The sequence below is a fragment of the Pseudomonas furukawaii genome (assembly GCF_002355475.1).
GTDB lineage: Bacteria > Pseudomonadota > Gammaproteobacteria > Pseudomonadales > Pseudomonadaceae > Metapseudomonas > Metapseudomonas furukawaii.
In genome coordinates this window covers 3226363-3452757 of sequence record NZ_AP014862.1, presented here as the reverse complement: position 1 = coordinate 3452757, position 226395 = coordinate 3226363, and the positions used below count along the sequence as shown (strand labels likewise).

General features: G+C 67.3%; 199 protein-coding genes and 2 pseudogenes (1 of these 201 only partly in view). 106 read left to right on the top strand and 95 right to left on the bottom strand.

The annotated features are described in order from the left end of the window. Window positions 1-1135: the 3' portion of a sigma-54-dependent phenylalanine hydroxylase transcriptional regulator PhhR gene (locus KF707C_RS16060; RefSeq protein WP_036991570.1), read on the top strand. It extends 425 nt beyond the left edge of the window; the window shows 1135 of its 1560 coding nt (coding positions 426-1560); its start codon lies off the left edge, out of view; its stop codon occupies window positions 1133-1135. Window positions 1136-1383: 248 nt separating this feature from the next. Here KF707C_RS16060 and KF707C_RS16055 read toward each other — a convergent pair whose 3' ends face one another. The 3 genes from KF707C_RS16055 to KF707C_RS16045 all read right to left on the bottom strand — a co-directional run bounded on the left by KF707C_RS16055 (window position 1384) and on the right by KF707C_RS16045 (window position 4669). Beyond that, entirely contained in the window at window positions 1384-2319 is a 936-nt protein-coding gene (locus KF707C_RS16055) for a VOC family protein (RefSeq protein ID WP_004420788.1), read from the bottom strand. 22 nt (window positions 2320-2341) lie between these two features. Then, window positions 2342-3499 (bottom strand): alpha/beta hydrolase family protein, encoded by a 1158-nt coding sequence (locus KF707C_RS16050; RefSeq protein ID WP_004420791.1) that lies wholly within the window; start codon window positions 3497-3499, stop codon window positions 2342-2344. A 246-nt stretch (window positions 3500-3745) separates the two neighbouring features. After that, entirely contained in the window at window positions 3746-4669 is a 924-nt protein-coding gene (locus KF707C_RS16045) for a LysR family transcriptional regulator (RefSeq protein ID WP_004420793.1), read from the bottom strand. Between the two features lie 208 nt (window positions 4670-4877). Here KF707C_RS16045 and KF707C_RS16040 point away from each other — a divergent pair, with 208 nt between their 5' ends. From KF707C_RS16040 to KF707C_RS16030, 3 genes are all read left to right on the top strand, one after another. Next, the gene (locus KF707C_RS16040; RefSeq protein ID WP_004420798.1) at window positions 4878-6002 is read left to right on the top strand and encodes an FAD-dependent oxidoreductase; all 1125 of its coding nucleotides are present in this window, start codon (window positions 4878-4880) and stop codon (window positions 6000-6002) included. 15 nt (window positions 6003-6017) lie between these two features. Beyond that, window positions 6018-6401 carry a Rieske (2Fe-2S) protein gene (locus KF707C_RS16035; protein ID WP_004420801.1) on the top strand — a complete coding sequence of 128 codons (384 nt, stop codon included), beginning with the start codon at window positions 6018-6020 and terminating at the stop codon, window positions 6399-6401. A 465-nt stretch (window positions 6402-6866) separates the two neighbouring features. Next, a complete protein-coding gene (locus KF707C_RS16030) occupies window positions 6867-7535 on the top strand; it encodes a TIGR04211 family SH3 domain-containing protein (protein ID WP_004420805.1) in 669 nt (222 codons plus the stop codon). Window positions 7536-7542: 7 nt separating this feature from the next. Here KF707C_RS16030 and KF707C_RS16025 read toward each other — a convergent pair whose 3' ends face one another. Further along, a complete protein-coding gene (locus tag KF707C_RS16025; RefSeq protein ID WP_004420808.1) occupies window positions 7543-9492 on the bottom strand; it encodes a sigma-54-dependent Fis family transcriptional regulator in 1950 nt (649 codons plus the stop codon). A gap of 362 nt (window positions 9493-9854) precedes the next feature. On the opposite strand from KF707C_RS16025, the gene KF707C_RS16020 reads away from it, so the two are divergent. The 8 genes from KF707C_RS16020 to KF707C_RS15985 all read left to right on the top strand — a co-directional run bounded on the left by KF707C_RS16020 (window position 9855) and on the right by KF707C_RS15985 (window position 16956). Beyond that, window positions 9855-10739 carry a transporter gene (locus KF707C_RS16020; RefSeq protein WP_004420814.1) on the top strand — a complete coding sequence of 295 codons (885 nt, stop codon included), beginning with the start codon at window positions 9855-9857 and terminating at the stop codon, window positions 10737-10739. Window positions 10740-11111: 372 nt separating this feature from the next. Then, on the top strand, window positions 11112-11630 hold the full coding sequence (locus tag KF707C_RS16015; protein WP_004420815.1) for a gluconate 2-dehydrogenase subunit 3 family protein: 519 nt from the start codon (window positions 11112-11114) through the stop codon (window positions 11628-11630). Window positions 11631-11673: 43 nt separating this feature from the next. Next, window positions 11674-13254, top strand: a complete 1581-nt coding sequence (locus KF707C_RS16010; protein WP_004420816.1) for a GMC family oxidoreductase — start codon at window positions 11674-11676, stop codon at window positions 13252-13254. A gap of 12 nt (window positions 13255-13266) precedes the next feature. Next, window positions 13267-14256 (top strand): thiamine pyrophosphate-dependent dehydrogenase E1 component subunit alpha, encoded by a 990-nt coding sequence (locus KF707C_RS16005; protein ID WP_004420817.1) that lies wholly within the window; start codon window positions 13267-13269, stop codon window positions 14254-14256. Window positions 14257-14271: 15 nt separating this feature from the next. Beyond that, window positions 14272-15297: an alpha-ketoacid dehydrogenase subunit beta gene (locus KF707C_RS16000; RefSeq protein ID WP_081608043.1), complete on the top strand. Its 1026-nt coding sequence runs from the start codon at window positions 14272-14274 to the stop codon at window positions 15295-15297. A gap of 3 nt (window positions 15298-15300) precedes the next feature. Further along, window positions 15301-15534, top strand: coding sequence for a lipoyl domain-containing protein (locus tag KF707C_RS15995; protein ID WP_004420823.1), 234 nt, complete (start codon window positions 15301-15303; stop codon window positions 15532-15534). Between the two features lie 4 nt (window positions 15535-15538). Continuing rightward, the gene (locus KF707C_RS15990) at window positions 15539-16243 is read left to right on the top strand and encodes a 2-oxo acid dehydrogenase subunit E2 (protein ID WP_004420825.1); all 705 of its coding nucleotides are present in this window, start codon (window positions 15539-15541) and stop codon (window positions 16241-16243) included. Beyond that, on the top strand, window positions 16240-16956 hold the full coding sequence (locus KF707C_RS15985) for a lipoate--protein ligase family protein (RefSeq protein WP_004420827.1): 717 nt from the start codon (window positions 16240-16242) through the stop codon (window positions 16954-16956). Before KF707C_RS15990 ends, KF707C_RS15985 begins: the two co-directional genes overlap by 4 nt. 30 nt (window positions 16957-16986) lie before the next feature. On the opposite strand, the gene KF707C_RS15980 is transcribed toward KF707C_RS15985, so the two are convergent. Together KF707C_RS15980 and KF707C_RS15975 are read right to left on the bottom strand one after the other, a co-directional pair. Beyond that, window positions 16987-18072, bottom strand: coding sequence for a flavin-containing monooxygenase (locus tag KF707C_RS15980; RefSeq protein WP_004420829.1), 1086 nt, complete (start codon window positions 18070-18072; stop codon window positions 16987-16989). A 41-nt stretch (window positions 18073-18113) separates the two neighbouring features. After that, a complete protein-coding gene (locus KF707C_RS15975; protein WP_004420831.1) occupies window positions 18114-18461 on the bottom strand; it encodes an ArsR/SmtB family transcription factor in 348 nt (115 codons plus the stop codon). Between the two features lie 248 nt (window positions 18462-18709). Between KF707C_RS15975 and KF707C_RS15970 the strand changes: the two genes are divergently transcribed. From KF707C_RS15970 to chrA (KF707C_RS15935), 8 genes are read left to right on the top strand one after another with little or no spacing between them, the layout of a single operon-like run. After that, entirely contained in the window at window positions 18710-19123 is a 414-nt protein-coding gene (locus tag KF707C_RS15970) for an arsenate reductase ArsC (RefSeq protein WP_036991577.1), read from the top strand. A 7-nt stretch (window positions 19124-19130) separates the two neighbouring features. Next, window positions 19131-19487 (top strand): metalloregulator ArsR/SmtB family transcription factor, encoded by a 357-nt coding sequence (locus KF707C_RS15965; RefSeq protein ID WP_004420835.1) that lies wholly within the window; start codon window positions 19131-19133, stop codon window positions 19485-19487. A 28-nt stretch (window positions 19488-19515) separates the two neighbouring features. Next, a complete protein-coding gene (locus KF707C_RS15960) occupies window positions 19516-19986 on the top strand; it encodes an arsenate reductase ArsC (RefSeq protein WP_004420837.1) in 471 nt (156 codons plus the stop codon). Between the two features lie 16 nt (window positions 19987-20002). Further along, window positions 20003-21064 carry an ACR3 family arsenite efflux transporter gene (arsB, locus tag KF707C_RS15955; RefSeq protein ID WP_004420839.1) on the top strand — a complete coding sequence of 354 codons (1062 nt, stop codon included), beginning with the start codon at window positions 20003-20005 and terminating at the stop codon, window positions 21062-21064. 4 nt (window positions 21065-21068) lie between these two features. Then, a complete protein-coding gene (arsH, locus tag KF707C_RS15950) occupies window positions 21069-21785 on the top strand; it encodes an arsenical resistance protein ArsH (protein WP_004420841.1) in 717 nt (238 codons plus the stop codon). 31 nt (window positions 21786-21816) lie between these two features. After that, window positions 21817-22821, top strand: a complete 1005-nt coding sequence (locus tag KF707C_RS15945) for an ArsJ-associated glyceraldehyde-3-phosphate dehydrogenase (protein WP_004420842.1) — start codon at window positions 21817-21819, stop codon at window positions 22819-22821. 18 nt (window positions 22822-22839) lie between these two features. Beyond that, the gene (gene arsJ / locus KF707C_RS15940; RefSeq protein ID WP_004420844.1) at window positions 22840-24060 is read left to right on the top strand and encodes an organoarsenical effux MFS transporter ArsJ; all 1221 of its coding nucleotides are present in this window, start codon (window positions 22840-22842) and stop codon (window positions 24058-24060) included. A 32-nt stretch (window positions 24061-24092) separates the two neighbouring features. After that, window positions 24093-25292: a chromate efflux transporter gene (gene chrA, locus KF707C_RS15935; RefSeq protein WP_004420850.1), complete on the top strand. Its 1200-nt coding sequence runs from the start codon at window positions 24093-24095 to the stop codon at window positions 25290-25292. Between the two features lie 55 nt (window positions 25293-25347). Here the strand turns inward: chrA (KF707C_RS15935) and KF707C_RS15930 are convergent, their stop codons facing one another. The 3 genes from KF707C_RS15930 to KF707C_RS15920 form a co-directional block, all read right to left on the bottom strand. Continuing rightward, on the bottom strand, window positions 25348-26691 hold the full coding sequence (locus KF707C_RS15930) for a short-chain fatty acid transporter (RefSeq protein WP_004420853.1): 1344 nt from the start codon (window positions 26689-26691) through the stop codon (window positions 25348-25350). Window positions 26692-27293: 602 nt separating this feature from the next. Next, complete coding sequence (locus KF707C_RS15925; RefSeq protein ID WP_036990837.1) at window positions 27294-28424, bottom strand: IS110 family RNA-guided transposase; 1131 nt, start codon at window positions 28422-28424, stop codon at window positions 27294-27296. Between the two features lie 153 nt (window positions 28425-28577). Next, entirely contained in the window at window positions 28578-29312 is a 735-nt protein-coding gene (locus KF707C_RS15920; protein WP_004420066.1) for a FadR/GntR family transcriptional regulator, read from the bottom strand. Window positions 29313-29720: 408 nt separating this feature from the next. Between KF707C_RS15920 and gudD the strand changes: the two genes are divergently transcribed. Beyond that, window positions 29721-31097 carry a glucarate dehydratase gene (gene gudD, locus KF707C_RS15915; RefSeq protein WP_004420062.1) on the top strand — a complete coding sequence of 459 codons (1377 nt, stop codon included), beginning with the start codon at window positions 29721-29723 and terminating at the stop codon, window positions 31095-31097. Window positions 31098-31192: 95 nt separating this feature from the next. Here the strand turns inward: gudD and KF707C_RS15910 are convergent, their stop codons facing one another. Beyond that, on the bottom strand, window positions 31193-32950 hold the full coding sequence (locus tag KF707C_RS15910) for a SulP family inorganic anion transporter (RefSeq protein WP_004420060.1): 1758 nt from the start codon (window positions 32948-32950) through the stop codon (window positions 31193-31195). A gap of 117 nt (window positions 32951-33067) precedes the next feature. Continuing rightward, window positions 33068-33913 (bottom strand): alpha/beta fold hydrolase, encoded by an 846-nt coding sequence (locus KF707C_RS15905; protein ID WP_004420058.1) that lies wholly within the window; start codon window positions 33911-33913, stop codon window positions 33068-33070. Between the two features lie 206 nt (window positions 33914-34119). Here KF707C_RS15905 and KF707C_RS15900 point away from each other — a divergent pair, with 206 nt between their 5' ends. Beyond that, on the top strand, window positions 34120-35091 hold the full coding sequence (locus KF707C_RS15900; RefSeq protein WP_004420055.1) for a bile acid:sodium symporter: 972 nt from the start codon (window positions 34120-34122) through the stop codon (window positions 35089-35091). On the opposite strand, the gene KF707C_RS15895 is transcribed toward KF707C_RS15900, so the two are convergent. The 4 genes from KF707C_RS15895 to KF707C_RS15880 form a co-directional block, all read right to left on the bottom strand. Beyond that, entirely contained in the window at window positions 35088-37145 is a 2058-nt protein-coding gene (locus tag KF707C_RS15895; protein WP_004420053.1) for a pyridoxamine 5'-phosphate oxidase family protein, read from the bottom strand. The two genes, KF707C_RS15900 and KF707C_RS15895, sit on opposite strands and share 4 nt — an antisense overlap. A 54-nt stretch (window positions 37146-37199) precedes the next feature. Further along, the gene (locus tag KF707C_RS15890; RefSeq protein WP_004420052.1) at window positions 37200-37826 is read right to left on the bottom strand and encodes a glutathione S-transferase family protein; all 627 of its coding nucleotides are present in this window, start codon (window positions 37824-37826) and stop codon (window positions 37200-37202) included. A gap of 100 nt (window positions 37827-37926) precedes the next feature. Further along, window positions 37927-38871 carry a LysR family transcriptional regulator gene (locus KF707C_RS15885; RefSeq protein WP_051050676.1) on the bottom strand — a complete coding sequence of 315 codons (945 nt, stop codon included), beginning with the start codon at window positions 38869-38871 and terminating at the stop codon, window positions 37927-37929. A 4-nt stretch (window positions 38872-38875) separates the two neighbouring features. Then, window positions 38876-39790, bottom strand: coding sequence for a LysR family transcriptional regulator (locus KF707C_RS15880; RefSeq protein ID WP_004420048.1), 915 nt, complete (start codon window positions 39788-39790; stop codon window positions 38876-38878). Between the two features lie 156 nt (window positions 39791-39946). Between KF707C_RS15880 and KF707C_RS29795 the strand changes: the two are divergent. Both KF707C_RS29795 and KF707C_RS15870 read left to right on the top strand, forming a co-directional pair. Then, a pseudogene (locus tag KF707C_RS29795) lies at window positions 39947-40054 on the top strand (SAM-dependent methyltransferase); the annotation flags it as partial. Between the two features lie 456 nt (window positions 40055-40510). Next, window positions 40511-40726, top strand: a complete 216-nt coding sequence (locus KF707C_RS15870) for a VF530 family protein (protein WP_004420041.1) — start codon at window positions 40511-40513, stop codon at window positions 40724-40726. A gap of 4 nt (window positions 40727-40730) precedes the next feature. Here KF707C_RS15870 and KF707C_RS15865 read toward each other — a convergent pair whose 3' ends face one another. Continuing rightward, on the bottom strand, window positions 40731-43835 hold the full coding sequence (locus KF707C_RS15865) for a transglycosylase domain-containing protein (RefSeq protein WP_004420039.1): 3105 nt from the start codon (window positions 43833-43835) through the stop codon (window positions 40731-40733). 343 nt (window positions 43836-44178) lie between these two features. On the opposite strand from KF707C_RS15865, the gene KF707C_RS15855 reads away from it, so the two are divergent. From KF707C_RS15855 to KF707C_RS15825, 7 genes are all read left to right on the top strand, one after another. Then, window positions 44179-44817 carry a hypothetical protein gene (locus tag KF707C_RS15855; RefSeq protein ID WP_004420036.1) on the top strand — a complete coding sequence of 213 codons (639 nt, stop codon included), beginning with the start codon at window positions 44179-44181 and terminating at the stop codon, window positions 44815-44817. Window positions 44818-44915: 98 nt separating this feature from the next. Further along, window positions 44916-45737 carry an aldo/keto reductase gene (locus KF707C_RS15850; RefSeq protein WP_004420034.1) on the top strand — a complete coding sequence of 274 codons (822 nt, stop codon included), beginning with the start codon at window positions 44916-44918 and terminating at the stop codon, window positions 45735-45737. A 253-nt stretch (window positions 45738-45990) separates the two neighbouring features. Continuing rightward, window positions 45991-46770, top strand: coding sequence for an efflux RND transporter periplasmic adaptor subunit (locus KF707C_RS15845; RefSeq protein ID WP_004420031.1), 780 nt, complete (start codon window positions 45991-45993; stop codon window positions 46768-46770). Further along, complete coding sequence (locus KF707C_RS15840; protein WP_004420028.1) at window positions 46767-48086, top strand: efflux RND transporter periplasmic adaptor subunit; 1320 nt, start codon at window positions 46767-46769, stop codon at window positions 48084-48086. The genes KF707C_RS15845 and KF707C_RS15840 overlap by 4 nt, the downstream gene beginning before the upstream one ends. Further along, window positions 48083-50179, top strand: coding sequence for an efflux RND transporter periplasmic adaptor subunit (locus KF707C_RS15835; protein ID WP_192817689.1), 2097 nt, complete (start codon window positions 48083-48085; stop codon window positions 50177-50179). Before KF707C_RS15840 ends, KF707C_RS15835 begins: the two co-directional genes overlap by 4 nt. A 28-nt stretch (window positions 50180-50207) precedes the next feature. Further along, window positions 50208-51008: an aspartyl/asparaginyl beta-hydroxylase domain-containing protein gene (locus KF707C_RS15830; RefSeq protein ID WP_004420021.1), complete on the top strand. Its 801-nt coding sequence runs from the start codon at window positions 50208-50210 to the stop codon at window positions 51006-51008. After that, the gene (locus KF707C_RS15825) at window positions 50996-51976 is read left to right on the top strand and encodes a sulfotransferase family protein (RefSeq protein WP_004420017.1); all 981 of its coding nucleotides are present in this window, start codon (window positions 50996-50998) and stop codon (window positions 51974-51976) included. Before KF707C_RS15830 ends, KF707C_RS15825 begins: the two co-directional genes overlap by 13 nt. On the opposite strand, the gene KF707C_RS15820 is transcribed toward KF707C_RS15825, so the two are convergent. Continuing rightward, complete coding sequence (locus tag KF707C_RS15820) at window positions 51964-52464, bottom strand: GNAT family N-acetyltransferase (protein WP_004420016.1); 501 nt, start codon at window positions 52462-52464, stop codon at window positions 51964-51966. The two genes, KF707C_RS15825 and KF707C_RS15820, sit on opposite strands and share 13 nt — an antisense overlap. A gap of 67 nt (window positions 52465-52531) precedes the next feature. On the opposite strand from KF707C_RS15820, the gene KF707C_RS15815 reads away from it, so the two are divergent. Further along, window positions 52532-52834, top strand: a complete 303-nt coding sequence (locus KF707C_RS15815) for a DUF6916 family protein (RefSeq protein WP_051050675.1) — start codon at window positions 52532-52534, stop codon at window positions 52832-52834. A 19-nt stretch (window positions 52835-52853) separates the two neighbouring features. Here the strand turns inward: KF707C_RS15815 and KF707C_RS15810 are convergent, their stop codons facing one another. Together KF707C_RS15810 and KF707C_RS15805 are read right to left on the bottom strand one after the other, a co-directional pair. Further along, window positions 52854-53426, bottom strand: a complete 573-nt coding sequence (locus tag KF707C_RS15810) for a phage tail protein (RefSeq protein ID WP_004420010.1) — start codon at window positions 53424-53426, stop codon at window positions 52854-52856. A gap of 18 nt (window positions 53427-53444) precedes the next feature. Further along, on the bottom strand, window positions 53445-54032 hold the full coding sequence (locus KF707C_RS15805) for a phage tail protein (protein WP_004420008.1): 588 nt from the start codon (window positions 54030-54032) through the stop codon (window positions 53445-53447). A gap of 299 nt (window positions 54033-54331) precedes the next feature. Here KF707C_RS15805 and KF707C_RS15800 point away from each other — a divergent pair, with 299 nt between their 5' ends. From KF707C_RS15800 to KF707C_RS15785, 4 genes are all read left to right on the top strand, one after another. Further along, the gene (locus KF707C_RS15800; protein WP_096368039.1) at window positions 54332-65764 is read left to right on the top strand and encodes an Ig-like domain-containing protein; all 11433 of its coding nucleotides are present in this window, start codon (window positions 54332-54334) and stop codon (window positions 65762-65764) included. Between the two features lie 51 nt (window positions 65765-65815). After that, the gene (locus tag KF707C_RS15795; protein ID WP_003448765.1) at window positions 65816-67312 is read left to right on the top strand and encodes a TolC family protein; all 1497 of its coding nucleotides are present in this window, start codon (window positions 65816-65818) and stop codon (window positions 67310-67312) included. A 327-nt stretch (window positions 67313-67639) separates the two neighbouring features. Next, window positions 67640-69022, top strand: coding sequence for a DUF3300 domain-containing protein (locus tag KF707C_RS15790; RefSeq protein WP_003448767.1), 1383 nt, complete (start codon window positions 67640-67642; stop codon window positions 69020-69022). Between the two features lie 12 nt (window positions 69023-69034). Beyond that, window positions 69035-69934: a DUF2950 domain-containing protein gene (locus KF707C_RS15785; RefSeq protein ID WP_003448768.1), complete on the top strand. Its 900-nt coding sequence runs from the start codon at window positions 69035-69037 to the stop codon at window positions 69932-69934. Window positions 69935-69960: 26 nt separating this feature from the next. Here KF707C_RS15785 and KF707C_RS15780 read toward each other — a convergent pair whose 3' ends face one another. Further along, on the bottom strand, window positions 69961-70530 hold the full coding sequence (locus KF707C_RS15780) for a hypothetical protein (protein ID WP_003448769.1): 570 nt from the start codon (window positions 70528-70530) through the stop codon (window positions 69961-69963). Then, the gene (locus KF707C_RS15775; RefSeq protein WP_003448770.1) at window positions 70527-70814 is read right to left on the bottom strand and encodes a hypothetical protein; all 288 of its coding nucleotides are present in this window, start codon (window positions 70812-70814) and stop codon (window positions 70527-70529) included. The genes KF707C_RS15780 and KF707C_RS15775 overlap by 4 nt, the downstream gene beginning before the upstream one ends. A 987-nt stretch (window positions 70815-71801) precedes the next feature. Between KF707C_RS15775 and KF707C_RS15770 the strand changes: the two genes are divergently transcribed. Next, entirely contained in the window at window positions 71802-72194 is a 393-nt protein-coding gene (locus KF707C_RS15770) for a hypothetical protein (protein ID WP_003448771.1), read from the top strand. 95 nt (window positions 72195-72289) lie between these two features. Here KF707C_RS15770 and KF707C_RS15765 read toward each other — a convergent pair whose 3' ends face one another. Then, entirely contained in the window at window positions 72290-72631 is a 342-nt protein-coding gene (locus KF707C_RS15765) for a peptidylprolyl isomerase (protein WP_256586797.1), read from the bottom strand. 240 nt (window positions 72632-72871) lie between these two features. On the opposite strand from KF707C_RS15765, the gene KF707C_RS15760 reads away from it, so the two are divergent. The 3 genes from KF707C_RS15760 to yjiA all read left to right on the top strand — a co-directional run bounded on the left by KF707C_RS15760 (window position 72872) and on the right by yjiA (window position 76329). Then, a complete protein-coding gene (locus tag KF707C_RS15760) occupies window positions 72872-74929 on the top strand; it encodes a carbon starvation CstA family protein (protein ID WP_003448781.1) in 2058 nt (685 codons plus the stop codon). A 13-nt stretch (window positions 74930-74942) separates the two neighbouring features. After that, complete coding sequence (locus tag KF707C_RS15755; RefSeq protein WP_003448783.1) at window positions 74943-75146, top strand: YbdD/YjiX family protein; 204 nt, start codon at window positions 74943-74945, stop codon at window positions 75144-75146. A gap of 208 nt (window positions 75147-75354) precedes the next feature. Beyond that, window positions 75355-76329, top strand: a complete 975-nt coding sequence (gene yjiA / locus KF707C_RS15750; protein ID WP_003448784.1) for a GTPase — start codon at window positions 75355-75357, stop codon at window positions 76327-76329. A gap of 57 nt (window positions 76330-76386) precedes the next feature. On the opposite strand, the gene KF707C_RS15745 is transcribed toward yjiA, so the two are convergent. After that, window positions 76387-77652 (bottom strand): OprD family porin, encoded by a 1266-nt coding sequence (locus tag KF707C_RS15745; RefSeq protein WP_096368038.1) that lies wholly within the window; start codon window positions 77650-77652, stop codon window positions 76387-76389. A 171-nt stretch (window positions 77653-77823) separates the two neighbouring features. Here KF707C_RS15745 and KF707C_RS15740 point away from each other — a divergent pair, with 171 nt between their 5' ends. From KF707C_RS15740 to KF707C_RS15725, 4 genes are all read left to right on the top strand, one after another. Continuing rightward, window positions 77824-79167: a cache domain-containing protein gene (locus KF707C_RS15740; RefSeq protein ID WP_003448352.1), complete on the top strand. Its 1344-nt coding sequence runs from the start codon at window positions 77824-77826 to the stop codon at window positions 79165-79167. 44 nt (window positions 79168-79211) lie between these two features. Then, window positions 79212-79844, top strand: coding sequence for a response regulator (locus KF707C_RS15735; RefSeq protein ID WP_003448351.1), 633 nt, complete (start codon window positions 79212-79214; stop codon window positions 79842-79844). Between the two features lie 278 nt (window positions 79845-80122). Then, window positions 80123-80524, top strand: a complete 402-nt coding sequence (locus tag KF707C_RS15730) for an MbcA/ParS/Xre antitoxin family protein (RefSeq protein WP_003448349.1) — start codon at window positions 80123-80125, stop codon at window positions 80522-80524. Continuing rightward, entirely contained in the window at window positions 80524-81204 is a 681-nt protein-coding gene (locus KF707C_RS15725; protein WP_003448348.1) for an RES family NAD+ phosphorylase, read from the top strand. Before KF707C_RS15730 ends, KF707C_RS15725 begins: the two co-directional genes overlap by 1 nt. Here KF707C_RS15725 and KF707C_RS15720 read toward each other — a convergent pair. Further along, window positions 81201-82334: a YbdK family carboxylate-amine ligase gene (locus KF707C_RS15720; RefSeq protein ID WP_003448347.1), complete on the bottom strand. Its 1134-nt coding sequence runs from the start codon at window positions 82332-82334 to the stop codon at window positions 81201-81203. The genes KF707C_RS15725 and KF707C_RS15720 overlap by 4 nt on opposite strands. Before the next feature lie 205 nt (window positions 82335-82539). On the opposite strand from KF707C_RS15720, the gene KF707C_RS15715 reads away from it, so the two are divergent. Together KF707C_RS15715 and KF707C_RS15710 are read left to right on the top strand one after the other, a co-directional pair. After that, entirely contained in the window at window positions 82540-82770 is a 231-nt protein-coding gene (locus KF707C_RS15715) for a hypothetical protein (protein WP_003448346.1), read from the top strand. Further along, window positions 82770-83069 carry a hypothetical protein gene (locus tag KF707C_RS15710; protein WP_003448345.1) on the top strand — a complete coding sequence of 100 codons (300 nt, stop codon included), beginning with the start codon at window positions 82770-82772 and terminating at the stop codon, window positions 83067-83069. The genes KF707C_RS15715 and KF707C_RS15710 overlap by 1 nt, the downstream gene beginning before the upstream one ends. Before the next feature lie 102 nt (window positions 83070-83171). Here the strand turns inward: KF707C_RS15710 and greB are convergent, their stop codons facing one another. Genes greB through KF707C_RS15695 form a run of 3 tightly spaced genes read right to left on the bottom strand, consistent with a single transcriptional unit; the run spans window position 83172 to window position 86891 of the window. Further along, window positions 83172-83669 (bottom strand): transcription elongation factor GreB, encoded by a 498-nt coding sequence (greB, locus tag KF707C_RS15705; RefSeq protein WP_003448344.1) that lies wholly within the window; start codon window positions 83667-83669, stop codon window positions 83172-83174. A gap of 34 nt (window positions 83670-83703) precedes the next feature. After that, a complete protein-coding gene (locus tag KF707C_RS15700; protein WP_003448343.1) occupies window positions 83704-86208 on the bottom strand; it encodes an ABC transporter permease in 2505 nt (834 codons plus the stop codon). Beyond that, the gene (locus KF707C_RS15695; RefSeq protein WP_003448342.1) at window positions 86208-86891 is read right to left on the bottom strand and encodes an ABC transporter ATP-binding protein; all 684 of its coding nucleotides are present in this window, start codon (window positions 86889-86891) and stop codon (window positions 86208-86210) included. The genes KF707C_RS15700 and KF707C_RS15695 overlap by 1 nt, the downstream gene beginning before the upstream one ends. Before the next feature lie 10 nt (window positions 86892-86901). Between KF707C_RS15695 and KF707C_RS15690 the strand changes: the two genes are divergently transcribed. The 3 genes from KF707C_RS15690 to KF707C_RS15680 all read left to right on the top strand — a co-directional run bounded on the left by KF707C_RS15690 (window position 86902) and on the right by KF707C_RS15680 (window position 88887). Beyond that, complete coding sequence (locus tag KF707C_RS15690; protein WP_003448341.1) at window positions 86902-87507, top strand: arylesterase; 606 nt, start codon at window positions 86902-86904, stop codon at window positions 87505-87507. A gap of 56 nt (window positions 87508-87563) precedes the next feature. Next, window positions 87564-87845 (top strand): hypothetical protein, encoded by a 282-nt coding sequence (locus KF707C_RS15685; protein ID WP_003448340.1) that lies wholly within the window; start codon window positions 87564-87566, stop codon window positions 87843-87845. A 73-nt stretch (window positions 87846-87918) separates the two neighbouring features. Further along, window positions 87919-88887, top strand: a complete 969-nt coding sequence (locus KF707C_RS15680; RefSeq protein ID WP_003448339.1) for a L,D-transpeptidase family protein — start codon at window positions 87919-87921, stop codon at window positions 88885-88887. A 159-nt stretch (window positions 88888-89046) separates the two neighbouring features. On the opposite strand, the gene oprI is transcribed toward KF707C_RS15680, so the two are convergent. Then, a complete protein-coding gene (oprI, locus tag KF707C_RS15675) occupies window positions 89047-89298 on the bottom strand; it encodes an outer membrane lipoprotei OprI (protein ID WP_003448337.1) in 252 nt (83 codons plus the stop codon). A 455-nt stretch (window positions 89299-89753) separates the two neighbouring features. Between oprI and KF707C_RS15670 the strand changes: the two genes are divergently transcribed. Continuing rightward, a complete protein-coding gene (locus tag KF707C_RS15670; RefSeq protein WP_003448336.1) occupies window positions 89754-91025 on the top strand; it encodes a hypothetical protein in 1272 nt (423 codons plus the stop codon). 19 nt (window positions 91026-91044) lie between these two features. Next, window positions 91045-91320 (top strand): GNAT family N-acetyltransferase, encoded by a 276-nt coding sequence (locus KF707C_RS15665; protein ID WP_003448335.1) that lies wholly within the window; start codon window positions 91045-91047, stop codon window positions 91318-91320. Between the two features lie 70 nt (window positions 91321-91390). Here the strand turns inward: KF707C_RS15665 and KF707C_RS15660 are convergent, their stop codons facing one another. Both KF707C_RS15660 and KF707C_RS15655 read right to left on the bottom strand, forming a co-directional pair. Then, on the bottom strand, window positions 91391-92467 hold the full coding sequence (locus KF707C_RS15660) for a 3-deoxy-7-phosphoheptulonate synthase (protein ID WP_003448334.1): 1077 nt from the start codon (window positions 92465-92467) through the stop codon (window positions 91391-91393). A 166-nt stretch (window positions 92468-92633) separates the two neighbouring features. After that, complete coding sequence (locus KF707C_RS15655) at window positions 92634-93044, bottom strand: PilZ domain-containing protein (RefSeq protein ID WP_003448333.1); 411 nt, start codon at window positions 93042-93044, stop codon at window positions 92634-92636. On the opposite strand from KF707C_RS15655, the gene KF707C_RS15650 reads away from it, so the two are divergent. The 5 genes from KF707C_RS15650 (at window position 93043) to cysB (ending at window position 97022) form a co-directional block, all read left to right on the top strand. After that, window positions 93043-93429 (top strand): YbbN family protein, encoded by a 387-nt coding sequence (locus KF707C_RS15650; RefSeq protein WP_003448332.1) that lies wholly within the window; start codon window positions 93043-93045, stop codon window positions 93427-93429. The genes KF707C_RS15655 and KF707C_RS15650 overlap by 2 nt on opposite strands. Beyond that, window positions 93430-94383, top strand: coding sequence for a putative 2-dehydropantoate 2-reductase (locus KF707C_RS15645; protein ID WP_003448331.1), 954 nt, complete (start codon window positions 93430-93432; stop codon window positions 94381-94383). A gap of 13 nt (window positions 94384-94396) precedes the next feature. After that, window positions 94397-95302: a 5'-nucleotidase gene (locus KF707C_RS15640; protein WP_003448329.1), complete on the top strand. Its 906-nt coding sequence runs from the start codon at window positions 94397-94399 to the stop codon at window positions 95300-95302. A 125-nt stretch (window positions 95303-95427) separates the two neighbouring features. Continuing rightward, window positions 95428-95928: a universal stress protein gene (locus KF707C_RS15635; RefSeq protein ID WP_003448328.1), complete on the top strand. Its 501-nt coding sequence runs from the start codon at window positions 95428-95430 to the stop codon at window positions 95926-95928. A 119-nt stretch (window positions 95929-96047) separates the two neighbouring features. Beyond that, the gene (gene cysB / locus KF707C_RS15630) at window positions 96048-97022 is read left to right on the top strand and encodes an HTH-type transcriptional regulator CysB (RefSeq protein WP_003448327.1); all 975 of its coding nucleotides are present in this window, start codon (window positions 96048-96050) and stop codon (window positions 97020-97022) included. An 89-nt stretch (window positions 97023-97111) separates the two neighbouring features. On the opposite strand, the gene KF707C_RS15625 is transcribed toward cysB, so the two are convergent. Together KF707C_RS15625 and KF707C_RS15620 are read right to left on the bottom strand one after the other, a co-directional pair. Beyond that, window positions 97112-97429, bottom strand: coding sequence for a hypothetical protein (locus tag KF707C_RS15625; protein ID WP_003448326.1), 318 nt, complete (start codon window positions 97427-97429; stop codon window positions 97112-97114). 4 nt (window positions 97430-97433) lie between these two features. Beyond that, window positions 97434-98168 carry a phosphoadenylyl-sulfate reductase gene (locus tag KF707C_RS15620; RefSeq protein WP_003448325.1) on the bottom strand — a complete coding sequence of 245 codons (735 nt, stop codon included), beginning with the start codon at window positions 98166-98168 and terminating at the stop codon, window positions 97434-97436. Window positions 98169-98362: 194 nt separating this feature from the next. On the opposite strand from KF707C_RS15620, the gene thrH reads away from it, so the two are divergent. Further along, entirely contained in the window at window positions 98363-98980 is a 618-nt protein-coding gene (gene thrH, locus KF707C_RS15615; RefSeq protein ID WP_003448324.1) for a bifunctional phosphoserine phosphatase/homoserine phosphotransferase ThrH, read from the top strand. Window positions 98981-99169: 189 nt separating this feature from the next. Here the strand turns inward: thrH and pabB are convergent, their stop codons facing one another. Beyond that, the gene (gene pabB / locus KF707C_RS15610) at window positions 99170-100519 is read right to left on the bottom strand and encodes an aminodeoxychorismate synthase component I (protein ID WP_003448323.1); all 1350 of its coding nucleotides are present in this window, start codon (window positions 100517-100519) and stop codon (window positions 99170-99172) included. A gap of 272 nt (window positions 100520-100791) precedes the next feature. Between pabB and KF707C_RS15605 the strand changes: the two genes are divergently transcribed. Together KF707C_RS15605 and KF707C_RS15600 are read left to right on the top strand one after the other, a co-directional pair. After that, a complete protein-coding gene (locus KF707C_RS15605) occupies window positions 100792-101541 on the top strand; it encodes a class I SAM-dependent methyltransferase (RefSeq protein WP_003448322.1) in 750 nt (249 codons plus the stop codon). Window positions 101542-101575: 34 nt separating this feature from the next. Beyond that, window positions 101576-102286, top strand: a complete 711-nt coding sequence (locus tag KF707C_RS15600) for a lipoyl protein ligase domain-containing protein (protein ID WP_003448321.1) — start codon at window positions 101576-101578, stop codon at window positions 102284-102286. A 279-nt stretch (window positions 102287-102565) separates the two neighbouring features. Here KF707C_RS15600 and KF707C_RS15595 read toward each other — a convergent pair whose 3' ends face one another. From KF707C_RS15595 to paaA, 12 genes are all read right to left on the bottom strand, one after another. Continuing rightward, window positions 102566-103795, bottom strand: a complete 1230-nt coding sequence (locus KF707C_RS15595; RefSeq protein WP_003448319.1) for a DUF3422 domain-containing protein — start codon at window positions 103793-103795, stop codon at window positions 102566-102568. Window positions 103796-103890: 95 nt separating this feature from the next. Continuing rightward, entirely contained in the window at window positions 103891-106035 is a 2145-nt protein-coding gene (locus KF707C_RS15590) for a methyl-accepting chemotaxis protein (protein ID WP_003448317.1), read from the bottom strand. 45 nt (window positions 106036-106080) lie between these two features. Further along, entirely contained in the window at window positions 106081-107406 is a 1326-nt protein-coding gene (locus KF707C_RS15585) for an alginate export family protein (RefSeq protein WP_003448316.1), read from the bottom strand. A 548-nt stretch (window positions 107407-107954) separates the two neighbouring features. Next, on the bottom strand, window positions 107955-110006 hold the full coding sequence (gene paaZ, locus KF707C_RS15580) for a phenylacetic acid degradation bifunctional protein PaaZ (RefSeq protein WP_003448315.1): 2052 nt from the start codon (window positions 110004-110006) through the stop codon (window positions 107955-107957). A 135-nt stretch (window positions 110007-110141) separates the two neighbouring features. Beyond that, window positions 110142-111368, bottom strand: a complete 1227-nt coding sequence (locus tag KF707C_RS15575; RefSeq protein WP_003448314.1) for an OprD family porin — start codon at window positions 111366-111368, stop codon at window positions 110142-110144. Window positions 111369-111396: 28 nt separating this feature from the next. Further along, entirely contained in the window at window positions 111397-113043 is a 1647-nt protein-coding gene (locus KF707C_RS15570) for a cation acetate symporter (protein WP_003448313.1), read from the bottom strand. Then, the gene (locus tag KF707C_RS15565; protein ID WP_003448312.1) at window positions 113040-113348 is read right to left on the bottom strand and encodes a DUF485 domain-containing protein; all 309 of its coding nucleotides are present in this window, start codon (window positions 113346-113348) and stop codon (window positions 113040-113042) included. The genes KF707C_RS15570 and KF707C_RS15565 overlap by 4 nt, the downstream gene beginning before the upstream one ends. Before the next feature lie 148 nt (window positions 113349-113496). Further along, window positions 113497-114573 carry a 1,2-phenylacetyl-CoA epoxidase subunit PaaE gene (gene paaE / locus KF707C_RS15560; RefSeq protein ID WP_003448311.1) on the bottom strand — a complete coding sequence of 359 codons (1077 nt, stop codon included), beginning with the start codon at window positions 114571-114573 and terminating at the stop codon, window positions 113497-113499. Window positions 114574-114687: 114 nt separating this feature from the next. Then, window positions 114688-115218, bottom strand: coding sequence for a 1,2-phenylacetyl-CoA epoxidase subunit PaaD (gene paaD, locus KF707C_RS15555; protein WP_003448310.1), 531 nt, complete (start codon window positions 115216-115218; stop codon window positions 114688-114690). Then, a complete protein-coding gene (paaC, locus tag KF707C_RS15550; protein WP_003448309.1) occupies window positions 115205-115966 on the bottom strand; it encodes a 1,2-phenylacetyl-CoA epoxidase subunit PaaC in 762 nt (253 codons plus the stop codon). The genes paaD and paaC overlap by 14 nt, the downstream gene beginning before the upstream one ends. A gap of 10 nt (window positions 115967-115976) precedes the next feature. After that, window positions 115977-116258 (bottom strand): 1,2-phenylacetyl-CoA epoxidase subunit PaaB, encoded by a 282-nt coding sequence (gene paaB / locus KF707C_RS15545; RefSeq protein WP_003448307.1) that lies wholly within the window; start codon window positions 116256-116258, stop codon window positions 115977-115979. A 154-nt stretch (window positions 116259-116412) separates the two neighbouring features. Then, window positions 116413-117402, bottom strand: coding sequence for a 1,2-phenylacetyl-CoA epoxidase subunit PaaA (gene paaA / locus KF707C_RS15540; protein ID WP_003448306.1), 990 nt, complete (start codon window positions 117400-117402; stop codon window positions 116413-116415). Window positions 117403-117782: 380 nt separating this feature from the next. Here paaA and KF707C_RS15535 point away from each other — a divergent pair, with 380 nt between their 5' ends. Beyond that, complete coding sequence (locus tag KF707C_RS15535) at window positions 117783-118178, top strand: DUF4280 domain-containing protein (protein WP_036990908.1); 396 nt, start codon at window positions 117783-117785, stop codon at window positions 118176-118178. A 61-nt stretch (window positions 118179-118239) separates the two neighbouring features. Here the strand turns inward: KF707C_RS15535 and KF707C_RS15530 are convergent, their stop codons facing one another. The 10 genes from KF707C_RS15530 to tssB all read right to left on the bottom strand — a co-directional run bounded on the left by KF707C_RS15530 (window position 118240) and on the right by tssB (window position 129943). Beyond that, complete coding sequence (locus KF707C_RS15530; RefSeq protein ID WP_003448304.1) at window positions 118240-118785, bottom strand: toxin-antitoxin system YwqK family antitoxin; 546 nt, start codon at window positions 118783-118785, stop codon at window positions 118240-118242. Window positions 118786-118787: 2 nt separating this feature from the next. Beyond that, on the bottom strand, window positions 118788-120794 hold the full coding sequence (gene tssI / locus KF707C_RS15525; RefSeq protein WP_003448303.1) for a type VI secretion system Vgr family protein: 2007 nt from the start codon (window positions 120792-120794) through the stop codon (window positions 118788-118790). A gap of 23 nt (window positions 120795-120817) precedes the next feature. Continuing rightward, window positions 120818-121438, bottom strand: coding sequence for a hypothetical protein (locus KF707C_RS15520; RefSeq protein ID WP_003448302.1), 621 nt, complete (start codon window positions 121436-121438; stop codon window positions 120818-120820). 124 nt (window positions 121439-121562) lie between these two features. Next, complete coding sequence (gene tssH / locus KF707C_RS15515; RefSeq protein WP_003448301.1) at window positions 121563-124112, bottom strand: type VI secretion system ATPase TssH; 2550 nt, start codon at window positions 124110-124112, stop codon at window positions 121563-121565. Between the two features lie 2 nt (window positions 124113-124114). Next, entirely contained in the window at window positions 124115-125131 is a 1017-nt protein-coding gene (gene tssG, locus KF707C_RS15510) for a type VI secretion system baseplate subunit TssG (protein ID WP_003448300.1), read from the bottom strand. Next, a complete protein-coding gene (gene tssF / locus KF707C_RS15505; protein WP_003448299.1) occupies window positions 125095-126894 on the bottom strand; it encodes a type VI secretion system baseplate subunit TssF in 1800 nt (599 codons plus the stop codon). Before tssF ends, tssG begins: the two co-directional genes overlap by 37 nt. Next, a complete protein-coding gene (gene tssE, locus KF707C_RS15500) occupies window positions 126878-127318 on the bottom strand; it encodes a type VI secretion system baseplate subunit TssE (RefSeq protein ID WP_003448298.1) in 441 nt (146 codons plus the stop codon). Before tssE ends, tssF begins: the two co-directional genes overlap by 17 nt. 12 nt (window positions 127319-127330) lie before the next feature. After that, window positions 127331-127828 carry an Hcp family type VI secretion system effector gene (locus KF707C_RS15495; protein WP_003448297.1) on the bottom strand — a complete coding sequence of 166 codons (498 nt, stop codon included), beginning with the start codon at window positions 127826-127828 and terminating at the stop codon, window positions 127331-127333. A 76-nt stretch (window positions 127829-127904) separates the two neighbouring features. Then, complete coding sequence (gene tssC / locus KF707C_RS15490; protein WP_003448296.1) at window positions 127905-129383, bottom strand: type VI secretion system contractile sheath large subunit; 1479 nt, start codon at window positions 129381-129383, stop codon at window positions 127905-127907. A gap of 11 nt (window positions 129384-129394) precedes the next feature. Beyond that, entirely contained in the window at window positions 129395-129943 is a 549-nt protein-coding gene (tssB, locus tag KF707C_RS15485) for a type VI secretion system contractile sheath small subunit (protein WP_003448295.1), read from the bottom strand. A gap of 209 nt (window positions 129944-130152) precedes the next feature. Here tssB and KF707C_RS15480 point away from each other — a divergent pair, with 209 nt between their 5' ends. From KF707C_RS15480 to KF707C_RS15450, 7 genes are all read left to right on the top strand, one after another. After that, a complete protein-coding gene (locus tag KF707C_RS15480; protein ID WP_036990904.1) occupies window positions 130153-130626 on the top strand; it encodes a hypothetical protein in 474 nt (157 codons plus the stop codon). Between the two features lie 60 nt (window positions 130627-130686). Further along, window positions 130687-132021, top strand: coding sequence for a type VI secretion system baseplate subunit TssK (tssK, locus tag KF707C_RS15475; RefSeq protein WP_003448292.1), 1335 nt, complete (start codon window positions 130687-130689; stop codon window positions 132019-132021). Window positions 132022-132039: 18 nt separating this feature from the next. Continuing rightward, entirely contained in the window at window positions 132040-132810 is a 771-nt protein-coding gene (locus KF707C_RS15470) for a DotU family type IV/VI secretion system protein (protein ID WP_003448291.1), read from the top strand. After that, window positions 132807-136628, top strand: a complete 3822-nt coding sequence (locus KF707C_RS15465) for a type VI secretion system protein (protein WP_003448290.1) — start codon at window positions 132807-132809, stop codon at window positions 136626-136628. Before KF707C_RS15470 ends, KF707C_RS15465 begins: the two co-directional genes overlap by 4 nt. Beyond that, on the top strand, window positions 136625-137695 hold the full coding sequence (tssA, locus tag KF707C_RS15460; RefSeq protein ID WP_003448289.1) for a type VI secretion system protein TssA: 1071 nt from the start codon (window positions 136625-136627) through the stop codon (window positions 137693-137695). Before KF707C_RS15465 ends, tssA begins: the two co-directional genes overlap by 4 nt. A gap of 314 nt (window positions 137696-138009) precedes the next feature. Next, the gene (locus tag KF707C_RS15455) at window positions 138010-138288 is read left to right on the top strand and encodes a type II toxin-antitoxin system HigB family toxin (RefSeq protein ID WP_051050671.1); all 279 of its coding nucleotides are present in this window, start codon (window positions 138010-138012) and stop codon (window positions 138286-138288) included. Between the two features lie 5 nt (window positions 138289-138293). Further along, window positions 138294-138659 (top strand): helix-turn-helix domain-containing protein, encoded by a 366-nt coding sequence (locus KF707C_RS15450; RefSeq protein WP_003448287.1) that lies wholly within the window; start codon window positions 138294-138296, stop codon window positions 138657-138659. A gap of 65 nt (window positions 138660-138724) precedes the next feature. Here the strand turns inward: KF707C_RS15450 and paaK are convergent, their stop codons facing one another. From paaK to paaF, 6 genes are all read right to left on the bottom strand, one after another. Next, window positions 138725-140038, bottom strand: coding sequence for a phenylacetate--CoA ligase PaaK (paaK, locus tag KF707C_RS15445; RefSeq protein WP_003448286.1), 1314 nt, complete (start codon window positions 140036-140038; stop codon window positions 138725-138727). A 101-nt stretch (window positions 140039-140139) separates the two neighbouring features. After that, window positions 140140-141345, bottom strand: a complete 1206-nt coding sequence (gene pcaF, locus KF707C_RS15440; RefSeq protein WP_172424705.1) for a 3-oxoadipyl-CoA thiolase — start codon at window positions 141343-141345, stop codon at window positions 140140-140142. Window positions 141346-141352: 7 nt separating this feature from the next. Continuing rightward, window positions 141353-141802: a hydroxyphenylacetyl-CoA thioesterase PaaI gene (paaI, locus tag KF707C_RS15435; RefSeq protein ID WP_003448284.1), complete on the bottom strand. Its 450-nt coding sequence runs from the start codon at window positions 141800-141802 to the stop codon at window positions 141353-141355. Beyond that, the gene (paaH, locus tag KF707C_RS15430; RefSeq protein WP_096368037.1) at window positions 141789-143312 is read right to left on the bottom strand and encodes a 3-hydroxyacyl-CoA dehydrogenase PaaH; all 1524 of its coding nucleotides are present in this window, start codon (window positions 143310-143312) and stop codon (window positions 141789-141791) included. The genes paaI and paaH overlap by 14 nt, the downstream gene beginning before the upstream one ends. 4 nt (window positions 143313-143316) lie before the next feature. Continuing rightward, entirely contained in the window at window positions 143317-144108 is a 792-nt protein-coding gene (paaG, locus tag KF707C_RS15425; RefSeq protein WP_003450173.1) for a 2-(1,2-epoxy-1,2-dihydrophenyl)acetyl-CoA isomerase PaaG, read from the bottom strand. A 40-nt stretch (window positions 144109-144148) separates the two neighbouring features. Continuing rightward, complete coding sequence (gene paaF, locus KF707C_RS15420; RefSeq protein WP_003450184.1) at window positions 144149-144922, bottom strand: 2,3-dehydroadipyl-CoA hydratase PaaF; 774 nt, start codon at window positions 144920-144922, stop codon at window positions 144149-144151. 411 nt (window positions 144923-145333) lie between these two features. On the opposite strand from paaF, the gene paaN reads away from it, so the two are divergent. The 7 genes from paaN to KF707C_RS15385 all read left to right on the top strand — a co-directional run bounded on the left by paaN (window position 145334) and on the right by KF707C_RS15385 (window position 153442). After that, on the top strand, window positions 145334-147019 hold the full coding sequence (paaN, locus tag KF707C_RS15415; RefSeq protein WP_003450186.1) for a phenylacetic acid degradation protein PaaN: 1686 nt from the start codon (window positions 145334-145336) through the stop codon (window positions 147017-147019). A gap of 94 nt (window positions 147020-147113) precedes the next feature. After that, window positions 147114-147713: a phenylacetic acid degradation protein PaaY gene (paaY, locus tag KF707C_RS15410; RefSeq protein WP_003450187.1), complete on the top strand. Its 600-nt coding sequence runs from the start codon at window positions 147114-147116 to the stop codon at window positions 147711-147713. A 91-nt stretch (window positions 147714-147804) separates the two neighbouring features. Continuing rightward, on the top strand, window positions 147805-148728 hold the full coding sequence (gene paaX, locus KF707C_RS15405) for a phenylacetic acid degradation operon negative regulatory protein PaaX (RefSeq protein WP_003450188.1): 924 nt from the start codon (window positions 147805-147807) through the stop codon (window positions 148726-148728). 91 nt (window positions 148729-148819) lie between these two features. Next, window positions 148820-149740, top strand: a complete 921-nt coding sequence (feaR, locus tag KF707C_RS15400) for a transcriptional regulator FeaR (protein ID WP_003450189.1) — start codon at window positions 148820-148822, stop codon at window positions 149738-149740. 303 nt (window positions 149741-150043) lie between these two features. Continuing rightward, window positions 150044-150391: a c-type cytochrome gene (locus KF707C_RS15395; protein WP_051050710.1), complete on the top strand. Its 348-nt coding sequence runs from the start codon at window positions 150044-150046 to the stop codon at window positions 150389-150391. A gap of 44 nt (window positions 150392-150435) precedes the next feature. After that, the gene (locus KF707C_RS15390) at window positions 150436-151926 is read left to right on the top strand and encodes an aldehyde dehydrogenase family protein (RefSeq protein WP_003450191.1); all 1491 of its coding nucleotides are present in this window, start codon (window positions 150436-150438) and stop codon (window positions 151924-151926) included. Between the two features lie 142 nt (window positions 151927-152068). Continuing rightward, window positions 152069-153442: a glutamine synthetase family protein gene (locus KF707C_RS15385; protein ID WP_003450192.1), complete on the top strand. Its 1374-nt coding sequence runs from the start codon at window positions 152069-152071 to the stop codon at window positions 153440-153442. On the opposite strand, the gene KF707C_RS15380 is transcribed toward KF707C_RS15385, so the two are convergent. The 10 genes from KF707C_RS15380 to KF707C_RS15335 all read right to left on the bottom strand — a co-directional run bounded on the left by KF707C_RS15380 (window position 153436) and on the right by KF707C_RS15335 (window position 164981). After that, entirely contained in the window at window positions 153436-153783 is a 348-nt protein-coding gene (locus tag KF707C_RS15380; RefSeq protein WP_003450193.1) for a hypothetical protein, read from the bottom strand. The two genes, KF707C_RS15385 and KF707C_RS15380, sit on opposite strands and share 7 nt — an antisense overlap. A 266-nt stretch (window positions 153784-154049) precedes the next feature. Further along, entirely contained in the window at window positions 154050-155201 is a 1152-nt protein-coding gene (locus tag KF707C_RS15375) for an acyl-CoA dehydrogenase family protein (RefSeq protein ID WP_003450194.1), read from the bottom strand. Between the two features lie 28 nt (window positions 155202-155229). Beyond that, window positions 155230-156318 (bottom strand): enoyl-CoA hydratase/isomerase family protein, encoded by a 1089-nt coding sequence (locus tag KF707C_RS15370; RefSeq protein ID WP_003450199.1) that lies wholly within the window; start codon window positions 156316-156318, stop codon window positions 155230-155232. A 2-nt stretch (window positions 156319-156320) separates the two neighbouring features. Then, the gene (mmsB, locus tag KF707C_RS15365; RefSeq protein ID WP_003450200.1) at window positions 156321-157211 is read right to left on the bottom strand and encodes a 3-hydroxyisobutyrate dehydrogenase; all 891 of its coding nucleotides are present in this window, start codon (window positions 157209-157211) and stop codon (window positions 156321-156323) included. 36 nt (window positions 157212-157247) lie between these two features. Beyond that, a complete protein-coding gene (locus tag KF707C_RS15360; protein ID WP_003450201.1) occupies window positions 157248-158021 on the bottom strand; it encodes an enoyl-CoA hydratase in 774 nt (257 codons plus the stop codon). A 47-nt stretch (window positions 158022-158068) separates the two neighbouring features. Next, window positions 158069-159577, bottom strand: a complete 1509-nt coding sequence (locus KF707C_RS15355) for a CoA-acylating methylmalonate-semialdehyde dehydrogenase (RefSeq protein WP_003450202.1) — start codon at window positions 159575-159577, stop codon at window positions 158069-158071. A gap of 102 nt (window positions 159578-159679) precedes the next feature. Continuing rightward, window positions 159680-161383, bottom strand: a complete 1704-nt coding sequence (locus tag KF707C_RS15350) for an AMP-binding protein (protein WP_003450210.1) — start codon at window positions 161381-161383, stop codon at window positions 159680-159682. Window positions 161384-161617: 234 nt separating this feature from the next. Next, on the bottom strand, window positions 161618-162880 hold the full coding sequence (locus KF707C_RS15345) for an OprD family porin (protein WP_096368036.1): 1263 nt from the start codon (window positions 162878-162880) through the stop codon (window positions 161618-161620). A 125-nt stretch (window positions 162881-163005) separates the two neighbouring features. Next, window positions 163006-164655, bottom strand: a complete 1650-nt coding sequence (locus KF707C_RS15340; RefSeq protein WP_003450651.1) for a cation acetate symporter — start codon at window positions 164653-164655, stop codon at window positions 163006-163008. Continuing rightward, complete coding sequence (locus tag KF707C_RS15335; RefSeq protein ID WP_003450650.1) at window positions 164652-164981, bottom strand: DUF485 domain-containing protein; 330 nt, start codon at window positions 164979-164981, stop codon at window positions 164652-164654. The genes KF707C_RS15340 and KF707C_RS15335 overlap by 4 nt, the downstream gene beginning before the upstream one ends. A 473-nt stretch (window positions 164982-165454) precedes the next feature. Between KF707C_RS15335 and KF707C_RS15330 the strand changes: the two genes are divergently transcribed. Next, window positions 165455-166411: a LysR family transcriptional regulator gene (locus KF707C_RS15330; protein WP_003450648.1), complete on the top strand. Its 957-nt coding sequence runs from the start codon at window positions 165455-165457 to the stop codon at window positions 166409-166411. A gap of 23 nt (window positions 166412-166434) precedes the next feature. Here the strand turns inward: KF707C_RS15330 and KF707C_RS15325 are convergent, their stop codons facing one another. The 4 genes from KF707C_RS15325 to KF707C_RS15310 form a co-directional block, all read right to left on the bottom strand. Further along, window positions 166435-166986 carry a hydrolase gene (locus KF707C_RS15325; RefSeq protein ID WP_003450645.1) on the bottom strand — a complete coding sequence of 184 codons (552 nt, stop codon included), beginning with the start codon at window positions 166984-166986 and terminating at the stop codon, window positions 166435-166437. Between the two features lie 53 nt (window positions 166987-167039). Next, entirely contained in the window at window positions 167040-167741 is a 702-nt protein-coding gene (locus KF707C_RS15320; protein WP_003450643.1) for an alpha/beta fold hydrolase, read from the bottom strand. Window positions 167742-167841: 100 nt separating this feature from the next. Continuing rightward, complete coding sequence (locus KF707C_RS15315; RefSeq protein WP_003450641.1) at window positions 167842-168591, bottom strand: SDR family NAD(P)-dependent oxidoreductase; 750 nt, start codon at window positions 168589-168591, stop codon at window positions 167842-167844. Between the two features lie 60 nt (window positions 168592-168651). After that, the gene (locus KF707C_RS15310; protein ID WP_036992355.1) at window positions 168652-169044 is read right to left on the bottom strand and encodes a GFA family protein; all 393 of its coding nucleotides are present in this window, start codon (window positions 169042-169044) and stop codon (window positions 168652-168654) included. Window positions 169045-169251: 207 nt separating this feature from the next. Between KF707C_RS15310 and KF707C_RS15305 the strand changes: the two genes are divergently transcribed. Further along, complete coding sequence (locus KF707C_RS15305) at window positions 169252-170430, top strand: saccharopine dehydrogenase family protein (RefSeq protein ID WP_003450637.1); 1179 nt, start codon at window positions 169252-169254, stop codon at window positions 170428-170430. Between the two features lie 58 nt (window positions 170431-170488). Here the strand turns inward: KF707C_RS15305 and KF707C_RS15300 are convergent, their stop codons facing one another. Beyond that, window positions 170489-170803 carry a hypothetical protein gene (locus KF707C_RS15300; protein ID WP_003450636.1) on the bottom strand — a complete coding sequence of 105 codons (315 nt, stop codon included), beginning with the start codon at window positions 170801-170803 and terminating at the stop codon, window positions 170489-170491. A 1908-nt stretch (window positions 170804-172711) separates the two neighbouring features. Here KF707C_RS15300 and KF707C_RS30035 point away from each other — a divergent pair. Next, window positions 172712-172984: pseudogene (locus tag KF707C_RS30035) on the top strand (hypothetical protein); the annotation flags it as partial. A gap of 98 nt (window positions 172985-173082) precedes the next feature. After that, a complete protein-coding gene (locus KF707C_RS15290; RefSeq protein WP_003450629.1) occupies window positions 173083-173742 on the top strand; it encodes an SCO family protein in 660 nt (219 codons plus the stop codon). An 87-nt stretch (window positions 173743-173829) separates the two neighbouring features. On the opposite strand, the gene KF707C_RS15285 is transcribed toward KF707C_RS15290, so the two are convergent. Continuing rightward, a complete protein-coding gene (locus KF707C_RS15285) occupies window positions 173830-175938 on the bottom strand; it encodes a TonB-dependent receptor (protein WP_003450623.1) in 2109 nt (702 codons plus the stop codon). 546 nt (window positions 175939-176484) lie between these two features. On the opposite strand from KF707C_RS15285, the gene KF707C_RS15280 reads away from it, so the two are divergent. Genes KF707C_RS15280 through KF707C_RS15270 form a run of 3 tightly spaced genes read left to right on the top strand, consistent with a single transcriptional unit; the run spans window position 176485 to window position 179158 of the window. Further along, on the top strand, window positions 176485-177429 hold the full coding sequence (locus KF707C_RS15280; protein ID WP_003450620.1) for a chromate resistance protein ChrB domain-containing protein: 945 nt from the start codon (window positions 176485-176487) through the stop codon (window positions 177427-177429). Continuing rightward, window positions 177422-178786: a chromate efflux transporter gene (gene chrA / locus KF707C_RS15275; protein WP_003450618.1), complete on the top strand. Its 1365-nt coding sequence runs from the start codon at window positions 177422-177424 to the stop codon at window positions 178784-178786. The genes KF707C_RS15280 and chrA (KF707C_RS15275) overlap by 8 nt, the downstream gene beginning before the upstream one ends. Before the next feature lie 30 nt (window positions 178787-178816). Next, entirely contained in the window at window positions 178817-179158 is a 342-nt protein-coding gene (locus KF707C_RS15270; RefSeq protein WP_003450617.1) for a rhodanese-like domain-containing protein, read from the top strand. Window positions 179159-179190: 32 nt separating this feature from the next. Here the strand turns inward: KF707C_RS15270 and KF707C_RS15265 are convergent, their stop codons facing one another. The 4 genes from KF707C_RS15265 to KF707C_RS15250 form a co-directional block, all read right to left on the bottom strand. After that, a complete protein-coding gene (locus KF707C_RS15265) occupies window positions 179191-179919 on the bottom strand; it encodes a TraX family protein (RefSeq protein WP_003450615.1) in 729 nt (242 codons plus the stop codon). Window positions 179920-179991: 72 nt separating this feature from the next. Continuing rightward, complete coding sequence (locus tag KF707C_RS15260; protein WP_003450613.1) at window positions 179992-180798, bottom strand: helix-turn-helix transcriptional regulator; 807 nt, start codon at window positions 180796-180798, stop codon at window positions 179992-179994. A 67-nt stretch (window positions 180799-180865) separates the two neighbouring features. Continuing rightward, window positions 180866-182098, bottom strand: coding sequence for an ethanolamine utilization protein EutH (eutH, locus tag KF707C_RS15255; RefSeq protein ID WP_003450610.1), 1233 nt, complete (start codon window positions 182096-182098; stop codon window positions 180866-180868). A gap of 87 nt (window positions 182099-182185) precedes the next feature. Continuing rightward, on the bottom strand, window positions 182186-182950 hold the full coding sequence (locus KF707C_RS15250; protein WP_003450608.1) for an SDR family NAD(P)-dependent oxidoreductase: 765 nt from the start codon (window positions 182948-182950) through the stop codon (window positions 182186-182188). A 288-nt stretch (window positions 182951-183238) separates the two neighbouring features. Here KF707C_RS15250 and KF707C_RS15245 point away from each other — a divergent pair, with 288 nt between their 5' ends. Beyond that, window positions 183239-184510: a D-arabinono-1,4-lactone oxidase gene (locus tag KF707C_RS15245; RefSeq protein ID WP_003450606.1), complete on the top strand. Its 1272-nt coding sequence runs from the start codon at window positions 183239-183241 to the stop codon at window positions 184508-184510. A 123-nt stretch (window positions 184511-184633) separates the two neighbouring features. On the opposite strand, the gene KF707C_RS15240 is transcribed toward KF707C_RS15245, so the two are convergent. Further along, window positions 184634-185116: a GNAT family N-acetyltransferase gene (locus KF707C_RS15240; protein ID WP_036992368.1), complete on the bottom strand. Its 483-nt coding sequence runs from the start codon at window positions 185114-185116 to the stop codon at window positions 184634-184636. Window positions 185117-185219: 103 nt separating this feature from the next. Then, the gene (locus KF707C_RS15235; protein WP_003450604.1) at window positions 185220-185624 is read right to left on the bottom strand and encodes a nuclear transport factor 2 family protein; all 405 of its coding nucleotides are present in this window, start codon (window positions 185622-185624) and stop codon (window positions 185220-185222) included. A 103-nt stretch (window positions 185625-185727) separates the two neighbouring features. Here KF707C_RS15235 and KF707C_RS15230 point away from each other — a divergent pair, with 103 nt between their 5' ends. Together KF707C_RS15230 and KF707C_RS15225 are read left to right on the top strand one after the other, a co-directional pair. Further along, the gene (locus tag KF707C_RS15230) at window positions 185728-186630 is read left to right on the top strand and encodes an AraC family transcriptional regulator (RefSeq protein WP_003450603.1); all 903 of its coding nucleotides are present in this window, start codon (window positions 185728-185730) and stop codon (window positions 186628-186630) included. 44 nt (window positions 186631-186674) lie between these two features. Then, entirely contained in the window at window positions 186675-187586 is a 912-nt protein-coding gene (locus KF707C_RS15225; RefSeq protein ID WP_003450601.1) for a LysR substrate-binding domain-containing protein, read from the top strand. Between the two features lie 78 nt (window positions 187587-187664). On the opposite strand, the gene KF707C_RS15220 is transcribed toward KF707C_RS15225, so the two are convergent. Further along, on the bottom strand, window positions 187665-189368 hold the full coding sequence (locus tag KF707C_RS15220) for a BCCT family transporter (protein WP_036992354.1): 1704 nt from the start codon (window positions 189366-189368) through the stop codon (window positions 187665-187667). 382 nt (window positions 189369-189750) lie between these two features. On the opposite strand from KF707C_RS15220, the gene KF707C_RS15215 reads away from it, so the two are divergent. The 8 genes from KF707C_RS15215 to KF707C_RS15180 all read left to right on the top strand — a co-directional run bounded on the left by KF707C_RS15215 (window position 189751) and on the right by KF707C_RS15180 (window position 198658). After that, the gene (locus tag KF707C_RS15215) at window positions 189751-190941 is read left to right on the top strand and encodes an aromatic ring-hydroxylating oxygenase subunit alpha (RefSeq protein ID WP_003450579.1); all 1191 of its coding nucleotides are present in this window, start codon (window positions 189751-189753) and stop codon (window positions 190939-190941) included. A 10-nt stretch (window positions 190942-190951) separates the two neighbouring features. Then, window positions 190952-192397: an aldehyde dehydrogenase family protein gene (locus tag KF707C_RS15210; RefSeq protein ID WP_003450576.1), complete on the top strand. Its 1446-nt coding sequence runs from the start codon at window positions 190952-190954 to the stop codon at window positions 192395-192397. Between the two features lie 11 nt (window positions 192398-192408). Continuing rightward, window positions 192409-193806: an FAD-dependent oxidoreductase gene (locus KF707C_RS15205; protein WP_096368035.1), complete on the top strand. Its 1398-nt coding sequence runs from the start codon at window positions 192409-192411 to the stop codon at window positions 193804-193806. Between the two features lie 10 nt (window positions 193807-193816). Continuing rightward, a complete protein-coding gene (locus KF707C_RS15200; RefSeq protein WP_003450569.1) occupies window positions 193817-195142 on the top strand; it encodes an NAD(P)/FAD-dependent oxidoreductase in 1326 nt (441 codons plus the stop codon). Then, window positions 195139-195510, top strand: coding sequence for a cupin domain-containing protein (locus KF707C_RS15195; protein ID WP_003450568.1), 372 nt, complete (start codon window positions 195139-195141; stop codon window positions 195508-195510). Before KF707C_RS15200 ends, KF707C_RS15195 begins: the two co-directional genes overlap by 4 nt. A 30-nt stretch (window positions 195511-195540) precedes the next feature. Further along, window positions 195541-196701, top strand: coding sequence for an MFS transporter (locus KF707C_RS15190; RefSeq protein WP_003450567.1), 1161 nt, complete (start codon window positions 195541-195543; stop codon window positions 196699-196701). Between the two features lie 290 nt (window positions 196702-196991). Beyond that, window positions 196992-198308, top strand: coding sequence for a type II toxin-antitoxin system HipA family toxin (locus KF707C_RS15185; protein WP_003450564.1), 1317 nt, complete (start codon window positions 196992-196994; stop codon window positions 198306-198308). Beyond that, the gene (locus KF707C_RS15180; protein ID WP_003450553.1) at window positions 198305-198658 is read left to right on the top strand and encodes a helix-turn-helix domain-containing protein; all 354 of its coding nucleotides are present in this window, start codon (window positions 198305-198307) and stop codon (window positions 198656-198658) included. Before KF707C_RS15185 ends, KF707C_RS15180 begins: the two co-directional genes overlap by 4 nt. A 12-nt stretch (window positions 198659-198670) precedes the next feature. On the opposite strand, the gene KF707C_RS15175 is transcribed toward KF707C_RS15180, so the two are convergent. After that, on the bottom strand, window positions 198671-199564 hold the full coding sequence (locus tag KF707C_RS15175) for a LysR family transcriptional regulator (RefSeq protein WP_003450552.1): 894 nt from the start codon (window positions 199562-199564) through the stop codon (window positions 198671-198673). Between the two features lie 138 nt (window positions 199565-199702). On the opposite strand from KF707C_RS15175, the gene KF707C_RS15170 reads away from it, so the two are divergent. The 7 genes from KF707C_RS15170 (at window position 199703) to tcuB (ending at window position 208278) form a co-directional block, all read left to right on the top strand. Further along, window positions 199703-200800, top strand: coding sequence for a 4-oxalomesaconate tautomerase (locus KF707C_RS15170; protein WP_167394929.1), 1098 nt, complete (start codon window positions 199703-199705; stop codon window positions 200798-200800). Window positions 200801-201029: 229 nt separating this feature from the next. Further along, the gene (locus KF707C_RS15165) at window positions 201030-202334 is read left to right on the top strand and encodes a CitMHS family transporter (protein WP_003450544.1); all 1305 of its coding nucleotides are present in this window, start codon (window positions 201030-201032) and stop codon (window positions 202332-202334) included. A gap of 76 nt (window positions 202335-202410) precedes the next feature. Next, window positions 202411-203685, top strand: a complete 1275-nt coding sequence (locus tag KF707C_RS15160) for an OprD family porin (RefSeq protein ID WP_003450543.1) — start codon at window positions 202411-202413, stop codon at window positions 203683-203685. Between the two features lie 207 nt (window positions 203686-203892). Next, window positions 203893-204597 carry a TerC family protein gene (locus tag KF707C_RS15155; RefSeq protein ID WP_003450541.1) on the top strand — a complete coding sequence of 235 codons (705 nt, stop codon included), beginning with the start codon at window positions 203893-203895 and terminating at the stop codon, window positions 204595-204597. Window positions 204598-204621: 24 nt separating this feature from the next. Beyond that, entirely contained in the window at window positions 204622-205566 is a 945-nt protein-coding gene (locus KF707C_RS15150) for a LysR family transcriptional regulator (RefSeq protein ID WP_003450539.1), read from the top strand. A 101-nt stretch (window positions 205567-205667) separates the two neighbouring features. After that, entirely contained in the window at window positions 205668-207122 is a 1455-nt protein-coding gene (gene tcuA, locus KF707C_RS15145; RefSeq protein WP_003450537.1) for an FAD-dependent tricarballylate dehydrogenase TcuA, read from the top strand. Next, window positions 207103-208278, top strand: a complete 1176-nt coding sequence (gene tcuB / locus KF707C_RS15140; protein WP_003450536.1) for a tricarballylate utilization 4Fe-4S protein TcuB — start codon at window positions 207103-207105, stop codon at window positions 208276-208278. The genes tcuA and tcuB overlap by 20 nt, the downstream gene beginning before the upstream one ends. 48 nt (window positions 208279-208326) lie before the next feature. Here tcuB and KF707C_RS15135 read toward each other — a convergent pair whose 3' ends face one another. Together KF707C_RS15135 and KF707C_RS15130 are read right to left on the bottom strand one after the other, a co-directional pair. After that, window positions 208327-210033 carry an amidase gene (locus KF707C_RS15135; RefSeq protein WP_003450535.1) on the bottom strand — a complete coding sequence of 569 codons (1707 nt, stop codon included), beginning with the start codon at window positions 210031-210033 and terminating at the stop codon, window positions 208327-208329. 242 nt (window positions 210034-210275) lie between these two features. Then, window positions 210276-211247, bottom strand: a complete 972-nt coding sequence (locus KF707C_RS15130; RefSeq protein ID WP_003450534.1) for a LysR substrate-binding domain-containing protein — start codon at window positions 211245-211247, stop codon at window positions 210276-210278. Between the two features lie 202 nt (window positions 211248-211449). Here KF707C_RS15130 and KF707C_RS15125 point away from each other — a divergent pair, with 202 nt between their 5' ends. Together KF707C_RS15125 and KF707C_RS15120 are read left to right on the top strand one after the other, a co-directional pair. Next, window positions 211450-212136, top strand: a complete 687-nt coding sequence (locus tag KF707C_RS15125) for a type 1 glutamine amidotransferase domain-containing protein (RefSeq protein ID WP_003450532.1) — start codon at window positions 211450-211452, stop codon at window positions 212134-212136. Between the two features lie 77 nt (window positions 212137-212213). Next, window positions 212214-212510 (top strand): putative quinol monooxygenase, encoded by a 297-nt coding sequence (locus tag KF707C_RS15120; protein WP_003450529.1) that lies wholly within the window; start codon window positions 212214-212216, stop codon window positions 212508-212510. Between the two features lie 61 nt (window positions 212511-212571). On the opposite strand, the gene KF707C_RS15115 is transcribed toward KF707C_RS15120, so the two are convergent. From KF707C_RS15115 to prpR, 5 genes are all read right to left on the bottom strand, one after another. Beyond that, window positions 212572-213834: an OprD family porin gene (locus tag KF707C_RS15115; protein WP_003450528.1), complete on the bottom strand. Its 1263-nt coding sequence runs from the start codon at window positions 213832-213834 to the stop codon at window positions 212572-212574. A 117-nt stretch (window positions 213835-213951) separates the two neighbouring features. Continuing rightward, on the bottom strand, window positions 213952-215595 hold the full coding sequence (locus tag KF707C_RS15110) for a cation acetate symporter (protein ID WP_003450527.1): 1644 nt from the start codon (window positions 215593-215595) through the stop codon (window positions 213952-213954). Further along, entirely contained in the window at window positions 215592-215921 is a 330-nt protein-coding gene (locus KF707C_RS15105; RefSeq protein ID WP_003450526.1) for a DUF485 domain-containing protein, read from the bottom strand. Before KF707C_RS15105 ends, KF707C_RS15110 begins: the two co-directional genes overlap by 4 nt. Window positions 215922-216006: 85 nt before the next feature. Further along, entirely contained in the window at window positions 216007-217617 is a 1611-nt protein-coding gene (locus tag KF707C_RS15100) for a long-chain fatty acid--CoA ligase (protein ID WP_003450524.1), read from the bottom strand. A gap of 253 nt (window positions 217618-217870) precedes the next feature. Further along, window positions 217871-219844: a propionate catabolism operon regulatory protein PrpR gene (gene prpR, locus KF707C_RS15095; RefSeq protein ID WP_003450523.1), complete on the bottom strand. Its 1974-nt coding sequence runs from the start codon at window positions 219842-219844 to the stop codon at window positions 217871-217873. Between the two features lie 203 nt (window positions 219845-220047). Here prpR and KF707C_RS15090 point away from each other — a divergent pair, with 203 nt between their 5' ends. Genes KF707C_RS15090 through KF707C_RS15075 form a run of 4 tightly spaced genes read left to right on the top strand, consistent with a single transcriptional unit; the run spans window position 220048 to window position 223384 of the window. Next, the gene (locus tag KF707C_RS15090) at window positions 220048-221106 is read left to right on the top strand and encodes a phosphotransferase family protein (RefSeq protein WP_003450522.1); all 1059 of its coding nucleotides are present in this window, start codon (window positions 220048-220050) and stop codon (window positions 221104-221106) included. Further along, entirely contained in the window at window positions 221103-221480 is a 378-nt protein-coding gene (locus tag KF707C_RS15085) for a DUF6285 domain-containing protein (RefSeq protein WP_003450521.1), read from the top strand. Before KF707C_RS15090 ends, KF707C_RS15085 begins: the two co-directional genes overlap by 4 nt. Next, window positions 221470-222186 (top strand): histidine phosphatase family protein, encoded by a 717-nt coding sequence (locus KF707C_RS15080; protein ID WP_003450520.1) that lies wholly within the window; start codon window positions 221470-221472, stop codon window positions 222184-222186. Before KF707C_RS15085 ends, KF707C_RS15080 begins: the two co-directional genes overlap by 11 nt. A 22-nt stretch (window positions 222187-222208) precedes the next feature. Beyond that, complete coding sequence (locus tag KF707C_RS15075; protein WP_003450517.1) at window positions 222209-223384, top strand: acyl-CoA dehydrogenase family protein; 1176 nt, start codon at window positions 222209-222211, stop codon at window positions 223382-223384. Window positions 223385-223532: 148 nt separating this feature from the next. Here the strand turns inward: KF707C_RS15075 and KF707C_RS15070 are convergent, their stop codons facing one another. Next, window positions 223533-223952: a cupin domain-containing protein gene (locus KF707C_RS15070; RefSeq protein WP_003450515.1), complete on the bottom strand. Its 420-nt coding sequence runs from the start codon at window positions 223950-223952 to the stop codon at window positions 223533-223535. Between the two features lie 5 nt (window positions 223953-223957). After that, the gene (locus tag KF707C_RS15065; protein ID WP_003450513.1) at window positions 223958-224398 is read right to left on the bottom strand and encodes a carboxymuconolactone decarboxylase family protein; all 441 of its coding nucleotides are present in this window, start codon (window positions 224396-224398) and stop codon (window positions 223958-223960) included. A gap of 111 nt (window positions 224399-224509) precedes the next feature. Here KF707C_RS15065 and KF707C_RS15060 point away from each other — a divergent pair, with 111 nt between their 5' ends. Then, window positions 224510-225430 carry a LysR family transcriptional regulator gene (locus KF707C_RS15060; protein ID WP_003450511.1) on the top strand — a complete coding sequence of 307 codons (921 nt, stop codon included), beginning with the start codon at window positions 224510-224512 and terminating at the stop codon, window positions 225428-225430. Window positions 225431-225436: 6 nt separating this feature from the next. Here KF707C_RS15060 and KF707C_RS15055 read toward each other — a convergent pair whose 3' ends face one another. Further along, a complete protein-coding gene (locus KF707C_RS15055) occupies window positions 225437-226339 on the bottom strand; it encodes a LysR family transcriptional regulator (RefSeq protein WP_003450508.1) in 903 nt (300 codons plus the stop codon). Between the last annotated feature and the right edge of the window lie 56 nt (window positions 226340-226395).

Here is a 226395-nt window from a genome sequence, read left to right as displayed (position 1 = left end):
CAACAAGGCGCGAATCAATGGCCTGCGCATCAAGATCAAGGGCGACACCTTCCTCGCCGACATCGCGCCGCTGCAATCCGAGCATGACGAGAGCGAGGCCCTGGCCGGTGCCGTGCTCACCCTGCACCGGGCGGACCGCGTGGGGGAGCGCATCTACAACGTGCGCAAGCATGAGTTGCGCGGCTTCGACAGCATCTTCCAGAGCTCCAAGGTAATGGCCGCCGTGGTCCGCGAGGCGCGGCGCATGGCCCCCTTGGATGCGCCGCTGCTGATCGAGGGCGAGACCGGTACCGGCAAGGAGCTGCTGGCCCGCGCCTGCCACCTGGCCAGTCCGCGTGGCCAGTCGCCCTTCATGGCGCTGAACTGCGCCGGCCTGCCGGAATCCATGGCCGAGACCGAACTCTTCGGCTACGGCCCAGGCGCCTTCGAGGGTGCCCGGCCGGAGGGCAAGCTGGGGCTGCTGGAGCTGACCGCCGGCGGCACGCTGTTCCTCGATGGCGTCGGCGAGATGAGCCCGCGCCTGCAGGCCAAGTTGCTGCGCTTCCTGCAGGACGGCTGCTTCCGTCGGGTGGGCAGCGACGAGGAGGTGTACCTGGACGTGCGGGTGATCTGCGCCACCCAGGTGGACCTGTCGGAACTCTGCGCCCGTGGCGAATTCCGCCAGGACCTCTATCACCGACTCAACGTGCTGTCCCTGCATATCCCGCCGCTGCGGGAATGCCTGGATGGCCTGGCGCCGCTGGTGGAGCACTTCCTCGACTCGGCGAGCCGGCAGATCGGTTGCGGCCTGCCGAAGCTGGCGCCCCAGGTGCTGGACAAGCTGGGCAACTACCACTGGCCGGGCAATGTGCGGCAGCTGGAGAACGTGCTGTTCCAGGCGGTGTCGCTCTGCGATGGCGGTACCGTCCGTCCGGACCATATCCGTCTGCCGGACTACGGCGCGCCCCAGCCCCTGGGGGATTTCTCCCTCGAAGGAGGGCTGGACGCCATCGTCGGCCGATTCGAGAAGGCGGTGCTGGAGCGGCTCTACGCCGAGCATCCCAGCAGCCGACAGCTGGGCAAGCGGCTGGGCGTGTCCCACACCACCATCGCCAACAAGCTGAAGCTCCATGGCCTGGGGAAGGACGAGACTTAGACCATGGTTCAATGGTCGGGGAGGGGGGCGATGGGTAAAAAGGAGCTTGTCTGAATCTTGCGTGATGCGGACACAAGCGTTTCTGACATTCCTCTCCCGGAATGATTGGGCGGGCGACCAACAGGTCGCCCATTTTTTTTTGAAAGAAAAAAGACGCCCGGAGCCAGCCGGTCACCGGGCGTCGAGGTGGCGGCCCGACCCTGACCGGAGCCGAAGGTCGCGGGCGGACTGCCAAGGAGCGGGGCGCGTCAGTGCTTGGGCGGCGGTCCTCCCGGGGCCCACTTCTCCTGGTAGTGGAAGAGGAAGTACTGCGAGCTGTCCGCCCCTGGCGGCGCGGTACGGGCGGTCCAGCTGTCGTCGTGCAGGTCCATGTCGGCGTCGTACTCCACATGGCAGCCCATGGGGCTGTTGAAGTACCAGAACCAGTTGGAGCCCAGCTGGTGGCGGCCCGGCCCCCAGAAGGACTCGTAGCCTTTCTCGACGAACCGGGTGCCGGCCAGCATGACTTCGGTGGGGCCGCCCATGTGGAAGGTGAAGTGCTCGATGCCTTTCATGAACGGCGGCGTCTGGATCAGGAACAGCGTGTGGTGATCCTCGGTGCCGGCCGGACGCAGGAAGGGGCCGACGTCGATGAAACGATCAGTGCAGACGAAGCCCAGGCGGGCGTAGAACGCTTCGCCCCGGGCATGGTCGGGGACGAAATAGACCACGTGGGACAGGCTGCGGGGCAGGGCGGGCATCTCCTCGCTGGCCCCCAGGCTGTTCAGCGGGCGGCTGGCGCGGGCGCCCGGCGCGTTGCTGATTTCCCCGGGCAGGTCGAGGGGGCGGCGGCAGCTGATCTGAAAGCCCAGGGCGAAGCCCAGGTCGTCCACGGTGCGCAACACGCCGTCCTCGCCACGGGTCACGCTGCGGTCCTTCGACAGCTCGGCCTCGATGGCCTGCAGGGTCGCCTCGTCGGCCACGCCGTAGACGGTCTCGCGCAGGGTGCTGGCGGTCTCCATGGCGGCGGGCAGGCGCGGGTCGTCGCGTCGGCGGATGAGGATGCCGGTGCCGTCCAGGGCTTCCAGGTAGCCGCCGGCTTCGTCGACATCGCGGGGCTTGAGGCCGTAGTCGGTGAGGTACTGCACGCAGGCGTCGACGTCGTCGACGCCGAACACCAGGTAATCGGGTCCGATGATCTTCATGGTCGGGTTCTCGTCTCGGTCGTCAGGCGGTGCGGCCGCCAAGGGTCTCGGCGACCCAGTCGGCGATGTACTGGCCGGCGTTGATGGAGTTGTCGAAGCTGGAGTGCTGCACGCCGCCCTCGCGAGGGGTGAAGATCTTCAGTTCGCGTTTGGGGCTGTTGACCAGTTGTTCGTAGGTGCGATGGGCCCATTTCAGCGGGATCTGCGAATCCTGCTCGCCGTGGGTGACCAGGAAGGGCACCCGGATGCGCTCCACCACGCCGTCGAGATGGACGTTCTCGGCAATGGCCATGAATGATTCGATGTCCTTGCCGCCCCAGACCCAGCGCACGTGCTCCCAGTAGTGCGGCACCGGGAAGCTGCCCTCGCGCTCCAGGCGGCGTTTCTGCACCTCGCGCCAGTCGTGGTTGGCGCCCCAGACCACGCCGCAGGCGAAGCGCGGCTCGAAGGCGACCACGCGCGGGCAGTAGTAGCCGCCGAGGGACACCCCTTCGCAGCCGACACGGGTGATGTCCACGTCCTCGCGGGTTTCCAGCCAGTCGAAGACGCGGCTGCCCCAGTGCTCGGCGTCGTAGCGGGCCTTCAGGTCATGCAGGCGCAGGGCTTCGCCGGTGCCGGGCTGGTCGATCACCAGGGAGGACACGCCGCGCCGGGCCAGCCACATCGGCAGGCCAACGCGGTATTTCATTTCCTTGGTGGAGTCCAGGCCGTTGAGCTGGACCAGCAGGGGCGCAGGGCCGGTGACGCCTTCGGCGCGGACGAAGAGGCCGGAGATGACCTTGCCCTCGTAGGGGATCTCGACCCGCTCGCAGTTCTCGCCGGACAGCTCGATGCCCCGGGCGAAGGTCTCCAGGAAGCGCTGGTAGAGCTCCAGGCGACCGGGGGCGCCGTGGGCCTGCAAGCGCTCGCAGGTGAGGTAGTAGGTGGCGGCCCGGTTGTACTTTTCGCCGGCGGAGAGCAGGCGGCCTTTCTCCTCATCCTCGCGTGCCAGGTCGCAGAGCTTGTCGGCCATCTTCGACCAGGTTTCGCGGAAGGCCTGGGTACCGGCGGCATCCGGCTGCTTGGCCGCCTCTTGCAGCGGTTCGCACATCTCGACGATCTCACCGATGCGCGCGCCCATTTCCAGGGCCAGGTCCACCGAGAGGTTCCAGACGTAGTTGGTAGGGAAGTAGCGGAACATGTCGTTGTTTTCCTTCTTCTGACCCGGTGTCCGCCCGTGGGGAACCCGGCGGGTTGCCAGGCGGGGACGACCGGGATGACGGCGCCCCGGCCAGGCAGGTGCTCGGGGGCCACCGCCCGGAAGGCGGCAGGGGCACGCTCGCATGGGGGCAGGAATTGGACAAATCGCTTGTTCGGATGCCAGCTATCGGATGGCGAGATACCTGGGGGCGCGGCTTGCGAGGGGCGTGGCGCGGCGGTGGTGCCCTCAGTCGGTGATCGGCGATTCCGGGCTGTTGACGATCTCCACCAGCTTTTCCCGCAGCCAGCGGAGCATGGGGTCGCGGTCCAGGCTGCGGTGCCAGCTCATGAACTCCTGCATGGTCGGCAGCTCCACCGGCGGCGGCAGGATCCGCAGCGGCAGGTTGCGCGCATAGAGCCGCGCCAGGCGGCTGTGCATGGTGGCCACGCGCTCGGTGCCGACCACCAGCTGCGGCAGGGTGTTGAAGTCATGGGTGATGACCTCCAGGCGTCGCTTGCAGCCGTACTGGGTCATGAACCATTCCTCGATGCCCAGCGTGCGGCTGCGGCCGAAGGCGACGGCGACGTGGCCCAGGTCCAGGTACTGCTCCAGGGTCAGCCGGTCGCCCACCCGCATGTTCTGCTCCCACACCACGCAGACGTGCTGCTCGTCGAACAGCAGCTGCGAGGGGTGTTCCTTCACGATGAAGTGCTCGGGGGCGATCATCAGGTCCACCTCGCCGCGCATCAGCATCTCGGTGGCGGTCTGGCCGGGGCTGATGAGCTCGAAGGTCACCAGTGGCGCCTCGTGGTTGATCTCGCGGATCGCCTCGGCGAAGAGCACGCTGATCAGGTAGTCCGAGGCCATGATGCGGAAATGCCGCTTGCTTTCGGCGATGTCGTAGACCGGCTTGGCGGTGATCGAGGTCTGGATTTTCAGCAGCACTTCGCGGACCGGAATCTCCAGGTCCTTGGCCAGCGGCGTGGGCATCATCTTGCGTCCGACCTGCACCAGCAGGTCGTCTTCGAAGTAGTTGCGCAGGCGTCCCAGCACCCCGCTGGTGGCGGACTGGGTCATGTGCAGGCGGGCAGCGGCGCGGGTGATGTTCTGCTCTTCCAGCAGCACATCGAGGGCCACCAGGAGGTTCAGGTCCAGGTGCTTGAAGCGCATGGCGGGGGTACCTCGTTGTATTTATTTTCGCGATACGCTGCATCCCGACTAACGATTAGTCAAATTGTTCCCGCCTTCCTAGTCTCTGCTTCCAAGGACCGCACCCCGGCTGCAGCGCCGCTGCGTTTCCTCTCCTGAAAACCGCCTGCACGGGCCTTCTGCGCTCGCGTTCTCCCGTGCGCCACACAACAAGAACAAGGATTCATCCATGAGCGATATCAGCAAGGTACTCATCGTCGGTGGTGGCATCGGCGGCCTCTGCGCCGCCATCGCACTGCGCCGCCAGGGCATTTCGGTGGACCTGGTGGAGATCAAGTCCGAGTGGACCGTCTATGGCGTCGGCATCATCCAGCAGAGCAACGTGGTCCGCGAGATGGCCCGCCTGGGCGTCCTCGACCGCTACCTGGACGCCGCCTACGCCTTCGAGGACGTGGGCATCTACGACGTCCAGGGCCAGCCGCTGGCGCGCATCCCCGGACAACGCCTGGCCGGCCCCGAGTACCCGGCCAACGTCGGCATCTCCCGCCTGGCGCTGCACCAGGTGCTGAGCGGCACCGCCATCGAACTGGGAACCCAGGTGCGCCTCGGCCTCAGCGTCGAGTCCCTGGAGCAGGACGCCACTGGCGTCGACGTCACCTTCACCGATGGCAGCCAGGGGCGCTACGACCTGGTGGTGGGTGCCGATGGCGTCTACTCCAAGGTGCGCGGCATGCTCTTCGGTGACACCTACAAGCCGCGATTCACCGGCCAGGCCGTGTGGCGCTACAACTTCCCCCGGCACCCCTCCATCGACCACCTGGCGAGCTACGTCGGCGCCGAGGGCAATGCCGGCCTGGTCCCCCTGGCCGACAACCTCATGTACATGTTCTCCACCTCCCACGAGCCGGGTAACCCCTGGTACGAGCCGGCGCAACTGGCCCCGCTGATGCGCGACCGCATCGGCCGGATGGGCGGCCTGGTGGGCGAGCTGCGCGAGCAGATCACCGACAGCGCCCAGGTGGTCTACAAGCCGATGGAGGTGGTGTTCGTCGACGAACCCTGGTTCAAGGGTCGCGTGCTGCTGATCGGCGACGCCGCCCACGCCACCACCCCCCACCTGGGCCAGGGCGCCGGCATGGCCATCGAGGACGCCCTGGTGCTGAGCCTGGAGCTGGCGGGCGCGGGAACCCTGGAGCGGCGCCTGGAGCGCTTCATGGCGCGGCGCTTCGAGCGCTGCAAGTACATCAGCGAGCACTCGATCCTGGCCGGCGAGCGGGAGATGGCCCATGACGCCAGCTTCGACCGCATCGGCCTGACCAAGGCGATGCTGGCCCGCACCGCCGAACCCATCTGACGCCTGGGACCGACCGTGCAGGACGTCTCGACCTTCCTCTGCCATCAGGAGGATCTGGAAGAAGGCCGCGCCCGGGGATTCGATCCCTGGGGCGCGGGCCGCGATACCGTGCTCGCCCTGCGCTGGCGGGGAGAGGTTCGGGTCTACCGCAACCTTTGCCCGCACCTGGACGTGGCCATGCAATACCGCAAGGACCGTTTCATGTCCGGCGACGGCCGCCACATCGTCTGCTTCGCCCACGGCGCGCTGTTCCGCCCCGAGGATGGCCTCTGCGTCCTCGGCCCCTGCCTGGGCCAGGGGCTCGAGGCGCTGGCGGTGCGGCAGGACGGGCTCGGCGGGCTCTGGCTGGTCGCCCCGCAGGAGGGCGCCCGGGCAAGGGGTTCCAGGGCTTCGACCTGAAGCCCGATCATCCGACCCCGCCAGCCAGCCCACTGAAGGAGCCGTCCCGTCCTGCGACTAGTACATCCAACAGTTCCTCTGCCGTGATGCAGGGCCTGGTTACGTAGGAGCCGGCTTGCCGGCGAATGCCGGGGGGGGGGTAGCCGGCAGGCTCCCGCAGGAGCGCGCCATGCCGAAGCCGTTCACCGAGGCGGTGCTGAGTGTTTGCGTGCTTGCGCCGCTGATCGCCAGTGAAAATCGGCGACGGGTTGCCATCCGTCCCTGAATGGCGGATTGCGCTGAACTCCGTTCCGCCCATCGCTGTCTGTCACCTGTCGGCCCTTCGGGAGGGGAGGCAGGCCGTTCGCCCATCGGTGGTTTCCTGACCTGTTCCCCGCCTGATCGCGCGCATCTCGCGCAGGATTCCCCTGGCCGACCTCATCACGCCCCCCGGGGCCCCGAACCACCGCCATGTGAAGATTGCCCATGTCCCTATCCCGTCGTTTTCCCGCCCGTGTTTCCCCGCTCCAGTCCCGCGTTCTCGGCGCCTGCCTCCTGGGCAGCCTGATGACGATGGGGGCGTCGGCGCAGGCCGAGGAGGGTGCCGGCACCGCCCGCTGGGTGAGCGACAAACTGAGCACCTATGTCCGCAGCGGTCCCACCGATGGCTATCGCATCGTCGGGACGCTCACCTCGGGCGAGAAGGTCGAGCTGCTGCGGCCCCAGGGGGACTACAGCCAGGTGCGCAATGGCAATGGCAACACCGTCTGGATCCCCAGCCGCGACCTGCAGGAGGTGCCCGGCCAGGCCGAGCGCCTGCCGCAGCTGGAGCAGAAGGTGGCCGAGCTCAGCGCCGAGCTGAAAGGCATCGACGACACCTGGAAGACCCGTGTCCAGGGCATGCAGGAGACCCTGGATTCGCGCAAGGCGCTGATCGACGAGCTGCAGGCCGCTCGCTCCGCCCTGGACAGCGAATTGACCCAGGCCAAGTCCCAGGTGCGCGATCTGCAGGCGCAGGTGGGCGACGAGAACAAGCAGGTGCTGATGCGCTACATGGTCTATGGCGGCAGCATCGCCGGCGCCGGGCTGCTGCTGGGCCTGATCCTGCCGACCATGCTGCGAGTCAAGCGCAAGCGTAACGACCAGTGGGTCTGAGATCGCCTCAGGGCTGGGCGTTGGGCGCGACGATGCCGTAGAGCTTCATCCAGCGGTACAGGGTCGGCCGCGACATGCCCAGTTCCCGGGCGGCCGCGCTGACGTTCCAGCGATGGCGACGCAGGCAGTCCGCCAATGCCTGGCCCTCGCCCGGCACCTCGGCGCGGGCGCTGGACGCGGTGGGGCGCGGGTTGACGCTGGGCAGGCATTCCTCGGGCAGGTCGTTGACCGTGATTTCGGCGCTCTCGGCGGTGGCCAGCGCGTACTGCAGGGCGTTGCGCAGCTCGCGGATGTTCCCGGGCCAGGCGTAGGCGAGCAGGGCGCTCATGGCGTCGCCGCGGATCCGCGCGCTGCGCTGGCGCTGCTCGCAGAGTTCGCGGAACACCCGCTCGATCAGGTAGTTCTTGTCGGCCCGCTCGCGCAGTGGCGGCAGCCGCAGGATGGTGCCGTTGAGCCGGTAGTAGAGGTCTTCGCGGAATTGCCCGGCCTCGATCAGCTGGCGCAGGTCCCGGTGGCTGGCGGCCACCACGCGGATGTCCACCTTGATGGGTTTGTCGCCGCCCAGGGGCGTCACCTCCTGCTCGGCCAGCACCCTTAGCAGGCGGGTCTGCAGGTGCAGCGGCATGTCGCCGATCTCGTCGAGGAACAGAGTGCCGCCATCGGCCTGCTGGATCAGCCCGCGCATGCCCTTGCTGCGGGCGCCGGTGAAGGTGCCGGGCTGGTAGCCGAAGAGTTCGCTTTCGATCAGTGACTCCGGCATCGCCGCGCAGTTGATGGCGACGAAGGGGGCCTTGCGACGCTGGCCGCTGTCGTGCAGGGCGCGGGCGAGGCGTTCCTTGCCGGTGCCGGTCTCGCCATTGAGCAGGACGTTCAGCGGCTCGTCGCACAGGCGCTTGGCCCGGGCCAGCATCTTGCGCATGGCCGGGTCGTCGTCGGCCAGCTCGTCCAGGGCGCAGGTCGACTGCCGGCTGGGCGCGCCGGGGGCCTGCGGTGCGCTACGTGCCGGCTCCATCAGGGCGGCGAAGAACAGCGCGTTCCGGCGGTGGGTGCGGAAGGCGCGCACCTGGTCCGCGCTGGCCCGGGGGATGCTGAAGATATCGTCCGGCTCGCAATCGAACAGGTCCTGTACCCGCACCTGGCGCGCCAGGCTGGAGCGGCTTTCCGGCAGCGCCAGGCCGCTCTCGGCGAGCAGGGCGCGGGCCGCCGTGTTGGCCGCCAGCAGGGTGCCGTCGCCGTCCAGCGCCAGCAGGTACTGGCGATTGATCAGGACGAACTCCCGCGAGCGGTCGAAGCAGAGGATCGGGCAATCGCGGTAGCGACGGAGGAAGTAGGCGTCCTCGATCATCCGCGCGTACTGCTTCACCAGTTGCAGGGCGAACTGCTGGGAGTCCTTGGACGGTGGCGACTTCAGCGCCGAGATATCCAGCACGGCCAGCAACCGGCCCTGGGGGTTGAAGATGGGCACCGCCGTGCAGGTGAGGCTGATGTGGTGGGCGCTGAAGTGATCCTGGTGGTGGCAGGTAAGGGGCTGCTGCTCCTTGATGCAGGTGCCCACGGCGCAGGTGCCGGCGTGGTCCTCGCTCCAGTCGGCGCCGAGGTAGAGGCCGGTCTTGCGGTGCGACGCCTCGTCCAGCGGGTCGCCGAGGAACTGCACGGTGATGCCGCGGTTGTCGGTGAGCAGGATGACGTAGCCCAGTTCGGCGATGTGCCGGTACAGCTGCTCGACGCCGGCGCGGGCGACGTTGATCAGTTCGTCGGCATGGTCCTGGTGTTCCCGCAGCACCTGGCGCGGCACGAATCGGGCCGGCGCGGGCTTGGCCGGGTCCAGCCCGTAGTCCTGGATGCAGCGCTTCCAGGAGCGGGTGATGATGGGTTCGTGGTGGCCGTCGCGGGGGCTGTCGCTGGCATAGGACAGCACGGTGTCGATGTGCAGGCTGGGGGTGGAAAGGGTGCTCATGCGGCCTCCCGGGGCGGTGGGGGTGAGGGCCCATCCGTCCGTGAAGTTCTTGTTGTTTTCAGGTGGCAGCGCGTGGGAGCGGGCTGGCACGGTTGCCGACACATTACGAGTTTAGTCCCCGCCTCGTCACCTGCCCTTTGGTCGCGGGTGTCCGCCTTACAGCTGTAATGGGTGGACAGTCGTGGACACTTCACTCGGGCGGCAATCCTCGCAAAAAGCATGGCTGATCAATGGCTTGGCACCTGCCGGTGCGCTGGCACGGAAGCTGCCGAAGGCCTCTCCGGCCCCTTCGGGGACAGCACAACAAGAAACGAGGATGCGCAATGCTGCCTGACTGCCAAAGGACCCGCGTGGCGGGTCGGATGTCGCTCGACAATCGGACTTGGGCCAGTGCCTGGGGTCTGATCCTGCTTATCGGCGCGCTCTCCAGCCCCGGCCCCGTCGCGGCGCTGGACCTGGACGCGGGGGACTACGTGCCCGCGCCGGCCGGCACCACGCTGGGCCTGCTCTATCTCCAGGGCGCCGAGCGTGACCGCCTCTACCGCGCGGGCGACCGCCAGGCCGGCTCACCGGGGCTGGACTCGCAGATCGGCATCCTGCGGATGGTCCACTACACCGAGCTGGCCGGTATGCGGGTGGCGCCCCAGGTGCTGCTGCCCTTCGGCCGCCTGGACGGACGCCGGGGGCTGGAGGATACCAGCGGCCTGGCCGACCCCATCCTGGCCATGCCGATGTGGTTCATCGACCAGCCGGAGCGCGGCCGTTACCTGGGCTTCACCCCCTACCTGTTCCTGCCGCTCGGCGAGTACGACAACGACGAGGCGCTCAACCTCGGGGAGAACCGCTGGAAGCTCAACCTGCAACTGGGCTACGTGGAACCCCTGGGCGAGCGGCTGTCGCTGGACCTGGCGGCCGATGTGATGTTCTACGGCCGCAACAACCACTACGGCAGCGGTCGCTGGAGCCAGCGTCAGAAACCCAGTTACCAGTACCAGGGCTTCCTGCGCTACCAGCTGAGCGAGGCGGTGGACCTGCGAGCCGGCCTGTCCTGGGTGGATGGTGGCGAGAGTCGCGTGGAGGATCTCTGGCTGGATGATCGCCAGGAGACCGGCAAGTGGAACCTGGGCTTCTCCTGGTTCTTCCTGCCGAAGACCCAGGTGGCGGCCACCTATGGCCGGGATTTCGCGGTGGAGAACGGCTTTCGCGAAGATCACAGGCTGAACATCCGCCTGCTGCAGGTGTTCTGAGCGGTCGGACGGTCCGCTTGCTTGGGGCCTGCGGGCCCCTTTTTTGTGGCTGTGGCGAAACGGAGATCTGATGTGCCGTGGGCCGTTCACGCCTTTCGCGGCTTCCATTGCGCTCATCCCACCTGTAAACCCCCGGACACCCGCCTTACAGCTGTAACGCCCGCGCTTTACAGCATGCGTGGCCCGCTGCGCTGCGCTTCTGAATAAAAATCCCTATAAAACAACGACTTGAGAGTTTATGGAGGGCTTGGCACGCAAGCTGCTCCCCAGGTTGGCGAGGGGCCGAACAAGGCTCCGCGACGATAACAATGAACGCCGGACCGCCAGGCTCCCACCTTGCCGAGCGGTCCGGCACCAGCCTGGAGTTCTGCCATGCATGACTCATCGCCCATGGGCACCGCGCTCAGCCGCAGGCGCTTCCTCAGCCTGTCGGGCCAATCCGCCCTGATCCTCGGCGCCAGCGCCGTGACCAGCTCCCTCATTCCCGTCACCGCCATCGCCGACGAGGTGCTGCCGAAGCTGCCGGCCGGCCTGCTGCGCATGGGCCGCGACATCTATCCCCACGACCGCCTGGGCGATGCGCCCTACGCCAAGTCGCTGTTCGAGCTGCTGGACAAGCAGCCGGCGCTGGTGCGGGACGGCCTCGAGGCGCTTCAGGCGCGGGCGCGGGCCGTCCATGGCCGCGCCTACGAAGACATCGCCAGCGAGGACGACCGGGTCGCGCTGCTGCGGGAGGTGGAGACCACGCCCTTCTTCCGCGAAACCCGCAGCGCCCTGATGTTCGGCCTCTACGACAACAAGACCCTGTTCCCGCTGTTCGGCTACGAGGGCTCGTCGGTGGAGAAGGGCGGCTACCTGTCCCGTGGTTTCAACGACATCGACTGGCTCTGAGCCGTGCGACCCGACAACAACAGCAAGAACGAGGGCTGACTTCATGGCATCGAAATTCTCCCAGGACGACGGCGATGTCGTCGTCATCATCGGTTCCGGCGCCGGCGGCGGCACCCTGGCCCACGCCCTGGCGCGCCAGGGCATCCGCGTGGTGGTGCTGGAGGCCGGCAAGCGCTACGAGATGAGCGACATCGAGAACGATGAATGGGCCATGTTCAACAAGATCTCCTGGCTCGACAAACGCATCGCCACCGGGGGCTGGGACGTGGCCCGCAACCACCCGAACCTGCCCGCCTGGATCGTCAAGGCGGTGGGCGGCAGTTCGGTGCACTGGGCCGGCGTGGCCCTGCGCTTTCGCGACTTCGAGTTCCGCATGCGCACCGAGAACGGCGACATCAAGGGCGCCAACCTGCTCGACTGGCCGGTGACCTACGCGGAGATGGAGCCCTGGTACGTGAGGGCCGAGCGCCACATGGGCGTGACCGGCCCCAGCACCGGCATGCCGTACCACCAGTGGCACAACTCCTTCAAGGTGCTGGCCACCGGCGCCCAGCGCCTCGGCTACAAGGAGATCCAGTCCGGGCCGATGGCGATCAACACCCAGCCCTACGACGGACGCCCGGGCTGCATGCAGATCGGCTTCTGCATGCAGGGCTGCCGCATCGGCGCCAAGTGGTCGACCCTCTACACCGACATCCCCCGCGCCGAGGCCACCGGCCGTTGCGAGGTGCGGCCGCAGAGCATGGCCCTGCGCATCGAGCACGACGCCCGTGGCCGCGTCACCGGTGTGGTCTACGCCGACGCCGAGGGTCGCCAGCAGCGGCAGAAGGCTCGCGTGGTGTGCGTGGCCGGCAACTCCATCGAGTCGCCGCGCCTGCTGCTCAACTCCGAGTCGTCGATGTTCAAGGACGGCCTGGCCAACTCCTCCGGCCAGGTGGGGCGCAACTATATGTGCCACACCACCGCCGGCATCTACGCGGTGATGCCCAAGCCGGTGCACATGTACCGCGGCACCACCTGCGCGGGGATCATCTCCGACGAGTCCTACAACGACACCTCGCGGGGCTTCGTCGGCGGCTACCGGCTGGAGATCCTCTCCCTCGGCCTGCCCTTCATGTCCGCCTTCCTCGACCCGACGCCCCAGGGCTGGGGCCGGGGCTTCGCTTCGCGCATGGAGCGCTACGACCATATGTCCGGGGTCTGGCTGTGCGGCGAGGACCTGCCCATGGAGAGCAACCGCATCACCCTGCACGGCACCGAGAAGGACCAGTACGGCCTGCCGGTCCCGGTGGTGCACAAGGACGACCACCCCTACGACGTCGCCATGCGCGACCACGGCGTGGCCCAGACCCGCAAGTGCTACGAGGCGGTCGGCGCCACCGAGGTGATCCGCCTGCCGTCCTACCCGGCCAGCCACAACATGGGCACCAACCGCATGAGCGCCAAGGCCGCCGACGGCGTGGTGAACAAGTGGGGGCAGAGCCATGACATCCCCAACCTGTTCGTTTCCGACGGCAGCCAGTTCACCACCAGCGGCGGGCAGAACCCGACCCTGACCATCGTCGCCCTGGCCCTGCGCCAGGCCGAGCACATCGGCTCGCTGATCAACCAGCGCGCCCTCTGAGGAGCCGATCCCATGACTGCACCCACCAACGCCCAGCGCCTCTGGATGTTCGAGCAGATGCTCGTCAGCCGTTACCTGGAGGAGTCCATCGAACGCATCTACATGGAAGGCAAGACCCCGGTCTTCAACATGGCCAACGGGCCCATTCCCGGGGAGATGCACCTGTCCAACGGCCAGGAGCCCTGCGCAGTGGGCGTCTGCGCCCACCTGGAAGCCGGTGACATCGTCACCGCCACCCACCGACCGCACCACATCGCCGTGGCCAAGGGGGTGGACCTCGACGAAATGGTGGCCGAGATCTTCGGCAAGAAGACCGGGCTCGCCGGTGGCCGGGGCGGTCATATGCACCTGTTCGACGAGCGGGTGAACTTCGCCTGCTCGGGGATCATCGCCCAGGGCCTGGGCCCGGCCGTCGGCGCCGCGCTGTCGCGGCAACTGCAGGGCAAGCCGGGGGTCGCGGTCGCCTACCTGGGCGAGGGCGCGGCCAACCAGGGCGCCTTCCACGAGGCCCTGAACCTGGCGGCCCTGTGGAAGCTGCCGGTGGTCTTCGTGATCGAGGACAACGCCTGGGGCATCTCGGTGGCCAAGGCCGCGTCCACCGCCATCGAGCGCAACACCGTGCGCGCCGCCGCCTACGGCATGCCCGGCGTCTTCGTGCCCGGCAACGACCCGGAGGCGATCTTCGCCGCGGCCGGCGAGGCCATCGCCCGGGCCCGGGCCGGCGAAGGACCGAGCCTGCTGGAGCTGGAAACCTCGCGCCTGGCCGGCCACTTCATGGGCGACGGCGAGACCTACCGCCCCGCCGGCGAGAAGGCCGCGTTGCAGGAAAAGGACCCGATCCCGGCCTACCGCCAGCGCCTGCTGGACCTGGGCGTGGCCGACGATTCCGTCCTGGCCGGCCTCGAGGAAGTCGCCCGGGGCCGCGTCGACGCCGCCGTGCAGTTCGCCCGCGACAGTGCCTACCCGGCGCCTGAAGAGGCGCTGGACTTCGTTTTCGTCTGAACAGGAATCGCCGTGATGAGCACGTCAGTAAAAGAACGCAAACTCACCATCGCCCGCGCCATGGCCGAGGCGGTGGCCCAGGAAATGCGCCTGGACCCGAGGGTCTTCGTCATGGGCGAGGACATCGGCCAGCTCGGCGGGGTCTTCGGCAATACCCGGGGCCTGTACGAGGAATTCGGCGGGGAGCGGGTGCGCGACACGCCGATTTCCGAAACCGCCTTCATCGGCGCCGCCGTGGGCGCCGCCTCCGACGGCATGCGGCCCATCGTCGAGCTGATGTTCGTCGACTTCTTCGGCGTCTGCATGGACGCCATCTACAACCTGATGGCGAAGAACACCTACTTCTCCGGCGGACGGGTGAAGGTGCCCATGGTGCTGATGGCCTCCACCGGCGCCGGCTATTCCGACGCCGGCCAGCACTCCCAGTGCCTCTACGGCACCTTCGCCCACCTGCCGGGCATGAAGGTGGTGGTGCCGAGCAACGCCCATGACGCCAAGGGCCTGATGACCGCCGCCATCCGCGACGACAACCCGGTGGTCTACCTCTTCCACAAGTCCCTGCAGGGCATGGGCTGGCTGGGCACCGAGAAGGGCGCCACCGTCGCGGTGCCGGAGGAGCCCTACGTCATCGAGATCGGCAAGGCGAAGACCGTGCGCGAAGGGCGCGACGTCACCCTGGTGAGCCTGGGCGCCGGCGTTCACCACGCCCTGCGCGCCGCCCAGCAGCTGGAGCGGCAGGGTGTCAGCGCCGAGGTCATCGACCTGCGCAGCCTGGTGCCGCTGGACCGCGAGCACGTCATCGCCTCGGTGAAGAAGACCGGCCGCCTGATCGTCATCGACGAGGACTACCACAGCTTCGGCGTCAGCGGCGAGGTGATCGCCAGCGTCGTCGAGCACGACGTCCGCCTGCTCAAGGCCAGCCCCCAGCGCGTGGCCTTCCCGGACATCCCGATTCCCTTCACCCCGCCCATGGAGCAGTGGGCGTTGCCCAGCGCGGCGAAGATAGTCGCCGCCTACCAGACCCTGAAAAACGAGGAGTAAGCCATGTCCACCCCCATCCTGATTGCCGATGACCTCTGGGAAGGCGATGCCGAAGCCGTGATCACTTCCTGGCTGGTCAGCGACGGCGCGGAGGTCGCCCAGGGCGACCTGGTGGCCGAGATCATGTCCGAGAAGGCGCAGTTCGAGATCGAGGCGCCGGCCAGCGGCGTGCTGCGCATCCTAGAAGACGAAGACGCGGTGGTCGCCAAGGGCGCGACCATCGCCCGGGTGGAGTGAGCCCATGGGCCAGATGCAAGCGCCGGTCGCGACCGGCCCGGTGACGCTGCCGCTCAAGGGCATGCGCAAGATGATCGCGGCGAAGATGAGCGAGAGCCTGCAGACCGCCGCGCAGCTCACCCACCACGCCGAGTGCGAGCTGGGGGCGCTGCAGGCACGCCGCGCCGCCCTCAAGGCGGCCGGGGCCCAGGCTTCCCTGCAGGACCTGCTGCTGCACGCCGTGGTCGCCACCCTCAAGGCGCACCCGGCGCTCAACGCCACCCTGGAGGACAACCAGATCACCCGCCACCCGGCGGTGCACCTGGGGCTGGCCATCCCGCTGCCCGACGACCTGCTGGTGGCGCCGGCGCTGTTCGACGCCGACCGGCTCGACGCGGAGGGCCTGGCCGAGGCCCGCCGCGCGCTGTTGGCCAAGGCTCAGGCGGGCAAGCTGTCGGTGCGCGAGCTGACCGGCGCCACGGTGACGGTGTCCAACCTGGGGCTGTCGCGGGTGCGCTTCTTCACGCCGATCCTCAACGTGCCCCAGGTCGCCATCATCGGCATCGGCGGCGTGCAGCGCCGACTGGAACGCGACGCCGCCGGCGAGCTGCTGGAGCGCGAGTACCTCGCGCTGTCGCTGACCTTCGACCACCGCGCCGTGAACGGCGCGCCGGCGGCGGATTTCCTCGACGCCCTGTGCGCCTGCATCGAGGCGGGAGGTGCGCCATGAGCGCGCCCCGGCGCCTCGGCGTCGAGGCGGGCCTGGAGGCCGAGCGGCAGCTGCTGGCGCGGGTGCATGCCGGCGAGGTGGACGGGGCGCTGCTGTGCTGGCGCCCCACGGATCGCGCGCTGGTCATGCCCCGGCGACTGGCGCGCCTGCCGGGTTTCCTCGCGGCCGAAGCCGACTGCGGCGCCCTGGGCTGGCCCGTGGCGCTGCGGGACACAGGCGGCGAGCCGGTGCCCCAGTCGCCGGCGGTGCTGAACGTCGCGCTGGCGGTGGCGCTGCCACCGGAGGAGGGCGAGCGGGAGCGCATCGAGGCCGCTTACCTGCGACTGTGCGAGCCCCTCTGCGACTGGTTGCGCGGATTCGGCCTGGTGCCCGGGCTGGGGGAGGTGCCCGGGGCCTTCTGCGACGGCCGCTTCAACGTCACCCTGGGACGGCGCAAGCTGGTGGGGACGGCCCAGCGCTGGCGGCGTACCGGCGACGGGCGCCTGGTGGTGCTGGTGCATGGTGCCCTCCTCATGGAGGACGAGCGTGAGGCGATGGTCGAGGTGGTCAATCGCTTCTATCAGGGCTGCGGCCTGGACACGCGCTGCCGGGCCGACAGCCATGTGGCCCTGGAAGAATGGCTCAGCGCGCCCTGGTCCCGGGTGGAGGGGCTTGCTTCCCTGTTCGGGCGGGGCTGGCGGCGCTCCGGCCCCCCCTGCGACGTCGCCGCCTGACCGAAGCCCGGCGGGGCGCCGGGGCCTTGATCAGGAACGCAGGCTCGCCATCCGAGGTGCGTCGGGCAGGCCCAGGTGATGCCTCAGTGGCCCGAGGATATGCTCGGCGTCCGGCCCGACGCCGCGAAGGGTCGCGGACGCGAAGTTGCGTTGTCGGGGCAGCCCCACGAAGTACAGGCCGGGCACTTCGAGGGCCACGCCGTGCCGCTGGATGACCTGGCCATCGAGGCCCAGAACCGGCAGGCCATCGAGGAACGGCAGGTTCGGGCGATAACCCGTGGCGAAGATCAGGCTGTCGACGGCCTCATGCTGTCCACCGGGCCACAGCACACCGGCCGGCGTCACGGCGGTGAACATGGGGTTTCGGCGTAGCAGGCCGGTACGCAGGGCGTTGCGGTAGGTGCCGTCATCCAGGACGGGTGTGCTCTGGTCGTTCAGCCAACGGGTCTTCTCCAGGCCCGTCCACTTCAGCCAGGCATGGAAGTCGATGCCCAGCATGCGCTGGGGCACGAAGCGGATCGCCTCGCGGGTCGCCAGCGTGGTCTCGGCGACCTGGGCCAGTTCGTGGGCGATCTGCACGGCCGAGTTGGCCGCGCCGACCACCACCACCCGCTGTCCCCGGAAGGGCGAGACGTTCCGGTAGTCGGCGCTGTGCAGCTGGTGGCCCCGGAAGCCGTCGAGCCCCGGGATCGCCGGCAGGTACGGGCGGCTGAACCCGCCGGAGGCGACGATGACGGCCCTTGCGTGAAAGCGTCCTCCTGTCGCCGACCTCAGCTCGAATCCGTCCCCCGAGCGCAGTACCTGGCGGACCTCGGTGTCCGCCTGGATGGGCAGCTGGAACCGGCTCGCGTACGCCTCCAGGTAGTCCACGACCTCGTCCCGGCTCGGGTAGTGCGCGGGCGAACCGGGGAAGGGCAGGCCGGGCAGGGAGGAATAGGCGGCCGGCGAGAAGAGTTTCAGGCTGTCGTAATAGTTGCGCCAGTTGCCGCCGGGACGGGTCTGTCCATCCAGGATGAGGAAGCCAAGGCCGAGGCGTTGCAGGTGCCAGCCGCACGCCAATCCGGCCTGTCCCGCACCGATGACGATCACGTCCTGCATGGACTGATTGGTATTCATATGTGCGTACTCATGCATGTATTCAGGTGAGAAAAAAGCACTCAGGCCCCGCCGGGGCAGCACAGCGCGGCAGCGCTCCGGGTGTGCTGGAGGATGGTTTCCAGGCGCGCGACTATGGCGGCGCCGTCCACCTCGTAGAACACCTGTCGCCCGGACCGGGTCGCCCGGACGATTTGGGCATCCAGCAGCACCTGGAGATGGCGGGATATGACGGAGCGCTCCTGCGGCAGACCTGCGGCGATTTCACTGACATCCGCGCGGCCAAGCTGCATGACGCGCTTGAGCACCGCCACGCGGGACGGTTCGCAGAGGGCCTTGAAGAAGGTGCCGTCCAGGGATTCGATGGCCGCTTCGATGGCCTGGGATCGGGAGAGGATGGGCGTTGTCATGTGGCGAATATAGGTGCGTACTCGTGCACATGTAAAGGCCCGCTCAGACGACGCAGGCGCTGTCATCTCAGGTTCATGGCGATATTCGAATATACGGTCTGCCAGATGAGTTCGCGGCGGGCTGCTCAAGGAATGCGTCCGGCTGGCCGGCGACGCAGTGCTCCACTGAAGCGGCCTGCCCGGGTTGCTTTACTTAATATTCGATTCTCCATATATTCGCCAAACCATATCTATCCAAGAGAATGGCCATGACTCCCAAGATCCGCGTGTTGTTCGTTTGCGTCGCCAATGCCGCCCGCTCCCAGTTCGCCGAAGCCTTGCTTCGCCATAGCGGCGGAGAGCGTTTCGAGGCCTTCAGCGCCGGAACGGCTCCGGGAGAAGTCGACGCGCGCGCCCTGGCGGAACTGCGGCACCTGGGAATCGATGCCTATGGCCTGCGCAGCAAGTCCATCGACGAGTTCGCCGGCGAGCGCTTCGACTACGTCATCACCCTGTGCGACAAGTCGGCCCTGGAATGCCAGGCATTGCCCGGTGCCGGCGAGGTGCTGGCCTGGCACTTCGAGGATCCGGTGACCAGCGAGCGGCCCGATGCCTTCCGCCACTGCGTCCAGGAGATCCATGAGCGCATCAAGATGTTCATGCTGGTGAAAACCAGGCATTGAGGCTGCCATGACCGACCATCTGACCCCCACCACCGTCTTCAAATGCCTGGCCGATGAGACCCGCATCCGCCTGATGCTGCTCATCACCCGTGAGGCGGAACTGTGCGTCTGCGAGCTGACCTGCGCGCTGGACGAGAGCCAGCCGAAGATTTCCCGCCACCTGGCGCAGCTGCGCACCTGCGGCCTGCTGGCGGATCGTCGGCAGGGGCAGTGGGTCTACTACCGCCTGCACCCGAACCTGCCGAACTGGGTGGTGCAGGTGCTGGAAACTGCACTGGACGCCAATCGCCACTGGCTCAGCCCCGATTCGAAGCGCCTCGAAGGGATGGGTGACCGCCCCGAGCGTGCCGCCGCCTGTTGCTGAAGCGCCCGTCGATGCCCAAGGATTGCCCATGAACGTTCTGTTCCTCTGCACGGCCAACAGCTGCCGCAGCATTCTTTCCGAAGCCGTGTTCAACCACCTGGCGCCGGCCGGTATCAGGGCCTACAGCGCCGGCAGCCAGCCGAAGGGCGAGGTGCATCCGCTCAGCCTGAAAACCCTTGCCCGCGCTGGAATCGCCACCGACGGTCTCTACAGCAAGTCCAGCGATGAACACCAGGACCTGGCGCCCGACTTCGTCATCACCGTCTGCGACAAGGCCGCTGGCGAGGCGTGCCCGGTGTTCTTCGGTCCGGCCGTGAAGGCCCATTGGGGGCTGGCCGATCCTTCCGAGTACAGGGGCAGCCCCGAGGAAATCGAGGCCGCCTTCGACGCCACCCTCGATCGGATCAGTACCCGGGTTCAGGCCTTTCTGGCCCTGCCATTGGGGACCATGGGCAGCGAGCAGCTCAGGGCGGAGCTGGCCCTGATCGGCACCCTCTGAACCTGGAGACCTCACCATGAGCAAGAGCCGCCTCGCATTCCTGGATCGCTACCTGACCCTCTGGATCTTCCTGGCCATGGCGCTGGGCGTCGGGCTCGGCAGCCTGTTCGAGGGGCTGCCCGCCTGGCTGGACAGCCTGTCCATCGGTTCGACCAACGTCCCCATCGCCATCGGCCTGATCCTGATGATGTACCCGCCACTGGCCAAGGTGCGCTACGAGGAGTTGCCGGAGGTGTTCCGCGACAAGCGCATCCTCGCCCTGTCGCTGGTGCAGAACTGGGTGATCGGGCCGGTGCTGATGTTCGCGCTGGCGGTGCTGTTCCTCGCCGACAAGCCGGAGTACATGACCGGGCTGATCCTCATCGGCCTCGCCCGTTGCATCGCCATGGTGCTGGTGTGGAACCAGATCGCCGGGGGCGACAACCAGTACGTCGCTGGACTGGTGGCCTTCAACAGCCTGTTCCAGATCCTCTTCTTCAGCGTCTACGCCTGGATCTTCCTGGGGGTGTTGCCGCCGCTGTTCGGGCTGGAAGGCAGTGTGATCGACACCGGTTTCCTCGACATCGCCGAGTCGGTGCTGATCTACCTGGGCATTCCGTTCCTGGCCGGTCTCCTCAGCCGCAAGCTGCTGATCGCGAAGAAGGGGGAAGACTGGTACCGCGAGCGCTTCATCCCCCGCATCAGCCCGCTGACCCTGGTGGCGCTGCTGCTGACCATAGTCGCGATGTTCAGCCTCAAGGGCGACAGCGTGCTGCAATTGCCGCTGGACGTGCTGCGCATCGCTATCCCGCTGACCCTCTATTTCGTGGTGATGTTCTTCATCAGCTTCTGGATGGGCAGGCTGCTGGAGGCCGACTACCCGCGAACCACCGCGCTGGCCTTCACCGCCGCCAGCAACAACTTCGAACTGGCCATCGCCGTGGCCATCGCCACCTTCGGCCTGGCCTCCCCGGTGGCCTTCGCCACCGTGATCGGGCCGCTGGTGGAGGTTCCCGTACTCATTTCCCTGGTGGGGGTCGCCTGGTGGCTCAAGCGCCGCTGGTTCGACCTGCCCGGGGCCAAGGTTGCCGAGGAGTGACCCCATGACCGACGACCTGATTCCCAACCTCGACGCCGACCTGCTCGAACTGCCGACGCTGGACAGGCTGGGCGCGCCGCTTGCGGCCACCCACAAGCCGCGCATCCTGCTGCTCTACGGCTCGACCCGCGAGCGCTCCTTCAGTCGCCTGCTGACCCAGGAGGCGGCGCGGCTGCTGGAGCGCTTCGGCGCCGAGGCCCGCATCTTCGATCCGCGCGGGCTGCCGCTGCCGGACGACGCCCCGGACAGCCACCCCAAGGTGCAGGAACTGCGAGAACTGGTGCTCTGGTCCGAAGGCCAGGTCTGGTGCTCGCCGGAGCGCCATGGCGCCATGACCGGCGTCTTCAAGTCGCAGATCGACTGGATTCCCCTGGCGATGGGGGCGATCCGTCCGACCCAGGGCAAGACCCTGGCGCTGATGCAGGTCTGCGGCGGCTCACAGTCCTTCAACGCGGTGAACCAGATGCGTGTGCTGGGGCGCTGGATGCGCATGTTCACCATTCCCAACCAGTCCTCGGTGCCCAAGGCCTACCTGGAGTTCGACGAGGCCGGCCGCATGAAGCCGTCTTCCTTCTACGACCGCGTGGTGGACGTGATGGAGGAACTGGTGAAGTTCACCCTGTTGCTGCGCGAGCGCTCGGATTACCTGGTGGACCGCTATTCCGAACGCAAGGAGTCGGCCGAGGCCCTTTCCCGTCGCGTCAATCAGCGCTCCCTTTGAACGCCTTCTTCTATCAAGCGAGATCCTGCCCATGAGCATCAAAGTCGGTATCAACGGTTTCGGTCGTATCGGTCGCCTGGCGCTGCGCGCCGCCTGGGACTGGCCGGAGTTCGAGTTCGTCCGCATCAATGACGTGGCGGGTGACGCCGCCACCCACGCCCACCTGATCAACTTCGATTCGGTCCATGGTCGCTGGCACCGCGAGGCCGCCGCCGACGGCGATTGCGTGGTGATCGACGGCAAGCGCATCCGGGTCACCGCCAACAAGGCCATCGCCGACACCGACTGGTCGGATTGCGATCTGGTGATCGAGGCCAGCGGCAAGATGAAGACCGTCGCCGTGCTCCAGGCTTACCTGGACCAGGGCGTCAAGCGCGTGGTGGTCTGCGCGCCGGTGAAGGAGGAGGGCGCCCTCAACGTGGTGATGGGGGTCAACCAGCAGCGCTTCGACCCGGCGCTCCATCGCATCGTCACCGCCGCCTCCTGCACCACCAACTGCCTGGCGCCGGTGGTCAAGGTGATCCACGAGCACCTCGGCATCCGCCACGGCTCCATCACCACCATCCACGACCTCACCAACACCCAGAGCATCCTCGACCAGCCCCACAAGGACCTGCGCCGCGCCCGCGCCTCGGGGATGAGCCTGATTCCCACCACCACCGGCTCGGCCACCGCCATCGCGGAGATCTTCCCCGAGCTGCGCGGCCGCCTGAACGGCCACGCGGTGCGGGTGCCCCTGGCCAACGCCTCGCTGACCGACTGCGTGTTCGAGGTGGAGCGCGCCACCACGGCGGAAGAGGTGAACCGCCTGCTGAAGGCGGCGGCGGACGGCGAGCTGAAGGGCATCCTCGGCTATGAGGAGCGTCCGCTGGTGTCCATCGATTACCGCACCGACCCGCGCTCCTCGATCATCGACGCGCTCTCCACCCTGGTGGTCAATGGCACCCAGGTGAAGGTCTACGCCTGGTACGACAACGAGTGGGGCTATGCCAACCGCGCGGTGGAACTGGCGAAGCTGGTCGGCCTGGCGGACTGACGGGGGCGCGCGGCGAACATGAATGCACTGCAAGGCCTCTCCACGGAGGTCCGCCAGTACCTGCTGGTCACCGGCAACTACTGGGCCTTCACCCTGACCGACGGCGCCCTGCGCATGCTGGTGGTGCTGCACTTCCACGGCCTGGGCTACACGCCGCTGCAGATCGCCGCGCTGTTCCTCTTCTATGAGGTCTTCGGCGTCATCACCAACCTGGTGGGTGGCTACCTTGGCGCGCGGCTGGGGCTGAACCGCACCATGAACCTCGGCCTCGGGCTGCAGGTCATCGCCCTGCTGATGCTCACGGTGCCCACCGCCTGGCTCACCATTCCCTGGGTGATGGGGGCCCAGGCGCTGTCGGGCGTCGCCAAGGACCTCAACAAGATGAGCGCCAAGAGCTCCATCAAGCTCCTGGTGCCGGACAGCCGACAGGGCACCCTGTACAAGTGGGTGGCCATCCTCACCGGCTCGAAGAACGCGCTCAAGGGCGTGGGCTTTTTCCTCGGCGGCGCCCTGCTGGCCCTGCTGGGCTTCGCCGGTGCGGTGCTGGCCATGGCGGTGGTGCTGGCGCTCATCTGGCTGGGCAGCCTGGCATGGCTGAGGCAGGACCTGGGCAAGGCCAAGGCCAAGCCGAAGTTCCGCGACCTGCTGTCCAAGAGCCGCGCCATCAACATCCTCTCGGCGGCGCGGCTGTTCCTCTTCGGCGCCCGCGACGTCTGGTTCGTGGTGGCGTTGCCGGTGTACCTGAGCAGCGCGCTGGGCTGGGACGTGTGGCGCGTCGGCGGCTTCCTCGCCGCCTGGGTGATCGGCTACGGCATCGTCCAGTCGCTCGCGCCGGCCATCACCGGCAAGCGGCGCGGCCATGTACCCGATGGTCGTGCTGCATTCATCTGGGCCGGTCTGTTGGCGGCGTTACCCGCCGCCATTGCCCTTGGCCTTTCCGCAGGCTGGAATACCCAGGTCGTGCTGCTGGGTGGGCTGATGCTGTTCGGCGTCCTGTTCGCGGTGAACTCGTCGCTGCACAGCTACCTGATCGTCAGCTACGCCAAGGAGGACGGGGTGTCGCTGGATGTCGGCTTCTACTACATGTCCAATGCGCTGGGGCGGCTGATCGGGACCTTGCTGTCCGGCTGGGTCTTCCAGGCCTGGGGGCTCGCGGCGTGCTTGTGGATTTCCACGGCCTTCGTCCTGGCGGCGGCGCTGATCTCCCGGGGGCTGCCGCCTGGCCGAGCCCGCGAATGACTTCTCCCTCCACTCGTGCAAGGAATCACCACGTGACCGAGACGCCCGACCCGGCTCGATCCCCCTGGGCCGTTTTTCTCATCTTCCTGCGCCTGGGCCTGACCTCCTTCGGTGGGCCCGTGGCGCACCTGGGCTACTTCCGCGAGGAGTTCGTGGCGAGGCGGCGCTGGCTCAGGGAAAGCAGCTACGCCGACCTGGTAGCCCTGTGCCAGTTCCTGCCGGGACCGGCCAGCAGCCAGGTGGGCATGGCCCTGGGCCTGTCCCGCGCGGGGTATGCCGGAGCCTTCGCCGCCTGGGCCGGTTTCACCCTGCCGTCGGCCGTGCTGCTGATCCTGTTCGCCCTCGGCATCGCCCACTACGGCGAGTGGCTGCCGGCCGGCGCGTTGCACGGCCTCAAGGTGGTGGCCGTGGCGGTAGTGGCCCAGGCCGTGTGGGGCATGGCGCGCACCCTGTGCCCGGATGGGCCGCGCATCAGCCTGATGCTGGTGTCGGCCTGCCTGGTGTTGCTGATCCCTTCGGCCTGGGCGCAGGTGGGCGTGATCCTGCTGGCCGGCATGGCCGGGCTGGCGCTGTTCCGCCCGGCCGAGGCGGAGGCCCATGAGGCACTGCCCATCGGCATCGGGCGACGGTCGGGAAGCGCCTGGCTGGCGCTGTTCTTCGCGCTGCTGCTGGGGTTGCCGCTGCTGGCCGCGGCGTTCCCGAGCCCCTCGCTGGGGCTGGTGGATGCCTTCTACCGGGCGGGTGCGCTGGTGTTCGGCGGCGGTCATGTGGTGCTGCCGTTGCTGCAGGCGGAAGTGGTGCCCGCTGGGCTGGTGGACAACGACGCCTTCCTCGCGGGCTACGGTGCCGCCCAAGCCGTGCCGGGGCCCCTGTTCACCTTCTCGGCCTTCCTCGGCGCGTCCATGAACAGCGCTCCCACTGGCTGGAGCGGCGGCCTGCTCTGCCTGATGGCGGTGTTCGCGCCGTCCTTCCTGCTGGTGGCCGGCGCCTTGCCGTTCTGGGAGCGGCTGCGCACCGGACGCCGCGCCCGCGCCGCCTTGATGGGGGTGAACGCCGCCGTGGTGGGCGTGCTGCTGGCAGCCTTGTACCAGCCGGTGTGGACCAGCGCCATCGCCGGTGCCGGGGACTTCGCCCTGGCCCTGGCGGCGCTGGTGGCGCTGCAGGTCTGGAAGCTGCCGCCCTGGCTGGTGGTGCTGGCCTGTGCCGCAGCGGGCGGGCTGATGGGCGCCTGAGGCGCTGTCCCGCCCTCTCCCGGAGGGCGGGGGCGCTGGCCGCGCCTGGCGTGTTTCAGCCGAGGAAGTAGAAGGTGCCGGCGATCACCACGCCGGAGTACAGCAGCATGATCAGGCAGTAGCCCATGATGTCGCGGGCGCCCAGGCCGACGATGCCCAGCAGGGGCAGGGCCCAGAAGGGCTGGATCATGTTGGTCCAGGCGTCGCCCCAGGCGATGGCCATGGCGGTGACGGTCGGCGAGACGCCCAGCGCCTGGGCCGCCGGCAGCATGATCGGCCCCTGGACCGCCCACTGGCCGCCGCCGGAGGGTACGAAGACGTTCACCACGCCAGCGCTGAGGAAGGCCAGCAGCGGGAAGGTGTCGGCGGAGGACCAGGAGATGAAGGTCTCGGTGATCTGGCGGCCCAGGGATACGCCATCGGCGTTGGCGCCCATCATCATGCCCATGATGCCGGCGTAGAAGGGGAACAGCAGGACGATGCCGCCGATGCCGCGCACGCTCTCGTCCACCGCGCGCATGTAGCGCTCCGGGGTTCCGTGCAGCAGCAGGCCGCAGAAGAGGAAGATCGCGATCACCACGTCCAGGCCCAGGGCGAAGCCCTTGGTGCTGAAGTGGCTGAACAGGTACACGGCGGCCATGGCCACCAGGGCCAGGCCGAGGATGCGGCTGTCATCCAGGCGCTGGGCCGGGGTGCTGCGCGAGGGCAGCTCGCTGCGGGCTTCCACCAGCTTGGCCGGGTCCGCCACCTTGGCGCCCTGGCGCGGATGCATGGCGCGGTTGAGCAGGGGCAGGCCAACCACCAGCAGCGCGACTATGGTCAGGTTCAGCGGGCTGAACAGGGTCTCGGTGATACCGATGGGCTGGGTGATCACATTGGCGGTGATGCGCGCCACATCCGGGCCGCCGGTGGCGAGGGACAGGGGGATGGAGCCGGACAGCCCGCCGTGCCAGATGAGGAATCCGGAATAGGCCGAGGCCACCAGCAACGAGTAGTCGACTCCCTTGACCTGGCGTGCCAGGGCGCGGGCGAACACGGCGCCGATCACCAGGCCGAAGCCCCAGTTGATCCAGCAGCCGGCCAGGGCCACCAGGGTGACCATCAGCACCGCCTGGCCCGGCGTGCGTGCGAGGCCGGCGAGCCGATCCAGCTGACGGTTGACCACGGGGGCGCAGGCCAGGGCATGGCCGGTGACGAAGATCAGCGCCATCTGCATGGAAAAGGCGAGCAGCGTCCAGAAGCCGGTGCTCCAGTGCTGGACCATCGCCGGCAGGGCCTGATCGGTGGAGAAGATGCCGGCCAGCAGCACGGCCAGGGTGAGCAGGGCGGAGAACACGAAGGGTGAGGGCAGGTAGCGCTGTACCAGGCTCACGCTCAGGCTTGTGAGTGTGTTGAACATGAATGACGCCTCGTTCTTGTGTTTGTGTGGGCGGGCTATAGCCCTTGTCGCCAGGCGATCTTGCGGGCGGGTGAGGCACCCTGGCGACCCGGTCCGGCAACCGGGTTCGCCGGCCCTTCCTTCCAGACCGCTCTGGATCGCGGTCTGGAGGGGGAATGCCTGGCGGACCGACTAGCTTCGATGGCGCTACCTGATTTTTTAATTTTGTTTTTCTTGGTGATTGATTTGAGTTGTAAATCAATCGGTCGCGATCATTCGCCGGCAAGCCGGACGGTTGTAGGAGCGGGCTTGCCCGCGAAGGGCGGCTGTTCTGTTCGCCGGCAAGCCGGCTCCTGATATGGATTGACCTGTCAACTCTGGGTCTATTCTTTCGTTTTGTTCTTCTCCGCCAGTGGCTTCGGTTCAGGGGGTGGAGGGCGATTAGGCGACGGTGGATCACTCTGATATACGTGGGTTGGTTACCGACCTGACTTCACTTCGTCGCGGAGCTGCCCTTCTCTACGGTCGTGGGTCTGTCCTCCTCGCAGAGGACGCCACATAGGAGCGCCAGGGGTTCTCCTCACCGGCCCTCCACCCCCTGAACCGAAGCCACTGCTGCGGGTTCATGCCACGGCCTTACTGCCGTGTGCCTTGCCCGCCACCGCGCAGGCGATGGCCCAGATGAATCCCGCCAGCTCCCGGGCGATGGCGGTGGTGACCTGCTGCTTGAGCTTGCCCGCCGCCAGCAGCGCTCGATAACGACCGCACAAGCGCTTCTGCGCGTGCCAGGCGATGGCCTGAACCACCGCCGAGGTTTTCGCCGCGCGCGCCTCGATGACGCGTGTCTTGCGTGCCGGGAAACGGTAGTTCCACCCCGCTTCCACCAGCACCCGCCGGACATGGCCATTGCCCGTGCGGGTAATGCGGCCCTGGCGGCGTGAGCCACCGCTGGAGTGCTCGCTGGGAACCAGTCCCAGGTAGGCCATCAGCTCGCGCGGCGAGTCGAAGCGACTGAGGTCGCCCAACTCCGCCAACACCGTCATCGCCGTGATCAGGCTCACCCCGCGCAACGCCATCAGGGCTTGCGCCACCGTACCCAGCGACCAGCCGGCCAGCGCTTCGTGCATTTGCGCTTCCAGATCGGCCACCCGCCGTTGCATCGATTTAACGGTGTCGAGGTACTCCTGCAGGACGATCTGCTGCACCGGCGAGTCAAGTTTCACGCTCGCCAACCAGTGGAAATGGGCCTGGGTCCAGCGACTTTTACCGGCATAGACGTGCCCATGACGCAGCAAGAACGCGCCCAGGCGTTGCCGGCACTTCAGTTCCAGGGACTTCATGTCCTCCCGGGCGCGCGTCAAGTCGCGGATCGCTTCCTGCTCCTGATCCGGCACCCACACCGCCGTCAGCTCGCCCGCCCGATGCAGGCGCGCCAACATCAGGGCGTCCCGACGGTCGGTTTTCAACCGCTCGCCCGCCTTGCGCGGAATCAGCGAGGGCGCCACCACCACGCAACCATGGCCCAGCGCTGTCAGCTCACGGTAAAGGCCGTAGCCGCAGGGGCCGGCCTCGTAGCAGAAGCTCAACGCCTCGCCCTGCCGGCTCAGCTGCTTGAGCAGTTTGCGCAGCGCGCTGTCGCGGTTCTCGATGGTGCCGTGATAGTCCGGCTCACCGCGCCCCGGCCGTGCCACCGCGACAGCAATCGTCGCCTGGTGAACGTCCAAACCTACATAGACCTGGTTAAACTCGTTCATGACCTGTCCCCCTCGATGCGGCTCTGTGTTGGAGGTGTTTCCACCCCGAAAACATAACCCGCGCTTTCGAGGTGGGGCAGGTCAATCCATGATGTCTACGAGGTCTGGGCCTGCGCCGGACGGTTGTAGGAGCGGGCTCGCCCGCGAAGGGGCTCAGTCTTCTTCGCCCTTGTCCGGCAGCAGGCGATCGCGGCTGTTGGAAAGGTGCAGGCAGATGGCTGCCCGGGCGGCGTCCGGGTCCTGGCGGCGGATGGCGTTGAGGATCGCCTCGTGTTCGAGGTTGGCCAGGTACGCGTGGCGGGCCAGGTTGGCACCCGAGCGCTCCTCCGGGGCCATGCGGTTGCGTGGGATCAGGGCGTTGCCGAGCTGGTTGAGGATCTCGGTGAAATAGAGGTTTCCCGTGGCTTCGGCGATGAGCAGGTGGAAGCGGCGATCGGGCTCGATGACGCTGTCGCCGGCGGCGGCCAGGTCCTGGTAGTCGTCCAGGGCCTGGCGCATCCGTACCAGTTGCTCGTCCGTCCGGCGCCGTGCCGCCAGGGCGGCCGCCTGGCTTTCCAGGCCGATGCGCAGTTCGAGGAGGTCGCGCACGCTGGCGGCGCTTTCCACGCCCACCCGCAGCCCTTCCCGGGGCTGTCGTTCCAGCACGAAGGTGCCGACCCCGTGACGGGCTTCCACCAGGCCGGCGGCCTGCAGCTTGGAAAGCGCTTCCCTGACCAGGGTGCGGCTGACGCCATGCTCCCGGACCAGGGTGTTTTCCGATGGCAGCTTGTCGCCTGGCCGGAACTTGCCCAGCAGGATGCGCTGGGTGAGGTCCGTGACCAGGTCGTGGGCGCGGCTGTGGCCTCGCGGCTTGCGTGGTGGGGCGGCAGGGGATTCCGCAGCGTTCATCTCGGCTCCGTGGGTGGCGATGTCAGACAAGTAGGCGCGCGTGGCGAGGAGTCTAGCAGTCGTTCTTGTACGACAAGCTGATATTTATCGCTATTTTCAAACGATTGTTCGTTGCGCTCTATGCCAGAAAACAAGGGTTTGATTATAGGAATAGCAGCGAATTATTGGCTTAACGAGGTTTCTAGCGCTTGTTTTGAAGCGGATGGGCTGTTGTCGGACAACTTCTCTATTCCTATGATCGCCCTCGGCATGTCTGACAACCAATGCGGCAGACACTCCATAACAACACGCATCCTGGCCGCCATCGTCATGGTCTTCGTCCGGGGCCGCCCAACGGGTGTCTCCGGGACGGATCCCGAGTCGCAATCGGCCCTGGGCCCTGCCCACAGAATCCAGAGGAACGAATCCATGAATACCCGCACTGCGCCCGAATCCCTCGACACCCCGCGCCAGGGCCATTCCGGTACGCCGGTGGTGACCGACCTGCGGGTCGTGCCGGTGGCCGGGGAGGACAGCATGCTGCTCAACCTCAGCGGCGCCCACGGCCCGTACTTCACCCGCAACGTGGTGGTGCTGCGCGACAGCGCCGGCAACACCGGGGTGGGCGAGGTCCCCGGCGGCGAGGCCATCCGCCAGACCCTGGAAGATGCCCGTGGCCTGGTGGTCGGCCAGCCCATCGGCCACTACCAGCGCGTGCTCAACGCCATGCGCCAGGCCTTCGCCGGTCGCGATGCCGGTGGCCGTGGCCAGCAGACCTTCGACCTGCGCATCGCCGTCCACGCGGTCACCGCCATGGAGTCGGCCCTGCTCGACCTGCTGGGCCAGCACCTGGGCGTGCCCATGGCGGCGCTGTTGGGAGAGGGGCAGCAGCGGGACGCGGTGAAGATGCTGGGCTACCTCTTCTATATCGGCGACCGTGGTCGCACCGACCTCGGCTACCGCAGCGAGCCCGACGCCGACGACGCCTGGTTCCGCGTTCGCAACGAAGAGGCCCTGACGCCCGAGGCGGTGGTGCGCCTCGCGGAGGCGGCCGAGGCCCGCTACGGCTTCCGTGACTTCAAGCTGAAGGGCGGCGTGCTGCGGGGCGAAGCGGAGATCGAGGCGGTCACCGCCCTGGCCGAGCGCTTCCCCGACGCCCGCATCACCCTGGACCCCAACGGCGCCTGGTCGCTGAAGGAGGCCATCGCCCTGTGCCGCGACCAGCACGCCGTGCTGGCCTACGCCGAGGACCCTTGCGGTGCCGAGAACGGCTACTCCGGCCGCGAGGTGATGACCGAGTTCCGCCGCGCCACGGGCCTGCCCACCGCCACCAACATGATCGCCACCGACTGGCGCCAGATGGGCCATGCCATTTCCCTGCAATCGGTGGACATTCCCTTGGCCGACCCGCATTTCTGGACCTTGCAGGGTTCGGTGCGGGTGGCGCAGCTGTGCCACGACTGGGGCCTGACCTGGGGCTCCCACTCCAACAACCACTTCGACATTTCCCTGGCCATGTTCACCCAGGTGGCGGCCGCCGCCCCGGGTGAGATCACCGCCATCGACACCCACTGGATCTGGCAGGACGGCCAGCGCCTGACCCGTGAGCCGCTGCGCATCGTCGACGGCCATGTGCGGGTGCCGGAGCGCCCGGGCCTGGGCGTGGAACTGGACGAGGACCAGCTGGCCCGTGCCCACGCGCTGTACCGGGCCAAGGGGCTCGGGGCCCGCGACGACGCCCTGGCCATGCAGTACCTGGTTCCCGGCTGGAGCTTCAACCCCAAGCGCCCCTGCCTGGTGCGCTGAGTGCCCAGGGGAGGCACGCGCGGGCCTCCCCGGTCTTGCCCGTCCGTGCGGCAGCGTCCCGGACATCAGGCAATGAAGGGCGGGCTGGCCATCCCTCAGGGCGTCCAGTCCACGCCGTGCTCATCGAGATAGGCATCCACTGCGGCTCCGACCGTCGGCTGGAACACGTCATCGCCAATGTTTGCCAGCACTTCCAGGCGGTGGAGCTTGTCCTTCACGGGATCCTTCACTTCCGCGAAGCGCAGCTCGATGCCCGCGCCGCCCAGGGTTCGTTCCAGCTCGATGAGCATGTCCGCCGAGGTGACGTCCACGCTGGTGACCGGTTCCGCGGCGATCACCACCCGCCGTACCTCGGTGGGTGACTGGCTGATGGCCTCCAGCACGGAGTTCTGGAACAGCTCCGCGTTGGCGAAGAACAAGGGTGCATCCCAGCGGAACAGCACCAGACCGGGCACGAGTCGGGCGTGGGGATAGCGTGAGATGTCATGGAAGCCCCGGATGCCGTCGACCCTGCCGAGCACCGCGAAGTGCGGACGCCAGCCATCCCAGAGGAATTCGATGACGGCGATGACCACCGCCAGGCCGATACCCGGCACCGCACCGAGAACGGCGACGCCGACGAAGCAGGTGATGGACAGCCAGAACTCCCATTGCTGGATGCGGTATATGCGCCGCAGGTCCTTGAACTCGAACAGACCGATCGCCGAGGCGATCACGACCGCCGCCAGGGCGCTGTTGGGCAGGTGCTGGAGCAGGTCCGGGGCGAACAACAGCAGCAGGGCAACGCCCAGGGCACCGATTACGCCGGTCAGTTGAGTGCGCGAGCCTGCCGCTTCGGCCACGGGGGTGCGCGACGAACTGCTGCTGATCGGAATGCCCTGGAACAGCCCGGTGGACAGGTTGGCGAGGCCGAGGCCGACCATCTCCTGGTTGGGGTCGACGGCCGTGCCGGTCTTCGCGGCATAGGTTCGCGACAGCACGCTGGTATCGGCGAAGGAGACCAGGGCCACCGCGCTGCCGCCGATCAGGACGGTGAGCAGGTCGCTGGGGGCGATCAGGGGCAGCACGAATCCGGGCAGTCCCTGGGGTAGGGAGCCCAGCACCTTGAGTCCGTGGGACTGGTCCAGCCCGAGGAGTGCCACCGCCAGGGTCGCCGCCACCACCGCGATCAGGATTCCCGGCACGCGCTGGAAGCGCTTGAGCAGGAGGATCACCGCCAGGGTTCCCGCCCCCAGGGCAAAGGCCGCCCAGTTGGCCTGCCCCGCCAGCAGCGACTGGCCGAGTTGCAGCACGTCGCGCAGGGGGCCGTGGCTTTCCTGGGAGATGCCGAAGAGCTTGGGGGTCTGGCTGATCAGCACGGTGAGCGCGATGCCATTCATGTAGCCGTAGCGAATGGGCTTGGACAGCAGCTCGGTGATGAATCCCAGGCGCATCAGGCCGGCGGCGATGCAGATCAGTCCAGAGACCAGCGCCATGGCACTGGCGAGCGTGATGGCGCGCAGGGGGTCGCCGCCGGAAAGCGGGAGCACGACCGCGAGGATGATGGCGACCAGGGCCGAGTCGGGGCCGAGCACCAGGATGCGGCTGGGGCCGAAGAGGGCGTAGGCGAGCAGGGGGACTATGGTGGCGTACAGGCCATAGATCCCCGGTACGCCGGAGGCTTCCGCGTAGGCGATACCCACGGGAACCAGCATGGTGATCAGGACCAATCCCGCCGCCAGGTCCTTGGGGAACCAGGCGGGTTGGTAGTTGCGCAGCAACCCGAGGCCGGGCAACCAGCGCACCCAGCCGTCCGGGGTGGGACGAAGAAGCTGCGGCTGCCGCCCGGAAGGCTTGGGCGCGTCGTCGTTCATCTGTGGCTCCTGCCAAAGGGGAGAAGGGCATCCCTGGCTTCAGGCGCTGTTTCCGAGCCGGCGCCAACGCCCTTCACGATGGTTGCGAGCGAGAGGCCAGGGTCGGGTGCCCAGGGCTCAACCCTTCACGAACGCCGCGATATGGCGTGCGCTGGCCTCGGGATGTTGCAGTTGCGGGCCATGACCGGCGCTGGGATAGGTCAGCAAGGTCAGCGTCGGCAGGCTGCGGTTGAGGGCGTACCAGTTCTCCACCGGGAAGATGATGTCGTGATCTCCACCGATATGGAGTATGGGGATGGTGGTGCGTTTCAGGGCGTCGAGGGCGATATCCAGCGGGAAGGCCGGATTGCGTGGGCCCTCTCCCAGAAACGCCGCCGCCCAGGCGTGGGGGACCGGCGTGCAGCGGCCGTCCGTCCGCTCGGCGATGCGTGCCGCCGAACGTGCCGCCGCGTCGCGGCTGGCGTCGGAGGCGGGTTCGAAGAACAGGTGCACGAAATCCTCGAAGTCGTTCTCCCGGGCGGCCAGCTCGTAGAAGAGCGGTTCGGCGGTCTTCACCAGTTGCCCGGGAGGTGTCGTGCCGATCAGGACCAGATGGCTGAGAAGTTGCGGCGCCTGCAGATGCACCAACTGGGCGGCGACCCCGCCGATGGACCAGCCACAGAGCACCACCTTGTCCAGCTCCAGCGCGCCGATCAGGTCGAGGGTATCCCTGGCCAGGGAGGCCGGATCGTAGGTGGGCTGACCGCTGGAGTGGCCCAGGCCGCTGTAGTCGAACAGATGCACCCGGAAGCCCTGCTCGGCGAGCCCATCGAGAAAGGCCGGGTCCCAGTCGTCCATGACGCCCCGGAATCGCAGGCAGAGGACCATGGGGACGCCTTCGCCGAGCACTCGGTAGGCGAGGCGGCGGCCCGCGACATCGACGAACTGGTTGGGTGCCTGGGAGGCGGCGTGGATCGAGGGCATGGTGGCAAGGCTCCGGAGCCTGTGGATGAGGATGACCTTTCAGCAGTAGCCCAGCGGTCGGGGTTTTGCCATGTCGCGCGACTCGCGGTGAGATCTGGAAAGGTCGATCCGGGCGGTGTGCCACGGGAATGCTCGAGGCTGAAAAAAGCTCGCCGTCGAGCACGGCGCTGAGTAACGTTGGCGCTTTTTGCGGGAGGGAAGGGTAGGTGAGTCGCGACAGCCTGGAGCGTCATCAGATTCCGATCTATTTCCTGGCGGTCATCCTCGCCGCGCTGCTGGGGCTTGCGCTGCCCTCGGCCGGCGCAGGGCTGGAGCCCTGGGTGACACCGGCCATCGCGGTGCTGATGTACGCCATGTTCCTGCAGATTCCCTTCCTGCACCTGCGCGAGGGCCTGGCCAGCAGGCCCTTCGTGGCGGCCCTGCTGCTGGCCAACTTCGTGCTGGTGCCGCTGCTGGTCTGGGGCCTGACCCGGACGCTGTCGGACCAGCCGGCGATCCTGGCCGGGGCGCTGCTGGTGCTGCTCACGCCCTGCATCGACTATGTGGTGGTCTTCACCCATCTCGGCAAGGGCGACTCCCGGCTGATGCTGGCGGCCACGCCCATCCTGCTCCTGCTGCAGATGGTGCTGCTGCCCCTCTATCTCGGCCTGATGCTCGGTGGCGCGAGCGGTGTGGTGGTCGCCGCCGGGCCTTTCGTGGAGGCCTTCCTCGCCCTGATCGTGGCGCCGCTGGTCCTGGCCCTGCTGACGGAGTCCCTGGCCGGTCGCTCCGCCCTGGTGTCGAGATGGACGGCGCTCTGGGCCTGGCTGCCGGTGCCGGCGATGGCCCTGGTGCTGGTGGTGGTGGTCGGCTCGCAGATCGCCGCCGTGGTGGCCGATCTGGAGCGGTTGCTGCCGGTGGTGCCGGTTTACCTGGGCTTCCTGCTCCTGGCGCCGCCGCTGGGCGCCCTGGCCGCCCGGCTGTTCAAGCTGCCGGCGGGTCCGGCGCGGGCCGTGACCTTCAGCGCCTCGACGCGCAACTCCCTGGTGGTGCTGCCCCTGGCCCTGGCCCTGCCCGAGGACATCCGCGGCCTGGCCGCCGCCGCGGTGATCACCCAGACCCTGGTGGAACTGGTGGGGGAGCTGATCTACATCCGCGCCATTCCGGCCCTGGTGGGCCGGGGGCGGTCGGCCGCCTAAAGCTCCAGCACCAGAGGTTGAACCGCACCCTCGACGGCCGCCGGAACGGCACAGCAGATCAGCGCCGTGCCGGGCTCCAGCGGGCCTTCCGGTGGATTCGGGTAATGCACCTGGCCGCTGATCACGCGGGTCTTGCAGGTCCCGCAGGTGCCGCCTCGGCAACTGAAGTCCGGCGAGAGCCCGCGACCTTCCGCCAGGTCCAGCAGGCTGCCGTCCTCCGGCGTCCAGCGTGCTTCCCTGGAGGAGGCGGAGAAGTACACCGGCACGGGCGCGCTCGCTGCGGGCGGCTGGGTGAAGGCGGGCTTTGGCGTGTCACCCCGGCGTTTCAGGGACGAGGGGCCGAAGGCCTCGGCGTGAATGCGGTCGTCGCCGATATCGAGCTCGCGCAGGCCGTCGTAGATCGACTGGATGAAGCCCGCCGGGCCGCACAGGTAGAAGTCATAGTTGTCCAGTGGCAGGCGCGACTTGATCCACTGCACATCGATCCGGCCGTTTCGCTCATGGTCGCGTCCCAGGATGGCGTCCTCGCCGGGTTGGCTCAGCGCGCGCTGGACCTGCAACTGGTCCGGCGCCTGAAGGCGCAGGGCTTCGATCTCCCGGCGGAAAGGCAGCTCCTCCAGGGTGCGAGCCGCCTGGAACAGGTGAACCGGCCTTGACCGGCCCGAGCGCCGGTTGTCGGCGATCCGCTCCCTGAGCATCGACAGCAGGGGCGTGATGCCGACGCCCGCGCCGATCAGCACCACCGGGCGATGGCTGTCGTCGGCCAGGGTGAACCCGCCCATCGGCTGCCGGACTTCCAGCAGGTCTCCCACCCGCAGCTGTTCATGCAGCCACTTCGAGGCCCGGCCCTGCGCCTTGACGCTGATGCGCAAGGTCGGGTCCGAGGGTGCGCTGGACAGGCTGTAGGTTCGGATCAGGGGTCCGTCGCCGCTTGCCGGAATCCGCACGGGCACGTGCTGTCCGGGGAGGAAGGCGACGGGCGCGCCGTCCAGCGGCTCGAGGTAGACGGAGCGGATGTCCTGGCTTTCCCGCTCCAGGCGCAGCACCCGCCAGCGTTGCCACTGCCGGCGCTGCTCGCGCTGGCGCAGTGTCTCTTCGGCCTCCTGCCAGGTGCCGGTCATCAGGCTGGTGGGGGCGAATTCCTCGAAGTCCCAGCGCAGGGCCAGGGCGCGGCGGCGAACGACCACGCGATCCACGTCGAGGGTCCAGAGGCGTTCGGCCCCTTCGAAGGCGTCCCGCAGCGGGCTGTCGAACAGCAGTTCGGTGCGCCCGCTCAGTTGCAGCAGGTCGCCGCTGTCGAAATCGACGAACAGCAGGCCGGCCACCGGATTGGCCTGGAGGTTGCCCAGGGTGTTGAAGTGCAGGTTGCCGGCGTAGTCCGGGATGGTCAGGCGATTGCCATCCACCTTGATGAAGCCGCTGCGGCCCCCGCGATGGGACACGTCCACCGACCGCTGGCCATCCTCATGCTCGACATAGCTGGCGACGAAGAAGGTGTCGGCCTGGCGGATCAGCGTCGCCAGGCGCTCGTCCAGCGCAGTGCCGTCCTCCCGTGGGGCGGCGCTCCGGCGTCGCGATTCGTCGCGGCTGTAGCCGCGCCGCTGGATGTACTGCGGGCAATTGCCAAAGCTGTGCTCGACCGCGATCTCGAGGCGATCGCCGTCGACCCGCTGAACGATGCCGTTGATGCGATTGCGCCGCCGCGTGTGCAGCTCGATGCCCAGCAGGCCGAGGGCTCCTCCGGGTTGCAGGCCGGACGTGACCGGGTCCTGCGGGTCGAGGCTGGCGTCGATCACCAGGCAGCGGGGGGCGGGCGAGGTGACGAAGCCTTCCGGGCCTTCGATCAGCGAGGCCCAGGGGCGGCCCTGGCCGTCCACCGCGCCGACGATCATGAACGGCAGCTGGTGGTAGAAGTCCCGATGCTGGTCCGGCATGTAGTCGCGAATGACTTTCCGGCCGAGGACGTCCATCCGTTCGGCGACACCTAAGCGCTCCTGGAGCGCCTTCTCGCCGGCGTGCCAGGGCGAGGGGCGGTGTTTGGGCAGGTGGTTCATGGCGGGTCACCTCCTGGGAAGGCTGCCGGAGGGGCCGGCAGCGGGCGGACCGGTTCAGCCGGCCTGCAGGCCGATCGCGGTGCGCGGCATGGGCACGAAGCCCGGCAGTGCCTCGACCCGGGCGAGCCAGGCGCGCAGGTTCGGGTAGTCCTCGAGGGACACGTTGCCCTCCGGCGAGTGGGCGATGTAGCTGTAGTTGGCGACATCGGCGATGGTCGCCCGGTCTCCGGCGAGGAACGGCCTCTCCGCCAGTTCTTCCTCCATCACCCTGAACAGCGCATGGGCCCGGGCGATGACCTCCTCGGGATTGAAGGGCGCAGCGAAAACGGTCACCAGGCGCGCCGCCGCCGGACCGAAGGCCACCGGGCCCGCGGCGATGGACAGCCAGCGCTGCACGGCCGCCGCACCGACCGGGTCTTCCGGCAGCCAGTCCGGGGTGCCGTAGCGCTTGGCCAGGTACACCAGGATGGCGTTGGAGTCGCTGACCAGGGTGCCGTTGTCATCGATCACCGGAATCTGTCCGAAGCGGTTGAGGGCGAGGAATTCGGGCTGCTTGTGTTCGCCCTTGGCGAGGTCGACGAACACCCGTTCGATGGGCAGGCCCAGCAGCGAGAGCATCAGCTCGACGCGGTGGGCGTGGCCTGACAGGGGATGACGATAGAGCGTGATGGCGTTGGGCATGCTGGTGACTCCGCGACGGTTGGAGGATTCGGCGGCGAGGGCGCCTCGAAGGGGCTCGCGCCAGTGGAGGCATCTTGCGCCTCCGCTTTTTTCAGCGGAATCACCAGGCGGGACAATCCATCATTTCGGAATTCGGAATAATTCGGCCGCGCAGGGCGGGGTGGGCCCGCAGGCGCGGCAGGGCGAAGTCGAGGAAGGTGCGCACCCGGGCGGCGGCCCTCTGACCTTCCCGGTAGTGCAACTGGACGGCCAGGCCCGGGGCCGCGCAGTGTTCCAGCACCGTTTCGAGCCGGCCGTCCTGGAGTTCCGCGTGCACCTCGTGGCTCATGCAGCGGGTCAGCCCCAGCCCGAGGAGGGCGGCGCGAAGGGCGGCGGATCGGGTGCTGCAGGTGAGACGGGGGGCCAGCCGGATCGTCCGCGCCGCACCGTCGCAGAGGAAGCGCCATTCCGTCCGGGCCAGGTGGGCGTTCGACTCGATGATCGAGTGGTCTCGAAGCGCTTCGGGCGTCTGCGGTCGTCCCCGCAGATCGAGGTAGCGCGGGGCGGCGCAGAGGATGGGGCGCACTATCCCCACGGGCAGGGCGAACGCCGAGGAGTCGGGAATCTGGCCGGTGACGAGGGCGACGTCGATACCCTCTTCCAGCAGTCGGGGCGTGTCATCCCGGAGCTGGACGCTCAATTGGACCTCGGGAAACTGGGCCAGGTAGTCCAGGACGATGGGCGTGAGCACCTGCCGGGCCATCAGCCTCGGTACCGATACTCGGAGCTGCCCGCTGGGATGGGCGTGCAGGCCGGTCGCCGAACGCTCCGCCTCGGCCACTTCCTGGAGGATCTGCCGGCAACTGGCGGCGAAAACCTCGCCGGCCGCGTTGAGGCGAGTCCCCCTCGGGCCGCGCACCAGCAGGGGCGTCTGCAGGCGGATTTCGAGCGCGGCGAGGCTGCGCGTGACCGTCGCCTGGGAGAGGCCCAGCGCACGGGCCCCGCCCGCCAGGCTCCCGGCCTGGGCCACGGCGTCGAACACTTGCATCTCGCGGAACCGGTCCATCTCGCTACGCCGACACGGGCGGTTGCAGCGCCGGGTTGCGCCCCAGCCGCTCCGCGCAGAAGTCGATGAAGGTGCGCACCTTGGCGGGCGTCCGGGCTGCGCCCGGGTGCAGGAGGTGGATGGGCAGCGGCGGCACGCTGTATTCGTCGAGGACGATCTCCAGCTCGCCCCGGGCCACGGACTCGGCGACCTGGTAGGAAAGCACCCGGGTAAAGCCCCAGCCCAGTCGCGCCGCATGGATCGCCGCGCTGTTGGAGTTCACCACGAGGCGAGTGGGCGGGCGCAGGGTGAGCGGGCCGTCCGGCCCCACGAACCGCCAGTCGGTGAGCAGCGGACTGGCGGAGGAGACCACGACCGGGGCTCCCTCCAGCTCGCCGGGCGTGGCCGGGCGGCCGACCCGGTCGAGAAAGTCCGGCGCGGCGCAGATCACCGAGCGGACCTCGCCCACCCTGACGGCCGGCATGCCGGTCTCATGCAGCCGGCCGATGCGCACGGCCACATCCACGCCCTCGTCGCTCATGTTCACCACCCGGTCCACCAGCAAGGCGTTGATGGTCACTTCGGGATGGCTGGACAGGTAGTCGACGATCACCGGTATCAGGTACAGCTCGCCGAACATCACCGGTGCCGTCACCGTCAGGTTGCCCCGGGCGCGCAACGCACTGCCCGAGGCCAGTTCCTCGGCCTCTTCGAGCTCCAGCAGGATGCGCCGGCAGTCTTCCACATAACGCTGGCCCGCCTCGGTCAGGCGCAGGCTCCGGGTGCTGCGGGCCAGCAGCAGCGTGCCGAGCCGTGCTTCGAGCGCCGCGATCACCCGGGTCACGCTGGGCGGTGACATGCCCAGTTGCCGGGCGGCCGCGGCGAAACTCTCGGCCTCCACCACGGCCAGCAGCACCTTCATTTCCTGGAATCGGTCCATGGCTCTCCGCCTGGTATTCGCTTACCGGCTGCACGGTAGACAGCGCTTGGACAAAGTTCAACGGGGACCTCGGCAGGGGATGCGAGCGCTGCGCGTTGCGTGGGGTCGGGTCAGTCCTTGGTCGTCCGGGTCGCGCCCGCCCGCCGGCAGCTTCGGGAGGCGCTGCCCGGGCACATGGTGCGGGAAGCGGACGGTGAATGGCGCCTGGCGCGGGATCGCTGGCGGCTTCCCCTCAGCTACACCTTGCAGGCGGTGAAGCGGCCGGGGCGGGACCTGCCGCAGGAGCGGCTGCAACTGGTTTCCTGGGGACTGCGCCGCCGGCGCTTTTCGCCGGGCAAAAAAAGTCGCCACGTCGGTCAGCATTCGGGGGAGGTGCGACCGTGGCGACTTCAAGTGTCCTCAGCAATTGGACACTTTGACGTTAGACCAGGTTTTAGCGGATTTCCCGTGCAGCCGGTCGGCTCGTGTCGGTGGGGACGTTCCGTCGGAATTGCCCGCCGGTTGCCTTCAGTCCCGGGGGGGCCGAGTGGGGCGTCTCCGGATGACGGCCTGAGTAGCCGCGAGCAGCAGGGCACCCGGGTGTGCCTGACCTTCAAGGTGATGGAGCGGCTGTCGGCCTGGCGGGGCGCGCTGCACCGGGCTCTTCGCGAATGAATTCGCTTCTGCAAGCCAGGCCATTGCCCTAAGCTGCCACGCTTTCCCACCGACCGAGGCCCACCCGTGAGTTCCAACGACCCCCTGCATGGCATGACCCTGGCGAAGATCCTCGAGGCGCTGGTCGCCCATTACGGTTGGGAGGGGCTGGGCAGCCGCATCGACATCCGCTGCTTCACCTCTGATCCGAGCATCAAGTCGAGCCTGACCTTCCTGCGCAAGACGCCCTGGGCGCGGGAAAAGGTCGAGGCGCTCTACATCGAGATGACCCGGCGCGGGTGAGCCCTCAGCGCCGGCTCACCTGTACCGCCGGTGCCAGGTCCTGGCACTGGGTGCTGAGGCCCGGGGCGAGGTAGGGCTGGAGGATGGGCGCCATGCCCTTGAGCACCTGCACCGGCAGGGCGGAGGTGAAGCTGAACTTGTCCGCCTTGCTGCCTTCGACGAAGGCGGTGAGGGTGCCGAAGTGGCGCGGGCCCAGGTAGAAGACGAAGGTGGCGGTGCGGTTCATGGCCTTGGAGCTGGTCACCGCGCCGTAGCGGGTGACGGTCTGGATGCGGTTGTCGCCGGTGCCGGTCTTGCCGCCCATGACCAGGGGTTCTCCGCCGGGGAGGGTGAAGGTGCCCTGCAGGCGCCTTGCGGTGCCGCCTTCCACCACCTTGGAGAGGGAGTCGCGCAGGGTCGCGGCCACTTCCGAGGTCATCACCCGCTTGCCTTCGCGGGTCTCGTAGCCCACCAGGGTTTCGTAGGGGGTGTCGGCAGCGAAGTGCAGCTGGTCGATGCGCAGGGTGCTCTGGCGCACGCCGTCATTGAGGATGATGCCCATGAGCTCGGCCAGGGCCGCAGGACGGTCGCCGGAGCTGCCCAGTGCGGTCGCCAGCGAGGGCACCAGGTGGTCGAAGGGGTAGCCCAGGGACTTCCAGTGCTCATGGATGTCGAGGAAGGCTTCCACCTCCAGCATGATGCGGATCCGCTTGTCCCGGGCGTGTTTGCGCTTGGACTTGAACAGCCAGCTGTAGACCTCCCGGCGTTCGTCGCCGCTGGCTTCCACCGCGTCGCGGAAGGTGGCCTGGGGATTGGCTTGCAGGTAGCCCAGCAGCCACAGCTCCAGGGGGTGGACGCGCGCCACGTAGCCCTGGTCGTTGAGGTTGAAGGCACCCGGCCCGTAGCGGGTGTAGAGGTCCTGGACGCGCTTGTCGGTCAGCGCCGGGTTGGCCTTGGGCACCCGTTCGCGCATGAAGGCGGCGAAGGTGGTGAGGTCGGCCTGGGGTAGCAGGTAGCGGTGGATGGCGGCCATCCGCGCGCCCCAGGGATTGAGGCCATCGAGGAAGGTGGACATGCGCTCGTCCGCGCTCTTGCCCTGGTACTTGTTCCAGAAGCGGCGCAGGTAGGTCTGGCTTTCCCGCGAGACGAAGAGGTCCAGGTAGCCTTGCCGGCGCGGGTCCTTGTCGTCCGACAGCAATTGCATCTTGCCGCCCTCCGGGCGGTACATGTCGTGGCGGACGATGTCCCGCAGCAGGCGCACGAAGGGCAGGTTGATGGACTCACGCAGGGAGTCCCGCAGGGTCGGGCGGCGGCCATTGTCCTCCTTGCGGAAGTTGTTGAAGGTGTGCACCCCGCCGCCGGTGAAGAAGCTCTCGTAGGGGCTGGCGGAGTAGGTGCGCTCCATGGCCGCCTGAAGCATGGCGTAGAGGTCACGGTCCTTGTGTTCGATCAGGTAGTCGATGGACCAGCGGCTGATGGCGTCCAGCGGGTCCACCGGCACCTTGCGCAGTTCCTCGACCCCGAGGCCGGCATAGCGGCGGTGCAGGGTGGCGATGTACTCCAGGTAGGTGGCCAGCACCCGCAGCTTGGCGGTGGAGCCCAGTTCGAGCTTGCTGCCCTCGTTGATGTCGAAGGGCTGGTCGGTGTTGTCGGTCTGGACCCGCACCCGGTTGCCGGACGGCGTGCGCTCGAAGAGGGTGAAGCTGTAGCGCACGTCGGCGGTCTTCTCCGGGGACAGCAGGCGCTCGCCATAGAGGCCCACCTGCTCGGCGAAGGTGGGATCGGCCAGGTGCTTCAGGTAATCGGTCACGGCGTTCTGCAGGTCGCTGTGCAGGGTGCTGTTGGCGGTGAGGTCCAGGCGGTCCAGGTCGTAGAGCGGCATGCGCAGCAGGCTGGACAGGCGGCTTCGGGAGACGCTGATGCCCTTGTTCGCATCCACCGCCTGGATGGCCGAGTCTTCCTCCCAGTTGCGAAAGCGCAGCCGGGCGCCCAGGGCGGCGTCGCGGAGGGTCGGGTCGATGACGCCGGCGCCGGCCAGCACACGGATATGGCTGTCGGTCAGCGCGTTCAGTTCCTCATGGGCCCTGGACAGGTAGTAGGAAGGCCGCCGCTGGGCGATGAACAGCGACAGCACCTGCCGCATGGCCAGCCCACGGGCGGCGGGGTCGCCGTCCGTGTCCGCGAGCAGGCGGTTGACCTGGTTGAAGTCGGCGCCGTACCAGACCCGCAGGCCGTCGGCTATCCCGTGCACCTCGCCGTGCCCCGGAGCGGCCGAGAGCGGCACGCTGTTCAGGTAGTCCATGACGATGCGCTGCCGGGCATCCAGGGTCTGCGGACCGTCACGGTAGGCGCGGACGCTGGCGGAGACCATCTGGCGAATCTTCTCGCTGGCCGAGATGGTGCGGCCATAGGGCGAGTGGCGGTACTTCTCGAGCTGGGTCGCCAGGGTGCTGCCGCCGGCGGACTGGCCATCGAGGTCGATGGCCTTGCCCACCTGGGTCAGGGCCGCCTTGGAGAAACGCGGCCAGTCCACGGCCGGGTTGGCCAGGGGCGTCTGGCTGTCCAGCAGCTTGCGGTTCTCGATGAACAGCAGGCTGCTCACCAGCACCGGCGGGATGCTGGTGAAGTCCGGGTAGCGCTGCTGCGGGTAGCGGAACTGGTAGAAGGGCCGGCCGCGACAATCACAGATGCTGATGCCCGCCTGGACCTTTTCCTGGTAGGGCGGGAACAGGCCATGGTCGGTGTAGCTGATCAGCGCGGGGGAGAAACGGGTCTGCTGCAGGATGGAGTAGCCCCGCTTTTCCAGGCGATCCAGCATCTGCGGCAGGTAGGCGTAACCCAGGCGCAGGTCGAAGGGGCCATAGCCGGGGTAGCGGATGGCGTCGCTCGGCCCTTCCTCGAGCCGGTAGTTCAGGCTGGCGGCGTAGCGGCTGAGTTCGTGGGCCTGGAAACGGGACGTCCGGACCTCGTGGGACACGAGGAGCCCGACGAGGACCAGGGCCGTCAGGCTCAGGCCCCAGAACAGCAGGCGGTGCCTGCGACGGGGTTTTTTCGGGGGAACAGCGGGGTCATTGAGATGACCTTGGGGTACCTCTTTCCTTATCTCGTCGGATCGCCATATTGCGCCCATAGTCCACCGGCCTGGCCTGTTACCGCTCTTGAATCCAATCTTAGTAGGTCAATGGCGCGCTGCATGTCGGAATGGCGGCAAAACAGAGGCTTATGCATGGCAGGCGACAATCGGAAGCAACTCGACCACAGCTGGCGGGTCAACGCCCAGGCCTGGGCCCGGGCGGTCAGGGAGCGGCGTATCGAAAGCAGGCGATTGGCCACTGATCAGGCCCTGGTCGATGCGGTACTGGCGTGCCGACCGGCGCGGGTCCTTTTGGTGCTCCTGGAGGTGACGCCTGGGGCCTGATCGCGCTTCTGATAACAGCCTGTCCCGTCTCGCGCCTGATCATGGAGAACCCTGCATGCCCAGCCATATCCCGCTGATCCACCTCCACGTCTGGGCGCTGTGCGCCTGCCTCGCGCTGACCGGGTGCGCGGGCTTTCGTTCGGGTGAGGAAAGCGCTGCCTATGTCGACGGCCAGGAGTCGGGTGAGCGCGGAGAACTTCGCCTCGATGACATCAGCCTGGCGGTGCGGCTGAACAACCAGATCCAGCAGAACGACTTCCAGGTCATCCTCTTCGTGGTGCCGGTGATGTACGACCCCTTCGACAAACCGCGCTACGCCGAGGACGATCCGACGCGACTGGTGCTGGACATACGGCCTGCCACTGCGGATTACCGCTTCCGCCCGGAGGAGGTGGTGCTGACGGTCGATGGCCGGCCGCTCGGGCCGGAGCGGGTCTCGCTGATCGTGGTGCACGATCCCGGGCAGTTTCCCCTGGAGGGCATGCAGGCCATCGCGCAATCCCCCACAGGGCTCGATTACCGGTTGGCGGTGCCGCAACGCACCTGGCAGTTCGAGTTGATTTTCAAGGGGCCCGTTCCCAAGCCTTCGAGCGATGTGCGGCTGGATCTGTCCCGCGCCCTGGTGCGTCCGGGCGGAGCGCCCTTGCCGGTCATCCGCTTCAAGGCGCGGGCCTGGAGCCAGGGCTACACCTGAGCGCGGCCGGGGACCTCGAGACTTGAGGTCGTTCGGAGGATGCCGGAAGATTCCGCCCCAGCTGCCGGCGATCTCCTATCCAACTCGAGGAACGAGCCATGCAAAGCATCACCTTCCCTGACGGCACCCGGGTGCCCGCCATCGGCCAGGGCACCTGGCACATGGGGGAGCGTCCCAGCGAGCGGAGGCGCGAAGTCGCCGCGCTGCACCAGGGCCTGGAACTGGGGCTGACCCTGATCGACACCGCCGAAATGTATGCCGATGGCGGCGCCGAGGAGGTGGTGGGCGAGGCCATCGCCGGGTGTCGCGACCAGGTGTTCCTGGTGAGCAAGGTCTACCCCTGGAACGCCAGCCTGAAGGGCACCGCCCAGGCGTGCGAGCGCAGCCTGAGGCGCCTGGGAACCGATCATCTCGACCTCTATCTGCTGCACTGGCGCGGCGAACACCCCCTGGAGGACACGGTGGAGGCCTTCGAGCGCCTGCGTGAGCAGGGCAGGATCGCCCGCTGGGGCGTGTCCAACCTGGACCTTTCCGACCTTCATGAGCTGCCGGCCGGATGCGCCGCCAACCAGGTGCTCTACAACCCCGAATCCCGAGGCGTCGAGTTCGACCTGCTGCCCTACCAGCAGGAACAGGGCATGCCCCTGATGGCCTACTGCCCGGTGGGGCAGGGTGGCGCCCTGCTGCGCAATGCCGCCCTGGTGGAAGTCGCCCGTCGCCATGCGGCCACACCGGCCCAGGTGGCGCTGGCTTGGGCCTTGCGCCAGGACGGTGTGCTGGTGATTCCCAAGGCGGTGGACCCGCTGCACCTGAAGCAGAACGCGGCCGCCCATCAGCTTCGCCTCAGCGACGACGACCTGGCGCTGATCGACCAGAGCTTCCCGCCGCCCCGGCGCAAGCGGACGCTGGAGATGGTCTGACTCCGTCCCGGCACCGCTTTCGCGGTAGGAGCGGGCTTGCCCGCGAAGGTCTGCACCGTCTTCGCCGGCAAGCCGGCTCCTACGCCGCGAAGGTCTGCACCGTCTTCGCCGGCAAGCCGGCTCCTACGCCGCGAGGGTCGGCACCGCTTTCGCCGGCAAGCCGGCTCCTACGAGGAAGATTCCTCCATTTGGCGTTTCCATTGTCCTACGGCTCTCTTAGACTCTCGCTCCAAGTCTCCAGGGAATGGTCTGTATGAAGTCTTCACTGTGGTCGCTGTTGGGGGTTCTGGCCGCCGTCACCCTTGCCTGGGCGGAGGAACCGCCGGCCCTTGATCCGCTGCTGGATGCCCAGGCGGCCGTGGCGTCGGCGGGAGGCGAGGTTCGCGGTGTGCTGCGGGCGCGCAACCAGGCCGTGATGGCGAGCGAAGTGCCCGGGCGCATCGTCGAGATGCCTTATGCCGAGGGCCAGTCCTTCAAGAAGGGCGAGGTGCTGGTGCGCTTCGATTGCAGCGCCTACCAGGCCCAGCTCAACGCCGCCAACGCCGCCACCCGCGCCGCTCGCGAAGAGCTCAAGAACAAGCAGCAACTGGCCGCGCTCAATTCCGTGGGGCGCTTCGAGGTGGCCCTGGCGGAAGCGCGTCAGGCCCAGTCCCAGGCCGAGGCCCAGGTCTACCAGGTGCAGGTGCAGCGTTGCCAGGTGAAGGCCCCGTTCGACGGCCAGGTGGTGGTCCGCCGCGTGCAGCCTCACGAGAGCGTCGCCAGCGGCGCGCCGCTGCTGGAGGTGGTGGACAATCGCACCCTGGAGATCTACCTCCTGGTGCCGTCCAGCTGGCTCAGCCGGATCAAGCCCGGGCAACCGTTCGAGTTCGTCCCCGATGAGACCGGCAAGCCCCTCCAGGCCGTGGTCAAGCGCCTCGGCGCGCGGATCGATGAGGGCAGCCAGACCCTGCTGCTGATCGGTGGCCTGCCGGCGGACGCCGAAGGGCTGCTGGCCGGCATGAGCGGTACCGCGCACTTCCAGGATGCGAAATGAGCGCGGCCCCACCCGGCGCCGCCGAGCGCGTCTTCGCCCAGTTCCTGGGACTGGAGAAGCAGGCCCGGCAGGCGGGCAGCACCGAGCAACTGGGTTTTTCCATGGTCAACGACGGCCAGTCGCTGTTCGGCTTCCGTCACGCCGCGCTGCTGATCGCCGGCAAGGTGCAGGCCCTGACCGGTATCAGCGTGGTGGAGCCCAATGCTCCCTTCGTGGCCTTCGTCGAGCGTGCCGCCGGCCGTTTGCTGGACCTGGGGCTGCTGGGTGAGGCGCGGCCGGTGGACCCGGCCGTGCTGGATGACCAGGCCCGCGCGGATTGGCAGGACCTGTCCGCCGCCCACGCCTACTGGCTGCCCCTGAAGGACCGTCAGGGGGCGCCCTTTGGTGGCCTCTGGCTGGCCCGCGACCAGGGCTTCACCGAGGCCGAGCAGGCCTTGCTGGCGCAGCTCGCCGATACCTATGCCCATGCCTGGCTGGCCCTGCAGCCGCGTAAACCCTGGCGCCTGCGCTGGCCCGGGAAAAAGCGCCTGGCGGTGGCAGCCGCCCTGGCCCTGGTGTTGCTGGTGCCGGTCCGCCAGTCGGTGCTGGCGCCGGCGGAGGTGGTGCCGCTGGGCGGCCGGGTAGTGGCGGCGCCCCTGGATGGCGTGATCGCCGAGTTTCTGGTCAAGCCCAACCAGGGCGTCGCCGCCGGGGAGTTGCTGGTGCGCTTCGATGCCACCGGCCTCAAGGCCCAGGCGGACGTGGCCGAGCGCGCCCTTGGCGTGGCCGAGGCCGAGCTCAAGGCCAATACCCAGCGGGCCTTCGCCGATGCCGAGTCCAGTGCCCGCATCGACCTGCTGGCGGCCCGCGTGGAGCAGAAGCGCGCCGAGCGCGACTATGCCCGCCAGTTGCTGGCGCGCAGCGAGGTGCGTGCCGAACGTGCAGGCATCGCGGTGTTCGCCGATGCCGAGCGTCTGACCGGCAAGCCGGTGCAGACCGGCGAGCGCCTGATGCAGATCGCCGACCCGTCCCAGGCGGAGCTGCGCATCGAACTGCCGGTGAGCGACGCCATCGCCCTGGAGCCTGGCGCCGAGGTGGCGCTGTTCCTCGACAGCGACCCGCTGAACCGCCACGAAGCGCGACTGGAGCGCTCGGCCTACGAGGCCCAGGCCACCGCCGCCGGACAACTGGCCTACCGCCTGGACGCCCGCTTCGTCGACAAGCCTCCGCGCATCGGCTTGCGTGGCACCGCCAAGCTGTTCGGCGGACGCGCGCCACTCGCCTACTACCTGTTGCGCCGGCCCCTGGCCGCCGCCCGCCAGAGCCTCGGTTTCTGATGCTGCCCGCGCTGCGCCCCGACCTGCAGTTGTCGCCGGCGGCCCCCGGCCTCGACGGTGCGCCCCAGTGGACCCTGGCGGACCCCCTGCGCGGCCGTTATTTCAAGCTGGGGGCCGCCGCCGTCCGCCTGCTGCGCCACTGGGCGCTGGGGGACCCGCAGCGGGTCCTGGCAGCGGCCAATGCCGAGTCCGGCCTGCCCCTGGGCGAGGTGGAACTGGAGGAAATGCTGCGCTTTCTCGGCAGCCACGACCTGATCGCCGCCCTGGATGACCAGCAGCGCGCCAGCTACGCCCTCAAGGCCGGGTCCCAGCGGCAGGGGCTCTGGAAGCGGGTGCTGCACCAGTACCTGTTCTTCCGGATACCCCTGTGGCGGCCGGATGCCTTCCTCAATCGCGCCTGGCCGCTGCTGGAGCGTCACGGCCCCTGGATGCTGCGCTGGGGCCTGCCCCTGGTCTTAGCCCTGGGGCTGTTCCTGGTGGCACGGGACTGGGAACGCTTCCTCGCCACCTTTCCGCACCTGTTCAGCCTCGGCGGCGCCCTGGCCTTCGGCGTGGCGCTGACCTTCGCCAAGCTCTGCCACGAGTTCGGCCATGCCTTCATGGCCAAGCGCGCCGGCTGCCGGGTGCAGAGCATGGGCCTGGCGTTCATGGTGCTGCTGCCGATGTTCTACACCGACGTCAGCGATGCCTGGCGGGTGCGGGATCGCCGTTCGAGGTTGCTTATCGGTGCCGGTGGCGTGCTCGCCGAGCTGGTGCTGGCGGTCCTGGCACTGCTGGCCTGGTCGCTGCTCCCGGACGGACCCTTGCGCACCTCGGCCTTCATGCTTGCCAGCGCCACCTGGATCACCACGCTGATCATCAACCTCAACCCCTTCATGCGCTTCGACGGCTACTTCCTGATCAGCGACTTCTGGGGCGTGGACAACCTGCAGAACCGTGCCTTCGCCCTCTGCCGCTGGCGTCTGCGGGAGGCACTGTTCGGCTATGGCGAGCCGGCGCCGGAGCCCTGGCCGGCGGCGATGCAGCGGCGCCTGCTGGTCTGGGGCTACGGCTCCTGGCTGTGGCGCGCCGTGCTCTTCTTCGGCATCGCCCTGGCGGTCTATCACCTGTTCTTCAAGGTGCTGGGGATCTTCCTGATGCTGGTGGAGCTGCTGTGGTTCATCGGCCTGCCCATCTGGCGCGAGATGAAGGAGTGGTGGCAACGGCGGGACCAGGCCGACCCGCGCAAGGTGATGTTCACGGGGTTGGCCCTCGGCGCGACCCTGCTGGCGCTGGTGGTGCCCTGGCGCGGCTCGGTCGACGTGCCGGCGCTTCTGGAGGCGGCCCGCGTCAGTGCGCTGCATGCGCCCGTGGCGGCGCGGTTGAAGGCGGTGCATGTGCGGGACGGCCAGGCGGTGGAGGCGGGGGACCTGTTGCTCGAACTGGATGCCCCGGACCTGGACTCCCGCCAGGCCATCGTCCGCCGCGAGATCCAGATTCTCCAGCTGCAGTTGCGTCGTCAGTCCGCGCGCAGCGAGACCGCCGCCGACGCCGGCATCCTCGAGCAGCGACTGGCCGAGGCCGTCGCCGAGTACCGAGGGCTGGCCGCCCAGCGCGAGCGCCTGCAACTGCGTGCGCCCCAGGCGGGCGTGGTGCGGGACCTGCAGCCCGACCTCACGGCGGGGCGCTGGCTCAACCCCGCCGAAACCCTGGCTCGGGTGGTGGAGCCGGGCCTGCGCCTGCGCGGTTACCTGGCGGAGGAAAGCCTCTGGCGGGTGAAAGTCGGCAGCGAGGGCCGTTTCATCGCGGATGACCCGGCACGCCCGGCCATGGCGGTGCGCCTGGACGAGGTGGACGCCACCGGCGTCGCCTATCTGGAACTGGAAGCCCTTGGCTCCGATCACCAGGGCCCCATCGCCGTGCGCCGTGACGAGCAGCGCCGGGCCGAACCGGTGCAGGCCCAGTACGGCGTGCGCCTGAGCCTGCTGGAGCCGGGCATCCGCACCGCCCAGCCCCTGCGCGGGGTGGTGGTGCTGGACGGCGAGGGTCAGTCGTGGCTGGGCGCGGCCTGGCGACGGCTGGCGGCGCTCGGGGTTCGAGAAAGCGGGTTCTGACCCATTACCGGAGGAGCAAGGAGGTTCCGTGAATCCTGAAGCATTGCCCCGCTGCTCGCGGCTTCCGCTGGCGATCCCGCTGCCGTCGCTGCTGGACGCGCTGGCGCGGGTGTCCGCCGGGGCCTGGCAGCATCATTTCAACACCGGCTACTACGAGGGCGACTGGAGCGGCGTGGCGCTGATCGCACCCGAGGATGCGCCCTTGCCGCTGGCCCCCGGCCTGGGGGCGCCGGTACGTACCGGTTGGTGGCAGCGGGAGGCGGCCTGGAACGAGCTGCTGGACCTGTTCCAGGCCAGGGTGCGCAGCGCGCGCCTGCTGCGCCTGGGCGCCGGGGCGCGCATCCATGAGCATTGCGACCCGGACCTGGGGCAGCCCGGTGGCGACCTGCGCCTGCACATTCCCTTGCTGAGCCCGGCTGGCGTGGAGTTCCTCGTCGATGGCCTGCAGGTGCCCATGCAGCCCGGCGAGTGCTGGTTCATCGACCTGTCGCGCCCCCATCGGGTGGACAACCCGGGGCCCGGGGCACGCGTTCACCTGGTGCTGGATTGCCAACCCGACCCCTGGCTGCTCGACCTGGTGCGGGACGGGCTGGAGGACACCCCGGCATTGCGGCCGGGCAGGGCGGGGCAGGCCTTCGCAGCCTTTCGCCAGCGGGTGGAGCGGGATGCGGAACTGGCCGCGCGCTTGCGCACCTTGACCGATGCCCGGGATTTCCCCGGCGCGGTTGTGCGCCTGGGGATGGGCCTGGGATTGGCGTTTTCCGAGGCGGAGGTGCGCAGCGCCATGCGCCAGGGCAAGCAGGCATGGAGCGATCAATGGCGAGTGTGAAGCCGGAGCTGGATTTTCGTGGCTGGCGGCCGATCCGCACCTGGCGGGATGAAGCCGGGTGGCGGGTGGACTGGTGCTGGTTCGGCGACCAGCGTCTGACCCAACCCTTCTTCCGTGACGATGTGGAGCAGGCACTGCGCCTGCCCTTCAACCAGGCCTTCCGCCGCGAGACCGGGCTCGATGCCCTGCTGGATTGGCAGGTTGCCAGCCCGGGCCTTGCGCCCACGGCGCTGATCTTCCACGCCTCCCGCTGCGGGTCGACGCTGATGGCGCAGATGCTGGCGGGGCTGGAGAGTCATCTGGTGCTTTCGGAACCGCCACCCCTGGACGCGCTGCTCCGGGCCCATTACCGGGATGGGCTTGCGGGGGATGCCCAGCGGGCCGCCCTGGTCGCCGTCCTGTCGGCGCTGGGCCAGGCTCCCGGCTCCCGGGCACGCGCCCTGGTGGTCAAGCTGGATGCCTGGAATATCTTCGAGCTGCCGCTGGTGCTGCGGTGTTTCCCGGATACGCCCTGGATCTTCCTCTATCGCGACCCGCTGGAGATCGCCGCGTCCCACCTGCGAATGGCCGGAATGCACATGATTCCCGGGCAGTTGCAGGGCTCTCCGCTGAATGAGCCGGACGAAGCCCCGGCGCCGCGCGAGGTCTATATCGCCAGGCGACTGGGACGCCTGCTGCAGCAGGCGGCGACCTGCTGTCGGACCCATGGGGGCTTGCTGGTGGAGTACCCCGAGCTGCCCCAGGCGCTGGCGGGGCGATTGCGCTTGCCCCTGGGGCTCGCTTCCGAACAGGTGGAACTGGCCCTGGCGGCGAGCGCGCGCAACGCCAAGCGGCCAGCGGAGACTTTCATCGACGACAGTCGGCAGAAGCGCGAGGGGGCGCCGGCGGCATTGCGCGACGCGGTGGAACGCTGGGCGCTGGAGCCTTACCTGGAGCTGCAAGGATTGCGACAGGCTCAGTCGGCATGATGGGCGGGGCGTCGCATCTGCAGTTGCACCGCGTCTTCATCCCCGGGCAGGACCAGGAAGCCGAGTCGCTGGTAGAGGCGCAGGGCCGGGTTGTGGCGCATCACGGCCAGCTCCACTGCCTGATCGCGGGCGTCGGCCTCGCGGATGATTTCCGCCAGCAGCCGCTCGCCCAGGCCCTGCCCGCGATGGCGGGGGGCGAGGCCCAACTCCAGGATGCGAATGGCCGTGGCGCCCTCATGCAGGGTGACCAGCCCGATGGGATCGCCCTCCAGCAGGATCAGGTCGGTCCGCGCGCCCGGGTAGTGGCTGGCGAAGGCGCATTGCTGGAGTTGCCACTGTTGCTCCAGCAGGGCGGGGCAGAGGGCGATCAGGGCGGGGTCCAGCCCGCGCAGGAGGGCGAAGAACTGGCGCAGCCAGGGTTCGTCCCCGGTGTTGGCGGCTCTCCGCCGGAGCCTCGCCGGCGTGCCGGCCGTCTTTATCTCGGTCATGCGCTGCTGTAATTTCCTTCGCTGCCCAGGCCCGTGCCTGTATTTCTAACGATCAGGGAGAGACCAGATGTTCATTGAGACCCAGGGCCTTACGGCAACGATGTTCGCTTCGGAAGTCGGCCAGGTGTTCACGGCGGAGACGGTGCCTGAACCCGTGCAACTGACCTTGCTGAAGCTGGTGGAGGGGCGTGCGGCCGCTGGAGGGTTCCGCACGCCGTTCTCGCTGATCTTCACCACCCCGATGAGCGTGCTCCTGCTCGAGTCGCAGTACCGCCTGAGGAGCGCCAGCGGGCGCGAGTACCTGCTGCACCTGAGCCCGATGGTCTCGCCCCTCGACGGCCAGCGCCACTACCAGGCCCAGTTCAACTGAGCCTGGTGGTGACCGCCGCTCAGTTGCGACTCGGGTAGACGCCCTGGGTGCAGATGCACTGGGTCAGCGCCAGGAACGGCTGCACCACGCCGGTGGGCAGGTTCTGGCCGCTGATGCCCAGTTCCACCTGGAGGCCCGCCTGCGCTGGCAGCTCGATGCTGCCGGGCGCCGGGGCGTAGATCTGCACGGTCAATGGAGTCCTTCCTTCGAAGCCTTGTGACTGTGCCAGGGTGCTGTCGGCGGCGGGCTGGCCGGCCGCCGCTGCCGTGCTCGAGGCCTGCAGCACCACCGTCGCCTCGGCGGTTGCGCCGTGGGTGTGAGTGGGCAGGTTGGCCAGGGTCAGGGTGACGTTCTCCGTGCCGCCCGACTGCCCCAGGAGGTGCTGGCTGCTTTGTCCGACCGCCGCCCGCCCGTTGAGATTGGGCAGGCCGAAGGTCTGGACGCCATTGCCGCCGTAGGTGACCCCCAGCAGCGAGAAGAGCGCCTGGTTCTGCTGGATGGGCAGCAGTTGGCCGCCGCAGGTCATCCAGTTGCGTGGGGCGAAATTACCGGCGAAGGGCGCGATCACGCCGAGGTAGCTTTCGATATCCATTCGTGTGTCCTCGTGCCGTCAGTTCCGGGAGGGGAAGATCCCTTCCATGCAGATGATGTAATTGATCACGGTGAACGGCTGCAGGATGGAGAAGGGCTGGTTGCCACCGTTGGCCTGGACGTTGACCGTGGCGGCGCTGGTCAGGGGAATGTTCACCGAACCGGGTGCCGGGGCGTAGATCTTCACGTCCACGGGCGTGCGGCCCGATGCGCCGTTGGCGGCGGCCAGCACGCTGTCGGCGGCCGGGGTCGCCAGCGTGGCGGCGGCGGTGCTGGCCGGCAGGGATGCGGTGGCCGTGGCGGTGGCCGCGTGGGTGTGGGCCGGCATCTGCGCGCTGGTCAGGGTGACGGTTTCGGTTCCGGCCATCTCGCCTAGGGTGTAGGAGGAGGTTCCGGGGGACTGTCCTGCGCCGACGGGGACGCGACCCTGCAGGTTCGGAAGGTTGAAGGTGGTCTGGCCGTTGCCGCCGTAGACGGTGCCGAGCAGAGAGAACAGTGCGCTGTACTGCGAGATGGAGAGGGTCTGTCCCTGACAGAACGCCCAGCCGCGGGGAGCGAAGTTGGGAGCCCAACCGCTGATGGAGCCGAGATAGGACTGGTCACTCATGATGATTTCCCTTTGTGTTGTTATCGCGTGATCACGGATGGCTCGACCCGCTGACACTTTCCTTGCAGTTCGGGCCGCCAAGAACCTTAGCTGATATCCGAAGGCGCGCCTGATTACTTTCGGGCGTATTGATACCCATTGGTCGTGCTTGAGACCCGTTGCGTCACGATAGTCATTGACGGTTGATGGCCATCAGGCATTATTGCGCGATCACGCCAACAACAATCGCCAACGTACGTCGTCGTATCGTTCGCCCGTCGGAGGGTGCTCGCCAGGCGTCGCTCAGGGAGGAGGTCATCATGTTCCGGCATCTGCTGAAGCACTCTGTCGCTCGCAAGATCAATCAGCCCGGTGCTGTGCGGTCCCCCCTCGCAGTCAGCCTCGAACCCCGCATGATGTTCGATGGCGCGGTGGCCGCCACCGTCGCCGATACCGCGGCCAGCCAGCCCACGGATGCCCCCGCCGCCCAGGACGGTCCCGCCGCCGACAGCGGGTCCCAGGAGGGCCTCGCCGCCGCCCCCACCAGTGGCACCCTCGACCAGCGCCAGGAACTGGTGTTCGTCGACGGCAGCGTGAAGGATTACCAGCAACTGGTCGCCGCCCTGAAACCCGGAACCGAGGTGGTGGTGCTGGACGGGAGCAAGGATGGCCTGCAGCAGATCGCCGACTACCTCGATGGCCGCAGCGGCATCGATGCCATCCACGTCATCAGCCACGGTTCGGAAGGCCAGGTGCTGCTGGGCACCGGGGTGCTGGACATGGGCAGCCTCCAGGAACATGCGGACGCCCTGTCGTCCATCGGTGAAGCGCTTTCCGCCGAGGGCGACATCCTGCTCTATGGCTGCGACGTGGCCAAAGGCTCGGGCCAGGCGCTGATCCAGCAGATCGCCAGCCTGACCGCCGCCGATGTGGCGGCCTCCAGCGACGCCACCGGAAGCCTGGACAAGGGCGGGGACTGGTCCCTCGAAGCGCAGGTCGGAAGCCTCGAAACCACAGCGCTCTGGCGGGATGCCGCGCCGGACTACGACGCCCTGCTGGCCACGGTTTCCCTGAACCAGAGCTGGTTGAACAACGGCACGGACGACTGGAGCTTTTCGGATAACCAGGCGGCGGGTGATCTGGAGGCCACGGCGGACTCGATCTTCCTGAATGTGAACTCGTCCGCCTTCAGTTCACCTTCTGTCGAGTTCACCATCAGCAGCATCTCCGGTACCGCCTTCAATCTCGACAGCATCAGCGTCCGGCCCTTCAACGATTTCAACGACTTCCAGTTCGAGATCTACCCCACCAATAACTATGCCGCGAAGGTCACCAGCGTCCTGATCAGCAACCAGCCCAATCAGACCATCGACATCAACACCGGCCTGCTGAACATCACGTCCTTCACGATACGTTTCGTCGACACGGGTACCTTCCAGGGTTCGCCCGCGAACATGGACTTCCTGAGTTTCACCACCTCGCCCGCCAATGTCGCCCCCACCATCGCCAACCTGGGCAGTCAGGTTGCCTGGGCCGGCGTGGGCGGTACCGTCGCCCTGGATGCCGGTGGCGACGCCGACCTGGGCGATGACGAGCTGGAGGCCCTCAATGACTGGACCGGCGCCAGCCTGGTGATCCAGCGCGATAGCGCGGCGGTGGGCAGCGACGTCTTCGGCTTCGACACCTCGGGGGCGCTCTTCACCGTCAGTGGCAACGAACTGAAAACCGGCGCCACCACCTTCGCCACCTTCACCAACACCGGCGGTGTGCTGACCATCAGCTTCACCGGCACCAGCGCGACCACCACCCTGGTGAACGATGTCGCCCAGCGCATCACCTACCGCAACGACACCCCGGCAGGCGATGCCAACATCCGCTACACGCTGAACGACGGCGATGGCGGCAGCGCCACCGCCAACGTCACGGTGGCCAGCGACACCATCTACGTCACCAACACCACCGACACGGCCACCATCGATGCCAGCAACGGCGTCAGCTTCAGCGAGGCCATCGCCATCGCCCAGGCCGACGGCACCGGCAGCCAGACCCTCATCATCGATGGCAGCCTTGCCAATCAGACCGTCTCGGCCTCCTCGGCCACCAGCCTGGGCGAAAGCCTGACCCTGAACCTGGACTCCGCCAGCGGCGTCACCCTGTCGGGCGGCACCCTGACCCTCGGCGGCGGCGTGACCCTCAGCGTGACCAACGGCTCGGGGGACAGCGCGACCCTCGCCACCACCCTGGCGGGCACCGGCGCCCTGACCAAGGCCGGTGCCGGCAACCTGACCCTGTCCGGCAGCGGCAACAGCTATTCCGGTGCCACCAGCATTTCGGCCGGCACCCTGACGGTCAGCGGTGGTGACGCCATCTCCGGCAGCAGCAGCGTGAGCGTCTCCGCCGGAGCCACCCTGGCGCTGTCCGGCAACGAGTCCATCGGCAACCTTTCCGGTGCCGGTTCGATCAACCTCGGCAGCAGCACCCTGACCACCACCCAGACCGCCGACACCACCTTCTCCGGCGGTATCAGCGGTACGGGCGGCCTGACCGTCAACCAGACCGGCGCGTCCACCTTCGCCCTGACCCTGTCGGGTACCAACACCTACAGCGGCCCCACCATCACCAGCAACTTCGGTTGGCTCAAGCTGGATGGCGACGCCTCGCTGTCCGGCAGCGGCGCGCTGCGGGTCAACGGCAACAGTGTGGTGACCCTGCTGTCCGACCAGACGGTCGGCAGCCTGGCCAGCAACAGCACCACGGCCCGCATCCAGCTGGGCGCCTTCACCCTGAGCGCGGGAGGCGACAACACCTCCACCACCGCCTCCGGCGTGATCTCCGGCACCGGCTCGCTGGTCAAGCAGGGCAGCGGCACCCTGACCCTTGGCGGCACCAACACCTATACGGGCACCACCACGGTATCGGGCGGCACCCTGTCGATTGCCGGCGATGGCAACCTGGGCAGCGGCACCCTGAGCCTGGGCACCGGCTCCACGCTGGATATCAGCGGCGCCGGCACGATCGACAACGCCATCGCGCTCAATGGCGATGCCAGCATCACCAACGCCAACGCAGTCACCCTTTCCGGACTGGTCAGCGGCTCCGCCGAACTGCTGAAGGGCGGCGCGGGCAACCTGACCCTGAGCAATACCGGCAACAGCGCCCAGGGCTGGGGCCTGAACCTCACCAGCGGGTCCGTGACCATCGGCGCGGCGACTCACCTGGGCGCGGGCACCCTGACCCTCGCTGGCGGGAGCTTCAACGTTGACACCGCCAGCACCGTCACCCTCAACCAGCAGGTCGTTGTAAGCGGGCCTGTATCGGTCAATTACCTGACAGGCTCCAGCATCCTGACGTTCGCTGGCGCAATGAGCGGCAGCGGCGCGCTGGCCCTCAATGCGGGCGGCAACTCCATCTACCTGAACAATGCCAGCGGGTTGTCCGGCGATCTCGCCATCGCCACCGCGTCCGGTGGGATAGTCGCGGCCATGACCAACGGCACCTTCGGTAGCGGGCAGATCACCCTCGCCAACAACTCGCGGCTCGGTGTCGCGGGCGAAGGGCGCACCTTCGCCAACGATATCGTGCTCCTGGGCAACGCCACCCTGATCGCGGGAGCCTCGACCGGCAGCGGCATCCAGACGCTCAGCGGCACGATCAGCGAGAGCGGCGCTACCGGCAACCTGACGCTGAGCGCAATCTCGACCGCCTCACTGGCGCTGTCGGGAAGCAATAGCTACAGCGGCACCACCACCTTCTCCAGCGGCCGGGTCCAGGTGTCCAGCGACGCCAACCTCGGCAGCGGTAACCTGATCCTGGGCGGCGGCACCCTGGTGGCGACCTCCGCTACCACCCTCGACAACAACCTCACGGTGTCCAGCGGCTCCACGGTCGAGACCGCCGCTGCGCTGACCCTGTCCGGCGTGATCAGCGGTTCCGGCGCCCTGACCAAGACCGGCACCAGCAGCCTGACCCTGACCGGCACCGAGACCCACACCGGCACCACCACGGTCTCCGCCGGTACCCTGGTGGTGAACGGCAGCACCGCCGGCGCGACCCTGGTATCCAGCGGCGGCACCCTTGCGGGCACCGGCACCCTGGGCGGCAACGTCAGCGTCCAGAGTGGCGGCACCCTGGCGCCCGGCATCGCCGGTGTGAACAACGGCGTCGGCACCCTGACCATCAATGGCGGCCTGACCCTGGCCGCCGGCAGCACCCTGGCGGTAGAGATCAATGGCACCACGGCCGGCACCGGCCATGACCAGGTCGTGGTCAATGGCGCCGTGAGCCTTGGCAGCGCAACCCTGGACGCGAGCCATGGCTATGCGCCGGGGCAGGGGGACAGCTACCGCATCATCGACAACGACGTCGCCGATGCGGTAACCGGCAGCTTCAGCGGCCTGGCCGAGGGCGGCACCGTCGCGGCCAGCGGCAATGGCACCGTCCTCACGGCCAGTTATCTGGGCGGCACGGGCAACGACGTCACCCTGACCGCGCCGATCAATGCCGCGCCGGTGGTGAGCAATCTCGATGGCGACAGCGTCACCTTCACCCAGGGCAGCGGCGCGATCCTGCTGGACTTCGGCACCAACGCCACGGTCACCGATGGCGACTCGGCCGATTTCGCCGGTGGCAACGTCACGGTCTCCATCCTGGCCAACGGCGTGTCCGGGGAGGATGTGCTGGGGATAGCCAACCAGGGAACGGGAGCGGGGCAGATCGGCCTTTCCGGCAGCGATGTCACCTACCAGGGCACCGTCATCGGCACCTGGACGGGCGGCAGCGCGGGCGCCGACCTGGTGATCAGCCTCAACGCGAACGCCACGGCGGCCGCGGTACAGGCTCTGGTTCGCAACCTGAACTACAGCAACAGCAATGCCACCAACGGGATCGACCAGGCGGATCGCACCCTGCGTGTCACCCTGAACGACGGCGATGGCGGCACCTCGAGCAGCGCCGATATCACGGTCTCCGTGGTCGAAACCGTTGCACCCACCACGGTCAGCATCCAGGTGGACGACACCGCCCTGGCGGCGGGTGAAACCACGACGGTCACCATCACCTTCAGCGAGGCGGTGACCGGCCTCGCCATCGGTGACTTCACCCTGGCCAACGGCACCCTGAGCAACCTGGCCACCGGCGACGGCGGCATCACCTGGACCGCCACCCTGACCCCGGCGGCCGGCGTCGAGGCTGCGGGCAACCTGATCACGCTGGACAACAGCGGCTACACCGACCTGGCCGGCAATGCCGGTTCCGGCACCACCGATTCCAACAGCTACGCCGTCGACACGCTGCGGCCCACGGCCAGCATAGTGGTGGCGGACTCCGCCCTCGCCGCCGGCGAGACCAGCACGGTGACCATCACCTTCAGCGAGGCCGTGACCGGCCTGGGCCTGGGCGACTTCACCGTGGCCAATGGCACCCTGAGCAACCTGGCCACCCAGGACAACATCGTCTGGACGGCCACCTTCACCCCCAGCGCCGGTGTCGAGAGCACGACCAACCTCATCAGCCTCGACAACACCGGTGTCACCGACGTCGCCGGCAACGCGGGCTCCGGCAGCACCAGTTCCGGCAACTACCAGATCGATACCCTGCGCCCGACCCTGGTCAGTATCGATGTGGACGACACGGTGCTGAGCGTCGGCGAAACCGCCACCGTCACCCTCGTCTTCAGCGAGGCGGTGACCGGGCTGGATGCGGGTGATTTCACCGTGCAGAACGGCGCGCTGAGCAACTTCAGCTCCAGCGATGGCGGCGTCACCTGGACCGCGACCCTCACCCCGAGCGCGGGTGTGGCCGATCCCAACAACGTCCTTACCCTCGACAACACCGGCTACCTCGACGCCGCCGGCAATACCGGCAGCGGCACCAGCGACTCCGCCAACTTCCAGGTGGATACCGAAGCGCCGGTCAACGCCGTGCCGGGCGCGCAAACCACCACCACCGTCACGCCGCTGGTGTTCAGCAGCGGCAATGGCAACGCCATCACGGTGAGTGACGGCGGCAGCCTGACCGTGGTGGTCTCGGCCGCCAGTGGCACCCTTACGGCGGCCACCGGCGGTACCGCCGGCATCAGCAACAACGGCAGCGGCAGCGTCACCATCACAGGCAGCGCCGCCGAGGTGAATGCCGCCCTGGAAGGGCTGGTCTTCACGCCGTCGAGCGCGGGGGCCGTTTCCATCACGGTGCAGACCACCGATGGGGCGGGCAACAGCGACAGCGACAGCGTCGTCGTGACCGTGGATAACGCGACCCTGGTGGTGACCTCCAGCCTCGACACCGGTGCCGACGAGTCCACTGGCGCCAGCTTCGCCGCCGACCAGGCGGATGGTGGCGGCTTGAGCATCCGCGAGGCACTGCACTGGGCCCGTGCTGGCGACAGCATCACTTTCGACCTGGATGCCGGTGCCCTCGGCAACCAGGGCGGCGCCATCACCCTCAACGGCAACCAGCTGTTGATCAATTACAGCAACCTGACGATCGACGGCGACCTCAATGACGACGGCGTCGCCGACGTGACCCTGTCGGCCAACAACGCCAGCCGTGTCCTCCAGGTCAACGCCAGTCTCTCCGGCGTCGAGCTGTCGGGCCTGAACCTGACCCAGGGCTCGACATCGGGGGGCGGCGCCGGTCTGTCCATCGGCTTCGGCTCCAGCCTCACCCTGCGTGATTCCAGCGTCACCGACAGCACCGAGAGCGGCCTCGGCGGCGGCGGCATCTACGGTAGCGGTGTCGCCCTGACGCTGATCAACACCACGGTCAGCGGCAACACCAGCACCAGCTTCGGTGGCGGCCTGCGCATCGTGGGCAACGGTACCCTGAACCTGCTCAACAGCACCGTCAGCGGCAACAGCACCAACGGCGCCGGCGCCCATGGTGGCGGTATCCAGTACGCGGGAACGGGCCTGACCATAGTCAACAGCACCATCAGCGGCAACGCGGCGCTGGGGGCGGGCTCCGAGGGGGGCGGGCTGCGGATCACCACGGGCCCCGCCCAGATCTACAACACCACCATCGTCGGCAACGCGGCCTCGGGTACCGGTGGTGGCGTTTCCGCCAACGGCACCGACACCCTGGTCAACACCCTGGTGGCGGGCAATACCGCCGGTGCGGGCGCGACGGCCGGCGCCGCCGGCTCACCCCTGGCAACGGGGGGCAGCGCCAACGATGTGAGCGGAACCGTGGAGACAGCCACCCACAGCTACTTCGGTTCCAGCGTCACCCTCACCACGAACAACGGCAGCCTGAACAACCAGGGCACCGGCAGCCTGCTGCTGGGCAATCTCGCCTTCAACAACGGCGGCACCGTCCAGACCCACAAGCCTCAGGTCGGTAGCGCCCTGCTGGAGGCCGGCAGCAATGCCGACCTGCCGCTGGACAGCTTCGACCTGGACGGCGACGGCAACACCAGCGAAGCGCTGCCCATCGATTCCAATGGCGCCAGCCGGGTCGCGGGTACCGTGGATATCGGCGCGGTGGAGGCCAACGCCGCACCGGTGCTGGGCAACCTCGACGGCGGCGGCAGCTTCACCGAGGGTGGTCCGGCCGTCGTGATCGATGGCGATGCCAGCGTGTCGGATGCCGACCTGGACGCCCTCGACGGTGGTAACGGCGATTACCACGGGGCATCGGTGGTGCTGGTGCGCAATGGAGGCGCCGACGCCGACGACCTGTTCGGCTTCCTCGACGGCAACGGCATCAGCCTGGTGGGCGGCAACCTGGTGAAGAATGGCCAGGTGATCGGCAGCTTCGACACTTCCGTTCCCGGCCAGCTGACCCTGACCTTCACCCATGCCAACGGCCAGACGCCGGGCACGGCGGATGTGAACCAGATCCTGCAGCAACTGACCTACGCCAACGGTTCCGAGGATCCGGGGGCCAGCGTCACCCTCGACTGGACCTTCGCCGACGGGCAGGGCGCCACGTCCGGCGGCAGTACCCTGGTCTCCCTGGTCGCGGTGAACGATGCCCCCACCGCCAGCGCCAGTGGCGGCAATGCCACCTACACCGAGAATGGCAGCGCCGTCGACCTGTTCAGCGGCGTCAGCCTGGGCACGGTGGAAGCGGGCCAGAGCATCACGGGGCTGACCTTCAGCGTCAGCGGCCTGATCGATGGCGCCAGCGAGATCCTCAGCATCGACGGCACCGAGATCGCCCTGGTGAACGGCGCCAGCGGCACCACTTCGGTCAATGGCATCGGCTACAGCGTGAGCCTGGTGGGCGGCACCGCCACCATCACCCTGACCAGCGCCGGTCTCGCCACCGCCACCGCCCAGGGCGTGGTGGACGGCATGACCTACCGCAACGGTAGCGAGGTCCCCAGCGAGGGCACCCGTACCCTGACCCTGACCAGTGTTCGTGACAGCGGTGGCACCGGCAACGGCGGCGTGGACAGCGCCACGACCGCCATCGCGGCCAGTGTCGCGGTGGTGGCGGTGAACGATGCACCGGTCATCACCGCTCCGGGCAGCATCGCCGTCACCGAGGACCTCTCCCAGGCGCTCACCGGCATCTCCTTCAGCGATGTGGATGCGGGCAGCGGCAGCGTGATCGCGAGCTTCAGCGTCACCGGCGGCACCCTCAGTGCCTTCAGCGGTTCCGGTGTCACCGTGGCCGGCTCGGGCAGCGCCAGCCTGACCCTCACGGGCACCGTCGCCGACATCAACGCCTTCATCGCCGCCAACGGCCTGAGCTTCACCGGTGGCGCCAACGCCAACGGCAACGTCACCCTCGGCGTCGGCATCAACGACGGTGGCAACATCGGCAGCGGCGGGGCGCTGAGCGACAACGCCAGCGTCACCCTGGCGGTGACTGCGGTGAACGATGCGCCGGTGAACAGCCTGCCGGCGGGCCAGCACGTCGCCCAGGACGGCAGCCTGGTGTTCAATGCCGGCAACGGCAACCTCATCAGCATCGCCGATGTGGACGCGGGCGCCGGCAACCTGCAGGTCAGCCTGACCGCCAGCAATGGCCTGATCACCCTGGGCAGCCAGAGCGGCCTCAGCTTCATCACTGGTGACGGTGTCGCCGACGGCGTCCTGGTGTTCACCGGCTCCCTGGCGGACATCAACGCCGCCCTCGACGGCCTGCAGTTCACCCCCACCGCCGGCTTCAATGGTTCGGCCTCCATCCAGCTCAGCACCAGCGACCTGGGCAATGCCGGCAGTGGCGGGGCGCAGCTGGACAGCGACACCCTGGCAATCACCGTCGACCCGATCAACCCGGTGATCACCGGTATCGCCGTGACCAACCCGGATGGCGCCTACAAGGTGGGCGATGTCATCGACATCACCCTCACCTTCGACCAGTCGGTGATCGTCGACACCACGGGCGGTGTACCGGCCTTGCTGCTGGAAACCGGTCTGGTGGATCGCAATGCGGTGTACCTCTCCGGCTCCGGCAGCAATTCCCTGACCTTCCGCTATATCGTGCAGGCCGGCGATGTCAGCGCCGACCTCGACTACCAGTCCTCCGGGGCCCTGTCCCTGAACGGCGGCAGCATCCGCAATGCCTCCAGCAGCGACGCGATCCTGACCCTGCCGGCCACCGCCGGTGCCGACTCCATCGCCGGGCAGCACGACATCGTCATCGACGGCGTCGCACCCGGTGTCACCAGCGTCGGCGTGCCGGTGGGCGTGCCCTACAACGCCGGCGACACCCTGACCTTCGTGGTCAATGCCAGCGAAGTGGTGCTGGTCAACGGCACTCCGCGCCTGGCCCTGGACATCGGCGGCACCACGGTGTTCGCCGACTACGTGGCCGGCTCCGGCACCACGACCCTGGTGTTCCAGTACAGCGTGCAGGCGGGCCTGAACGACGCCGACGGCATCGCCGTCACCGGCCTGGTCGCCAACGGCGGCAGCCTGCAGGATGCCACCGGCAACGCCATGAACCTGGCCTTGAACAACGTCGGCAACACCAGCGGCGTGATCGTCGACACCCAGGCTCCCACCGCCACCATCCTGGTGGCCGATCCGAGCCTGTCCATCGGCGAGACCAGCAGCGTCACCATCACCTTCAGCGAGGCGGTGAGCGGGCTGGACCTGGCGGACTTCAGCGTGGAGAACGGGGTGCTGAGCAACCTGTCGTCCACCGACGGCGGCATGACCTGGACCGCGACCCTGACGCCGACGGCGGGCATCGCCGATACCAGCAATCTCATCACCCTGACCAACGCCGGGGTGCAGGATGCAGCGGGCAACATCGGCATCGGCAGCACGGCGTCCAACCTCTACGCCATCGATGGCGTGCGTCCGACCGCCACCATCCAGGTTGCGGACAACGCCCTGTCCGCTGGTGAAACCAGCAGCGTCACCATCACCTTCAGCGAGGTGGTGAGCGGGCTGGACCTGGCGGACTTCAGCGTGGAGAACGGGGTGCTGAGCAACCTGTCGTCCACCGACGGCGGTATGACCTGGACCGCGACCCTGACGCCGACGGCGGGCATCGCCGATACCAGCAATCTCATCACCCTGAACAACGCCGGGGTGCAGGACGCAGCGGGCAACACCGGCACCGGCAGCACGGCGTCCAACCTCTACGCCATCGACACCCGTGCGCCGACCGTCACCAGCGTCGGCGTGCCGGTGGGCGTGCCCTACAACGCCGGCGACACCCTGACCTTCGTGGTCAACGCCAGCGAGGCGGTGCTGGTCAACGGCACTCCGCGCCTGGCCCTGGACATCGGCGGCACCACGGTGTTCGCCGACTACGTGGCCGGTTCCGGCACCGCTACCCTGGTGTTCCAGTACAGCGTGCAGGCGGGCCTGAACGACGCCGACGGCATCGCCGTCACCGGCCTGGTCGCCAACGGCGGCAGCCTGCGGGACGCCGCCGGCAACGCCATGAACCTGGCCCTGAACAACGTCGGCAGTACCGCAGGCGTGGTGGTGGACACCACGGCGCCAGCCCCGACCGCGATCATCACCCTGGACCCGTCGCCCACCAATGCCGGCAGCGTGCGCTATACCCTGACCTTCAGCGAGGACGTGAGCGGCGTCGACCTCTCCGACTTCAGCCTGGTGACCACCGGCAACGCCACGGGCAGCCTGGGCAGCCTGGTGCAGGTCGATGGCCGCACCTACCAGATCACCATTACCGGCGTGGCCGGCAGCGGCAGGCTGGCCCTGGCGCTCAACGGCAGCGGCACCGGTGTCAGCGATATGGCGGGCAACGGCCTGGTCGCCGGCCTGGTGGGGCAGAGCTACAGCCTGGCCCAGAGCGATGGCGATCCGGAGTTCCGCAGCAACCCGCCGGTGGTGCCGCCGCCGGAACCCAATGTGCCGACGGAGTCCACGCTGCCGTCGCCGCCGCCACCACCTTTCACCTCGCCGCTGCTGCCGCCGCCGCTGTTCGAGGTGCCGACCCTGGGCAGCGGTATCCCGACCCTGGGCAGCATCTTCATCAACAACGGCGCACTGGCGCCCAGCTTCATCGCCCAGGTGTTCGCCAGCGGCGACAGCGGTGGTGGCGATGGCAGTGGTTCGGGCTTCCTCGGTTTCGGTGGCGGCGATGCCGGTGTCTTCGGCACCAGCAGCCTGTCGGGACTGTTCAACAAGGAAATGCCCCAGGAGTCGGGCGAGATCCAGCTGCAATGGCGCAACTCCGGGGGGAGTGGCCAGGGCCTGCAGGGCATCTTCGGTGCGCCGACGCTGGGGCAGCAGCTGCAGGAGATTCGCGAGAGCGAGCAACGCCAGGTGAGGGACCTGGCCTGGGCGCTGGGGCAGATTCCGGACAACGCGCCGCAGGCGTGATCGACGAGTACAAGAATGATCAGAAGTGCCGTACCAGGGGGCGGCCCAAGGATGAGCAAAGCAGCGAAGTTCTTCACCATCAGCATGCTGGCGCTGGCGGTTACCGGTTGTGCGGTGACCAGCCAGCCCATCGACCGCAGCGTCAGTGAGCAACGGGCCCAGCGGGACCTGGCGACCATGTTCAAGGACCAGGAGCCGCTGAGCGGCCCGCTGACCTTGCACGACGCCATGGCCCGGGCCGTCAAGTACAACCTGGAGGCGCGCCTCAAGGTGATGGAGGAAGCCCTGGCCAAGCGCCAGGTGGACCTGGCGAGCTTCGACATGCTGCCGCGCATCGCCATGGAGGCGGGGTATGCCGGTCGCAGCAACGTCAGCGCGTCCAGCAGCCAGAGCGTGCTGACCAACACCCAGTCCCTGGAACCCTCCACCTCCCAGGACCGCGACCGTGGCGTGGCGGACCTGACCATGGTCTGGAACGTGCTGGACTTCGGTGTCAGCTACGTCAGCGCCAAGCAGCAGGCCGACCAGCGCCTGATCGTCCAGGAGCGCCGCCGCAAGGTGGTCCACACCATCATCCAGGACGTGCGCTCGGCCTACTGGCGCGCTGTGGCCGCCGACCGCCTGCTGAAGCAGATCGACGGCCTGATGGCCCGCGTCGACGACGCCCGCAACAACAGCGAGCGCATGACCCAGCAGCGTATCGGCGACCCGGTGCAGGCCCTGGGTTACCAGCGCGCGCTGATCGAGGCGACCCGCCAGTTGGAGGAGCAGCGCCGCGCCCTGTCCCTGGCCAAGACCGAACTGGCGGCCCTGATCAACCTGCCGCTGAACACCGACTTCACCCTGGTCGCCGATGACAGCTACCAGGTGCCGGAGTTGAAGGTGGATTTCAATCGCCTGGAGGAGGAGGCCCTGGCCAGCCGGCCGGAGCTGAAGGAGCAGGACTACCAGGCGCGCATCAGCGCGGCGGAAACCCGCAAGGCCATGCTGCGGCTGCTGCCGGGCCTGGAATTCAGCGCCGGCGGCCACTATGACAGCAACAGCTTCCTGGTGAACCAGAGCTGGGCCGACTATGGCGTGAAGGTGACCTGGAACCTGTTCAACGTGCTCTCGGCGCCGGCGGCGATCGACGTGGCCAAGGCGGGTGAGTCGGTGGCGGCGGCTCGGCGCCAGGCGATTTCCATGGCGATCCTGGCGCAGCTCTACGTGGCCCGGGCGAACTACAACGAGGCCCAGCGTCAGTTCCAGACCAGCCAGGAGCTGGCCAGTCTGGATGGCCAGATCGCCGAGCAACTGCGCAACCGCTACAGCACCCAGAGCATTGGCGAGCTGGACCTGATCCAGGGCGAGTTGAACACCTTGCAGGCCCAGCTCAAGCGTGACCTGTCCTACGCCGAGCTGCGCAACGCCTATGCCCAGCTGTTCGTCAGCGCCGGTCTCGACCCGCTGCCGGCAAGCCTTCCGGATGACCAGCTGGCCACCATCGCCAGCGCCCTGGAAACCAGCGAGTCTCGCTGGGCCAGCGGTGATGTCGGTGCGCTGAAGTAGCCGGCACCGCCCCGGTAGGAGCGGGCTTGCCCGCGAAGGTCTGCACGGTCTTCGCCGGCGAGCCGGCTCCTACAGGGCTTCGCTCGGCACCGATCTAGGGTAGGAGCGGGCTTGCCCGCGAAGGTTTGCACCGTCTTCGCCGGCGAGCCGGCTCCTACAGGGTCGCGCCGCCCGTGTCGATCCGCCTGCCCGCGAAGGTCGCCCACGAGTTCGCCGGCAAGCCGGCTCCTGCAGGGCCGTTCCCTGGGCTATGGTTTCTCAACGGCAGTGTCAGGGCGCAGGCCCTTGCCGGGCTCAGGGACAATCCCCACCTTGCGGGAGACCACCATGTTCATTCGCAACCGATTTACAGCGGCGCTGCTGTTCCTGCTTGCCGGAAACCCTGTCCTGGGCGCCACCGACGCCGGGATTTCCGCCGCCGAAGGTGACGCGTCCCCCACGGCGGGCGTTGCCGCGGCCCCCGCGCCGCCCAAGGCCAGTGAGGCTGTCTTCAGGACCGAGGAACTGGACCAGATGATGGCGCCCGTCGCCCTCTACCCGGACTCGCTGCTGGCCCAGGTCCTGATGGCTGCCACCTATCCGGGCGACGTGGCCGATGCGGCGGCCTGGTCCAAGGCTCATCCGGACGCCGAAGGCGACGCGGCGGTGAAACAGGTCGCCGACCAGCCCTGGGACCCCAGCGTGCAATCCCTGGTGGCTTTCCCGGCGGTGCTCGCCACCCTCGGCCAGGACCCGGCCTGGGTGCAGCGCATGGGCGATGCCTTCCTGGCCCAGCCGGATGCGGTGATGGATGCCGTGCAGCGGCTGAGACGCCAGGCGCAGGCCGCCGGCAACCTGGAGTCCAACGAGCAGCAGAAGGTCAGCGTGGAGGCGGCGCCGGCCAGCTCGACCACCACCTTCGTGCAGCCGGCGTCCAGCAGCCAGACCATCATCATCGAGCCCGCCGATCCCCAGGTGGTCTACGTGCCCAGCTACAACCCCACGACGGTCTACGGCACCTGGGCCTATCCCTCCTATCCGCCGGTCTACTACCCGCCACCGCCCGGCTACTACATCGGCACCGCCCTGGCGGCGGGGCTGGCCTTCGGCGCCGGCGTTGCCATCATCGATTCGCTCTGGGGCGACTGCGACTGGGGGCGGGGAGACATCGACATCGACGTCAACCGCTACAACAACATCAACGTCAATCGGCGTATCGACGCCAGCCAGAGAAAATTCGTGCACAACCCCATCCATCGTGACGGCGTTCCCTATCGCGACAACTTCAATCGCCAGCAGAACGGCTTGCGCCTGTCCGGGGGAGAGCAGCGCGAATCCCTGCGGGGTTACGACGCCCAACGCACGGCGGAGCGCCAGAAGGCCCGGCAGAGCCTTGAGAAACGGGGTGTCCAGGCTCCCGCCACCAGCAACCGGCAGGCTCGGGAGCGGGCCCAGGCGGCTGACCGGGAGATGCGCAGCACCTCCCAGCAACGCCCCCGGGCACAGAACAACCAGCAACTGAGGCAGCAGGCCCGCCAGCAGCAAACGGCCAGGCAGGGGCCGCGCAACAATGCCTTCGCCGGAGCACGCCAGCCCTCCGTGACGCGGCAATCCATCAACCGGGGCGAGGCCAGTCGGCAGTCGTCCTCCCGTTCCCAAAAGGCGTCCGCCGGTCGGCAGGTGCAGCGGCCCGCCCATGCCCCAGCCCGTGGCGGCGCCCGGCGGCGCTGAAGGAGATCGGACATGAAGGTTGCCTATCGCGTGTTTCTGGCGCTGTGGCTCGCGGGCTCCAGCCTGCTCGCCCAGGCGGAGGTGGCACGTTTCGCCACACCGGACGCCGCCGCCACCGCCTTTGTCGATGCCCTGGGCACCGAGAAGGCCGATGCCGACAAGCTCGCCGCGCTCCTTGGCGACGACTGGCAGGACTTCATCCCCACCGAGGGCATCGAGCGGCGGGACGTGGAGGCCTTCCTCACCTTCTACCGCCAGCGGCATCAGTTCGAGACCGTCGGCGAACGTGCCCATCTAGTGGTGGGCAACGACCCCTGGACCCTGCCCATTCCCCTGGTGCGGGACGGGGACGGCTGGTATTTCGACGCCCGTGCCGCCAGCGAGGAAATCCGCCTGCGGCGCATCGGCCGCAACGAACTGTCCGCCATCCAGGCTGCCGAGGCGTACCACGATGCCCAGATGGACTACGCGGAAGTCGATCGCAACGGCGACGGCGTCCTGGAGTACGCCCAGCGGTTCATCAGCAGCGACGGCCTGCACGATGGCCTCTACTGGCCGGACGAGGATGGCACCGACGAAAGCCCCCTTGGCCCGCTGTTCGGCGACGAGGTCCAGGGGGATGACTGGCACGGCTACCACTTTCGCATCCTCACCGCCCAGGGGCCGTCGGCGCCCGGAGGCGCTTACGACTACCGGCTGGGCAATGCCATGAGCCGTGGGTTCGCCCTGGTCGCCTGGCCGGCGCAGTACGGCGACAGCGGGGTGATGAGCTTCATGATCAGCCATGAAGGCCAGATCTTTCAGAAGGACCTCGGACCTGAGAGCGAAGCGATCGCCAAGGCCATGACCCGCTTCGACCCGGACAGCAGCTGGACCGAGGTGCGGGTCAGGCGGGTGACCGCGCAGCAGTGACGTCGAAGGCCGGCCGGAGGTTGTCGTCAGGCCGCGCCGGCATGCATCAATCGCTGGTAGAGGTGCATCAGGAATCCCAGCTCGAAGGCCGATCTGGCGCGATCTCCGCGCTTGCGTGCCCGGCCCTCCGCCAGCGCCGTCCAGGGTGAGGCGGCTGCGCCCAGGGCGAGGCTTAGCTCCGCTGCCGCCATGCCATCCGCTACGTCGTCCCGGTGGCGCAGTTGCCAGCCCGCCAGGGGCAGCGCGCGGCACCGCTCTGTGGCGGGCAGGCCGGTCCCTTCGGGCCCTTGCAGGGCCTTGAGCAGGGCCTTGAGCAGGGCCTTGAGCAGGGCCTGATCGTCGCGGCTGGCCTGGTCCGCCAGGGCGAGCATCAGGTAGGCGTCCAGCAGCAGATCCTGCACTCGCTTCAGGCAGCGTTCGCCCGCCGTGCGACTCTCGGGTGTCAACGCGGCGCAGAGGCTGTCGAGAAGCAGGTTGGCCTGCGCCAGGCGGAAGCGGCCCAGTTCGCGAAGGTCTCCAGGAGGCGAACTGGCGTTCACCTCCTGCACCCGCTCGCTGAAATCCCCGAGCCGGGGAAAACGGGTGGCGCGGGTCACGGCTCCGCCTTCGCGACGGGGTGACTGCGCACGCCGTCGAACGCGGCCTCGTAGAGGGCGCGCGCGTCGCCCAGCAGTAACCCGATGGCGGACGACAGCCGCGCCGATTCACGGTTCAAGGGCGTCGAGCCTTCGTTCATTTCCAGTATTTCAAGCAGGTCGCAGACCGCGTTAAGACGCTGCTGCGCGGTTTCGAACAGGTGCGTCGGGCAGGCCCGTGCGTTGAAGAAGAGCACGTCCTGGAAGGGCTGGGTGGGGAAGGGAAACGCCTTGAGTTCATGCATGGCGCACCTCCTGGACGACCATTGGGCACAGGCCGAAATGGGCACGGAGGGGCGCGTGGGTGAAAGGTGGGAATTGGCTATCCATGGCAAGCACCTTGGTTGGGCGTTTGTGTCCTGCTTCCAGCCTTCCTACGGGTTGGGTGGCAGGGCCGTGCAAGGGTAGGAACCCGTCAACCAAGGACCGGGCAGGCCAGAAGGCCTCCTCACACGGCCCGCCATGAAGTGCTGGACAGGAAACCCTGTTCCAGCGGCCATGCCGTAGCCGCGTCTTGGTTGGGATTACGGGTTCCTACACCCGGTCACGGGATTGACCGTGACGGGCCGGACTCTAGCCAGGGCATTCGTAGGCGCTCAAGGCTAATGGCGTGTCGGGCATTTCTGTGTCGGCCAGTCGTATTGGATTACAGGAATATCTGTAGGAATCAGGCTCGCGTGGTCAGGGCGCCGGCCTTCAGCTTCGGGCTTGGCCAATGCCTGGCGATCCGCTGGGGAGGCAGCGGGCAGCGGCTCGGCGATGTTCGGGGAAGGGCGTGGCGGTGCTGGTGTCGGGATCGGAGCGGGCGCTCCTGGGGGAAGGGTGGCAGGCCGTGCAAGCTCGGGGCTCCGGTGACGTGTAACCGGATAGGCCCGGGGGCCTTCCTGCACGACCTGCCGTCACAGGTGCCGGGGCAGGCCATGCAGAACCTGCCCCGGCAAGGGCACGTCGAGGCGGGTGGGAAGGAGCGGCATTTTCCCCTCTCGCCAGCGATGTGGCCCGTGACGGGGATGGACTCTATCGGCTGGCTTTGTAGGCTCACAAGGCGAGATAGCCGTGGGAATAGGAGTAATTTGTGTGCAGGCGAAGTTGTAGGAGATGGCGGTAGCCGGCTGTCGGCAAGCGCCTCTCGGCCGACACAAGGTTACGCAATGATCCGGGGGCGAGCCGGTCAAAACCTATACTGGTGAAGCGGGGGAAACACCAGGGGGGACCATTCAGGAGGGCTCGCCATGGGTATCCTCAAGCTCGTCATCCTCCTGCTGGCGGCAGTCGCTGGCGGCCAGGCCTTCGCCCAGCAACCCTGGACGCCCACCGACCTCTCAGGCCAGATGGTGCTGGCCAGGGATGGTGGCGGCCATGGCAAGCACGGCGCTCGTCACTACCGCGGTCCGCGACATGGCTACGGTTACTACGGGAACCGCCACGGCTACAAGCCCTACTACCGGCACCATCATTACTACAGCCACCGCCCGCGCTTCATCGTTAGCCCCAGGTACTACGGGGGCATAGTCGTAGGCCCGCAACCCTACTATTACCGGCGTTACAGCAGTCCCCGGATCGTGATCCAGTACTACGACCCGCGACTGGGCATCTTCATCGGGACGGATCTGCGGGATTACTGAGCGGAGCGGAAACAAGAAGACGCCGCTGTCCTGTTGAAGGACAGCGGCGTCTTTGCGTGTGCGAACGCTGTGCGCTCAGGCGGCGTTCGAGGCCGTCAGTCCTGGCGGCTGGTGACTTCCAGCAGGTGGTAGCCGAACTGGGTCTTCACCGGACCCTGTACGACGTTCAGCGGCGCGCTGAATACCACGGTGTCGAATTCCTTGACCATCTGGCCACGGCCAAAGGAGCCGAGGTTGCCGCCGTCGCGGCTGGAGGGACAGGTGGAGTGCTGCTTGGCGACTTCGGCGAAGTCGGCGCCGGCTTCGATGGCGGCTTTCAGTTCATTGCACTTGGCTTCGCTGGAAACCAGGATGTGGCGGGCAGTGGCTCGGGCCATGGTGGGGTACTCCTCGGGTTTTGAGGGGGCAGAGCCTAGCGGAAATGACGCGCGATTCAAGGTGCTTCGTCAGGGCGGCGCTTCCGGGCACGGCCCCTGGCCGTCCGCTCGCCTGCCGGGAGAGGGCGGGGAGAGGGATGACGGGAGGCATGGCTCGCCTGCGTAGTAATACGTAGGCGTCGCGCGTAGTAGTGCGAATGTTTCCGCGGACGCGGGGCGCCGATAGTGTCGGCTGCCCTTATCCGGGCATAAACAACAACAAAAGCCGCCGCAGGTCATCCCAGCGGCAGGAGACCATTCATGACCCAATTGGCTACCCGAATTGCCTGGTTCGCCGTTGCCCTGCTGGGCGCATTCGCGCTCGGTACCATAGCGCTGCGCCGGGGCGAGGCCATCAACGCCCTCTGGATCGTTACTGCTGCAACCGCGATCTACCTCGTTGCCTACCGTTACTACAGCCTGTTCATCGCCACCAAGGTGATGCAGCTGGACGCCTCCCGAGCGACCCCGGCGGTCCTCAATAACGACGGCCTGGACTACGTCCCGACCAACAAGCACATCCTTTTCGGCCATCACTTCGCCGCCATCGCCGGCGCCGGCCCGCTGGTGGGCCCGGTGCTCGCCGCACAGATGGGCTACCTGCCCGGTACCCTCTGGCTGATCGCCGGCGTGGTGCTGGCCGGTGCGGTACAGGACTTCATGGTGCTGTTCCTCTCGACCCGCCGTAATGGCCGTTCGCTGGGTGACATGGTCCGCGAAGAGATGGGCCGGATCCCCGGCACCATCGCGCTGTTCGGATGCTTCCTGATCATGATCATCATCCTCGCGGTGCTGGCCCTGATCGTGGTTAAGGCCCTGGCCGAGAGCCCCTGGGGCATGTTCACGGTGATGGCCACCATCCCGATCGCAGTGTTCATGGGCGTCTACATGCGCTACATCCGCCCCGGCCGCATCGGCGAGATTTCCATCATCGGCGTGATACTGCTGCTGGCCTCGATCTGGCTCGGCGGGCTGGTGGCGGCTGACCCCGTCTGGGGCCCGGCATTCACCTTCACCGGTGTGCAGATCACCTGGATGCTGATCGGCTACGGCTTCGTGGCCGCGGTACTGCCGGTGTGGCTGATCCTGGCGCCCCGCGACTACCTCTCCACCTTCCTCAAGATCGGCACCATCCTCGGCCTGGCCATCGGCATCCTGGTGCTCGCGCCCGAGCTGAAGATGCCGGCCCTGACCCAGTTCACCGACGGCACCGGCCCGGTGTGGAAGGGCACGCTGTTCCCCTTCCTGTTCATCACCATCGCCTGCGGCGCCGTGTCCGGCTTCCATGCGCTGATCAGCTCCGGCACCACGCCCAAGCTGCTGGCCAACGAAACCCACGCCCGCTACATCGGTTACGGCGGCATGCTGATGGAATCCTTCGTGGCCATCATGGCCATGGTGGCCGCCTCGGTGATCGAGCCGGGCGTGTACTTCGCCATGAACAGCCCGGCTGCGCTGGTGGGTTCCGACGTCAACACCGTCGCCGCCACCATCAGCAGCTGGGGCTTCGCCGTGACGCCGGAAGTGCTGCAGCAGACTGCCGTCGACATCGGCGAGCACAGCATCCTGGCCCGTGCCGGCGGTGCGCCGACCCTGGCCGTGGGTATCGCGCAGATCCTCCACCAGGTGCTGCCGGGTGAGAACACCATGGCCTTCTGGTACCACTTCGCGATCCTCTTCGAGGCGCTGTTCATCCTCACCGCCGTGGACGCGGGCACCCGTGCCGGTCGCTTCATGCTGCAGGACCTGCTGGGCAACTTCGTTCCGGCCCTGAAGAAGACCGAATCCTGGACCGCCAACGTCATCGCCACCGCCGGCTGCGTGGCCCTGTGGGGCTGGCTGCTGTACCAGGGCGTGATCGATCCGCTGGGCGGCATCAACACCCTGTGGCCGCTGTTCGGCATCTCCAACCAGATGCTGGCGGGCATCGCCCTGATGCTGGGTTGCGTGGTGCTGATCCGCATGAAACGCCAGCGCTATGTCTGGGTGACCCTGGTGCCGGCCACGTGGCTGCTGATCTGCACCACCACCGCGGGCCTGATCAAGCTGCTCGATCCGAACCCGGCCGTGGGCTTCCTGGCCCTGGCGAAGAAGTACAGCGACGCCGCCGCCGCCGGCCAGATCCTGGCTCCGGCCAAGGACATGGGGCAGATGCAGCACGTGATCTTCAACGCCTACACCAACGCCGCGCTGACCGTGCTCTTCCTCTTCGTGGTGCTGAGCATCCTGTTCTACGCCATCAAGGTGGGTCGTGCCGCCTGGACCCGGTCCGAGCGTACCGACAAGGAAACGCCGTTCCAGCCGATCCCGGACGCCTGAGGAGCACGCGCGCATGTTCAATGACCTGAGTCGCATGGGTAAGTACCTGGGGCAGGCCGCGCGAATGCTGGTGGGCATGCCCGACTACGACACCTACGTCGAGCACATGCGCAACAAGCATCCGGACCAGCCGGTGATGACCTACGAGGCGTTCTTCCGCGAGCGGCAGGACGCCCGCTACGGCGGGGGCAAGGGGCGGCCTATCCGCTGCTGCTGAAGCCCTCGATGCGTTAACCTGAGCGCCACGCCTGTCGTGGCGCTCCGGTTTTCGCCTGCCGCCATGCCCCTGTAGGGTGGACATCGCTGTTCATGTCCACCGTTCGTGGCCTGGCTGAACCCCGCCGGTGGACCGATGAAGCGTGGTCCACCCTACGAATGGCCCGGCATTCAAAGCGCGGCCATTGTCGAACCGAGGATTACCCCCGATGTCTGCCCATCTCCCCATTCCCGTCACCGTGCTCACGGGCTTTCTCGGCGCCGGCAAGACGACGCTGCTGAAACACATCCTCAAGGCCGAGCACGGCCTGAAGATCGCGGTGATCGAAAACGAGTTCAGCGAGACCCCCATCGACGGCCAGTTGCTGGGCGATGAGCCGGTGCAGGTGATGACCCTGGCCAACGGTTGCGTCTGCTGCTCCATCCATGTCGAGCTGGAGAAGGCCCTGTTCCTGCTGCTGGAACGGCTGGATGCCGGCGAGCTGGCCTTCGACCGCCTGGTGATCGAGTGCACGGGCCTGGCCGATCCGGCACCGGTGGCCCAGACCTTCTTCGCCGATGAGGAGCTCTGCCAGCGTTATGTGCTGGACGGGATCATCACCCTGGTGGATGCCGCCAACGCCGAGCGTCACCTGCAGGAAACCATCGCCCAGGCCCAGGTGGGCTTCGCCGACCGCCTGCTGGTGAGCAAGCGCGACCTGGTGGACGACGTGCAGTTCGAGGCCCTGAGCGAGCGGCTGTCGCGGATCAACCGTCGCGCGCCGGTGCGGGTGGTGGACCACGGCCGCATCGACCTGTCCGAATTGCTGGACGTGCGTGGCTTCAACCTCAACGCCGACGTGGCGCCGGCCATGACCCTGCGCCCGCTGAAGCCCGCCGGCACGCCGGACCGCATCGGTACCCTGGTGCTGAAAAGCGACCGCGCGCTGGACATGGAACGCCTCAGCGCCTTCATGGAGGGGTTGCTGGAGAGCCATGGCAACTCGCTGTTGCGTTACAAGGGTGTGCTCTGCGTCGAGGGCGAGTCGCGCCGCCTGGTGTTCCAGGGGGTGCTGCGGCTGTACGGCTTCGATTGGGACAGCGAGTGGCAGCCCCATGAGGCCCGTGAAAGCGTGATGGTCTTCATCGGCGACCAGTTGCCGGAGGAGGCGATCCGCGCGGGGTTCGAAGCGGCACAGGTGTGAGTCCGCGCCACCAAGAAGAAACCCGCCGGAAGGCGGGTTTCTTCGTTGGAGCGGGGTTTACCAGAGCGGCAGCACGTAGCTGAGGATCAGGCGGTTCTCGTCGATGTCGCTGCCGAAGTTGGAGCGCACGGTGGCGTTGCGCCATTTGACGCCGAAGTTCTTCAGCGGGCCTTCCTGGAAGACGTAGGCGATGTCCATGTTGCGTTCCCACTCCTTGCCCTCGGAAGCCGCCGCGCCGCGGTCGACGTTGTCGCCGGTGAGGTAGCGGGTCATGAAGGTCAGGCCGGGGATGCCGACGCTGGCGAAGTTGAAGTCGTAGCGGGCCTGCCAGGATTTCTCGTCCTTGTTGGCGAAGTCGCCGATCTGCACGTAGTTCACCAGGAAGGGGTCGGTGCCGTTGATGTAGGCGAAGCCGGTGTCGCCGCTCATGGCCTGGTAGCCGAGGCCGAAGGCGTGGCCGCCGAGGGCGTAGGTGAACAGGGCGCCGAAGGCCTTGTTGTCGACGTTGCTGGCGCCGTCGTCGGTGGAGCGGGCGTAGCGGATATCGCTCTTCAGGGACTGCTTGTCGCCCAGGGGCAGCAGATGCACGGCGCTGAGGACGTGCTGCTTGTAGAGGTCGTCCAGCTCGCCGTAGTGGTAGCCGGTGGTAAGGCTGTCGTTCCACTTGTAGCTGGCGCCGCCGAAGTTGAAGGCGTCGCTGGTGGTGCCGGACCTGACGGTGATGGCGCGGGCGGCGCCGGTGGTGAGGGTCATGTCCTCGTAGTCGGAGGAGTCGCGCTGGTTGACCTGCTTGAGCTGGCCGCCGTCGAAGGTCAGGCCGTCGATCTCCATGGAATTCAGGTGGCCGCCCTGGAAGGTCTGCGGCAGCAGGCGCGAGTCGTTGTACTGGACCACCGGCAGCTTGGGCAGCAGGGTGCCCACCTTCAGCACGCTCTTGGAGGCGCGGAGCTTGGCGGTGAGGCCGACTTCGCCGTACTCGTCCTGGGCCCGGCCGGTTTCGCGGTCGCGCTTGAGCAGGGCGGTGCCGGAGCGGTCGGGGCTGGAGTCCAGTTTCACGCCGAGCAGGCCGATGGCGTCCACACCCACGCCAACGGTGCCCTCGGTGTAGCCGGATTCATAGCGCAGGAGGAAGCCCTGGGCCCATTCCTCGGCCTTGGCCTGGGGGGCGTTGTCCTGGCGGAAGTCGCGGTTGAAGTAGAAGTTGCGCAGTTCCAGGCTGGCTTTGCTGTCCTTGATGAAGTCGGCGTGGACGGGAGTGGCGACGCCGAAGGCGGTGCCGGTGGCAAGAAGCAGGGAAGAATAGAGACGGGTATGACGAAGCATGTTCGTATCTCTTGTTATTGTGGAGGCGGGTGTGCCGGTCGCCGAGAGGTCCCGGCGCAGCCGCGCAACTATTCACGGGCGGGCCGCCCATTGATATGCGCTGTTCTACGTACCCGGGGTGCGTAGAACTACGGAACCGGGCGCTCCGGGCGCGCAACCAGGCGAGAGACGATGCAACTCAAGTACAAGATCGTGACCCTCAGCGTGCTGCCGCTCATCGCGTCGGTGCTGATCATCTGCGTGCTGGTCTTCGCCCAGAGCCGGAAGCTGGAGGAGGAGCAGGCCAGGCTGGTGGAGAGCAGCATCATGGCCGCCAAGAAGGCCGAGCTGAAGAACTACCTGGAACTGGCCCTGAGCCTGATCGCGCCCCTCTACCAGAGCGGCCGCGATGACGAGGCGGCGCGGCAGGACGCGTTGCGCATGCTGTCCCGGGCCAACTTCGGCCTGGATGGCTACTTCTTCGTCTACGACAGCCACGGCAAGAACCTGATGCACCCGCGCCAGGCCAACCTCGTGGGCCGGGAGCTTATCGGCATGAAGGACAAGAATGGCCTGCCGGTGATCCAGGCGCTGCTGAAAAGCGCCAAGAGCGGCGATGGCTTCCAGCTCTACACCTGGGAGAAACCCTCCACCGGGCAGGTGACGGACAAGCTGTCCTACGTGGTGATGCTGGATCGCTGGGGCTGGATGCTGGGCACCGGCATCTACATCGACGATGTCGAGGTCGCCACCTCCAAATCGCGCCAGGAAGTGGCCGACGGCGTGCTGACCACGGTGCTGGCCATCGCCTCGGTGGCGCTGATCGCGGTGCTGGTGGTCTTCAGCGGCGGCCTGATGCTGAATTTCTCCGAGCACCGCCTGGCGGACCGCAAGCTCTCGGCACTGAACCAGCGCATCGTGCGGCTCCAGGAGGAGGAGCGTTCGCGGGTGTCCCGCGAGCTGCACGACGGCATCAGCCAGCAACTGGTGTCCATCAAGTTCCAGTTCGAGCTGGCCGGCCTGGAACTGGAGAAGGGCATGCCCCGGGGGCTGGAGAACCTCAAGGCGGGCACGGCGCGGCTGGGTGAGGCCATCGGCGAGATCCGCCGCATCTCCCATGACCTGCGCCCCTCGCTGCTGGATACCCTGGGCCTGTCGCCGGCCATCTTGCAACTGGTGCGGGACTTCGAGCAGCGCACGGGCATCCGCACCCAATTCGAGCAAGGGCTGGACGACACGCAGGTGGGCGGGGAGGTGGCGGTGACGCTGTACCGCATCATCCAGGAGGCCCTCGGCAACATCGAGCGCCATTCCCGGGCCAGCGCCGCTATAATTTCGCTCTCCTGCTCGCGGGGTGGCGTTGCCCTGCGAGTGGAAGACAATGGCGTGGGATTCGACCCCGGCCTGATGGAGCGCAGCCAGGGGATCGGCCTGCGCAACATCCGGGAGCGGGTCGACCATCATCGCGGCACCTTCACCTTGTCATCGTCCTCCGGCCGCACGGAACTGCAGGTCGGCATCCCCCTAGACGCTTGATCGGCTCGCAGGCGCGCAGCCCGTCCATGAACCATAAGGCCCCCATGAGCGTTCCCAACCCCGTCAGAATCGCGCTGATCGACGATCACGTGCTGGTGCGCGATGGCGTGAAATCGCTGTTGTCCGCCTGGCCCCATTTCCAGGTGGTGGCCCAAGCCGAGTCGGGCGCCGAGGCCCTCGAACTGGTGGCCCGTACCGAGCTGGACGTGCTGCTGGTGGACGTGGGCCTGAAGGACATGAACGGCCTGGAACTGACGCGCCGCCTCTGCGCCCAGCACCCGGGCATCAAGATCCTCATCCTGAGCATGTACGACAACCAGGAGTACGTGCGCACCTCCATCAACGCCGGCGCCTTTGGCTATGTGCTGAAGAACGCGCCTTCCACGGAGCTGATCGCCGCCATCGAGGCCGTGGCCGCCGGCGGCAGCTTCTACAGCCCCGAGGTCGCCCGCAAGCTGGCCACCAACAGCCGCGACGAGAACGAGCTGACGCCCCGGGAGCTGCAGGTGCTCTCCATGCTCGCCAAGGGACTGAACAACAAGGAAGTGGCCCGCGAGCTGGACATCAGCGTGCGTACGGTGGAGACCTACCGCCTGAGCATCCGCCGCAAGCTGAACATCGACACCCCTGCCGCACTGGTGAAGTACGCGCTTGAGCATGGACTGATTTCCATCTGAGGGCAGGGCGCGTCCGATCGGTCCCATGACGTCCACTTGAGACGCTTCCAACAGTCTTCAGCCAGCGCACCCAGGTATTTGAATCAACACGGGCAGCGCCAACGACTCATGGCCAGGTCCCAAGGGCGCGGGCTCGCCGGTTCGAATGAATCCACTCCCTCAATCCGGGCGCATCGGCCAGGGGACTTGTACTGACTATTCGTATCCGAATTAATTTATTGAAATTATTCGGGTGAGGAGTAGTCTTCAGGGTAAGTACAGTCTGTCCAGGAGGCGCCATGACCATTCCCGCCAAGCAGGCCAGCCCGGATATCCAGGGAGGGGAAGCCGGCCGTGTGGCCCTGAAGTTCTTCTTCAACCTGATGGACAAGTGGGGCTGCACCAAGGAGCAGCAGCGCACCCTGCTGGGCTCCATCGGCAACACCACCTACTTCAGCTACAAGAAGCTGCCCAGTGTGCGGCTGCCCCACGACACCCTGGAGCGCATTTCCTACCTGATGGGCATCCACAAGTCCCTGCGCATCCTCTTCAGCAACCATGAGGAGCGTGCCTACGAGTGGGTGCACAAGCCCAACAGCGCCGCACCCTTCAATGGCCGCAGCGCCCTGGAGTACATGCTCGGCGGCCAGGTGGTGGATGTGGCCGATGTCCGACGCTACCTGGATGGAGTGCGTGGCTGATGAGCGATCCGCAACGGGTGGAACGGATGCCTGAGTGGACCCGGGCCTATCGTCTGGTGAACAGTGCCTTTCCGCCGATCTCCGTCTTCGAGGACACCCTCGATCCCGAGGACCTGGAACTGGCCTACGCCATCGAGGCCTTGACCAACGACCGGCTGCGCGACCAGGTGGGAGAGATCGTCCGGGTGGCGCCCGAGGACCGCGTCAGTGGCACCGGTGCCACGGTGGTGATGGCGGTCTTCACCCATATCGGCCGGTCCAGCCGCTTCTCCGACGGCTCCTTTGGCGTCTACTACTGCGCCAGCTCCATCGAGGCGGCCATCGCCGAGACCCGCTATCACCAGGAGCGGTTCTGGCGCGCGACCCAGGAAGCGAGCATCGAGATCACCATGCGTTCCTATGTGAACAAGGTGGTCAAGCCGATGATCGACGTGCGCGATCGCGCCGACCTGCATGACCCGAACGCCTACGGTCCGAGCCAGGCCTTCGCCGTGCATCAGCGCAACGCCAACCGCTGGGGACTGCTCTACAACAGCGTGCGCCTGCCGGGCCACGAGTGCGTCGCCGCCTTTCGTCCACCGGCGGTCAGCCTGCCCGTGCAGGGACAGCATTTTCGCTACATCTGGGATGGGCGCAGCCAGCGCATCAACTGCGTGCTGAAACTGAGTCCCGTCGGCTAGCCGCAGGTTTCGGCGATCAGGTCATCCACCACCGCCACCAGCGCCTGCTGCCGGGGCAGCCCGGCCTGCAGGGCTTCCCGGTAGCGCTGCAACTGGCGGTCGGCGCTGCTGCCGTAGCGCAGCACGTGGCGGCCACGGGAGAAGGCCAGTCCGTCACCTTCCGCCTCCGCCAGTTCACCGAAGCAGGCATGGGCCCGTGCCAACCACGCGCCGGCGGACAGACTGGCTTCGCCGGAGGCGTCCAGGAACATGCCATGGATGCCGAAGCGCATGGCCCGCCAGTGGTTTTCCTTCAGCACCAGTCGCTGCAGCAAGGGGTCTTCGGGTTCTTCCGGCTCCGTCATGGCCCAGGCCACCAGGGCACGGAACAGGGCGATCACGCACAGGGCGTCCTCCACCGAAGGGCAGGCGTCCGCGATCTGCAGCTCCAGGGCAGGATGCTGTGGGCAGGGGTGGATGAACCAGCGCAGGTCGGTTTCCCGGCGGATGGAGCCGCAGGCCACCAGCCATTGCAGGTACGCAGTGAAGGCCGGCTCGTCGGGCATGGGTTCAGGCAGCCCTTTGTGGGGCCATTCCGCCGCCGTGGCCCGGCGGTAGCTCATCAGCCCCGTTGGGCGACCGTTCCAGAACGGCGACGAACTGCTCAGGGCCAGCAGCAGGGGCAACCAGCCCAGTACCCGGTTCATCACCTGGACACGGTCCCGCTCCGGCGGCACGCACACCAGTACCCGCAGGCCGCACGCCAGGCTGCGGTGGGCGATCATCCGGTGGTCCTCGAAGATGGGCTGGACGTTCGGGTCATCGCAGGGGACCTGGCCGTGCCAGTCGGCGAAGGGATGCGTCCCCGCACAGAGGGGCGCCAACTGGTGCTCGGCGGCCAGGGCGGCGAGGCGGGCGCGTTTCTCCAGCAGGGTGGCGCGGGCCTCGGCGATTTCCAGCAGGCTGGGCTGGGCCATGTCCAGGCGCACCAGGCTCTGGAACATCTCCTGGCTCAGGGATTCGCCGAATGCCCGGTGGGCATCCCGCAGGAAAGCGTCCGGCAGTTGCGTGGGCAGATCCCGGGTGCGCCTGTCGACCAGGAAAAAGGTTTCCTCCACGCCGAAGCTGGGGGCCAGTGGGGCATTCGGCATCCGATCCACCTCGATGGAACCTACAGGCAAGTGACGTACCGCTGGCGGCACCTTGCAAGGACCGTTGGTCTGTCGGTGCCCTGCAATGGGCCTGTCATCGGGATGCAGGATGCTTTCCGATGAATTGCCGCCCGATGACATTTACGTGGCGTGTTTCCCTGCTAGGTTTTTCAGTCCGGCTACTCGATTGGTGGGAGGACTGAGCATGAACAGCTTTATGCTTCGCCAGGTTGAGGACACCTTGAACAAGATGAGCGCCAGCTTCCAGTTCGAATGCCTGTCGGAGGCCGACGGGAGTTTTTCCATCACCTTGCGCAACCAGCACCTGGCCATTCCCCGGACCAAGGTCGCCGGCATCAGCCAGCGGGAATTCGCTGACGAGACCAGTACCCAGCGGCTGGGACTGGAATTGATGGACCGGGTACTGGAGGACTGATGAAACGCGCATCCAATCCGCCGCGCCTGCAAGTGGCGACGCCCTCTGGCAAGAATCCCAGGCGTCTGGAGCGTTTCGGGGTGTACATGGTGATCGGCATGTTCGCGCTGGGCGTCTATGGCCAGTACGCAGGACGTGGCACCCAGGTTCCACAGCCACCCCAGCCGCCGGCCAAGCCCGTGTACGAGTTCCAGCACATCGGCGGCAGCTCAGCCGATCGCACCGCGTCGACCGAGCGGCAAAAGCGCCGTGACGGGCAGGAGCCCGGGTATGACAGGACAGTGGGGATTCGTCTGTAGCCGGCCTGAGGGTCCTTCCCGCCGGATCGCGGTAACGGTTTCAACCGCAATGGCCGGTCGAAGGCCCGTCTCTCGGAGCCTGGGCCGCCGCCGCGCCGCTCGCTAGGGATAGTCGATGGCGACTATGTACCAGGTCTTCTCGCCGGTCGGGGTGTTGACCCGGACTTCGGCGTCCAGGGCCTTGCCCACCAGGGCGCGGGCCAGGGGCGAGTCGATGCTGATGAGGTTGGCCTTCAGGTCGAACTCGTCGGGGCCGACGATGCGGTAGCGGGCCTCCTCGCCGTCGTCGTCTTCCAGCGTCACCCAGGCGCCGAAGTAGACCTTGCCCGGATCGCTCGGGCGTTCGCTGACCACCTTCAGGGCTTCCAGGCGTTTGGTGAGGAAGCGCACGCGGCTGTCGATCTCCCGCAGCATCTTCTTGCCATAGGTGTATTCGGCGTTCTCGGAGCGGTCGCCCTGGGCGGCCGCGTCGCTGACGGCCTGGGTGACCTTGGGGCGGCGGACGTGCCAGAGCTCGTGGAGCTCGGCACGCAATCGGGCTTCACCCTCCGGGGTGATCAGGGGAGTCCCAGCGCTGCGAGGGGGGCGATAACGGCTCATGTCGGTCCTGCGTGAAGACGGGGGGCCAAGCCTATCAGGCCTCGCGCAGGACCGTCAGGGGGCTGGCGTTGAGGGCGCGACGGGTGCCGAGCACGCCGGCGCCACCCACCAGCACGGCCCCCACCAGCGGCAAGGCCAGCAACCAGGGGTGGGGCTGCCAGGCGAGGTCGAAGGCGAAGCGGTAGAGCAGGGCGCTCACCAGCTCGCAGCCCAGGGCGGCGAGCAGCCCGCTGGCGGCACCGAGCAGGGCGAATTCGGCGCGGCGGGCACTCACCAGCAGGCGGCGTTCGGCGCCCAGGGCCCGTAGCAGGGCACCTTGGCGGATGCGCTCGTCGAGGGTGGATTGCAGGCCGGCGAAGAGCACGGCGAGGCCAGCCGCGAGGACGAAGAGCAGGACGAACTCCACCGCCAGGGTGACCTGGGCGAGGATGCTGCGCAGCTGGGCGAGGATGGCTTCCACCTGCAGCAGGGTCACAGCGGGAAAGGCCCGGGAGAGCTCAACCAGGTCCCGGTCGCGCTGGGGTGGCAGGTAGAAGCTGGTGAGGTAGGTGACGGGCAGGTCCGCAAGCGTGTCCGGGGCGAAGATCATGTAGAAGTTGGGCTGGAAGTTGTCCCAGTCCACTTCCCGCAGGCTGGTGACCCGCGCGTCGCGCTGCAGGCCGCCGACGGCGAAGGTGAGCCGGTCGCCGAGCTTGAGGCCGAGGCTTTCGGCGAGCTTGGATTCCACCGAGACGCCGGGCAGCTCGTCCTTGGGCGTGGCGTCCCACCAGCGGCCTGCCACCAGGCGGTTGTCGCCGGGCAGGTCGGCGGCCCAGGTGAGGCTGAGGTCGCGGCGCACGGCGCGGTCCCCCTGGGAGTCCTTGCTCACCAGCTGGCGCACGCCCTCTCCGTTGATGGCGGTGAGGCGTCCCGGGACCACGGGATAGAGCGGCGCGGGATGGGGCGAAAGGCTGGCCAGGCGCGCGGCGAAGGCGTCCTTGTCGGCGGGTAGCACATTGAGGGCGAAGTGGTTGGGGGCGTTCTCCGGCAGTTGGTTCTGCCAGGTGTCCAGCAGTTCGCCCCGAAGCAGCGCGATCAGTGCCATGGCCAGCAGGATCAGGCCGAAGGCGAGGGACTGTCCGGCGGCGGCCAGGGGGTGGCGCAGCAACTGGCCGAGGCCCAGGCGCCAGGGCAGGGCGGCGCTGGCCAGCAGGCGGCGCATGGTCCGCAGCCCCGCCAGCAGCAGGCCACCCAGCAGCAGCGTGGCGAGCAGGCCGCCGCCCAGCAGGGCGAGTGTCAGGCGCAGGTCGAGACTCAGGCGCCACATGATCAGGCCGAGGGCCACCAGCGCGGCGCCATAGCTGAGCCAGGCGCTGGTGGGCAGCGGTAGCAGGTCCCGGCGCAGGACCCGCAAGGGCGGCACCCGGCCCAGCGTCGCCAGGGGCGGCAGGGCGAAGCCGGCCAGGGCCAGGAGGCCGGTGGCGATTCCGGCGAGGGCGGGCACCAGGCCACCGGCAGGGATCACCGCCGGGAGCAGGCCGTCGAGCAACTGGAACAGGACGGCCTGGGCGAGCCAGCCCAGCAGGGCGCCCAGGACGCTGGCGAGCAGGCCGAGCAGCGCCAGTTGCAGACTGAACAGCAGCAGGGTTTCGCGTCGGGACAGGCCGAAGCAGCGCAAGAGTGCGCTGGTGTCGAAACGGCGGGCGGCGAAGCGGGCCGCGGACAGGGCCACGGCGACGCCGGAGAGCAGGACTGCAGCCAGGCTGGCCAGGTTGAGGTAGCGTTCGGCGCGGCCCAGGGCGCCACCGATCTGCCGGTTGCCCTGCCGGGCGTCTTCCAGCCGCTGGTGGGCGGCCAGTGAGGGCCGGATTTCCGCGCGGTAGCGTGAGAGGGCCTCGTCCGGACCGCTCCAGAGTTCGCGGTAGCGAACCCGGCTGCCAGGTTGGACCACGCCGGTGGCGTCGAGGTCGTCGAGGTTGATCAGCACCCGAGGGGTGAGGCTGTAGAAGTCGCCGGCGCGGTCCGGCTCGTAGGTGAGCACGCGGCTGAGGCGCAGGGCCTTCTCGCCGACATCGATGCTGTCGCCGGGTTTGAGGTTCAGGGTGGCGAAGAGGCGTGCTTCGGCCCAGGCTTCACCGGGTTGCGGGCCGCTGCCGGTGGCCTCCGGGCCATAGGGTTCGGCGGCGCTGCGCAGCTCGCCGCGCAGCGGGTAGGCCTGGTCCACCGCCTTGACGCTGGCCAGTTGGATCCCGTTGTCGGTGGCGATGACGCTGGAGAATTCCACCGCGCGGGCGTGGGTCAGTCCCAGGCGCCTGCCGCTCTCCAACTGTTCGGGCGTGGCGGGCGAGGAGCCGCTGAGGAGCAGGTCGGCGCCAAGGAATTCGGTGGCCCGTAGCAGCATCGCGCCATTGAGGCGGGCGCTGAAATAGCCGATGGCGCTGCTGGCGGCGACGGCCACCAGCAGCGAGAAGAACAGCACCCGCAACTCGCCGCTGTGGGCGTCGCGCCACAGTTGGCGCGCCGCCATGGCCAGGAGGCGGGAGAGGGGCAGGTTGCGCATCAGGGCTCCACCTGTTCCACCAGGTGCCCGGCTTCCAGGCGGATCAGGCGGCGGCAGCGATGGGCCAGGCGTTCGTCGTGGGTGACCAGGACGAGGGTGGTGCCGCGCTCCTGGTTGAGCTGGAAGAGCAGGTCGCTGATGCGCTCGCCGGTGTGGCTGTCGAGGTTGCCGGTGGGCTCGTCGGCGAAGAGCACATCGGGCTCGGCGGCGAAGGCGCGGGCAATGGCGACACGCTGCTGCTCGCCTCCGGACAGCTGGCGGGGGTAATGGCTGAGGCGCTGGCCGAGTCCGACCCGTTCCAGCAACTGGCGGGCGCGCTCGCGGGCATCGCGATGACCTTCCAGTTCGAGGGGCAGCATGACGTTCTCCAGGGCGTTGAGGTTGTCCAGCAACTGGAACGACTGGAAGACGAAGCCGACATGCTCGGCGCGGACCCGGGCGCGCTGGTCCTCGTCGAGGCTGGACAGCGATCGTCCGGCCAGTTGGACGTCGCCGGAGCTGGGCAGGTCGAGGCCGGCGAGCAGGCCGAGGAGGGTGGATTTGCCGGAGCCGGAACTGCCGACGATGGCAAGGCTTTCGCCTTTGTCGAGGCTGAACGAGAGGTCGTGAAGGATGATCAGCTCGCCTTCCGCGCTGGGAACCACTTTGCTAAGGTTCCGCGCATCGAGAATGCTTGCGGTCATGGAGAATCCAATGCGTGCCTGGTTGTTGGGCGGCTGCCTGTCACTGTTGTTGCTGGCTCAGGAGGCCATGGCGGGGACCGTGCTGGTCGTCGGCGATAGTATCAGCGCCGCTCTCGGGCTGGAATCCAGCCAGGGCTGGGTCTCGTTGCTGGAAAAACGCCTCGTCGAGAAGGGCTACGACAAGCAGGTGGTGAACGCGTCCATCAGCGGCGATACCAGCGCTGGCGGGCTCTCCAGGCTGCCGGCGCTGCTCGCCGAGCACAAGCCGGAACTGGTGATCATCGAACTCGGCGGCAACGATGGGCTGCGGGGGCAGCCCCCCGCCCAATTGCAACAGAATCTTGCCGGCATGATCGACAGTTCGCGGGCCCAGGGGGCCGCCGTGCTGTTGCTTGGCATGCGTCTGCCACCCAACTACGGCGCCCGCTACACCTCGGCGTTCGCCAAGGTCTACAGCGACCTGGCGGAGCAGAAGCAGGTGCCGCTGGTGCCTTTCTTCCTGGAGGGGGTCGGGGGCGTGCCGGAGTTGATGCAGCCGGATGGTATCCATCCCCAGGCCAACGCCCAGCCCAGGCTGCTGGAGAACGTCTGGCCGACGCTGGAACCCCTGCTCTGACGCTTTTCCCGAGGCTCGCTTTCGGCTAATGTTGCGCACCGTTCCCGGAGTCCTCCATGCCGCGCCCCGCCTGGTCCCTGTTTGGCTACAAAGTGATAGAGCCTGACGAGCAACTCGACCTCTTCGCCTGCCGCGAGGTGCGCCTGCACCTGGTGGCGCGACAGCTCGAGCTGGGGGGATTCGCCGATCGGACGCTGTGCGGCGGCCTGCTGCCAGCCCAGCCGCGCTGGAGTACGCTGGAGCAAGGCCTGCTGCGCGACCGACGCCTGTGTACCCACTGCCGCGCCACGCTCGAGGCGCATCGTCAGGGGCAGTATTCGGTCTGGTTGGGGGCCTGAGGGCTCCCGGCATTTTTCGCGCCAGTGTAGAATCCCGAGTCTTTCAATCAGTCAATTCGCCAAGGAATCCCGGATGTTGCCGCGCTTGCCAGCCGTCGCCCGCTCCCTGTCATTAGCCGCCGTGCTGGTGGCGGGTCCCGTCGCAGCCCTGGAGCTGCCCCTGCCTCCGCCTGGCGAGGACATCGTCGGCCAGGTCCAGGTGATCAAGGCCAAGTATGAAGACACCTTCGCCGACCTGGGCGTCGCCAATGACCTGGGGTACCTGGAAATGGTCGCCGCCAACCCGGGCGTCGATCCCTGGCTGCCCGGCGCCGGTACCGAGATCATCCTGCCGACCCGTTACATCCTGCCCCCGGGCCCGCGCGAAGGCATCGTGATCAACCTGGCCGAGTACCGCATGTACTACTTCCCGAAAGGGCAGAATGTGGTGCACACCTTCCCGCTGGGCATCGGCCGCGAAGGCTGGGGCTCGCCCATCGCCAACACCAGTATCACCGCCAAGACGTCGAACCCGGCCTGGTATCCGCCCAAGTCCATTCGCGAAGAGCATGCCGCCGACGGCGATCCGCTGCCCACCGTGGTGCCGCCGGGTCCGGACAACCCGCTGGGGCCGTTCAAGTTCACCCTGGGCGTGCCGGGCTACCTGATCCACGGTTCGAACAAGAAGTTCGGCATCGGCATGCGCGTCAGCCACGGCTGCTTCCGCATGCTCAACCACAACGTGCTGGCCCTGGCGAGCATGGCGCCGGTGGGTACCTCGGTGCGCATCATCAACGAGCCGTACAAGTTCGGTGTGAGCGGCGGCAAGGTCTACCTGGAAGCCCATGCGCCCCTGGACGACCACGGCGATCCGTCGGTCGTGGACAAGCACACCGCCGTGATCAATGCCCTGCTCAAGCGTGAAGAATTGGTCAACAGCATCCGCCTGAACTGGGACGTAGTGCGCGAGGTGGTGGCGGCCGAAGATGGCCTGCCGGTGGAGATCGCCGAGCCGAACTCGGCCATGGCGGCCAGTTCCCCTGACTTCACGACCGAACTCTGACTCCGCTCCCGTTTTAAAAGCGAAGCCCGCGGCGCAATGCGTCCGCGGGCTTTTCTTTTTCCGGCATTCCCGGATTGTCGAATCAACTTCCGGGGTAAATGCCGGGCAATAAAAAAGCCGACCCAGTGCACTGGGTCGGCTTTAATAGCCCGAGAGCTATTACTTGCGGCTGGCTTTTTCCAGCATACGCAGGGCGCGCTCGTTAGCCTCGTCAGCGGTCTGCTGGGCTTTCTGAGCGGCGGCCAGAGCTTCGTCAGCCTTGCGGTAGGCTTCGTCAGCACGGGCCTGAGCGCGGGCAGCTGCGTCTTCGGTAGCGGTCAGACGGGCTTCGGTTTCTTTGGATACGCTGCTGCAACCGGTGGCCAGAACTGCGGCCAGAGCCAGAGCAGAGAATTTCAGAACGTTGTTCATCGTGTTCCCCTTAAGGTGGACATTTCCATAAAGCAATTCCCCGAGCTTGGGAAATTAGCCGGCGTACATACTACCGATAGTTTGTAGTAAGTAAACTGACCTCACGCAGGGTGAGCACATTTTTTTCAGCTTGCCGGCTAGTTCACGAGCAAAGAGCGATGTGGTTGATCAAAAAACAGTCAGTCTGTCTGTTATTTGACCAGTCCGAAGTGCAAGTGTAGGCCCATGTTCCTGGCCTGTTCGGATTCTTCCTCTTCATCTGACAAACGTTCGCTCGGTGGCGGGTGGGACCCACCCCGGGCTCGGTTCGTGATCTGAAACTGGAACTTCTTACAGAGAACCAAAATTTATCTTCCTCTATACAGAGAGCGGTCGTGGTGGTGGCCATGAGCCGCTGTTAAGCTTGCCCCGGCTTTCGATATCCGCAACGAAGCGCAGACTTCAAGGACCTTTCTATGTCGAAGATTCTCAAGTGGGGATTGCTCTCCGTGCTGGCCGTGGGGTTGATCATCAAGTTGTCACTCTGGTGGTCGGTCCGCTCCATGATGGATGACGCCATCGCCAAGTTGTCGCCGTTCATGGATATCAGTTACGGGGGCATCACCTCTTCCTTCGACGGCCGGGTCGGGTTGGAGAAGCTGCAGATTCGAGTGCCAGCGATGGCCGACAGCCTGCGGGTCGAGCACGCCGAACTTAAGTTCAAGGGCCTCGGGGAGTTGCTGCGCTTCAAGGAGCGGCTCGCCGAGGGCAAGTTCCCCGAGCAGATGGCGGTGAGCCTCAAGGGACTCGCGCTGGATGTGCACGGCCCCTTCATGCAGCAGCTTTATAATGTGCCGGCCGAACGCAGCGTCTTTACCGCGATGAGTGAAGTCGCCTGTGGAAGCGTGCGCAACATTGGCACTGACGAGTTGCTGGAGATGGGCTATCGCACCTTCGAGACCGATGCGGAGTTCTCCTATCTGTTCCAGCCCGGCGCCCAGAAACTGAGCTTCAACCTGACGTCCGATACACGGGACATGGGCGAAGTGCGCCTGAGCCTGTCCTTGTCTAACATGTCCGAGAAACCGGGCGATCTCCGTGCCAATCCGCCCCATCTGTCCAGTGTGATTTTCGAGCTGAACGACAATCAGTATCAGCGCAAAGTGCAGGAATTCTGTGCCGGCAAGCTTGGCCAGTCCTCGGAGCTCTACCTGAAGACCGCCGTCCAGCAGTTCGATACCGTGTTGCGTAGCCAGCGAGTCGCGCTCGGGCAGTCCGTACTGGATGCCTACGGTCGGTACCTGAAGGATCCGCAGTCGCTGCGTGTGGAACTGACGCCCACCGAGGGGATGGCCTGGGATGGCTTGCAGTTCTTCGAGGCGAAGGATGTGGTGACCATGTTGCGCCCGGCGGTGCTGGTGAACCAGGAGTTGGTGCAACCGGTCGAATTCGCCTGGGTTGACCCTCTGGCGCGAAAGCAGCCGGTGGGGATGGAGAAGGTTACGGCGGCACCGGAAGTCGATGACTCCAGACGTGCCGTGCAGCAGTATGAGTTCGTCAATGTAGCCGACCTGCCGGGTTATGCAGGCAAGCGGTTGCAGTTCATCACCTACGATGGCACCTACTACCAGGGTGTATTGCACAAGGTGGAGAACGGGAAGGTCTATCTCAGCGTGCAGTACGGTTCGGGCAGCGCGGAGATGTTCCTTCGACTGGAAAAGATCGATAAGGTACGGGTCAGGCTTTAGACCCCTCAGAGGAGTAGTGATGAGCGAGGCATTGTCCATTCACCATGACCAGGCAGGTCATCAGTTCGAGACCACCGTGGACGGTCATCGTGCATACCTGGCCTACATGGATCTGGGTAAACAGACATTGGACATCTATCGCACCTTCGTGCCGAACGTCCTGCGCGGTCGCGGCATCGCCGCGGCGTTGACCGAGTCCGCGCTGGAATACGCCGAGAATCTGGGCTACACCGTCATCCCGTCCTGCTCCTACGTCGAGCGCTATATCGAGCGTCGCCAGCGGCAGAACCAGTAGAACGGCCGAATCGGAAGCACCAATGAAAACGCCGGGCAATTGCCCGGCGTTTTCGTTCTGGTGGGGAGTATCAGCCGCGCTGGCGCTTGGGCAGCACGTCCTTGAGCTTGGCGTGCATGCTGCGAAGGGCCTTCTCGGTGGTGTCCCAGTCGATGCAGGCGTCGGTGATGGACACGCCGTACTTCAGTTGGTCCAGTTCCTTCGGAATGGACTGGTTGCCCCAGCCCAGGTGGCTCTCCACCATCAGGCCGACGATGGAGTTGTTGCCTTCGAGGATCTGGTTGGCGACGTTGTCCATCACCAGCGGCTGCAGGGCCGGGTCCTTGTTGGAGTTGGCGTGGCTGCAGTCGACCATGACGTTCGGACGGATGCCGGCCTTGGTCAGCTCCTGCTCGCAAACGGCGACGCTGACCGAATCATAGTTAGGCTTGCCGTTGCCGCCCCGCAGCACCACATGGCCGTAGGCGTTGCCCTTGGTGGTGACGATGGAAACGCCGCCCTGCTGGTTGATGCCGAGGAAACGGTGGGGGCTGGAAACCGACTGGAGCGCGTTGATGGCCACGGTCAGGCTGCCGTCGGTGCCGTTCTTGAAGCCCACGGCGGAGGAGAGGCCGGAGGCCATTTCCCGATGGGTCTGGGACTCGGTGGTGCGGGCGCCGATGGCCGACCAGCTGATCAGGTCCTGCAGGTATTGCGGGGAGATCGGGTCCAGCGCTTCGGTGGCGGTGGGCAGGCCTTTCTCGGCCAGGTCGCGCAGCAACTGGCGACCGATGTGCAGGCCGTCCTGGATCTTGAAGGAGTCATCCAGGTAGGGGTCGTTGATCAGGCCTTTCCAGCCGACGGTGGTGCGCGGCTTTTCGAAGTACACGCGCATCACCAGGAACAGGGTGTCGGACACCTCGGCCGCCAGGACCTTGAGGCGGTCGGCGTACTCGTGGGCGGCCTTGATATCGTGGATGGAGCAGGGGCCCACGACCACAAAGAGGCGGTGGTCCTTGCCATCGAGGATATTGCGGACGACCTGGCGGCCTTCGGCAACGGTGTGCCGGGCGGTTTCGGTCAGGGGAATTTCGCGCTTCAACTGCTCCGGCGTGATCAGGGTCTCGTTGGAGGCAACGTTAAGGTCGTCGATCTGTAAATCAGCCATCGTGCTTTTCATTCTTCAAGGTCGTCAGGTCACGGGTGCCGGCCGCCAGGAAACCCCGTCTGGCGGCTTGCACAGCAGTAAAAACGCGCGGGGTGGGGAACCTTAACGCTTTCCACGCTGGCTCGACAATGGTGAATGCATGCGCCAAAGGTGGAATTCCCGGCTTTCACACCGGCGCGAAGTCAGCGGCGTGGCGGGCGATCCACTCCTGGGCCACGGTCTCGGCGTCCAGTGGCTCGCCGATCTCCCGCTCGCGCTGCAGGCGGTACTGCTCGATCAGGCAGATCTGCTCGACCATGCGCGCGCGGAAGAGGCTTTCCTCGTCGGTGAAGGCGATGCCCACCAGGAAGTCGACGTCCTGCCGATGGCACCAGGCGACGGTGCCTGCATAGCAGGCCTGTTCGCCCAGCAGCGGGATGCTGAGCAGCAGTCGGGTACCGCGGCGATAGGCGCGACTGGAGTTGCACGCCACCCCACCCAGGCTGATATCGTGCAGCCGCTGCGAGGGCGTGTGACGGCCCTTGCGCGGAACCAGCTCCACGGGCATTTCCGTGGGGTGACGCAGGAACTGACGCATGATCGCGAACTCCCGATGCCCCGATGGCGGCATCGTTGCAGACACTATAGTGCGGGAGGTCGAGCTTACCGACCTGGACGCCGATCGCCGGTTGCTCGACCTGCCTGGAACGTCCGTGCTGGTATTCACCTCCGTCGGTTGTGCCGCCTGTCGCTGGGCGCGGCAGTACCTGCCGGGGGCGGCGCTGCCGGTGGACCGATTGTGCTGGATAGATGCCGGCGATAATGGTGGGCTGGTGGAGCGCTATGAGGTATTCCACCTCCCCGCGCTGTTCGTGGTCCGTGACGGCCTTTTTCATGGCGTGCTGCAGGCCAGCCTGCGCCGCGACGATCTGATTCAAGCGCTGGATCGGGCCCTGGCCCGTCCGGCAGAGGAGCTTCCCTAGATGAGTTCAAGCACACCGCGCATCGGCATCATCGGTACCGGCGCCATCGGCGGCTTTTACGGCCTGATGCTGGCCCGCGCCGGTTTCGACGTGCATTTCCTGCTGCGCAGCGAGTACGACGCAGTCGTCGCCCGCGGCCTGCAGTTGAACAGTGCGGTCCATGGCGCGCAGGCCCTGTTCCCGGTCCAGGCCTATCGCGATGCCGCGGACATGCCGCCGTGCGACTGGCTGCTGGTGGGCGCCAAGACCACCAGCAACGCGGCCCTGGCTCCGGTGATCACCCAGGCCGCCGCGCCCGGCGCCAAGGTGGTGCTGCTGCAGAACGGCCTGGCGGTGGAGGAGGCGGTGCGTCCGATGCTGCCCGAGAACCTGCACCTGCTGGGTGGCCTCTGCTACATCTGCGCGCATCGTTCCGCGCCGGGCGTGATCGAGCACCAGTCCCTGGGCGCGGTGAACCTCGGCTATCACTCCGGCCCGGCCGAGGGTGAGGTCGAGCGCCAGGCGCTGGCCGAAGAGGGGGCGGCGCTATTCAAGGCCGCTGGTATCGATTCGGCCGCCGTGGCCCGGCTGGACCAGGCCCGTTGGCAGAAGCTGGTGTGGAACGTGCCCTACAACGGCCTGTCGGTGCTGCTCGATGCCGGCACCACCGCGCTGATGGGCAACGCCGACAGTCGCGCGCTGATCGAGTCCATCATGCAGGAGGTGGTGGAGGCGGCCACCGCCTGCGGGCATCGCGTGCCGGACAACTTCGCCGCCAAGTTGCTCGCCTCCACCGACCGCATGCCCGATTACCTGCCCAGCATGTACCACGACTTCGCCCAGAAGCGCCCGCTGGAACTCGGTGCCATCTATGAGGCCCCCCTGGCCGCCGCTGCCGAGGCGGGCTTCGAGATGGTTCGCGTGCGCGCCCTCTACCAGGCGCTACGCTTCCTCGAGGCGCGCAACCAGAACTGAGGGAGGGGAGACCATGGGGGCAGGACTGGGTGACAAGCTGGTGTTGGCGATTTCCTCCCGGGCATTGTTCGACCTGGATGAAAGCCACCGGATCTACGAGGCGCAGGGCATCGAAGCCTACCGCCAGTACCAGATCGACCATGAGGACGAGGTGCTGGCCCCCGGCGACGCCTACCCCCTGGTGGAAAAGCTCCTCGGGCTCAACCAGGCGCTGGGCCAGCAGCGGGTAGAGGTGATCCTGGTGTCGCGCAACAGCGCCGACACCGGGTTGCGCGCCTTCAACTCCATCCAGCACTACGGACTGGGCATCTCCCGGGCCGCCTTCGTGGGCGGCCGAAGTCCCGAGCCTTACCTCAGGGCCTTCGGGTGCCACCTGTTTCTGTCCACCCATGCCGAGGACGTCCGGGGTGCCCTGCAGAGCGGTTACGCCGCCGCCACCATCCTTTCCGGCGGGCCCCGCCGGGCGGCCAGCACTGAGTTGCGGATCGCCTTCGATGGCGATGCCGTGCTGTTTTCCGATCATTCCGAGCGCATCTACCAGAGCGGCGGCCTGGAGGCGTTTCAGGCCCACGAGCGCAGTTCCGCTCGGGAACCGCTGGATGGCGGTCCCTTCAAGCCTTTCCTCTCCGCCCTGAATCGCTTGCAGCAGGAGTTCCCGGCGGAGGCCTGTCCCATCCGCACCGCCCTGGTCACCGCCCGCTCGGCACCGGCCCACGAACGGGTGATCCGCACCCTGCGGGAGTGGGACATCCGCCTCGACGAGTCCTTCTTCCTGGGCGGGCTGGAGAAGGCGGCGGTCCTCGAGACCTTCGGCGCCGACGTGTTCTTCGACGACCAGGCCGGGCACTGCGAGAAAGCACGCGATGTGGTGGCCACGGGGCATGTGCCCCATGGCGTCAGCAACGAGCCGCAGGTCTGATCGCGGGCGCTGCATTCCCGGCCCGTCTCAGCGCCGATTCCGGCGGCCCGGGCCCTCGCTCGACGACTTTTCCCATAGCTCCTAAGCTCTGGTGAGGCCAGCCATGAATGGCGGTAGGAGGCCTCATGATCCGCTCCATCCTCTATGCCACGGACCTCGGTCTCTATGCCCCCTATGTGTTGCAACACGCCCTGTCCCTTGCCCGGGCCTACGGTGCCCAACTCTATGTGATCCACGCTGTGGAGCCCCTCGGCCTGTTCGCCGAGTCGGTGCTCCAGACCTACCTCGATGACGACACCCTCAAGGAACTGCGCGCCAAGGGCCTGGGCACCGTCATGTCGAGCATCGAGCAGCGGGTGCTGGAGGGCTTTCGCGACGAGATGGGGGAGGCCGTCCAGGACCTGGACATGATCCGCGCGGTGCGGGTGGTGCAGGGGGACCCACCCCAGGTGATTCTCGAGGAGGTGCAGAAACTCTCGGTGGACCTGCTGGTGGTGGGCAGCCACAGCCATGGCAATGCCCTGGACACGCCGCTGGGGCGTACCGCCGCCCGCCTGGTCCAGCTGTCCGAGGTTCCGGTCTACCTGGTTCCCATGCTCCAGCACCGAGGGCGTGGCGACTTCTGAACGCCGCTGGTCGCAGGTTGTGCAAGTCGAAAAAAAGCGTCTAGCTTTAATCAGCAAACCATTAATATGGTTATAAACGCCGCCGACTTCCTGCGGCGTAATCGCTTTGAGGAATGCCTATGAAGCTCCAGCAATTGCGCTACATCTGGGAGGTGGCGCACCACGACCTGAACGTGTCCGCCACTGCGCAAAGCCTGTACACGTCGCAGCCGGGCATCAGCAAGCAGATTCGCCTGCTGGAGGATGAGCTGGGTGTCGAGGTATTCGCCCGAAGCGGAAAGCACCTGACCCGAGTCACGCCCGCCGGCGAGCGCATCATCACCACCGCCGGCGAGATCCTGCGCAAGGTCGAGAGCATCAAGCAGATCGCCCAGGAATTCTCCAACGAGAAAAAGGGCACCCTGTCCATCGCCACCACCCACACCCAGGCTCGCTATGCGCTGCCGCCGGTGATCGGCAGCTTCATCAAGCAGTACCCCGACGTCGCCCTGCACATGCATCAGGGCACTCCGATGCAGATCGCCGAGATGGCCGCCGACGGCACCGTGGATTTCGCCATCGCCACCGAGGCCCTCGAGCTGTTCGGCGACCTGGTGATGATGCCCTGCTACCGCTGGAACCGTTGCGTCATCGTTCCCCAGGGGCACCCCCTGGCCAAGCTGCCCAAGCTCACCCTCGAGGCGCTGGCCGAACACCCCATCGTGACCTACGTCTTCGGCTTCACCGGCCGCTCCAAGCTGGACGAGGCGTTCAGCCACCGCGGCCTGACCCCGAAGGTGGTGTTCACCGCCGCCGACGCCGACGTGATCAAGACCTATGTCCGCCTGGGGCTCGGCGTGGGCATCGTCGCCAAGATGGCGGTGGACGAGAAACTGGACAGCGACCTGGTGGTGCTGGATGCCGGTGAACTGTTCGAATCCAGCGTCACCAAGATCGGCTTCCGTCGTGGCACCTTCCTCCGTGGCTTCATGTGCGACTTCATCGAGAAGTTCGCCCCGCATCTGACGCGCGACATGCAGGCCAAGGCCGTCCAGTGCCACAACAAGGCCGAGCTGGACGAGCTGTTCCGCGACGTGGAGCTGCCGACCTACTGATCGACCGCTGGCGCCTCATGACGAACAACGCCGCTTTTCCTGCCCGGAAAGCGGCGTTGTCGATTTCGGTATCCGTGAAGCGGCGCCGCTCAAGGAGGGGCCGGCCCGTCCCGGTCGTCCCGCCGGACAGGCGAGGGCGGTTGCAGGACGTCGCGGACGAAGGCGAGGAAAACGCTGTAGACCTCTTCCCGGCCATCGTCGTGCCGCACCACGAAGAAGGGCGCGGTATCCACGCCGTAGTGCTGCGCGGCCATCCAGCCGGCGCTGGACGGATCGCGCTCGTCGGCCACCAGGATGCGGTCGATCCGCGCCAACTGGCCGCTGCGTTCAAGGCGCTCCATCACATCCCGGCATTTGCGGCAGTCCTGGCCATCGGCCAGGACCTTCTTCACCAGGGTGATGCGCATCGCCTCAGGCCTTGCTGATCAGGTTGCCTGCGTGGAGCCCGCATTCCTTCTGGGTGGCTTCCTCCCACCACCAGCGGCCTTCCCGCTCGTGCTGGTTGGGGAGCACCGGGCGGGTGCAGGGCTCGCAGCCGATGCTGATGAAGCCGCGTTCATGCAGCGGGTTGTAGGGAATCTCCAGCATGCGGATATAGGCCCAGACTTCCTCGCTGGTCATCTGCGCCAGGGGGTTGAACTTGTACAGCGGCTTGTCCGGGGTGGAGAAGGCGCCATCCAGTTCCAGGGCTGCGACCTGGGCACGGGTGCCGGGGCTCTGGTCACGGCGCTGGCCGGTGGCCCAGGCGCTGACGGTCGCCAGCTTGCGCTTCAGCGGTTCGATCTTGCGGATGCCGCAGCATTCGCCGTGACCGTCCTTGAAGAAGCTGAACAGCCCCTTCTCCTTGACGAAGGGCTCCAGCAGTCGCGGATCCGGCGAGAGGACCTCGATGGCGATGCCGTAATGCTCGCGGACCTGCTCGATGAAGCGGTAGGTCTCGGGGTGCAGGCGGCCGGTGTCCAGGCTGAACACCTTCACGTTCTTGTTCAGCTTCCAGGCCATATCCACCAGGACCACGTCCTCGGCACCGCTGAAGGAGATCCACAAGTCGTCGCCGAAATGCTCGAAGGCGAGCTTGAGGATGTCCTGGGGGGACTTGCTGGCGTAGGCCGTCGCCAGTTCGGCGACGTCGAAGGGTTGGCTCATCAGGCAGGCTTCCTTATGGGGGATGGCGCTGGGTGCGCTCTGTGCGGCGCATCTTAGCAAGATCGGAGATATGCCCCTAAATAACCAACAGGAAGATTGACTGTGGCTTCCGGGTATAAGCGTCGCGTTGCGCCGCATCGGGGGAGCGGCTAGAGTGCCGCCTCCAATCACAACAGCCATGCGGGGAACTGCTCGTGGAAATCGCCTGTCTCGACCTGGAAGGTGTACTGGTTCCGGAAATCTGGATCGCCTTCGCGGAAAAAACCGGAATCGAAGCGCTCAAGGCGACCACCCGGGACATCCCGGACTACGACGTACTGATGAAGCAGCGTCTGCGAATCCTCGACGAACATGGCCTGAAGCTGGGCGACATCCAGGAAGTGATCGCCACCCTCAAGCCGCTGGACGGCGCCGTGGAGTTCGTCGACTGGCTGCGCGAGCGCTTCCAGGTCGTCATCCTCTCGGACACCTTCTACGAATTCTCCCAGCCGCTGATGCGCCAACTGGGCTTCCCGACCCTGCTGTGCCACCGCCTGATCGCCGACGAGACCGACCGCGTGGTCAGCTACCAGCTGCGCCAGAAGGATCCGAAGCGCCAGTCCGTGCTCGCCTTCAAGAGCCTCTACTACCGCGTGATCGCCGCCGGCGACTCCTACAACGACACCACCATGCTCAGCGAGGCCCACGCCGGCATCCTGTTCCATGCGCCCGAGAACGTGATCCGGGAGTTCCCGCAGTTCCCGGCGGTGCACACCTACGAAGACCTCAAGCGGGAGTTCATCAAGGCCTCCAGCCGCCCACTGAGCCTCTGAACCCTGCGCCCATGAAAAAGCCCGCGAAAGCGTAATGCCGTTCACGTAGGTGATGGCAGCGTCAGTCGCTGGGGCTTCATGATGTAGGATCACGCAGAATCAAAAAAACGCCGCTTTCCTGCTGAAGGAAAAGCGGCGTTTTTTATGTGAACAGCATTACCGCGAAAGCGGGCTTTCTTGCGGCGTGGATCAGTCGCCCAACCCCTCCAGCGTCGCCATCAGCACCTTCACCTTGGTGATCGACTCCCGGTACTCCTCCTGCCAGTCGGAGTCGGCGACGATGCCGCCCCCTCCCCAGCAACTGGCCTGGCCGTCCTTCACCAGTACGGTGCGGATGGCGATGGAGCTGTCCAGTTCGCCGCGCACATCCAGGTAGAGCAGGGAGCCGCAGTAGATCGAGCGGCGCGTCGGTTCCAGTTCATCGATGATCTCCATGGCGCGGATCTTCGGTGCGCCGGTGATCGAGCCGCCAGGGAAGCTGGAGACGATCAGGTCGAGCGCATCCTTGTCCTCCGCCAACCGGCCGGTGACGGCGCTGACCAGGTGATGGACGTTCGGGTAGCTCTCCAGGGCGAACAGCTCCGGGACCCGCACCGAACCGATGGCGCAACTGCGCCCCAGGTCGTTACGCAGCAGGTCGACGATCATCAGGTTCTCGGCGCGGTCCTTGGGGCTGGCCAGCAACTCGTCGGCCTGGGCGCGGTCTTCCTCGGCGCTGCGTCCACGGGGGCGGGTGCCCTTGATGGGGCGCGTTTCCACCTGGCCCTGACTGACGCGGATGAAACGTTCCGGAGACAGGCTGAGGATGGCGTCGCCACCGCCCAGCGCCTGGTAGCCGGCGAAGGGCGTCGGGCAGGCACGGCGCAACGCCAGGTAGGCGGCCCAGGGATCGCCATCGCACGGGGCCTGGAAGCGCTGGGTGAAATTCACCTGATAGCAGTCGCCGGCCTGGATGTAGGCCTGCACCCGTTCGATGGCGTGGCGGTAGTCACCCTCCGCGAGGTTGGCGGCGAAGGGTGCGCGAAGCCGGAAGTCGCCCGTCGTCCCGGGGTCAGGCCGCTCGAACAGGGCGATCAGGCGTTCACGCTCCCCGCTCTCCAGGCTCGGATGGAACACCAGCTGGCTGGTGCGTGCCTGGTGATCGCTCACCAGGGCCCAGGCGTAGAGGCCAAGTCGGGCATCGGGCAGCTGGAGATCGTCGAGAGCCTGTTCCGGCAACCGTTCCACCCGACGGCCGAAGTCGTAGGCCAGGTAGCCGATCAGTCCGCCGACGAATGGCAGGCTCACTGTTTCGGGCAAGGACGCCTCGCCCAGGCCCGCCAGTGCCTCGCGCAGGCGTTGCGCGAAGTCGTTGGCTGACTCGCCCGGCGTTGGTGCCAGTTCCGCCAGTGGCCAGGCGCTGAACAGGTCATAGCGTCCCCGCTCGGCTCCCGGGCGGGCGGCATCCAGCAGAACGGCGCCAGGCGCCTGACGGATCAGGCTGAAGCGTTCGCAGGGCGATTCGTGGTAGGGCAGGGCGTGCAGATGACAGTTGGACATAAAGGGACGCGGACGGAAGGCGAGGGCGGATTCTAGTCCGCCTGTAGTGTCGATCCTAGGGCCTTTTTCTCGAAGTTCACGCGGGAAGGGCGTTCCGGTACTGGTGTGCCAATCCACCGCTTCGCTCAACGCTATCCTGCGGCGCGAACGCATCGGATCCAGGACCTGCCTGGCGAATGAGTTCGCCCGCAATGAATGGCCCCGCAGGGGCCACCTCGCCGTTTCGACTCGCGCTATGCTGGCAGCTCCGCGATCAGACCCGGATGCCCGCCATGTCAGAAACCAGGAACCTGTTCACCCGCCAGTCCGACACCTACCGCGCCAATCGCCCCACCTATGACCCCGCATTGATCGCCTGGCTCGCACAGCAGGCGCCTGACCTCGCCCTGGCCTGGGACTGCGGATGCGGCAGCGGCCAGGCCACCACCGAACTGGCCCGGCATTTCCGCCAGGTGGTCGGCACCGACGTCAGCGAGCAGCAGTTGGCCAAGGCCGAGCGCGCCGCCAATATCGACTACCGCTGCGAGCCGGCGGAGCAGACCCGCCTTGCCGATGGCAGCGTTTCCCTAACCCTGGTGGCTCAGGCCCTGCACTGGTTCGACCTGGAGGGTTTCTACGCCGAGGTGCGACGGGTGAGCAAACCGGGTGGCCTGCTGGCCGTGATCTCCTACAGCCTCTCGGAAATCTCGCCGGAGATAGACGCCTTGGTCATGCACCTTTACCAGGACATCCTCGGCCCCTACTGGGCCGAGGAGCGGCGCCATGTGGAGCAGGGCTACCGGACGCTGCCGTTCCCCTTCGAGCGGATCGACGTACCGCCCTTCAACCTCAACGTCCAGTGGGACCTGCCGCGCCTGCTGGGCTACCTGGAAAGCTGGTCCGCGCTGGTCACCTACCAGTCTCGCCACGGCGTGAACCCCCTCGACCCGCTGCGGGAACGCTTCCGCGAGGCCTGGGGCGATCCGACCACCGCGCGCCAGGTGAACTGGCCGCTGACCGTCAACCTGGGGCGGGTCTCCTGATGCGCCCTGTGGCAGCGGCGATGCCGGAGGCGTCATGAGCCCGGTTCCAGCATACGAGGTGGAAGAGGGACTGGACGCGGAGCGGCGCCTGCTGGAGCGAGTGCAGTCCGCCGAGGCGGAATGCGGGCTGCTGTTCTGGCGGCCGACCCGTGCGGCCCTGGTGATGCCCCAGCGCATGAGTCGACTGGAAGGATTCACCCAAGCCGAGCGCGTCTGCGCGGAGCTGGGCTGGCCCATCGCCCTGCGGGACAGCGGCGGCGAGCCGGTGCCCCAGTCGCCGGCGGTGCTGAACCTGGCCCTGGTCTATGCGCTGCCGTCCGGCGAGAGCGAACTCACCCGCATCGAGAACGCCTACCTGCGGCTCTGCCAGCCGATGCTCGACTGGCTGGCGGGGCTGGGGCTCGCCGCTGGGCTGGGGGAGGTGGACGGCGCCTTCTGCGATGGTCGCTACAACGTGACCTTGCAGGGGCGCAAGCTGGTGGGCACCGCCCAGCGCTGGCGCCGCCGGCGGGACGATGGCCGTCACCTGGTGCTGGCCCATGGCGCGGTGCTGATGGAGAACCAGCGGGACGCCATGGTGGAGGTGGTCAATGCCTTCTATGCCAGCTGCGGCCTCGCCGACCGCTGCCGGGCCGGGAGCCATATCGCCCTCGACGAATGCGTGGGCGCCGTATGGACCCGGCTGGAGGCCCTGCGAGAGGGCTATCGTGCCTCCCTGGGACGGGCCGGCCTGATCCTTGATTGAGCCGGCCTTCGATGGAAGGAAAAGAATTCATCGCAAATGCGAAAAATTCTCTTGACGATAAAATGAGAATCATTATTATTCGACCCACTGGCCTCGCGGCCAGCTGGATAAGCTGACAAGCCCAGTATTTCGGACTCATCAGGTTATCTCCTCATCAGGCTAATCACGGTTATTGACCCGGCACATCGCCGGGTCTTTTTTTGCCTGCGATTCACGCCTGCTTCCGAGCGCAGGGGGATACCTTCGGCGTCCGTGCCGGGCATCCACGGGGCCCTGAACTCAATGCCCCTTGGCCTTCCTGATCCGCATGAAGATCAGCCCCAGGGTCAGCGCCGCCACCGGTGCCAGGCCGAGGATCGCGTGCCGGGCCGAGACCTCCAGCCCGACAGTGTGAAGGCCCTGGTAGAACAGCTTGAACAGGCTCAGCAGGTAGTAGCTGATGGCGATGATGGACAGTCCTTCCACCGCCTTCTGGATCTTGATCTGGGTATCGGCGCGGGCGTTCAGGCTGCGCAGGATCTCCGAGTTCTGCTCCTCCACCTCCACCTGCACCCGGGCCTGCAGCAGGTCGCCCAGGTTGGCCACGCTCTGGCCCAGGCGCACCAGGCGCTGGTCGGTGGCGGCGCAGTAGCGCACCGTGGGGCGGAAGCGCCGTTCGATGAACACCCCCAGGCGCTGGCAGTCGCCGATGTGGGACTCCCGCAGCTCGTTGATGCGCTCGAAGACGATCTGGCCATAGGCCTCGGTGGCACTGAAGCGCTGGCGGGTGCGGGCGGTGCTGCGGACGATGCGCGCGGAGAGGGCGGCGATGTCCGCCGACAGGGCCCTGGCGCTGTCCTTGCCTTCGGCGTTGCGGTCGGACAGGCGTGCCAGCTCCTTGTCGTACTCCTTCAGTTGCAGGCTCACCGCCTGGGCCACCGGCAGGGTGAGGGAGGCCATCATGCGGTAGGTCTCGATCTCCAGCAGTCGGCGGATCATGCGGCCGAGGCGGTAGGCGTTGAGGCGGCGATTGACCAGCAGGATGCGATTGACGCCGTCTTCGCTGAGGCGAAAGTCCGACCAGGCCACTGCATCGCCGCCGCCCAGGGTGGAGCCGGCCGGGTCCTTGAAACCGTAGGCGGCGACATCGCCCGCCCAATGGGCTTCGGACTCCACCAGCACCTGGTCGGCGTTGATGAGCAGGTGGCGGTAGTCGGCCACCAGGGCGTCGAGGGCGGTCGGCAGCGGAGGCCAGTGGGCGTCGCCCGTCGCCCGTGGCACCACCAGGGTGAGGGTGAAGAACTCGGTGTGGCGCTCCCACTTGAGGGTGTTCTGGCCCATGCGCAACAGCGCCTGGGAACCGTTGCTGGCAAGGTGGGCGTCGGCGGCCTCGTTGAGGCGGTCCACCAGGGCGTCGCACACCTCCTCGGCATCCGCGAAGGCGAAGTGATAGACGTTGGCCGGATCGCTGAAGTAGATCGAGGGGCGCGAGTGCAGCTCGTTGTGCAGGGCTTTGCGAAGAGGGTGCATGAAGACTTCTGCGGCAGGTAGGTTTTACCTGATGACGCGGCGTCCCCCCGCCATGGTCACAGGACCGCGACCAAAGCAGGAGAAGCCTTTGGACCTCAGGCGCGAAACTGACGCATCAGGCCCTGCTGGTGATTGGCCAGTTCATTGAGCTGGCGGCTGACCCGGGCGGACTGCTCGGCCTGCCCGGACAGGGACTCGGTCACGTCACGAATGGCCTCGACGTTGCGGTTGATCTCCTCGGCGACGCTGCTCTGTTCCTCGGCGGCGCTGGCGATCTGCAGGTTCATTTCGGTGATCAGGTTCACCGCCTGGCCGATTCGCTCCAGCGCGGCCACGGCCATCTGCACCTGGCCGACGTTCTCCTGGGCCAGGCCGTGGCTGCCCTGCATGGCCTGGCTGACGTCGCGGGTGCCGTTCTGCAGGTTGTCGATCACCTGGCGGATCTCTTCCACCGAGTCCTGGGTGCGCCGGGCAAGGCTGCGCACCTCGTCGGCGACCACCGCGAAGCCGCGCCCGGCGTCGCCGGCCCGGGCCGCCTCAATGGCGGCGTTGAGGGCCAGCAGGTTGGTCTGGCCGGCAATGGAGAGGATCACCTCCAGCACCGAACCGATCTGCTCGCTGCTCTGGGCCAGGCCCTGGAGCTGCGCCATGGCCTCGTTCATGTCCCGCGCCTGGGCCTGGATGGCCTGGGTGGTGCGAGTGATCACCGCCAGGCCCTCGCGGCTGGCGAGGTCGGCGTTGCGCGCGGCGTCGGCGGCCTGGGCGGCGCTCTGGGCCGAGGCGTTGGCGGTGGCGGACATCTCGTGCAGGGCGGTGGCCACCTGATCGATCTCGCGGAACTGCTGCTGCATGCCTTCGCTGGTCTGCCGCGCGATCAGCGCCGATTGGTCGGCGGTGTCCCGGGCGTCGCGTACCGAGCCCTGCACCTTGGCGATCACCGGCTGCAACCTGTCGAGGAAGCGGTTGAAGGCCAGCGCCAGGCGGCCGAGTTCGTCCCGGCGCGCGTAGTGGAGGCGGCGGGTCAGGTCACCTTCGCCCTCGGCGATGTCCTCCAGCATCCCCGCCAGGCGCAGCAGGGGGCGGGTGACGCCGAGGGCGGCCAGCCAGATCATCGCGACGCCCAGCAGGGCCGCGGCCAGGCCCAGGGCCAGCTCCAGCGCGGAGCTTTGCAGGCGCTCCTGGTCCATCCGTGCCTTCATGGCCTCTACAGGCGCCAGCAGCACCCGCTCGGGCACCCCCAGCAGCACGCCCCAGGGCTTGGCACCGGCGATCGGCGTCAGGGGTTCCAGCACGCTGATGCGACCGTCCTCGGCGAAGGCGTGGCCCTGGTTGCGTGCGAGGAAGCCCGCTATCTCCGCCGCCTGCGCCGGCAGCACGCGGGACAGGGACTGGCCCAGCTGCGTGGCGTCCTGGCTATGGCCGGCGACCACCCCGGACGGGCTGATGATGCTGACGGATCCGTTTCCCTCGTAGAGCTGGCGGCTGGCGGAGAGGGCGTCCTGCTGCAGGTTGTCGAGGCTGATGTCGAGACCGATCACCGCCAGCACCTTGCCGTTTTCCAGCAGGGGAAAGGCGATGCTGGTGACCAGCTTGCGGGTGCCCGAGGAGTCGTCGAAATAGGGTTCCAGCAAGCACAGCTGCCCGGTGTCGCGCGGGCAAGTGAAAAAGGCGTTGAAGGGCGCGCCGCTCGGGCCCGGCGAGGTGTCCGCCAGCAGCTTCTCGTCGCCGGGCACGGCCTGCAGTTCGCCGGGCCTGGCCTGCAACCAGTAGAGGGCGAAGCGCCCGGCGTCGTTGCTGCCCAGGTCGCCCCGGCCACGGAACTCCGCGTCGCGGCCGTCGAGGGCGTCGGGCTGGAAGATCAGGAACAGGCCGAGCAGTTCCGGACGCTGCTCCACGGCCTTGCGCAGCTCGCCGGCCAGGCTGCCGCGCAGCTGTTCCGCCGTCATCCCGCCCTGGGCTGCACCTTCCCGCAGGTAGAGCAGGTGCCGGGCCAGGCCCAGGCCGTACTCATGGGTACGGCTGAAACCCTGCTGGATGCGCAGGGCCTGGACCTTGCCCTGGGACTCGAGGTTGAGGCGCGCCGCTTCGGCGAGCAGTTGTGCGCTGGAATCCTTGACCCGCTCGGTGCTGGCGCGGGTCTGGTAGAGGGACAGCCCCACCAGCAGCCCCACGACCAGGATCAGGCAGAGGCTCGCCAGCAGGGTGATCTTGCTTTGAATGCTGAGGCTGGGTTTGGACATGGGGCGGCCACTTCAGGAAACCGGGGCGTCACCGCCCCGCAAGGGTCAGAACAGGGTGACGAACACCAGTTGGCTGTAGAGGTTGCTGTCGTCGCCCCCGAGCTGGGTGCCGCCCTCTGCCGCGCTCCTGTCCGGCTGGTAGAGGCCCACCACCGGCATCACGATGAGGTTGTCGTTGACCGCCCACTCGGCGTAGAGGTCCAGTTCGCGACCGTCGGTGTTGCCCAGGTCGCGGTCCAGGGTGTTGAAGTCGAACCAGAGGGCGCCGACGCTGAGGTTCTCCAGGGGCGACACCTTGAAGGCCACATGGTGGACCTGGGTGTTGGTGTTGAAGGGGCCTGCGTAGTTGGCCGCCACCTCGCCCTGGAACCAGGTGCCGTAGCCACGGCTGAAGCCGAAGAACAGCGGGTCGAAGTTCTCCGAGAAGCGGCTGTAGCGGTAGCTGACGCTGGGGCTCCAGGTGACGTCGGAGAAGGTCCAGCCCGCCTCCAGGTACCAGGCGTCTTCCTTGCCCGCGTCCTTCTTGTCCTGCCAGGCGTATTCGCCGGAAAGGAAGAGGTTCTCCACCCCGGCGTTGCCCTGGCCGCGCACGCTCCAGGTCTTCATGCCATCGCGTTCGGCCTGGAAGGGGGAGGCGTATTCTTCATCGATGTCGCGGATGTCGATGGCGGTCAGGCCCAGGGTGCCGGCTTCGGATACATGCTCCAGGGTGCCCACCAGCATCTCCGGCTTGGCTTGGGCGCGGTTGTCCGACTTCAGCCACATCAGGTCGCCGCGCAGGCCGTCCTTGCCGCCAAGGCGCAGCACGGCGGTCTGGTCGAAGGCCTTGCGGGCCGCGAGCCAGTAGGCGCCACCCCGGTTGAACTCGCCGTCGGCCAGGCCCTTGCCCAGGTTCAGGGCATCGCCATTGATCAGGAAGCCGTCGCCGACGCGGATGTTCTGGCGGCCGAAGGAGAGGTCCACGCCGTCCTCGCCCAGGGCCTCGAACAGGGCGCCGGAACGCCAGCCCAGGTAGGCGTCCTCGATCTTGGTGGTGCGCTCGGAGCCGTCGCTGAAACCGGCCGCATCGCCGTCGCCCCAGGTCGCCGAGCTCAGCAGGTTGAAGGCGCCGTAGCTGGTGCCGGCCCCGCTCAGGCCCTGGTCGAAGCTGATGCCGTACTTCACATAGCCCTCGCGCCATGACGACGATCCCTCGTTCCGGGTGCCGGTGAGGGAGTAGTTCTCCTGGCTGTGGAAGAGGCCGAACACGGCCTCGAGGTCGGCGTTCAGGTGGGTGTCATCGTCGGCGTAGAGCTCGTAGGCGCCCACCTGGCCGGCGGTGCCTATCAGGAATGCGAGCGTGGAGAGTCGGAACAGGTTGGACCGGGGCATGGAGGCTTCCTTCTTCTTGGTATTGGCAGGGGAGCGTTTCTGCGACCGGATACTAAGGAGTTGCGCCAAGCGGGCCTTGTGCGTGCTTGCCAAGGGTTTGATGCTGCGTGCCAGATTGGTGGTCGATTCTCCGTCGGCCTGGGCACTCCGGTTTGGGGACCCTCGGGGTTTGTCGTACAGCTCACTGCGGAGCGAGCTTCGGGTTTCGGTTTCGTCCCCCCGGACGAGTTTCTTTTGGCAGTCGCCCCAAAAGAAACCAAAAAGACTTGCCCCTGCATCCGGCCCGGCTTCGCCGGGTCCCCTCCTTCCATCGCTGCGCCGGGGGCACGGCGTGACAGGCCATCGATGGCCTGATCACGCCTCTCGCGGCATCCATGCCGCTCATCCCCCGGCTTCGCGATTCCTCTCGGCCTCCTGAAGGGGCGTTACTGCTGCCCCACCCACTGGACAGGCTTGCAGCCCATGCGTGGGCATCGGATTTATCGGCGCGTGTCAGAACGCCAATTCAGGAAGCAAGCTGACTCACGCAGCGACTCGCTTCCCGGGGTTCAGGGGCGCTTCAGCACCAGGGTCAGGATGTCGTAGCTGGCCACCAGCTCGCCGTGCTGGTTGGTGACCTCCACGTCCCAGGCCACCACGCCCTGGGGCTCGCCCTTGGGGCTCTTCTTGCCCTGGTCGATCTTGCGCTTGCAGGTCAGGCGCGCCTGGATGGTGTCGCCGATGCCCACCGGATTGATGAAACGCAGGGTGTCCAGACCGTAGTTGGCCAGCACCGGGCCCGGGGCCGGGGAGACGAACAGGCCGGCGGCGGCGGAGAGCACGAAGTAGCCGTGGGCGATGCGCTTGCCGAACTGGGACTCCCTGGCCGCCAGTTCGTCGAAGTGCATGTAGAAGTGGTCCCCGGACAGGCAGCCGAAGTTGACGATGTCCGCCTCGGTGACGGTGCGGTGATGGGTCAGCAGGGATTCGCCGATCCGCAGCTCGTCGAAGTAGCGACGGAAGGGGTGCACTTCGGTCTCGATCACCTGGGCGCCGCGCACGTGTTCGCGGGTCACCGCCGCCAGCATGGTCGGCGAGCCCTGCACGGCGGTGCGCTGCAGGTAGTGCTTCACGGCCCGCATGCCGCCCAGCTCCTCGCCACCGCCGGCACGGCCGGGACCGCCGTGCTTGAGCACCGGCAGCGGCGAGCCGTGGCCGGTGGATTCGGCGGCGGCTTCGCGGTCGAGGATGTGCACGCGGCCGTGCAGGGCGCCCATCACCGGCACCACGCGGGCGGCGACGGCCGGGTCCTTGGTGACCAGGCTGGCCACCAGGCTGCCCTTGCCTCGGGCGGCCAGGGCGACGGCTTCGTCGAGGTCGTCGTAGGCCATCAGGGTGCTGACCGGGCCGAACGCCTCGATGTCATGGGCGCCGCCCTCGGCGTGCGGGTCGCGGGCGCGCAGCAGGGTGGGGGCGAAGAAGGCGCCTTCGGCCACGCCTTCACCACGGGGGGCGAAGCCGTCCCGGGCGCCGAACAGCAGCTCGCTCGTGGCCAGCAGGGCTTCCAGGCGTTCGCCGACGTCGGCCTGCTGGGCGTGGGAGGCCAGGGCGCCCATCTTCACGCCTTCGACGGAGGGGTCGCCCACCACCACCTTGGCCAGGCGCTCGCGCAGGCGCTCCGCCACGGCGTCGATGTGCCGGGCGGGGACGATGGCGCGGCGGATGGCGGTGCACTTCTGTCCGGCCTTGACGGTCATCTCGCGGGCCACTTCCTTGACGAAGAGGTCGAACTCCGGGTCGTCCGGGGTGATTTCCGGGGCCAGGATGGCGCAGTTCAGCGAGTCCGCCTCGGCGTTGAAGGGGATGGAGTTGCGCACCAGGTTGGGGTTTACCCGAAGCCTGGCGGCGGTGTCGGCGGAGCCGGTGAAGGTCACCACGTCCTGGCCCTGAAGGCGGTCCAGCAGGTCGCCGGTGCCGCCGATGACCAGTTGCAGGCTGCCTTCCGGCAGCAGGCCGGATTCCTGCATCAGGCGCACCGTGGCTTCCGTCAGGTAGCTGGTGGCGGTCGCTGGCTTGACGATGCAGGGCATGCCGGCGAGGAAGGTGGGCGCGAACTTCTCCAGCATCCCCCAGATGGGGAAGTTGAAGGCGTTGATGTGCACGGCGAGGCCGCCACGGGGCACCAGGATATGGGTGCCGGCGAACTGGTTCTGCTTGCCCAGCGGGATGGCCGGGCCCTCGTGGACGATGTTGCCCGAGGGCAGTTCGCGGGCGCCGACGCCGGCGTAGGCGAACAGGGTACCGGTGCCGCCTTCGATGTCGATCCAGCTGTCGGCACGGGTGGCGCCGCTGTGGTGGGACAGGGCGTAGAGCTGTTCCTTGCGTTCGTTGAGGTAGAGCGCCAGGGCCTTGAGGCGGGCGGCGCGCTGCTGGAAGTCTAGGGCCATGAGCGCCGGAATGCCGCGCATGCGACCGAAGTCGACCGCTTCGGAGAAGTCCAGCGCTTCCTCGTGGGTGCGGAACAGGGGCTGGCCGTTGATGGCGCTGCGCAGGGCCTGGGCGCCTTGCTGGCCGATCCAGCGACCGCCGATGAAGCTTTGCAGCGTGGGAGCGATGTTCATGAGGAATTCTCCGTCGTAGGGGCCGGCGCATGAGCATCGGCGTTGGTTCTGTTCCTTGTAGGAACGAGCTTCACTCGCGAATGGCGGAACTCGGGGTCGTTCGCAAGCAAGCTCGCTCCTGGGGTTTGGGCTGGGTTACCAGAGGGCCAGGGTGTAGCCGAGGATCAGGCGGTTTTCGTCCAGGTCGGTGGTGAGGCCGTTGCCGGAGCGGAAGGTGACGTTGCGCCAGCGCAGGCTGAGGCCCTTGAGGGCGCCGCTCTGGATGACGTAGGCGATGTCGGTGTCGCGTTCCCATTCCTCGCCCTGGTCGCCGCTGGCGGTCTTGACGTTGCGGCCGTCCACGTAGCGGGTCATGAAGGTCAGGCCCGGGATGCCGAGGGCGGCGAAGTCGTAGTCGTAGCGCAGCTGCCAGGCGTCTTCCTCGGCACGGGTGAAGGTGTTGAAGGTCACCAGGTTCGCCACGTAGGGGTCGCCGCCATTGAGGAAGGGGAAGGCGCTGTCACCGGACATGCGTTGGAACGCGGCGCTGATCCGGTGAGCGCCCTTGCCCAGGCTGAACATGCCGTTGAGGTTGCGGTTGTCGATTTCCCCGGCACGCTCGGCGCCATCGCCCCGGCTGTCGAAGTAGCGCAGGTCGCTCTTCAGGCTGAACCCGCCGGGCAGCGGCAGGGTATGCACCAGGCCGGCGAACTGCTGGCGGTAGATGCCGTCGAGCTTGCCGTAGTAGTAGCTGGCGGCCAGCTGCGGGCTGATGGCGTAGGTGCCGCCGGCGAAGTCGAAGGCATCGCTGGTGGCGGCGCCGTAGCCGATGTCGTCGCGGCCGGAGGAGTCTCGCAGGTTGGTGCGGGTGAGGCGCCCACCGTTGAAGGTCAGGCCATCGATCTCCTGGCTGGTCAGCAGCCCTCCCTGGAAGGTGGACGACAGCAGGCGGGTGTCGTTGTAGGTCGCCACCGGCAACATGGGCTGCAAGGTGCCCAGGCGCAGCACGCTTTTCGAGGCGCGCAGCTTGGCGGTCAGCCCCAGTTCGCTGTAGTCGTCCACCGGCTCCTTGCCGGTGGGGCCGAAGGGCAGCAGGCCGGTGCCACGGCGGTCGCGGCTGGAGTCCAGCTTGACGCCGAGCTGGCCGATGGCGTCGAGGCCGACGCCGACGGAGCCTTCGGTGAAGCCGGACTCGATCCGCGCGGTAAAGCCCTGGGCCCATTCCTCGGCCTTGGACTGGGCGGCGCCCTGTTGGCGGAAGTCGCGGTTGATGTAGTGGTTGCGCAGTTCCAGGCTGGCCTTGCTGTCTTCGACGAAGTCGGCCAGTGCCGGGAAGGGCAGGACCAGGGCGGCGATCAGCGGGGTGGTTCGGTTGAGCTTCATTGTTGTTATGTCCGTCAATCCGTTGAGGTCAGTGGCGGCTGGCGGCAGCGGCGCCGATACCGGTCATGGAGCGGATGAACTGGGCCAGGTAGCGGCCGCGTTCTTCCCTGGCGCGCTCGGAGGCGTCGGTCACCGAGAACAGCCAGGCGCTGAAGAAGGCCAGGCCCATGGAGAACAGCGCCGGGTTGGAGTAGGGGAACAGCGCCGCTTCGTGGTGCAGCACGTTGACCCAGACCGCCGGGCTCAGCACCAACAGGACGATGGCCGAGAGCAGGCCGGCCACGCTGCCGGCCACGGCGCCACGGGTGGTCAGGCCCTTCCAGAACATGGAAAGGAACAGCACCGGGAAGTTGACCGAGGCGGCGATGGCCAGCACCAGGCCGGAGAGGAAGGCGATGTTCTGCGACTCGAAGAGGATGCCGAGGATCACCGCCAGCACGCCGATGCACAGGGTGGCGATGCGGGACACGCGCATTTCCTCGCGCTCGCTGGCCTTGCCCTTGCGCACCACGCAGGCATACAGGTCGTGGGACACGGCGGAGGCGCCGGAGAGCGCCAGGCCGGCGACCACCGCGAGGATGGTGGCGAAGGCCACGGCGGAGATGAAGCCGAGGAACAGGCTGCCGCCCACCGCATGGGACAGGTGCACCGCCACCATGTTGCCGCCGCCGATGATGGCGCCGGCCGCATCACGGAACTCGGGGTTGGTGCCCACCATGACGATGGAGCCGAAGCCCACCACGATCAGCAGCAGGTAGAAGTAGCCGATGAAGCCGGTGGCGTAGAACACGCTCTTGCGGGCTTCCCTGGCGTCGCTGACGGTGAAGAAGCGCATGAGGATGTGGGGCAGGCCGGCGGTGCCGAACATCATGCCGAGGCCGAGGGAGATGGCGTCGATGGGGTTCGACAGCAATCCGCCCGGCGCCATGATCGCGGTGCCCTTGGCATGCACCTCGGTGGCGGCGGCGAACATGGCCTCGGTGCTGAAGCCGAAGTGCCTGAGCACCATGAAGGCCATGAAGCTGGTGCCCGAGAGCAGCAGCACCGCCTTGATGATCTGCACCCAGGTAGTGGCCAGCATGCCGCCGAAGGTGACGTAGCAGACCATCAGCACGCCCACCAGCAGTACCGCCTGCAGGTAGCTGAGGCCGAACAGCAGCTCGATCAGCTTTCCGGCGCCGACCATCTGCGCCACCAGGTACATCAGCGCCACCGTGAGGGTGCCGAAGGCCGCGGTGATGCGGATCGGGCTCTGTTCCAGGCGGTAGGACACCACGTCGGCGAAGGTGTACTTGCCCAGGTTGCGCAGGCGTTCGGCGATCAGGAAGAGGATGATCGGCCAGCCGGCGAGCACGCCCAGGGCGTAGAGCAGGCCGTCGTAGCCGTTCATGAACATCATCGCGGAGATGCCGAGGAAGGACGCCGCGCTGATCATGTCGCCCGCGATCGCCAGGCCGTTCTGGAAGCCGGTGAGCCCGCCGCCGGCGGTGTAGAAGTCGGCGGTGGAGCGGGTACGCAGGGCGGCCCAGCGGGTGATGCCGAGGGTGAACACGACGAACGCCAGGAACATGTAGATGGCGTTCCAGTTCAGCGGACGGGCAGCGGTGTCGGCGGCGAAGGCGTTGCCGGCGGTCAGCAGGCCGGCGCCCAGCAGGAGGGAGGCGAGCGCTTTCATTGGCCACATTCCTCCTTGACCTTGGCGTTCAGCGGGTCGATCACGCTGTTGGTCTGCTTGACGTAGATCCCGGTGAGGGCGAAGGACAGCAGGATCACGCCAACGCCCACCAGCATGCCCACGCTGGTGACGCCACCATTGAGCGACTGGCCGAGCACGCCGGGGGCGAAGGCCACCAGCAGCACGAAGCCGTAGTAGATGACCAGCATGGCGGCGGTCAGGCTCCAGGTCAGGCGCTGCTTGCGCCGGACCAGCTGGATGAAGTCCGGGTTCTGCCGGATGCGATCAAGGTCTTGCGAGGTCATGGTTGCTTTCTCTCTTCTTGTGATTGTTGAGACGGTCCTTCAATGGGCCGACGGCAAGGCCCGGGTATTGCGCTTTTCTGTAGGAGCGAGCTCGCGAACGGAGGCTGCCATAGCGCTTCGCGAGCAAGCTCGCTCCTACGGTCTGGGTTCAAAGCTGGTCGAAGTCCAGGACCACCTTTTCGCTGAGGGGGAAGGTCTGGCAGGACAGCACGTAGCCGGCCGCCACTTCGTAGTCTTCCAGGGCGAAGTTGCTGTCCATCTCCACCTCGCCCTCGATCACCTTGCACTTGCAGGTGGAGCAGACGCCGGCCTTGCAGGAATAGGGCAGTTCCATGCCCTGGGCGTTGCCGGCGTCGAGCACGCTGACGCTGTTGCGCGGCAGCTCGAAGGTCATCTCGCGGCCATCGCTGATCACCGTGACCTGGCTCAGGGCGCTGTCGGTGGTGCGCGCGGCTTCGCGGGCTTCACGTTTCGCGCTGCCGCCCGCGGCGGCGAACAGCTCGAAGTGGATGCGCTCGGCGGGCATGCCGTTGCCTTTCAACTGGTCGCGCACGGTTTCGGTCATGGCCTGGGGGCCGCAGATGAAGGCGGCGTCCAGCGCCTTGACGTCGATCCAGCGCTGGAACAGCTGGCCACACTTGTCGGCGTCGATGCGGCCGTTGTACAGGTCGACGTCCTGCTGCTCGCGGCTGAACACGAAGATCAGGTTCAGCCGTTGCAGGTAGCGATTCTTCAGGTCTTCCAGCTGCTCACGGAACAGCGCGGCGCCACTGGAGCGGTTGCCGTAGATCAGGGTGAAGCGGCTCTGCGGCTCGGTTTCCAGGGTGGTCTTGATGATCGACAGGATCGGCGTGATGCCGCTGCCGGCGGCCACCGCCAGGTACTGGCCGGCGCGGGCCGGATCGAGTTCAACATGGAAGTGGCCGGACGGCGGCATGACCTCCAGGTGCTGGCCGACCTTGAGGCTTTCATTGGCGTAGGCCGAGAAGCGCCCGCCGGCGACGCGCTTGATGGCGACTCGCAGCTCGCCGTCGTTGACGCCGGTGCAGATGGAGTAGGAGCGGCGCACTTCCTCACCGTCGAGCTGGGCACGCATCACCAGGTGCTGGCCCTGGGTGAAGCGGAAGGTCTCGGCCAGCTCGCCGGGAATGTCGAAGGCGATGGATACCGCATCGCGGGTTTCCGGGCGCACGTCTTTGATGGTGAGGCTATGGAACTTGCTCATTTTCTCTCCTGCGGCTCGGCCGCGTGGAGGGCGAAAACAAACGTATCGAGCGAAGGCCAGGCGAGCCTGTTTCCAACAACCCATGGCCGAGCGCAGTCGTTTGTCTTCGTCCTCCTAGATGCACTTGAAGTAATCGAAGGGTTCGAGGCAGTCCTTGCAACGGTGCAAGGCCTTGCAGGCCGTGGAGCCGAATTCACTGAGCCGCTCGGTATGGGCGCTGCCGCACTGGGGGCAACGGATCTCGAGGGTTTCCCCCAGCAGGCTGCGCTTGCTGGCGCTGCCCACCGGCGGGGCGATGCCGTAGGCGCGCAGGCGCTCGCGGCCTTCCTCGCTGATCCAGTCGGTGGTCCAGGCCGGGGTCAGGCGGCGCTCCAGGCGCGGGGCGAACCCCGCCTGCAGCAGCGCCTGCTCGATATCCCGCTCGATGACCTCGGTGGCCGGGCAGCCGGAGTAGGTGGGGGTGACCACCACATGCAGCTCGCCGTCCCGCCCGTCCACCGCACGCACGATGCCGAGGTCCACCACGCTCACCACCGGCACCTCCGGGTCCATCACCGCGTCCAGCACATGCCAGGCGCGGCTCAGGTCCTCGGCGCCGAGGGGGCCGTGGACGCGGTCGCTGGCGATCAGCTCACCAGGACGCATCGGGGTAGGCCCGCTGGAGGAACTGCATCTCGGCCAGGATCAGACCCAGGTGCTCGGTGTGCAGGCCCCGGCGGCCGGACAGGTAGAAGTGGCTGGCCGGCTCCGGCAAGGGCAGGGTCGCGCTGGCGAAGATGTCGGCCACCTTGGCCTGCCAGCCGGCGGCGACTTCCTGCGGGTCCGGGGCTATGCCGGCGTCTAACAGGCGTCGTTCCACCTCGTCGCCATTCACCAGTTCGACGGTGAAGCGCCACAGCTCCCGCACGGCGGCGAGCATGCGCCGGTGGCTCTCCTCGGTGCCGTCGCCCAGGCGCTCCACCCACTCGCCGGAGCGACGCAGGTGGTAGGTGACTTCCTTCAGGGCCTTGGCGGCGATGCCGGCGACGCGCTCGTCGCTGGAGCCGGTCAGGCCATGCAGCACCTGGAAGTGCCAGGCGTCGTAGAGGAACTGCTTGAGCAGGGTGACGGCGAAGTCGCCATTGGGTTGTTCCACCAGCAGCAGGTTGCGGTAGGCGCGCTCGTCGCGGCGGAAGGCGAGCTGGTCGGCGTCGCGGCCGTCATCCAGCAGCTCGGCGGCGTAGTCCAGCCAGTTGCGCGCCTGGCCCACCAGGTCGAGGCCGACGTTCATCAGGGCCAGCTCCTCTTCCAGGGCCGGCGCGCGGCCGCACCATTCGCAGAGGCGCTGGCCCTGGATGAGGGCGCTGTCGCCCAGGCGCAGCAGGTATTCGATCAGATCGTGCTTGGCAGTCATGGCAGGCGCCTCACATGTGGCCGACTTCGGCCGGCAGCTCGTAGAAGCTGGCGTGGCGGTAGACCTTGTCCTGGGCGGGATCGAACAGCGGCTCCTTCTCGTCCGGGGAGGAGGCGGTGATCAGCGCCGAAGGCACCACCCAGAGGCTCACGCCCTCGTTGCGGCGGGTGTACAGCTCGCGGGCGTTCTCGATGGCCATGCGGGCATCGGCGGCGTGAACGCTGCCGACGTGCTTGTGGTTGAGGCCGTGCTTGCTGCGTACGAAAACTTCGAAAAGGGTCCACTCAGTCATGGTGTTCTCCTGCTCATCAGGCATGAGCTGCTGCGCGTCGGCATAACGTCGTTGGAAACAGCCTCGGGCTTGCTCATTTACAGTCGTAAACTCCGCGCCCGTGGCTGTTTCCGCCTAGTTCTGCTCTAGCTCGCGAGCTCAGAGGCGGAATTGGTTAGGCGGCGTCTTTCTGCTTTCTTTTGCGGGCGTGGGCCACGGCGGCTTCGCGGACCCAGGCGCCGTCCTCGATCGCCTTGCGGCGGGTGGCGATGCGCTCGTGGTTGCAGGGGCCATTGCCCTTGAGGACCTCGTAGAACTCGCTCCAGTCGATGGCGCCGAAGTCGTAGTGGCCGCGTTCTTCGTTCCACTTGAGTTCGGGGTCGGGTGCGGTGCAGCCCAGGAGCTCCAGTTGCGGCACGGTCTGGTCGATGAAGCGCTGGCGCAGCTCGTCATTGCTCTGGCGCTTGATCTTCCAGGCCATGGACTGGGCGCTGTTGGGCGAGTCGGCGTCACTCGGGCCGAACATCATCAGGGCCGGCCACCAGAGGCGGTTGATGGCGTCCTGGACCATGTCCTTCTGGGCCTGGTTACCGTGACGCATCATGTGCAGGAGGATTTCGTAGCCCTGGCGCTGGTGGAAGGACTCTTCCTTGCAGATGCGGATCATGGCGCGGGAGTAGGGGCCGTAGGAGGTCCGCTGCAGCACCACCTGGTTGACGATGGCGGCGCCGTCCACCAGCCAGCCCACGGCGCCCATGTCCGCCCAGTTCAGGGTGGGGTAGTTGAAGATGCTGGAGTACTTGGCGCGGCCGCTGTGCAGCTTGGCCACTTCCTCGTCACGGCAGGCGCCCAGGGTTTCCATGGCGCTGTAGAGGTACAGCCCGTGGCCGGCCTCGTCCTGGATCTTGGCCATCAGCTGCAGCTTGCGCTTCAGGGTCGGGGCACGGGTGACCCAGTTGCCTTCCGGCAGCATGCCGACGATCTCGGAGTGGGCGTGCTGGGAAATCTGCCGGATCAGGGTCTGCCGATAGGCGTCCGGCATCCAGTTCTTCGGTTCGATCTTGATCTCGGCGTCGATCTTTTCCTGGAAGGCGCGCTCTTCGGGGGACATTTCCTCCAGCGCCTTCACGCGCTTCACGCCGGTCTCAACCAATTGTGCGTACATGCCGTTCTCCAGCCATGCGGGGTTCGTGGGGTGGCTTGGCCATGGCGCCATTTTTAAATGATACGAAAACAAATATCAAACACTAATGTTCGTATCGAATTAGATTTTTGTATCGCTTGGGTATGCATTCCCGGCAGCGTTCCGTGCAGGGAGGCTAGGCTGCCCGGTCCGGTTATGGGTGCTGATCTGTTTGCGATTTGTGGCAGCAGGCGCTCAATCCCAGGCCTTTGAGCTGCGTTCTCGAATGATTTCGTATCCGCAAGGGGGTGCTGAAATCCTGTATCGAATATGTGATACGGAAATCTCTGTGGGGGTGGGCTGCGTGTGGGTGTTCAGGTCCTGGTCTAGAGTGTCAGGCGACGAACGGAGGAGGACCGGCCATGGGATGCCCGCAGGTGTGCAGTGGGGCGACATTGCAATGCAGCTTCGGGGTGGCGCCGTCGGTGCTGAATGTGCTGCCAACGAACAGGACCCTGACAGGGGGCATGCCGGCGGCGAACCTGATGGATCACATCCCGTTGGTGAACATTCCCACCTTCGGCATGTGCCAGAGCCTGGCGAACCCGACCGTGGCCGCCGCCACGGCGGCGGCCCTCGGCGTGCTGACACCGATGCTCTGCATCCCCGCCACCGCGACGCCCTGGATTCCCGGCGGGGCGCCCACCGTGCTGCTGGGCAACATGCCGGCGCTGGATGCCAACAGCACGCTGATGTGCACCTGGGGCGGCGTGATCAAGATCCTCATGCCCGGCCAGGTGCAGATGCTGATTCCCTAGCCGATGAAGGATTCGGGCTGGCCCCTCTCCCTGGGGCCGGACGGGAGCCCGGTGCTGAGCCTCAGGCTTCCGCCGGTTCGGTCCAGCGCTTCCACCACCAGCGCAACCTGGACATGGGCTTGCCCTCGGCGTCCAGGGGGCGGCCGTCTTCGGCGAATTGCTGTCCATCCTGAAGGGTACGTCCCCGGGCGTAACGGCTGCGCTGGGCCAGTTGGCCGTTGCCGTGGTAGCGCTGGTACAGCCCGTCTCTGACACCGTCGCGGTACTGCTCCAGCTCCGCCAGGCTGCCGTCCGGGTAGTAGCTGGCGGCTTCGCCGTGCATCAGGCCGTCGCGGAAGCTGACCTTGCGTTGCAGCCATCCCTCCACGGCGTGATAGCTGGCCACGCCATGGAGCCGCCCCCGGACGTAGGGCAACTGGGCGGAGATCCTGCCGTTGGGGTGGAAGAGGGTGACGGTGCCGTGCAGTTCGCCTTCCCGGTAACTGAGGTGCGCCTGGGGGCGTCCGGCTTCGTCGATCCGCACCGGGCCGTCGAGCTGGCCGTCCTGCAGATGCCCCTGCAGGCGGTTGTCCCCCCGGGTGAGGTCGAGCTTGCCGGATTTCGCCATCTTCAGTTCACCTTCACCAGTCCGCCCTTGAGGGTCAGCATGCCGCCGCCATCGACGGTCTGCTCGGCGGCGGCCTTGTTGGTGAGGCTGATGCCGGCGTCATTGGTCAGGGTGGTACCGGCCTTGTTGTCCAGGGACGTACCAGCCTGGTTGGTGAGCGAGGTGCCGGCCTTGTCGGTCAGCGCCATGCCGGCCTGGGTGCTGAGGTTCTGGTCGCTCCTGGCGCTGAAGTCTCCGCCGCTCTGCAGGCTCAGCGTGCCGGTCACCTTGATGGTGAGGTTGCCGTCCACCGTCAGCTCGTAGTTACCGCTGACCTTGTGGCTGTAGTTGCCGCCGGTGCTGTGGGTCTGGTCGGCGCCGACGGTCAGGGTACGGCTGTCCTTGACGTCGAGGGTGTCGCTGCCGGTCTGGAGGGTGACGGTGCGAGAGCCCTTCTCCAGGATGATGGTCTCGTCGCCGTCCTTCACCGTGCGTGTGCGGGCGTTCTGCACCGTCAGGGTCTCGTCGTGGCCGATGGTGGCGGTGCTGTCGTTGAGCACATTCACCTTGAGGTCCTTCTGGGCCTGGAGAAACACCTCCTCGGCCTCTTTCTTGTCCTCGAAGCGCAGCTCGTTGAAGCCGCCGCCGCCCTTGGAGGAGCTGGTCTTGATGCCGGACTGGGTCTGGTTGTCCGGCAGGGCGTAGGGCAGGGCGTTATCGCCGTTGTAGACGCAGCCGGTGACCAGCGGGCGGTCCGGGTCGCCGTCGATGAAGGTGACTATCACCTCCTGGCCGATGCGCGGGATGAACTGCATGCCGAAGCCCTTGCCGCTCCAGGGCAGCACCACGCGCACCCAGCAGGACGACGTCTCGTCGTTCCGGCCGTCACGGTCCCAGGGGAACTGGATCTTGATGCGGCCGTACTGGTCGGTCCAGATTTCCTCGCCGCCCTTGCCCACCACCAGCGCCGTCTGGGTGTGCATGCGGGGCTTGGGCGTGACGCGGGCCGGGCGATAGGTCGTGGCCCTGGGGATGGCTTCGAAGCGATTGTGGTAGCGCGTGTGGCTGGCCTCGTGGGTGACCGAGGTCACCACCCAATCGATATTCAGACTCTCGTCCTCATGGCCCGTCAGGGTGAACCAGTGCCCGGGCACCAGCCAGCGGCAATCGCTTTCGCCGATGAAGCGTTTCTCCTGGCTGCGCAGCCCGTCCACCCGTTGCTTGGCGAGCGCATCGCCACGGGCCTTCGTGGTGTAACCGCCCGGGTGCTCGTAGAGCATGCGCGTTCCCGCAACCGCCTCGGCCTGGCTGTAGAGGGAGGTGGATGGGGTGGTGAATTCGTAATCCGTGGCGCTGTACGCCCCGGCGACCGCCTGCAGGCACAACTGCCCGGAGCGCACGCCGTGCAATTCGCGCGCACCGATCTCCTGGCCCAGGTAGGGCACCCCGGGTCCGTTGGGAATCGGTGGGAAGGCATCGTTGCTGTCTCCCAGGACGAGGTTGTGCTTGCCCGCCTCATGGGTGAAGAACCAGAAGATGCCGTCCTCCTCCATCAGCCGCGAGACGAAGGCGAAGTCGGTTTCGCCGTATTGCACGCAGTATTCGCGCGGCTCGTAGCTGCCGCTGAGCGCCAACCGGTAATCGGTGAAGCCATGGTCCGCGAAGATGCCGGTGACGATGTCGCTGGTGGTCTGGTTCTGGAACACGCGGTTGTTCCGGGCCAGGGCCAGCCACCAGAGCCAGGGGCGCAGCACCAGCTGGTAGCGATCGGCCGTGGCGTCGGCGGGCAACTGGTGGATCTCGGCCACCAGGGCATCGAGGGGGCGCTGGCTGGCGTCGTTATGCAGGGTGACGGTGAGGTGGGTGGCGATGGCGTCGGGAAGGGCGAGGGGCGTGACGCTGTGGCCCAGGAGGACGAGCTGGCCGAGCTGTCCGATCGCCTCGCGTGCGGAGGCTTCTTCGGGATACAGGTCAGCGAGGCTGCTTGCCGTGAGTGAAACACTTGCATTGGAGTCCGTTGCTCGGGCCATCTCGCGTCGCGTCTTCTCGGGTGTCAGTAGAGATGGGGGTTGCCGTTCCTCGCGCCATTGCAGGGAGGGCAGAGCGGTCGGACGTTGGTGATGTCATTGCGCATGAGCTCGATCAGGTCGTAGCTGACCGTCTGGGCGTTCAGGCCGGTCGCCTGCGGAAAGGTGACGAGCACGGTCCGGTTCAGCGGTGAGTAGACGTAGTTCGCCGTCAGCACGCTGGGCCCCTGGTGGGGAATGACCTGGAGCGTGCCCTGATCGAGCACCTTCCAGATCGACATCAGCGCATCCCTCCCCAGTGGGCCGGACGTTGGCACGAAGCCGCCCTGGTACTGGTTGCCGACGAGGGTCTGGGTGAAGGAGCCGAGGCGATGGGTGAAGTTCGACTGCAGGGTGGCCTGGGGAATCCGGTGGTCCATCTGGGCGCAGTCCAGCGGCAGGACCCGTCCACCGCACTGGCCCTCGCACTTGAACGCATCGAAGTTGAAGTTGGATTCGAAGGTGCGCTGACCCGCGAAGGTGGAGATCGCGACGCCATGGGTGCCCATCAGGTTGCAGATGGCGGACCAGTTGTTGCGCATCATCGTTTGGGTATTGTCCCAGCTGAGCCCCCCATTGGGGCCGACAAACACGATCATCGGAATCATTTACCAGGCTCCATTCTTCGCAAGGTCGAGTTCAGTCGCGGCCGAACGATGGAACCGCCGTCGCGGTCCGGCGTTCGTGCCTGTACGGTGTTGCCGGGATTTCTCGCCCCGCTCGGCTGTCCGTTCACTCCAGCACCCACTCCGCCAGCTTCCCGGTCACCTCCGCCATCAGCACATTCTCGATATCCCGCGCGCCCGCCGAGCTGCACTTGGCGAGTACCGCCTCGACGATGGCGGGGTCGTAGTCGAAGGGCTTGCCGGTGGCGGCCTTGTAGCGTTCCCGCAGTTTCTCCAGCTTGGCCAGGACGATGCCTTCCAGGGTCGCCTCGTCCAGCGGGCGGTAGGGCACGACGGTCATGCGGGCGAGGAAGGCGGGGCGAAAGGCTTGCAGCAGCACCTGGCGCAGGCGCTCGTTGAAGGCGTCGCCGCCCAGCTGGTCGGGTGGCGAGTCGAGGACCAGCTCGGCGCCGACGTTGCTGGTGGCCAGCATCACGGTGTTCTTGAAGTCCACCACCAGCCCGGTGCCGTCTTCCATCACGCCCTTGTCGAAGACGTTGTAGAAGGCTTCCAGCACGTCCGGGTGGGCCTTCTCGATTTCGTCCAGCAGCACCACGGAGTAGGGGCGGCGGCGCACGGCTTCGGTGAGGACGCCGCCGCTGCCATAGCCCACGTAGCCGGGCGGGGCGCCCTTGAGCTGGCTGACGGTGTGGGCCTCCTGGTACTCGGAGAGGTTGATGCTGATGAGGTTGCGCTCACCGCCGTAGAGCGCGTCGGCGAGGGCGTAGGCGGTCTCGGTCTTGCCGACGCCGGTGGGTCCCACCAGCAGGAACACGCCCACCGGCTTGGCCGGGTCGGTGAGGCCGGCGCGGTAGGCCTGGATACGTAGGGCGATGGTGGCCAGCGCGCCGTCCTGGCCCATGACCCGCTGCGCCATGCGCTGGCCCAGGGTGCGCACGGCGTGGGCTTCGTCGGCGAGCATCTTGCCGATGGGGATGCCAGTCCAGCCGGCGATCACCGAGGCCACGGTCCGGGAATCGACCTGCTCGGGCACCAGTGGATCGTCCTGGCGAATGGCATCCAGGCCGGCCTCCAGGCGAGCGAGTTCGGATGCCAGGTGGTCGATGCGGTCGTCCAGTTCCTCGTTGGGATGGGCGGCGTCCAGGCCTTCGCTCAGGTTCAGCAGCTCACGGCGGGCCTCCAGCAGTTCGCGCACGGCTTCCCGCTCCTCGCTCCAACGGCTTTCCAGTTCGCGGATGGCGGCCCGGTAGGCGGTGGATTCGCCTTCAAGGGCGGTGATGCGCTCGCGGTGGTCCAGGCCGGTGGCCTGCTCCCGGCGCAGGCGCTGCAACTCGTCTTCCAGGGCCAGTTCCCGGTGACGCAGGCTTTCCAGGGGCGGGGGGACGTCGTGCTGGCCCAGCGCGACGCGGGCGCAGGCGGTGTCGAGCACGCTGATGGCCTTGTCCGGCAACTGGCGGCCGGAGATGTAGCGGTGGGACAGCTTCACCGCATCCTGGATGGCGGCATCCAGGACCTGGACGCCATGGTGCTGCTCCAGCTTGGCGGCGACGCCCCGCAGCATGTCCACGGCGGTGGCCTCGTCGGGTTCCTCCACCTGCACCAGCTGGAAGCGCCGGGCCAGGGCCGGGTCCTTCTCGAAATACTTCTTGTATTCCAGCCAGGTGGTGGCGGCCAGGGTTCGCAGTTCGCCGCGGGCCAGGGCCGGCTTGAGCAGGTTGGCGGCGTCGCTGCCACCTTCGCTGCCGCCGGCGCCGATCAGGGTGTGGGCCTCGTCGATGAACAGGATGATCGGTTGCTCGCTGCCGCGCACCGCGTCGATCACGCCCTTCAGCCGCTGTTCGAACTCGCCCTTGACCCCGGCACCGGCTTGCAGGAGGCCGAGGTCGAGTACCCGCAGGATGACGTCCTGCAGCGGCGGCGGGACGTCCCCGGCGGCGATGCGCAGGGCCAGGCCTTCCACCACGGCGGTCTTGCCCACGCCGGGGGCGCCCACCAGGATCGGGTTGTTCTGCCGGCGCCGCAGGAGGATGTCGATGCTCTGGCGAATCTCGCCGTCGCGGCCGACGATGGGGTCGATGCGGCCGGCTCGGGCGTCGGCCGTGAGGTCCTGGGTGTACTGCTCGAGGACGCTGTCCTGAGGCGTGTTCTGCGCGGGCTTGCCCCGGCCGGGCTGGCCGGCGCCGGCAGGGTGCTCGCGCGATGGCTGGGTCCACTCCAGGAGGTTCTGGCGAAGTCCCTCCCGCGGAATCCGCAGCAGCGACGAGGCGCTGTTGAGCAGCAGGGTCCGGCGCTCGTCGCGGTCCAGCAGCGCGAGCAGCAGCAGGCCGGAGCGGATGCCCGGCTGGCCGAGGACGCTGGCCTGGACGACGGCATCCTCCAGCAGGCCGATGGTCTGGGCGGAAAGCGCCGGCGTCCGGGTGCTGCCGCCCTTGAAGAGCTCCAGGGCCTGGTTGATCTCCGCCGCCAGGGCGTCCCGCTCCAGGCCGAAGCGCGGCAGCAGGCAGGCCAGGTCGCCCCCTTCGATGTCGAGCAGCTCCAGCAGCAGGTGCTCGATCTCCACATAGTGATGGGTCCGCTGCAGGCAGCGCTGGGCGGCCCGCTCCAGGGCGCGGCGGCTCTCCGCATTGAGGCGTCCGATCAGGCTGCCGAGTTCCATGGTCAGGCCGTCTCCCGTTGCTGAAGTCGGGTATCGATTCGTAGCGGGCTATCGCTGCGCAATTGCAGGGCGCCGCTCCAGTTGAGGCGTGGCGGTTGGCTGCGGTCGAGGCGCAGCGCCGGGCCGGGACGCACCAGCAGGCTGAGGGTGCAGTCCAGGTCCGGGCCGAAGTAGAAGGCGGCCAGGCTGGCCAGGCGCGCGTGGTCACGGCCGCCGGGGAGCAGCTCCCGGGCGCGCTCGTCGTCCAGCGGGCCGAGGATCAGGCGGATGCCGGCGTGTTCGTCCCAGACCCGGGTGCCGGCGACGGCGTCCCGGCCCAGCCCGAGGTTGCGGCCGCCACGCTGCAGGCGGCTGCGGCTGGCCGGTGGAATGTCGCGCCAGCCGCCCTGGTAGGCCTCGTAGCGGGTGGCGACGGCGAACTGGTGGCGCACCAGCACCGCGAATCCCGCCAGGGAGCGGCGTCCGCCCGCGAACAGGGCGCTGCGCGCCGTCAGCGCCGAGTCCGGCAGGGCCAGGCGGTTGCGCAGCGCCTCCGGGAGCAGGCCGCAGAGGGCCAGCAGCTGGGCCTGCACCGGCGAATCGGCCGGCGCGCGGAAACCCAGGGCCAGTCGGTGTTTGCCCAGTACCCGGTAGAGCAGGCTCAGCAGGCGGTGCTGGAAGAGGTCGAGGAACTCGGCGGGAGCATGGTCCTTCTGCCGCGCCCGTTGCTGCAGCCATTCCTGATAGGCATAGGGCAGCGGGCCGTCGGGGCCGCCGAGGCCGAACACCGGTGTGGTGAGGGAGGGCGGCTCGCCCGGTGATTCGTCGAGGCGCTCCACCTGGCTGGCGGCGAAGGTGGGCGTCAGTGGGCCGCGCAGCCGCAGGGCTTCACCCTGGGGGGCGGAGCCTCGGCCCAGGGGCTCGCTGTCGGGGCGCTCCCGCTCCAGCAGCAGGAGGGCCTGCAGCAGTTCGAAGGACTGGGGCCTGTCCCGGAGTTGCCGGCTCAGAGGCAGAGGGGCATGCCGGCCTGTGGCTGCCATGTCCGTACCTCCTTGTCGGCGTCCACCAGTACCGTGCGCACGAAGCGATTGGCGGTGGCGTAAAGGGAAAAGAACTGCGCCAGGACGGCGGAGAACAGCACGGCGCTGGTGCCGGCGAAATGTTCGGAGTCGAGGTCGATGCGGACTTCGAGGCCATTGCGCCAGCCACGCCAGGCGTCGTCACCCACCCGTGCCATGACGCGCTCGCAGCTCAGCCTGGCGATGCCGTCGATCTGCCGCCGTGGGCCGGCCTCGTCCCGCAGGTTGTGCAGGTTGAGCAGTTCCTTCAGGGCCGCCAGGGCCTGGGGGCCTTCCACCAGCGACAGGTGGTTGAGGGTCAGTTGCGACACCAGCCGCCAGCGTGACTCGCCGGACAGGCGCGGCAGGCTCTGGGGCGTCGGCGGGTTGCGCAGCGTGGCCCGTGCCACCGGTCCGGGGCGCTCGAAGCCCAGGCGGGTGCCGGCGGGCAGGTTCTCCGCGAGGTGGCGGTTGGTGCACAGCAACTCGGCGGTCAGGCTGTATTCCGGTGCGTCCAGCAGCGGGTCGAAGCCGGTGTCCACCAGGCTCAGCAAGAGGTCGGTGCCGCGCCGGTTCGGTGCCATGCCCTGGACCCGGCGACCGTGCCAGTAGAGGCCGGCGCTGGAGGACAGGTCGTCGCGAACCTGGCCGTAGTAGGCGGGCACTGCGCTGACGCCCCGGGCCGAGGTGGCACGGACCCGGCGGATGCTGTGGATCTCCACGCTGTTCTCACGGTGGGCGTCGGCCACCAGGCGGTATTCGCTGCGCGTGCCGTCCGGGCGCAAGGGTTCGGAGGTGCGCGGAAACAGGTTGATGGCCGGCGCGCAACCCAGCTGCAGGTCGCTGGCCTGCAGGTGCGGCCGGCCGTTAGGGGCGCGGTCGAAGGCGATCACCACCCTGCACTCACGACCGCCCGTGGCGGGTGGCTGGAGCGGCAGGTCGAAGAAGGCGAACTTGTCGGGAAAGGCGAAGTACTCCGCCAGCAGCCGCAACCCGGGATGCTGGCCGTCCTCGTCGGGCAGCAGTGCCTGGTCGTCGGCGAAGCCCACCAGCCCGGGGACGCCAGGGCAGGCCTGCAGCGGCAGGCCCGGCGCGCCGCAGTGAAGGCCGAGGCAATGGGCGCCCAGCAGGTCCAGGAGGCTGGCGCTGGTCACCGGCGCGGCGGCGAGGTGCAGGCGCAGCCGGCGCGCCGGCAACTGGCTCCAGTCGAACTCGCCCAGGCAGCGCAGCGTCAGGCTCAGGGCGGAGCGGGCGTCGGGGCGGCCGGTCAGCGCCACCGCGGAGTCGCCATCGAGCAGGCTGGCCTCGCTGATGACGAGGGGCCAGAGCTCCACCTCGGCGCTGGTGCGGAAATGCACACTGGCGCCGTCGCGGGTGGTGACGAAAAGCGGCGTGTCCCGGGGCAGCCGGTAGCCTTCGGCGAGGTTGCCCTGGGACGGGTCGGGGTCGAACTGGACGATGGCGCAGGACGGCAGGGGACGCAGGGCGAGGGGATAGAGCTGTTCGAGCAGGGCGTCGCTGAACTCGGCGTAGTCGTCATCCAGGCGCCGGTGGAGGCGCGCCGCCAGCAGCGAGAAACCCTCCAGCAAGCGTTCCACATGGGGGTCGGGGCATTCCCCCGGGGACAGCTCCAGGCGCCTGGCCACCTTGGGATGGCGGGCGGCGAACTGGGCGCCGGCGTGGCGCAGCCAGTTGAGTTCGCGCTGGTAGTAGTCCAGCAGTTCGGGATCAATCGAGTCGCTCATGGCGCACCTCGAGGCCGTCGTCGCGAGGATCGACCAGGAAAACCGCCGGCCACTGCCGCTGACCGCAGCGCAGCGTTCCGGCGAGGCGGATACGCAGGCGTTGGGGCTGGCCGGGAACGGCCTCGGCCTCCACCTCGGCCAGTTGCAGGCGGGGTTCGAAGTGTTGCACGGCGGTGCGGATCTCCCGCATCAGGGTGCGGCGGTCGTCGCTGCGGCGGGCGTGCAGGGCGCTCCAGTCGGCGATGCCGTAGTCGAGGACGGTCAGTGGGCGGGGCAGGAGGGGCCTGGCGCGGCGCGTATCGAGCAACCGCGCCAGCTCCTGGCGCACGGATTCGGCCAGGGCCTCCCGGTCGAAGGGCGGCGCCTCGTCCGCGCTGGCGGCGAGGCGATCGAACAGGGGCGGCAGCAGGCCGGCGTCCGACATGGGCGACCGTCCCTACTTGACCACCTTGTTGGCGGCCAGGTCCCAGGTGGAGGCCGCCGTGCCCTCCTTGGTGCCGTCGTCCTTCTGGGCGGTGAGCTCCCATTTGATCTTGGTGAAGTTCAGCGACAGGGTCTCCACCGGCTTGCCGCCGGCCCCGCCGCTGACGCTGACGTTGGACAGCACCACGTTGTCCAGGGTGTAGACGATGAAGGGGAGGATCTTGCCGTCGCCCTCGGCGGCGTTGCGGCCAATGGTGATCTTCGCGGTGGTGATGGGCTTGCCGGCGCAGCAGTACTCGTTCAGCGACGGGGTGGAGGTGTCGATGAATTTGGTGACGGTGAATTCGCCGATATGGGGGCGGCCGGATGTGCGTTCGGAGTTGCTGACGTCGTTGGTGACCTGCATCGCCACGTTGTGGCTGTAGGACATCAGCTCGATCTTGTCGGAATAGCCCTCGAGCAGGCTGTCGCCTTTGATGTCGTCGCCGAGGTCGAGAATGATGGCATCCATCGGGTGGAACTCCTGAGTCGGGAAAGGCGTGGAATGAGGCGATCCGCCCGCCGGTCGCTCCGGCGGGCGGGGTGGGTCAGGCCGCTACCGGCGGTGGCAGGCTGGCCACCAGGCGGATCGAGGCGGTCAGCTCCTCCAGCTGGAAGTGCGGGCGCAGGAACACCGTCGCGCGGTAGGCGCCGGGCTTGCCGGCCACCTCGCTGACGTCCACCCGCGCCTCGCGCAGCGGGTACTGGGCCTTGATCTCCTGGGGCGCGTTGTCGTTGATCAGCACGTAGTCCGCGATCCAGTTGTTGAGGTAGGTCTGCACGTTGTCGCGGGTCATGAAGCTGCCCACCTTGTCGCGCATGATCACCTTCAGGTAGTGGGCGAAGCGCGAGGCCGCCAGCACGTAGGGGAGCATCGCGGAGATGCGCGCGTTGGCGTTGGCTTCGTTGGTGTTGTAGAGCCTCGCCTTGTTGGTGGTCTGGCCCCCGAAGAACACCGCGAGGTCGCTGTTCTTCTTGTGGCACAGGGCGATGAAGCCGAGCTCGTTGAGTTCCTTCTCGCGGCGGTCGGTGATGGCCACTTCGGTGGGGCACTTCAGCGACAGGTCCCCGGAGCTGGTGCGGAAGGTGTGCGCGGGCAGGCCCTCCACCGCGCCGCCACCCTCGGCGCCCCGGATGGCCGCGCACCAGCCGTAGCGGGCGAAGGCGCCGGTGATGCGCTGAGCCAGGGCCCAGGCGGCGTTGCCCCAGAGGTACTTGGCGTGGTCGGTGCCGTTCACGTCCTCGATGTAGTTCATGCCTTCCACCGGCAGGGTGTCTGGGCCGTAGGGCAGGCGCAGCAGGAAGCGCGGCAGCACGAGGGAGACGTAGCGGGAGTCTTCGCTCTCGCGGAAGCTGCGCCACTTGATCAGCTCCTGGCTCTCGAAGACCTTGGCCAGGTCGCGGGGGACCGCCAGCTCGGTGTAGCTGTCCATGTCGAACAGGCGGGGGCTGGCGGCGGCGATGAAGGGGGCGTGGGCGGCGGCGGCGACGTTGGAGAGCTTCTCCAGCAGGGCCACGTCCTGGGGATGGCGGCCGAAGCTGTAATCGCCCACCAGCAGGCTGAAGGGGTGGCCGCCGAAGGTGCCGTATTCCTCCTCGTAGATCTTCTTGAACAGGGCGCTCTGGTCGAACTCCACCGCCTTCTCCAGGTCGTTCTGGAGCTCCTTCTGGGTGACGTTGAGCAGCCGCAGCTTCAGTCGGCTGCTGGTCTCGGTGTTCTGCACCAGCAGGTGCAGGCCACGCCAGGAGGCTTCCAGCTTCTGCAGCTCCGGGTGGTGCAGGACCTGGTTGAGCTGGTCGCTGATCAGCCTGTCGATCTGGCCGATGCGGTCGTTGATCATGGCCACGGTGTCCTTGTCGATGGCCATGCCTTCGTCGAGCACCTGGGTGGCGAACTCCGCGAGCATGTCGCGGGCGTAGTCCTGCTGGCTGTCGTCGTGGGCCATGCGGCCTTCGGCGATGATGCGGTCGAGCAGGGTCAGGGTCTGCGTGGTGCTCTCGCTGCTGGTGGCGGATTCGGTTGCCATGTGGGCTCTCCTCAGGCCTGGGGTTCGGCCGGTGCGTCGCCTTCGGCCGCGGGGGCGGCGGGCTCGGCTTCGGGGCGGGCGGACTTGATTTCCTGCAGGCCTTCGGTGTTGCTCACCACGTCCTGCAGCAGCTTGTCGAGGTCGTCGTTGCCATCCAGCTTGGTGAGCAGGTCGCGCAGGCGCTGGCGGGCCTCGAACAGGCGGCGCAGCGGGGTGATCTGCTTGACGATGCTGACCGGATCGAAGTCGTCCATGTCCTTGAAGCGCAGTTCGACGTTCAGCTTGCTGCCGTCGCCGCTGATGGTGTTGTCCACCTGCAGGGTGGCGCGGGGGGCGATGGAGGCCAGGACCTGGTTGAAGTTGTCGCGGTCGATCTCGGTGAAGCGACGTTCGCCTAGCTTGGGCAGCGGTTGGTCGGGCTTGCCCGACAGGTCGGCGAGGATGCCGACCACGAGCGGCAGTTCCTTCTTCTCGATGGCGTCGCCGATTTCGACGTCGTAGGTGATCTGGACGCGGGGCGGGCGCACCCGGTCCAGTTTGTGCTGCGTGCTTTCTGCCATGTTGGTGGGCTCCGATGCAGTGCTCAGAGCGCAATGCGTCGGACGGGTCCTGTCATCGCACTCCCTTGCTGAATCGCGGCACGACAGGGCGGGAACTGCTCGCACACCTGTCCTTAGGCGATCCCACGAGTCCGTCGCGGTTGACGGACTACCCAGTCACGCTAGAACAGGTTTATAAATTTGCAAACGCGAATCAGGGATGCATTTCCATGAAGCAGGGACGCTTGGCTCACCGCACGAAAACCCTCTCTCTGGCCGTCGTTTTCCTCCTGGGCGGCTGCACCCATCTGTTCCCACCGAGGGTGGCGCTCGACAGCCTGACCCTGGACGTCGCCCAGCGCGCCAACGACGACATGCCCATCGCCGTGGACTTCATCGCAGTGCGCGATCCGGCGCTGCTCGAGGTGCTTTCCGGCATCACCGCGCAGCAGTGGTTCAACGACCGCGAGCAGTACCGGCGCGACTACCGCCAGCAGTTTTCGGTCTGGAGCCTGGAGCTGGTACCGGGGCAGTTCATGGAGGCCCGGGAGTTCCCCCTTTCCGGCGACCAGGCGGCTGGACTTTTGGTCTTCGCCGGCTATAACACACCCGGTGCCCATCGGCTGCGGCTGGATGAGCAACGTCGGGCCTGGCTCAGGTTCGACAGCAGGGAAATGCGCGTGCTGAACGACAGCGGGCGCTGAGGAGGGCCCCTCGTTCAGCAGTCGGGCTTGCGACAATCCAGGAAGTCGAAGGGGAGTGGTATGAAGGTTCTGCCTGACGCGGTGTGCTGGCACGAGGGGATGCAGTTGCTGCCCCAGCATTTCCAGCTCCAGGGTCTGCGGGCGGAGGTCCTCGCCGCCCGACTCGCCAAGGCCGGCAACCCCTGGTTCTGGGGGCTCGACCACCTCGATCTCGACCCCGCCGCCCTCAGCGCGGGGCTGGTGCGGATACTGGCCCTGGAAGCGATCCTGCCCGATGGCCTGCCGGTCAGCCTGCAGCCGGGAAGTGGCGCGACGCTCGAGCTGGATGTCAGCGCCGCCATCGCCCAGTCCGCCGCCGCCAGCGTCACCGTCTACCTCGCCCTGAACCCCCTTGGTCGTGCCGGCCAGGTGCTGCCGTTGCGTGGGCGCCTGCAGTCCGCGGTCGGCGATGCGGTGCCGGACCTGGCCAGCGGCGAGCACCCCGAGCCCATCCTGGTCTGGCGGCCGGCGGCGCGCCTGGTGACCGATGGCGGACGGGCCGACTCGGTCTGCCTGCCGCTGCTGCGCATCGCCAAGGAAGGGGGCGGTTACGTTCGGCAGTCCTACGTGGCGCCGACGTCCCTGATTTTCCCCGAGTCGGTGTTGGGTCGCGCGGTGGCGTCGATCTGCGCCCGGGCCCGGGAGAAGTGCCTGTTCCTCGCCGGGCGCCTGCGCCAGGCGGAGCAGTCCGGCAATCACGACGACATGGTGGAGATCCGTCGGCAGCTCGGCGCGCTCTGGGCCCGGCTGCCCGAGGTGGAATCGGCGCTGAACAGCCGCGCGGCCTCGCCCGATCGCCTCCATGGCCTGCTGGCCGGAATGGCCGGCAGCTGGTGCGCGCTGGACCCGGTGGCCGGGGTGCCGGCCTTCGCGCCCCTGGATTACCTGGAGCTCAAGCGCGGATTCGACGAGGTGCTGGACTGGCTGGGCGACGCCCTCGGCCGGGTGCGGGTGGGTTATCGCAGCCTGGCGTTCGAACGGACCGACCAGGGCTTCGCCATCCAGCTGCCCGACACCCAGTCCCCTCGTCAGCGGTTGGTGATCGGATTGCGCATGCCCGCCGGGGCCGGCGAGCAGGCCGCCAGCCAGTGGCTCGGCCAGGCCATCATCGCGTCCCAGGGCCACCTGGCCACCCTGGCCAGGCAGCGCATGAGCGGCTTGTCCCAGCAGGCCATGAGCCGCATGGAGCAGGTGGCCTACGGCGTCGGTGAAGATACCCGGCTGTTCGTGGTCCAGGCCGCCGGGGAGTGGTTCGATCCCGAGCAGAAGCTTTGCCTCGCGGTGCCCGGGCAGGCGGCGCCAGCGGGGCCCTGGCAGGTCATCCTGTTCGTCACCAACGCCCACGAATTCGCCTGACCAGCCAAGGACGCGCATATGCCCGAAAGGACGATGGCCCTCTATCCTCCGGAGTTTGGCGAGGCGCCCCTGAGCCTTGCCTTTCGCCAGGCCTGGCTGGAATGGCGGGAGGCCTGGGAAGCGCTCGAAGACGCCGACGACGCGGATGGCCAGTTGGTAGAACGGGCCGCCGAAGCCGCCACGCGCATCGTCCGTCGCCTGTGGCGCAGCGCCTTCGCCAGCGTCGGTGAGCCGGCGGCGGGCCAGGTCAAGGCGATGGTCTACGCCTTCGTCGCCCTGCTGGACGAGACCCTGGTGTTCAGCCATTGGCGTGGACAGCCGTCCTGGCAGGAGCGCCCGCTGGAAATGCGCCTCTACGGTTCGCGCAACGCCGGCGAGCGTGTGCCCGTGGCGATCCGCAGCCTGCTGAAGGAGCGCGCGCCGGCCACCCGGGACCTGGCGAACGTCTACCTGCAATGCCTGGTGCTGGGCTTCCGTGGCCAGTTGCGCGGAGCGCGCGGGCAGGCGCTGCACGAACGCTGGCGGCAGGCCTTGTTCAGCTTCGCCTGGCAGCGTGAGCCCACGGCCGCCGGCACCTTGCAGAGCCTGGCGCGACCGACTCGCACGGCGCCTTTGCGGCGACCGCTGCGGCGTGCCCTTCCCGACGGCTTTCGGCTGGGCCTGGTGATCCTGGCGGCGACCCTGGTGCTCAGTGGCGCCGGCCACTGGTTCTGGAGCGACATCCAGTCGGAGCTGGAGCCCGTGCTGCATCTGGCCCAGGGCCATGAAGACGGGGAGCGGCCGGAATGAGCGGTCTGGCCATTGCCCTGGTGATCCTGCTGGCCGTGCTGTCCCTCCTGGTCCTCGCTGGCGCCTTCTGGTGGCTGAGGACCCAGTCCGGGGCCGCGATCCGCAGTTTCTACAGCGCGGTTCGCAGGATGGAGCATGAGCAGGGCAGCCAGGATCGCTATCACATGCCCTGGCTGCTGCTGGTGGGCGATACCCGCGAAGGCGCCCAGCTGTGCCAGGACTGGAAACTGGCGCCGGTCGGGCGCGGCGCCTGGTTCGGTCGCTGGTGGGCCGATCCCGATGGCGCCCTGCTGGCGGTGCCCCAGGGACTTTTCCTGCCCGAGGACGGCGCCAGGGTGCCGGCGTTCGCCTGGCGGCACCTGCTGGGCATGCTCCTGCGCTTGCGGGGGCAGCGGCCCCTGGATGGCGTGATCTGGATCATTCCCCTTGCGCGGCTGCTGGATGACGCCCAACTGGTCGCGGACGCCATCACCCTGAGGCGTCGATTCGGCGAGCTGCTGCAACGCCTGGGCCTGAGTCTGCCCGTGCATGTGCTGGTAACCGGGCTGGAGGAGATGCCCGGGTTCCAGGAACTGGCGGCGGCGCTGCCGGAAGAAGCGCGAGACCGGGCCCTCGGCTGGTCGTCGCCCCACGGGGCGGATGCCGGCTGGCAGGGCTACTGGCTGGATGACGGCCTGGACCAGGTGATCCAGTCGGTGCAGGCGGCGATCCTCGAGATCGGCGCGCTAAAGGGGGAACTGGGGGAAGATCTCTACCGGCTGCCGGACCAGTTGGATGGCCTGCGGGGCAACCTGCGCGCGCTGCTGGAGCCGGTGTTCCAGGGCAATGCCCAGGGTGAGGCGCCGCGCCTGCGGGGCGTCTATCTCAGCGCGGCGCAGGCCCTGGGGGAGCCCCTGGAGGCCTGGGAGCAGTCTTCCCGGGACCTGCCGACGGTGCGCGGGGTCTTTTCCGCCGCGCTCTGGCAGCAGCGCTTCCTTGCCGAGCAGGGGCTGGCCCAGGCGGTGCCGCGAATCCTCAGGCTGCGCCAGCGCTGGCAACGGATGGAGGCCGGCACCGCCGCGGCGGTGGGGCTGATCTGGCTGGTGGCCATGGTGTGGGTCTGGGAGGACGGGCGGCGGGATGCCCGTGAGCTGACGCGGGTGCTCCAGGTCACCCAGGCTGGACACCTGCAACCGAAGGACCCCGGCCGCAGCCAGGAAGCGGCCCGGCGAAATCTGCAGGGCTTCTGGAACCTCCTGCGGGATGCGCCGCGTTGGCATTACGCATCGCTGGTGTTTCCCACGTCCTGGTTCTCGCCCCTCGACGCGCGGATGGACGAGGTCCTGCGTGCCACGACCCGCCGCGAGGCCATGCAGCCTCTGGCGCGGACGCAGCAGGTCGAGCTCGATCGCCTCCTGGCGATTCGCCCCACGGACCGGCGTACCGCGGTGGTGGGGGAGGTGCCGGAGGACTGGCCCAACTATGTCAAGGCACGTGACCTGGCCTATGGCATCGCCGCGCTGGAGCAGCAGAACCGCTGGTTCTCGGAAGCGCTCAAAGGCGACAAGGGCGTGCTCGAGCCGCTCGCGCAACTGGGCGGCAGCGCCCTTGGCCTGGAGCTGAACATCTCCACCCTGCGCCGTCGGGCCTATTACGACCGCGTGCTGGCCGGGTTGGGCACGGCAGGACTGCGCCCCCTGGACCTGCAGGCACGGCGCCAGGTGCTGAGCGAGCAGTTCCAGTCGCTGATGAAGAGCTGGCTGACCCAGTATTTCCTTGCCGACAATTTCGTGCGGCCCGCCGGCTACCTGAAGTCGCACCTGGATACCCTCCAGGCGGGGCAGGGCAACTCCCTGGCGGAGCTGGAAGAGATCAACGGCCAGGTGGATGACCTGGAAGGGTTGCTCGCCCTCACCAACTCCAGCTGGAGCCACAGCAACGGCGAGGAGCTGGTACCCGGCTACCGCGACCTGCTGGAGCGGGTCCGGCAGAGCGGCCTGCTGGGGTCGGAGGTGGAGCAGCGCCTGAACAGCGAAGCCAGTCGCCTGCGCCGTGATTTCCACGGCCAGTGGATCGCCGCCGCCGGAAGCCGCTCCAACCTGCTGCAGCGGCAGCCCGGTGGCACCCTCGCGTTGCAGGAGCATGTCAGCGCCCTGTCCCGGGCGATCAAGGGGCTGCTCAAGCGCGACTTCGTCGTGGTGGCCCTGCGCCGGGGTGTCGCCGAAGCCGACACGCGGGCCCTGGGCTACCCGGACGCCGGCGCCCTGACCAGGGCATTGGGTTATGTCGACAGCTACAAGGCCTTCGTCGGCCAGGAGCTGGCCCAGATCCCCCCGGACTACCGCGAAGGCATGCTCAAGGCAGCCGAAGAGGCGGCCTCGGGGGCCATCTGGGCCAGTCTCGAGGGAACATCCCGGGGAAGCCCCGGCACCGCCACCCGGACCTTCGACCTCTCGGCCGACCAGGCGAGCCAGGTCTTGCACGCCTTGCAGGACCTGGGCCGCGCCGACCTCGCTGATTCCCTGCGCTCGCGCCTGGACGACATGGCGCTGCAGGATGTGACGCGGGCTCTGGCGGGCATCGACGCCATGCCGGTGTTCACCCAGCGCTACGACATCAGCCAGTGGGACGGCAGCCGTGAGCTGGGGCTGCGGCTGTTCCGCGCCAGCGATGTGCAGGATCTCAAGGCCAGCCTCGGCCAGCAGTTCGGTGCCATGCAGCAGGCTTCCGAAGGCGCCGCGCCGGCCCTGGCCTGGTTGCAGGAGCAGCGCGGGCTGGGCATGGCGGACCAGGACCGGGTCAGCCGCCTGGTCGCCATCAGCAGCGAGATGACCCAGTACAAGGCGCAGAACCCCACCAGCTCACCCGCGCTGTTCGAGCAACTGGTCAGCCGCGACTTCGTCGAGATGGACCTGGAATCCTGCAACCAGGTGTTGACCACCGCGACCCTGCCCGGCGGCGTCGGGGACCTGGCACGGCGGGCCCGTGGTCTCCAGGAGCAGGCCGCCCAGCGCTGCAACCAGTTGCAGCGGCAGCGCGCGTCCGAAGCCTGGAGCGAGCTGGCCGACTACTTCAACCAGTACCTGGCGGACCGTTTTCCCTTCGCCTACAGCCTCCAGGCCGCCGACGCCGACCCCGCACGGGTCCAGCACCTGGTGGACCTCATCGACAGTCGCCTCGCCCAGGCCGAGGACGGCCTCAAGTGGAGCCAACCGGCGGACCGCCCGGCGGCCGAGGACTTCCTCGCGCGGCTCAAGCAGGCGCGCACCTGGCTCGGCCCGCTGTTCCAGCGCGACCCCTCCGGCGCCGTGGGCCTGGAACTGGATGTGCGCTGGCGCACCGACCGCGAGGATGAGCGCGGCGCGGACCAGGTGATTGCCTGGGGCCTGCACGCCGGCGACCGGCAGATCGGCTTCCCGGGCGACGCCCGGCGACTGCACTGGAACCTGGGTGAGCCGGTGCAGCTGCTGCTGCGCTGGGCCAAGGACGGTGGCCAGCGTCCCGACATCGACCCCCTGCAACCCGGCATGGCGGTGGCCGATCTGGAGGCGGGTTGGGAGTACCGGGGGCCCTGGGCCCTGCTGCGCCTGATGCGGTCCCATGTGGTGCTGCAGCGGCAGCCGAGCCGGGACTACACCGACTTCCCCTTGACCCTGCAGGTGCCAGTGCGCGGCGCTCCGGACGGCAACCTCCAGGCGCGCATGTTCGTGCGTCTGTCCCTGATGACCCAGGGCGGCAAGCTGCCGCTGTCGATCCAGCCCCTGCCGGTGAAGGCGCCACGCTCGCCCTTTGCCGATCCCATTTCCCGATCCGTCGTCAGTACCCAGGTGACTCCATGAGCTGGCAGCACACCACTTGCAGTCTCGATGCGCTGCTGGCCCCCATTTCCGACAACGAACCCTGTGGGCCGAGCCTGCGTCACGACCCGGTGCTGGACCGGTTGCGAGAGCTGCGCCGGGAGGATGACCCTACGCTGCCCGCCGGCGTCTGGCAGGCGGAACTCAAGCAGGGCAACTGGGCTGGCGTCGAGGACCTGGCCAGCCAACTGCTCTGCAGCCGCAGCAAGGACCTGATGCTGGCGGCCTGGCTGGGCGAGGCCTGGCTGATGCGCCTCGGCCTCGCCGGTGCGGCGCCCGCCCTGGGGTTGCTGGCCGGCCTCTGCGAAGGCTACCCGGACGACCTGCATCCGCAGCCTCAGGAGGGGGATCGGTCCTGGCGCTTGCCGCCTTTCGAGTGGTTGGTGCGGCGCTACGGCGAACTGCTGCTGACCCGCATCCCCTTGTTCGGCGAGCAGGCGGAAGGGTTCGCCCAGTTCACCCTCCTGGATCTGCAGCAGCTTCGACAGCGTCAGGTGCAGGCCAGCGACAGCAAGGTCGACAAGGCCAGCGCCGAGGCGGCTCGGCAGGAGCAGCGCCGGCTGAACGACCTACTGGGGCGACTGCCCGCCAGTGTCTTCGCTGACCTTGCGCGGGAGATGGACGCCAGTCTGGCCGGGTTGGCCCGGCTGGAAGCCTGGTGCGGCGACTGGCTCGCCGATGATGCCCCCAGCTTCACCCCCTTGCGCCGGCCGCTGGAGGCCATTCGAGCATGCATGCAGGAGCAGATGCCCATGTCCCCCGAGAGTCCCGCCCTGTCCGCGCCCATTCCCGAGGTGACCCGCGAGCCGACGGCGGATCAGCCGGCGATCCCGATGGACGCGCCACCCGCCAGCCGTGAGGAGGCCTATCGCCAACTGGCGAGGATCGCCGACTACCTGGCTCGCACCGAGCCCCACAGCCCGGTGCCTTACGTGATTCGCCGGGCGGTGGAGTGGGGCAACCAGCCCCTGGGTGACCTCCTGGACGAACTGATCAGCGCCGACGCCGAGGCCCGTCGTCTGTGGAAGTTGCTGGGGGTGTTGAAGTAGGTTCGCGAAAGGTTTCCGGCGACCCCGCCGCTGCCGGCATCCCTCTCCGGAAGGGAGAGGGCACCGTCCACATGGGGCCTGGCCGGGAGAAGAATCTGGAAAACCCGTCGGGAAGGCGGCAGGGATGCCAGGCCAGTTCACGCACGGGGCGAGTCGAGGCCCGGGGAAACGGAAATGCTCATTGTCTTCAGTGGCCTGCCAGGTGCAGGGAAATCGACGATATCCCCGGCCTGTTTCCTCCGTCCTGGGACTCGGTGCGGCAGCATGACTATGAGGCCTGGGGCGAGGTGTCCTCGCGGCTCGACTCCGCCCGGATGTCGCCAGATGAGGCCGTTGCGGTGATCATTGAGTACCTCACTTATTCGTGGCTCGACGAAGCCAGGAAGGCGACGTGGTCCAGTCCTGCCGATATCAAGGCCCAATATCGCAATGCGAGCATTCTCAAGAGCCGCCGGGTCGTGTTCAACATCAAAGGCAGTGACTACCGGCTGGTCGTTGCCGTCGCTTACCGGTTCGGTGCGCTCTACATAAAGTTCGTCGGCACTCATGCGCATTACGATGCGATCGATGCCGACACCGTTGAAATGGAGTAACGACCATGAACATTCGTCCGATTCGCACCGAGGAAGACTACCGTGCGGCCCTTGCCCAGGTGTCGGCGCTGTTCGATGACGAGCCGGAGCCTGGCACGCCCGAGGGTGATTACTTCGAAATAATGCTGACGCTCATCGAGGCGTATGAGGATCGCCATTTCCCTACTGACCTCCCGAACCCCGTGGATGCCATCAAGTTCCGCATGGAACAGTCGGGACTGACGGTCGCGGACCTGGTTCCGGCGATCGGGCGCCCCAACCGGGTCTACGAGGTGCTCAACGGCAAGCGCTCCCTGACCCTGCCGATGATCTGGAGGCTGCATGAGATGTTCGGGATTCCCGCTGAAAGCCTGATCAGGCCCCCGTCCTGAAGCGCGTCCATACCGCCACCACAAGCATGAGCCCCGCCTGAGCGGGGCTCATGCCTTTCGCCTTTTCAGGCCTTGTTGCGGTTGTCGTAGACGTGGCAGGCCTTGCCTTCGGAGCGCTTCAGCGAATAGCTGGGGCGCAGGACGATGCGCGAGCTGATGCCGATGTAGGTCTTGATGTGCTTCGACAGCTCGTTGCACAGCGCCTGCTGCTGGGCTTCGCCCAGGCTTTCGTGTTCGTGCTTGAGCTCGACATGCACCTCGATGCTGTCCAGGTTGCCGTTGCGGAACAGGTGGATCTCGTAGTTCTCGGACAGCTGGCGAACCTTCAGGACCTGCTCCTCGATCTGCGTCGGGAACACGTTGACGCCCCGGATGATCAGCATGTCGTCGCTGCGGCCGGTGATCTTGTCCATGCGCCGCATCGGGCGGGCGGTGCCGGGCAGCAGGCGGGTGAGGTCGCGGGTGCGGTAGCGGATCATCGGCAGCGCCTCCTTGGACAGGGAGGTGAACACCAGCTCGCCGTACTCGCCGTCCGGCAGCACCTTGCCGGTCACCGGGTCGATGATCTCCGGGTAGAAGTGGTCTTCCCAGAGGGTCGGGCCGTCCTTGGTCTCGGCACACTCCATGGCGACGCCCGGGCCCATGATTTCCGAGAGGCCGTAGATATCCAGGGCGGTGATGCCCATGCGTTCCTCGATGGCCCGGCGCAGCTCCGCCGTCCAGGGCTCGGCGCCGAAGATGCCCAGGCGCAATGCCAGCTTGTGCGGGTCGATGCCCTGGCGCTCGATCTCGTCCGCCAGGTTCAGCATGTAGGAAGGGGTGACCATGATGATGTCGGGCTGGAAGTCGCGGATCAGCTGGACCTGCTTCTCGGTCTGGCCGCCGGACATGGGGATCACGGTGCAGCCCAGGCGCTCGGCGCCATAGTGGGCGCCCAGGCCACCGGTGAAGAGGCCGTAGCCGTAGGACACATGCACCTTGTCACCCTTGCGGCCGCCGGCGGCACGGATGGAGCGGGCCACGACGTTGGCCCAGGTATCGATGTCGTTCTGGGTGTAGCCGACCACCGTGGGCTTGCCGGTGGTGCCGCTGGAGGCGTGGATGCGCACGATCTCGCTCTGGGGCACGGCGAACATGCCGAAGGGGTAGTTGTCGCGCAGGTCGCTCTTGCCGGTGAAGGGGAACTTCGCCAGGTCGTCCAGGGACTTCAGGTCGTCCGGGTGCACGCCGGCTTCATCGAAGCGGCGGCGATAGAGCGGCACGTTGTCGTAGGCGTGCTTCAGGCTCCAGCGCATGCGCTCCAGCTGGTGCTGGCGCAGTTCGTCGACGCTGGCGGTTTCCATCGGGTCAAGCAAGGCGGTGTTGGCAATCATGTTCATGGTTTCACTCGAATTATTGTTGTACCGGAGCCCGCCAGGGCTCCTGAGTGCTGAGGAGCAGGATACTCCTCACCGGTTGAGTCGATATCCGCTGGTACGTTTCAGAGCCTTTCGATGATCAGGGCGATGCCCTGGCCCACGCCGATGCACATGGTGCAGAGGGCGTAGCGGCCCTGGCGTTCCTCCAGCTCGTGGAGCGCCGTGGTGACCAGGCGCGCGCCGCTCATGCCCAGCGGATGGCCGAGGGCGATGGCGCCGCCGTTGGGGTTGACCCGGGCGTCGTCGTCGGCCAGGCCCAGCTCCCGCAGCACGGCCAGGCCCTGGGCGGCGAAGGCTTCGTTGAGTTCGATCAGGTCCATGTCGGCCAGGGACAGCCCGGTCAGTTCCAGCACCTTGCGGGTCGCCGGCACCGGGCCGATGCCCATGATGCGCGGCTCCACCCCGGCGGTGGCCATGCCCACCACCCGGGCGCGGGCCTTGAGGCCGTGACGCCGGGCGGCGGCCGGACTGGCCAGGAGCAGGGCGCAGGCGCCGTCGTTGACGCCCGAGGCGTTACCGGCGGTGACCGAGCCACCCTGGCGGAAGGGCGTACCCAGCCGGGCCAGTTGCTCCAGGGTGGTGTCGCCGCGCGGGTGTTCGTCCTGGCTCACCACCTTGGGCGGGCCTTTGCGCTGGGGGATCTCCACCGGGACTATTTCCTTCGCCAGGCGCCCGTTGGCCTGGGCGGCTGCGGCGCGCTGCTGGCTGCGCAGGGCGAAGGCGTCCTGGTCGGCGCGGGAAATGCCGAACCGTTCGGCGACGTTCTCGGCGGTTTCCGGCATGGAGTCGATGCCGAATTCGGCCTGCATCAGCGGGTTGACGAAGCGCCAGCCGATGGTGGTGTCGAAGATCTCCGCCTGGCGGGAGAAGGCGGTTTCCGCCTTGCCCAAGACGTAGGGCGCGCGGGACATGGATTCCACGCCGCCGGCGATCATCAGCCCGGCCTCGCCGCAGCGCAGGGCGCGGGCGGCGCTGCCCACGGCGTCCAGGCCGGAGCCGCACAGGCGGTTCAGGGTGGTGCCGGGCACGCTCTGGGGCAGGCCGGCCAGCAGGGCGGCCATGCGCGCGACGTTGCGGTTGTCCTCGCCGGCCTGGTTGGCGCAGCCGTAGATCACGTCGTCCACGGCGCTCCAGTCCAGCTCCGGGTGGCGCGCCATCAGGGCGCGGATCGGCACCGCGCCGAGGTCGTCGGCGCGCACGCCGGACAGCGCGCCGGCGTAGCGGCCGATGGGGGTGCGCACGGCGTCGATGATCAGGGCGTCGTTCATCTGGGCGTCAGTCATCAGGGGTCTCCTGCGCGAGCACCGTGCCGCGCACTTTGTAGGATTTGCCATGGAACAGGGCGATCAACTGCCCGTTCTGGTTCTCGATGCGCACGTCGTAGTTGCCGGTGCGCCCGCTGCGGCTCTGCTCGCTGGCCTGGGCGGTGAGGGTGTCGCCGAGGCGCGCCGGGGCCACGTAGTCGATGCTGCAGCCGATGGCCACGGTGGCCTCGTTGTAGCTGTTGCAGGCGAAGGCGAAGGCCGAGTCGGCCAGGGCGAAGAGGTAGCCGCCGTGGCAGGTGCCGTGGCCCTGGACCATGTCGGCGCGCACGCTCATGCCCACCCGTGCCTGGCCTGGCGCCACGGAAAGCAGGCGCATGCCCATGGCCTGGCTGGCGGCGTCACGCTCGAACAGGGCGCTGCCGCAGGCTTCGGCGAGGGACAGGGCTTCATGGTTGGTCATGGAAGGTCCTCCCTTCGGCGACGTGGCGGCGTAGCAGCAGGGACGGGCGGTAGCGCGCCTCGCCGTAGGCCGCCTGCAGGTTGTCCAGGGTGCGCAGCACGGCTGGCAGGCCGATGGCATCGGCCCAGGCCAGCGGGCCTTTGGGGTAGTTCACCCCGGCGCGCATGGCCAGGTCGATGTCGCCGGCCGAGCCGACGCCCTGGAGCACCGCGTCGGCGCCCTCGTTGGCCAGCATGGCGACGGTGCGCAGCACGGCCAGGCCCGGGATGTCGGCCAGCGGGCTGACCGTGATTCCCGCGTGTTGCAGCAGGGCCACGGCCTGGTCGCGGGCGACGGCGGAGGTGCCGGCGGCCCAGGCGATGCCGAGGCGGCCGGCCTTGCCGTAGTCCAGCGCCAGGTCCAGCAGCACCAGGTTGACGAGGCCGTCCTCGCGGGCGCGCTGGCTGGCCAGGCGGCCGTCGGACAGGGCCAGCACGGCATCGCCCACCCGCAGCAGGCCGGCGCCGTCGCGGCGGGTCACGGCGATGCCGGCCGCCTGCAGGCGCGCCACCAGGGGCTCGGCCGCGCCGAGATCGCCTTCGATCACGCAGCTGTCGACCCTCAGGTCGCTGGCAAGCGCCACCGCGTCGGGGCGCTGGGCACCCTCGGCGTAGTCGTAGAAGCCGCGACCGCTCTTGCGGCCCAGGCGGCCGGCGTCCACCAGTTCCTGCTGGATCAGCGACGGCTGGAAGCGGAAGTCGCCGTAATAGGCCTCGAACACCGAGCGGGTGACGGCGTAGTTGACGTCGTGGCCGATCAGGTCGGTGAGCTCGAAGGCGCCCATGCGGAAGCCGCCGGCATCGCGCATCAGGGCGTCCAGCGTGGCGCAGTCGGCGGCGCCCTCCTGCAGCAGGCGCAGGCTTTCGGCGTAGAAGGGGCGCGCCACGCGGTTGACGATGAAGCCGGGGGTGGAGCGGGTGTGCACCGGCTGCTTGCCCCAGGCCTTGGCGGTCTCGTACAGGTCGTCGGCCAGGGCCGGGTCGGTGGCCAGGCCGGAGACGATCTCCACCAGGGCCATCAGCGGCGCCGGGTTGAAGAAGTGCATGCCGATCACCCGGCCGGGGTGGTCGAGGCCGGCGGCCAGGCGGGTGATGGACAGCGAGGAGGTGTTGCTGGCGAGGATGCAGTCGGCGCCGCACAGCGCTTCCAGCTGGCGCAGCAGGCCGCGCTTGACGTCCAGGTTCTCGACGATGGCCTCGATCACCAGGCGGGCATCGGCCAGGGCCTCGATGGCTTCCACCGGTTCGAGGCGGGCGACGATGGCCGCGCGCGCTTCGGCGTCCAGCTTGCCTTTTTCCACCAGGCGGCCGAGCTGGCGGTCGATGCCGTCCACGGCCTGGGCGGCGGCGCCCGGGCGGTTGTCATAGAGCCGGACCGGATGGCCGGCCTGGGCGGCCACCTGGGCGATGCCGGCACCCATGGCGCCGGCGCCGATCACGGCGACGAGGGAGGTGGTGGACAGGGCGGGCATGGGCTCAGCGTCCTTTGAAGGCGGGGGTGCGTTTTTCCATGAAGGCGCTGACGCCTTCGCGGTAGTCCTCGCTGCGGCCGGCCAGGCGCTGCAGGTCGCGCTCCAGGTCCAGCTGCTCGTCGAAGCTGTTGTTCAGGCTGGCGTTCAGGCTGCGCTTGATCAGGGCCAGGCCGTAGGTGGGCTGGGTGGCCAGGTGGCGGGCGAGCTTGAGGGCTTCGTCGCGCAGGTCGGCGTCATCCACCACGCGGTAGATGAGGCCCCACTGCTGGGCCTGCTCCGCGCTGAGGCGGTCGCCCAGCAGGGCCAGCGCCTTGGCACGGGCCATGCCCACCAGGCGTGGCAGGGTCCAGGTGCCGCCGGAGTCGGGGATCAGGCCGATCTTGCAGAAGGCCTGGATGAAGCTGGCGGAACGGGCGGCCAGCACCAGGTCGCAGGCCAGGGGGATATTGGCGCCGGCGCCGGCGGCCACGCCATTGACGGCGCAGATCACCGGCAGGGGCAGGTCACGCAGGGCGCGGATCAGCGGGTTGTAGAACCGCTCGATGGATTCGCCCAGGTCCGGTGCGGCGCTGCCGGGGGCCACGTTGCGGTCGGCCAGGTCCTGGCCGGCGCAGAAGCCTCGGCCTTCGCCGGTCAGCAGCAGGACGCGGACCTCGGGGTCCTGGCGCACCCGCTTGAGGGCCTCGCGGACCTCGCCGTGCATCTGGGCATTGAAGCTGTTCAGTTGCTCCGGGCGGTTGAGGCTGAGGGTGGCGACACCCGCCTCGATGGAAAAGAGGATGTGTTCGAAGGTCATGTATCGGGCGCTCCAGGGGGCGGGAGAGGGCGGCCAGTGGTCACTGGCCGGTGAAGTCGGGGCGGCGCTTTTCCTGGAAGGCGCGGATGCCTTCGTCGCGATCGCGGGTGCCCGCCAGCAGGGTGAAGGCGTGGCGCTCGAAGCGCAGGCCACTGGCGAGGTCGGTGTCCTCGGCCTTGAGCAAGGCTTCCTTGGCCAGGCGCACGGCCAGCGGCGCCTTCTGGGCAATGAGGCGGGCGATGGCGATGGCACGCTCGACGGTGAGTTCGGGCTGGGTCACTTCGCTGACCAGGCCGGCGCGCAGGGCGTGGCGGGCGTCGATGGCCTCGCCGGTGAGCACCATCTGCATGGCCAGGGACTTGCCCACGGCGCGCAGCAGGCGCTGGGTGCCGCCGGCGCCGGGCATGATCCCGAGATTGATTTCCGGCTGGCCGAACCGGGCGTCCTCGCCGGCGATGAGGATGTCGGCGTGCATCGCCAGCTCGCAGCCGCCGCCCAGGCAGAAGCCGTTGACGGCGGCGATGAGGGGTTTGCCGAAGCGGGCGATGCGCTGCCAGTGGGCCAGGCGCGGGTCGTTGAGGATGCCGACGAGGTCCCGCTCGGCCATTTCCCTGATGTCGGCGCCGGCGGCGAAGGCCTTGCGGCTGCCGGTGATCACTACCGCGCGGGTGTCGGCGTCCTGTTCGGCGAGGTCCAGCTCGGCGGCCAGCTCACCGAGCAGTTCGGTGTTCAGCGCATTGAGCGCTTCGGGGCGCTGCAGGGTGATCAGACGGACACCCTGCTCGGGCGGCAGGGCAGCAAGGGTACGAGGCATGGAGACTGTCCTCTGGTGCACGCGCGGCCTGGTGCCAGCCGCTTTTTATGGGTGGGGCAGGGCGAGGCCCTTCCGGTGTCGAGGCGGGCTCGTTCGCGGCTCGACTTTGGCCGGAGTATACCCATAAAGCGATACAGAACAACAACTGAAAAGAAGTATTGTGTGTCTTATATGTCCGGTTGATCTGTTCGGGTAACTGTTGCACAGGCACGGCTCCATGATCCGTAACCCACGGTTTACTGCAGAATTGCGTGAATTCCTGGTGTGGCTGAGGTGGCCTGTGTCGTTCGTCGTATGAGGCGCTGGATCGCGCTTTCTTGAATCAGAATGATGTGATACAAAATCGAAGACAAAGTGAATCGTTTTGCGCTGCGTTGCCGCAAACCCTTGCCCGCTGAGGAGCCTGCCCCCATGTCCAACCACGCCCACGCCGCCGCCGTCGAACTGTTCGAGCACCATCGCGGCCTTCTCGACCGCGCTGTCCAGGCCATTGGCGAGCGGGACTACTGGTCGCCCTTCCCCGAGAGTCTCAAGCACTACCCGGAGGAGGCGGTCAAGGGAGCGCAGTCCGCCTTCGAGGGCCTGTTGGGCAGGCATTTCGCCCTGGCAGGGCCGGAGTCCGTCGCCCGTGTCGGTGCCGAACGCTCGCCCTATGGCTTCGACCTGGGCGTGAGCTACGACCAGTACGATGCCGAGGCATTGATGACGCGCATGCAGGCGGCCCTGCCGGCCTGGCGCGACGCCGGGCCGCGCGCCCGACTGGGGGCGTGCCTGGAGATGCTCCAGCGCCTCAATGCGCTGAGCCCGACCCTGGCCCATGCCGTGATGCACACCAGCGGCCAGGCCTACATGATGGCCTTCCAGGCGGGCGGGCCCCACGCCCAGGACCGGGGCCTGGAAGCGCTGGCCTATGCCTGGCGCGCCATGGCCGAGGTGCCGGAAACAGCCCGCTGGACCAAGCCCCAGGGCAAGCAGGAACCGCTGGTGCTGGACAAGCGCTGGCACATCGTTCCCCGTGGCCTGTCCCTGGTGATCGCCTGTTCCACCTTTCCCACCTGGAACACCTATCCGGGCCTGTTCGCCAGCCTGGCCACCGGCAACCCGGTCATGGTCAAGGCCCACCCGGCGGCGATCCTGCCGGTGGCGATGAGCGTCAGGGTGGCCCAGGAGGTGCTGGCGGAGCTGGGCTTCGACCCCGCCCTGGTGAGCCTGGTGGTGGATACGCCCGAGGCACCGGTGAGCCAGCGACTGGCGCTGGATCCCCGGGTGAAGCTGGTGGATTTCACCGGTTCCAGCGCCTTCGGCGACTGGCTGGAGGCCAACGCGCGACAGGCCCAGGTCTTCACCGAGAAAGCCGGGATCAACAGCGTGATCATCGACAGCGTGCGCGATTTCAAGGCCGTGGCCCGCAACCTGGCGTTCTCCCTGAGCCTCTATTCCGGCCAGATGTGCACCACCACCCAGGCCATCTACGTGCCTCGTGGCGGCATTCGCGCGGCGGACGGCTTCCTGTCCTTCGACGAGGTGGCCCAGGGGCTGGCCGGCGCCATCCGCTGCTTCCTCGCCGACAATGAGCGCGCCTGCGCGGTGATGGGCGCCATCCAGTCGGAAGCCACCGCCCAGCGTATCCAGGCCTGCCGCGCACTGGGCGAAGTGCTGCTGGACAGCGAGGCCCGCGAGCACCCCCAGTTCCCCGGTGCGCGCGTACACACGCCGCTGCTGCTGAAGGTGGATGCCAGCGCCCGCCACGCCTATGCCGAAGAACGCTTCGGCCCCATCGCCTTCATCGTCGCCACCGACGACAGCGCGCACAGCCTGCGGCTCGCCGGCGAGGTGATCGGCGAGAAGGGCGCCCTGACCCTGGGGGTCTACTCCACCGACGACGCCGTGCTGGACCGCGCCGAGCAGCTCTCCCAGGAGGTGGCCGTGGCCCTGTCGATCAACTTCGACGGCGGCGTCTTCGTCAACCAGTCGGCGGCGTTCAGCGACTTCCACGCCAGCGGCGGCAACCCTGCGGCGAACGCCTCCATTACCGACGGGGCGTTCGTGTCCCGACGTTTCGTCACCGTCCAGAGCCGTCGCCAGGCACTGGCATGATCGTAGGAGCGAGCGTGCTCGCGAATGGCGCAGCCCGTGCTGCCAGGCTTTCGCAAGCAGGTTCGCTCCTGCATCTACTTCCAAGGAGCAACCCATGACCTGCTACAGCCTCGACGGCCTGGTGCCGGTGGTCCATCCCACGGCCTACGTCCACCCCAGCGCGGTCCTGATCGGTGATGTGATCATCGGTCCGGGCTGCTATGTCGGGCCCCTGGCCAGCCTGCGCGGCGATTTCGGCCGGATCATCCTGGAGGAGGGTGCCAACATCCAGGACACCTGCGTGATGCATGGCTTCCCCGACAGCGACACCCTGGTCGGGCGCAACGGCCATATCGGCCACGGTGCCGTGCTGCACGGCTGCCGCATCGGCGAGGACGTGCTGGTGGGCATGAACGCGGTGGTGATGGATGGCGCCGAGATCGCCGCGCGCTCCTTCGTCTCCGCCACGGCCTTCGTCAAGGCCGGCTTCAGCTGCCCCGAGCAGTCCCTGGTGATGGGCTCGCCGGCCCAGGTCAAGCGCAGCCTCAGTGATGAGGAAGTGGCCTGGAAGCGTGCCGGTACCCGTGAATACCAGCTTCTGGCGCAGCGCTGCCTGGCGGGGCTCCGGCCCTGCGAACCGCTGGCGGAGGTGGAGGCCGGGCGGCCGCGTATCGCCGATCGCGGCCTGCGGCCCAAGGGCGGTTCGTCTCAATGAGGGCGGTCTTCGCACAGCGCGACGTGGCGCCGATGGTCATGCCGAAGTGCCTGCGGGTATATTCGGCATCTTTTCCGCTTCCAGAATGCCCATGACCTCCCTCGCGCCCTTGGACCAACTCGTCACCCGCTTCCAGCAGCAGACGCCCATCCGCGCCAGCTCGCTGATCATCACCCTCTACGGCGACGCCATCGAACCCCACGGCGGCACCGTGTGGCTGGGGAGCCTGATCCAGTTACTGGAGCCCATGGGCATCAACGAACGTCTGATCCGCACCTCGATCTTCCGCCTGACCAAGGAAGGCTGGCTCAGCGCCGAGAAAGTCGGGCGCCGCAGCTACTACAGCCTGACCGGTACCGGCCGGCGCCGGTTCGAGAAGGCGTTCAAGCGGGTCTACAGCTCCAGCGTGCCGGCCTGGGACGGCGCCTGGTGCCTGGTGGTGCTCTCGCAGCTGCCCCAGGACAAGCGCAAACAGGTGCGCGAAGAACTGGAATGGCAAGGTTTTGGTGCGATTTCCCCGACGGTGCTGGCCAACCCCAGGTGCGACCGGGTGGATGTGATCGCGACGCTGCAGGAGCTGGACGCCCTGGAGGACAGCATCATCTTCGAGACCCGCACCCAGGACGTGCTCGCCTCCAAGGCGCTGCGCATGCAGGTCCGCGAGAGCTGGAACATCGATGAGCTGGGCGAGCACTACAGCGAGTTCATCCAGCTGTTCCGGCCGCTCTGGCAGGCCCTGCGGGAGCAGGATGAGCTCAAGCCGGAAGACTGCTTCCTGGCGCGAACCTTGCTGATCCACGAATACCGCAAGTTGCTGCTGCGCGATCCCCAGCTGCCCGACGAACTGCTGCCGGGGGACTGGGAGGGCCGCGCGGCGCGCCAGCTCTGCCGCAACATCTATCGACTGGTCCAGGCCAAGGCCGAAGAGTGGCTGAATGCGGCGCTGGAAACCGCGGACGGTCCGTTACCGGATGCCGGCGAGAGTTTCTATCAGCGCTTCGGGGGGTTAAGGTAGATCCCGCCCCGAACGAGAGGTGAACCCGACGCGCCGAGTCGAGCGCGCGGATAACGACAAGAACAATGCCTAGCGTGAGGCTGAGAAAGCCATGACGACTGCACAAGCACAGAGGGCAGACCGCTTCGACGAGTGGCTGCAGGGTATCAACCGGGTCTGCGGGCGCTTCGGCGCCAAATGCCTGGGATCGGAGTTCTCCGGCTCCATTCGCGAGCACAAGGCCGGCGCCATCAAGCTGAGCTTCGTGGACGTCTCCCAGGCGCGGCTGTTCCGCACGCCGAAGGAGGTCGCCCAGACCGACGGCAAGCATTTCTACCTGGCCTTCCAGTTGAGCGGTCGTGCCGGCATGGAGCAGGCGGGCAACCGCATCGAGATGTCACCCGGCGACATCACCCTGATCGATTCCACCCTGCCCAGCGACTTCGTCTACCAGGAAAATTCGCGCCAGCTTTCGCTGATACTGCCGCGCCATGTGGTGGAGCAGGGGCTGCGCTTCTCCGGCGTCCGCTGCGCCCAGCGCATCCCGGCCAGCGCGCCGGTGGCGGTCATGGCCAATCGCCTGATCCTCGAGTCCACCCGCCAGGACAGCCTGAGCCTGCCGGAGAGCGAAGCCACCCTGGACGCGTTGGTCAGCCTGCTGCGGCCGGCGCTCTGCTCCGCCGAGGCCGAGCAGGACGCCCACGAGCGCCTGTTCCGCAAGACCCTGCGTTTCATCGACGAGCACATCTGTTCCGAAGAACTCTGCCCCGAGGCCATCGCCCGGGAAGTCGGGGTGTCGGTGCGCGGGCTCTACCGCATGTTCTCCAGGAAGGGGCTGGTGGTGGCGCAGTACATCAAGAACCGCCGCCTGGACTTCTGTGCCGAAAGCCTGCGCCATGCCGCCGGCGAGCAGAAGCTCTCCGCCCTGGGCTACGCCTGGGGTTTCACCGACTCCAGCTATTTTTCCACCGCCTTCAAGGCGCGCTTCGGCGTGTCGCCCAGCGAGTACCGCAAGCAGTACAGCCAGGGTTGAAGCCGGCGGCGGAGTCTCGAATTCAGCCGCGAAGGGCGACCCGGTCGCCCTCTGGTGGGCCGCCGGGGCGCTTTCGCCAATGAGCGCGCGAACGCTCCGCTAGTCCACACGGCTGGCAGCCCTTCCAACACGTCTGGCACAGACAGCAAAACCTCGAATCCTCCCAGCACCGAGAATCCGGACATCCGCCCGGTTTCCGTGCGTGCCATAGCGGCTGCGCGGGGCGGGCCCCTGGACGATCGAGGTGATGCGTTGAGAACGACAGGAAAGGTTGGGGTAGGGACGGCGCTGCTGCTGGCCCTCATGACGAGCCCCACAGTCCGGGCAGCCGATTGCGCGGCGCCCCTGGTGCAGCAGGGCGAGGCGCGGTTCGCCAGCGAGTGTGCGGTGTGCCATTCCGCCAAGGCCGATGGCCCAACCATGATGGGCCCCAATCTCCACGGCCTGTACGGCCGCACCTCCGGCAGCCTTGCCGGGTTCAGCTACTCCCAGGCGATGAAGACCAGGGCGGTGGAATGGCAGATGGACAGCCTTCAGCAGTTCATCGCCCAGCCCCAGGCCTTCGTGCCCGGCACCTACATGCCCTATGTCGGCCTGGCCAGTGCGGACGATCGTCACGCCGTGGCCTGCTTCCTGGGCGCGCAGAAATGATGGCGCCGGGCAGGCGCCCGGCAATCGGATGAAGAGGAACGAGCATGAGCAAGGTTGAAATCCTGCCGCAGGTGGCGGCATTCCTGGAGCGTCGTCACGGCTGCTTCATCGACGGCCAGTGGGTGCTGACGGAAGGCCCGACCACCCCGGTGCTGAACCCGGCGACCGGCGAGACCATCGCCGCCGTCCCGGATGTGCCGCTGGAGTACCTGGAGCGCGCCGTGCAATCCGCCCACAAGGCGTTCAAGTCCGGCGTCTGGTCCGGCCTGCGTCCGGCCGACCGCGAGCGCATCCTGCTGCGCTTCACCGCCCTGGTGGAGGAACACGCCGAGGAGCTGGCCCAGCTGGAAACCCTGAGCCAGGGCAAGTCCATCAACATCTCCCGGATGCTGGACGTCGGCGCCACCGTCGAGTTCATGCGCTACATGTCCGGCTGGGCCACCAAGATCGAGGGCCAGACCCTGGACGTGTCCATCCCGCTGCCCCCGGGAACCCGCTTCACCGCCTTCGCCCGGCGCGAGCCGGTGGGCGTGGTGGCCGGCATCGTGCCCTGGAACTTCCCCATGATGATCACCACCTGGAAGCTGATGCCGGCCCTGGCCTGCGGCTGCACCGTGGTGATCAAGCCCGCCAGCGAAACCCCGCTGACCGCCCTGCGCCTGGTTGAACTGGCCCATGAGGCGGGCATTCCGCCGGGCGTGTTCAACCTGGTCACCGGCGGCGGCAGCACCGTGGGCAACGCCCTGGCGTCCCACCCGCTGGTCAGCAAGGTGTCCTTCACCGGCTCCACCGCCGTGGGCAAGAGCGTCGGCGTGGCCTGCATGGAGAACATGACCCGCTTCGCCCTGGAACTGGGCGGCAAGAACCCGATGATCCTGCTGGAAGACGCCGACGTGGAGAAGGCGATCCAGGGCGCGATGCTGGGCGGCCTGCTGAACCAGGGCCAGGTTTGCGCCGCCGCGTCGCGCTTCTACGTGCACCAGTCCCGTTACGAGGAATTCGTACAGGGCCTGGCCGCTGCCGTGAAGGGCCTGTCCATCGGCCCGGGCATGGATCCCGAAGCGGCCATCAACCCGCTGGTGTCGCGCAAGCAGCAGCAGAGCGTGCTCAAGCACATCGACCTGGCCCGTCAGGAAGGCGCCCGCGTGGTGGCCGGTGGTGAGCGGGTGGACGGCGACGGCTTCTTCGTCCAGCCCACGGTGCTGGCGGACGTGAACCACGAGATGACCGTGGCCCGTGAGGAAGTGTTCGGCCCGGTGCTCTCGGTGATCCCCTTCACCGACGAGGACGCCATGATCGAACTGGCCAACGACAGCCCCTACGGCCTGGCCGCGAGCCTCTGGACCAACGACCTGTCGAAGGCCATGAACCTGGTGCCGCGCATCGAGGCGGGCACCGTCTGGGTCAACGCCCACGTGCTGCTGGACCCGAACATGCCCTTCGGCGGCGTCAAGCAGTCCGGCATGGGCCGCGAGTTCGGCCGCGCGGTCATCGAGGCCTACACCGAGCTCAAGTCGGTCTGCATCGCTCACTGAACCGAACCCTCGATTTACGGCAGGCGCCTTCACGCCTGCCGTTTTTTTTTGCGGACGGAGAAGGCCTCCCGGAGTGGGAAGTCTTGCGGATTCCATCGCTGGACTAAGCTTTCGGGCAGTCCCCCGACAGCAGGAACAGGCGATGAGCGAACCCCTCCTCAGTCTCGACGCACTCAAGCAGGCCGTTGCCGATGGCCAGATCGACACCGTGCTCGCCTGCATGGTGGACATGCAGGGGCGGCTGGTGGGCAAGCGCTTCCAGGCCGAGTTCTTCCTCGACAGCGCCTTCGAGGAAACCCATTGCTGCAATTACCTGCTGGCCGACGACATCGACATGGAGCCGGTGCCGGGCTACGCCGCCGCCAGCTGGAGCCAGGGCTACGGGGACTTCGTGCTCAAGCCCGACCTGGCCACGCTGCGCCGGGTGCCCTGGCTGGAGGGCACCGCCCTGGTGCTGTGCGACGTGCTCGACCATCACCATCGCCAGGACCTGCCCCACAGCCCCCGGGCCATCCTCAAGAAGCAGGTGGCACGGCTGGCCGAACGGGGCTACCTGGGCATGTTCGCCTCGGAGCTGGAGTTCTATCTGTTCGATGAGCCCTACGAGGCGCTGCACCGGCGCAACTACAGCCATCCGAAGACCGCAGCCCATTACATCGAGGACTACAGCATCCTCCAGACCACTCGCGAGGAGCCGGTGCTGCGCGCCATCCGCAAGCACCTGCAGGCCAGCGGCATTCCGGTGGAGAACTCCAAGGGCGAGTGGGGACCGGGGCAGGAAGAGATCAACGTGCGCTACGCGGAGGTCCTGACCATGGCCGACCGCCATGCGCTGATCAAGCACGCCTGCAAGGAGATCGCCTGGCAGCAGGGCAAGTCCATCACCTTCATGGCCAAGTGGCGTTACGACCTCGCCGGCTCCAGCTGCCACATCCACAGTTCGCTGTGGGATCTCAAGGGCAAGAAGCCGCTGTTCTTCGATGCCAAGGACGAGTTCGGCATGTCCAGGCTGATGCGCGGCTGGGTGGCCGGCCAGCTCAAGTACGCCAGCGAGATCACCTATTTCCTCGCGCCCTACATCAACTCCTACAAGCGCTTCCAGGCGGGCACCTTCGCCCCGACCCGGGCGGCGTGGAGCCGGGACAACCGCACCGCCGGTTTCCGCCTGTGCGGCGAGGGCAGCAAGTCGGTGCGCATCGAGTGCCGCATCGGCGGCGCCGACCTCAATCCCTACCTGGCCTATGCCGCGCTGATCGCGGCGGGCCTGGCGGGCATCGACGAGCAGCTGGAGCTGGGGGCGCCCTTCGCCGGCGATGCCTACCTGGACGACCAGCTGCCCGAAGTGGACAAGACCCTGCGCGAGGCCACGGCCGCGCTGGACGGTTCCCGTCTGTTGCGGCAGGCCTTCGGCGATGCGGTGGTCGATCACTACGTGCACACGGCGCGCTGGGAGCAGAAGGAGTACGACCGGCGCATCACCGACTGGGAGCTGCAGCGGGGCTTCGAGCGCTACTGAGCGCGGGGCTCCAGGCGGATGCCGCGCACCTCGACCTGGTCGCCCGGCGCGAAGCGCTGGCCGGGGGCGCGGAAGCGTTGCACGTCCCCCTCATCGGTTTCCACCAGGTAGGCCGGCTCGGCGAGCCCGGCGGACTCCTGGAGGGCGCCGCCGCCGAAGTAACCCACCGCCGCGCCGGCAACCGCACCGATGGGCCCGCCGATGGCGCCCAGCATCAGCCCGGTCATGCCGCCGCCGGCCTTGCCGACGGTGGTGTCCGGGGTTTCGGAAATGACCTCCGCCGTGAATGCGGCGGGCGCGCAGAGCAGGGCAAGGCACAGGGTGATGCTGGGGAGTTTCATGGCTGTTCCCTTCGATTGGTTGTTTGGCGAAGGGCGTGAATCATTTTGCGTGCCAGGTCGTAGTGCATTGAAAATCAATGGCTTACGCCTTTGTGTGTCGTCATGACAGCAGTCAGGATGACTTCAATTGTCGTCAGAATGACTGCCGCACTCCCTGGGAGGGGAATGGCTGGCGACGCATAGGGGGTGGCAATGGCGAGGTGCGAGGGAGCCGCAAAAAGACCGGGCGTCCCGGGACTCGGGGCCGCCCGGAAAACGTGGGTGACTCAGAGTTGCAGGTTGGCCAGCTCGCGCGCGATCAGCAGGCGCTGGACCTCGCTGGAACCCTCGTAGATCTGGGTGATGCGCGCGTCGCGGTAGTACTTCTCCACCGGGTAGTCCTCGAGGTAGCCGTAGCCGCCGTGGACCTGGATGGCGCTGGAGCAGACCTGCTCGGCGATCTCCGAGGCGAACAGCTTGGCCTGGGAGGCTTCGGACAGGCAGGGCAGGCCGGCGCTCTTCAGGCGGGCTGCATGGAGGATCATCAGGCGCGCCGCGTTGAGCCGGACCTGCATGTCCGCCAGCAGGTTGCCGATGCTCTGGTGCTCGATGATCGGCTTGCCGAACTGTACCCGCTCCCGGGCGTAACCCAAGGCCGCTTCGAAGGCCGCACGGGCGATGCCGAGGGCCTGGGCGGCGATGCCGATACGGCCGCCCTCCAGGTTGGACAGGGCGATGGCCAGACCCTTGCCGCGCTGGCCCAGCAGGTTCTCTTCCGGAACGCGGCAATTGCTGAGGGTCACTGCGCAGGTGTCCGAGGCCTTGATGCCCATCTTGTGCTCGCTGCGATCGACGGCGAAGCCGGGGGTGTCGGTGGGCACCAGGAACGCGGACAGGCCCTTCTTGCCCAGCTCCGGGTCGGTGACGGCGAAGACGATGGCGAGCTTCGCCCGCTTGCCGTTGCTGACGAACTGCTTGGCGCCGTTCAGCACCCAGTGCCCGTCGATGAGGTCGGCGCGGGTGCGCAGGTTGTGGGCTTCGGAGCCGGCCTGGGGTTCGGTCAGGCAGAAGCAGCCGATGGCCGCGCCGCTGGCCAGCTGCGGCAGCCAGTGGTCCTTCTGGGCTTCGCTGCCGTAGTTGAGGAGGGGCCCGCAACCCACCGAGTTGTGGATGCTCATCAGGGCGCCCAGGGCGCCGTCGCCGGCGGAGATCTCCTCCACCGCCAGGGCGTAGGCCACATAGTCGATGTAGGTGCCGCCCCAGCGCTCGGGCACCACCATGCCCAGCAGGCCCAGTTCGCCCATCTGGCGCACCAGGGTGTCGTCGATCCAGCCGGCCTTCTCCCAGGCCTGGGCCCGGGGGGCGACCTCGGCGCGGGCGAAGTCCCGGGCCATGTCGCGGATCATGCGTTGTTCTTCGGTCAGTTCGATGTCATGCATCCTGGGAGTCTCCCGCGAAAAGGCGCCGTCAGGCGCTGCGAAGGGGTTGGCCGGCGGCGGCGCGGAATCCGTTGAAGAAGGACAGCACCCGTTGCGGCGTCAGCTCCTCCAGGGTCGGCGGGTTCCAGCGGGGGTTCTTGTCCTTGTCGATGATCAGGGCGCGTATGCCCTCCATCAGGTCGCCCTTGTCGAACCACTGGTAATCCAGGTGCAGCTCCAGGGCGAAGCAGTCGGCCAGGGTCAGGTGGCGGCCACGGCGCAGCAGTTCCAGGGTCACGGCCATCGCCAGGGGCGAGCGGCTGTCCAGCACCCGGACGGTTTCCTCGGCCCAGTCGCGGAACTCCGGACGGTCCTCGTCCAGCAGCGATTGGCGGATGGCGCCGATATCGGGCTGGGCGAAATGCCGATCGATGGCCGGGCGCAGCGCCTTCAGCTCGGAACCCGGAATGCGCTCAGTGGCCAGGCCGGCCAGCAACTGGTGCAGGTTTTCCCGGGGGGCGTAGCTCCAGTTCAGCTCGTCCAGAGCCTGGTCCAGGTCGCGAATGCGCTCGCTGGGCAGGCAGTAGTCGGCAAGGCCCGTATAGAGTGCATCGGCCGCGCGCACCTGCTGGCCGGTCACGCCCAGGTAGAGGCCCAGTTCCCCCGGCAGGCGCGGCAGGAAATAGCTGCCGCCGACATCGGGAAAGAAGCCGATGCCCACCTCCGGCATGCCCATCCGCGTGCGCTCGGTGATGACCCGCAGCGATGCGGCCTGGGCCAGGCCCATGCCGCCGCCGAGGACGAAACCATCCAGCAGCGCCAGCACCGGCTTGGCGTAGCTGTGCAGGTACTCGTCCAGCGCGTACTCCTCTTCGAGGAACAGCTCGTGCTGGTTGTCGCCGGCCGCATGGCTCTCGTAGAGCTGGCGGATGTCGCCACCCGCGCAGAAGGCCTTGTCGCCGGCCCCGCGGATGACCACCGCGACGATCTCCGGGTCGAGTTCCCAGGCCCAGAGGTGGCGATGCAGCAGGCGCACCATGGGCAGGGTGAGGGCGTTGAGCCCGGCGGGACGATTCAGGACCAGATGGCCGACGCGGTTGCGCACGCTGGCCAGGATCGGCGCTTCGTTGCCGCTCATGCTCAGGCTTCCCGACGGAACAGGTTGATGATCGCGGAGAAGTCCAGGCCGCCGTGGCCCTGCAGGCTGAAGGTCTGGTAGAGCTGCTGGGCCGCGGCGCCAAGCACCACCGGCTGCTTCGCCTGGCGGGCCGCCTCGGTGGCCAGGCCCAGGTCCTTCAGCATCAGGTCGGTGCCGAAGCCGCCGCTGTAGCCGCGCGAGGCGGGGGCGTTTTCCAGGACGCCGGGGAAGGGATTGTTGACCTCCGAGCTCCAGCAGCGGCCGCTGGAGGTGTTGATGATCCCGGCCAGCACTTTCGCATCCATCCCGAGGGAGACGCCCAGGGCCATGGCTTCGGCGACGCCGACCATGGAAATGCCCAGCAGCATGTTGTTGGCGATCTTGGCCACCTGGCCGTTACCGCTGGCGCCACAGTGGACGATGTTCTTGCCCATGGCGACGAACAGGGGATGGGCCTGGTCGAAGGCGCTGTCGGTGCCACCCACCATGAAGGTCAGGGTGCCCGCTGCGGCGCCGCCGGTGCCGCCGGATACCGGCGCATCGAGCATCGGATTGCCCTGGGCGGCAGCGGCCTTGGCCACTTCTCGGGCGCTCAGCGGGTCGATGGTGGAGCTGTCGATCAGCAACACGCCCTGGGCGACGTTGGCCAGCAGGCCCTCGGCGCCCAGGTAGACCTCCTTCACGTGGGCTGCGGTGGGCAGCATGGTGACGATGGCGGCAACGCCGTCGCGGGCGAGCTGCGCCGGACCGTTGGCGCTGCGGGCGCCGAGTTCCACCAGGGCGGCGGTGGCCAGCGGCGAGGGGTCGAACACGGTGAGGCTGTGGCCGGCCTTGAGCAGGTTGCGGGCCATTGGGCCGCCCATGTTGCCGAGGCCAAGGAATCCGATATGCATGTTGGCGTCCTCTTGAAGTGGGGCCGGAATATTCGATCAGCGATGCGTGAAGTGGGGGGCGCGTTTTTCGACGAAGGCGTTCATGCCTTCCTTCTGGTCGGCGCTGGCGAACAGCGAGTGGAACAAGCGCCGCTCGAAGCGCACGCCTTCATTGAGTCCCAGCTCGAAGGCGCGGTTGACGCACTCCTTGGTCATCATGGCGGCGGGCAGCGATTTACCGGCGATGCCACGCGCCACGGCGAGGGTTTCGTCCAGCAGGGATTCGGCCGGCAGCACCCGGGCCACCAGGCCGGCGCGCTCGGCCTCTTCGGCAGTCAGCTGGCGGCCGGTCAGGCACGGCTCCATGGCCTTGGCCTTGCCCAGGGCATGGGTCAGGCGCTGGGTGCCGCCGATGCCCGGAATCACCCCCAGGGTCAGTTCCGGCAGGCCGAAGCGGGCGTTCTCGGCGGCGTAGATGAAGTCGCACATCAGAGCCAGTTCGCAGCCACCGCCCAGGGCGTAGCCGGCGACCGCGGCGATCAGCGGCTTGCGACGGGCACCGATGCGGTCGGCGGCGGCGAAGAAGTCATCCAGGTAGATCTGCGGGAAGCCGAAGGCGGACATCTCCTTGATGTCGGCGCCGGCGGCGAAGGCCTTGGCCGAACCGGTGATCACGATGCAGCCGACTCCGGCGTCGGCCTCCAGTTGGTCGAGCGCCTGGTTAAGCTCGGCGACCAGCTGCGAGTTGAGGGCATTCAGGGCCTTGGGGCGGTTCAGGGTGATCAGGCCGACACGTTCCTGTACCGAGACCAGCAGGGTTTCGTATTCCATGGTGTTTCTCCAGGCGGGCCGACGCGCCTGGCGCCGGCCCGGTGGGGTCATTTCAGGGTGATGGTGGTGTTCACCGCGCCGCCGACGTCGTCCTCGTCGAACCAACGCTGGGTGATGGTCTTGGTCTGGGTGTAGAACAGCACCACCTGCTTGCCGTAGGGGCCGAGGTCACCCAGCTTGGAGGCGCGGGAGCCGCTGAAGGAGAACAGCGGGACCGGCACCGGGATCGGTACGTTGATGCCGACCTGGCCGACGTCGATCTCTTCCTGGAAGTGCCGCGCGGCGGCGCCGGAGCGGGTGAAGAGGGCGGTGCCGTTGCCGTTCGGGTTGGCGTTGATGAAGGCGATGGCCTCATCCAGGCTGGCGGCATTCACCACGCAGAGCACCGGCCCGAAGATTTCTTCGCGGTAGATGGTCATCGAGGGGGTCACGCCGGAGAAGATGGTCGGGCCGACGAAGTTGCCGTCCTCGTAGCCGGGTACTTTCGGGTTGCGGCCATCCAGCACCAGCTTGGCGCCTTCCTCGATGCCGGTGGCGATCAGGCCGCTGATGCGGTCCAGCGCGGCGCAGGACACGACCGGGCCGACATCGGTACCCGGCTCGATACCGGCATTGACCTTGAGGGTCCTGGCCTTTTCCACCAGGTCCGGCAGCCAGTTCTGCGCCTCGCCTACCAGGATCACCACCGGCAGGGCCATGCAGCGCTGGCCGGCGGCGCCGAAGGAGGCGCCCAGCAGGTTGTTCAGGGTCTGCTGCTTGTTGGCGTCGGGCAGGACGATGGCGTGGTTCTTGGCGCCCATCATGCACTGGGCGCGCTTGCCGTTCAGGGAGGCGCGGTTGTAGACGTGGGTGCCCACCTTGGTGGAGCCGACGAAGGACACGGCCTTGATGTCCGGGTGGTCGCAGATCAGGTTCACCGCGTCGACGCCGCCGTGGATCACGTTCAGCACCCCTTTCGGGATACCGGCTTCCAGCGCCAGTTCAACCAGGCGCATGGTCACCAGCGGGTCCTGCTCGGAGGGCTTGAGGACGAAGGTGTTACCGCAGGCGATGGCCATGGGGAACATCCACAGCGGGATCATCGCCGGGAAGTTGAACGGGGTGATGCCGGCGCACACGCCGATCGGTTGCAGCAGGGTGTAGGTGTCTACGCCATTGGCCACGTTGTTGGCCAGCTCGCCCATCTGCAGGGTGCCGATGTTGGCGGCGTGCTCCACCACCTCCAGGCCACGGAAAACATCACCCTCGGCGTCCGGCAGGGTCTTGCCCTGTTCGGCAGTGAGCAGCGCGGCCAGCTCCTTCATGTTTTCGCGGATCAGCTGCTGGTACTTGAGGAAGATGCGGGCGCGGGCGCCGATGGGCGTCTTGCGCCAGGTCTTGAAGGCTTCCCGGGCGGCGGCCACGGCGGCGTTCATTTCATCCTGGGTGGCGAAAGGCACGCGGGCCAGGACTTCCTGGGTGGCCGGGTTGACCACGTCACGCCATTGCTGGGTCTTGGATTCGACGAATTCGCCATTGATGAGCAGCTTGACGCTGGGAATGCTGGAAGAAGTCATTTACGGGTCCTGCCTGCTTTCGTTGGGTCGAGTGAGGCCCCTCGGTGCCAGGCGCCGAGCGGTCGGGTTTGGATTCGGGAGGGTCGGCGCGCCGGCCCGGGCTCAGCCCTTGAGCTGCGGGAAGTCTTCCTCGAAGAATTCCCCCGGGCCGCGTGCGTCGGCCTGGCGGCGCTGCACTTCCATCTGCCGCAGTTCCACCCGGCGGATCTTCCCGGAGATGGTCTTGGGCAGTTCGCGGACGAACTCGATGCGGCGCACCCGCTTGTAGGGCGCCAGGTGTTCGCGGGCGAAGGCGAGGATGTTGCAGGCGAGTTCGGCGCTGCCGGTTTCGTCATGGGCGAGGATCAGGAAGGCCTTGGGCACCGCCAGGCGCACCGGGTCCGGGCTGGGCACGATGGCCACTTCCATCACGGCGGGATGCTCGATCAGGGCGCTTTCCAGCTCGAAGGGGCTGATGCGGTAGTCGGAGGCCTTGAACACGTCATCGGCGCGGCCGACGAAGGTGATGTAGCCGTCTTCGCAGATCTGCGCGGTATCACCGGTGCGGTAGTAACCGTCGCGCATGACTTCGGCGGTTTTCTCCGGGCTGTCCTCGTAGCAGAGCATCAGGCCCAGGGGGCGTACATCAAGGGGCAGGGCCACTTCGCCTTCGTTGCCAGGCTGGCCGTCGGGGTCGAGCATGGTCACCCGGTAGCCCGGCAGCGGGCGGCCCATGGAACCGGGCTTGAGCTTCTGGCCGGGGGTGTTGCCGACCAGGGCGGTGGTTTCCGACTGGCCGAAACCGTCGCGCAGCCACAGGCCCCAGGCATGATGGATCTGCTCGATGATTTCCGGGTTCAGCGGCTCACCGGCACCCACCAGTTCCCGCAAGCGCAGGCGGTCGCGGTAGCTGGCCAGGTCTTCCTGGATCAGCATGCGCCACACGGTGGGCGGCGCGCAGAGACTGGTGATGCCGTAGCGTTCCAGCACGCCGAGCAGGGCCGGGGCGCTGAAGCGCGAGGTGTTGTGGATGAAGATGCACGCGCCGGCGTTCCAGGGCGCGAAGAAGCAGCTCCAGGCGTGCTTGGCCCAGCCGGGAGAGGAGATATTCAGGTGCAGGTCGCCGGGCTGGAGGCCGATCCAGTACATGGTAGAGAGGTGGCCGACCGGATAGCTCTGGTGGCTGTGCAGCACCATCTTCGGCTTGGAGGTGGTGCCGGAGGTGAAGTACAGCAGCATCGGGTCGGTGGCGAGGGTCACGCCGTCGGCCTGGAACTCGGCGGAGTATTCCAGCGCTGCGTCGTGTGGAGTCCAGCCCGGGGCGCCCTCGCCAACGCTGATGCGGGTGCAGCCTTCGGCGAGCCCCGCGAATTTGTCCAAGTTGGCACCACCGACCACCAGGTGGCTGACATGGCCACGCTCGATGCGATCGCGCAGATCCTCCGGCGTGAGCAGGGCGGTGGCGGGAATCACCACGGCGCCCAGCTTGAAGGCGGCGAGCATGGTCTCCCACAGGGCGATGTCGTTGCCGAGCATCATCAGGATGCGCTCGCCGCGCTGCACGCCAAGGGTGCGCAGGTGGTTGGCTACGCGGTTGGAGCGTACGGACAGTTCCTCGAAGCTGTAGCGGCGCTCGCTGCCGTCTTCCTCGACTATCCAGAGCGCATCGGCCTGGTTGTCCTTGGCCATGCTGTCGAAATAGTCCAGGGCCCAGTTGAATTCGGTCAGCTGCGGCCAGCGGAAATCACGTACGGCGGTGTCGTAGTCGGTGCGGTGGGCCAGCAGGAAGTCACGGGCGGCTAGGAAGGGGAGGCTGTTGCGGTTCATGGTGCGTGCCCTTGATTGTTTTTGTCGGGTCTTTCGGCCTGTGGCCGGGTTGGTGGATTGAGTATAGGTGGGCGCAAATCAAATAAGAACAAGCAGAAAAACCGATGCGATGTGCAAAAAAATCATTTCAATGACGTAGCAGGGGACTACTGAAATGCAACCGGGCCGCGACCAGAACTTCTGGTGGCGGCCCAGCATGGGGCGACTGCAAGTTAGCGCAAACGCTGCTTGTCCTTACCAGAGCGGCAGCGTGTAGCTGAGGATCAGGCGGTTCTCGTCCAGGTCGCTGCCGAAGTGGCTGGTGCGCACCGTGGCGTTGCGCCATTTCAGGCCAAGGTTCTTCAGCGGACCGCTCTGGATGACGTAGGCGATGTCGGTGTCACGTTCCCATTCCTTGCCGTCCTCGCGCCCGGCGCCCAGTTCCACGCCGTCGCCGGAGAGGTAGCGGGTCATGAGGGTCAGGCCGGGGATGCCGACGCTGGCGAAGTTGAAGTCGTAACGGGCCTGCCAGGAGCGTTCCTCGCGGTTGGCGAAGTCGCTGATCTGCACGAAGTTCACCAGGTAGGCATCGCTGCCGTTGACGTAGGCGAAGCCGGTGTCGCCGCTCATGCGCTGGTAGCCGAGGCCCAGGGCGTGGCCGCCGACGGCGTAGGTGAACATCGCGCCGAGGGCCTTGTTATCGACGTTGCTGCCGCCTTCGTCGCTGGAGTGGGCGAAGCGCAGGTCGCTCTTCAGGCTCCGGCCCTCGCCCAGGTGCAGCAGGTGGTTGAGATTGAGCTGATGCTGGCGATAGAAGTCGTCCAGGCGACCGAAACCGTAGCCCGTGGTGAGGTTGTCGCTCCATTTGTAGCTGAGGTTGGCGAAGTCGAAGGCGTCGCTGCCGGTGCTGCGGGCGCGGATGTTCTTCGCGCCGACGGTGGTGATGCCCATGTCCTCATAGTCCGAAGAGTCGCGCTGGTTCACCTGGGTCAGGCGTCCGGCGTCGAAGGTCAGGCCATCGAGCTCCAGCGAATTGAGCTGGCCGCCCTCGAAGGTCTGCGGCAGCAGGCGCGAATCGTTGGCCAGCAGCACCGGCAGCTTGGGCATCAGGGTGCCCAGCCTGAGGGTGCTCCTGGACGCCCGCAGCTTGGCGGTCAGGCCCAGTTCGCCGTATTCGTCCTGGGCACGCTTGGGCGCTTCTCGGTCGCGCTTCAGGAGGCCGGATCCGGCGCGGTCGGGGCTGGAGTCCAGCTTCACGCCCAAGAGGCCGATGGCGTCCAGGCCGACGCCGACCGTGCCTTCGGTAAAGCCCGATTCATAGCGCAGGAGGAAGCCCTGGGCCCATTCCTCGGCCTTGGCCTGGGGGGCGCCGCTCTGGCGGAAGTCGCGGTTGAAGTAGAAGTTGCGCAGTTCGAGGCTGGCCTTGGAGTCCTTGATGAACTCGGCGCTGGCGGGCGAGGAAAGCAGCATGGCACTGCTGCTCAGCAGGAGACTCGAGGTGAGGAGGTTGCGATGCATGGAGGCCTCTTGTTGTTGTAGGGGACGAACGGGGCCGTACCGGCCTGGCGGACCGGTAGCGGAATGCGAATGGGAAAAAGGACACGCCCCAAAGGAGCGATTGGCGTGCCCGGATAACGCAGTGGTCAGTGGCTGCTGGCGGCTGCCGCTCCCAGGCCGGTCTGGGCGCGCACGAACTGGCCGGTGTAGGCGGCGCGCTCGCGGCTGGCGCGGGCGCTGCGGTCGAGGCTGGACACCACCACTATCACCAGGAAGGCCAGCGGCATGGAGAACAGCGCCGGCTGGTCATAGGGGAAGATCGCCTTGGCATGACCGAGCACCCCGACCCACACCGCCGGCCCGCAAATCACCAGGGCCATGGCGCTGACCAGGCCGGTGAGGCCACCGCAGAGGGCGCCACGGGTGGTCAGGCCCTTCCAGTACATGGCCATGATCAGCACCGGGAAATTGGCCGAGGCGGCGACGCCGAAGGTGAGGCCCACCAGGAAGGCGATGTTCATTTGCTCGAAGAGAATGCCGAGGCCGATGGCGATCACACCGATGGCCACGGTGGCGATCCGCGATACACGCATCTCGTCCTTTTCGCTGGCCTTGCCTTTCTTCAGCACGGTGGCGTAGAGGTCGTGGGAGATGGCCGAGGCGCCGGCGAGCGCCAGGCCCGCCACCACGGCGAGGATGGTGGCGAAGGCCACGGCGGAGAGGAAACCGAGGAACAGGCTGCCACCAACCGCCTGGGCCAGGTGCATGGCCACCATGTTGCCGCCTCCGACGATGGCGCCGCCCAGCTTGCCGTCGACGAAGTACTGCGGGTCGGTGCCGACGATGACGATGGCGGTGTAGCCGAGCACGCAGACCACCAGGAAGAAGAAGCCGATGAAACCGGTGGCGAAGAGCACCGAGCGACGGGCTTCCTTGGCGTTGGGCACGGTGAAGAAACGCATGAGGATGTGCGGTAGGCCGGCGATGCCGAACACCAGACCAAGCGACAGGGATACCGCGCTGATCGGGTCTGCCAGCAGGGAACCGGGACCCATGATCTTCGCACCGCTGGCGTGAACGGCGACGGCGCGCTCGGCCAGCTCTTCGAAACTGAAACCGAACTCGCTCAGGGCCATCAGCATCAGAGTGGTACCGCCGGCGAGCAGAAGCACGGCCTTGGTGATCTGCACCCAGGTGGTGGCGATCATGCCGCCGAAGATGACGTAGACCAGCATCAGCACGCCGACCACCACCACGGCGAGCTGGTAGTCCAGGCCGAACAGCAGCTTGATCAGCTGGCCGGCGCCGACCATCTGTACCACGAGGTAGCAGCAGACCACGGTCAGCGAACCAAGGGCGGCGAAGCTGCGCACACTCACCTGGTCCAGGCGGTAGGACACGATATCGGCAAAGGTGTAGCGGCCCAGGTTGCGCAGGCGCTCGGCCATCAGGAAGGTGACGATGGGCCAGCCGACGAAGAAGCCGATGATGTAGACGAAGCCGTCGTAGCCCTTGGCGAACACCAGGCTGGAGAGGCCCAGCAGAGTGGCCGCCGACATGTAGTCGCCGGCGATCGCCAGGCCGTTCTGGAAGCCGGAGATGCCGCCGCCGGCGGTGTAGAAGTCGGAGGCGGAGCGGGTGCGCCGGGCCGCCCACCAGGTGATGGCGAGGGTGGCGACGACGAAGACGAAGAACATGCCGATGGCATGCAGGTTGAGCGGCTGTTTTTCCGCAGTGATCGGATCGGCGAAGCTGGTCAGCGGCGCCAGGGCGAGGAGGGCGAGGAGGGCTTTCATGCGTGGTTCTCCTCGAGGATTTCCGCACTCAGCGCATCGAAGCGGGTGTTGGCGTGGCGTACGTACCAGGCGGTGAGCAGCCAGCAGAAGATGATGATGGCGGCACCTAGCGGGATGCCGCGGCTGAGGTGGCTGCCCTCGTACAGCGGCAGGTGCAGCCAGCCGGGCACGAAGGCCACGAGCACGATGAACAGGTAGTAGATCGCCAGCACCAGGGCGCTGAGGGACCAGGCGAGGATTGCGCGCTGGCGTGCCAGGCGCTGGAACTTTGGGTTGGCGATGATGCGCTCATGGACCGGGGAATGGGGGGAGTGGTGAGGTGTCATATCGGGCTCCGCTTTAGTTGTTGTTGTCGTGCCTTTCACTGCCGTCTTTTTCGGGCGTGCAGCATTCCCGGCGGCGCCCCGTGGGGCATCGCCAAGTTCTTCTTCATTGCTCGAAATATGGGGGTTCGTCAGTGACCGTCGCCCCCTCCAGGGGCCAGCAGTCGGTGGACGCAATGGGCGGGTTCTGTGTGGTGGCTGTGGTCCGAGAAACCGGCCGGGGTTTGAGGAACGGGTGAACTGAGGGCAGCTCGGCAGGCGCCGGTCATCCTGGATGGGAGCGCTGGGAGTGCGGCGCTCTGGCAAGGCATGCGCCTGGCATGAAGGCCGGGAATCAGGCATGTGCTCATGCTCTTAGCCCTGGGATCTTGTCGGTGGGTGGGCTGACACGACCGCGAAGAAAACACTTGGCCGTGGGGCGATGGTTGTGAGTATATATAGGCATCAATCCATTAATGAACATGCAATAAATCCTGATGGACATGCATAAAAGTTCCAACCTCGACCAGCTGAAATGGGATGACCTGCGTTTCTTCCTGGAGGTGGCCCGCACCCGCACCGCCACCGGGGCCGCGCGTCGCCTGGGTGTCGACTACACCACCGTATCGCGTCGCGTGCGGGCCCTGGAGCAGGCCCTGGGCGCGCTGCTGTTCGAGAAATCGAGGGCCGCCGGCTTCGTCCTCACCGTGGAGGGACAGCGCCTCCTCGGCTATGCCGAAACCCTGGAAAGCACCTTGCAGGCCGCGTGCGAGCAGGTGTCGGGCACCCGGCTGGGATTGTCGGGTCATGTCCGCATCGGCTGCACGGAGGGCTTCGGCTCCTACTTCGTGACGGCCCAGATGACCCGCTTCCTGGAGCGCTACCCGCACATCTCCGCCGATATCCTGCCGGTGCCGCACTTCATCAGCCTGTCACGCCGCGAAGCGGACATCGCCATCACCCTGGAGCGGCCCGAGCGCGGTCCCTACGTCTGCTCCAGGCTCGCCGACTACCGGCTGCGCCTGTACGCCACCCCGGAATACCTGGCCGCCCATGAGCCCATCGCGTCCCGCGACGACCTCGCGGGGCATCCCTTCATCACCTATGTCGAGGACCTGGCCTTCAGCCCCAAGCTGCTGTACCTGAACGACCTGGTACCCGGCGCCATGAGCCAGTTGCGCAGCACCAGTGTCATCGCCCAGTACCAGGCCGCGCTGCAGGGGCGGGCCCTGGCGATCCTGCCCTGCTTCCTGGTGGCGGGGGACCCCAGGTTGCAGGCGGTGCTGCCCGATGAGGTGGAGGTGACGCGGCAGTTCTGGATCTATTACAGCGAGGACCTGCGGCGCCTGAAACGCATCACCCTGGTGGTGGAGCATCTGCACCAATGCGCCGAACTGAACCGCTCCTGGCTGATGGGCGAAGAGAGCCGGATGCGGCTCCTGCCCGTCGAGTAGCGGGACCGGCTCCGGCCCCTTCCTCAGGGCTGCTCGCCCACCAGGAAGGTCTTGCTGATATGACGGAACCGGGGGTGACTGGCGCCGCGCAGACACTCGAACACCACCATCTCGCGATTGACGACCTGCGCGCCGGCGTCGCGCATGCGCCGGAGGCCGGCCTCGCGGCTGGCCGGGGTGCGGCTGGCGACGGCGTCTTCCACCACGAACACCTCTTTGCCGAGCGCCAGCAGTTCCAGCACGGTCTGCAGGACACAGACATGGGTTTCCATGCCGCAGACGACGACCTGCTCATGGGCCAGCAGGGATTCCGGCAGGCACTCGGCGGCCACGCAGGAGAACTGCAGCTTCTCCACCACGATCGCCTGCGGGGCGGCGTCGGTGAGCGCCGTCGCCGTGGCGCCCAGGCCTTTGGGGTATTGCTCGGATATCACCGTCGGCAGCCCCAGTTCGGTGGCGACCTGCAGCAGCCAGCGGATACGCGCCAGGATGCCCTGGGGGTCGGCCATGGCGGGCACCAGCTTGTCCTGGACGTCGATGACCAACAGGGTGGCCTTGTGCAGATCGATCAGCATCGCGTGCTCCTCGTCGAATGGGGGACTCAGGTTCAGGCAGGGTAACCGGAGGGTCAGGCCAGCAGCCACTCCCGCAGCAGCGTCAGGCTGCGCTCGGGTGCTTCGAGGGGCGGCAGGTGGCCGCATTCCGGCAGCACCTCCAGCCTTGAGCCGGCGATGCGCTCATGCATCAGGCGGGCCTCGGCGACCGGGGTCAGTTGGTCGTCGGCGCCCACCACGATCAGTGTCGGCACACGAATGCCGGCCAGGGTGGGGAGCGAGTCGGGGCGATGGATGATCGCCCGTTGCTGGCGGATGAAGCCTTCCTTGCCCACCGCGATCGCCATCTGCTGCACGGTGCGGGACACCTCGCTGTCCAGCCAGCGGGCGTGGATCAGGCGCGGCATCAACTGCGGGCTGACCCCGATGAAACGGCCGCGCTGGGCCAGTTCCAGCAGGCCCCGGCGAGTGGCCGCGCGCTCCGCCGAATCGAGGCTGGCCATGGTGTCGAACAGCGCCAGGCGCTCGACCCGCTCCGGGGCCTGGCGCAGCACCTCGAAGGCGACGTAGCCGCCCATGGACAGGGCGGCCAGGGCGAAGCGCGGCGGGGCGTTCTCCAGCACCCGGTGTGCCATCGCGGTGATGCTGTCGTCCCGGGACAGGTCGGCGATCTGCACTACCCGTTCTCCGGCCAGGGCCTGCGCCTGGTACGCCCAGAGGCGCTGGTCGTTGAGCAGGCCCGGCAGCATCACCAGGGCAGGGGAGGTGGTTTCCATGGGGCATTCCGAAGGTCGTGCGGCGAGGGGGCGCGACTATACCGGAAGGCAAGCGACGGATGACAGCGCACGCCCCGCGCGCCAGGGCGCGACCGCCGGGCTACAGGCCTCCCGCCACGTTGATCACGGTGCCGGTCACGTAGGTCGCCTCGGGCGACATCAGCCAGGCCACGGCGTTGGCGATTTCCTCGGGCTGACCGGGGCGTCCCAGGGGAATGCGCGCGGCCACCCGCTGGGCGCGACCCGGCTCGCCGGCGCGGGCGTGGATGCCGGTGTCCACGGTGCCGGGGGATACGGCGCTGACCAGGATGCCGGCCGGCGCCAGCTCGCGCGCGAGGCCGATGCTCAGGGTCTCCAGCCCGGCCTTGGTGGCGGCGTAGGCGACGTACTCGTTCGGCGAGCCGGTGCGCGCCGCCACCGAGGAGATGTTGATGATCCGCGCGCGGCCGGCGTTGTCCCGACCGCTCCAGCGGCGGGCGGCCTCGCGGCAGAGGCGGATCGGGCCGGCGAGGTTCACCGCGAGCACCTGGTCCAGTTGCGCGTCGTCCAGCTGGGTGATGGGGCCGAGCCGGCCGGTGATCCCGGCGTTGTTCACCAGTCCGATCACCTCGCCCAGGGCTTCCGCGGCGTCGAATACCCGCTTTGCCGAGCCGGTATCGGCGACGTCGGCGCGCAGCGCCCGGACCACGGGGCCGCCGTTTGCCAGGGCGGTTTCCAGCTCGCGGGCCTCGGCGTCGGAGCTGGAATGAGTGAACAGCACGCCGAAGCCGTCATGCTGCAGGCGTTCGACGATGCAGCGGCCGATGCCACGGCTGCCGCCGGTCACTATGACGATGGGGGAAGGGGTCATGCCGGGCTCCTGGGACCTGCTTTGGGTGGCGTCAGGATAGAGCGTGTGGCGGCGGGCGCGTCAATTCTCCTCGCGCCCGGCGCCCTCGCGGTTCCCTGGATAGCGTCGTGCCAGGGGGAAGGGCGGCAGCCAGGCTTCGCGGCGAACCGTCCAGAGCTCGTAAGTGGGCTGGAACTGGTCGGGCGCGTCCAGGGCACCCAGGTTCACCTCGATCTCATCGCCGCTCCGGGAGAACACCGAGGAGCCGCAGCGGGGGCAGAAATGCCGCCCTGCGTAGGACTGGGTACGACCCTCGATCGCCACCGCGCTTTCGGGAAAGATCGCCGAGGCGTGGAACAGCGCGCCATGGTGCTTGCGGCAGTCGAGGCAATGGCACAGCCCCACCCGGTAAGGCCTCCCCGAGGCGATGAACCGCACATCGCCGCAGAGGCAGCCGCCAGTGACTCGTTTCATGCCGCACCTCCGTCGAACCTCGTTGTCCGCAGGACGATAGCAGCCGGAAGGGTGGCGGCCACCGGTCGCGGGAGGATGGCCGGGCTCGCGGGGGCGCGGATGGGTCGCGCTTATGGGCTGTAATTCCCCGTACTCCTGAAAATTGACGCTCTCCGGCCGGGCTTCTAGGGTCAGCGGACTATCCCGCTCCGCCTCAAGGAATCCTCGATGAAAAGCACAGCCGAGTTCGATCTCGTCGTTTTTGGTGCCTCCGGCTACACCGGCAGGCTGGTGGCCGAATACCTCGCCCAGGCCTATGCCGGGGACAAGGACCTGCGCTGGGCCATGGCCGGTCGCGACCTGGCGAAGCTGGCGGCGGTGCGTGACGAGATCGGTGCGCCGGCGGACATTCCGCTGCTGGTGGCCGATACCGGCGATGCCGCCAGCCTGCGCGCCCTGGTCGCGCGTACCCGCGTGGTTGTGACCACCGTGGGCCCCTACCAGCTGTACGGCGAACCCCTGGTGGCCGCCTGCGCCGAGGCGGGCGTGGATTACGTCGACCTCTGCGGCGAGCCGGCCTGGATGCGCAAGATGATCGACGCCTACGGCCAGGCCGCCCAGGCCAGCGGTGCGCGCATCGTGTTCTCCTGCGGTTTCGACTCCATTCCCTTCGACCTGGGCGTGTTCTTCCTGCAGCAGGCCGCCAAGGCGCGCTTCGGCGTGCCGCTCACGCGCATCAAGGGGCGCGTGCGCCAGCTCAAGGGCACCTTCTCCGGCGGCACGGCGGCCAGCCTCAAGGCCACCCTGGCAGCCGCCAAGGCCGACCCGTCGGTACTGCAGTTGCTGGTGAACCCCTTCGCCCTGACTCCCGGCTTCACCGGCCCTGCGCAACCTCCGGCGGATCGTCCGGCCTACGACGAGTCCCTGGGTAGCTGGGCGGCGCCCTTCATCATGGCGGCGATCAACACGCGCAACGTCCACCGCTCCAACCAGCTGCTGGGCCATGCCTATGGCGAGGACTTCGTCTATGACGAAATGCTGCTGACCGGCCCGGGCGAGCAGGGCAAGGCCATGGCCGAGGCCGTGGCGTCGGATCGCTCCCTGGCCAGCGACAGTGCGCCGAAACCGGGTGAGGGACCCAGCCGCGAAGAGCGGGAAAATGGTTGCTACGACCTGTTGTTCATCGGTGAAACCGCGGATGGCCGCACCCTGAAAGCGGGCGTTCTCGGCAAGCGCGACCCGGGCTACGGCTCCACCTCGCGGATGATCAGCGAGAGCGCCCTCTGCCTGCTGCGCGATGCCACCGATACTCCCGGCGGCATCTGGACCACGGCACCGGCCATGGGGGAGGCGTTGATCCGTCGCCTGAGCGAGCACGCCGGGCTGACCTTCCGCATCGAGGACTGACGCCGGACGCTTCGCGCCAGGCTTTCGAGCGAGACGCCAGGTGCGGGGAGTCGGACGGTCAGTCGTCCCACCCCTCGCACTTGGACTCCTCCTTGTACTCGTCCCGCTTGGCTTCGATCTTGACGCGGCAAGGCCCGTCCCGGAACTCCCGCTTCCACTCGCCGCCTTTCCAGCTGCGGCCCCGGCCATCCGGGCATTTGATTTCCTTCTTGTACTGGTTGCCGTCGGCGACTTCCTTCACCCGACAGGGGCCGTCCCAGTATTCGTCCTCCCATTTCTCGTCCTGATGCCTGCGGTGGTCCGCCAGGGCCACGCCCGTTTCGCCGGCCGTTACCGCGATGACCAGCAGGGCCGGAAGCCATTTCACCTTCATACCGTCGTCTCCAATACCGCTTCCCTCAGGGCGCTTTCGCGTGGCAGCCCGGGCGCCGATGACTGCACGACAGCTGAGACCTTGAAAAAGGCTTCTCTGCTCACTGTCGGAGTATCCGGCGCAGCTGTCTGATCGTGGCGGTGCTGGAAGGCTTGGTCAATATATTGGCACCCGCGTACAGGTTATTTAATTTGAGCCTATAAATTGTCGCAATTGGTCAGTTTTTTGGCTGTCTGGCACATTGCCAGTTGTTTGCAGGTTGAAACGGTGAAGCGGGATGTAGCCAACAACAATGGCGAATTCGCCCGACAAGAGGCGAATTTCAGGCGGTCTCACTGGCGCTGGGGAGTGGACGCTCATACAACCAAGGCTAGGGCGGAAGGAAGGTGCTTGCGTTGAAAGTGGGGTGATGGAACTACCAAATGCGTATCAACCGGTGGCGCGGCAAGGGCTCCGCGCGCGCGCAAGAGACTGATAACGACCCGACACGACGAACTTTCCTCAAACTCTCAGCGGCGGCCATGGCCGCACCCTGGTTACCCGGAGCCGCACCCGCCGATGCGGCCGAGTGGGTCACCGGGCCGCAACCGATCTTTCCGCCAAGCCCGCCGACGCGTCCCTGGATGGAGGAGTTGCCAGCGGCGATCGTTCCGGTGGCCCATGTCGAGGTGCTGACGCCGGCGCCCACCCTAGAGCCCAATGTCGACGCGGGCGAGGCGGGGCGCGATGCCCACCAGCGCTACGAGGAACTGACGGGCGTGCTGGGTGATCCCGAGTTCTACGAGCTCTTCGTACGGGAAAACGCGAAATGGATCACCCATCCTGATCTTCCCGAGCAGCGCGTCTGGTCGTATCGCGGCGGCAATGCCGATGCCACGGTGCCCGCGACCATCTTCGCCCACTATGGCCAACCCGTGATCTGCCGTATCCACAACGAGCTACCCCATAAGCACGTCGGTTTCGGCACCCCGGAAATCTCCACCCACCTGCACAACGCCCATACGCCCTCCGAGAGCGACGGGTTCCCCGGGGATTACTACAGCGGCTACGAGGCCGGCCCCACTGTCGACAAGTCGGGCTCGAAGCAGGGCTGCGGCACCTTCAAGGATCACTTCTACCCGAACATCTACGCCGGTTACGACGAGTTGCAGAACGGCATAGGCGATTACCGGGAAGCCTTGGGGACGCTCTTCTACCACGACCACACGCTGGACTTCACCGCGCCCAACGTCTATCGCGGCCTGATCGGCTTCTACCTTCTGTTCGACGAACTCGACTCGGGGGACGAGAGGGACCCGAGTCCCACCGCGCTGCGGTTGCCCAGCCATCCCTACGACTACCCGCTGGCCTTCGGCGACCGGCGCTTCTCACCCATGCCGGACGGCCAACTGTTCTACGACCAGTTCCATGCGGAAGGGGTGCTGGGCGACAAGGTGGTGATCAACGGCAAGATCGAGCCGGTACTCCGGGTTGCCGCGCGCAAGTACCGCCTGCGGTTGCTGAACAGCGGGCCCAGCCGCTTCTATGATTTCTACCTGGTGAACGCCCGCAACGCCGTGCAGCGCTTCACCTACATCGCCAACGACGGCAACCTGCTGCCCGAGGCCCTGTTCAACCAGACCCACGTGCGCCTCGGCGTCGCCGAGCGCGCCGATATCGTGGTCGATTTCTCCCGGTACCCCATTGGCACCGAGCTCTACCTGACCAACAGGCTGCGCCAGGAGAGCACCCGCAAACCCAAGGATTCGAGGGCGCCGGGTACCCGGGTGATGAAGATCATCGTGGATCGCCATCCCCCCGAGCAGGACCTGAGCCAGGTGCCGAGGTTCCTGCGCCCCCTGCCGGACCTGCCGAGTCCCGAGGAGCTGGAGAAGCTGCCGGTAAGGCGCTGGGAGTTCGATCGGCGCAATGGCCTGTGGCAGGTCAACCGACGCCTGGTGGATGTCCACCGCCCCATGGCCAGGGTCCGCCAGGGCAGCGCCGAAATCTGGGAGTTCGCCAGCACCGGGGGTGGCTGGTCCCATCCACTCCCATTTCGAAGAAGGCATCATGCTGCGCAAGCTGGTGGATGGCCGCGAGGTCCCGATCCCACTGCACGAGCGTGGCCGCAAGGATGTATTCGTGCTGGACGAAACCATGACCATGGTCGTGTTCTTCCGATTCCGCGATTTCAAGGGCAAGTACGTCATGCACTGCCACAACGTGATCCATGAAGACCACGCCATGATGGTCCGCTGGGACCTCGAAGAGCGCGATGAGGACGACGAGGAGGAGAAATCATGAGCAGCAGAAGGAGCTGGTTGCGTGACGCCGGCATCCTGGGCGTCGCCGGTCTGGGCTGGGCGCTCGGGCTGGGAGGGCAAGCGTCGCGGGCTGCTGGCCAGTCCCGCAGCAGTTCCAGAGGGTTGCCCAATGTCGTCCTGACCACCCAGCACGGCCGTCCTGTGCGGTTCTACGACGACCTGATCCGGGGGAAGGTGGTGGCGATCAACATGATGTACACCTCCTGCACCGGCATCTGCCCGACGGGCACGGCGAACCTGCGGGAGGTCCAGCGGCTGCTGGGGGATCGGGTCGGCCGGCAGGTGCATCTGTACTCCATCACCCTGGCGCCGGAACTGGATACGCCCGAGGCCCTGCGGGAGTACGCGGAGCGGCATCGGGTCGGCCCCGGCTGGCTGTTCCTGACCGGCAGGCCGGAGGATGTCGAGGCTGTCCGCATCAGCCTGGGCTTCTACGATCCGGAGCCGGACGTCGACCGGGACAAGAATTCCCATTCCGGCATGCTGCGCATCGGCAACGACCGCCTGGATCGCTGGTCCATGGCGCCGGTGATGGGCAACCCCGAGCAGATACTCGGCACCCTCGACCATGTGGACCCGGACTATTCCTATTCACCCCAGGTCCAGCGGCGACGCGGAACCGATTCGGCGGTGTAGGCGGAAAGCCCGAGGCGGCTCGAACGCGGCCCGACCGCAAGAGCGCCCGGTGCGGCAGGGCCGCCCCCGGGCGTCGTTGCGCTTGGATCAGAAGTCGACCTGGTAGCCGAGCGTGAAGGTGCGTCCCCGGCCGGCGAAGAACTGGTCGTCGCGGGTGCTGGCCGCCTGGGCGTAGTAGGTCATGTAGTCCCGGTTGAGCAGGTTTTCGACGCCCAGGCTGACCTCGCCCACCGGCAGGCGATAACCGACCGAGGCGTCCACCAGGCTGTAGCCGTCGAAGTTCAGTCCGGGGGTGTCGAAGCTGCGGCTGGCGTAGTGGTTGGCCTGGATCCGGCTGTTCAGCTTATCCGTCCAGTTGGCCTGCCAGCTCAGGCCGTAGCGATCCGGCGCGATGTTGGCGCCGTCGAGGTCCGTGTCCACCTTGCCGTCGCCGTTGGTGTCGGATTCGCCCTTGAGCCTGGTGTAGACCGCCTGCAGGCGGTGCATGTCGTTGACCTGCCAGCCGAGGGTCGCTTCGAGGCCGCTGATCTCCGTGCGCTCGCGACGGACCTGGTAGACGCCACCGACGTTTTCGAGACGCGAACCGAGGTCGGCGTCGGACTCGAAGTAGCTGATCTCGGCATCCACGTCCTGCCAGTTCAGGCGCACACCGACTTCTCGGTTGTCCGTGACGATGGGCTGCAGGTCGAGGAAGTCATCCACGCTCTGGTTGGGCTGGCTGATGCCGCGCAGTACGCGGCCGACGTCGGGCATGCCAAAGCCTTCCGAATAGTTGGCGAAGACCTGGGCCCAGTCGGTGGCCTGGTAGACCAGCCCGATGTTGTGCAGGGTTTCCTCGAAGTCCGGCTTGCCACCCTCGACGGTGACGCCACCGGCCGATGCGATGGTGCGGAAGGTGTCCACGTCGAGCTTGGCGAATTCGTGGCGCAACCCACCGTGCAGGGTGAGGCGCTCGGTCGCGCGCACTTCGGCCTGGATGAAGGGGGCCAGGTTCTGGAACACGGTTTCCGGGACCCATTCGCGGTCGGTGGCGATGAGCATCTGGCTGGTGGTGTCCTGCAGGAAGTCGACGCCACCGGTGAGCTTGAGGTAGCCGTCCAGCAGGTTGTCGCGGCTGAGGCTGAGCTTGCCGCCGTACTTGTCCGACTCGTTCTGCGACTGGTCGAACAGCGTGCCGACCGGAGCGATGGCCGGGTCCTGGAAGGCGCCCAGGATGCCGCCGCCGTAGCGGGCGCGGAAGCGTTGGGTGTAGAGCTGGGCGGTGAGCACGTTGCCCGCTAGGTCGGAGTTGTTGTAGGTGAGGCTGCTGGCCAGCACTTCGTTCTGCGGTGCCTTGCCCAGCGGATCGCCCTTGCGCGAAGTGGTGGGGATGCCCGCATCGCGGTCGCCGGGGACGTTGACGTACTCGTGATCGCCTTCGAGCTCGAAGCGGTTGACCATCAGTTCGAGGTTCTGCGCCTCGTCGAACCAGTAGCCCAGCTTCAGCAGGAGGTCGGTGCTGGTGGAGTCCATGATGTCGCCCTGGGTGTCGTCGACACCGATCAGTTCGCCATCGCCGTCGTAGAACATGCCGCGTGTCTGGCCGCTGACGGCGGCCAGGTAATCCCAGTCGCCCTGGCTGCCCTCGATGCGGTAGTCGAGCTTGTAGCCCATGCCTTCGCCGTTGAAGTCGTCCGCGGCTTCCAGGCTGGCGCCGGCGTGCTGCTTCAGCGTGCCGCCCTTGGGCCGGCGGGTCACATAGTTGATGATGCCGCCGGTGGCGCCCAGGCCATGCTCGGCGCTGGCGCCGTGGATCACCTCGATGCGCTCAACCATCGACAGGTCGATGGTGTAGCCGTCACGACCACCCGCGCGCAGCGGCGTGGATTGCGGCACACCGTCGATCATCACCAGCGCGGTACGCCCCCGCAGCGTTTCCCCGGCGTTGCTGAGCTTCTGCCGGCTGGGGGAATAGGTCGGAATCAGGTTGCTCAGTACCTGCCCGTGGTCCGAGGTGATCGCCAGCTGCTGCTCGATCTGCTCGCGGGTGATCACGGTGACCTTCTGCGGCGTCTTGCCGAGTTCGGTCTTGGCGCGGGTTGCGCTGACGGTCTGGACCTCGAGCTCCATGACCTCTTCAGCCAGTACCGATGGAACCGGAGCCGCAGCCAGGCAGGCCAGGGAGATGGACAGGCACAGGGGGGATTTGTGGAACACGCAGTTACTCCAGGTCTTGGATTTGTAGTGTTTGAGAGCTTCCAGGGAGGGTTGCCGGCGGATAGCCGTGCAGGGACCTTCCACGTCCTTGGCGTTGCGTCTGGCGCGGGCGGCCGATTGGGGCGGCTGCCAGGGCCATGGGCGGAGTCGCATCCTGATGCTCGAAGCCTCATCGCCCGGTTCCGGCGCACACGAAGGTCCGTCCTGGTGGGGGAGATGCTGAATCGAAGGTGGTTCTTCGGAAGAGCTCGACCTTGAGCGGGCGCATGGATATCGGCGATTCGCCAGGGTGCCGGGTCGATCCCATGTCCCCGCAGAGGCTGGTCGGTAGATGTTGCGCAAGAGAATCGTTAGCCGTAAGAGATGCGAATTATTAGCGAATGATAAATAGACTGTAAAGACGGCCGCAGGGAGCGCCCAGATCCGTCAAGACGCTGTGTGGCAACACCTGCCCCCAGACACTCGCGGGGTCGACCGGTGGGTCTTTTCCGGTAGGTCGCCAAGGAGTAGTGTAACGATTACTACGGATTTGGTTGAGTACGCTACTTGAAAGACTGGATCAGCCTGGTTATCGGCCTTCCCACTGCCAACGCCACCGCGCGCATGCGCGCCTGGCGTGCGCTCAAGGCAAGCGGCGCAGCGGTGTTGCGTGACGGCGTCTATCTGCTGCCGGACATCCCGGAATGCCGGGACGCCCTGGCTGCCATCGAGCGCGACATCCTCTCGATCAACGGCACCGCCTATCTGCTGCCCATCCAGGACCCCCGGGGCGAGCGTTTCATGCCCCTGTTCGACCGCAGTGAGGACTATGCGGGCCTGAGCGCCGAGATCGAGGCTTGCCTCGGCCAATTGACGGCGGACAACGCACTGGCCTCGACGCGGCAGATCCGCAAGCTGCGCAAGGCCTTCGCCCAACTGGCGGATATCGACTACTTCCCCGGGCCGTCCCGCCAGCAGGTCGATGCCGCATTGCAGGCTCTGGAATCCGCCGTCAGCCGGGCCCTGTCGACGGACGAGCCCGGCAGCCACGACCAGCCGATCGCCGTGCTCAGGCGGGAGGACTACCAGGGGCGCATCTGGGCCACCCGCAAGCGTCCCTGGGTCGATCGCCTGGCCAGTGCCTGGCTGATCCGGCGTTTCATCGACCAGGACGCGCGGTTCCTGTGGCTGGACACCCCCAATGACTGTCCGCCGGACGCGCTCGGTTTCGACTTCGATGGCGCCACCTTCAGCCATGTCGGCAGCCGCGTGACCTTCGAGACCCTGCAAGCGAGCTTCGAGCTGAGTTCACCGCCCCTCGGGAGAGTCGCCGCCCTGGTGCATTACCTGGATGTGGGCGGCGTGCAGCCCGTGGAAGCCGCTGGGGTCGAGCGGGTGCTGGCCGGCCTGCGGGAAAGCGTCCCCGATGATGACCTGCTTCTGAACGCCGCCAGCGCCGTCTTCGATGGTCTGCTGGCCGCCTTTGACGGTGAAGAGAACGACCATGAATGAAACCACCCTGCGCGCCGCTGAGCAGTCGCCGCCCGGCGTCGCTCCCGTGAGCCTGTTCCAGGCCTTCCTGTTCTGGCTGAAGCTCGGGTTCATCAGCTTTGGCGGGCCCGCCGGCCAGATCTCGATCATGCACCAGGAACTGGTGGAGCGACGGCGCTGGATCAGCGAGCGACGCTTTCTCCACGCGCTGAACTACTGCATGTTGCTCCCGGGCCCGGAGGCCCAGCAGCTGGCCACCTACATCGGCTGGCTGATGCATCGGACCTGGGGCGGCGTCATCGCCGGCGTGCTCTTCGTGCTGCCGTCCCTGTTCATCCTGATCGCCCTGTCCTGGGTCTACATCGCGTTCGGCGAGGTGCCGGTGGTGGCCGGCCTGTTCTACGGCATCAAGCCCGCCGTGACCGCCATCGTGGCCCAGGCCGCCCACCGAATCGGCTCGCGGGCGCTGAAGAACAACTGGCTGTGGGGCATCGCAGCGGCGTCCTTCGTCGCCATCTTCGCCCTCGACATGCCGTTTCCGCTGATCGTGCTGAGTGCGGCGCTGATCGGGTACATCGGCGGGCGCATCGCCCCGGGCGTCTTCGCCGTCGGCGGCGGCCACGGCGCGGCCAAGGCCGACTACGGCCCGGCGCTGATCGATGACCAGACCCCAACGCCCGAGCACGCCCGCTTCCGCTGGTCGCGCCTGCTGATGCTGGTGGTGATCGGCGCCTCGCTCTGGCTCTTGCCCATGGGCCTGCTCACTGCTGCGTTCGGCTGGCAGGGCACGCTGACGCAGATGGGCTGGTTCTTCACCAAGGCCGCGCTGCTCACCTTCGGTGGCGCCTATGCGGTGCTGCCCTATGTCTACCAGGGAGCGGTCAGCCACTACGGCTGGTTGACGCCGACCCAGATGATCGACGGCCTCGCCCTGGGTGAGACCACGCCGGGGCCGCTGATCATGGTGGTGGCCTTCGTCGGCTTCGTGGGGGGCTACGTGCATCCGATGTTCGGTGCCGACCAGGCGTTTCTCGCCGGAGCCCTCGCCGCCACCCTGGTCACCTGGTTCACCTTCCTGCCGTCCTTCCTTTTCATCCTCGCCGGTGGACCCCTGGTGGAGTCGACCCATAACGAACTCAGGTTCACCGCTCCCTTGACCGGCATCACCGCCGCCGTCGTGGGTGTGATCCTCAACCTGGCGCTCTTCTTCGGCTACCACGTCCTCTGGCCGCAGGGCTTCGAGGGGCGCTTCGACTGGCCCTCGGCCTTGATCGCCCTGGGCGCCGCCGTGGCGCTGTTCCGTTTCAAACGGGGGGTCATCCAGGTGCTGCTGGCCAGCGCGCTGACCGGGCTGGTGGTGCATCTGATACAGACCTGATCGACAGCCCCAGGGGCTGGGAGGTGGACGATGAGCCGAATCACCTGTTGCGAACTGGCGGAATGGCGGGCGTCAGCCCGTCAGTTCAGCTTGCTGGACGTGCGCCGCGCCGCCGTGCGTGCGGCGGACCGGGCCGAGATTCCCGGTGCGCGCTGGCTGGATCCGGAAGCGGTGTTCAGCTGGAAGGACTCGGTGCCGCGCGACAGGCCGGCGGTGCTCTATTGCGCCCAGGGCCACGAGATCAGCCAGGGCATCGCGGCCACGCTGGAGGCCATGGGGCTCGATGCCCGCTACCTGATCGACGGCTTTGCCGGCTGGCGCGAAGCGGGCCAGCTCATCCAGGGCCTCCAGCCGGCGGAAGCTGTCGATTGATTGCAGGCGCGATGGCCTGCGTCGGCCCACCGCTAGAGGACCATGCGAATCACCTGAATCAGCGCCAGGTGGGCCGGGTAGAAGAAGTAGCCCCAGCGGCGGACGGGCCAGATGCGCAGCCTGATCCGCTGGCGAAGCAGCCAGAGCCCTCCGATAGGCGTGGCGAACGCCGTGATGAAGATGGCCAGGGTTTCCAGGGTGAGTCCCGAGTCGAGCAGCCAGCGATTGCCGCTGTTGGCGAGCATGGCCAGCGCCGCAGGGAGCAGCCACCAGCGGCAGGGGCGATCGATCGCCACCAGCAGCGCGGCCGGAAGCACTACCCCGACGGCGCCATACATCAGGCGTGAATGAAGCATGAGAGTGATGAGGAGCGTCACCGTCGCCAGCAGCAGGCTCGCGCGGTCGCGATGATGGACGGCCCAGGCCCCCAGCAGCCCGAGCAACAGGGTCGGCATCACGTTGAGGTTGTCGCTCAACGGCGAAAGCAGGCGATAGGGAATCTCGGACAGCACCGAAAAGGCCATCATCCAGCCGAGATAGCGCAGGTTGCCGTCGTTGAACAAATCACCCGGGCGGGTGCGCGCGACGTTGGCGGCGATGCCCAGGCAGAACAGCGGGAAGGCGGCCCGACCTACGACGAACAGCCAGTCGGCATCCGGCCAGAGATAACGCAAGTGGTCCAGCAGCATGGTCAGCATGGCCATCCACTTGATGAGGTCCAGGCCGCTGTCGCGGGCTTCCGGTGCGCGCCTGGCTGTCATGCTTCGACCTCTCGATGATTTCGCCATGGCCCAGGTGCCCGTGGCCGTGCTCGTGGTTACTCGCATTCCGCGTCAGCGCGTGGACTGCGCGATGTAGTCGATGAACAGGCGGAACAGGTCGGCGTTGCTGGAGATCTGCAGGCGCTGGTAGATGTTGTGCTTGTGCACCTTCACGGTGCCTTCGGAGATGCCCAGCAGGTGGGCGATGGAAGCGTTGCTGTGGCCCTGGAGCAGCAGCTTGGCGATGTAGCGCTGGGCGTCGGTGAGCTGGCCCTGGAGGATGTCGACGAAGGCGCTTTCCAGTTGGCTGTCGGGCATGCCGGTGGGCTCGCCGGGCTCCTCCGGGCGCAGGCGCCAATGGGCCTGGAAGGCGGCGCTGACGACGGGGGCGAGGGTTTGCAGGCGGCGCATGTCCGCCTCCGGGAAGGGCCCGTGGTTCTCCGCGCGCATCAGTGAGAAGACCACGGCGATCCGCGTCTGCAGCGGGACGATGTAGCCCACTTCTTCCACCTGGGTGCCATGGGTGGAGGAGATGCAGGGATGCAGGTCCGGTGAGAGGGCGAACCCGGAGGAGAGGAAGCTGTCCGGCGCCAGGTCGCTCATGCGCCAGAGTCCTGCCGGGTGCTCGTTCATGCAGGCGACGTAGAAGGGATCGAGCAGGTAGCCACCGCGCAGGTAGGCATTCAGGGTCCTGGCCGGAACGCGGCCGTTGTAGCCGTCGTGCAGCAGGACGGCGGGGCGGTCGAAGCGGAAGAGGTAGCCGCAGCTCATGTCGAAGCGCACGTCGCCGGCCAGCAGTGCGCAGAGGCTCTGTCCCAGGTGGCTGGTACCTACCGCGCCGATGACGTCGGCGATCCTGCTCGCATCCTGTGGGTTCATCTGTGTGGGTCGCGTCTCGGGTTCCGGAAAGAGGCGGCGCCGGCCGGGGAGGCTGGCGCCGCGCGGTTCAGGACAGACCGGCGGACACGCGCAGGGCGTCGCGCGGGGGCTCGTCGCGACCCAGCTGCAACGCCTTGGGCACCGCCAGCCAGTACGCGATGGCCATGCCGATCAGGCCACCGCCGAGTTTTCCAATGATCAGCGGCAGGATCAAGCTCGGCTGGAAGTTGGCGGAAAAGGCCATGTGGTCGCCGAAGGTGAAGGCGGCGCAGACGGCGAAGGCGATCACCAGCACCTTGTCCTTGGGCGGCATGTCGGCCACCAGGCGGAACATGGCCAGGATGTTCGCCGAGGCCGCCAGCAGGCCGGCGGCACCCACCGGCGACATGCCGAGGCGCACCGCCACGTGCTGGAGGGGGCGTGCGAGGTAGCGCTTGATCAGGTAGACCATGGGAAAGGCGCCGCAGAGCATGATGCCGATGTAGCCGGCGATTTCCAGGGCGCGGAACTGGTCGGCCTCGTCGGCGATGATCGGGGCGAAGCCCCAGCCGCCGAACACCTGGGTGAAGACGCCGGTGAAGTACTCGACGATGGACGCCACCAGGATCAGGGTGACGGCGGCGTACATCGCCCGACCCAGGAGCAGGAACGCCCGCACCATCAACCCCGAGGCGTAGCGCAGGGCGGCGGCCAGGGCGATGCAGAAGAGGATCAGCGGCAGCAGGTTGCGCAGCAGCATCGGCAGGGTGAAGTGCAGCGCCTGGGTGGCCTCGCCGGTGGTGGCCACCTCGGGGCGTACGCCGAGGCCGAGTCCCTGCATCAGCAGCGCGACGATCATGATGCTGACGGGGATGCTGAGCAGGCCGGCCATGATGCCGAGGGCCATGTACTTGTGGTCGGCCTTGTCGAGCATGGCCAGCCCTACCGGGATGACGAAGATCAGCGTGGCGCCGGACTGGAAGCCGGTGATCAGCCCCAGCACCCAGCCTTCGGGTTCGTGGGCCAGGGCATGGGCGAGCTGATAGCCGCCCATGTCGGAGGCGATGAAGATGGGCCCGGCGATGCCCGGATCCGCCCCCAGGGCCGCGAACAGCGGGGCTACCCACTGGCTGATGAAGCTGGCGATGAAGGGGATGGCGGCCATGGTGCCGGCCACCGGGATGAAGATGGGCCCGATGCTGTGCAGGCCGGCGGTGAACTCCTTGCCCAGCTCGGATTCCGAGTCGAGCAGGGAGGCCACGGCGCCGATGACCGCGCAGGCCATGATGAGGTAGAGGATGTAGGTTCCGATGTGTTCCATAGCGGCCTCGATTCTTGTCGGTTCTTGTCTGGGGCGATGGCTGAGCGGACCGGGTGTCGGGGTTCGGGCCCCGGCGGGCCCGGAGCCTCAGGCGGCGGTGTAGGCGTTGTCGACGAACAGGTGGGCGCCGTTGACGAAGCTGGCATCGTCGCTGGCCAGGAACAGCGCGGCGGCGGCCACTTCGCTCGGGTCGCAGAGGCGTCCCTGCATCGCCTTGAGTGCCTCGTCGGACACTTCGGCGCCGAACTCCCGCAGCAGGTCCAGCTCGCGGCGGCCATGGGCGGTGCCGATAAAGCCCGGGCAGATGGCGTTGCTGCGGATGTTGCGGTCGCGGAACTCCACCGCGATGGCCCGCGCGAACATGTGGCAGGCCCCCTTGGTGGTGCAGTAGAGGACTTCCATGGGGGTGCCCACCACGCCGGAAATGGACGAGGTGCAGATGACGCTGCCGCCGCCGGCCTCGATCATCTTCGGCAACACGGCCCGGGTCACCAGGAACATGCTCTTGACGTTGATGTTCATCAGCCGCTCCCAGTCCGCTTCGGTGGTGTCGAGGAAGGGCGCGGCGTGAATGGTGCCGGCGTGGTTCATCAGCACGGTGATGGGGCCGAAGCGGGCCTCGGCCTCGGCCACGGCGCGGTTCACCTGCTCCGCGACCGACACGTCGGCCGGCAGGAAGCAGGCCTCGCCGCCAGCGGCGTTGATCCGCGCGGCCACGGCCTCGCCGTCACTGTGGGGCAGGTCGAGAATGGCGACCCGTGCGCCTTCCCGGGCGAAGAGTTCGGAGGCGGCGAGGCCGCAGCCACCCGCGCCCCCGGTGATCAGCGCGACCTTGTCGTTCAGTCGTCCCATGGTGCTCTCCCTTGTTTTCGGTGGTTTGGACGTTTTTCACGCTAGGGAGGGCCCGATGCACTGTCCATATGCCGCTGGATATAGACCGTCGCGGGCTGGCATGCGGACGTCGGGCCCTATACCCATCGGCATATGGTGGATCGTCGGGGCGTCCTTCATCCTGCGGCTCACGGCGGTACCGAAGGCGCCAGATGGCGTGCACGAGGCGGGGTGGGGAGCCCTGGTCGGTACCGGCGATCGCGTCGTGCGGCGCGTTGGCCAGCTACTCAACCGTGGGAGAAAACAACAATGAACACGTCCTCGAACAACATGCACATCAACGAGTTCGGCATCGAACATGCCCATTGGCGCAACTGGGTGGGGAACCAGTCCTGCGTCCGCGCCGCCCGTGCCGCACCGACCAGCGAAGATGAACTCTGCACCCTGATCCGCGACGCGACCCGCAAGGGGCTGAATGTCCGGGTCGCCGGCTCCGGGCATTCCTTCACACCGGTGGCGCTGACCAGCGGCCTGCACCTGACGCTGGCCAACATGACCGGCGTGCGCCACATCGACCACGAGAAGCGCCGCGTCACGGCGGCGGCGGGCACCACCATCAACCAGCTGGTGGGCGTGCTCAAGGCCGAGGGGCTGTCGATGATCAACCAGGGCGACATCGACAGCCAGGCGCTGGCCGGCGCGCTCACCACCGGCACCCACGGCACCGGGATCACGCTGGGCAACATGGCCTCGTCCATCGTCGGCATGAAGCTGGTCCAGCCCGACGGAGAGATCATCGTCGTGGACGAGAGCACGCCGGACCTGCTGCTGGCCTCCCGGGTATCCCTGGGCGTACTCGGGGCGATCTCCGAGATCACCCTCCAGGTGACGGACAGCTTCAACCTCCACGAGCGCATCTGGCGCGAGGACTTCGAAAGCGTGATGGAGAAGCACGACGAACTGGCTCGCAAGCACCGCCACTTCAGCTTCTTCTGGTGCCCCTACGAGCAGAGCCGTCATTGCTACTGCCTGCCGGACACCGCCGCCACTTCGACCACCGGCCGCACCACCGATGTCTGCGAAGTGAAGGTGATGGACATCACCGACCGCCCGCCCTTCGAAAGCGCGTTCGAGAAGGTGGCGTACAGCTCGGATGTCTACCCCATCGAGTACGTCCCGAACTTCCATGAGCTCGAGTACGCGGTGCCGCTGATCCACAGCAAGGACGCGCTGCGGGCCGTGCGCAAGCTGATGCTGGAAGACTTCCCGGAGGCCATCTATCCCATCGAGTACCGCTTCACCGCCGGCGACGGGGCCTGGATGAGCCCCTTCTACGAGCAGGACAGCGTGACCATTTCCGTTTCCGGCGAACCGGGTACCGACTACTGGGACTACCTCCGCGCCGTGGACGCCATCCTGCGTGCCTACGGTGGCCGGCCGCACTGGGGCAAGATGCACTTCCTCACCGGCGAGGACGTCGCCGCCCTTTACCCCCGCGCCGGGGACTTCCGCGCCCTGCGGCGTCAGCTCGATCCCCAGGGCTTCTACCTCAACGACCACCTGAGCCTGTTGTTCCGCTAGCGGTCGAGACGTTCGGGCGGTAGCGGTCGACGTCCCCGCAGGAGCGGGCTCGCCCGCGAACCCGTCCGCGCGATCAACATCAGGTCAGGGTTCCAGGCGAAAAAATCTCATTGGGCCGACGCTTCAGCCGATCCGCTTGGCCATTTCCGCCGTCGCTTGCCAGCCCAGCCCCGCATACACGGGCCTGCCGGCGTCGGTGGCGTGGAGTACGGCAAAACCGACGCCACGGCGAGCGAACTCGGCGTCCGCCAGCTCCATCAGGGCCGAAGCGAGCCCGCGACGCCTGTGCCCAGGTTCGACGTACACGTTCAGCACATAGCCGCGCCGGTCCTGCTCGGGGTGGTTGGGGTGGGGCGGCCAGTCGAGTGTCATCAGGCCGATTCCCGCGATGGGAATGCCGGCATCCAGCAGGACGAATCCGTAGTAACGGCCATCGGCAAGACGCTCCCGCAGCCAGGGACGGAAGTGCGCGCCCATCACGCTGAGGTCCGCCGCGATGCCGCCGGCTTCGAGGAACATCGCCTCGCGGTGCCGGCAGATCAGGTCGAGGTCATCCGGTGAAACGGGGCGTGCGGGGAAGCCTGCGCAGTCGGGCATATCGGTCATCGCCAGGGCTTGGGGGAAGTGCTCGATGCTAGGGCGGAGGCGGTGGGGCAGGTAGGTGCAGACGGGCGCGAAATTTCCCATACAGCGAGCCGGACAGGCTGGCTCAGTGCCTCGATCCCAGGTCCTCATCCTCCTGGGTGCCTGAAACCAGTCGCGTCAGTTCATCGCAGCGCAACAGGCGGCCCTGTTTCAGCTCGAACTGGGCGATCACCTTGACCACCACCCGACGACCGTCCCGGGTGAGGGCGTGGACCTGATGATTGCTGAACACCACGTTCCCCTCGGCGACCAGGCAGAGGAACTCCACCTCAACGCGGGCGATGGCCTCCTTCTGCCTGTGCATATGGGCGATGAAGCCCTGGTAGTCGAGGAGGACGCCATCCACCCGCTGCTGATAGTCGGGGTCGAGGTAGTCCGCCACCTTTTCCGGATCGAGGGTTTCGGCCTGCACCAGGTCGTGGAAGAGGTCGAAGATGCGTTGCTTGCTGTCTGCGGGGCTGAGTGTCATGGAAGGTGCCGTCCGTTGAGTGGGTGGAGCCAGTGTGGGGGATCTGGATTGGCATCTTTGCGCCATAATCGACAACCGATATTCCATTGAGGCCAATATTTGCATGCGCCCACTCCTGTCCCGCGACCTGGCTTCTTCCGACGAGGGCCCGGTGCTGATTGCCCGGGTCCTGGAACAGGCCGACCTGCGCGCCACCGAACCGCACCGGCACGCCCGGGGCCAATTGCTGGGGTCCACCCGGGGGTTGGTCTCCGTCCAGGCAGACTTGAAGCGCTGGGTGGTCCCGGCCACTCATGCCGTCTGGATACCGCCGGACCTGCTGCACAGCCTTCGCTCCCACGGGCCCTTCGCAGGGTGGAGCCTCTATCTCACACCCCAGGCCTGCGGCGGGATGCCCGAGGAGCCCTGTGTACTGGCCATGTCCGGATTGCTGAGGGAGGCCGTAGGGCGCGCCGCCACCTGGGACGCCCGGCGGCTGGAGCCTGCGCAGCGGCGCCTGGCCTGGGTGATGCTCGATGAAATGCGATCCCTGCCCGAGGTGCCGCTGGGCTTGCCGATTCCACGCGACGCGCGCCTGAGGACCCTCGCGGCGGCGCTGTGCGATGCCCCGGGCGATGACACCGGCATGACCGCCTGGGCCAGGCGCGTGGGTATCGCACCCCGCACATTGACGCGACGCTTTGTCGAGGAAACGGGCTTCACCTTCACCGCCTGGCGGCAGCGGGCGAGATTGCTCCGTGCCGTCGAGCTGTTGGCGGCCGGCACACCCGTCACCACCGTCGCCCTGGAGCTGGGCTATGTGAATGTCAGCGCCTTCATCGCGTTGTTCAGGCGAGCCTTCGGGACCACGCCGGGGCGCTGGGAAGGGTGGAGGGCGGACCCAACGCCCCATGAATCCGACCTTCGCGCCTTGCCCGCTCGCAGGGGCGACGGTGTTTTCGACGTCCCCGACATATCGTCAGGGAATTGCACCGACAGTGGCGCCTCTGCACCACGGGGCCCTTAAAATACCGGCACCCATCAATAACAAGAATCCCCGGTGCCCTGACCGTGAAAATCCAACCACTTCCACCCCTGCACAGCCTGGTGGCATTCGAGTCGGCGGCTCGCCATCTGAGCTTCACCCTCGCGGCGAAGGAGCTGAATGTCACCCAGGGTGCCATCAGCCGCCAGGTCCGGCTGCTGGAGGACTACCTGGGCAAGGCGCTCTTTACCCGCACCACCCGCAGCATGAGCCTGACGCCCACCGGCACGCTGTATTTCGACACGGTGCGGGACTGCATGCTGCACCTGGCACGGACCACCGGAGAGATCCGCCAGTGGCGTGGCGACCAGCAGGTGACGGTGGCCACCAGCACGGCCATGGCCTCGCTCTGGCTGCTGCCCAAGGTGGCGGAGTTCCAGCGCCAGCACGAAGAGATCGACCTGCGGATCATCGCCCACGACCATGTGAAGGACTACTCCCGCCTGGAGAGCGACCTGTCGCTGTACTACTGCCACACGCCGCCGAAGGGCATGGAGGTCACGCCGCTGTTCTCCGAGGAGATCTTCCTGGTGTGCAGCCCGGCTTATCTGGCCCGTCATCCCCAGTTGGCGACCGTCGAAGGGCTGGCGTCCTGCACCTGGCTCTGGCTGGAGGACTCCCAACGGGACTGGATCGGCTGGCCGGAGTGGTTCAAGCGCCTGGGACAAGAGCCCATCACGCCGAAGCACCGGGTCAATATCAACAGCTACAGCATGCTGATCCAGTCGGCAATCAGTGGCCAGGGCGTGGCGCTGGCCTGGAACAAGCTGGTGGATGACCCTCTGAGCACGGGGGCGCTGGTCAAGCCCAACGACCTGGTGCTGCGCACGGACGCCCAGTTCTGCCTGCTGGAAAACCCCAGCGAGCGCGGTCCCCGTGAAAGCGTGCGGCTGTTCCGCGACTGGCTGATGGCCCAGCCCTCGGTGCAGGCAGGGTAGGGCGTACCCACAACGACAGAAGCCGACCGCTTGTGGCGGTCGGCTTCTGCGCTTCCAGGTGGCCCTTGCGGGCCGCTGTCAGCCGGCTCGTTTCGCGGTCAGGCCGAGATCCAGAGCCCCGCCCGATACCGCTCCGCCAATGTGCGGGACGCCCTCCGGGGTGTGCTCCTGCAGGGGGTTACGGCTGCCCGGGGGTAACTGGGGCAGGCCGCCAGCGGCTTCCTGGCGCAGGCTGCGCATCAGGGTGTAGCTGATCAGCAGGATGAAGGCGGCAATGGGCAGGCCGGCGGCGATGCTGGCCATCTGGATGGCCTTGAGCCCGCCCGCCAGCAGCAGGCCCGTGGCGATGGCGCCCTCCAGCACGCACCACAGCAGGCGGATGCTCTGGGGCGGGTTGGTGCTGCCCAGGGAGTTCAGCGTACAGAGCACCTGGGTGCCCGAGTCGGCGGAGGTGATGAAGTAGGTCGCCAGCAGGAGGCAGACCAGCACGCTGAGGGCCTGGCCGAGCAGGCCGGTGTCGATCTTCTGCAGCAGGGTGAACATGGCCGCGGTGGTTTCCTGCTTGGTGGCCAGGAGCACGGTGCCACCTTCGAACCTGGCCTGCTCGCCCTGCAGCTGGCCGCTGGCGACCTGTTGCTCGTGCAATCGGCGGTCGTCCTGTTCGCTCTTCAGGGCCGCGCCGCCGAAGACCGACATCCAGATGATGGTCACCAGGGTGGGGACCAGCAGCGCGCCGGCGATCAGTTCGCGGATGGTGCGGCCCTTGGAGATGCGGGCGATGAACAGGCCGACGAAGGGGCCCCAGGTCATCCACCAGGGCCAGTAGAAGGCGGTCCACCAGTTCTGCCAGCCGCTGTCCTTCTGGGTATCGCTCCAGAAGCTCAGGCCGATGATGTTCTGGGCGTAGTCACCGGTGCTTTCCAGCATCAGGTTGAGGATGTAGCGGGTCGGGCCCAGCACCAGGATGAGCGCCACCAGGACCACCGACAGCAGCATGTTCCATTCGGACAGGCGTTTCATGCCCCGGGACACGCCGGCCATGACCGAGACGGTGGTGACCAGGGTGATGAGGACGATCAGGGCGATCTGCACGCCCAGGCTGATGGGCAGGTCGAACACCTGGCTCAGCCCCGTGTTCATCTGCACCACGCCAAGCCCCAGGGACTGGGACACGCCGAAGGCGGTAATGACCACCGCGAGGATGTCCACCGCATGGCCGATGGGACCGTAGATGCGGTCGCCGATCAGTGGGTAGAGGATCGAGCGCATGGTCAGCGGCAGGCCCTTGCGGTAGGCGAAGTAGGCCAGGCCGAGGCCGACGATGGTGAAGATCGCCCAGGGATGCAGGCCCCAGTGGAACAGGGTGATGCGCATGGCGGCGCTGGCCGCTTCATCGGTCAGCCCGGTGGCGAAGGGGTTGCCCGCGTAATGCCACATGGGCTCGGCCACCGACCAGAAGATCAGGCCGATGCCCATGCCGCCGCTGAACAGCATCGCGATCCAGGAACCGAAACTGAACTCGGGGGTGTCCTCGTCGCGGCCGAGCTTGATCTGCCCGTAGCGACTGCACATCAGGTAGATCAGCAGGCCCAGCACGCCGGTGACGGAGGCCAGGTAGAACCACTTGAAGTTCTGCAGGATGAAGTCGGAAGCGCTCTGGAACACCGCGCTCGCGCGCTCGGCGAAGAGGGCGCACGACAGTACGAAAGTTACGACGGCCAGCAACGAGATGATCGTTACGGCGGGATTGAGGCCTTTCAGCAGACCTGACTCGGCACGCATGGATTGTCCCCTTTTGTTCTTGTTCAAGGGTTTCTGGATCAGGCTGGGTTGAAGTCGAACACCCGCAGTTGCGTCGGCTTCACCCGGGTTCGTTTCGGACCAGCGCCCGGAACGTGGCAACAAAATGGGGGAGACCTGGGCTTCCGGCAAACCATTTGTAGTCATCAACTCATTACTTGAACTCACTAATTCGAGGCGTCGCTGGAATTTCCCTGGTCCCCGTCTGTTTTGCCTTCTGAGAACAGGCGTGGCGATCAATTGATGATTAAAAGTAATAAATAGATCTGAAATAAATCGTTTGTCCGAGGTTCGACCTCTTGCTGAAACTTTGCCCCAGGCATCGAGGCCCAGCCTGCCGTGCAACCCACAAGAGAGAACAAGAATGACCCTCCCGAACGATTCCCGCCTGATTCCGACCCACGTCCTGGAAACCGTCCTGGCGCCCATTCATGAAGCCCACGGCCTGACCAACGCCTTCTACACCGAACAGCGTTACTTCGAGCTGGAACGCGACCAGGTGCTCGGCCGCAACTGGGCCTGCATCGGCTTCGCCAGCGACCTGCCGAAGAACAGCTACGTGAAACCGGTGGATTTCATGGGCCTGCCGCTGCTGCTGATGCGCAACCGCGAGGGCCTGGTTCAGGTCTTCCACAACGTCTGCAGCCACCGCGGCGTGAAGCTGGTGCAGGAAGCCGGCGAAGTGCAGGGCGTGGTCCGTTGCCCCTACCACTCCTGGACCTATGACCTGAATGGCGGCCTGAAAGGCACGCCGCACGTCGGCGGCATCAACCAGCACAAGGACGAACGCTTCGCCTGCGAGAAACACGGCCTCAAGGCGCTGCGCAGCGCCATCTGGATGGACATGGTGTTCATCAACCTGTCGGGCGACGCCCCCGCCTTGGAAGAGCAACTGGCGCCGCTGACCGAGCGCTGGTCCCAATTCCTCGGCAGTGAGGGCATGGGCCTGATTCGCCGCGAAGCCAACGGCGGCGCCATGGCCATCGAGGTGAACTGCAACTGGAAACTGGCGGTGGAGAACTACTGCGAGGCCTACCACCTGCCCTGGGTACACCCGAGCCTGAACAGCTATTCGCGGCTGGAAGACCACTACAACATCATGTTCGAGCAGTTCGCCGGCCAGGGCAGCCATGCCTACAACCTGTCCGACGTCGCCGGTACCCAGCTGCCGATCTTCCCGTCCTGGCCCAAGGATCGCCTGCGCACCGCCGAGTACGTGGCCTTCTTCCCCAACGTGCTGCTGGGCATCCAGGCCGACCACGCATTCGCCATGATGCTGGAGCCGGTGGCGCCCGGTAAGACCATCGAGCACCTGCGCCTCTTCTACGTGGGCGACGAGGCCCTGGACGTCCGCTTCGAGCCCGCCCGTCGCGCGGTGATGGAGTCCTGGCGCGTGGTGTTCGCCGAGGACATCGCCTCGGTGGAAGGCATGCAGAAGGGCCGTCATTCCCCGGGCTACGGCGGCGGCGCCTTCTCTCCGGAGATGGACCTGCCGACCCACTACTTCCACAAGTGGGCCGCCAACCAGCTGCTCGATTGCGCCCGCAACGCCTGAGGTGATGGCCATGTATCCGATCGCAGCTCATTGGCTGAACTTCATCGACGGTCACTGGACCGACAGCGAGGGGCGCCTCGATGTGAACAACCCCGGCACCACCGAACGGGTGGCCACCGTCGCCCAGGCGTCGGTGGCGGATGCCGAACACGCCCTGCAGGCGGCGCGTCGTTGCGCCGACAGCGGCGAGCTGACCCGGGCGCGTCCGGCCCAGCGGGTCGCCTGGCTGCTGGAGATCGCCGCGCAGATCCGCGCGGTGACCGAGGAGGGCGCCTGGGTCCTCTGCCAGGAGAACGGCAAGAGCCTGCGCGACGCCCGCGACGAGTTCGTCGAGGCGGCGCGCTACTTCGAGTACTACGCCGGCATGGCGGACAAGATCGAGGGGACCTCCATTCCCCTGGGCAATGGCTACATGGACTTCACCGTCTACGACCCCATGGGTGTGTCGCTGCAGATCGTGCCCTGGAATTTCCCGGTGTCCATCTGCGCGCGTTCCCTGGCGCCGGCCCTGGCGGCCGGCAACGCGGTGGTGATCAAGTCCCCGGAACTGTCGCCGCTGGGCCTCTGCGTGCTGCTCAAGGCCATCGAGCGCGCCGGGCTGCCCCGGGGCGCGGTCAACCTGATCTGCGGCCGGGGCCGTGAAGTGGGGGCGTACCTCGCCGGTCACCGCGACGTCGACCAGATCGTCTTCACCGGTTCGGTCGGCACCGGCCAGAGCATCCTGCGCTCGGCGGCGGAACATGCCATTCCCAGCGTGATGGAGCTGGGCGGCAAATCGGCGGCCCTGGTGTTCCCCGACGCCGACCGCGAGCAACTGCTGGCCAGCGTGCGCAACGGCATTTTCTTCAATGCCGGCCAGGTCTGCTCGGCCATGTCGCGCCTCCTGGTCCAGCGGACGGTCTACGAGGAGGTGGTGGCCGAGGTGGTGGCCATGGCGGAAGGGCTGAAGGTCGGGCTGGGTCAGGACGATCCCGACCTGACCCCGGTGATTTCCGCCGCCCAGTTGGAGGGCATCCAGGCGCTGTGCCGCCGGGCCCAGGAGGAGGGCGCGGTGGTGGCCACCGGCGGCGAGGCCATCAGCGGCCTGCGCGGCCACTACATGGCGCCGACGGTGTTCCGGGACGTATCGCCGGACATGGAGATCGCCCGGACCGAGGTGTTCGGTCCGGTGCTGGCGGTGATTCCCTTCGACTCCGAAGAGGAGGCCATCGCCATCGCCAACGGTACCGAGTTCGGCCTGGTGGCCGGGGTGTTCACCCAGGACCTCAACCGGGCCCTGCGCTGCGCGCGACGCCTGTGCGCCGGCCAGGTGTTCGTCAACGAGTGGTACGCGGGTGGCATCGAGACGCCCTTCGGCGGGGTGGGGCTGTCCGGCTTCGGTCGGGAGAAAGGCCAGGAGGCCCTCTACAGCTATGTCCGGACCAAGAACCTGGCCTTGCGCATCCAGGGCGAATGAGGGCGACGGCGATGAAGAAGTGGCTCTGCGTGATCTGTGGCCTGGTCTACGACGAGGCCCTCGGCTGGCCCGACGACGGCATCGCTCCCGGCACCCGCTGGGAGGACGTTCCCGAGGACTGGCTCTGCCCCGACTGCAAGGTCGGCAAGTCCGATTTCGAGATGATCGAGATCAGTGAACCCCCGACCGCCGTGGCCGCCCCTGTGGCCGCTCCCGTGGCGGCGGTGGTCCAGCCGCTGGCGCCGGCCGTGCCGGCCCAGCCGGTGGTGATCATCGGCAGCGGCCATGCCGGTTACGGCCTGGCCCAGGCGCTGCGCAAGGCGGACCCGAAGCTGGAGATCCGCGTGCTCACCCAGGAAAGCGGCCACCTGTATTCCAAGCCGGCGCTGTCCATCGCCCTGGCCCAGGGGCGCAGCGCCGCCGCCCTGGCGACCGAGAGCCCTCTGGCCCTGGAACGGCGCCTGGGGATCCGCATCCACACCCATTGCCGGGTGGAGCGCATCGATGTGCAGGCGCGGCGTCTCTACACCAGCCTGGGCGAGATGGACTACGGCCAACTGGTGCTGGCCAGCGGCGCGGCGCCGGTGCGCCTGTCCATCGAGGGCGACGCCGATGCGCTGCTGAGCGTGAACAACCTGCAGGACTACCGCGAGTTCCGCGAGCGCCTCGACGGCGTGCGCCGGGTGGCGATCCTCGGCGACGGGCTGATCGGCTGCGAGTTCGCCAACGACCTGGCCGACAGCGGCTACCAGGTGCGGGTGATCGGCCTGGGCGCCTGGCCCATGGAGCGCCTGCTGCCGGAACCGGCCGGGCGGCAATTGCAGGACGCCTTGTCCGCCCTGGGCGTGGACTGGAACCTGCGCACCACGCTGCAGCGCATCGAGCGGCAGGACAACGGCTATCGCCTGCTGCTTGCCGATGGCCAGCGGGTGGAGGCGGACCTGGTGCTTTCCGCCGTGGGACTGCGTCCCAACCTGGAACTGGCACTGGACGCGGGCCTGGCCTGCGGTCGTGGCATCCAGGTGAATGGCCTGTTGCAGACCTCGCAGCCCGGCATCTACGCCCTGGGTGACTGCATCGAGATCGGCGGCCAGCTGCTGCCCTACCTCGCGCCCATCAACGAGGGTATCCGCGCCCTTGCAAGGACCTTGCTGGGCCAGCCGACCCCGGTCAGCTACCCGCTGGCGCCGGTGACGGTGAAAACCCCGGCGGCGCCGCTCTGCCTGCTGCCGCCGCCGCTGCACTGCGATGGGCAATGGCGCTGGGACGCGACCGACGATGGCCTCTGCGCCGCCTTCCATGACCCGGCGGGCGACATGCGCGGCTTCGTGCTGCTGGGCCGGCAGGCCCAATCGAAACGCACCACCTGGCTGCAGAGCTGCCAGGACACCCAACAAGACGTGGCCTGAGGGCCGACACATGAACAGCATTGTCAAACTGCCCTGTGATGACCGCAGCTGCGGCTGGTACGCCGCGCTGCCCGAACCGCAACCCGCCCGCCGCCTGGTGGGCGAACAACGCGCCGACCATGTGGTGATCGGCGCCGGCTTTGCCGGCCTGGCCGCGGCGCGCCGCCTGGCCAGCCACCTGCCGCACGCCCGCATCCTGCTGGTGGACGCCCAGCGCGTCGGCTACGGGGCGTCCGGGCGCAACTCGGGCTTCGTCATCGACCTGCCCCACAAGTTCGCCCTGGAGCACCCGGACCCGTTGCACAAGCAGCGCCTGCTGGGCCTCAACCGCGCCGCCATCGACCAGTTGCAGACCCTGATCGGCCGCCACGGCATCGAGTGCCAGTGGTCCCACGCCGGGAAGTACCAGGGCGCGGTGGGCCCGCGCGGACTGGCTTACCTGGAGCATTTCGAATCGCTGCTGGCCGACCTTGGCGAGCCCTATCGGCTGGTGGAGCGTAGTGAACTGGCCAGCGTGCTGGGAACGGATCATTACAGCCGCGCCATCTTCACCCCGGGCTGCTACCTGATGCAGCCGGCGGCCCTGGTCCGTGGGCTGGGCGGCTCGCTGCCGGAAAACGTCGAAGTGCTTGAGGAATCACCCATCCAGCGCCTGGAAAAATCGTCCTCTGGCTGGGTCCTGCAGGGCAACGACGGGTGCATCCGCACCCCAAGCGTGTTGCTGGGTACCAGCATCTTCACCCAGGAATTCGGTTTCCTGCGCAATCGCCTGTTGCCGGTCATGACCTTCGCCAGCTGGACCCGGCCGCTCAGCGATGCCGAGATGGCCCGCGTCGGCGCCCAGGCGGACTGGGGCCTGACTCCCGCCGACCACGCCGGCACCACGGTGCGCATGACCCAGGACCGCCGCCTGATCATCCGCAACACCTACCGCCATGTGCCGCGCTACGGCCGCAGCGTCGACGACGCCACGCGCGCGCGCATCCGCGAGGATCACGCCAAGGCCTTCCGCGCCCGCTACCCGCAACTCGCCGAGGTGCCCTTCACCCACACCTGGGGCGGCGCCTATGCGATCTCGCGGAACTTCACCAACTTCTTCGGCCAGCTCGACGACGGCGTCTTCGCCACCGCCTGCGACAACGGCGTGGGCGCGGCCTGGGGCACCATCTCCGGGACCTTGCTGGCGGACCTGGTGGTCGGCGCCAGCTCGACCCAACTGGACGATATCCGCGCGGTGACCGGCATGCCCTCGCTGAACCCGCCGGAGCCCTTCCTCGGCCTTGGCGTCAGCACCCGTATCCGCTGGGCGGCCTGGAACAGCAGGAGCGAGCTATGAGCCGGATCCCCAGCGGCAAGGGGCCGGTGCGCCTGGTCGACCATCGCAACCTGGAGTTCGTCCACCGGGGCGGGCCGCCGGGCGGTGCCAGCGTCGCCCGTGCCCTCGGCAACGAGGTGTCGCCCCACCTGGGCGTCGGTTTCGCCCTGTGGGACGGCGCGGAGGTGGCCTGGACGCTGCTCTATGACGAAGTGATCTTCGTCATAGAGGGCTGTTTCGAACTCAAGGCCAATGGCGAGCTGTACCGGGTGGAGCCGGGCCAGCTGCTGTGGATTCCCGAGGGCACCGAGCTGGTCTACGGCGGTCATGCGCTGTTCGGCTACGTGGTCTACCCCGGGGATTGGAAACAACGCCACGGCCTCGCCTGACGGCGGTCCTCAACTCACCGGGGAACGGAATTGTTCGCACTCACCAAGGCGTTCGGAACCCTCTACGCGGCGACCCTGCTGATGCAGCTGGGTTCCAGCCTGCTGATGACCTACCTCGCCCTGCGCCTGGACGCGGCAGGCGCGGCGGAACTCTGGGGCGGCGGCCTGATGGCCGCCAATGCCCTGGGCATGGTATTCGGCGGGCGCATCGGCTACTGGCTGATCGGCCTCGTGTCCCATCCCCGCGCCTTCGTGGCCAGCGCGGGCGTCATCGTCACGGCGGTCCTCAGCCACCAGCTCAGCGATTCGCTCCCGCTCTGGCTGGCGCTGCGCTTCGTCGTGGGCGCGGCGATGATGTGCCAGCTGATGGTCATCGAAAGCTGGCTCAACGATTGCGCGCCGGAAGGCCGCCGTGGCAACACCCTGTCGGTGTACATGGTGGCCAGCTATGTCGGCATGATGCTCGGGCAACTGCTGCTCAGCTTCGGGAATGGCCTCGATACCCTGGCCCTGACCGGCGTGGCCATCGCCTTCGCCATCGGGCTGGTGCCCATGGCCATGCACCAGGGGCCGCAACCCAGCGGCATCACCCAGGTGCGGGTGCGGCCGATGCTCTATCTCCGCCGTCTGCCGCAAGCCTTGGGCACCATCCTCGCCTCCGGCCTGCTGAACGGCTGCTTATACGGCCTGACGCCGATCTTCGCCGCGCAGATGGGCTTCAGTCCGGCGCAGGTGGGGCAGTTCATGGCGCTCACCATCGCCGCCGGGCTGGCGGCCCAGTTGCCCCTGGGCAAGCTGTCGGATCGATTCTCCCGCGTGACGCTGATCCGCTGGACCGCCGCCTTGCTCGGCCTGGCCTACCTGCCGATGGCCTTCCTCCAGTCCCCCGGGTGGGGCGCGATCATGGTCATCGGGGCGGTGATCGGCTTCCTGCAATTCTGCCTCTATCCACTGGGCGTGGCCCGCGCCAACGAAAACCTGGAGTCCGAACTACGGGTCTCCGTCGCTGGCGCGCTGCTGATGACCTTCGGCATCGGTGCCAGCATCGGACCGCTGGTGGCCGGTGCCCTCATGGAGCGGCTGGGGCCGCAGGCGCTGTACCTCTTCGGCATCCTGGTCACCACGCTGGTGGTGTGCCTGGTGCGCGAGAAGACGGTCAAGGTGGCGGCGCTGCCAGTCCAGGGCGGGTAGGGCGCCTGCCGCTGGCGCGCGGTCTAACCATGGAGCATCCACGGCACGAAGATCGGCGAACTGGCGGAGCGCGCAGGGCTGGCGCCGGTGCGCAACCTGAAGGCCCCGCATCTTCAGGCCCTGTCGTTACGCGAGTGGCAACGCACCGCGATCGAGTCCGAAGCTATGTGCTGATTCGGCATTATAGTGCTGTTTAATCGGGCTCTTTGGTGGCAGTCAGTATTTAATTGCCGGATGTTTTCGCCAAGGCTATATTTTCGGTAATCAAGTACCGATTGGTTGAGGATGGCATGTCCGAGCAACTCACGATCCAGGCCCACGTCGACGGCCAATGGCACGATGCGCTGGTGCTGGTCGTGGACGCGCCACAGAAGGTAGCGGACGGCGTCTGCTCGGCCGCCTACAACCAGGCGTACCTCCTGAGGTTCATCGACCGGATCGAGTCGCCCTTCGAGACGGCGGTAAGTCTCAACCTGCCGCTGAGCTGGACCTCCGTCCGCAGCCGCGGCTACCCGGCCTTCATTCACGACATCGTGCCGGCGGGGGCTGCGCGCCGCTCCCTGGAGGCCCGTTTCGCCGCCGACAAGCCGGCAGGGCTGGACATGGAATTCTTCCTGCTCAAGCACTGCACGCCCGCGCCGATCGGCCACTTGCGGGTCAAGGAGTCGTTCGAGCGGATCGCCTCGCTCGGCACTCTGGCCTTTCCCCGGACGGACGTGGTGGAGCGCACCAACGACTTCCTTGAATACGCCTATGAACAGGGTGCGGCGATGGGCGGCGCCACGGGCGCCCAGGGCGAGGCGCCCAAGCTGCTCATGAGCGAGGATGACGCAGGTGGGTTGCACGCGGATGCGGCGCTGGCCGATGACCGGGTGCGTCGCCACTGGCTGGTGAAGTTCGCCCGCAACCGGGTGACCGAGCGCGACCGCAACATCCTGCGTGCCGAGTACCACTACTACCGGGCCATCGCCGAACTGGGGCTGGAGACTGTGTCGACGGATGGCCTGGCGCTGGAGGAGGCGGAACGGCCCAGCCTCTGGATGCCACGTTTCGACCGCAGGGTGGTGGCGGGGCGAGTGCAGCGCATTCCCATGGAGTCGATCTACTCCATCTGCGGGAACACCGTCCCCGGCTCGCCGATGAAGCACGAGGCGGTGCTGCGACGCCTGGCTGGCCTTTGGATGCTGAACCAGCAGCTCGATGAGATCGACGACCTGGCCTTCGAGTATGTCCGCCGCGACCTGCTCAACCGCATCCTCGGCAATTCGGACAACCATGGCCGCAACACCTCGATCTTTCGCTGGCAGGGGCGCTTCCAGCTGGCTCCGATCTATGACCTCGCGCCCATGGTGCTCGACCCCGAAGGGGTGACCCGGACGACCAAGTGGGAAAGCGAGCGACTGGGCGCCCCGGATTGGCCAGCCGTGTGCGCGTCCCTGGAGGGACTGACGGACCCCGCACGCCTGCTGGCACGGCTCAAGGATGCGGCACAGGTGTTCCGCGCGCTGCCGGGGTTGCTGGTCGGGCTTCCGGACGAGGTGCGTCGAGCACCGTCCATTCCGCTGAACAACCTGGATGCCAGACTGAAAGACTGGGGGCTGCTATGAACGAGATTTCCGTGGAGGAGCGCCAGCGGCGCATCGAGGACATCCTCGAACTGAACCGCCAGGGGCGGGAAACCCTGGGCACGGCGATCCGACGTCTTCGCGTCGAGGTCACCGGGCTCGACCAGGAAACCTTCGCATCCATGTGCCGGATGTCGACCAAGGCGCTCTACCAACTGGAAACCGACAGGGGCAACCCGACCCTGAACACCCTCAACGGCATCCTGCGGCTCTTCGGCATGACGATGGCGCTGGCGCCGCTAGCGCCTGTTTCAGGCCTCGTGGAAGAGGCACCCAGGCCACTGCGGCGGCGCGGGACGAGGCCGCCGGGCAGGGCGTCGGCGAGCCGTTGAAGGCGGCCTGCGTCACTCGCGCCAGCGTTTGAGCAGCATCTCGATGAACAGCTCGGCGGTGCTGGAGAGCGGTTCGCCGTCGCGGCGCACCAGGCCGATCGTGCGTTCGATGTGCGGTGGCGGCAGTTCGCGCGAACAGAGGTTCTCGTGCTCCGCGTCCGGCATCGCCATGCGCGGCAGGATGGCCACGCCGAGGCCGCATTCCACCAGGCCGAGGGAGGTGGACAGGTGTTGCACCTCATAGAACCCGTTCAGGCGGATGCCGTGGCCGGAGAGGGCGCTGTCCAGCAGCATGCGGTTTCCGCTGTCACGGCTGACCGTGATCAGCCGCACGCCCTGCAGGTCATGCCAGCCCACTTCCTGCAGCGCGGCCAGCGGGTGGTCGCTGCGCATGGCGAGGACGAAGGGATCCCGTAGCAGGGGCGTGAAGCTCACGTCCGGGTGCTGGGCGCTGATCATGTTGATGCCGAAGTCGGCGTCGCCGCTGACGACGCGCTCCAGGCCCTCATTGGCGCTGACGTCGAGGATGCGAATGCGGATGCCCGGATAGGCCTCGTTGAAGACGCGGATCACGCTGGGCAGGAAGTAGAACGCCGCAGTAGGGATGCAGGCGATGGTCACTGTGCCTTTCTGGTGGGTCTTGAGCTCGCGGATGCCCTGCAGTGACGACTCGTAGTCCTCCAGCATGCGCCGTGCGCGGGGCAGGTAGTCCTTGCCCACTTCGGTCAGCCAGGTGCGCCGGGTGGTGCGCTCCAGCAGCTTGGCCCCGAGGGTTTCCTCGAGCTTCTGCAGGCGGCGGGAGAGGGCGGGTTGGGAGAGGTGCAGGGCCTGGGCGGCTTCCTGGAACGACTGCGACTCGGCCACCCGGACGAAGGCGGCGAGATCAAGGAATTCTATTCGATGCATGAAAGGTCATTCCCTTATCCGTTATACGCATTAATCCGATTTGGTTATTTATCGGCTCTGATATTTGCATTTGAAGCATTAAATCGCGGCTGACAAGCTCTGTCCATCGTTGGAACGGTCATGGGTTAGACCAAGATGATGAACAGCATCCCCTGCATGATCATGCGCGGCGGCACCTCCCGCGGCCCCTTCATCCACATGGCGGACCTGCCTGAATCCGTCGAGGCGAGGAGCGAGGTCCTGCTCGACCTGATGGGTTCCGGCCACCCGCTCCAGGTGGACGGCATCGGCGGCGGCAACTCCCTCACCAGCAAGGTGGCGATCGTGGGTCGCTCCTCGCGCCGCGACGCGGATGTGGACTACCTCTTCGCCCAGGTGGACATCACCGAGCGCCGGGTCGACTACACGCCCAACTGCGGCAACATGCTCTCGGCCGTCGGCCCCTTCGCCATCGAGACCGGCCTGGTGGCGCCGACCTACGGTGAAACCCGGGTGCGGGTGTTCAACCTCAATACCCAGCGGATCATCGAGTGCTTCGTGCCGACGCCCCGTGGACGGGTGGAGTACGAGGGCGAAACCAGCATCAGCGGCGTACCGGGCAGCGCGGCGGGCATCCGCCTGAGCTTCCTCGACGTGGCCGGCGCCAAGACCGGCGCGCTGCTGCCCACCGGAAAGGCCCTGGATCTGATCGACGGTGTGGAGGTCAGCTGCATCGACGCCGCCACCCCGACGGTGCTCATCCGCGCCGCTGACCTGGGGGTGGACGGCCACGCCGACCCCGCCGTGCTGGATGCCGATGCGGCGATGCTCGCGCGTCTCGAAGGCATCCGCCTGGAGGCCGGACGGCGCATGGGCATGGGTGACGTGAGCCAGTCGGTCCTGCCCAAGCCCATCCTGCTGAGCGCCGCCAGCAGCGGCGACGGCACGCTCTGCGCGCGCTACTTCGTGCCCCATCGCTGCCACAAGGCCCTGGCCGTCACCGGCGCCATCGCGCTGGGCGTGGCGGTCAACGTCCCCGGCAGCATCGCGCAACGGCTGGCCCTGGACAGCGGGCGTACCGAGGCGGGGCGGTCGCTGGAGTCCATCCGCATCGAGCACCCGTCCGGCCACCTCGACCTCAAGGTCGAACTGCGTGGCGGCAACCCCATGGATATCGCCCGCGTTTCGCTGATCCGCACAGCCCGCAAGATCATGGACGGCCGCCTGTTCTACCGCATTCCGGACGCCCTGCACTGAGCGCAGGGCGCCCGCCTCCAACCTCCCGACAACAATCACAAGACGGGTACATCGCCATGCTTTCCATGCCCCTGGTCCGCCTCTCCGAGTTCAACCGGCCGTTGCCTTCGCGCCTCTACGAAACCGACTGACGGGGCCCTTGCGCGCCCCGGTGATTAGCGGCTTCATGGCAGGCGGTTCGCCACGCTTGCCTGAGGCTGGAACCCCATAATTACAAGAGTCCAACGCCATGCTTTCTCTGCTCGGCTTGTCCATGGTGGTCGTGTTCACCTACCTGATCATGACCAAACGCCTTTCCCCGGTCGTGGCCCTGACCCTGGTCCCCATCGCTTTCGCGCTCGTCGGCGGCTTCGCGCCCGAGCTCGGCAAGATGATGCTCGATGGCCTGAAAACCGTGGCACCTTCGGCAGCGCTGCTGCTCTTCGCCATCCTGTTCTTCGGCATCATGATCGACGCCGGCCTGTTCGATCCGCTGATCCGCCGGATTCTCCAGACGGTGAACGGCAACCCGGTGAAGATCGCCATCGGCACCGCGCTGCTGTCGCTGATGGTCGCCCTGGACGGCGACGGCACCACCACCTATATGATCACCGTCGCGGCCATGCTGCCCCTGTACCGGCGCATTGGCATGAACCCCCTGGTGCTGGCCTGCATCGCCATGCTCTCCCTCAGCATCATGAGCGGCATGAGCCCCTGGGGCGGCCCGGCCACCCGCGCCATCGCGGTGCTGGGCCTGGATGCCAGCCACTACTTCATTCCCATGCTGCCGACCATGATCGGCGGGGCGGCGTGGGTTGTCTTCACCGCCTGGGTGCTGGGGCGCCGCGAGCTGAAGCGCATCGGCAGCGTGCACCTGAAGACCGGCGGCGACGACTGCTACATCAAGGCCATCCTCGCGGACAGCCCGCACAAGCGGCCGCGCCGCATCCTGGTGAACCTGTTGCTGGTGATCGCGGTGATGACCGCCCTGGTGATGGGCCTGATGAACGCCGCGGTGCTGTTCATGCTCGGCTTCGTGATGGCGCTGATGGTCAACTACCCGCGCCTCGAAGAGCAGAAGGAGCGCATCCTCGCCCACTCGGGCAACGCCATGACCGTGGTGCTGCTGGTGTTCGCCGCCGGGGTCTTCGCCGGAATCTTCTCCGGCACCAAGATGGTCGATTCCCTGGCCAACTCCCTGGTCGAGATGATTCCCGCCAGCTGGGGCCGCATCTTCCCGCTGGTCGTCGCCATCACCAGCATGCCGCTGACCTTCGTCCTCTCCAACGACGCCTACTACTTCGGCATGGTGCCCATCCTCGCCCAGGCGGCCTCGGCCTACGGCATCGACCCGGTGGAAATCGCCCGCGCCTCGGTGCTGGGCCAGCCGGTGCACCTGATGAGCCCCCTGGTCGCCTCCACGCTGCTGCTGGTCGGCATGGTCGACCGCGACATCGGCGACTTCCAGCGCTTCACCTGGAAGTGGGCGGTGCTGACCTCGCTGGTCATTACCGCGGTGGCCCTGCTCAGCGGCGCCATCACCCTGGTGGCCTGACCGTCCCCTTTCCCGATCCCTGACCGTCGCGCTCCACGCCGGAGCCCGGACACCTGCCTGTCAGACGAGGTTCACCATGTCTCATCACGCCCTGCGCCGTTCCGGCGCGGTACTGGCCTGCCTGGCCTGCGGCCTGTCGCCCGCCGCGATGGCCGACGGCTTCTTCGCCGACAGCAAGGCCACCTTGCAACTGCGCAACCTCTACTTCAACGACGATTTCAAGGACGAGTCCGGCCTGTCGCCCCGGGCCGCCGCCAGCGCCCAGTCCCGCCGCGAGGAGTGGGCCCAGGGTTTCCTGCTGGACGCCCAGTCCGGCTACACGCCGGGTGCGCTCGGGTTCGGCGTCGACGCACTCGGGCTGCTGGGGGTGAAGCTGGACTCCGGTCGCGGCCGTGCCGGCACCGAGCTGCTTCCGCGCCATGACGACGGCCGCTCCGCCGACGATTTCTCCAGCCTGGGCCTGACCGCCAAGTCCCGCCTGGCCGGGACCACCCTCCGGCACGGCACCCTGCAGCCGAAGCTGCCGGTGCTGGTGCGCAACGACGCCCGCCTGCTGCCGCAGACCTTCGAGGGCACCCAGGTGTCCAGCGTCGACATCCCCGGCCTCAGCCTGACCGCCGGCTACCTGGATGAATTCCGCCAGCGGGATTCCAGCGACTACCAGCCGATCACGGCCGATGGCTATGGCGGCGAACAGGGCGAAGGCTTCTGGTTCGCCGGGGCCGACTACAAGGTCGGCAAGCCCCTGGTCCTGAGCTACTACCTGGGCGAGCTGGAGGAGTTCTATCGCCAGCACTACCTGGGGCTGGTGCATACCACGCGCCTCGGGCCCGGCAGCCTGGTCAGCGACCTGCGCTACTTCCGCAGCCAGGACGTCGGGCAGGCGCGCAACGGCGAGCTGGACAACGAGATGCTCAGCGCCTTGCTGACCTACAGCCTGGGCGGCCACGCGCTGAGCGCCGGCTACCAGCGGCTGGGCGGGGAGGGCGGCCTGCCCTTCGTCGACGGCGCCACCGTCTACAGCTTCAGCAATGCCGGCGTCGGCAAGTTCGTCGAAGAGGACGAGCGCACCTGGATGCTCGGCTACGCCTACGACTTCACCGCCCTCGGTGTCCCGGGGCTGACCGCCGGCCTGCGCTACTTCAAGGGCCGGGACGGAACCACCGAACTGCGGGGAGCCGAGGTCGCCACCAACGAGTGGGAGCGCGACTTCGACCTGGCCTACGTGGTGCAGTCGGGCGCCCTGAAGGGGTTGGGCGTCAAGTGGCGAAACATCGCCTACCGCTCCAGCTACAGCCGCGACCGCGACAACAACCGGCTCTACCTCACCTACGACATCGCCCTCTGGTAGGGACCGAACCTGCGGGCCCACCGGCCCGAAGTGGCGCTTTCGAGAGCGGGCGCCGCGCCCACGCCCTCACAAGGGGCGTGGGCTTCCTTGATCACGACCACGCCTGTCCGGCCCTTCCGCGCGACGACCCCTCGACGTGGTACGGGCTCCGGTGCCGGGGCCCTTGCGGGTCTCCGGCTTTATTTCCAACCCGAGGAGGTACCCCTGATGGAGTGGCTGATGCAGCCTGAATTCTGGATGGCCCTGGCGCAGATCATCGCCATCGATATCCTGCTGGGCGGCGACAACGCCGTCGTCATCGCCCTGGCCTGTCGCCACCTGCCCGAGCCGCAGCGCCGTCGCGCCATATTCGGCGGGGTGGCCGGCGCCATCGTGCTGCGCATCCTGCTGCTGTTCTTCGCCCTGCAACTGCTCGCCTTGCCCTTCCTCAAGCTGGCCGGGGCGCTGATGCTGCTATGGATCGGTATCAAACTGCTGCAGCCCGAGCCGGAAGAGGCCCACAAAGTAGCGGCCGGCGCCGGATTCTTCAGCGCCATCAAGACCATCGTCATCGCCGATGCGGTGATGAGCCTGGACAACGTGCTGGCGGTGGCGGGCGCGGCCGGTGGCAACCTGCTGCTGGTGAGCCTGGGCGTCCTGATCAGCATCCCCATCATCGTCTGGGGTAGCCAGTTCGTCCTGCGCCTGCTGGACCGCTACCCTCAGGTGGTGCTGCTGGGCGGCGGGCTGCTGGGCTGGATCGCCGGCGGCATGCTGGTGACCGACGTGGCGCTGGCCTCCTGGCTGCCCGAGTCCGCCTGGGTCCACCCGCTGGCTTCCGCCACCGGTGCCACGCTGGTGATCGCCGGCGGGCTGCTGCTGAACCGGCGGCAGCGGCTGGCGGGTGCATCCCGGCCCGAAGTCCATTCCTGAACCCGAAGCGAGGAGCGCGTCGCCATGGAATTGCGCCAATTGCGTTACTTCCTCAGCGTGCTGGAGCACGGCAGCCTGGGGCGTGCCGCCCTGGAGCTGGGCGTCGGCGCCCCGGCCCTGAGCCAGCAGCTCGGCAAGCTGGAGGCTGAACTGGCGACGCGGTTGCTCAACCGCTCCAGCACCGGCGTCACGCCGACCGCCGCCGGCCTGGCGTTCGAGCATCACGCTCGCCTCACCCTGCGCCAGGCGGAGTACGCGGTACTGGCGGCCCAGAGCGGACGCATGAGCGGTTACGCAAGCCTGGGACTGGCGCCGACCACTGCCTCGATACTCGCCAGGCCCCTGATGGCCGCCATGGCGGAGCGTTACCCGCAGATCCGCCTGCATCTCGTTGAGATGCTCTCCGGGTACCTGGGGGCGCAGCTCAATGCGCGCCGCCTGGACCTGGCGGTGCTGTTCCAGGGCGATCCCGGCCCGCGCCTCGGCGTCCTGCCGCTGTTGCAGGAGCGACTGTTCGTTATCGCGCCACCCGAGCTGGTTCCGCCGCACTGGGGCGATGCGGTGTCCCTCGCCGACCTGCAGGCCGTGCCGCTGGTTCTGCCCAGCCTGCAGCACGGCTTGCGGACCACCCTGAACGCGGCCTTCGCCCGTATCGGCGGCGAGCCGCAGGTGGTGATGGAGATCGACGGGCTGACCACCCTGATGACGGCGGTGGCCGCCGGCTACGCCGCCACCGTGCAGCCCGGTGCGGTGGTCGCCCGTTCGCGGGAGGCCGGTTTGCGCGTCTTCCCCATCGCGGACGCGGGCGTGGAGCGGCGCAGCCTGCTGGTGAGCCTGTCCGACGATGAGCTGACCCCGGCGGCGCTGGCGACTCGCCTGGTGGTGCAGACCGTGACCCGGGAACTGGTGGAGCAGGGGCGCTGGCCCGGGGCGCGCCTGTTGCCGCCTGTCGGCCTTCAGCAAAACTGAAGACCCCTGTCGCCCCCGCGCGTTTCGACGGCGGACGTCCCTGTCTAGAGTCGCGGCCGGTGCGAGGGACTGAACGATGCCTCGCCAGAACAGGAGGCAAGATGATCGATGTCCTCGTGATAGGGGGAGGCAACGCGGCCCTGTGCGCCGCGTTGATGGCCAGGGAAGCCGGCGCCAGCGTACTGGTCCTGGAAGCCGCGCCACGGGCCTGGCGGGGCGGCAACTCACAACACACGCGCAACCTGCGCTGCATGCACGACGCGCCCCAGGACGTATTGGTGGATGCCTACCCGGAGGAGGAATTCTGGCAGGACCTGCTCAAGGTCACGGCCGGCCAGACCGATGAGGCGCTCGCGCGCCTGGTGATCCGCGCATCCGCCAGTTGCCGGGATTGGATGCGCCGCCATGGCGTGCGTTTCCAGCCGTCGCTGTCCGGCGCGCTGCACACCGCCAGGACCAACGCCTTCTTCATGGGCGGCGGCAAGGCCCTGATCAACGCCTATTACCGCAGTGCCGAGGGCCTGGGCGTGAAGGTTCGCTACGACGCACCGGTCAGCCGCATCGAACTCGAACAGGGCCGGTTCGTCGCCGCCCACCTCGACGAGCGAGTCGTCGAGGGTCGCAGCCTGCCCGCCGAGCGCATCAGGGCCCGGGCCTGCGTGGTCGCCGCCGGCGGCTTCGAGTCCAATCGCCAGTGGCTGCGGGAGGCCTGGGGGCGCAACGCCGAGGGCGAATGGCCCGCCGACAACTTCCTGATCCGTGGCACGCGCTTCAACACCGGTGTGCTGCTGCGCAACCTGATGGAGCAGGGCGCCGACGCCATCGGCGACCCCACCCAGGCGCACATGGTGGCCATCGATGCGCGCGCCCCGGAGTTCGACGGCGGCATCTGCACGCGGATCGACTGCGTGTCCCTCGGCATAGTGGTCAACCGCGAGGGCCGGCGCTTCCACGACGAAGGCGAGGACTTCTGGCCCAAGCGCTACGCCATCTGGGGCCGTCTGGTAGCGCAGCAGCCGGGGCAGGTGGGCTATTCCATCATCGACCGCAAGGCGCTGGGCCGCTTCATGCCGCCGGTGTTTCCCGGCGCGATGGCGCAGACCCTGGACGACCTGGCGCGACAACTGAACCTGCCAGCCGCAGCCCTGGTGGAGACGGTCGGCACCTACAACGCCGCCTGCCGGGTGGGCACCTTCGACCACACCCGGCTGGACGACTGCCACACCCGGCAGCTGGTGCCACCCAAGTCCCACTGGGCACTGCCCCTGGACAGCCCGCCTTACTACGGCTACCCGCTGCGTCCGGGCGTGACCTTCACCTACCTCGGGTTGCGCACCGACGCGACCGCAGCCGTGCATTTTTCCGGTGAACCGAGCCCGAACCTCTTCGTGGCCGGGGAAATGATGGCCGGCAATGTGCTCGGCAAGGGCTACACGGCGGGCGTCGGCATGTCCATCGGCACCGCCTTCGGCCGCATCGCCGGCGTCCAGGCCGCCCGCGCGGCGGGTTTCCAGCATTCTTCCAGCGAGCGACACGATGACCGTGCATGCGTATGAGCCGGCCGTTCCGGGTGAACCGACCGGCAACCTGATCCCACTCCTCAACCTCGACGAAGGCGAAGTCGACCGGCAACTGCGTATCTGCAACGCCTGCCGCTACTGCGAGGGCTTCTGCGCGGTGTTCCCGGCCATGACCCGGCGCCTCGCCTTCAGCCGAGGCGACATCCACTACCTGGCGAACCTCTGCCACAACTGCGGTGCCTGCCTGCACGCCTGCCAGTACGCCAGCCCCCACGCCTTCGCGGTCAATGTGCCCCGGGCGATGGCACGGGTCCGCGCCCAGACCTATGCCGATTACGCCTGGCCACGGGGCTTCGGCCGCCTGTACCGGCGCAACGGACTGACCCTGGCCCTCGCGCTGGTGGCCGGCCTGTCGCTGTTCCTGCTGCTGGCCCTGGCGATCAACGGCACCCTGTTGCCGGGGCCTCTGAAGGGGAATTTCTACGCTGTATTCCCCCACGACGTCCTGGCCCTCGGCTTCGGCAGCGTGCTGCTGGCCGCCGTCTTCGCCCTGGGTGTGGCGACCCGCCGCTTCTGGCGCGAGGTGTCGCCGGCGACCCTGCCCACGCCTGCCGCGCCCGGGGCGCTGGCCGAGGCCACCGGTGCGGTGCTGACGCTGAAGTACCTGGATGGCGGACACGGCGAAGGCTGTCACGACGGCAGCGACCGTTTCACCCTTTGGCGGCGCCGTTTCCATCACCTGACCTTCTACGGCTTCCTGCTCTGCTTCGCGGCCACCGCCGTCGCCACGGGCTACCACTACCTGTTGGGCGAGGTCGCGCCCTATCCGCTGCTGAGTCCGCCGGTGCTGCTGGGGACGCTGGGCGGCATCGGCCTGGTGATCGGGCCAGCGGGGCTCCTGCTGCTCGGCAGCCGTCGCCTGCCGGAGCACGGCGACCCCGGGCAGCGACCAATGGACCGTGGCTTCATCCTGCTGTTGCTGCTGGTGAGCCTGTCGGGCCTGGCATTGCTGGCCTGGCGCGACAGCGGCACCATGGCGATCCTGCTGGCGGTCCACCTGGGCGCGGTGATGGCCTTCTTCCTCACGCTGCCCTACGGCAAGTTCGCCCACGGGATCTTCCGCAGCGCCGCCTTGCTCAAGTACGCGATGGAAAAGCGCCAGACCAGGGGACCCGGACTCGGTGGGGAATGACGGGAGAGTCGGATGGACCACCCCGCCAGGCGGCGGGGTGGTGGAGGCTCAGCCCTTCAGCGCCGGGGTGCGCGGCGGAACGATGCGGCGCGAACCGGTGGACTCGAAGGCGGCGGCATAGCGCAACAGGGCGTTGTCGTCGTAGGCGCGGCCGGCGAAGGTCAGGCCGACCGGCATGCCGATGTCGGCCATCAGGCCCATGGGCACGGTGACGGTGGGCACGCCCAGGTGGCGGATGGCGAGGTTGCCGTTGGCCACCCAGACGCCGTTGCTCCAGGCGATGTCGGCGGAGGCGGGGTTGACGTCGGAATCGGCCGGGGCCACGTCGGCGACGGTGGGGAAGAGCACGGCGTCGAGGCCCTGGGCCTGCATCCAGTCCTCCAGGTCGAGCTTGCGGGTATGTTCCAGGCCGCGCAGGCCGTCGGGGAGGGTCTCGATCTGGTCCCAGGGCGTGATGCCGCGCTCGGCCATGGTCACGTACTCGGCCATGCTGGCCGCCAGGTCGCCCTCGCGGTTGGGCAGGGTGCCGGGCTCGTGGGGGAAGATCTGCGGGCCGTCCACGTCCTTCAGGCGGTTGAGCCTGGGATCGCCGTTGGCCTGGAGGAAGTCGTCGAAGGCCCAGGCGGTCAGGTCCCAGAGTTCGTGGTGGAGGAATTCCTTGGAGACGATGCCCCGGTTGTACACCGTGGGCGCGCCGGGGCGGTCGCCTTCGCAGTTGGACACCAGCGGGAAGTCCACCTCCACCACCTCGGCGCCGGCGGCCTCCAGGGACCGGCGCGCCTGCTCCCACAGGTCAATGACGCTGGGGCGGGTGTGGATGCGCTGGCCGGTGGGGCCGCCGATGCCGGGGTTCTCGCTGGTGCCGGCGTCCGGGTCCTGGTTGATGAACATGCGCGGCACGCCGAAGCGCTTGCCGGCCAGGGCTTCGGCGCCGGCGGCGAGGTCCTGGTAGCGGGCCGGGCGCACCTCGGCGACCGAGGGGATCGGCACCCAGGGTTGCAGGCGCCAGAGGTCGCCGCGCTTCTCGGTGTCCTCGGCGACTATCACGTCGAGGACCTCCAGCAGGTCGGTCATGGTGCGGGCGTAGGGCACCACCACGTCCATGGTCGGGGTCAGCGGCCAGTTGCCACGGATGGAGATCACCCCGCGGGAGGGGGTGTAGGCGCACAGGCCGTTGTTGGAAGCGGGGCCCCGGCCGCTGGACCAGGTTTCCTCGGCCAGGCCGAAGGCGGCGAAGCTGGCCGCCGTGGCGGTGCCGGCACCGTTGGAGGACCCGGAGGCGAAGGGCGCGGTGAGGTAGGCGGCGTTATAGGGGCTTTCGGCGCGACCGTAGACGCCGCGCTGCATCCCGCCGTTGGCCATGGGCGGCATGTTGGTCTTGCCCAGGCAGATGGCGCCGGCCGCGCGCAGGCGCTCGATGGTGAAGGCATCGCGGTAGGCCACCAGGTCCTTGAAGGCCGGGCTGCCGGAGGCGGCGGTGAGGCCCTTGACCAGGTAGCTGTCCTTGGCGGTGTAGGGGATGCCGTCCAGCGGGCCGAGGGTCTCGCCCCGGGCGCGGCGGGCGTCGGAGGCTTCGGCCTCGGCAAGGGCGTCGGGGTTGCGCACCACCACGGCGTTGAGGGCGGTGGCGGTGTCCGGGCCGTCGTAGGCGTCGATGCGGGCGAGGTAGGCCTTCACCAGTTCGACGGCGGTGGTGCGGCCCGACTCCAGCGCGGCGCGCAGGTCGGCAATGGAAACTTCGGTGACTTCGATCATGGGGTTGACGCCTGTTCTGGGTGGGGCGCGCCGCCCGCGCGGGGCGACGAATCGTTCAGGCGCTTATTAAACACCAGGCAGGCCGCGTGCGCTGCTAGTGGCCTGTCTGGTTGATTGGTTCATCTGTCGCGGTTTTGTCGGCTGGATGCACTTCCCTCACCCCCGGCCCCTCTCCCGGAGGGAGAAGGGAGACCAGCGCTTGCTCGCTCGGATTAAAGTCAACGAACTTAGCAAACAGGACACTAGAGCCTGGAGTCGGTAAGGAAGCAGGCGTCCTCGTCGCCACGCAGCACGTAACCCTCGTAGAGGTTCTCGAAGTCCAGCTCGCCAAAGCTCTCGGCCAGGAAGTCCAGCAGTGTCCTCACCGAGTGAGGCAGGCCTCGCCGGGAAGGGAAGAGCGCGTGGACGACAGCGCCCCTGGGCCTCCACTGATTCAGGACAGGGGCCAGCACCCCATTGCGGATGTCCTTGAAGACCACCAGCCTGGGAAGCTGGACGATGCCGCCGCCCTCCAGGGCGACCCGGCGCAGGGTGATCATGTCGTCGGTCACCAGTCGGGGCGAGTGCCGCACCGTTGCCTGGACGCCCTCGGGACCTTCCATGTTCCAGAGGTACTGGCGGGCACTGGGGCCCATGTCCAGGCTTGGAAAACGGATCAGGTCCGCCAGGCTTCGGGGTTGGCCCAGTCGTTCGATCAGGGTGGGGGCGGCCACGAGTTCCTGGGGGCTGGCCGACAGCCGCTTCATGGTCAGGCCACTGTCCTCGAAGGGGGGAAAGCCGACTCCGAGGACGATGTCGAACCCCTCGCGCAGCGGATCGACCTGGCGATTGGTGCTTTCCAGGTGCATTTCCACCTCGGGGTAGCGCTGCATGAAGCGGGCGAGCATACCCGCCACCAGGAAGTTGAGCAGGGCCGTGGGGCAGGCCAGACGCACCAGGCCTCGTGGCGTGGCCTGGCTCTGGTCGATGACCGCCTGGGCGGCCTGCGCGCCATCCAGCATCGTCAGGCAGTGCTCGTAGTAGGCGACCCCCAGGTCGGTCACCGCGAACTGACGAGTGGAGCGATTGATCAGGCGCACGCCAAGGCGTCCCTCCAGGGTCGCCAGGTGACGACTCAATCTGGATTTGGGGATGTCCAGGGCGCGACTGGCCGCGCCGATTCCCTGATGCTCAACCACCTGGGTGAAGTAGTACAGCTCGTTCAGGTCATACATCGCGTGATGTTCCATCTTTGAAATGGTCAGTTCCGATCCGGCGCCTACCGGCATGACCGGTGCGCATCTAAGGTGCCCTTCGCCGATGGGCCAACCGGCCCGTCGATCCGGATCGAGCAGTCGCTGGAAAAAGTGAAGCTGGCGCTGACGATCGCGCAACCGTCCCGGGGCAAGCGCCCCAGGCGCACAGACGAGGTGTGACATGAGCAGGAAGAAGATGCTGGTGGTACTGACCAGCGTTCCCAAGTACCCGAATCTCGCGCGTGCAACCGGCCTCTGGTTGGGCGAGGCCGTGCATTTCGTGAAGAAGGTCGAGGCGGCGGGCTATGCGGTGGATTATGTGAGCCCCGAGGGTGGCTACACGCCAATCGACCCCCACAGCCTGGCGATGGCGGACGAGACCGACTGGGCCTGGTACCAGAACCGCGCCTTCATGGGCCGTCTGGGGGCTACGCTGAAGCCCAGCCAGGTCAATCCGGATGACTACTCGGTGATCTATTACGCCGGGGGCCACGGAGTGGTCTGGGATTTTCCCGACAACGAAGAGCTTCAGGCCTTGAGCCGGCGCATCTTCGAGAATGGCGGCATCGTCTCGTCGGTCTGCCATGGCGCGGTGGGGCTGCTGAACATCCGGCTGTCCGACGGCTCGTTGCTGATTGCCGGTAAGGAGGTAACGGGGTTCTCCAACCAGGAGGAGCAACTCGCCGAACTCGACAAGTACGTGCCTTACCTGACCGAGGACGAGTTGGTGAAGCGCGGTGCGATCTACAAGAAGGCCGCCGAACCCTGGTTGCCCTTTGCGGTCGCCGACCAGCGCGTGATCACTGGCCAGAATCCGGCCTCCGGAGGCCCCGTGGCAGACCTCGTACTCAAGGCGCTCGCCGCCTGAAGTCCCGTTCCGCTGACGCCCCCGTGCCGCCACGCCCGGCCGGGGGCGTTGCCATTCTCGTTGGAGGCTGTCGTTCAATGCACTTTCCACTTCATGTCATGGCCCGTTTCCGTGTCAGGGCGGAGTACCTGGAAGAGTTACTCCTGCTGCTGGCCGAGTTGGCCGAGCGCAGTCGGCAGGAACCGGGTTGCCTGGAGTATGGCTACTACCAGTCCGTCGATGATCCTCTGGCGTTCTCTTCATTCGAGTCCTGGCGGACCCCCGCGGACGAAGTTGCCCATTGGCAGGCGACGCACGTGCGGCAGGCCCTGGTCCGGGTCGCGCCCATGTTGCACGCCGCGCCGGAGATCGTCCGTGCGGCCCGAATCGCCTGAGCCGCCCGGTTCCGTCAACCGCCCACGGTGGTGCCGGGGGCGGTAGCGCCGGGACGCGGCTTTACCAGAGTGGCAGGCTGTAGCTGATGATCAGGCGGTTGTCGTCCAGATCGTTGCCGAAGTGGCGGGTGCGGACCGTTGCGTTTCGCCATTTCACCCCGAGGTTCTTCAGGGGGCCACCCTGGAACACATAAGCGAGGTCGGTGTTGCGCTCCCACTCCTCGCCCTCCGGCCGAGCAGTGCCCAGGTCGATTTCACCGCCACTGAGGTAGCGGGTCATGAAGGTCAGGCCCGGCACGCCCAGTGCGGCAAAGTCGAAGTCGTAGCGCAGTTGCCACGAGCGTTCGTCGCGGTTGGCGAAGTCCCCGAACTGCACGTAGTTGAACAGGAAGGGATCGCTGCCGGCGATATACGCATAACCGGTGTCGCCAGCCATCCGCTGGAAGGCCGCCGCCAGCGTATGGGCGCCGTGGCGATAGGTCAGCATGGCGCCATAGGCATCGTTGTCGACATTGCTCGAGCCCGCATCGCGGGCGCTGGCCAGGCGAACCTCGGCCTTCAGCGATTGCAACGGGGACAGTGGGAGGTTGTAGCTGAGGTTGAAGAGGTGCTGCCGATAGAGGTCCTCCAGTTCGCCGTAGTGATAGGCCGATGCCAGGTTGCCGTTCCATTGATAGGTCAGCCCACCGAAGTTGAAGGCGTCGCTGGCCTTGCGGCTGGTGATGCCTATGGCACCGGCGCTGCCGTTGCTGAGGGTCATGTCCTCGTAGTCGGAGGAGTTTCTCTGGTTGACCTGGGTGAGGCGCCCGGCGTCCAGCACCAGACCGTCGATTTCCTGGGAGCTGAGGTGCATCCCTCTGAACGTCTGGGGCAGCAGGCGCCCATCGTTGTAGGCCACCGAAGGCAGTCGGGGTTGCAGGGTTCCCAGTTTCAGCAGCGTGCGGGAGGTCCTGAGTTTGGCGGTCAGCCCCAGTTCTCCGTATTCGTCCTGTGCCTCGCGGGTCTCCCGGTCCTGCTTGAGGAGCTGGGTACCGCTTCGCCCCGAACCTGAGTCGAGCTTCACACCCAGCAACCCCAGGGCATCCAGTCCCACGCCGAGACGGCCTTCGGTAAAGCCGGACTCCAGTTTCAGCAGGAAGCCCTGGGCCCATTCTTCCGCCTTGGCCTGGGGCGCTGTCGACTGGCGGAAATCCCGGTTCATGTAGAAGTTGCGCAGCTCCAGGCTGGCCTTGCTGTCGCCAATCACGTCCGCCTGGGCTGCGACGGACAAGCCGAGGGCGCCCCCGGCCAACAGGAGGTCGGTGGTGAGGGTGTTGCGGGTCATCGGAGGTTCCTTTTGTTGTTGTGCTTGTGGTGAAGGCGGGAAAAAAAGCGCGACTCGAAGGGAAGGTGAGTCGCGCGACGCTCAAGCGGTAGAAGGGCCTGGATGCGGCCAGGTTTCTCAGTGGGAGGTGGCGCCGGAGATACCGAGCCCGGTTTCGGCTCGCACGTTCTGGTCGGCGAATCCCTGTCGGTCCAGGGCGGCCCTCGCGCTGCGGTCCAGCTTCGACACCACCACTATCGCCAGGAAGGCCAGCGGCATGGAGAACAGTGCCGGGTGGTCGTAGGGGAACAGGGCCTTCTCCTGGCCCAGTACGGTCACCCAGATGGTGGGAGAGAGGATGACCAGCGACAGGGCGGACGCCAGGCCGATGAGCCCGCCCCAGATGGCGCCGCGTGTCGTCAGGCCGGGCCAGTACATGGCCATGATCAGTACCGGGAAGTTCGCCGATGCGGCGATGCCGAACGTCAGGCCCACCAGGAAGGTGATGTTCACCTGCTCGAAGAGGATGCCGAGGGTGATCGCCACCAGCCCGAGTCCCAGCACCGCCAGGCGCGACACGCGCATTTCCTGCGCCTCACTGGCCTGTCCGCGCTTGATCACGGTGACGTAGAGGTCATGGGAGATGGCGGATGCCCCCGCCAGCGTGAGGCCGGCCACGACGGCGAGGATGGTGGCGAAGGCCACGGCCGAGAGAAAGCCGAGGAAGAGGTTGCCACCCACGGCTTGTGCCAGGTGCATGGCCACCATGTTGCCGCCGCCCACCAGGGCGCCGCCGAGCTTGCCGTCGACGAAGAAGCGCGGCTCGGTACCGACGATGACGATGGCGGCGAAGCCGAGGACGCAGACCACGAGGAAGAAGAACCCGATGAAGCCCGAGGCGTAGAACACCGATTTACGCGCTTCGCGCGCATTCGGCACGGTGAAGAAGCGCATCAGGATATGGGGCAGTCCTGCCAGTCCGAATACCAGCCCCAGCGCCATGGAAGCGACGTTCAGCGGGTTCGACAGCATGCTTCCGGGCCCCATGATGTTCCAGCCATTGGCATGGGTCTCGACGGCACGCTGCGCCAGGGTTTCCAGGTTGAAGTCGAACTGTGCCAGGGCCATCAGCATCAGCGCGCTGCCACCGGCCAGGAGCAGGATGGCCTTGGTGATCTGCACCCAGGTGGTGGCGAGCATGCCGCCGAACACCACATAGACCAGCATCAGAACGCCGACCACCACCACTGCCACGCCGTAGTCCAGGCCGAAGAGCAGCTTGATCAGTTGCCCGGCACCGACCATCTGCAGCAGCAGGTAGCAGGTGACCACCGTCAGCGAGCCGCAGGCCGCCAGCACGCGGATGCGGCGCTGGTCGAGGCGGAAGGAGACGATGTCGGCAAAGGTGTAGCGGCCCAGGTTGCGAAGCCGCTCCGCCATCAGGAAGGTGAGGACCGGCCAGCCGATGAAGAAACCGGTGACATAGATGACACCGTCGTAACCCTTCGCGAACACCAGGCTGGAGAGCCCCAGGAGCGTCGAGGCGGACATGTAGTCGCCTGCGATGGCCAGCCCGTTCTGCATGCCGCTGATGCCGCCTCCGGCCGTGTAGAAGTCGTGGGTGGACTGGGTGCGCCGTGCGGCCCACCAGGTGATCAGCAGGGTGATGCCGACGAACAGGAGGAACATGCCGATGGCGTGGAGGTTGGGGCCTGACTGGCCGGTGTCGGCGCGGGCGATCAGGGGCAGGGCGGCGAGGCCGCCGATCAGGATGGTTCTCATGCCTGGCTCTCCTCGATGATGCGTTGGCCGAGTCGGTCGTAGTGGGTGTTGGCGCGATGGACGTACCAGCCGGTGAGCAGCCAGGTGATCAGGATCAGCAAGGCGCCCAGGGGCAGGCCGAGGCTCAGGTGGCTGCCGGGATAGAGCGGCAGGTGGAGAAGATCCGGCCGTATCGCGGCAACCCCCATGAACAGGAAATAGGTGGCCAGCACCAGCAGCGTGAGGCGCCAACTGGTGCGGGAGCGGGACCGGACCAGGGCGATGAATCTCGGGTCCTGGCGGATACGCTGGTAATGGTCTGCCGTGGATTCGGGTGTACTGGACATGGTGCCTCCGCTTTTTTTGTTGTAGGGCTGCCCGTCGACCCGCCGATGGCGGCGGGCCGTGGTTCTGGGGTCGGGGATGGCGCCATCAGCGCCAGGCGTAGTCGGCGAAGCGCTCGCGCAGGGTCTTCTTGCTCACCTTGCCGGTGGCCGTGTGAGGCAGTTCGTCCAGCAGTTCGCTGGCGTCGGGCAACCACCATTTCGGCACCTTGCCTTCGAGGAAGCGGATCAGCTCCCCATGGCACGGCGGGGCGTCGGCGTCCCGCGGGACGACCACCAGCAGGGGGCGTTCGCTCCAGCGCGGGTGGGCCACCCCGATGACGGCGGCTTCGGCCACTTGCGGATGGGCCATGACGACGTTCTCGATCTCCACGGAGCAGATCCACTCGCCGCCGGACTTGATCACGTCCTTGATCCGGTCGGTGATCTGCATGTGGCCGCTCTGGTCGATGGTGGCGATGTCACCGGTATCGAACCAGTCGTCGGACCCCGCCTGGCCGAAGTAGGCGCTGCGCACCCAGGGCCCCCGTACCTGAAGCGCCCCGGCGCTCCGGCCATCGTGGGGCAGCGTGCTCCCGGACTCGTCCAGCAGGCGCATCTCGACGCCGAACAGCGCCCGCCCGGACTTGAGCAACTGTTGGCCCCGGGCCGGCTCCGGCAGGTCGTCGTACCCTGGCTGATGGCGGTTGTAGCTGCCCATGGGACTCATCTCGGTCATGCCCCAGGCATTCTCCAGGGCGACTCCCTTGCGCGCCATGGACTCCATCAGGGCCAGTGGGCAGGCAGCGCCGCCGGTGACGGCGCGTCCGAGGCTGGGCACGCGGAGTTCATGGTGGTCCAGGTACTGATCGATGTTGGCCCAGAGTGTCGGTACGGCCAGGGAAAAGGTGACGGCCTCGTCGTTGATGAGTTTCACCATGGCTGCGGCATCGCCCACCTTCGGCCCCGGCAGGACCAGTTTGGCGCCGGCCATGGCGGCGCTGTATGGCATGCCCCAGGCGTTGACATGGAACATCGGCACCAATGGCATCACCACATCCGTTGCCCTCAGCCCCAGGTTGTCGGCCATGTTCTGGGCCATGCCATGGAGCACCGTGCTGCGGTGGCTGGCGAGTACGCCCTTGGGGTTGCCAGTGGTGCCGGAGGTGTAGCAGAGGCCGCTGGCCTGGCGCTCGTCCAGATCCGGCCAGGCATGGTGGTCCACCGCTGAAGCCAGCAGCGATTCGTAGCTCAGCAGCCCGGGCAGTCGGCTGGCGGGGAGCTGGTCCTCGTCGCACAAGACGATGAAGCGCCGCACGGTCGGCAGCTCCTGGTGCAGTTCCTCCACCAGCGGAACGAACTGCGGATCGATGAACAAAAGATCATCCTCGGCATGGCGAACGATGTAGCGGATCTGCTCGGGAAAGAGCTTGGGATTGATGGTGTGGCATACGCGCCCGGAACAGGGGATGCCGTAGTGGAGTTCGAAATGCCTGTGGTCGTTCCAGGCCAGGGTGCCGACGCGCGCGCCGGGCGGGCAGTCCAGGACGTCGAGGACATTGGCCAGCCGTGCCGCACGGGAGAATGCGTCGGCATAGCGGTAGCGATGCACCTGGCCATCGGCGAACAGGGAAACGATTTCGGTATCGGCCGCCACCTGCAGCGCATGCCGCATGATCGCAGTGATTCCCAGGTTGAAGTTCATCATCTGGCCTTGCACGGGCAACCTCCTGCCTTGTTCTTGTTGGGGCAATCAGGCCTCGACCGGGTGGTCGCGGACTCTTAGGAGGGCTGGAGCAAGGGCTGTGCCAGCGCTATCAAGACAGCAGGTCGTTTTTGAAGATAAATAACAAAATCAATGGCTTGGATCATCAATCTGTGGCGGGTGCCGGGGCGAGCAAGGGCGCTCGCCGGAGGTTTCAATTTCAATCCTGCAATGCCTTTCCAGGAATGAAATCAGGCGGCAGTGGTCCCTACGCCGGGCGCCCGGCCCGCAGTCGACGCCAAAGCGTCGTGCGGCTGATTCCAAGCTGGCGAGCGGCGGCATCCAGGTCGCCGTTGCAGGCCTCGACCACCTCCCGCGCGTAGGCTGTTTCATGAGCCTTGCCGACGCTGCGCAGATCGATGGCCTCACCTGTCACTTCATGGGCAGGCAGCGTTGGCGCGGGGTGTTCGAACAGTTCGGGAAACAGGCGACGCAGGGCTGCCTCGTCCTGCCCCTTCGTCGATCCGAGGACCTGGGCGGAAAGGGCGGCGCGTTCCACCAGGTTCTCGAGCTCGCGGATATTGCCCGGCCAACGGTGGGTTTCCAGGCGTGGCATCAGCTGCTGCAGGAGCGCCCGCCCGGCCCGGGCCGCCGCCTCCGGCAGGGGCAGGCGAGCGAGGATGGCGCTGGCCAGCAGGGCGATGTCCTCCGAGCGCTCGCGCAGAGCAGGTACTACCAGCCGAAGGATGTTCAGTCGGTAATAGAGGTCTTCGCGGAAGCGTCCGTCGGCCATGCGACCGCGCAAGTCGCAGTGGGTCGCGGCGATCACCCGGATATCCACCGGTGTGGGCTCCGACGCGCCAAGACGCAGGACCTCGCGTTCCTGCAGGACCCGCAGAAGCCGGGTCTGCAGGCTCACCGGCATGTCGCCGATTTCGTCAAGAAACAGCGTGCCGGTGTGCGCGGCTTCGATCAGGCCGGACTTCCCGCCCTTGCGGGAGCCGGTGAAGGCACCTTCCTCATAGCCGAACAGTTCACTTTCGAGGAGCGTCTCCGGAAAAGCCGCGCAGTTGATGGCGACGAAGGGACCGGCCTGGCGCTGGCTGTCGTTGTGCAGGCTCTGGGCGAGCAGTTCCTTGCCGGTGCCGCTCTCGCCGGTGATCAGCACCGTGGAGTCGGTGTCGGCATAGCGCCGGGCCAGTTCGAGCAGGGCACGGAAGTTGGACGCCTGGCCGAGGATCTGCTCGAAGCGATAGCGCGCGGTGAACTGGCGAGGCCGCGCCTGGCTGCGGATGCGGCGGTCGGCGCGCTGGATGGTGGTGGGCTCCTGGCAGGAAATGACCACCCCGTCGGTTCGGTCTTGCTCGATGATGGGCGTGACGTTGGCCACCAGGGTGCGGCCGCCGGCACGGATCAATCGGCTTTCCTCGCTCTCGCCCTTGCCCAGGGCGGCCGAGATATCCAGCTCCGGGATCAGTTCGGCAAGCGGGCGTTCGCGCGCCCGCTCGGCTGAGATGCCCAGCAGTTCCACCATGCGTGGGTTGATCGATTGCACCAGGCCCTGTGCATCCACCGCGATCACACCGTCGCTGAGGTTGCGCAGGACGGCATTGAGCCGCTGCTGCTGTATCGCTGACTGGGCGCGGCTGCGACAGATGGCGAGGGCCTCGTCCAGGGTGCGGCGCACCGCGTCGCTGTTGAGTGCCAGCACGCCCTGGGCACCGGAGGCTTCCGCCAGCTCCACCGCCGTGGAGGAGCCCACGATGACCCGGTAGCCATCGTCCGCGAGTTGGCGGACCTGCTGGCGTGCCTCTTCGAAGTTCGTGTAGGTGGCCTGGCGGAGATCGACGGTGAACAGGGATGCCATGGCATCCAGCTCGGGATGGGCTTGCTGGAAGCTGACGATGCCGACCTTGGTGGCCCGCCCCCTGGCGAGGTCGAGTGCGCGAATCAGGTCGTATTCGCCCATGTGGATCGACAGGATGGTGGTGGTGATGTGCCGGCGCAGGTACTCGGCCGTGGCACCAGAGCAGATGATCAGGTCGACGTCCTCGCGGGCTTCCAGCGCCTTGCCCGTGTGGCGCAGGTCGCTGACCGAGGTTTCGACGATTTCCACCAGGGCCCGTGCCTGGTAGTCGGGTATCACCTCGCGGACGATCCGGGCCATGCGGCTGGGCCCTTCCGGTGCTCGCAGGTGTGTGATGAGCGCGATGATGCGGGGCAGATAGGGCGCGTTGGGCATGGGGAATTCCGGAGGTCCATTTCTTTTTCCAGACTGAAACAAAGATTTCAGATCTGCAATCCGTGATCCTTGAAAGACAATGCGAGGGCGTCGTCTTATTTACCTAAATAATTGTTTTTAAAGCATTAAGTTAAAATATTCCGGTGCTGGAACGGCTCTTGCTGGGCAATTGGCAAGTCATAACCCGAGAGCAAGAGTTGCCGATGCACAGCATTCCTTCCCCTTCATCCTGCCCGGCCCGGGTCGACGTTCCGGACGCCCTGGCGGCTCTGGCGCGCTTCATCACCCTGCGCCTGGGTTGCGAGCGCGTCCAGATCGACGCCTGCCAGCGCCTGTCCGGCGGTGCCATCCAGGAAAACTGGCTGATTCGGGCCAGGGTGCTCAATGGCGGTTTGCAGGCCGATCGACGCTGGGTACTGCGCACCGATTCGCCATCGTCCGTCGCCGCCAGCATGGAGCGCTCCCAGGAGTTCGCGGTGCTGCGAGCGGTCCATCAGGCAGGCGTGAAGGTGCCGGAGCCGCTCTGGCTCTGCCAGGACGCCACCGTGCTCGGCCGGGACTTCTTCCTGATGCAGGCCCTGGGTGGCAGCGCCAATGGCCACCGTCTCAGCACCGACCCGGAACTGGAACCCATGCGCAAGGGCCTGTGCCATGAGCTGGGGGCGAGCCTGGCGCGCCTGCACGGCATCACGCCGGATCACCCCGAACTGGGCTTCCTGCCAACGCCGGCGCCGGACCCGGTGCAGGCCAGCATCGACCAGTACCGCCACTACCTCGATGCCTTACCGGGGAGTCACCCGGTGATCGAGTGGGGGCTGCGCTGGTGCGAACTGAACCGTCCGCAACCACGGCCTTCGCGCCTGATCCACCGTGATTACCGCACGGGCAATTACATGGTGGAGGCGGGGCACCTGGCCGGCGTCCTGGATTGGGAGTTCGCCGGCTGGGGCGATCCACGCGAGGACCTTGGCTGGTTCACCGCACGCTGCTGGCGATTCGCCCGTCCTGACCGTGAGGCTGGCGGAGTCGGCGCCCTGGAGGACTTTCTCGGGGGATACCAGGAGGAGTCAGGCTACCGACCGGACCGGGACGAGTTGCGCTATTGGCAGTTGATGGCGCACTTGCGCTGGGCCGTGGTGGCCTTGCAGCAGGTCCAGCGCCATCTGAGCGGACAGCAGCAGTCCCTGGAGCTGGCCCTGACCGGGCGCATGGTTCCGGAACTGGAGCAGGAGATCCTCAAGCTGAGTGGAGCCCCGACATGACCAGGCCCGATGCCACCGAACTCCTGACCACCGCGCGCTGCCTGCTCCTTGAGGGGCTGCTGCCGGCTTTGCCGTCCGAGTTGGGTTATGACGCCCGGATGATCGCCAGCGCGCTTGCCATGGCGGCCCGCGAGATCGAACTGGGCCCCCAGGCGGCCGAGCTCGAAGAGGGTGCCCTGGCCCGCGTGCTGGAACCGCACGGGCTGGCCGGGTTGACCCGGGAGGATGCCCGGGCGTTGCTGAGCCAGTTCATTCGAGAGGGCGTATTCGACCGTCCCGGCCCTGACCGGCAGCGCCTGCTGGAGGCCCTGGGGGCGATCACCCGCGCCCGGCTGCGGATCAGCAATCCGAAGGTGCTCGACCATGACCGCTGACTCCCGGCCGACCGTTCGACGGCGCTGCTACCTGGTGCGTCATGGGCAGGTCGATTACTTCGACGAGCAAGGCCGGCCCCTCGATCCACGTGGTGTTTCGCTATCGCGCACCGGGACGCACCAGGCCCGGGCCCTGGGGCAGGTGTTGCAGGGGGTGCGATTGGGCCGGGCCCTCTGCTCCGACTACCCCCGCGCCCGCCAGACCCTCGATCTGGTGCTGATGGAGCGCGACATGCCCATCGAGTCGCTGCCGGAGCTACGCGAGATCCGCGCCGGGCGCCTGCGAGAGATTCCCCGGGAAGAGCTGCGGGATCGGGTACTCGGCACCTATCGCAGCGCCGGTGACCCCGGCGCCAGTTTCCTGGGCGGTGAGCGCTGGGATGCTTTCCAGGCCAGGGTGCTGAGCCGGTTCCTCGAACTGCTCCAGGACCCCGGCTGGGAACACCTGCTGATCGTCAGCCACGACGCGGTAAACCGGATCCTGCTGGGCTGGGCCACAGGACTGGGGCTGTCCGGCATCGCGGCGTTCGAGCAGGACAACGCTTGCCTCAACGTCATCGATATCGACATGCAGGACTGCCAGGTCGTGGGCGCCATGGTCCGCCTGCTCAATTTCACGCCCTACGACCCCCACAAGGCCGGCATCCACGAAACCGTCCTCGAACACCTTTTCAGCGCCATTCAGCCAGATGGGCTGAAGGCGTGAGCCACCCCTGAGGAACCCTTAGATGAACTTTTCCCTTCCAGATGACCTGCTGGCCCTGCAATCCCGTGTCCGTGAGTTCATCGCGCGCGAGATCCTGCCCATGGAGCAGGACCCCCGACAGACCGCTCACGGCCCCCGCGCGGATTTGCGTCAGGAGCTGGTGGCCAAGGCCCGCAGCTGGGGGCTGCTGACACCCCATGCGTCCCGTGAGATGGGTGGGCTCGGCCTCTCCCACGTCGCCAAGGCGGTGCTGTTCGAGGAGGCGGCCTATTCGCCGCTCGGTCCGACGGCCATGAATATCCACGCGCCGGACGAAGGCAATATCCACCTGATGGAAGTGGTGGCCACCGAGGCCCAGAAGGACCGCTGGTTGCGTCCGCTGGTCCAGGGCCATATCCGCTCCTGCTTCGCCATGACCGAACCGGCGCCGGGCGCGGGCTCCGATCCTTCCATGCTCGCGACCACCGCCGTGCGCGATGGCGACCATTACGTCATCAACGGACAGAAGTGGCTGATCACCGGAGCGGAGGGGGCCAGCTTCGCGATCATCATGGCGCGTACCGAGGACGGAAACGCCACCATGTTCCTCACCGACACCGATCGCCCCGGTTTCAGGCTGGAACGGATGATGGATTCCCTGGATACCTGCTTCACCGGCGGGCATGCGGTGCTGCGCTTCGAAAACCTGAGGGTGCCGGCCTCCGACGTGCTGGGCGAAGTGGGCAAGGGCTTCCGCTATGCGCAGGTGCGCCTGGCGCCGGCTCGCCTGACCCACTGCATGCGCTGGCTGGGGCAAGCCCGTCGAGCCCATGACGTGGCCTGCGCCTATGCGGCGCGGCGCGAATCCTTTGGCCGGAAGCTGGGCGAACACCAGGGCGTGGGCTTCATGCTGGCGGACAACGAGATGGACCTGCTCACCACCCGGCTCGCCATCTGGCACTGCGCCTGGGTGCTGGACCAGGGCGAGCGGGGCAATACCGAATCGAGCATGGTCAAGGTGATCAGCTCCGAGGGCATCTGGCGAGTGATCGATCGCAGTGTCCAGGTACTGGGAGGCCAGGGTGTGACCAGCGAGGCGATCGTCGATCGGATCTTCCGGGATGCGCGGGGGTTCCGGATCTATGACGGTCCCAACGAGGTGCACCGCATGAGCCTGGCGAAGAAGATCCTCGCTCGTGGGCAAGGCGGTGCCGACTGAGCCTGTCTCCCCTGAAGACCTTCGACCTGAGCGGCCGCCGCCCATTGGTGACTGGCGCATCCAGTGGCCTGGGCCGGCCAGCTTCTGAAACTGGCCAGACCCGGGGCTGAGGAGTCGTGCCGAGCTCGGACGTCAGCCGACAACGCGCCTAGCGTTTCAGCTTCACCGGCTGCACCAATGCTTCCTTGCCATCCGAGAGCAGCCAGGCCACCAGCGTGGCGGGTTCGCTGTCGCTGGCGTTGCGGGTGACGCGGTGCAGCTGCCCGGGGTGTTCGTACCAGGCGTCGCCGGCCTTGTAGCGGCGCGGGGGGTGGCCGTCGAGGGCGGATTCCACCTCGCCGCTCAGCACCACGGCGAACACATGGCCCGGATGGCGATGGGCGGTGGAGGTCGCACCGGGGGCGAAGTCGACGCGAAGCGCCGTGGCGTGAGAGAAGGCCTTGGGCGGCAGGGTGGTCCGGGCGATGGAGGTGACCACCTCTTCGCCGGCCCCGTCGCCGTGGGCCAGGACGGGCGTAGCGAGCAGGGTGGCGACGGCGACGCAAAGGGCTTTGGCGTAGGGGTTCATGGTCTTCACTCCGGTTGCATCCCGAAACCGACACCGAAGCGATTCCAGGCGTTGATGGCGGCGATGACGAAGGTCAGTTCGGCCAGTTCCCGGTCATCAAAGACCGCCGCGACCTGCCGATAGACGTCCTCCGGTGCGCGGGTGCTGGCCACCAGGGTCAGGGTCTCGGCCCAGAGCAGCGCGGCCCGCTCGCGTTCGTCGAAGAAGGGCGTTTCCTGCCACACCGCGATGGCCATCAGTCGCTTAAGGCTTTCCCCGGCCTTGGCCGCTTCCCGGGTGTGCAGGTCCACGCAGTAGGCGCAGCCGTTGATCTGCGAGGCGCGGATCCGCACCAGTTCTCTCAGGGGCGCTGGCAGCACCGATTCGGACGTGGCTTTCTCGAGGCCGATCATGGCCTTCATCACCTGGGGTGCGGCTTGGTAGTAGTCGAGGCGTTGCGTGCTCATGTTCATGCTCCGGGTTGCCGAGGAGGTTCGGTCTGGCGATCACTTTATTGAGCGTAAATTGATGAATAAACTCGGTGAATTCGTTTTCACCGTACGGAAAACCGGACAAATATGGCCTTCGATCGACTGGAAGCGATGCGCGCCTTCTGCCGTATCGTCGAATTGGGGAGCTTCACCCGGGCGGCGGACGCCCTGGGCCTGGCGAAGACCACCGTCTCCGGCCAGATACTGGGGCTGGAGTCGCTGCTCGGGGTCAAGCTGCTGCACCGCACCACGCGCCGCGTCACGCCCACCACCGACGGTGCCGCCTACTACGAGCGCGCCCGCGCGCTGCTGGACGATATCGATGAGCTGGAAGCGGCGGTGGCGCAGAACCGCACCGTGGCGCGGGGGCGGGTGCGGGTGGAGATGCCGTCGCCGGTGGGCATCTGCCTGGTGATTCCGGCACTGCCGGATTTCGCCGCGCGGCATCCCGAGGTGCGGCTGGATATCGGTTGCAGCGAGCGGGTGGTGGACCTGGTGCAGGAGGGCGTGGACTGCGCCCTGCGCGGCGGGCCGGTGACGGACCCGGACCTGGTCTGCCGGCCGGTGGGGCTGATGCGTTTCTGCCTGTGCGCGGCGCCGAGCTATCTCCGGGACAGCGCGCCGCTGCTCACGCCCGACGACCTGCCCCAGCAGCGCTTCCTGGGCTTCACCTTCCCGGGCGGCAAGCCCATGACGCCGTCGCTGGAGTGCGGCGAGCGGCGCTACAGCATCGACCAGACACCCGTGATGCGCTTCAACCACGGGGGCAGTTACCTGACGGCCGCCCTCGCCGGGCTGGGCGTCGTCTGCGTCCCCCGGGCCGAGGCCCGTCCGCACCTGGACACAGGCGCCCTGGTGGAGCTGCTGCCGGATTGGACGCCCGGGAGCATGCCCATCAGCCTCGTGTATCCCCAGACCCGGCACCTGTCTCCCCGCGTGCGGGCCTTCGCCGACTGGGCCGCCGCGCTGATGGCGGGCGACCCGCTATGGCGCCTGCCGGCCGCCTGAGGGCCTTCAATCGGCGAAGAGTTCCACCATCAGTTGCCGCAGCCAGCGATTGGCCGGATCGCGGTGGTATTTCGCGTGCCAGAACAGGTTGATGTCGATCTCCGGCAGTCGAGCCGGGTGGGGCAGGGCCACCAGGCCGAAGGGCTCGACGCAGGACTCGGCGAAACGCTCCGGCACCGTGGCCAGCAGGTCGGTGCGCTGGAGGATGTGGCCGACCGCGACGAAGTGGGGCACCTCCAGGCGGATGTCCCGCTGGATACCCAGGCGCGCCATGTGGGCGTCCACCTCGCCGTGGCCGGTGGTGGCGGCGACCACCCGCACGTGGCCGTGCTCGCAGAAGCGCTCCAGGGTCAGCGGCTGGCGGGTGACGGGGTGATCGCGACGGCACATGCAGACGTAGCGGTGGTGGAACAGGCGGCGGGTGAAGAAGCCGGCCTGGAGGTTCGGCAGCAGCCCCACGGCCAGGTCGACGGTGCCGTTCTGCAGGGCCTCGATCAGCGAGACCGAGGTGTTGCGCACGGTGCTGATTCGGCAGCCGGGTGCCAGGCGCGTCAGGGCGTCCATCAGTCGGGGGGTGAAGTAGATCTCGCCAATGTCGGTCATGGCGAGGGTGAAGGTGCGCTCGGCGCTGGCGGGCTCGAAGCTGTCCTGGCGGCCCAGCGCTTCCCGCAGGGTGTGGATCGCCAGGGAGACGGGCTCCGCCAGTTGCTCGGCGTAGGGCGTGGGGGCCATGCCCTGGTAGGTGCGTACGAACAGGTCGTCCTGCAGGCTGGTGCGCAGACGCTTGAGGGCGTTGCTGACGGCGGGCTGGGTGAGCCCCAGGTTGTCCGCCGCGGTGGAGACGCGGCGGTCGATCAGCAATTGGTTGAAGACCACCAGCAGGTTCAGGTCCAGATCACGGATATCCATGGCAGCGCTCGTGGCTCGGAGGAATATTCACAAGTGGAATAGTCTGTATGCGAGTC

Bases quoted from the DNA above. Each gene is read 5' to 3' on its own strand.
- KF707C_RS15715 (WP_003448346.1), top strand. From the start codon at position 82,540: ATGAACAGCTTTATGCTTCGCCAGGTTGAGGACACCTTGAACAAGATG.
- KF707C_RS15905 (WP_004420058.1), bottom strand. From the start codon at position 33,913: ATGCCCTCGATCCACGCCGCCTCCCAGGCACCCAACCAGTTCGTCGAT.
- KF707C_RS15920 (WP_004420066.1), bottom strand. From the start codon at position 29,312: ATGAACGCTGCGGAATCCCCTGCCGCCCCACCACGCAAGCCGCGAGGC.
- KF707C_RS15230 (WP_003450603.1), top strand. From the start codon at position 185,728: ATGCGCCCACTCCTGTCCCGCGACCTGGCTTCTTCCGACGAGGGCCCG.
- KF707C_RS15085 (WP_003450521.1), top strand. From the start codon at position 221,103: ATGACCAGGCCCGATGCCACCGAACTCCTGACCACCGCGCGCTGCCTG.
- tssF (WP_003448299.1), bottom strand. From the start codon at position 126,894: ATGAGCGACTCGATTGATCCCGAACTGCTGGACTACTACCAGCGCGAA.
- KF707C_RS15165 (WP_003450544.1), top strand. From the start codon at position 201,030: ATGCTTTCTCTGCTCGGCTTGTCCATGGTGGTCGTGTTCACCTACCTG.
- KF707C_RS15930 (WP_004420853.1), bottom strand. From the start codon at position 26,691: ATGTTCAACACACTCACAAGCCTGAGCGTGAGCCTGGTACAGCGCTAC.
- KF707C_RS16025 (WP_004420808.1), bottom strand. From the start codon at position 9,492: ATGAGCACCCTTTCCACCCCCAGCCTGCACATCGACACCGTGCTGTCC.
- KF707C_RS15465 (WP_003448290.1), top strand. From the start codon at position 132,807: ATGAGCGGTCTGGCCATTGCCCTGGTGATCCTGCTGGCCGTGCTGTCC.
- KF707C_RS15395 (WP_051050710.1), top strand. From the start codon at position 150,044: ATGACGAGCCCCACAGTCCGGGCAGCCGATTGCGCGGCGCCCCTGGTG.
- KF707C_RS15800 (WP_096368039.1), top strand. From the start codon at position 54,332: ATGTTCCGGCATCTGCTGAAGCACTCTGTCGCTCGCAAGATCAATCAG.
- KF707C_RS15300 (WP_003450636.1), bottom strand. From the start codon at position 170,803: ATGAAGGTGAAATGGCTTCCGGCCCTGCTGGTCATCGCGGTAACGGCC.
- KF707C_RS15985 (WP_004420827.1), top strand. From the start codon at position 16,240: ATGAGCGCGCCCCGGCGCCTCGGCGTCGAGGCGGGCCTGGAGGCCGAG.
- KF707C_RS15205 (WP_096368035.1), top strand. From the start codon at position 192,409: ATGAAGAAGTGGCTCTGCGTGATCTGTGGCCTGGTCTACGACGAGGCC.
- KF707C_RS16020 (WP_004420814.1), top strand. From the start codon at position 9,855: ATGTCGCTCGACAATCGGACTTGGGCCAGTGCCTGGGGTCTGATCCTG.
- KF707C_RS15520 (WP_003448302.1), bottom strand. From the start codon at position 121,438: ATGATTCCGATGATCGTGTTTGTCGGCCCCAATGGGGGGCTCAGCTGG.
- KF707C_RS15375 (WP_003450194.1), bottom strand. From the start codon at position 155,201: ATGCATGACATCGAACTGACCGAAGAACAACGCATGATCCGCGACATG.
- KF707C_RS15370 (WP_003450199.1), bottom strand. From the start codon at position 156,318: ATGAGCGGCAACGAAGCGCCGATCCTGGCCAGCGTGCGCAACCGCGTC.
- paaK (WP_003448286.1), bottom strand. From the start codon at position 140,038: ATGAACATGATTGCCAACACCGCCTTGCTTGACCCGATGGAAACCGCC.
- tssE (WP_003448298.1), bottom strand. From the start codon at position 127,318: ATGTCGGACGCCGGCCTGCTGCCGCCCCTGTTCGATCGCCTCGCCGCC.
- KF707C_RS15215 (WP_003450579.1), top strand. From the start codon at position 189,751: ATGACCCTCCCGAACGATTCCCGCCTGATTCCGACCCACGTCCTGGAA.
- KF707C_RS15240 (WP_036992368.1), bottom strand. From the start codon at position 185,116: ATGACCGATATGCCCGACTGCGCAGGCTTCCCCGCACGCCCCGTTTCA.
- KF707C_RS15340 (WP_003450651.1), bottom strand. From the start codon at position 164,655: ATGAAAGCCCTCCTCGCCCTCCTCGCCCTGGCGCCGCTGACCAGCTTC.
- paaX (WP_003450188.1), top strand. From the start codon at position 147,805: ATGACCTCCCTCGCGCCCTTGGACCAACTCGTCACCCGCTTCCAGCAG.
- KF707C_RS15760 (WP_003448781.1), top strand. From the start codon at position 72,872: ATGACCCAATTGGCTACCCGAATTGCCTGGTTCGCCGTTGCCCTGCTG.
- KF707C_RS15180 (WP_003450553.1), top strand. From the start codon at position 198,305: ATGAACGAGATTTCCGTGGAGGAGCGCCAGCGGCGCATCGAGGACATC.
- KF707C_RS15265 (WP_003450615.1), bottom strand. From the start codon at position 179,919: ATGACAGCCAGGCGCGCACCGGAAGCCCGCGACAGCGGCCTGGACCTC.
- KF707C_RS15535 (WP_036990908.1), top strand. From the start codon at position 117,783: ATGGGATGCCCGCAGGTGTGCAGTGGGGCGACATTGCAATGCAGCTTC.
- KF707C_RS15125 (WP_003450532.1), top strand. From the start codon at position 211,450: ATGAGCAGGAAGAAGATGCTGGTGGTACTGACCAGCGTTCCCAAGTAC.
- KF707C_RS15660 (WP_003448334.1), bottom strand. From the start codon at position 92,467: ATGGCTGATTTACAGATCGACGACCTTAACGTTGCCTCCAACGAGACC.
- KF707C_RS15995 (WP_004420823.1), top strand. From the start codon at position 15,301: ATGTCCACCCCCATCCTGATTGCCGATGACCTCTGGGAAGGCGATGCC.
- KF707C_RS15480 (WP_036990904.1), top strand. From the start codon at position 130,153: ATGAAGCAGGGACGCTTGGCTCACCGCACGAAAACCCTCTCTCTGGCC.
- KF707C_RS15620 (WP_003448325.1), bottom strand. From the start codon at position 98,168: ATGAGCCAACCCTTCGACGTCGCCGAACTGGCGACGGCCTACGCCAGC.
- KF707C_RS15210 (WP_003450576.1), top strand. From the start codon at position 190,952: ATGTATCCGATCGCAGCTCATTGGCTGAACTTCATCGACGGTCACTGG.
- KF707C_RS15880 (WP_004420048.1), bottom strand. From the start codon at position 39,790: ATGGACCGATTCCAGGAAATGAAGGTGCTGCTGGCCGTGGTGGAGGCC.
- KF707C_RS15625 (WP_003448326.1), bottom strand. From the start codon at position 97,429: ATGCGCATCACCCTGGTGAAGAAGGTCCTGGCCGATGGCCAGGACTGC.
- KF707C_RS15470 (WP_003448291.1), top strand. From the start codon at position 132,040: ATGCCCGAAAGGACGATGGCCCTCTATCCTCCGGAGTTTGGCGAGGCG.
- KF707C_RS15850 (WP_004420034.1), top strand. From the start codon at position 44,916: ATGCAAAGCATCACCTTCCCTGACGGCACCCGGGTGCCCGCCATCGGC.
- KF707C_RS15865 (WP_004420039.1), bottom strand. From the start codon at position 43,835: ATGGGCGCAATATGGCGATCCGACGAGATAAGGAAAGAGGTACCCCAA.
- KF707C_RS16000 (WP_081608043.1), top strand. From the start codon at position 14,272: ATGAGCACGTCAGTAAAAGAACGCAAACTCACCATCGCCCGCGCCATG.
- eutH (WP_003450610.1), bottom strand. From the start codon at position 182,098: ATGGAACACATCGGAACCTACATCCTCTACCTCATCATGGCCTGCGCG.
- KF707C_RS15785 (WP_003448768.1), top strand. From the start codon at position 69,035: ATGAAGGTTGCCTATCGCGTGTTTCTGGCGCTGTGGCTCGCGGGCTCC.
- KF707C_RS15945 (WP_004420842.1), top strand. From the start codon at position 21,817: ATGAGCATCAAAGTCGGTATCAACGGTTTCGGTCGTATCGGTCGCCTG.
- KF707C_RS15640 (WP_003448329.1), top strand. From the start codon at position 94,397: ATGGGGGCAGGACTGGGTGACAAGCTGGTGTTGGCGATTTCCTCCCGG.
- KF707C_RS15605 (WP_003448322.1), top strand. From the start codon at position 100,792: ATGTCAGAAACCAGGAACCTGTTCACCCGCCAGTCCGACACCTACCGC.
- KF707C_RS15810 (WP_004420010.1), bottom strand. From the start codon at position 53,426: ATGGATATCGAAAGCTACCTCGGCGTGATCGCGCCCTTCGCCGGTAAT.
- KF707C_RS15770 (WP_003448771.1), top strand. From the start codon at position 71,802: ATGGGTATCCTCAAGCTCGTCATCCTCCTGCTGGCGGCAGTCGCTGGC.
- chrA (WP_003450618.1), top strand. From the start codon at position 177,422: ATGAATGAAACCACCCTGCGCGCCGCTGAGCAGTCGCCGCCCGGCGTC.
- KF707C_RS15635 (WP_003448328.1), top strand. From the start codon at position 95,428: ATGATCCGCTCCATCCTCTATGCCACGGACCTCGGTCTCTATGCCCCC.
- KF707C_RS15175 (WP_003450552.1), bottom strand. From the start codon at position 199,564: ATGCATCGAATAGAATTCCTTGATCTCGCCGCCTTCGTCCGGGTGGCC.
- KF707C_RS15645 (WP_003448331.1), top strand. From the start codon at position 93,430: ATGAGTTCAAGCACACCGCGCATCGGCATCATCGGTACCGGCGCCATC.
- KF707C_RS16055 (WP_004420788.1), bottom strand. From the start codon at position 2,319: ATGAAGATCATCGGACCCGATTACCTGGTGTTCGGCGTCGACGACGTC.
- cysB (WP_003448327.1), top strand. From the start codon at position 96,048: ATGAAGCTCCAGCAATTGCGCTACATCTGGGAGGTGGCGCACCACGAC.
- paaA (WP_003448306.1), bottom strand. From the start codon at position 117,402: ATGTACGCACAATTGGTTGAGACCGGCGTGAAGCGCGTGAAGGCGCTG.
- KF707C_RS15055 (WP_003450508.1), bottom strand. From the start codon at position 226,339: ATGGATATCCGTGATCTGGACCTGAACCTGCTGGTGGTCTTCAACCAA.
- KF707C_RS15270 (WP_003450617.1), top strand. From the start codon at position 178,817: ATGAGCCGAATCACCTGTTGCGAACTGGCGGAATGGCGGGCGTCAGCC.
- KF707C_RS15670 (WP_003448336.1), top strand. From the start codon at position 89,754: ATGTCGAAGATTCTCAAGTGGGGATTGCTCTCCGTGCTGGCCGTGGGG.
- KF707C_RS15840 (WP_004420028.1), top strand. From the start codon at position 46,767: ATGAGCGCGGCCCCACCCGGCGCCGCCGAGCGCGTCTTCGCCCAGTTC.
- KF707C_RS15855 (WP_004420036.1), top strand. From the start codon at position 44,179: ATGCCCAGCCATATCCCGCTGATCCACCTCCACGTCTGGGCGCTGTGC.
- pcaF (WP_172424705.1), bottom strand. From the start codon at position 141,345: ATGAACGACGCCCTGATCATCGACGCCGTGCGCACCCCCATCGGCCGC.
- KF707C_RS15585 (WP_003448316.1), bottom strand. From the start codon at position 107,406: ATGCCCCGGTCCAACCTGTTCCGACTCTCCACGCTCGCATTCCTGATA.
- KF707C_RS15080 (WP_003450520.1), top strand. From the start codon at position 221,470: ATGACCGCTGACTCCCGGCCGACCGTTCGACGGCGCTGCTACCTGGTG.
- KF707C_RS16030 (WP_004420805.1), top strand. From the start codon at position 6,867: ATGTCCCTATCCCGTCGTTTTCCCGCCCGTGTTTCCCCGCTCCAGTCC.
- paaY (WP_003450187.1), top strand. From the start codon at position 147,114: ATGACCTGCTACAGCCTCGACGGCCTGGTGCCGGTGGTCCATCCCACG.
- paaE (WP_003448311.1), bottom strand. From the start codon at position 114,573: ATGAGCAAGTTCCATAGCCTCACCATCAAAGACGTGCGCCCGGAAACC.
- KF707C_RS15355 (WP_003450202.1), bottom strand. From the start codon at position 159,577: ATGACTTCTTCCAGCATTCCCAGCGTCAAGCTGCTCATCAATGGCGAA.
- paaG (WP_003450173.1), bottom strand. From the start codon at position 144,108: ATGACCTTCGAACACATCCTCTTTTCCATCGAGGCGGGTGTCGCCACC.
- paaI (WP_003448284.1), bottom strand. From the start codon at position 141,802: ATGACCAACCATGAAGCCCTGTCCCTCGCCGAAGCCTGCGGCAGCGCC.
- paaD (WP_003448310.1), bottom strand. From the start codon at position 115,218: ATGCGTCCTGGTGAGCTGATCGCCAGCGACCGCGTCCACGGCCCCCTC.
- arsH (WP_004420841.1), top strand. From the start codon at position 21,069: ATGACCGACGACCTGATTCCCAACCTCGACGCCGACCTGCTCGAACTG.
- arsJ (WP_004420844.1), top strand. From the start codon at position 22,840: ATGAATGCACTGCAAGGCCTCTCCACGGAGGTCCGCCAGTACCTGCTG.
- KF707C_RS15310 (WP_036992355.1), bottom strand. From the start codon at position 169,044: ATGAAACGAGTCACTGGCGGCTGCCTCTGCGGCGATGTGCGGTTCATC.
- KF707C_RS15530 (WP_003448304.1), bottom strand. From the start codon at position 118,785: ATGGCGAAATCCGGCAAGCTCGACCTCACCCGGGGGGACAACCGCCTG.
- KF707C_RS15720 (WP_003448347.1), bottom strand. From the start codon at position 82,334: ATGCCGAATGCCCCACTGGCCCCCAGCTTCGGCGTGGAGGAAACCTTT.
- KF707C_RS15965 (WP_004420835.1), top strand. From the start codon at position 19,131: ATGACCGACCATCTGACCCCCACCACCGTCTTCAAATGCCTGGCCGAT.
- KF707C_RS15335 (WP_003450650.1), bottom strand. From the start codon at position 164,981: ATGACACCTCACCACTCCCCCCATTCCCCGGTCCATGAGCGCATCATC.
- tssG (WP_003448300.1), bottom strand. From the start codon at position 125,131: ATGGCAGCCACAGGCCGGCATGCCCCTCTGCCTCTGAGCCGGCAACTC.
- paaN (WP_003450186.1), top strand. From the start codon at position 145,334: ATGTCCAACCACGCCCACGCCGCCGCCGTCGAACTGTTCGAGCACCAT.
- KF707C_RS15315 (WP_003450641.1), bottom strand. From the start codon at position 168,591: ATGACCCCTTCCCCCATCGTCATAGTGACCGGCGGCAGCCGTGGCATC.
- KF707C_RS16040 (WP_004420798.1), top strand. From the start codon at position 4,878: ATGAGCGATATCAGCAAGGTACTCATCGTCGGTGGTGGCATCGGCGGC.
- tssH (WP_003448301.1), bottom strand. From the start codon at position 124,112: ATGGAACTCGGCAGCCTGATCGGACGCCTCAATGCGGAGAGCCGCCGC.
- KF707C_RS15980 (WP_004420829.1), bottom strand. From the start codon at position 18,072: ATGAATACCAATCAGTCCATGCAGGACGTGATCGTCATCGGTGCGGGA.
- KF707C_RS15130 (WP_003450534.1), bottom strand. From the start codon at position 211,247: ATGTATGACCTGAACGAGCTGTACTACTTCACCCAGGTGGTTGAGCAT.
- KF707C_RS15890 (WP_004420052.1), bottom strand. From the start codon at position 37,826: ATGCCCAACGCCATCACGCTCTATCGTCATCCCCTGTCAGGCCACGCC.
- KF707C_RS16015 (WP_004420815.1), top strand. From the start codon at position 11,112: ATGCATGACTCATCGCCCATGGGCACCGCGCTCAGCCGCAGGCGCTTC.
- KF707C_RS15925 (WP_036990837.1), bottom strand. From the start codon at position 28,424: ATGAACGAGTTTAACCAGGTCTATGTAGGTTTGGACGTTCACCAGGCG.
- KF707C_RS15655 (WP_003448333.1), bottom strand. From the start codon at position 93,044: ATGCGTCAGTTCCTGCGTCACCCCACGGAAATGCCCGTGGAGCTGGTT.
- KF707C_RS15885 (WP_051050676.1), bottom strand. From the start codon at position 38,871: ATGGACCGGTTCCGCGAGATGCAAGTGTTCGACGCCGTGGCCCAGGCC.
- KF707C_RS15330 (WP_003450648.1), top strand. From the start codon at position 165,455: ATGGACATGCATAAAAGTTCCAACCTCGACCAGCTGAAATGGGATGAC.
- KF707C_RS15650 (WP_003448332.1), top strand. From the start codon at position 93,043: ATGATCGCGAACTCCCGATGCCCCGATGGCGGCATCGTTGCAGACACT.
- KF707C_RS16010 (WP_004420816.1), top strand. From the start codon at position 11,674: ATGGCATCGAAATTCTCCCAGGACGACGGCGATGTCGTCGTCATCATC.
- KF707C_RS15975 (WP_004420831.1), bottom strand. From the start codon at position 18,461: ATGACAACGCCCATCCTCTCCCGATCCCAGGCCATCGAAGCGGCCATC.
- KF707C_RS15745 (WP_096368038.1), bottom strand. From the start codon at position 77,652: ATGCTTCGTCATACCCGTCTCTATTCTTCCCTGCTTCTTGCCACCGGC.
- KF707C_RS15700 (WP_003448343.1), bottom strand. From the start codon at position 86,208: ATGCGCAACCTGCCCCTCTCCCGCCTCCTGGCCATGGCGGCGCGCCAA.
- KF707C_RS15350 (WP_003450210.1), bottom strand. From the start codon at position 161,383: ATGAACCGCAACAGCCTCCCCTTCCTAGCCGCCCGTGACTTCCTGCTG.
- KF707C_RS15665 (WP_003448335.1), top strand. From the start codon at position 91,045: ATGAGCGAGGCATTGTCCATTCACCATGACCAGGCAGGTCATCAGTTC.
- KF707C_RS15075 (WP_003450517.1), top strand. From the start codon at position 222,209: ATGAACTTTTCCCTTCCAGATGACCTGCTGGCCCTGCAATCCCGTGTC.
- mmsB (WP_003450200.1), bottom strand. From the start codon at position 157,211: ATGCATATCGGATTCCTTGGCCTCGGCAACATGGGCGGCCCAATGGCC.
- KF707C_RS15150 (WP_003450539.1), top strand. From the start codon at position 204,622: ATGGAATTGCGCCAATTGCGTTACTTCCTCAGCGTGCTGGAGCACGGC.
- KF707C_RS15590 (WP_003448317.1), bottom strand. From the start codon at position 106,035: ATGTCCAAACCCAGCCTCAGCATTCAAAGCAAGATCACCCTGCTGGCG.
- KF707C_RS15325 (WP_003450645.1), bottom strand. From the start codon at position 166,986: ATGCTGATCGATCTGCACAAGGCCACCCTGTTGGTCATCGACGTCCAG.
- KF707C_RS15825 (WP_004420017.1), top strand. From the start codon at position 50,996: ATGGCGAGTGTGAAGCCGGAGCTGGATTTTCGTGGCTGGCGGCCGATC.
- KF707C_RS15170 (WP_167394929.1), top strand. From the start codon at position 199,703: ATGAACAGCATCCCCTGCATGATCATGCGCGGCGGCACCTCCCGCGGC.
- feaR (WP_003450189.1), top strand. From the start codon at position 148,820: ATGACGACTGCACAAGCACAGAGGGCAGACCGCTTCGACGAGTGGCTG.
- KF707C_RS15775 (WP_003448770.1), bottom strand. From the start codon at position 70,814: ATGCATGAACTCAAGGCGTTTCCCTTCCCCACCCAGCCCTTCCAGGAC.
- KF707C_RS15735 (WP_003448351.1), top strand. From the start codon at position 79,212: ATGAGCGTTCCCAACCCCGTCAGAATCGCGCTGATCGACGATCACGTG.
- KF707C_RS15910 (WP_004420060.1), bottom strand. From the start codon at position 32,950: ATGAACGACGACGCGCCCAAGCCTTCCGGGCGGCAGCCGCAGCTTCTT.
- tssI (WP_003448303.1), bottom strand. From the start codon at position 120,794: ATGGCCCGAGCAACGGACTCCAATGCAAGTGTTTCACTCACGGCAAGC.
- KF707C_RS15305 (WP_003450637.1), top strand. From the start codon at position 169,252: ATGAAAAGCACAGCCGAGTTCGATCTCGTCGTTTTTGGTGCCTCCGGC.
- KF707C_RS15690 (WP_003448341.1), top strand. From the start codon at position 86,902: ATGCGTGCCTGGTTGTTGGGCGGCTGCCTGTCACTGTTGTTGCTGGCT.
- KF707C_RS15120 (WP_003450529.1), top strand. From the start codon at position 212,214: ATGCACTTTCCACTTCATGTCATGGCCCGTTTCCGTGTCAGGGCGGAG.
- KF707C_RS15090 (WP_003450522.1), top strand. From the start codon at position 220,048: ATGCACAGCATTCCTTCCCCTTCATCCTGCCCGGCCCGGGTCGACGTT.
- KF707C_RS15185 (WP_003450564.1), top strand. From the start codon at position 196,992: ATGTCCGAGCAACTCACGATCCAGGCCCACGTCGACGGCCAATGGCAC.
- paaF (WP_003450184.1), bottom strand. From the start codon at position 144,922: ATGCCTCGTACCCTTGCTGCCCTGCCGCCCGAGCAGGGTGTCCGTCTG.
- KF707C_RS15290 (WP_003450629.1), top strand. From the start codon at position 173,083: ATGAGCAGCAGAAGGAGCTGGTTGCGTGACGCCGGCATCCTGGGCGTC.
- KF707C_RS15380 (WP_003450193.1), bottom strand. From the start codon at position 153,783: ATGAAACTCCCCAGCATCACCCTGTGCCTTGCCCTGCTCTGCGCGCCC.
- KF707C_RS15105 (WP_003450526.1), bottom strand. From the start codon at position 215,921: ATGTCCAGTACACCCGAATCCACGGCAGACCATTACCAGCGTATCCGC.
- KF707C_RS15135 (WP_003450535.1), bottom strand. From the start codon at position 210,033: ATGATCGAAGTCACCGAAGTTTCCATTGCCGACCTGCGCGCCGCGCTG.
- KF707C_RS15195 (WP_003450568.1), top strand. From the start codon at position 195,139: ATGAGCCGGATCCCCAGCGGCAAGGGGCCGGTGCGCCTGGTCGACCAT.
- KF707C_RS15450 (WP_003448287.1), top strand. From the start codon at position 138,294: ATGAACATTCGTCCGATTCGCACCGAGGAAGACTACCGTGCGGCCCTT.
- arsB (WP_004420839.1), top strand. From the start codon at position 20,003: ATGAGCAAGAGCCGCCTCGCATTCCTGGATCGCTACCTGACCCTCTGG.
- KF707C_RS15250 (WP_003450608.1), bottom strand. From the start codon at position 182,950: ATGGGACGACTGAACGACAAGGTCGCGCTGATCACCGGGGGCGCGGGT.
- KF707C_RS15895 (WP_004420053.1), bottom strand. From the start codon at position 37,145: ATGAACCACCTGCCCAAACACCGCCCCTCGCCCTGGCACGCCGGCGAG.
- KF707C_RS15805 (WP_004420008.1), bottom strand. From the start codon at position 54,032: ATGAGTGACCAGTCCTATCTCGGCTCCATCAGCGGTTGGGCTCCCAAC.
- KF707C_RS15575 (WP_003448314.1), bottom strand. From the start codon at position 111,368: ATGAAGCTCAACCGAACCACCCCGCTGATCGCCGCCCTGGTCCTGCCC.
- KF707C_RS15200 (WP_003450569.1), top strand. From the start codon at position 193,817: ATGAACAGCATTGTCAAACTGCCCTGTGATGACCGCAGCTGCGGCTGG.
- greB (WP_003448344.1), bottom strand. From the start codon at position 83,669: ATGAGCCGTTATCGCCCCCCTCGCAGCGCTGGGACTCCCCTGATCACC.
- oprI (WP_003448337.1), bottom strand. From the start codon at position 89,298: ATGAACAACGTTCTGAAATTCTCTGCTCTGGCTCTGGCCGCAGTTCTG.
- KF707C_RS15115 (WP_003450528.1), bottom strand. From the start codon at position 213,834: ATGACCCGCAACACCCTCACCACCGACCTCCTGTTGGCCGGGGGCGCC.
- KF707C_RS15740 (WP_003448352.1), top strand. From the start codon at position 77,824: ATGCAACTCAAGTACAAGATCGTGACCCTCAGCGTGCTGCCGCTCATC.
- tssC (WP_003448296.1), bottom strand. From the start codon at position 129,383: ATGGCAACCGAATCCGCCACCAGCAGCGAGAGCACCACGCAGACCCTG.
- KF707C_RS15795 (WP_003448765.1), top strand. From the start codon at position 65,816: ATGAGCAAAGCAGCGAAGTTCTTCACCATCAGCATGCTGGCGCTGGCG.
- KF707C_RS15385 (WP_003450192.1), top strand. From the start codon at position 152,069: ATGAGCGAACCCCTCCTCAGTCTCGACGCACTCAAGCAGGCCGTTGCC.
- yjiA (WP_003448784.1), top strand. From the start codon at position 75,355: ATGTCTGCCCATCTCCCCATTCCCGTCACCGTGCTCACGGGCTTTCTC.
- KF707C_RS15495 (WP_003448297.1), bottom strand. From the start codon at position 127,828: ATGGATGCCATCATTCTCGACCTCGGCGACGACATCAAAGGCGACAGC.
- KF707C_RS15570 (WP_003448313.1), bottom strand. From the start codon at position 113,043: ATGAAAGCGCTCGCCTCCCTCCTGCTGGGCGCCGGCCTGCTGACCGCC.
- KF707C_RS15845 (WP_004420031.1), top strand. From the start codon at position 45,991: ATGAAGTCTTCACTGTGGTCGCTGTTGGGGGTTCTGGCCGCCGTCACC.
- KF707C_RS15695 (WP_003448342.1), bottom strand. From the start codon at position 86,891: ATGACCGCAAGCATTCTCGATGCGCGGAACCTTAGCAAAGTGGTTCCC.
- KF707C_RS15155 (WP_003450541.1), top strand. From the start codon at position 203,893: ATGGAGTGGCTGATGCAGCCTGAATTCTGGATGGCCCTGGCGCAGATC.
- KF707C_RS15710 (WP_003448345.1), top strand. From the start codon at position 82,770: ATGAAACGCGCATCCAATCCGCCGCGCCTGCAAGTGGCGACGCCCTCT.
- tssA (WP_003448289.1), top strand. From the start codon at position 136,625: ATGAGCTGGCAGCACACCACTTGCAGTCTCGATGCGCTGCTGGCCCCC.
- paaZ (WP_003448315.1), bottom strand. From the start codon at position 110,006: ATGAACATCGCTCCCACGCTGCAAAGCTTCATCGGCGGTCGCTGGATC.
- gudD (WP_004420062.1), top strand. From the start codon at position 29,721: ATGAATACCCGCACTGCGCCCGAATCCCTCGACACCCCGCGCCAGGGC.
- tcuA (WP_003450537.1), top strand. From the start codon at position 205,668: ATGATCGATGTCCTCGTGATAGGGGGAGGCAACGCGGCCCTGTGCGCC.
- KF707C_RS15960 (WP_004420837.1), top strand. From the start codon at position 19,516: ATGAACGTTCTGTTCCTCTGCACGGCCAACAGCTGCCGCAGCATTCTT.
- KF707C_RS15320 (WP_003450643.1), bottom strand. From the start codon at position 167,741: ATGGAAACCACCTCCCCTGCCCTGGTGATGCTGCCGGGCCTGCTCAAC.
- KF707C_RS15820 (WP_004420016.1), bottom strand. From the start codon at position 52,464: ATGACCGAGATAAAGACGGCCGGCACGCCGGCGAGGCTCCGGCGGAGA.
- KF707C_RS15360 (WP_003450201.1), bottom strand. From the start codon at position 158,021: ATGGAATACGAAACCCTGCTGGTCTCGGTACAGGAACGTGTCGGCCTG.
- KF707C_RS15110 (WP_003450527.1), bottom strand. From the start codon at position 215,595: ATGAGAACCATCCTGATCGGCGGCCTCGCCGCCCTGCCCCTGATCGCC.
- KF707C_RS15235 (WP_003450604.1), bottom strand. From the start codon at position 185,624: ATGACACTCAGCCCCGCAGACAGCAAGCAACGCATCTTCGACCTCTTC.
- tssB (WP_003448295.1), bottom strand. From the start codon at position 129,943: ATGGCAGAAAGCACGCAGCACAAACTGGACCGGGTGCGCCCGCCCCGC.
- KF707C_RS16005 (WP_004420817.1), top strand. From the start codon at position 13,267: ATGACTGCACCCACCAACGCCCAGCGCCTCTGGATGTTCGAGCAGATG.
- KF707C_RS15680 (WP_003448339.1), top strand. From the start codon at position 87,919: ATGTTGCCGCGCTTGCCAGCCGTCGCCCGCTCCCTGTCATTAGCCGCC.
- KF707C_RS15060 (WP_003450511.1), top strand. From the start codon at position 224,510: ATGGCCTTCGATCGACTGGAAGCGATGCGCGCCTTCTGCCGTATCGTC.
- KF707C_RS15725 (WP_003448348.1), top strand. From the start codon at position 80,524: ATGAGCGATCCGCAACGGGTGGAACGGATGCCTGAGTGGACCCGGGCC.
- KF707C_RS15990 (WP_004420825.1), top strand. From the start codon at position 15,539: ATGGGCCAGATGCAAGCGCCGGTCGCGACCGGCCCGGTGACGCTGCCG.
- KF707C_RS15730 (WP_003448349.1), top strand. From the start codon at position 80,123: ATGACCATTCCCGCCAAGCAGGCCAGCCCGGATATCCAGGGAGGGGAA.
- prpR (WP_003450523.1), bottom strand. From the start codon at position 219,844: ATGCCCAACGCGCCCTATCTGCCCCGCATCATCGCGCTCATCACACAC.
- KF707C_RS15070 (WP_003450515.1), bottom strand. From the start codon at position 223,952: ATGAACCCCTACGCCAAAGCCCTTTGCGTCGCCGTCGCCACCCTGCTC.
- KF707C_RS15815 (WP_051050675.1), top strand. From the start codon at position 52,532: ATGTTCATTGAGACCCAGGGCCTTACGGCAACGATGTTCGCTTCGGAA.
- KF707C_RS15245 (WP_003450606.1), top strand. From the start codon at position 183,239: ATGAACACGTCCTCGAACAACATGCACATCAACGAGTTCGGCATCGAA.
- KF707C_RS15065 (WP_003450513.1), bottom strand. From the start codon at position 224,398: ATGAGCACGCAACGCCTCGACTACTACCAAGCCGCACCCCAGGTGATG.
- paaH (WP_096368037.1), bottom strand. From the start codon at position 143,312: ATGCCCGCCCTGTCCACCACCTCCCTCGTCGCCGTGATCGGCGCCGGC.
- paaB (WP_003448307.1), bottom strand. From the start codon at position 116,258: ATGACTGAGTGGACCCTTTTCGAAGTTTTCGTACGCAGCAAGCACGGC.
- KF707C_RS15600 (WP_003448321.1), top strand. From the start codon at position 101,576: ATGAGCCCGGTTCCAGCATACGAGGTGGAAGAGGGACTGGACGCGGAG.
- tcuB (WP_003450536.1), top strand. From the start codon at position 207,103: ATGACCGTGCATGCGTATGAGCCGGCCGTTCCGGGTGAACCGACCGGC.
- KF707C_RS15390 (WP_003450191.1), top strand. From the start codon at position 150,436: ATGAGCAAGGTTGAAATCCTGCCGCAGGTGGCGGCATTCCTGGAGCGT.
- KF707C_RS15220 (WP_036992354.1), bottom strand. From the start codon at position 189,368: ATGCGTGCCGAGTCAGGTCTGCTGAAAGGCCTCAATCCCGCCGTAACG.
- KF707C_RS15565 (WP_003448312.1), bottom strand. From the start codon at position 113,348: ATGACCTCGCAAGACCTTGATCGCATCCGGCAGAACCCGGACTTCATC.
- KF707C_RS15260 (WP_003450613.1), bottom strand. From the start codon at position 180,798: ATGAACCCACAGGATGCGAGCAGGATCGCCGACGTCATCGGCGCGGTA.
- KF707C_RS15790 (WP_003448767.1), top strand. From the start codon at position 67,640: ATGTTCATTCGCAACCGATTTACAGCGGCGCTGCTGTTCCTGCTTGCC.
- KF707C_RS15160 (WP_003450543.1), top strand. From the start codon at position 202,411: ATGTCTCATCACGCCCTGCGCCGTTCCGGCGCGGTACTGGCCTGCCTG.
- pabB (WP_003448323.1), bottom strand. From the start codon at position 100,519: ATGTCCAACTGTCATCTGCACGCCCTGCCCTACCACGAATCGCCCTGC.
- paaC (WP_003448309.1), bottom strand. From the start codon at position 115,966: ATGACTGCCAAGCACGATCTGATCGAATACCTGCTGCGCCTGGGCGAC.
- KF707C_RS16045 (WP_004420793.1), bottom strand. From the start codon at position 4,669: ATGCGCTTCAAGCACCTGGACCTGAACCTCCTGGTGGCCCTCGATGTG.
- KF707C_RS15685 (WP_003448340.1), top strand. From the start codon at position 87,564: ATGCCGCGCCCCGCCTGGTCCCTGTTTGGCTACAAAGTGATAGAGCCT.
- KF707C_RS15345 (WP_096368036.1), bottom strand. From the start codon at position 162,880: ATGCATCGCAACCTCCTCACCTCGAGTCTCCTGCTGAGCAGCAGTGCC.
- KF707C_RS15755 (WP_003448783.1), top strand. From the start codon at position 74,943: ATGTTCAATGACCTGAGTCGCATGGGTAAGTACCTGGGGCAGGCCGCG.
- KF707C_RS15455 (WP_051050671.1), top strand. From the start codon at position 138,010: ATGTCGCCAGATGAGGCCGTTGCGGTGATCATTGAGTACCTCACTTAT.
- KF707C_RS16050 (WP_004420791.1), bottom strand. From the start codon at position 3,499: ATGTTCCGCTACTTCCCTACCAACTACGTCTGGAACCTCTCGGTGGAC.
- KF707C_RS15595 (WP_003448319.1), bottom strand. From the start codon at position 103,795: ATGCACCCTCTTCGCAAAGCCCTGCACAACGAGCTGCACTCGCGCCCC.
- KF707C_RS15970 (WP_036991577.1), top strand. From the start codon at position 18,710: ATGACTCCCAAGATCCGCGTGTTGTTCGTTTGCGTCGCCAATGCCGCC.
- tssK (WP_003448292.1), top strand. From the start codon at position 130,687: ATGAAGGTTCTGCCTGACGCGGTGTGCTGGCACGAGGGGATGCAGTTG.